This window comes from Pedobacter sp., assembly GCF_039594775.1.
In the GTDB taxonomy this organism is placed as follows: Bacteria; Bacteroidota; Bacteroidia; order Sphingobacteriales; family Sphingobacteriaceae; genus Pedobacter.
This window is the reverse complement of record NZ_JBCNMT010000007.1, coordinates 57672-239125: the sequence shown is the minus strand read 5'-3', so window position 1 is coordinate 239125 and position 181454 is coordinate 57672. Positions and strand designations below refer to the sequence as shown.

The 181454-nt window shown below is 39.2% G+C and carries 154 protein-coding genes, 1 tRNA gene and 2 riboswitches (1 of these 157 only partly in view); of the genes, 48 read left to right on the top strand and 107 right to left on the bottom strand.

Annotation, left to right across the window (positions count from 1 at the left end):
• The 5 genes from ABDV71_RS16610 to ABDV71_RS16590 form a co-directional block, all read left to right on the top strand.
• Positions 1–2045 (top strand): ComEC/Rec2 family competence protein (locus ABDV71_RS16610; RefSeq protein WP_343534529.1); only part of this gene is annotated, 2045 nt, incomplete at its 5' end.
• 5 nt (positions 2046–2050) lie between these two features.
• Positions 2051–2830, top strand: a complete 780-nt coding sequence (locus ABDV71_RS16605; protein WP_343534527.1) for an enoyl-CoA hydratase-related protein — start codon at positions 2051–2053, stop codon at positions 2828–2830.
• 18 nt (positions 2831–2848) lie between these two features.
• Positions 2849–3502, top strand: coding sequence for a DUF4412 domain-containing protein (locus ABDV71_RS16600; RefSeq protein WP_343534525.1), 654 nt, complete (start codon positions 2849–2851; stop codon positions 3500–3502).
• Between the two features lie 231 nt (positions 3503–3733).
• Positions 3734–5434, top strand: a complete 1701-nt coding sequence (locus ABDV71_RS16595; RefSeq protein ID WP_343534523.1) for an LTA synthase family protein — start codon at positions 3734–3736, stop codon at positions 5432–5434.
• 6 nt (positions 5435–5440) lie between these two features.
• Positions 5441–7603, top strand: a complete 2163-nt coding sequence (locus ABDV71_RS16590) for a DPP IV N-terminal domain-containing protein (RefSeq protein WP_343534521.1) — start codon at positions 5441–5443, stop codon at positions 7601–7603.
• Positions 7604–7978: 375 nt separating this feature from the next.
• Here ABDV71_RS16590 and hemF read toward each other — a convergent pair whose 3' ends face one another.
• From hemF to ABDV71_RS16570, 4 genes are all read right to left on the bottom strand, one after another.
• Positions 7979–8884, bottom strand: a complete 906-nt coding sequence (hemF, locus tag ABDV71_RS16585) for an oxygen-dependent coproporphyrinogen oxidase (protein ID WP_343534519.1) — start codon at positions 8882–8884, stop codon at positions 7979–7981.
• A gap of 265 nt (positions 8885–9149) precedes the next feature.
• A complete protein-coding gene (locus ABDV71_RS16580; protein ID WP_343534517.1) occupies positions 9150–10376 on the bottom strand; it encodes an MFS transporter in 1227 nt (408 codons plus the stop codon).
• Between the two features lie 373 nt (positions 10377–10749).
• Entirely contained in the window at positions 10750–11868 is a 1119-nt protein-coding gene (gene corA / locus ABDV71_RS16575) for a magnesium/cobalt transporter CorA (RefSeq protein WP_343534515.1), read from the bottom strand.
• 10 nt (positions 11869–11878) lie between these two features.
• On the bottom strand, positions 11879–12481 hold the full coding sequence (locus ABDV71_RS16570; protein ID WP_343534513.1) for a WbqC family protein: 603 nt from the start codon (positions 12479–12481) through the stop codon (positions 11879–11881).
• 37 nt (positions 12482–12518) lie between these two features.
• On the opposite strand from ABDV71_RS16570, the gene ABDV71_RS16565 reads away from it, so the two are divergent.
• Positions 12519–13388 (top strand): lysophospholipid acyltransferase family protein, encoded by an 870-nt coding sequence (locus tag ABDV71_RS16565; RefSeq protein WP_343534511.1) that lies wholly within the window; start codon positions 12519–12521, stop codon positions 13386–13388.
• A gap of 35 nt (positions 13389–13423) precedes the next feature.
• Positions 13424–14440 (top strand): glycosyltransferase family 2 protein, encoded by a 1017-nt coding sequence (locus ABDV71_RS16560; protein WP_343534509.1) that lies wholly within the window; start codon positions 13424–13426, stop codon positions 14438–14440.
• A 560-nt stretch (positions 14441–15000) separates the two neighbouring features.
• Here ABDV71_RS16560 and aroQ read toward each other — a convergent pair.
• The gene (gene aroQ / locus ABDV71_RS16555; RefSeq protein WP_343534507.1) at positions 15001–15417 is read right to left on the bottom strand and encodes a type II 3-dehydroquinate dehydratase; all 417 of its coding nucleotides are present in this window, start codon (positions 15415–15417) and stop codon (positions 15001–15003) included.
• A 92-nt stretch (positions 15418–15509) separates the two neighbouring features.
• Here aroQ and xerD point away from each other — a divergent pair, with 92 nt between their 5' ends.
• Positions 15510–16409 carry a site-specific tyrosine recombinase XerD gene (gene xerD / locus ABDV71_RS16550; RefSeq protein ID WP_343534505.1) on the top strand — a complete coding sequence of 300 codons (900 nt, stop codon included), beginning with the start codon at positions 15510–15512 and terminating at the stop codon, positions 16407–16409.
• Positions 16410–16474: 65 nt separating this feature from the next.
• On the opposite strand, the gene ABDV71_RS16545 is transcribed toward xerD, so the two are convergent.
• On the bottom strand, positions 16475–17338 hold the full coding sequence (locus ABDV71_RS16545; protein ID WP_343534503.1) for an OmpA family protein: 864 nt from the start codon (positions 17336–17338) through the stop codon (positions 16475–16477).
• 112 nt (positions 17339–17450) lie between these two features.
• Positions 17451–18302: a peptide chain release factor N(5)-glutamine methyltransferase gene (gene prmC, locus ABDV71_RS16540; protein ID WP_343534501.1), complete on the bottom strand. Its 852-nt coding sequence runs from the start codon at positions 18300–18302 to the stop codon at positions 17451–17453.
• Between the two features lie 60 nt (positions 18303–18362).
• On the opposite strand from prmC, the gene ribD reads away from it, so the two are divergent.
• The 4 genes from ribD to ABDV71_RS16520 all read left to right on the top strand — a co-directional run bounded on the left by ribD (position 18363) and on the right by ABDV71_RS16520 (position 21841).
• Complete coding sequence (gene ribD, locus ABDV71_RS16535; protein WP_343534500.1) at positions 18363–19415, top strand: bifunctional diaminohydroxyphosphoribosylaminopyrimidine deaminase/5-amino-6-(5-phosphoribosylamino)uracil reductase RibD; 1053 nt, start codon at positions 18363–18365, stop codon at positions 19413–19415.
• The gene (locus tag ABDV71_RS16530) at positions 19412–20278 is read left to right on the top strand and encodes an EamA/RhaT family transporter (protein WP_343534499.1); all 867 of its coding nucleotides are present in this window, start codon (positions 19412–19414) and stop codon (positions 20276–20278) included. Before ribD ends, ABDV71_RS16530 begins: the two co-directional genes overlap by 4 nt.
• Positions 20268–20882 (top strand): YigZ family protein, encoded by a 615-nt coding sequence (locus ABDV71_RS16525; protein ID WP_343534498.1) that lies wholly within the window; start codon positions 20268–20270, stop codon positions 20880–20882. Before ABDV71_RS16530 ends, ABDV71_RS16525 begins: the two co-directional genes overlap by 11 nt.
• A 95-nt stretch (positions 20883–20977) precedes the next feature.
• The gene (locus ABDV71_RS16520) at positions 20978–21841 is read left to right on the top strand and encodes a nucleoside phosphorylase (RefSeq protein WP_343534497.1); all 864 of its coding nucleotides are present in this window, start codon (positions 20978–20980) and stop codon (positions 21839–21841) included.
• Between the two features lie 12 nt (positions 21842–21853).
• Here the strand turns inward: ABDV71_RS16520 and ABDV71_RS16515 are convergent, their stop codons facing one another.
• Complete coding sequence (locus ABDV71_RS16515; RefSeq protein WP_343534495.1) at positions 21854–22903, bottom strand: aldose epimerase family protein; 1050 nt, start codon at positions 22901–22903, stop codon at positions 21854–21856.
• 207 nt (positions 22904–23110) lie between these two features.
• Here ABDV71_RS16515 and ABDV71_RS16510 point away from each other — a divergent pair, with 207 nt between their 5' ends.
• From ABDV71_RS16510 to ABDV71_RS16500, 3 genes are read left to right on the top strand one after another with little or no spacing between them, the layout of a single operon-like run.
• Entirely contained in the window at positions 23111–23641 is a 531-nt protein-coding gene (locus ABDV71_RS16510; RefSeq protein ID WP_343534493.1) for an RNA methyltransferase, read from the top strand.
• A 1-nt stretch (position 23642) separates the two neighbouring features.
• Positions 23643–24305 carry a YdeI/OmpD-associated family protein gene (locus tag ABDV71_RS16505; protein WP_343534491.1) on the top strand — a complete coding sequence of 221 codons (663 nt, stop codon included), beginning with the start codon at positions 23643–23645 and terminating at the stop codon, positions 24303–24305.
• Between the two features lie 37 nt (positions 24306–24342).
• Positions 24343–24966 (top strand): hypothetical protein, encoded by a 624-nt coding sequence (locus tag ABDV71_RS16500; RefSeq protein ID WP_343534489.1) that lies wholly within the window; start codon positions 24343–24345, stop codon positions 24964–24966.
• Positions 24967–25205: 239 nt separating this feature from the next.
• On the opposite strand, the gene ABDV71_RS16495 is transcribed toward ABDV71_RS16500, so the two are convergent.
• From ABDV71_RS16495 to ABDV71_RS16455, 9 genes are all read right to left on the bottom strand, one after another.
• Positions 25206–25901, bottom strand: coding sequence for an NAD-dependent deacylase (locus tag ABDV71_RS16495; RefSeq protein ID WP_343534487.1), 696 nt, complete (start codon positions 25899–25901; stop codon positions 25206–25208).
• A 523-nt stretch (positions 25902–26424) separates the two neighbouring features.
• Positions 26425–27003, bottom strand: coding sequence for a DUF6580 family putative transport protein (locus ABDV71_RS16490; protein ID WP_343534485.1), 579 nt, complete (start codon positions 27001–27003; stop codon positions 26425–26427).
• A gap of 35 nt (positions 27004–27038) precedes the next feature.
• Complete coding sequence (locus tag ABDV71_RS16485; RefSeq protein ID WP_343534483.1) at positions 27039–28355, bottom strand: DUF5074 domain-containing protein; 1317 nt, start codon at positions 28353–28355, stop codon at positions 27039–27041.
• A gap of 5 nt (positions 28356–28360) precedes the next feature.
• Positions 28361–29491, bottom strand: coding sequence for a PKD domain-containing protein (locus ABDV71_RS16480; RefSeq protein ID WP_343534481.1), 1131 nt, complete (start codon positions 29489–29491; stop codon positions 28361–28363).
• 119 nt (positions 29492–29610) lie between these two features.
• Complete coding sequence (locus tag ABDV71_RS16475; protein WP_343534479.1) at positions 29611–30738, bottom strand: DUF5074 domain-containing protein; 1128 nt, start codon at positions 30736–30738, stop codon at positions 29611–29613.
• Between the two features lie 28 nt (positions 30739–30766).
• Complete coding sequence (locus tag ABDV71_RS16470; protein ID WP_343534477.1) at positions 30767–31888, bottom strand: DUF5074 domain-containing protein; 1122 nt, start codon at positions 31886–31888, stop codon at positions 30767–30769.
• Positions 31885–33918, bottom strand: coding sequence for a TonB-dependent receptor (locus ABDV71_RS16465; RefSeq protein WP_343534475.1), 2034 nt, complete (start codon positions 33916–33918; stop codon positions 31885–31887). Before ABDV71_RS16465 ends, ABDV71_RS16470 begins: the two co-directional genes overlap by 4 nt.
• 91 nt (positions 33919–34009) lie before the next feature.
• A riboswitch (cobalamin riboswitch) is annotated at positions 34010–34205 on the bottom strand.
• A gap of 662 nt (positions 34206–34867) precedes the next feature.
• Positions 34868–35755, bottom strand: a complete 888-nt coding sequence (locus ABDV71_RS16460; RefSeq protein ID WP_343534473.1) for a PorP/SprF family type IX secretion system membrane protein — start codon at positions 35753–35755, stop codon at positions 34868–34870.
• Between the two features lie 129 nt (positions 35756–35884).
• Entirely contained in the window at positions 35885–40648 is a 4764-nt protein-coding gene (locus ABDV71_RS16455) for a YDG domain-containing protein (protein WP_343534471.1), read from the bottom strand.
• A gap of 240 nt (positions 40649–40888) precedes the next feature.
• Between ABDV71_RS16455 and ABDV71_RS16450 the strand changes: the two genes are divergently transcribed.
• The 3 genes from ABDV71_RS16450 to ABDV71_RS16440 all read left to right on the top strand — a co-directional run bounded on the left by ABDV71_RS16450 (position 40889) and on the right by ABDV71_RS16440 (position 44375).
• Positions 40889–42136, top strand: coding sequence for a serine hydrolase (locus tag ABDV71_RS16450; RefSeq protein ID WP_343534469.1), 1248 nt, complete (start codon positions 40889–40891; stop codon positions 42134–42136).
• Between the two features lie 260 nt (positions 42137–42396).
• Positions 42397–43569, top strand: coding sequence for an exosporium glycoprotein BclB-related protein (locus ABDV71_RS16445; RefSeq protein WP_343534467.1), 1173 nt, complete (start codon positions 42397–42399; stop codon positions 43567–43569).
• A gap of 26 nt (positions 43570–43595) precedes the next feature.
• On the top strand, positions 43596–44375 hold the full coding sequence (locus ABDV71_RS16440; RefSeq protein ID WP_343534465.1) for a T9SS type A sorting domain-containing protein: 780 nt from the start codon (positions 43596–43598) through the stop codon (positions 44373–44375).
• Between the two features lie 127 nt (positions 44376–44502).
• On the opposite strand, the gene ABDV71_RS16435 is transcribed toward ABDV71_RS16440, so the two are convergent.
• Positions 44503–45420: a lysophospholipid acyltransferase family protein gene (locus ABDV71_RS16435; RefSeq protein ID WP_343534463.1), complete on the bottom strand. Its 918-nt coding sequence runs from the start codon at positions 45418–45420 to the stop codon at positions 44503–44505.
• 142 nt (positions 45421–45562) lie between these two features.
• On the opposite strand from ABDV71_RS16435, the gene ABDV71_RS16430 reads away from it, so the two are divergent.
• Both ABDV71_RS16430 and ABDV71_RS16425 read left to right on the top strand, forming a co-directional pair.
• Positions 45563–46891, top strand: a complete 1329-nt coding sequence (locus ABDV71_RS16430) for a paraquat-inducible protein A (protein ID WP_343534460.1) — start codon at positions 45563–45565, stop codon at positions 46889–46891.
• Positions 46892–46946: 55 nt separating this feature from the next.
• Positions 46947–48278: a paraquat-inducible protein A gene (locus tag ABDV71_RS16425; RefSeq protein WP_343534458.1), complete on the top strand. Its 1332-nt coding sequence runs from the start codon at positions 46947–46949 to the stop codon at positions 48276–48278.
• Positions 48279–48587: 309 nt separating this feature from the next.
• Here the strand turns inward: ABDV71_RS16425 and ABDV71_RS16420 are convergent, their stop codons facing one another.
• A complete protein-coding gene (locus tag ABDV71_RS16420) occupies positions 48588–50240 on the bottom strand; it encodes an alpha/beta fold hydrolase (protein WP_343534456.1) in 1653 nt (550 codons plus the stop codon).
• 220 nt (positions 50241–50460) lie between these two features.
• On the opposite strand from ABDV71_RS16420, the gene dcm reads away from it, so the two are divergent.
• The gene (gene dcm / locus ABDV71_RS16415; protein ID WP_343534454.1) at positions 50461–51765 is read left to right on the top strand and encodes a DNA (cytosine-5-)-methyltransferase; all 1305 of its coding nucleotides are present in this window, start codon (positions 50461–50463) and stop codon (positions 51763–51765) included.
• Here the strand turns inward: dcm and ABDV71_RS16410 are convergent.
• The gene (locus ABDV71_RS16410) at positions 51762–52376 is read right to left on the bottom strand and encodes a hypothetical protein (protein ID WP_343534452.1); all 615 of its coding nucleotides are present in this window, start codon (positions 52374–52376) and stop codon (positions 51762–51764) included. The two genes, dcm and ABDV71_RS16410, sit on opposite strands and share 4 nt — an antisense overlap.
• A gap of 68 nt (positions 52377–52444) precedes the next feature.
• Between ABDV71_RS16410 and ABDV71_RS16405 the strand changes: the two genes are divergently transcribed.
• Entirely contained in the window at positions 52445–53173 is a 729-nt protein-coding gene (locus ABDV71_RS16405) for a BglII/BstYI family type II restriction endonuclease (protein WP_343534450.1), read from the top strand.
• 138 nt (positions 53174–53311) lie between these two features.
• Here ABDV71_RS16405 and ABDV71_RS16400 read toward each other — a convergent pair whose 3' ends face one another.
• The 22 genes from ABDV71_RS16400 to ABDV71_RS16295 form a co-directional block, all read right to left on the bottom strand.
• The gene (locus ABDV71_RS16400; RefSeq protein WP_343534448.1) at positions 53312–54460 is read right to left on the bottom strand and encodes an alpha-hydroxy acid oxidase; all 1149 of its coding nucleotides are present in this window, start codon (positions 54458–54460) and stop codon (positions 53312–53314) included.
• A 13-nt stretch (positions 54461–54473) separates the two neighbouring features.
• Positions 54474–55262, bottom strand: a complete 789-nt coding sequence (locus tag ABDV71_RS16395) for an SDR family oxidoreductase (RefSeq protein ID WP_343534447.1) — start codon at positions 55260–55262, stop codon at positions 54474–54476.
• Positions 55263–55272: 10 nt separating this feature from the next.
• Positions 55273–56097 (bottom strand): amidohydrolase family protein, encoded by an 825-nt coding sequence (locus tag ABDV71_RS16390; protein ID WP_343534445.1) that lies wholly within the window; start codon positions 56095–56097, stop codon positions 55273–55275.
• A gap of 2 nt (positions 56098–56099) precedes the next feature.
• On the bottom strand, positions 56100–56429 hold the full coding sequence (locus tag ABDV71_RS16385) for an L-rhamnose mutarotase (protein WP_343534443.1): 330 nt from the start codon (positions 56427–56429) through the stop codon (positions 56100–56102).
• A 1-nt stretch (position 56430) separates the two neighbouring features.
• Complete coding sequence (locus ABDV71_RS16380; RefSeq protein ID WP_343534441.1) at positions 56431–57282, bottom strand: fumarylacetoacetate hydrolase family protein; 852 nt, start codon at positions 57280–57282, stop codon at positions 56431–56433.
• A gap of 1 nt (position 57283) precedes the next feature.
• Complete coding sequence (locus ABDV71_RS16375) at positions 57284–58615, bottom strand: alpha-L-fucosidase (RefSeq protein ID WP_343534439.1); 1332 nt, start codon at positions 58613–58615, stop codon at positions 57284–57286.
• A 9-nt stretch (positions 58616–58624) separates the two neighbouring features.
• Positions 58625–59389 (bottom strand): SDR family oxidoreductase, encoded by a 765-nt coding sequence (locus ABDV71_RS16370; protein WP_343534438.1) that lies wholly within the window; start codon positions 59387–59389, stop codon positions 58625–58627.
• A gap of 63 nt (positions 59390–59452) precedes the next feature.
• A complete protein-coding gene (locus ABDV71_RS16365) occupies positions 59453–61087 on the bottom strand; it encodes an altronate dehydratase family protein (protein ID WP_343534437.1) in 1635 nt (544 codons plus the stop codon).
• Positions 61088–62383, bottom strand: a complete 1296-nt coding sequence (gene fucP / locus ABDV71_RS16360) for an L-fucose:H+ symporter permease (RefSeq protein WP_343534435.1) — start codon at positions 62381–62383, stop codon at positions 61088–61090.
• Between the two features lie 243 nt (positions 62384–62626).
• Positions 62627–63697, bottom strand: coding sequence for a heparin lyase I family protein (locus tag ABDV71_RS16355; RefSeq protein WP_343534433.1), 1071 nt, complete (start codon positions 63695–63697; stop codon positions 62627–62629).
• 486 nt (positions 63698–64183) lie between these two features.
• Positions 64184–65314 (bottom strand): glycoside hydrolase family 88 protein, encoded by a 1131-nt coding sequence (locus ABDV71_RS16350; protein ID WP_343534431.1) that lies wholly within the window; start codon positions 65312–65314, stop codon positions 64184–64186.
• 5 nt (positions 65315–65319) lie between these two features.
• Complete coding sequence (locus ABDV71_RS16345) at positions 65320–65670, bottom strand: cupin domain-containing protein (protein WP_343534429.1); 351 nt, start codon at positions 65668–65670, stop codon at positions 65320–65322.
• A 32-nt stretch (positions 65671–65702) separates the two neighbouring features.
• Positions 65703–66548, bottom strand: a complete 846-nt coding sequence (locus ABDV71_RS16340; RefSeq protein WP_343534427.1) for a prolyl oligopeptidase family serine peptidase — start codon at positions 66546–66548, stop codon at positions 65703–65705.
• Positions 66549–66555: 7 nt separating this feature from the next.
• Complete coding sequence (locus ABDV71_RS16335) at positions 66556–68085, bottom strand: DUF4955 domain-containing protein (protein ID WP_343534425.1); 1530 nt, start codon at positions 68083–68085, stop codon at positions 66556–66558.
• A 27-nt stretch (positions 68086–68112) separates the two neighbouring features.
• Positions 68113–69546 (bottom strand): alpha-L-fucosidase, encoded by a 1434-nt coding sequence (locus ABDV71_RS16330; protein WP_343534423.1) that lies wholly within the window; start codon positions 69544–69546, stop codon positions 68113–68115.
• Positions 69547–69571: 25 nt separating this feature from the next.
• Complete coding sequence (locus ABDV71_RS16325) at positions 69572–71065, bottom strand: polysaccharide lyase 6 family protein (RefSeq protein ID WP_343534421.1); 1494 nt, start codon at positions 71063–71065, stop codon at positions 69572–69574.
• A gap of 9 nt (positions 71066–71074) precedes the next feature.
• Positions 71075–72469 (bottom strand): polysaccharide lyase 6 family protein, encoded by a 1395-nt coding sequence (locus ABDV71_RS16320; RefSeq protein WP_343534419.1) that lies wholly within the window; start codon positions 72467–72469, stop codon positions 71075–71077.
• 28 nt (positions 72470–72497) lie between these two features.
• Positions 72498–73682 carry a glycoside hydrolase family 88 protein gene (locus tag ABDV71_RS16315; RefSeq protein WP_343534416.1) on the bottom strand — a complete coding sequence of 395 codons (1185 nt, stop codon included), beginning with the start codon at positions 73680–73682 and terminating at the stop codon, positions 72498–72500.
• Positions 73683–73697: 15 nt separating this feature from the next.
• Positions 73698–75569 (bottom strand): alpha-L-fucosidase, encoded by a 1872-nt coding sequence (locus ABDV71_RS16310; RefSeq protein WP_343534415.1) that lies wholly within the window; start codon positions 75567–75569, stop codon positions 73698–73700.
• Between the two features lie 17 nt (positions 75570–75586).
• The gene (locus ABDV71_RS16305; RefSeq protein WP_343534531.1) at positions 75587–76747 is read right to left on the bottom strand and encodes an alginate lyase family protein; all 1161 of its coding nucleotides are present in this window, start codon (positions 76745–76747) and stop codon (positions 75587–75589) included.
• 2 nt (positions 76748–76749) lie between these two features.
• Entirely contained in the window at positions 76750–78894 is a 2145-nt protein-coding gene (locus tag ABDV71_RS16300) for a TIM-barrel domain-containing protein (RefSeq protein WP_343534414.1), read from the bottom strand.
• 170 nt (positions 78895–79064) lie between these two features.
• Positions 79065–81620 (bottom strand): glycoside hydrolase family 95 protein, encoded by a 2556-nt coding sequence (locus ABDV71_RS16295; protein ID WP_343534413.1) that lies wholly within the window; start codon positions 81618–81620, stop codon positions 79065–79067.
• 230 nt (positions 81621–81850) lie between these two features.
• Between ABDV71_RS16295 and ABDV71_RS16290 the strand changes: the two genes are divergently transcribed.
• A complete protein-coding gene (locus ABDV71_RS16290) occupies positions 81851–82729 on the top strand; it encodes a helix-turn-helix transcriptional regulator (protein WP_343534412.1) in 879 nt (292 codons plus the stop codon).
• A gap of 89 nt (positions 82730–82818) precedes the next feature.
• On the opposite strand, the gene ABDV71_RS16285 is transcribed toward ABDV71_RS16290, so the two are convergent.
• From ABDV71_RS16285 to ABDV71_RS16165, 25 genes are all read right to left on the bottom strand, one after another.
• Positions 82819–83607: a hypothetical protein gene (locus tag ABDV71_RS16285; protein ID WP_343534411.1), complete on the bottom strand. Its 789-nt coding sequence runs from the start codon at positions 83605–83607 to the stop codon at positions 82819–82821.
• Between the two features lie 46 nt (positions 83608–83653).
• A complete protein-coding gene (locus ABDV71_RS16280) occupies positions 83654–85219 on the bottom strand; it encodes a RagB/SusD family nutrient uptake outer membrane protein (RefSeq protein WP_343534410.1) in 1566 nt (521 codons plus the stop codon).
• 9 nt (positions 85220–85228) lie between these two features.
• The gene (locus ABDV71_RS16275) at positions 85229–88357 is read right to left on the bottom strand and encodes a TonB-dependent receptor (protein WP_343534409.1); all 3129 of its coding nucleotides are present in this window, start codon (positions 88355–88357) and stop codon (positions 85229–85231) included.
• A 931-nt stretch (positions 88358–89288) separates the two neighbouring features.
• On the bottom strand, positions 89289–90032 hold the full coding sequence (locus ABDV71_RS16270; protein ID WP_343534408.1) for a hypothetical protein: 744 nt from the start codon (positions 90030–90032) through the stop codon (positions 89289–89291).
• A gap of 12 nt (positions 90033–90044) precedes the next feature.
• On the bottom strand, positions 90045–90437 hold the full coding sequence (locus tag ABDV71_RS16265; protein WP_343534407.1) for an MmpS family transport accessory protein: 393 nt from the start codon (positions 90435–90437) through the stop codon (positions 90045–90047).
• A 126-nt stretch (positions 90438–90563) separates the two neighbouring features.
• Entirely contained in the window at positions 90564–91190 is a 627-nt protein-coding gene (locus ABDV71_RS16260) for a hypothetical protein (RefSeq protein WP_343534406.1), read from the bottom strand.
• Between the two features lie 127 nt (positions 91191–91317).
• Positions 91318–91956, bottom strand: a complete 639-nt coding sequence (locus ABDV71_RS16255; protein WP_343534405.1) for a hypothetical protein — start codon at positions 91954–91956, stop codon at positions 91318–91320.
• Positions 91957–92035: 79 nt separating this feature from the next.
• Positions 92036–92629, bottom strand: a complete 594-nt coding sequence (locus ABDV71_RS16250; protein ID WP_343534403.1) for a Crp/Fnr family transcriptional regulator — start codon at positions 92627–92629, stop codon at positions 92036–92038.
• Between the two features lie 129 nt (positions 92630–92758).
• Positions 92759–92838: transfer RNA gene (locus tag ABDV71_RS16245), tRNA-Leu, on the bottom strand.
• 96 nt (positions 92839–92934) lie between these two features.
• Complete coding sequence (locus tag ABDV71_RS16240; protein WP_343534401.1) at positions 92935–94107, bottom strand: aminotransferase class V-fold PLP-dependent enzyme; 1173 nt, start codon at positions 94105–94107, stop codon at positions 92935–92937.
• A 47-nt stretch (positions 94108–94154) separates the two neighbouring features.
• On the bottom strand, positions 94155–94448 hold the full coding sequence (locus ABDV71_RS16235; protein WP_343534399.1) for a DUF3817 domain-containing protein: 294 nt from the start codon (positions 94446–94448) through the stop codon (positions 94155–94157).
• Between the two features lie 536 nt (positions 94449–94984).
• Positions 94985–96184 carry a threonine synthase gene (locus ABDV71_RS16230; RefSeq protein WP_343534398.1) on the bottom strand — a complete coding sequence of 400 codons (1200 nt, stop codon included), beginning with the start codon at positions 96182–96184 and terminating at the stop codon, positions 94985–94987.
• 59 nt (positions 96185–96243) lie between these two features.
• On the bottom strand, positions 96244–97146 hold the full coding sequence (locus ABDV71_RS16225; RefSeq protein WP_343534397.1) for a LysR family transcriptional regulator: 903 nt from the start codon (positions 97144–97146) through the stop codon (positions 96244–96246).
• Positions 97147–97344: 198 nt separating this feature from the next.
• Positions 97345–97872, bottom strand: coding sequence for a Fe-S protein assembly co-chaperone HscB (hscB, locus tag ABDV71_RS16220; RefSeq protein WP_343534395.1), 528 nt, complete (start codon positions 97870–97872; stop codon positions 97345–97347).
• 72 nt (positions 97873–97944) lie between these two features.
• On the bottom strand, positions 97945–99345 hold the full coding sequence (gene rseP / locus ABDV71_RS16215) for an RIP metalloprotease RseP (protein ID WP_343534393.1): 1401 nt from the start codon (positions 99343–99345) through the stop codon (positions 97945–97947).
• 19 nt (positions 99346–99364) lie between these two features.
• Positions 99365–100537, bottom strand: coding sequence for a 1-deoxy-D-xylulose-5-phosphate reductoisomerase (locus tag ABDV71_RS16210; protein WP_343534391.1), 1173 nt, complete (start codon positions 100535–100537; stop codon positions 99365–99367).
• A 511-nt stretch (positions 100538–101048) separates the two neighbouring features.
• On the bottom strand, positions 101049–101501 hold the full coding sequence (gene tnpA / locus ABDV71_RS16205) for an IS200/IS605 family transposase (RefSeq protein WP_343534389.1): 453 nt from the start codon (positions 101499–101501) through the stop codon (positions 101049–101051).
• A gap of 21 nt (positions 101502–101522) precedes the next feature.
• Positions 101523–103022 carry a GH3 auxin-responsive promoter family protein gene (locus ABDV71_RS16200; RefSeq protein WP_343534387.1) on the bottom strand — a complete coding sequence of 500 codons (1500 nt, stop codon included), beginning with the start codon at positions 103020–103022 and terminating at the stop codon, positions 101523–101525.
• Positions 103023–103104: 82 nt separating this feature from the next.
• Positions 103105–103980, bottom strand: a complete 876-nt coding sequence (locus ABDV71_RS16195) for a hypothetical protein (RefSeq protein WP_343534386.1) — start codon at positions 103978–103980, stop codon at positions 103105–103107.
• Positions 103981–104051: 71 nt separating this feature from the next.
• Positions 104052–105017, bottom strand: a complete 966-nt coding sequence (locus ABDV71_RS16190; RefSeq protein WP_343534385.1) for a glycosyltransferase — start codon at positions 105015–105017, stop codon at positions 104052–104054.
• A gap of 34 nt (positions 105018–105051) precedes the next feature.
• Positions 105052–106002, bottom strand: a complete 951-nt coding sequence (locus tag ABDV71_RS16185; protein WP_343534383.1) for a glycosyltransferase family 2 protein — start codon at positions 106000–106002, stop codon at positions 105052–105054.
• A gap of 131 nt (positions 106003–106133) precedes the next feature.
• A complete protein-coding gene (locus ABDV71_RS16180) occupies positions 106134–106712 on the bottom strand; it encodes a DUF4199 domain-containing protein (protein WP_343534381.1) in 579 nt (192 codons plus the stop codon).
• Between the two features lie 11 nt (positions 106713–106723).
• A complete protein-coding gene (locus ABDV71_RS16175) occupies positions 106724–107398 on the bottom strand; it encodes a hypothetical protein (RefSeq protein WP_343534379.1) in 675 nt (224 codons plus the stop codon).
• Between the two features lie 102 nt (positions 107399–107500).
• The gene (locus tag ABDV71_RS16170) at positions 107501–108760 is read right to left on the bottom strand and encodes a dihydroorotase (protein ID WP_343534377.1); all 1260 of its coding nucleotides are present in this window, start codon (positions 108758–108760) and stop codon (positions 107501–107503) included.
• Positions 108744–110804 carry a BatA domain-containing protein gene (locus ABDV71_RS16165; protein ID WP_343534376.1) on the bottom strand — a complete coding sequence of 687 codons (2061 nt, stop codon included), beginning with the start codon at positions 110802–110804 and terminating at the stop codon, positions 108744–108746. Before ABDV71_RS16165 ends, ABDV71_RS16170 begins: the two co-directional genes overlap by 17 nt.
• A gap of 138 nt (positions 110805–110942) precedes the next feature.
• Here ABDV71_RS16165 and ABDV71_RS16160 point away from each other — a divergent pair, with 138 nt between their 5' ends.
• Positions 110943–111071, top strand: coding sequence for a hypothetical protein (locus ABDV71_RS16160; RefSeq protein WP_343534374.1), 129 nt, complete (start codon positions 110943–110945; stop codon positions 111069–111071).
• A gap of 109 nt (positions 111072–111180) precedes the next feature.
• On the opposite strand, the gene ABDV71_RS16155 is transcribed toward ABDV71_RS16160, so the two are convergent.
• From ABDV71_RS16155 to ABDV71_RS16140, 4 genes are all read right to left on the bottom strand, one after another.
• On the bottom strand, positions 111181–112224 hold the full coding sequence (locus tag ABDV71_RS16155; RefSeq protein WP_343534372.1) for a glycoside hydrolase family 130 protein: 1044 nt from the start codon (positions 112222–112224) through the stop codon (positions 111181–111183).
• Between the two features lie 29 nt (positions 112225–112253).
• Positions 112254–114707, bottom strand: a complete 2454-nt coding sequence (ligD, locus tag ABDV71_RS16150; RefSeq protein WP_343534370.1) for a DNA ligase D — start codon at positions 114705–114707, stop codon at positions 112254–112256.
• 1 nt (position 114708) lies between these two features.
• Positions 114709–115473, bottom strand: coding sequence for a Ku protein (locus ABDV71_RS16145; RefSeq protein ID WP_343534368.1), 765 nt, complete (start codon positions 115471–115473; stop codon positions 114709–114711).
• Positions 115474–115654: 181 nt separating this feature from the next.
• On the bottom strand, positions 115655–116302 hold the full coding sequence (locus ABDV71_RS16140; RefSeq protein WP_343534366.1) for a response regulator transcription factor: 648 nt from the start codon (positions 116300–116302) through the stop codon (positions 115655–115657).
• A gap of 497 nt (positions 116303–116799) precedes the next feature.
• On the opposite strand from ABDV71_RS16140, the gene ABDV71_RS16135 reads away from it, so the two are divergent.
• Positions 116800–120309: a PAS domain S-box protein gene (locus ABDV71_RS16135; RefSeq protein WP_343534364.1), complete on the top strand. Its 3510-nt coding sequence runs from the start codon at positions 116800–116802 to the stop codon at positions 120307–120309.
• Positions 120310–120328: 19 nt separating this feature from the next.
• Here the strand turns inward: ABDV71_RS16135 and ABDV71_RS16130 are convergent, their stop codons facing one another.
• The 5 genes from ABDV71_RS16130 to ABDV71_RS16110 form a co-directional block, all read right to left on the bottom strand.
• A complete protein-coding gene (locus tag ABDV71_RS16130; RefSeq protein WP_343534362.1) occupies positions 120329–120628 on the bottom strand; it encodes a hypothetical protein in 300 nt (99 codons plus the stop codon).
• 20 nt (positions 120629–120648) lie between these two features.
• Entirely contained in the window at positions 120649–121095 is a 447-nt protein-coding gene (locus tag ABDV71_RS16125; RefSeq protein WP_343534360.1) for a PA2169 family four-helix-bundle protein, read from the bottom strand.
• Entirely contained in the window at positions 121092–121457 is a 366-nt protein-coding gene (locus tag ABDV71_RS16120) for a hypothetical protein (protein ID WP_343534357.1), read from the bottom strand. The genes ABDV71_RS16125 and ABDV71_RS16120 overlap by 4 nt, the downstream gene beginning before the upstream one ends.
• Before the next feature lie 31 nt (positions 121458–121488).
• Positions 121489–121689, bottom strand: a complete 201-nt coding sequence (locus ABDV71_RS16115; RefSeq protein WP_343534355.1) for a hypothetical protein — start codon at positions 121687–121689, stop codon at positions 121489–121491.
• A gap of 105 nt (positions 121690–121794) precedes the next feature.
• Positions 121795–121998 (bottom strand): KTSC domain-containing protein, encoded by a 204-nt coding sequence (locus ABDV71_RS16110; RefSeq protein WP_343534353.1) that lies wholly within the window; start codon positions 121996–121998, stop codon positions 121795–121797.
• Positions 121999–122131: 133 nt separating this feature from the next.
• Here ABDV71_RS16110 and ABDV71_RS16105 point away from each other — a divergent pair, with 133 nt between their 5' ends.
• Entirely contained in the window at positions 122132–122329 is a 198-nt protein-coding gene (locus tag ABDV71_RS16105) for a hypothetical protein (RefSeq protein ID WP_343534351.1), read from the top strand.
• A gap of 35 nt (positions 122330–122364) precedes the next feature.
• On the opposite strand, the gene ABDV71_RS16100 is transcribed toward ABDV71_RS16105, so the two are convergent.
• Entirely contained in the window at positions 122365–122541 is a 177-nt protein-coding gene (locus ABDV71_RS16100) for a DUF6496 domain-containing protein (RefSeq protein ID WP_343534349.1), read from the bottom strand.
• 216 nt (positions 122542–122757) lie between these two features.
• On the opposite strand from ABDV71_RS16100, the gene ABDV71_RS16095 reads away from it, so the two are divergent.
• The 3 genes from ABDV71_RS16095 (at position 122758) to ABDV71_RS16085 (ending at position 126274) form a co-directional block, all read left to right on the top strand.
• Positions 122758–123270, top strand: a complete 513-nt coding sequence (locus ABDV71_RS16095) for a ferritin-like domain-containing protein (RefSeq protein ID WP_343534347.1) — start codon at positions 122758–122760, stop codon at positions 123268–123270.
• Positions 123271–123348: 78 nt separating this feature from the next.
• Positions 123349–123927, top strand: coding sequence for a DUF4142 domain-containing protein (locus ABDV71_RS16090; RefSeq protein WP_343534345.1), 579 nt, complete (start codon positions 123349–123351; stop codon positions 123925–123927).
• 73 nt (positions 123928–124000) lie between these two features.
• Entirely contained in the window at positions 124001–126274 is a 2274-nt protein-coding gene (locus ABDV71_RS16085; protein WP_343534343.1) for a glycosyltransferase family 4 protein, read from the top strand.
• A 172-nt stretch (positions 126275–126446) separates the two neighbouring features.
• On the opposite strand, the gene ABDV71_RS16080 is transcribed toward ABDV71_RS16085, so the two are convergent.
• Positions 126447–127925, bottom strand: a complete 1479-nt coding sequence (locus ABDV71_RS16080; protein ID WP_343534341.1) for a glycoside hydrolase family 130 protein — start codon at positions 127923–127925, stop codon at positions 126447–126449.
• 118 nt (positions 127926–128043) lie between these two features.
• Between ABDV71_RS16080 and ABDV71_RS16075 the strand changes: the two genes are divergently transcribed.
• Positions 128044–128289, top strand: coding sequence for a hypothetical protein (locus tag ABDV71_RS16075; protein ID WP_343534339.1), 246 nt, complete (start codon positions 128044–128046; stop codon positions 128287–128289).
• Here the strand turns inward: ABDV71_RS16075 and ABDV71_RS16070 are convergent.
• The 4 genes from ABDV71_RS16070 to ABDV71_RS16055 all read right to left on the bottom strand — a co-directional run bounded on the left by ABDV71_RS16070 (position 128286) and on the right by ABDV71_RS16055 (position 131067).
• On the bottom strand, positions 128286–128975 hold the full coding sequence (locus ABDV71_RS16070) for a response regulator transcription factor (RefSeq protein WP_343534337.1): 690 nt from the start codon (positions 128973–128975) through the stop codon (positions 128286–128288). The genes ABDV71_RS16075 and ABDV71_RS16070 overlap by 4 nt on opposite strands.
• Positions 128965–130083, bottom strand: a complete 1119-nt coding sequence (locus ABDV71_RS16065) for a PAS domain-containing protein (protein ID WP_343534335.1) — start codon at positions 130081–130083, stop codon at positions 128965–128967. The genes ABDV71_RS16070 and ABDV71_RS16065 overlap by 11 nt, the downstream gene beginning before the upstream one ends.
• Positions 130084–130144: 61 nt before the next feature.
• Positions 130145–130528 carry a hypothetical protein gene (locus tag ABDV71_RS16060; protein ID WP_343534333.1) on the bottom strand — a complete coding sequence of 128 codons (384 nt, stop codon included), beginning with the start codon at positions 130526–130528 and terminating at the stop codon, positions 130145–130147.
• Between the two features lie 2 nt (positions 130529–130530).
• The gene (locus tag ABDV71_RS16055) at positions 130531–131067 is read right to left on the bottom strand and encodes a DUF892 family protein (protein WP_343534331.1); all 537 of its coding nucleotides are present in this window, start codon (positions 131065–131067) and stop codon (positions 130531–130533) included.
• A gap of 192 nt (positions 131068–131259) precedes the next feature.
• On the opposite strand from ABDV71_RS16055, the gene ABDV71_RS16050 reads away from it, so the two are divergent.
• On the top strand, positions 131260–131751 hold the full coding sequence (locus ABDV71_RS16050) for a nicotinamide-nucleotide amidohydrolase family protein (RefSeq protein WP_343534329.1): 492 nt from the start codon (positions 131260–131262) through the stop codon (positions 131749–131751).
• A 6-nt stretch (positions 131752–131757) separates the two neighbouring features.
• Here the strand turns inward: ABDV71_RS16050 and ABDV71_RS16045 are convergent, their stop codons facing one another.
• The gene (locus ABDV71_RS16045; protein WP_343534327.1) at positions 131758–132651 is read right to left on the bottom strand and encodes an SDR family oxidoreductase; all 894 of its coding nucleotides are present in this window, start codon (positions 132649–132651) and stop codon (positions 131758–131760) included.
• A gap of 167 nt (positions 132652–132818) precedes the next feature.
• Complete coding sequence (locus ABDV71_RS16040) at positions 132819–133310, bottom strand: hypothetical protein (RefSeq protein WP_343534325.1); 492 nt, start codon at positions 133308–133310, stop codon at positions 132819–132821.
• Positions 133311–133477: 167 nt separating this feature from the next.
• Here ABDV71_RS16040 and ABDV71_RS16035 point away from each other — a divergent pair, with 167 nt between their 5' ends.
• Positions 133478–134593 (top strand): aminotransferase class I/II-fold pyridoxal phosphate-dependent enzyme, encoded by a 1116-nt coding sequence (locus tag ABDV71_RS16035; RefSeq protein WP_343534323.1) that lies wholly within the window; start codon positions 133478–133480, stop codon positions 134591–134593.
• 240 nt (positions 134594–134833) lie between these two features.
• The gene (locus tag ABDV71_RS16030) at positions 134834–135661 is read left to right on the top strand and encodes a hypothetical protein (RefSeq protein ID WP_343534321.1); all 828 of its coding nucleotides are present in this window, start codon (positions 134834–134836) and stop codon (positions 135659–135661) included.
• 108 nt (positions 135662–135769) lie between these two features.
• Here the strand turns inward: ABDV71_RS16030 and cysM are convergent, their stop codons facing one another.
• Together cysM and ABDV71_RS16020 are read right to left on the bottom strand one after the other, a co-directional pair.
• Positions 135770–136642: a cysteine synthase CysM gene (cysM, locus tag ABDV71_RS16025; RefSeq protein WP_343534319.1), complete on the bottom strand. Its 873-nt coding sequence runs from the start codon at positions 136640–136642 to the stop codon at positions 135770–135772.
• Between the two features lie 111 nt (positions 136643–136753).
• A complete protein-coding gene (locus ABDV71_RS16020; protein ID WP_343534318.1) occupies positions 136754–137563 on the bottom strand; it encodes a serine acetyltransferase in 810 nt (269 codons plus the stop codon).
• A 227-nt stretch (positions 137564–137790) separates the two neighbouring features.
• Positions 137791–137901: riboswitch (SAM riboswitch) on the top strand.
• Positions 137902–138183: 282 nt separating this feature from the next.
• Here ABDV71_RS16020 and ABDV71_RS16015 point away from each other — a divergent pair.
• The 3 genes from ABDV71_RS16015 to ABDV71_RS16005 all read left to right on the top strand — a co-directional run bounded on the left by ABDV71_RS16015 (position 138184) and on the right by ABDV71_RS16005 (position 141926).
• The gene (locus tag ABDV71_RS16015) at positions 138184–139482 is read left to right on the top strand and encodes an O-acetylhomoserine aminocarboxypropyltransferase/cysteine synthase (protein ID WP_343534317.1); all 1299 of its coding nucleotides are present in this window, start codon (positions 138184–138186) and stop codon (positions 139480–139482) included.
• Positions 139483–139512: 30 nt separating this feature from the next.
• A complete protein-coding gene (gene metX / locus ABDV71_RS16010; RefSeq protein ID WP_343534316.1) occupies positions 139513–140571 on the top strand; it encodes a homoserine O-acetyltransferase in 1059 nt (352 codons plus the stop codon).
• Between the two features lie 113 nt (positions 140572–140684).
• Positions 140685–141926 carry a homoserine dehydrogenase gene (locus ABDV71_RS16005; RefSeq protein ID WP_343534315.1) on the top strand — a complete coding sequence of 414 codons (1242 nt, stop codon included), beginning with the start codon at positions 140685–140687 and terminating at the stop codon, positions 141924–141926.
• Between the two features lie 452 nt (positions 141927–142378).
• Here the strand turns inward: ABDV71_RS16005 and ABDV71_RS16000 are convergent, their stop codons facing one another.
• Genes ABDV71_RS16000 through ABDV71_RS15990 form a run of 3 tightly spaced genes read right to left on the bottom strand, consistent with a single transcriptional unit; the run spans position 142379 to position 147600 of the window.
• The gene (locus ABDV71_RS16000) at positions 142379–143713 is read right to left on the bottom strand and encodes a dihydrolipoamide acetyltransferase family protein (RefSeq protein WP_343534314.1); all 1335 of its coding nucleotides are present in this window, start codon (positions 143711–143713) and stop codon (positions 142379–142381) included.
• Between the two features lie 46 nt (positions 143714–143759).
• Positions 143760–145016, bottom strand: coding sequence for a competence/damage-inducible protein A (locus tag ABDV71_RS15995; RefSeq protein ID WP_343534313.1), 1257 nt, complete (start codon positions 145014–145016; stop codon positions 143760–143762).
• Between the two features lie 31 nt (positions 145017–145047).
• Entirely contained in the window at positions 145048–147600 is a 2553-nt protein-coding gene (locus tag ABDV71_RS15990; RefSeq protein ID WP_343534312.1) for a putative LPS assembly protein LptD, read from the bottom strand.
• Positions 147601–147809: 209 nt separating this feature from the next.
• On the opposite strand from ABDV71_RS15990, the gene ABDV71_RS15985 reads away from it, so the two are divergent.
• The 3 genes from ABDV71_RS15985 (at position 147810) to ABDV71_RS15975 (ending at position 150524) form a co-directional block, all read left to right on the top strand.
• Positions 147810–148685, top strand: a complete 876-nt coding sequence (locus ABDV71_RS15985; RefSeq protein ID WP_343534311.1) for an N-acetylmuramoyl-L-alanine amidase — start codon at positions 147810–147812, stop codon at positions 148683–148685.
• 31 nt (positions 148686–148716) lie between these two features.
• Positions 148717–149493: an N-acetylmuramoyl-L-alanine amidase gene (locus tag ABDV71_RS15980; RefSeq protein ID WP_343534310.1), complete on the top strand. Its 777-nt coding sequence runs from the start codon at positions 148717–148719 to the stop codon at positions 149491–149493.
• Positions 149494–149570: 77 nt separating this feature from the next.
• Positions 149571–150524, top strand: coding sequence for an MlaD family protein (locus ABDV71_RS15975; RefSeq protein WP_343534309.1), 954 nt, complete (start codon positions 149571–149573; stop codon positions 150522–150524).
• A 469-nt stretch (positions 150525–150993) separates the two neighbouring features.
• On the opposite strand, the gene ABDV71_RS15970 is transcribed toward ABDV71_RS15975, so the two are convergent.
• The 4 genes from ABDV71_RS15970 to ABDV71_RS15955 all read right to left on the bottom strand — a co-directional run bounded on the left by ABDV71_RS15970 (position 150994) and on the right by ABDV71_RS15955 (position 154462).
• A complete protein-coding gene (locus ABDV71_RS15970; RefSeq protein ID WP_343534308.1) occupies positions 150994–151905 on the bottom strand; it encodes a ribonuclease Z in 912 nt (303 codons plus the stop codon).
• A gap of 9 nt (positions 151906–151914) precedes the next feature.
• The gene (locus ABDV71_RS15965) at positions 151915–152301 is read right to left on the bottom strand and encodes an STAS domain-containing protein (RefSeq protein WP_343534306.1); all 387 of its coding nucleotides are present in this window, start codon (positions 152299–152301) and stop codon (positions 151915–151917) included.
• Positions 152302–152391: 90 nt separating this feature from the next.
• Positions 152392–153345, bottom strand: coding sequence for a phosphoribosylaminoimidazolesuccinocarboxamide synthase (locus ABDV71_RS15960; protein WP_343534304.1), 954 nt, complete (start codon positions 153343–153345; stop codon positions 152392–152394).
• 154 nt (positions 153346–153499) lie between these two features.
• Positions 153500–154462, bottom strand: a complete 963-nt coding sequence (locus tag ABDV71_RS15955) for a PhoH family protein (RefSeq protein WP_343534302.1) — start codon at positions 154460–154462, stop codon at positions 153500–153502.
• Positions 154463–154565: 103 nt separating this feature from the next.
• On the opposite strand from ABDV71_RS15955, the gene ABDV71_RS15950 reads away from it, so the two are divergent.
• The 4 genes from ABDV71_RS15950 to ABDV71_RS15935 are packed head-to-tail and all read left to right on the top strand — an operon-like array spanning position 154566 to position 156349.
• Positions 154566–155345 (top strand): SAM-dependent chlorinase/fluorinase, encoded by a 780-nt coding sequence (locus ABDV71_RS15950; RefSeq protein ID WP_343534300.1) that lies wholly within the window; start codon positions 154566–154568, stop codon positions 155343–155345.
• A 12-nt stretch (positions 155346–155357) separates the two neighbouring features.
• A complete protein-coding gene (locus tag ABDV71_RS15945; protein ID WP_343534298.1) occupies positions 155358–155645 on the top strand; it encodes an antibiotic biosynthesis monooxygenase in 288 nt (95 codons plus the stop codon).
• A 10-nt stretch (positions 155646–155655) separates the two neighbouring features.
• A complete protein-coding gene (locus tag ABDV71_RS15940; RefSeq protein ID WP_343534297.1) occupies positions 155656–156201 on the top strand; it encodes a hypothetical protein in 546 nt (181 codons plus the stop codon).
• A 1-nt stretch (position 156202) separates the two neighbouring features.
• On the top strand, positions 156203–156349 hold the full coding sequence (locus tag ABDV71_RS15935) for a hypothetical protein (protein WP_343534296.1): 147 nt from the start codon (positions 156203–156205) through the stop codon (positions 156347–156349).
• A gap of 234 nt (positions 156350–156583) precedes the next feature.
• Here ABDV71_RS15935 and ABDV71_RS15930 read toward each other — a convergent pair whose 3' ends face one another.
• The 7 genes from ABDV71_RS15930 to ABDV71_RS15900 all read right to left on the bottom strand — a co-directional run bounded on the left by ABDV71_RS15930 (position 156584) and on the right by ABDV71_RS15900 (position 165304).
• Positions 156584–157534, bottom strand: coding sequence for a D-2-hydroxyacid dehydrogenase (locus ABDV71_RS15930; RefSeq protein ID WP_343534295.1), 951 nt, complete (start codon positions 157532–157534; stop codon positions 156584–156586).
• Positions 157535–157537: 3 nt separating this feature from the next.
• Entirely contained in the window at positions 157538–158605 is a 1068-nt protein-coding gene (serC, locus tag ABDV71_RS15925; RefSeq protein ID WP_343534294.1) for a 3-phosphoserine/phosphohydroxythreonine transaminase, read from the bottom strand.
• A 151-nt stretch (positions 158606–158756) separates the two neighbouring features.
• Positions 158757–161192, bottom strand: a complete 2436-nt coding sequence (locus ABDV71_RS15920) for a TonB-dependent receptor (protein WP_343534288.1) — start codon at positions 161190–161192, stop codon at positions 158757–158759.
• A 3-nt stretch (positions 161193–161195) separates the two neighbouring features.
• Positions 161196–161867, bottom strand: coding sequence for a ribulose-phosphate 3-epimerase (gene rpe / locus ABDV71_RS15915; protein ID WP_343534286.1), 672 nt, complete (start codon positions 161865–161867; stop codon positions 161196–161198).
• A gap of 293 nt (positions 161868–162160) precedes the next feature.
• Positions 162161–164308, bottom strand: a complete 2148-nt coding sequence (pnp, locus tag ABDV71_RS15910; protein WP_343534284.1) for a polyribonucleotide nucleotidyltransferase — start codon at positions 164306–164308, stop codon at positions 162161–162163.
• A gap of 117 nt (positions 164309–164425) precedes the next feature.
• Positions 164426–164704 carry a 30S ribosomal protein S15 gene (gene rpsO, locus ABDV71_RS15905; RefSeq protein ID WP_343534283.1) on the bottom strand — a complete coding sequence of 93 codons (279 nt, stop codon included), beginning with the start codon at positions 164702–164704 and terminating at the stop codon, positions 164426–164428.
• Positions 164705–165037: 333 nt separating this feature from the next.
• Positions 165038–165304: a hypothetical protein gene (locus ABDV71_RS15900; protein ID WP_343534281.1), complete on the bottom strand. Its 267-nt coding sequence runs from the start codon at positions 165302–165304 to the stop codon at positions 165038–165040.
• Between the two features lie 9 nt (positions 165305–165313).
• Here ABDV71_RS15900 and ABDV71_RS15895 point away from each other — a divergent pair, with 9 nt between their 5' ends.
• The 5 genes from ABDV71_RS15895 to ABDV71_RS15875 all read left to right on the top strand — a co-directional run bounded on the left by ABDV71_RS15895 (position 165314) and on the right by ABDV71_RS15875 (position 172587).
• Positions 165314–165460 carry a hypothetical protein gene (locus ABDV71_RS15895; RefSeq protein ID WP_343534279.1) on the top strand — a complete coding sequence of 49 codons (147 nt, stop codon included), beginning with the start codon at positions 165314–165316 and terminating at the stop codon, positions 165458–165460.
• 150 nt (positions 165461–165610) lie between these two features.
• A complete protein-coding gene (locus tag ABDV71_RS15890; protein WP_343534277.1) occupies positions 165611–167008 on the top strand; it encodes a sigma-54 dependent transcriptional regulator in 1398 nt (465 codons plus the stop codon).
• 189 nt (positions 167009–167197) lie between these two features.
• Positions 167198–167932, top strand: coding sequence for an Error-prone repair protein ImuA (locus ABDV71_RS15885; protein ID WP_343534275.1), 735 nt, complete (start codon positions 167198–167200; stop codon positions 167930–167932).
• Positions 167929–169428: a DNA polymerase Y family protein gene (locus tag ABDV71_RS15880; protein ID WP_343534273.1), complete on the top strand. Its 1500-nt coding sequence runs from the start codon at positions 167929–167931 to the stop codon at positions 169426–169428. Before ABDV71_RS15885 ends, ABDV71_RS15880 begins: the two co-directional genes overlap by 4 nt.
• A 3-nt stretch (positions 169429–169431) precedes the next feature.
• On the top strand, positions 169432–172587 hold the full coding sequence (locus ABDV71_RS15875) for an error-prone DNA polymerase (protein ID WP_343534271.1): 3156 nt from the start codon (positions 169432–169434) through the stop codon (positions 172585–172587).
• A gap of 255 nt (positions 172588–172842) precedes the next feature.
• On the opposite strand, the gene ABDV71_RS15870 is transcribed toward ABDV71_RS15875, so the two are convergent.
• From ABDV71_RS15870 to ABDV71_RS15840, 7 genes are all read right to left on the bottom strand, one after another.
• Positions 172843–174144 carry a DUF3748 domain-containing protein gene (locus ABDV71_RS15870; protein WP_343534269.1) on the bottom strand — a complete coding sequence of 434 codons (1302 nt, stop codon included), beginning with the start codon at positions 174142–174144 and terminating at the stop codon, positions 172843–172845.
• A gap of 5 nt (positions 174145–174149) precedes the next feature.
• Positions 174150–176153 carry a VCBS repeat-containing protein gene (locus tag ABDV71_RS15865; RefSeq protein WP_343534267.1) on the bottom strand — a complete coding sequence of 668 codons (2004 nt, stop codon included), beginning with the start codon at positions 176151–176153 and terminating at the stop codon, positions 174150–174152.
• Between the two features lie 218 nt (positions 176154–176371).
• Positions 176372–177814 carry a sialate O-acetylesterase gene (locus tag ABDV71_RS15860; protein ID WP_343534265.1) on the bottom strand — a complete coding sequence of 481 codons (1443 nt, stop codon included), beginning with the start codon at positions 177812–177814 and terminating at the stop codon, positions 176372–176374.
• Positions 177815–178058: 244 nt separating this feature from the next.
• Positions 178059–178415 (bottom strand): hypothetical protein, encoded by a 357-nt coding sequence (locus ABDV71_RS15855; protein WP_343534263.1) that lies wholly within the window; start codon positions 178413–178415, stop codon positions 178059–178061.
• Between the two features lie 76 nt (positions 178416–178491).
• Positions 178492–179937 (bottom strand): sialate O-acetylesterase, encoded by a 1446-nt coding sequence (locus ABDV71_RS15850; RefSeq protein WP_343534261.1) that lies wholly within the window; start codon positions 179935–179937, stop codon positions 178492–178494.
• A gap of 55 nt (positions 179938–179992) precedes the next feature.
• Positions 179993–181414, bottom strand: a complete 1422-nt coding sequence (locus ABDV71_RS15845; RefSeq protein WP_343534259.1) for a sialate O-acetylesterase — start codon at positions 181412–181414, stop codon at positions 179993–179995.
• A 1-nt stretch (position 181415) separates the two neighbouring features.
• Positions 181416–181454, bottom strand: partial view of a hypothetical protein gene (locus ABDV71_RS15840; RefSeq protein ID WP_343534257.1) — the end only. The gene runs 315 nt beyond the window's last position; only the last 39 of its 354 coding nucleotides appear in the window; its start codon lies off the right edge, out of view — the gene reads right to left on this strand; its stop codon occupies positions 181416–181418.

Here is a 181454-nt window from a genome sequence, read left to right as displayed (position 1 = left end):
CTTTCGGCTTGGGAATAATACTAGGTTACCATTTCCAAGAGCAACAACTATTTAGAATACTCCTTTATATTCTAGTTGCGTTAACTGTCCTCGCCGCACTCGTCCATACTTATTATCGAAAATTTAAGGGCTGGAATTTCAAAAAAACCATAGCTATTCTTTACTATTTACTGTTTTTCGGCTTAGGTTTTTACCTCACCTTAGCTCGTACTGATTTCTTGAAATCAGATTATTTCGGACACAACAAGTATTCCCACTTAAAAGGCTGGATCTGCAGCGAACCCCAAGAAAGCAATCAAATTTTAAGGTTTGAACTATCAGTTAGCGAAGGCTATTTAAACAAAAAGGCTGAGGATATTACTGGAAGATTACTTGTTGCTTTGAAATTGGATAGTTTGAAACCTATTCCACTTGGTTATGGCAATGAACTGATCATCACTGCAAACTACCTACCTGTTGAACCTCCTTACAACCCAGCCGAATTTGATTTTAAACGGTGGTTAGCAGCAAAAAATATTTACCATCAAAGCTTTATCAGGCAGGAACAACTTGTAAAAACCGGCCAAAACCAAGGAAACAGTTTGGTGAAATATGCTTTATCTCTAAGGCAAAATCTTGTTAACGTTTACCGAAAGTTGATTCATAATGATGAAGCTTTTGCCGTAGCTTCTACTTTAATATTAGGTTATCGTGCCGATTTAGGCAAGGAAACTCTCGCAGCTTATAGTAAAACCGGCACTATACATGCTCTTTCTGTTTCAGGAATGCATGTAGGCATCATTTATATTATGCTGAATTGGTGCTTGTCTTTTTTAAATAGGAAAAAATCAGGTCAAATCTTAAAAACTTTCATCATATGCAGCCTGATTTGGTATTACGCACTACTCACAGGATTTTCTCCTTCCGTGCTTCGTTCTGCTATTATGATTACTGTTTTCATATTTTCCAAACAGCTTAACAGAGGAAATAACAGCTACAATGTTTTGGCTTTTACAGCTTTCATCCTTTTGGCATTCAATCCATTTTTCATTTGGGATGTAGGTTTCCAATTGTCTTTTCTAGCCGTTTTTGGGTTAGTTTACTTTCAACCTAAGATTTATAAATGGCTTTACTTCAAGCCTAAGTGGGCTGATAGGCTATGGTCTACTATCGCCATGAGTTTAGCTGCTCAATTAGCGACACTGCCCTTGAGTGTTTATTATTTCCATCAATTCCCCATTTACTTTATCATGAGTAACTTATTCATCCTAATCCCCATTACATTATTGATGTACAGCGGCATTGCCATACTTACATTACGGATATATTTTGCGGCGCCAGCTTTTGAATGGCTAATCAATTTTACCAATAGTGGTTTAAAGTGGATTGCCAATTTACCCTATGCCGGTATTACCGAAATCTGGCTCAATCAATGGCAATTACTATTGCTTTTCTTATTGATTGCGACCTTAAGCTTAGGTTTTTCCAATTATAAAAAAAACTATCTATTTGTTGGCTTTTCAATTTGGCTAGTCCTCCAAAGCTCATTGAGCTTTCAGAAAATTGCCGCTGCAAAACAATCCGTAACCATTTTTTTTAGCCTTAGGAAAAACTACGCGGCAGCATTTATTAAAGGCAATAGCTGTGTATTAATTACCGACCTGACTAAAGAAAATCGGAATTTTGAATTCTTTGTTAAACCTGCATTAGAACAAAAACACATCAATTCTATAAAGTTTGTAAAGTGGGAAGATAATTTTAAAGCATCAAAATTCATTAAACAGGGTAATCAAATCATCAATGAAGGAAAACGTTTTTTATTATTGGACGAATCTTTTGATAAACAAAAAATAAGTAATAAACCAAGTTTCGATTTTATTTGGCTACACCATAGTCCAAAGCAAAAAATTCAACTATTAAAAGAGGAAATTAACTTTAAAGGACTTATTATTGACGCCAGTAATAAAGATTATATGATTTCAGAATTTGAGCATCAAGCTAATCTGTTAAATTTGCCAGCACATGTGCTTAAAAAACACGCTGCAATAATGCTGGACCAAAAATAAATCTTATGGAAAATTCATTGGTTTTATATCAAGTAAACAATCGAGTGGCCGAAATCACTCTTAATCGTCCTGAAAAAAGAAATGCTTTAAACCCGGCATTAGTCGAAGCTTTAAAAAGTGCCTTTAAAAAAGCTAAAGAAGACGAAAATGCCAAAATAGTGGTGCTTAAAGCAAATGGCGAAGTATTTAGCGCCGGTGCCGATCTAGCCTATATGCAGCAGCTCCAAGGCTTCTCGTACGAGGAGAACATAAAAGATTCTAACGCCCTTAAAGAACTTTTTGAAACCATTAGAACCCTGCCCAAAGTGGTGATTGCCCAGGTGGAAGGCCATGCCATTGCCGGCGGTTGCGGACTGGCTACCATTTGCGACATTATTTTTACCGTTCCCGAAGCCAAATTTGGCTATACCGAAGTAAAACTGGGCTTTGTACCCGCCATTGTAAGTTGCTATTTGATGCAAAAGGTGGGCGAAACCCTTACTAAGAAACTGTTGCTCAGTGGCGAACTATTTACTGCCCAAGAAGCGTTGCATTATAATTTGATCACCTATGTAACAAAAGCAACAGAAATGCCTCTAATGGTAAACAATTTTGCCCTAAATTTGTGCAACAGTGCATCGGGCAATTCGTTGGCGCTAACAAAGCAGCTCATTAACAACACCAGCAATACTTGGCTCGATAGTTGTTTGACTGAGGCGGTAAAAACGAATGCCAGAACCAGGGAAGGCGACGATTTCAAAAAGGGGATCGCAGCTTTTTTGGCGAAGGAAAAAATTAATTGGTAACTAAACTATAAAAATAATATGATGTTCAAATCAGTAAAAACGGGCCTTTTAGCGGCCGTGTTAGTGGCTTCTGCGGTTGTAGCTAATGCCCAAAAAAAACTCACCCAAGGCACTGCTACCTACACGGCAGAAACTCCTCAGGGCAGTATGGATCAAAAATTTAAATTTAATGGCAATATATTTAGGTTAGACATGGAACAAGGCCCTGCTACCATTGGCATACTACAAGATTATGTAGCCAAAACTGGCTTGATGCTGATTGACGTACCGGTGGCCCAAAAACAGTTTGCCGTTAAAATGAGTAAACAGGAAATTGAACAGGCCGAAGCTGCTTCTCCAAAATTGAGTGATTTTAAAGCGACTGGCGAGAAACAAAAAATTGGCAACTACAATGCCGAGAAATACACCTATAAGGATGACAAAGGTGAAACCTACGAGTTATGGGCTACTACTGAAGTAGAATTGCCAGCCGGCTTTTTTGGTTCACAATTTAAAGACATCAAAGGAACCTTAGTAAAGTACACCACTTTCCAAAACGGCATGAAAGTTAACCTTACCCTTAAAGGTGTAAGCGAAGACAAAGTAGGTCCTTTTTCGTTAGAGGTGCCTAGCGGTTACGAAGTGGTAACCATGCAACAGTTAATGTCGATGATGCAAGGCGGCGGACAATAGTCCGAAGTTTTCACGTTGATATAAATCAGACTTTTAATTATGGGTTTTTTAGTAATTTAGCTGCCCATGTTTAAAAGTCTGATTTTTTTTGCCAGATATTTTCTGTTCTGGTTGCTCTATTTCGCAATAGACAGGTTTATTTTTATGTTTATCTTCCATGTTAAATTAAGAAATATACCTTTTTCCGAAAAACTTGCCACTTACTACCACGCCTTAAGGCTAGATTTTTCCATGACAGCCTACATTGCTGTTGTCCCCCTATTGGTATATACATTCTGGTATTTTAGCAAGCGTAAAAAAGTCGGCTTTAATTGGGTTAGAATATACAATATTCTACTTATTGTCCTATTTAGCCTTATCTCGGTCATTAACTTTAACATTTACCGCGAATGGGGCAGCAAGATCAATTCGAGAGCTATTGAATTTGCCATTCGTACCCCTAACGAATCATTGGCCTCCAGTGCTTCCTCTCCTATGTTCCTAACGTTATCGGTGTTGCTTATTCTGTTGTGTGTAGGACTATATCTTAATTTCATCCTGATCAGAAGAGAAATCAATTTTGTAAAAACACCCATCTGGGCCAAGTTTATCATTGCCGTTTTAACCTTAGGTGTTAACTTTTTGTTCATCCGTGGAGGTACAGGAACGGCACCAAACTCTCAAAGCATGGCCTTTTTCTCCAATCATCAGATCCTGAACCACGCCTCTTTAAATACCGAATGGAACTTGATGTCGAGCATTTTGGCCAATAGCAAGGTAAAAAAGAACCCTTATATCTACGGCGACCAAAAGCAGGCAGCCTTGGAGGTCGATAACTTGTTTAAGGTAGCAAAGGACACCACCCTATCCATTTTAAAAACAGACCGTCCCAATGTGGTTATCTTTATTTTGGAAAGCTTTACGGCCGATTTAACCAAGTCATTGGGCAATGAGGACGGCATTACGCCAAATTTAGATTCGCTGGCCAAGAAAGGTGTTTTCTTTAGCCAGATCTATGCTACGGGCAACCGTACAGACAAGGGACTGATCGGCTCGCTCACAGGTTTTCCAACCCTGGGCGTGGGCAGTATTGTGAAATGGCCCGAAAAGATGCAGAAAATCCCTGCCATTAGCCAAAAGCTTTATCAGCAGGGCTACCAAACCTCGTTTTATTACGGTGGCGAATCGGAGTTCGACAATTACAAAGCTTTCATTTTGGGACATCAGTATAAAAGGCTGATTGATAAGAACAGCTTCGAGAAGAAGGACATGAATTCTAAATGGGGCGCTTACGACGGTTTGGTGTTTAACAAACAATTAAAAGATGCCAATACCACCAAACAGCCTTTCTTTTCTACCCTATTATCGTTAACCAACCACGAACCCTTTGAATTGCCTGTTAAATACAAATTTGGAAATACGGATAACATTCAAAAATTTAAAAGTACCGCATTTTATACCGACTCTTGCATTGGCAGTTACCTTAGCGAAGCCAAGAAGCAACCTTGGTATAAAAACACTCTTTTTGTTTTTGTGGCCGATCATGGACATCCGCTACCTAAAGCCAATCATGAAATTTATGAGCCCCAACGTTACCATATTCCGCTTATTTTTTACGGAGACGTAATCAAGGATGAGTTTAGGGGCAAAAACTTCGACAAAACAGGTAGTCAACAAGACCTTTCGGCAACCTTATTAGCCCAATTAAACATCAATACCAAGGAATTTAAATGGAGCAAAAACCTTTTAAACCCTTACCATAGAAACTTTGCCTATTTTAGTTGGGATAACGGCTTCGGTTTTATAGAAAATGGACATGCCGTAACCTTCGATAACGTGGGCAAAAGCGTGCTTTATAACAGCAAACCCGAAGATGCCCAGCAAACCAACAAACTATTGAACAGTGGTAAAGCCTACCTTCAAACGGTTTACCAACAATTTATAAACCTATAATCAAATATGAACACCAAAAAAGTAATTTGGGCAATAGCCATTGTGCTTGGTTTTACTACTACTGCAAATGCCCAAAATGTAAATTGGGCCAAAGATGGCAACAGCTATTACCAAAACGTTGGCGGAGAAATTGTAAGCATAACCCTACCTAAAAGCGAACGTAAGGTAATTATTGGTAGCGACCTGCTTGCCCAAACCAATGGCAAGCCAGCCATTAGGATCAGAAGTTTTCAATTAAGTAACGATGGTACCAAGGCCCTGATCTATACCAATAGCAAAAAGGTTTGGCGCTATGACACACGTGGCGATTATTGGGTGGCAGACATGACCAAAAATAAGCTTACCCAAATTGGCAAGGATAAACCTGCATCGTCGCTAATGTTTGCCAAGTTTTCGCCTGATGGCAGCAAAGTGGCTTATGTAAGCGGACACAATATTTATGTGGAAGACCTAGCTACAGGTACCAATAAGGCTTTAACTACCGATGGAACGACCAGATTAATCAACGGTACTTTCGATTGGGCCTACGAAGAGGAGTTTGACTGTAGAGATGGTTTCCGTTGGAGCCCTGATGGAAAATCTATCGCCTACTGGCAAATAGACGCCCGAAAAATCCGTAATTTCTTAATGATCAACAACACAGATTCTATCTATTCTTATAATGTTCCGGTAGAATATCCTAAGGTTGGACAAGATCCATCAGCCTGCAAAGTGGGTATTGTTGACATTTCTACGGCGCAAACCAAATGGCTAGCCGTTCCAGGTAGCGAAATACAGAACTATATTCCTCGAATGGATTGGGTACCTAACTCGAACAACATCATTTTGCAACAGCTTAATCGCGAGCAGAATATAAGCACCATTTATTTGGCAAATGCGGCTACGCAAAAGCTAACTGAAGTGTACAAAGAAGCTGACAAGGCTTGGATTGACGCGGTTGACAGTTTTGATTGGATCAACAGCAACAAAGAGTTTATATTAAAAACAGAAAAAGATGGTTGGGCGCACTTATACCGCATTAACATTGAGAACAAGAAAGCAACATTGATCACCAATGGCAACTACGATGTAATGGCGGTAAATTTAATTGACGAAGCTAACGGACTGGTATATTTCAGTGCTTCGCCAAACAATGCCACCCAAAAGTACCTTTACAAAACTAAGTTAGATGGCAAAGGAAAATTAGAAATGGTTACGCCTTCAGTTTTACCTGGTACGCACAACTATACCATTTCTCCGACCGGTGCTTTTGCTCTACACAGCTACCAAAGCTCAACGGTAAGGCCTGTAAGCGAGTGGATGAACTTTAAAACCAACAACCCGTTGACCATGCAGGGCAGCATTACCAGCCAAATGGGCAACCAATCGGCCGCAAAAAACAAAGTAGAGTTCTTTAAAATCACTACCGAAGATGGCATAGAGCTTGATGGCTGGATGAAAAAACCGGATAACTTTGATAGAACCAAGAAATATCCAGTGGTATTTTATGTATATGGCGAACCTGCTTCGGCAACGGCCCTAGATGTTTACAGTGCAGGAAGCAACAGACTTTATGTAGGCGACATGGCTAAAGATGGTTACATCTACGTTTCCATGGACAACCGTGGTGCACCAGTGCCCAAGGGCAAAGCTTGGAGAAAAGCCATTTATAAAAACATTGGTCAAATTAACATCCGCGATCAAGCCATGGCGGCAAAAAAACTATTAGCAGCGAACGCATTTATGGATAAAGATAGGGTTGCTGTATGGGGATGGAGCGGTGGTGGTTCTTCTACCTTAAACTTGTTGTTCCAATACCCAGAGATTTACAAAACAGGTATTTCGATAGCGCCGGTAGCCAATCAACTTACCTATGATAATATTTACCAAGAAAGATACATGGGCACTCCTTTTCCAACTACCGATGCTTATGTTGCAGGTTCGCCGGTAACACATGCCAAAAATCTGAAAGGTAATTTGTTATTGATCCATGGTACTGGCGATGATAATGTGCACTACCAGAATGCGGAAATGTTGATCAACGAATTAGTAAAGTATCGTAAAAACTTCCAAATGATGAGCTATCCTAACCGTACCCATAGCATTAGCGAAGGCGAAGGTACTAGCGACCATTTGGCCTTAACTTTTACTAAATTCCTTAAAGAGAACTGTGCCCCAGGGGGGAAATAGTATATTTGAATAAAAATAAAGAAGCCTGAGAGTTAATCTCGGGCTTCTTTATTTTTCGGATTTTATTACACTTCGTCATTTCGACCAAAGGGAGAAATCTAGCTCAATGTAAATTGTTAACTGTCGAAACCCTCATTAATGGCTGATGACAACACCAAGTAAAGATTACTTAATTCAAAGATTTCTCGGCTACGTTTCTCTTCGCTCGAAATGACGGTAGTGATTGGCTAATGCAAATCAGCCATAGCCTTCATCTCAAAAAGAGAAATAAACCGTCATTTCGACGAGGAACGAGGAGAACCGAAGCTCTACGAAGTAAAATCTAACAACAAGTTAACCTCTTGCTAGAGATTCCTCCCTTTGGTCGAAATTACGTTAAACCCAATTAATCCCCTTCTTCAAGAGGTTAATGGTATTTTCCTCTTCTGTATTAGGCAACGGCTGTGCATTATACTTCCACTTTGCAGTGGGTGGCAAGCTCATCAAAATACTTTCGATACGACCATTAGTTTCTAAGCCAAACTTGGTGCCCGAGTCGTAAACTAAATTAAATTCGGCATACCTACTGCGACGCAAATACTGCCATTCCTTATTAAATTCATCGTACTCCTTATCCTTGTTTCGCTCTACCAACTCACTATAAACTGGAACAAAGGCATTACCCACTGCCAATGAAAAATCAAGCAATTGGTCATAGCTTAGTTCTGTGTTTTCAGGCTTTAATCTGTCGTAAAAAATACCACCTACGCCACGGGTTTCATCGCGATGCTTGATAAAGAAATAATCATCTGCCAGTTTTTTAAAACGCGGGTAAAAATCGGCCTTAAACTGGTCGCATACCTGTTTTAAATGATAATGAAAAAACCTTACATCTGTAGGGATGACATAGTGCGGAGTTAGGTCAATACCGCCACCAAACCAACGGGTTTGCTCATCCATTTCAAAATAACGGATGTTCATATGGATAATGGGGACAAACGGGTTTTCTGGATGGATAACGATAGAAACTCCCGTTGCGAAAAATTCATCGTTCTCTACCTTAAAAGATTTCTGCACAACTTCGGGCAATTTACCATATACGGCAGAAAAATTAACGCCTCCCTTTTCAATTACCTTACCATGCTGCATCACTCTAGTGCGGCCACCGCCGCCACCTTCACGTTGCCATAACTCTTCTTCAAATTGCGCCTCACCATCTGCAATCTCTAAACCCTTACAAATACTATCCTGTATCTGCTTATAAGCTTCCGCCACCTTATCCTTAAACATAACGATCTCCATTGTATACTCAAATTTAGGCTTATTGTAACGCTATCTGAAACCAAATGTGATATAGTACATTAGATTGACATTTTTAATTGCAGGTTGTGGGTCATAGCCCATTTCCTTGTCATTTCGACGCTAGGAGAAATCTCCTTCGACACATCGCCATAAAGATCCTTCGCTACCGATAAATCGGTACAAGTTACGCTCTGGATGACAAAACAGCGGGCAATACAAAATCAGCCCATCATCGAATCATCACATTAACCCACCATCAACTTAACTAATGCTCTACATAATCCAGATCCTTACTGAAAGTTTCTTTTAGCTGGCTTAGGGCAATCATTGAAATGATAATACAAATGGCTCCTACTACCATTGCTCCCTGCAAAATGCCCAACTTATCTTTAAAAAACTGAAAACCTGTTGTAATTGCAATCAACGAACCCCTGATAAAGTTAGGTACCGTGGTCGTTACCGTAGCTCTTAAGTTAGTACCAAACTGCTCGGCAGCAATGGTTACAAAGGTTGCCCAGTAGCCCGAAGCAAAACCAAGCAGAAGGCTCAACAGGATAAATCGCTCTGGTGTTATTCCGAAAGAATAAAGATATACAGCGACGGCTATGGCCGTTAAAACCAAAAAGATAAACATAACCTGTTTTCGCGATTTAAGCACTTGGGACAGGAAGCCCGCTACCACATCGCCAACAGATATGCCGATATAACAATACATGATGCCCTTGCCTGCATTTAAAACGCCCGTGGCGTTCAATGCTTTACCAAACTCGGGAGAAAACGTAACCAGTACCCCCACCACATACCATAGCGGTAAGCCTATTAAAATACAGCATAAATATTTCTTAAACCTGGCCCAATCGTTAAAAAGCATGAAAAAATTCCCTCGCTGTACCTCGCCCCGCTCGGTAGTTTCCTTAAACATTCCCGATTCGACCAAACCAATGCGAAGTGTGAGCAACAATAGGCCCATACCACCGCCAATAAAATAACTGGTTTGCCAAGTATAATGGTCGCTAATCAAAGCGGCCATCACTGCCCCCATTAAGCCTACACAAGCCACAATCATAGTTCCATAGCCCCTATTTTTCTTGCTCATGGTTTCGGCCACTAAGGTAATTCCCGCTCCCAATTCTCCAGCTAGGCCAACACCTGCAATAAAACGAACAATAGTATAGGCACTTACGGTAGTCACAAAACCGTTGGCAATATTGGCTAGTGAATAAGTAATGATAGAACCAAAAAGCACGCTCAAACGACCTCGTTTATCGCCAAGAACGCCCCAAATAATACCGCCAACCAACATCCCGAACATTTGACTATTGATAATGGTAGCGCCCACACTCAACATATCGCCATCGGCAACGCCTAAATCTTTTAAACTTTTAACACGTACTACCGAGAATAAAATTAAATCGTAGATATCTACAAAGTAGCCCAGAGAGGCCACTAGGATAATTAAAGCAACGTTCTTGCTTTTATTTGCTTGGTTCATTGATCAGTTTAGTTTGATAAAGTGAAACTACAGCATTGACAGGAAAAAAACAAGGAAGAGATCGTCAATGATTAATGTTCAATAAAAGAATAACCAATAAACAATATTCAATGAGCAATGACCAATCTCCGGAAAAATCAAGGTTATCAGCGGGAGATGATTAATGAATCAATGCCTATAAATACTCCGCCATCATATCGAACACAGCGCAGCAGGGAGACATCTAACTCCTTACTTATAATCTCCCAAATAACTCTTAGATTTCTCCTCGTGAAAAATTCGTTCGAAATGACGCTATAGGAACGGGATGCCTAAATCACTATTGAACCAGTGAACAACTAACCACCAACCCCTAACCACTAGCAACTAATCACTATTTAAACCAGCCCTTACGCCAAAAGAAGATAATTTGAACTACGGCAATGAGTCCCATCACCAACATTGTATATTTATAGCCATTCTCCTCATAAAGTTCTGGCATGTTACCTGGCATAATTTTTCCCGTAACGGGATCTTGTTTGGCAAAGTTCATTCCGTAAATACCAGCAATAAAGGTTAAGGGAATAAAAACCGACGAAATGATGGTAAGCACTTTCATGATCTCATTCATTCTATTGCTGATGATGGAAAGATACATGTCGATATTGGTAGAAGCTATTTCCTTCATGCTTTCCAGCATATCCATCAACTGTACACAATGATCATATGCATCCTTAATGAACATTTTAGTTTGGTCACTGATCAGTTCGCTCTCCGTACGTAAAATATCATTCATTTTATCACGTTCAGGCCAGATTACACGTCTTAAAGATATAAGGTTACGCTTCACCAATTGTGTTTCATACATCACTGAGCGATCCGGACGGTCTAGCAATTTGTCCTCTATGGTCTCCATATCCTCGTTCCATTTGCTCAAAATAGAAAAGTACGAGTCCACAATCATATCCATGAGTGCGTACATCAAATAACCTGTACCACTAATGCGTATGTTACCTTTACCGTCTTTTAAGCGCTTTCTAACGGCATCCAAGCAGTCTTCGTAATTCTCCTGAAAAGTATACAGTACGTTTTTCGTTTGAATAAAAGAAACCTGTTCATTTTCCAAACCTCCCTCCGGAGAGATTGCCAACATCCTACTGATTGCAAAATTGTACCCTTCGTACTCCTCAAATTTGGGACGATGATAGGTACGGGTAATGTCCTCCAAAACCAGTTTATGGATTTTCAGCTCATCGCTAAAAACATTAAACAGCTCTGCCGAATTAAGGCCTCTAATGTCTACCCAATAAAAAGTACCCTTATTGGAAGTTTTTTCTGAAATGTTTTTGAGATTGGCAAGTTCAACCACATCAAAATCATCAGCATTGAAACTATAGAGATTGATCTTTGGCTTTAAAGAATTAGCGTCGATGTATATAAAACCTGGCGTTGTACCCGGTTCAGGCAGTGCATAATGCTTTTTTTTCTGCTTAAAACGTATCGGTTTTGCCATGAGGTTTCAATTAAAAATAGTTTTTGGCTTGCGGGCCTTGGTTAAATAGCAAATCAACAATGCTCAAGTTAGGAATAAACTCATTCCTGTCGCTAAACACCTGAAAATACGGCTTTGTTTGTATTTTCGGCACTTCTTTTTTGCCCATAGTACTGCGGTAGTCTGTTGGCACCTCGAGCTCATAACTTTCTGTAAAGTTTAAATCAGCAGGCATTTTGAGCTGTTTAAGCAGCCAAGAAAAGAGTGCTATGTTATAATCTAAAAGAAAATTGTATTTCTTCTCATAAAAAGGAGCCAAACCATCTTCGTAAAACTCAAAATAGGCCGAACTCCTATAGCAGTTTTGAAGGCTCAGCCAATGCAAGCGTTGCCATCTGGTTTCATCACTAATTTTAACATCTTTATAAACGGTACGAACCTTAGACCCTTTCATTACCGGTATAGCCAAATCCAACATCCCATTTGGTGAGGCAATGGAAGCTCTGTTTCTGTAAGTCTGTTTTGGAAAATGTTCAAATTTTTCTAAAACAAATGCTAAATTATTTTCTTTTAAAAGTGAGAAATAACTAACTGGTGGGAGATAAAATACTGGAAATATAGCTAGATTTTGCATTTGATACTTTAAGTTTGCAATTCAAGTGGCCAAATTAATGATTAAAAAAGGTTTTTTGCGCATAGGGATATTTTTTTTGCACCTCTTTTCGTTTCTACCGCTATGGTTCTTATTTGGCATATCCAGCATTTTATACTATTTCATTTACTACCTTTTAAGATATCGCAGGGAAGTGGTCCGTAAAAACCTCACCAACTCCTTCCCCGAAAAAGAACTTCCAGAAATTATCGCCATAGAAAAACGTTTTTATCGGTACCTCACCGATTTGATGGTAGAAATCGTTAAAATAAGTTCCATCAGCAAAGCTGAAGTTTTAAAACGTGTAAAAATGAGGAACTTTGAACAGGTAGAAGCTTATTTCCAAAAAGGGGAAAGTGCACTGGCCTGTTCTGGACACTATGGTAATTGGGAACTTGCAATGCTTGCCGCAGGATTAAAGTTCACAGCTACACCACATGTAATTTACAAACCCATTAACAATAAAGTTTTCGAAGTATGGTTCAATGCCTTAAGGACCAAATTCGGCAATGTTTTCATCCCGATGAAACAAACTCTGAGGGAAGTAGTAGCCACTAAGCATAAAACTACCCTATTTTGTTTTGCTAGCGACCAAAGTCCGATGGTGATTGACGTTCAGCATATCATTCATTTTATGCACCAGCCTACAGCAGTACTTTTAGGACTGGAAAAAATTGCTAAGCAAACTAATCGACCTGTTTTTTATTTCGACATTAGAAGAGTAAAAAGAGGATATTACGAAATTGAATGTGTACCACTCTGCTTAAATCCGAAGGCAACTGAAAATAACGAGATTACGGAACTGTTTTTCAAAAACCTAACCGAATCGATTCAAAAAGCACCTGAATACTGGTTATGGAGCCATAATCGATGGAAAAGTAATGGCTAAACAAATTTGATACTTAAAACACAAAATACTCATAAATGGAACCTAGCGTAGCTGTTGTTATATTAAACTGGAATGGAAAATCTTTTTTAGAAAGATTTTTACCAAGCGTTACCCAAAGCAGCTACAATAATTTGCAAATCATAGTGGCCGACAATGCTTCGACCGATGATTCTATTTCTTTTCTAGCCTCCAACTATCCTAACGTTAAGGTAATTGTTAACGATGAAAACTACGGCTTTGCCGAAGGTTACAACAGAGCGCTTACTAAAGTCAATGCCGACTATTTTGTACTACTCAATTCGGATGTAGAAGTGCCTGAAAATTGGATTAAGCCCGTCATTGATTTGATGCAAAGCGATGAAAAAATAGCTGCTGCGCAACCTAAGATCAAATGGCAACAACATAAACAGTCGTTTGAGTATGCCGGGGCGGCTGGTGGTTTTATGGACAGTTATGGCTTTACTTTTTGCCGTGGCCGTATTTTCGACCGCCTAGAAGAAGATCATGGTCAGTATGACAGCAATTTACCTATATTTTGGGCTTCTGGAGCGGCATTTTTCATTAAAAGTAAAGCATGGAAAGAAGTAGGCGGTTTAGATGGCGACCTGTTTGCCCATATGGAAGAAATTGATTTGTGCTGGCGTTTAAAAAACAAAGGCTACGAAGTGGTTTGCTGTACTGCAACAGAGGTTTACCATGTTGGTGGGGGCACCTTAAATGCTAGTAGTCCTTTCAAAAACTATCTCAATTTTAGAAACAACCTGATCATCATGCAAAAAAACCTTCCCTTTGGAGAGGCTATGTACAAAATTTTTGTTCGCTTGTGGTTAGATTTAGCAGCTTGGTTCCAGTTTGCTTTAAAGGGACAGTTCGCTTTTGCGTTTTCCATCAATAAAGCACATTTTCAGTTCTTCAGACAATTTTTCAGGACTGCAGAAAAACGAGGTAAACAACAAATTTCATTGCACCAACATCAAGGTGTATTAAAAGGAAGCATTGTTTGGAGATACTTTGTGAAGAAAATCGGGAAGTTTAGCGATATTTCGTTTTAGTTTTTCAACCACCCCCTAGATGGTTCTTTTATTCTTTTCACCACCTTAGACATTTAAGAACATTTTAGTTTTGGAATATACTTAGATGAACTAAGGTGTCTTAAATGGTTCTTTTATTTTTTTAACCACCCTAGACATTTAAGAGCATTTTAGTTTTGGAATATACTTAGATGAACTAAGGCATCTTAGATGGTTCTTTTATTCTTTTCACCACCTTAGACATTTAAGAACATTTTAGTTTTGGAATATACTTAGATGAACCAAGGTGTCTTAAATGGTTCTTTTATTTTTTTAACCACCCTAGACATTTAAGAACATTTTAGTTTTGGAATATACTTGGATGAACTAAGGTATCTCAGATGGTTTATTTTTACTTTTTTTAACCACCTTAGACATCTAAGAACATTTTAGATTTTGGACATGCGCTTAGATGAACTAAGGTATATTAGATGGTTCTTTTATTCTTTTTACCACCTTAGACATTTAAGAGCATTTTAGTTTTGGAATACGCTTAGATGAACTAAGGTGTCTTAGGTGTTTATTTTTTCACCCTTAAACGTCTATTTTAAAAAACTTTCCAAAGCCAAACGATAACCATTCAAACCAAAGCCTGTAAGCACCCCCTTGCAGTTCTTTCCAGTCAACGACACGTGCCTATACTCCTCTCTAGCGTAAATATTGGACACATGCACTTCAACCACTGGCGTTTTGATGGCAGCAATAGCATCGGCAATAGCAACTGAAGTATGAGTGTAACCACCAGCATTCAAAATAATACCGTCATAATTAAAGCCTACTTCGTGTAGCTTGTTGATCAGCTCTCCTTCTACGTTGCTTTGATAATAATCTATCTCAATAATGCTATATTGCGTTTTAAGCTGCTCAATAAAGCTATCTATACTTTCTGAACCGTAAATACTAGGTTCGCGTAAGCCAAGTAAGTTCAAGTTTGGGCCGTTAATGATCTGTATCTTCATCTATTGGTATTTTAAAGTATCGGTATATGAAAAAGCAAATGTATTTTTGCCTTGTATTTGCCTTACGCAATGTTATAAAAAAGTTTCAAATAATGAATGTCCAATCTTATTTAAAAGGATTTTCCGCTTACTTAAAGTTAGAGCGTTCGTTATCTGAAAACTCTATCAATGCCTACCTTAATGATGTCACTAAGCTTTTCCAATATCTAGAACAAGCTAAACCAGAAGCAGTGCTTAAAACTATTTCCCTTAAAGATCTGCGTGACTTTACCATTTGGCTAAATGAACTTGGTGCACAAGCCAGCACCCAAGCCAGGGTAATTTCTGGCATCAAGTCGTTCTTTATGTATCTGATGGAAGAAGCACTGATTGAAAACGATCCTTCCGCTTTACTGGAAACACCAAAGATATCCAGAAAGCTTCCCGATACGTTGAACATACATGAAATTGATCAATTAATTGCTGCCATCGACGCCTCAAAACCTGAAGGCATGAGAAATAAAGCAATTATAGAAGTATTATATAGTTGTGGATTGAGGGTTAGTGAGTTAACAGAATTAAAAATCTCTAACATATTTGAAGAGACCGAGTTTATCAAAGTTGTGGGAAAGGGAAATAAAGAGCGCATTGTACCAATAGGTGCTAACGCATTAAAGTTCATCAACATATACCTGAACGAGGTTAGAGTTCACCAAAGCATTAAAAAAGGAAATGAGGATTATATTTTTCTGAACAGATTTGGCGCTAAACTTTCACGCATCTCCATCTTCAATCTCATTAAATCGTTAGCGGTACTTGCTGGCATTCACAAAAATATAAGCCCTCACACTTTAAGGCATTCATTTGCTACCCATTTAATTGAGGGTGGTGCCGATTTGAGAGCCATTCAGGAAATGTTAGGCCATGCCAGCATTACCACTACCGAAATCTACACCCATTTGGATAGAGACTACCTGAAAACGGTAATTACCGAATTTCACCCCAGGGCATAATAAAACCCCATAAATATATCGGCTACTGCTTTATACCTATGGGGTTTAAATCTTAGCTAATCAACCTAGTTACCTGGCTTCTCGGCTGTCTTATCAATCAAGTCCATAAACTGATCTAACTTAGGCGTAATAATGATTTGTGTACGTCTGTTTCTAGCTTTACCAGATACAGTGTCATTTCCAGCAATTGGGTTGTACTCGCCCCTACCACCAGCAGTTAAACGCTTAGGATCAACACCATAATTGTTCTGCAAGCTTTGCACCACCGACGAAGCTCTCAAGGCACTTAAGTCCCAGTTGTTTCTAATATTGACCATTTTAATTGGCACATTATCGGTATTACCTTCTACCAATACTTCATAATCCTTAAAGTCGGTAATAATTTTAGCAATCTTGCCTAAGGTAGCGCCTGCTTTGTCAGAAATTTCGTAGCTGCCAGATTTGTATAGCATATTATCCGATAAAGAAATATACACCACTCCCTTTAGCACCTGCACATCTACATCGCCCATTTCTTCTCTGCTCAACGAACGGGTCAGCTTATTGGTAAGGGCCATGTTAAGCGAATCGCTTTTGTTTTTGGCTGCAATAAGTTCTTTAATGTATTTATTTGAACTGTTGATCTCGTCAACCAACTTAGAGATATTAACACTACCCTGATTACTAGCACTCAAACATTTGTTAAGTGCTTCCTGTAGCTCTTTCGCATTAGCCCGTTCACGTGCGATAGCCTCATCTAAGCTCGATATCCTTGTTTTGGCATTGGAAAGCTCCGATTCAGTACCCACCAGTTTCTTATTAAGATCATTGTACTGTTGTTGCACCTGATTAAAATTGCCCTGTAGCTCAGCATATTTCTTTTTGCTTACACCACAAGCCGAAAGTAATGCAACACCTATGATCAATGATGTTGTTTTGAACGTGTTCATAGTATTTAGTTTAAATGAATAATAAACATAAACACCAACAATAGTTGAGCCAAAAAAGTTTTAACACGGATATAAAGCGAGAGAACTTTCTGAAAAAAAAGCCTCTACAAGATTACAAAATGGCTTTTATCATCCTATCCTTGCCCTGCATGTCTTTTCGTAACACAATATCCATAAAGCCTTTAGCCATCAACATTTCAACTGTTTGCTTACCTAAATATTCGTTGATTTCGAAGAACAAGATACCATGTTCGTTTAAATGTCGTTTCGCAAAATCAGCGATGGCCTCATAAAAAACCAAAGGCCTTTCATTGCTTACAAAAAGGGCAGTGTGAGGCTCATGGGCAAGCACATTTTGGTGCATTTCCCGCTTTTCATTTTCAGTGATATATGGAGGGTTGCTCACAATTACATCATACTTCAAATAATCTTCTTGTAATGGCCCTAGAATATCGTCGTGGATAAATCCCACCTCTACCTCGTTCAATAAAGCATTACCCTTAGCGGTTGCCAAGGCTTCTCTTGAAATATCTATGGCATACACGTCGGCATGCAGAAGATTCTTTTTTAAAGAAATGGCAATACATCCACTTCCCGTACCAATATCAATTACCTTTACAGGTTTCTTGTCTATCTCATCATCATTCAGGATCCAATCAACCAACTCTTCGGTTTCTGGCCGAGGGATAAGTACCGCTGGATTTACTTTAAACGGAAGCCCGTAAAACGCTGTTTTACCAATCACATATTGCACTGGTTTTCCATCATTTAACAATAACAATATCTCTTCAAACTTCAAGTAAACATCTTCCTCAAGTGGCGTCTGTTTTTCTGTAATATACCTACCTTTACTATATCCCAATAAGTGATTGACCACTAAAAGAAATAGTGAATGAATCTCTTCTTTGTCGTACAGATTTTTTAGTTCTTTTTGAAAGGTTCCAGAAAGCTCAGCTAGGTTCATGCTGCAAAAGTAGTTTTATTTCGAACAGGTCTATTGCAAAATAAGTTTATTTTTGTTGCGATGAATCATGAATTTTATATGCAGCGATGCCTAGAGTTGGCCGTAATGGGAATGGGCAATGTAAGTCCAAATCCGATGGTAGGTTGCGTAATTGTTCATGAAGACAAGATTATTGGCGAAGGCTACCATCAAAAGCTAGGTGAAGCCCACGCAGAAGTAAATGCCATCCATGATGTATTTGCCAAGCATGGTGATGATGCCCCAAATCTTTTAAAACAGGCTACGGCCTACGTTACCTTAGAACCTTGTTCGCATTTTGGAAAAACCCCACCCTGTGCTGATTTACTGATCAGACATCAATTAAAAAAAGTGGTGGTAGGCAATACAGACCCCTTTGCAAGTGTCAACGGAAGAGGCATTGCCAAATTGAGGGATGCAGGTATAGAAGTGATTACGGACGTGCTCAAAGCGCAATGCGAGTTCATCAATAGACGTTTCTTTACCCGTATCAAAGCACAACGGCCTTATTTCATCCTTAAATGGGCGCAAACGGGCGATGGTTACTTTGCACCGGAAAATGCCTCACAACAATGGATTTCGGGTCCAGAAGCTAAAATACTAAGCCACTTATGGCGTAGCCAAGAAGATGCTATTTTAGTAGGCAAAAACACGGTACTGGCCGATAATCCGCAACTGAACACCAGAGAAGTGAAAGGCAGAAATCCTATCCGTATTGTGATAGATAAGAACTTAGACATCCCGAACGATTTCCATATTTTTAATGATGCCGCCAAAACCATCATCTTTAACGAGATTAAAACAGAGGTAATCAATAATATCCATTTTGTGCAAATGGAGGATATGCACTTTTATTTACCCCAGAAAATTGCCTATCAGCTATATTTAATGGACATCCAATCTGTTATTATCGAAGGTGGTGCCAATATATTGCAGCAATTTATCGTTTCCAATTTATGGGACGAAGCTCGTATATTTACCAGTAAAGCTACATGGGACAAAGGCATAAAAGCACCAAAGCTTAACGGTACAGTGATTGAACAAACGACCATTGGCAACGACGAACTAAAAATATATAAACCAAATAAAGCATGACCTACCTATTCCTAAGTATCCTTTGTAGCGTAACCGTTGGCGTCTTATTCAAACTAGCTAGACGTTATCAGATCAACCTTACACAGGCCATTACTTGGAACTATTTTTTTGCCATCCTTTTAAGCTTGATTTGCTTTAAGCCAGACTTTAACCAAATTGACCTAAACAGCTTTCCCAAAGCATATTGGGCATTAGGTTTCTTATTGCCCTGTATTTTCGTTTTTCTAGGTTTATCCGTACGCAATGCGGGCTTGGCCAGAACAGATATTGCCCAACGTTTATCGCTATTCATCTCTTTAAGTGCGGCTTACTATCTTTTCAATGAGCATTTTGACCGTTACAAGGAAGTTGGGGTCGTATTTGGCTTTGCCGCCATTATATTTACCATGTACCGCAAAAGCGATAGGATTTCGTCCAAAAAGAGTTGGCTTTACCTGTTACTGGTATTCCTAGGTTTTGGAGTGGTCGATGTACTTTTCAAAATGGTCAGTCAAAATACGGCAGTTCCGTACACCACTTCCCTATTTATCATCTATTGCATTGCCTTTCTGATTTCCCTGATCTACTTAATTTATTTGGTAATCAGCAAAAAAACAAAACTGCAATTGGTCAACTTCTTTTGTGGCTGCATCTTGGGTATTTTCAATTTTGGCAATATCCTATTTTACCTGAATGCGCACCGAGAAATGTCAGAAAACCCATCTACGGTATTTGCGGCCATGAATATGGGTGTAATTATTGCCGGCAGTTTAATTGGCATTTTTGTTTTTAGGGAAAGGCTAAGCAAATGGAACTATATTGGTCTATTGCTAGCGCTTGTTTCTATCATATTAATCACATTATCAAAAGTATATGCTGTTTAACGATACCTATCAAACCATTGCCCATGCCAGTGAAGGTATTTTTAGGGATAAAGGCAGCAAATTTATCGCTTACGCCTACCCCATTAAATTAGAAACAGAAGTGAAAGAGCTCGTGGCCAAATTAAGGACGGAGCACCCAAAGGCAAGGCATTTTTGCTGGGCCTTAAGGCTTAGTCCCGACAGGAATATTTTTAAACTGAACGACGATGGAGAGCCCTCGGGTACGGCTGGGCGTCCTATTCTAAACTCCTTACTTTCTGCCGATGTAACTAATATTTTAGTGGTTGTGGTACGGTATTTTGGCGGTACGTTATTGGGCGTTCCTGGGTTGATTAACGCTTACAAAAGCGCCACGGTAGAAGCCTTGAATGCGGCCGAAATCATCACCAAAACTGTAAATGATGTTTACGAGCTTGAGTTTGACTATTTAATGATGAACGATATCATGCGTACCATGAAGGAGGAACAATTGAACATCATTAAACAAAATTTCGACACTTACTGTTCTTTAACCTTTGAAGTTAGAAAAGCGAACCTAAATATGGTTATAAAAAAGCTAGATAAGATAGAAGGACTAAAAATTACTTATCTTGGAACTATTTAGTTGTTTAGCTTTTTAGTTGTTTCGATTGAAAAACTAACTAACCACTAGTTCCTAACTACTAGCTCCTAAACACTAATTCCTAACTACTAAATAATATGGAAAAGTTATCAAAAGCCGATTTAATTATCAATCCTGATGGAAGTATTTACCATTTGAACCTATTGCCAGAAGACATTGCCGATACCGTGATTACTGTTGGTGACCCTGATCGTGTTGGCGAAGTAAGCAAGCATTTTGATAGCATCGAACTTAAAAAAGGTAAGCGGGAATTTATTACCCATACTGGATGGATTGGCAAAAACAGGGTAACCGTTATTTCTACCGGTATTGGCACCGATAATATTGATATTGTTTTCAATGAGCTTGATGCCCTGGTTAATATCGATTTTAATAACCGTACCATCAACCAGCAGCTTAAATCTTTAAACATCATCAGAATTGGTACTTCTGGTGCTATACAGGCCGATATTCCTATGGGAACCATCCTCGCCTCTTCTTACGGTCTAGGTTTTGATGCGCTGATGCATTACTACGAACAGCAATCTTCTGCCAGCGAACAAGCCTTACTGAACCAGATCAACCAACATTTTAGCCAGCTCCAAGGAATCAAACCTTACCTTACCCAAGCTAGTGAAAGTTTACTGAAACAGTTTGCTCACGACCTTCCAACGGGCATTACCGCCACTGCTCCTGGCTTTTATGCTCCGCAGGGCCGGCAGGTAAGGGCTAAAAATACCGTGAACAACTTTATTGGACAGCTTAACAGTTTTACAAGTGAAAACCAGCGCATTACCAACCTCGAAATGGAGACCGCAGGTATTTATGCACTGGCAAAAACCTTAGGACACCAAGCGCTGTCCATCAATGCCATTTTAGCCAGTCGCGTAAATTTTGAGTTTAGCAGCAATCCAAACGCCATTGTAGAAAAAGCCATCAAAATGGTATTGGAAAGGATTTAAACACCGTTCGGGTTATTTCTTTACTTCCACTTTGTAAATAGTGGTCTGTTGGTATAGTTCCTCCGGTTGCAATACCGTTGTTGGAAACGAAGGAATATTGATAGAATTGGGAGCATGCTGTGTTTCCACACAAAAAGCATCAAAACTTTGGTAATGCTTACCGCCTTTTCCGTGCTTCACATCCAGATATTTAGCGGTATAAAAATGCGCTACAGGCTCCGTAGTGTATACAGAAAGAATCAAACCGCTGTCTTCGGCCTGTGTTCTACTTGCCAAGGTTAAATCGCCATAGGTTTTATCCAACAAATAAGTCTGATCATAACCATTTTCAGCATCCCAACCCTCGGCAATAAGCTTGCCTTTTCTGAAATCGTGCATAGACCCCTCTACAGGTAGCAGTTCACCCGTCACCACATAGTTATCATCCTGTGCCAACCATTGCGAGGCGTTCATTTGGTGATGATGCGATTGAATGCCTTCCAAGTTTCTCGATAAATTAAAATAGCTATGGTGGGTTAAATTAACAGGCGTAGCTTCATCTGTATCTGCCTGGTAAGCTAAAATCAGTTCGTCGTTCTCTGTTAAGGTAAATTTAAGCTGTATGGCCAGATCACCCGGGAAGCCCTCTTCCCCATCCAAACTAAAATACTGGAAAGTAACCGATGGATTTATACCATTGTTAAGCTCTATAATATCCCAAACTTTTTTGTCTAAGCCCTCCTTTCCACCGTGTAAGCAATCAGGCCCGGCATTTTGCGCTAACTGGTAGCTTATTCCATCAACAGTGAACTCACCGTTTTTGATCCTATTAGCATAACGACCAATAACGCTACCGAAATATGGGTAATTAGCAAGATAATCTTCGCTCAAATAGCCCTTAATGTCGTCAAAGCCCAAAACAATATCCTGCAACTCGCCCTGCGCATTCTTAACTATAAATTGATTAATGATTGTTCCGTAGTTGAACAGTTTAACTAAAGTACCTTTGGTATTGGTCAGCTCTACGGCAATAACCTCTTTTTCGTTTATAAATGTGCCGGTATGTATTTGGTTTGCTTTCATTATTCTTATCTTAGACGCTCTTTTTAAGCATGCAATAATAACTAAATATCCACACTTCCGTTGATATGAAAGACCATTATTTTAATAAAAGTGGTCAGAAATCAGAAGCCAGTGGTGAGTTCTAATGGCATATATTACGATGAAAAAGAAACCTTTAAACCGTAAACTATCCATGAAAGGACATTTGCAGATTTGAATAATATACAGATGAAAAAATTAAAATTAGACGAGCTGAACAGGGTTGACGTAGAAGAGTTTAAAGCACAGGAAAAGCTTCCAGTGGTAATCATGCTCGATAATGTGCGCAGTATGCATAATGTGGGTTCGGTATTTAGAACGGCTGATGGTTTTGCCGTAGAAAAAGTAGTGCTTTGTGGCATTACGGCCCAACCTCCTCATCGTGAAATAGAAAAAACAGCTTTAGGCGCCACGCGATCGGTAGATTGGGAACATATAGATGATACCTCAGCAGCTATCGATAAATATCGTCAATTAGGATATCAGATCATTGCCATTGAACAAGCGCAAAATAGTGTGATGTTACATACCAATAAGCTTACATTGGACGAGAAATATGTGCTTATTTTTGGTAACGAAGTAAATGGTGTAAGCGATGAAGCGATGCAACAAATAGACAAGTGTATAGAAATACCTCAATTTGGCACTAAGCATTCCTTTAACATCGTGATTTCGGCTGGTATTGTATTATGGGACTTCTTTGCTAAAATGAAATTATAACATGGAAAACCAATTTCTCAAGAAACTACAGATCAAGCCTGGCTTTAAGGTAAGCGTAGTAAACGCTCCCGAAAATGCGACCGCTATTTTTGGGGATATCCCTTCTGAAATTGCCTTTAGCTACGACACCAAACCACAACAGGAAGCTTATTTGATATTTGCCATTACCAAGTCAGATATGTTTACAGCCCTAAAGGCGATAGCAAAATCTATTGGAGACAAAACTATCGTTTGGATCTTTTATCCTAAAGCCAAAACTCCTTTAGCCGCCGATCTAAACCTTATGCAATCATGGGATGATTTAGTGAAGTTTAATTTAGCTCCATGTGGTTCGGCTGCTGTTAATGAGATATGGACTGGCCTCAGAATAAAAACGGCCGCTAGCCAAAAAAAATCGGGTGTAGGCAATGCCGAAATTGCCAATAACGAATATGGCCAGTACATTGACGTGGCTAATAAAATTGTTACGCTTCCTGAAGATCTAAAAGCGGAACTGACAAAACAACCCGATGCGGTAGCTTACTATGAAACTTTAGCCTATTCACATAGAAAAGAATACGTACTCTGGGTAATTACGGCCAAGCAGGAAAAGACCAGAACAGACCGTATCCAAAAGATGATAGATAAATTATTGGGCAAAAAGAAAAACCCAACGGAAAAGTAAGGAACAAACAAAAGCTGATAGCTGCTGTTAGTCTTACATGAACAAGCCTCTTTCTCTATTTCTAATTAGCTCTGCGATAGTACTATGGGGTTTCCCCTCTTGGGCCCAGAACCGTACAGATAAACTGTTTACCGTAAGTGGCATAGGTACTTCTATGCCAGTTGGCTCGACCTCAGATATTTTTGGCCCTAAAATTTCAACCACCCTTGGTTTAAATATCGGTATCGGAAAAGGCGGACTATTTCTTTACCCCAAACTAAGTTTGCACGCACTTTCCTATAGGGGCAAAATAGCAGAACCTGGTTTTACCTATAAAGCGCAAACCGGCAGAGCCACTACCTATCTGCTAAATATTGGCTTAGGTTACCGTAAAATGGTCGGGAAGTTTGCTTTTTATGGTTTTGCTGGAGGCGGGGGTGGTTATATCCTCACACCAATGGTAAGGGTAAACGATGCCGCACAACAAGTAAAGATCAGCAATAAAAATCATTTTATGCCCATGTTGGAGGGCGGTGCTGGCACAGAATATAGTTTAGGTGGATTATCCATATTTACGGAAGTAGGCTTTATGAATGGTTTTAAAAAGATACAGAACCGGAATTTCACCACCATGCCGCTTACCTTTGGGATTAAACCTAATTTAAGTAGGTTGTTTAAATAGATATCCTACATGAATATTTATTGCATTTAACTAGGCATTTTCATTTGTTTCTATTTAAGGTTCCGTCGCTTCGCGGACAAACTTTTTTCCTATAGATGAAAAAAGTATGCAAAAAAATCCACGGCTGCGCCCTGTTCTATTAAAGTCAGCAACAAGGCTTATTAATGCTAACCGAACAGGCCAAGGCCGATTTTAGTGAATGTAGAGATATTGCTGGGGCCAAGCTAAGCTCCCGAGGTTTAAAGCAAATCCCTCTCTAAAAGCGACTTTAGCTCTTCTACGCCTTCGGTAGCGTTTTTGGTAATCGTAATCACATGATGTAGACCAGATACTGGTGGTATTTTAGGGTCAATAATATATTTTGGGGCCTCTCGTGGCACATAATCGATTAGCCCTGCGGCGGGATAAACCGCTAAAGAGGTTCCAATTAGCACAAAAATATCTGCCTGCGCACATAACTTTGCTGCCCTTTCAATCATAGGTACAGCTTCTCCGAACCAAACCACATGTGGTCTTAATTGCGAACCTAGTTCACATAGCTCTCCCATCTTGATTTCATCTGTTTGGAGCGGGTAAATCAAATTGGCTCTTTTTGAGGACTGGGCATAGGTAATTACACCATGCAAGTGGGTTACTTGTGTTGAACCTCCTCGCTCATGTAAATCATCTATGTTTTGGGTAATGACTTCTATATCAAAATGCTCCTCCAATTCGGCTAAAGCCTTGTGGGCTGAATTGGGTTGGGCTGCATTTACCTGCTTTCTACGTTCATTATAAAACCGCTGTACCAATTCAGGATTACGCTCCCAAGCTTCGGGCGTAGCTACCTCCATTACATTGTAGCCTTCCCATAAACCATCGGCATCCCTGAAAGTCTTTAAACCACTTTCGGCACTAATGCCCGCTCCTGTTAAAACAACCAACTTCCTTTTCATTAAGGGTAAAGCTAGTAAAAAGGAATAAAGGAACCAGTACAGCCTTACGAAGTTTTAAAAAATTCGTAAGGCTTATGATATCGCATATACTTATATACTGCTCTCTCCCTTTGAGGGAAAGAAACCACATAGTGGAGAGAGGGGTAATTCAGAAAACCTTTCTCTAACTCTCTCCTTGAAAAGGAGAGAGAATTGGGCAGTGCATATATTGTCTCATCGTAATACTTTCAAACCTCACCTAACTTCCCCTAGCACTCCTCTCTCCCTCCAAGGGAGAGAAACCGCATAGCGGAGAGAGGGTCTGCTTCCTTGCCGTCACACCCAACTTGACTGGGTATCTGCCTTAGTAGGTTTAATTAAATTTATACTCCTTTCATACGCTTTATGATTATCTGCGATGAGTACTTCGTGGTTCCCGCCTAGGTGGGAAAAACGTACAGAGGAATGTAAATACTGCTCTAAGTTAAGCCACAAAAAAAGCCCTCTTGCAATACAAAAGGGCTTTCAATAGGTTTAATATAACTTAGGCGATAGCCGAATGTTGTTTCAAAGAAGGGAATTTTGCTTTTAAAACTTCAAATCCCATGAACATAATGGCCGAGTAAACTAATGTGCCATAAAGGAATTTCAGCTCGAAAGGAATGGCAGCAACTAAACACTCCCAAAAACCTGCTAAGGTTTTAGGATAGGTATCGAATCCTAGCCACATACCAAAATCCGAAACAATCCAATGGATCAGTACACCTACCAAAGTGGCTAAAAATACATTTGTAACGTTTACTTTCTTTACTATTAATTGTGCGGTCAATACCATTAGGGCAAAAGCAATATAGGTATAGTACCAACCTGGATAAAAAGCATAGCTTTCGCCCATCATTAAAGCCAAGCCCAAATCACTAAGCAACAATACCAACATAGGTAAAACATAGCTCGAAAACTTGTTTTTAAAGTAACTACCACTAAAAATGGCTACAGCACCCAAACCAGAGAAATTGGCAAACAGCTTAAAGTCTGGCGAGAGCGGGGCCAACATTCTTAGTCCAATAACGACTGCGATAAACAACAATAATACAAGGACTCTGGTATTTGATTTTCTTTCCATTTATCTAATGATTTAAAGCAAAGGTAATAAAAATACTATTTTGGGAAAATAACATCCTTTACTTGATAACCTACATTGGCTATTTTCTTCCTTAGCTTCTTATCTACACCATATATAAAAAGGTCGCTAGGCAAATTATCAATACCAAAAGTTCCTTTTAAATCTGTAATGTACAGCTCGCCACTATGCGGATTTACTTTCCATGCGAGAGCAAAACCTGCACCGTCCTTTGCCGGCTCAACGAAAAGTTCTGTCTTTTTGGTAGTAGTATTAAACCTATAAAACAAACCGTAAGCGGTTTCCTGCCAATAGATGAACTCGCTGTTTTCTGAGGCGGTTAGTTCTCCATTTTGTGGTAAAAGCAAATCACTAGGTAAATCGATGGTTTCTTGTACTTCCAAGTTCTCATTCAACCTTACCATTTTGGCATTGGCACTATTGCCCTTAGAAATCCCCATCCAAATTTGCTTATTAGACGTTTTGGCTATACCAGCCACATTTTCAGGATAAGTAAATAATGTGCTCAGCGTCGCGTTCTCTATCTTGACCAAATTCTTTAGCACAGGTGTAATATAGGCTCCCTTGTGTATCATCAATGGCAACAAAGCTGCTGAAGTAGTTCCAGTTAATAAAGTGCCCGAAATGGTTTTTGCATTTAAATCTACCGCAAATAGCCCTCTCCTAGAACCTGATCCCCCAACTACATAGCCCGTTTTGCCGTCTGCAGTAGCAAAATAGCTAATACTTCTTACACTACTGTTAGCTATACTGATGTTCGATAACTTTAGGGTTTCGTCATCAATCACTTGAATATTGGGAGTGTTAGATGAAGTTACATACAACTGATTGCCATAACGAAAAGCACTCATCGTATTTAATGAAAGTTTGGATCCATTGTTTTCTAACGAAAACACATTGGATTTTAGATTTTCCTTTTCATCTAAAAAAGAAATGTTTGCACCATCATTAGCTTCATTGGAATTGCTTACTAGCAAAACCCCATCAGCATATTTTCCTACTACCTTAATTTTATAGGTTAAACTCGTTGTTCCTGCTTTATTGGTCGCTTTAAAAGTCAGCTCGTAATCGCCTTTATTTTCTTTGCTAAAGATATAACTACTTTCAGTACCTACTACTTTGCCTTCTTCCACCCATTCATACGAAGTCGCTGTACCTGCCATTGCTGGCTTTAACGTTAAAGACTCTTGCGCTTTAATCTTTACGGAGGTTTTAACATCATCTGTAAAGGAAACGACCTTGATTTTTTCTTTCTTACAGCTAAACATTGCTGTTAGTAAAAGCACCAGCAGCAAGAAACGGCTGGCGCTTATTTTCATTGTGTGTAGTTTCATTAATGTTATTTCAAGGCTTTAATGTGTAGGTCTACTGCGCCTTTAATGTCTGTAGAGATTTCTCCCAAAATACCTGCATTGATATTCTGTGCTGTGTACACTTTCACAAAGTCGATGGTTTTCAAGTCAACTTTATTTCCGTTTTTATCTACTGCCCAAGAGATATCAAAGCTGTTGTAGCCTTTATTTTGATAATCATCTCCTACCGAGTAACTATCTGTATAGCCCCAGTCAAATGGTTTATTAATGATCAAACCTGTAGTACTTAAGCTGGTAGAGGGTAATAAAGTCCCTTTAAAAGTGATTTGATTTTGGTTAGCGGCAAATAAGGGATAGTGGTTTTTATTTTTTGATAAATTTTTCACCACACCTGTATTTCCCTGATTGTCTTTCCATTCCACATCGGCAAAAGCTTTGGGATTGGTATAAGTAATCTCGTAATTTTTGATGGTTGTAGCTTTGGCATACTCACTGCCAGCCAATTCATACCATTCATCATCAGGTAATCCGTTACCATTTTTATCTTGGCTTACCATAACAATGCCGTGCTCTGCCGAAGCATTGCTTGGCCCTGTTGGGTTACCATAAATGCCTAGGTCATAACCTTCGTTATTTTTTACCGAATGGTCGAAACCAAAAATGACATAGCCACCAAAACCACCTAATGAAAGTAAGTTGTCAGTACTCCCAATTAGTTTTTGCGCCTGCTCCAATGAGCCCAAACTAGCGATATTAATATGCTGTCCCGGCGCTGGTAAGTATTCAAATACTTTGCTGATGTACATGCTGCTGTTGGCTCCTGGATCCACTACGGGTACAGGCACGTTAATTTGGTAGGTAAAAGTATAGCTACCTTGTGCATTGCTGCCTGTATAGGTTAACGTATAATCGCCTGCCGAGGTTGGTTTAAACACATAGCTAACTTCATTGCCCACTACGGTATTATTGAGCTTCCATTCGCTGGTCACCGTTTTACCACTAGGGACAACTACTGAAAAGCTTTTTGGGGTATTTACTTGTACGGTTAAAGTCTTTTCTGTAACCCCCATACTTAATTCAGGGAAAGTTTCTTTATCTTTTTTACAAGAGAAGAACAGGGTTACGGCTAATAAGGAAAGTAAAAATATTCGTTTCATTTAAGGTTTAATTTTGTTAAAAAGCAAGATGTAATGATGTTGTCCTAGGTGATTTTAGTATTTTATTTATTTCCTCCCCCTGCCCCCTCAAAGAGGGGGATAAAAGAGGAGAAAATAATTTATAGTGATTTGTAAACGTATTTGTAGGTATAAGCAAAGGCAGCATTTTTTGGAAATGAATTTGTTTCAAACTCATATAGCTTCTTACCTTCTTTGCTATACACAGCAGATTTACTCACATCACTTTTAGCTACCACTACACTATTATCAAATGGATTAATGGTTAAACCATAAGGACTGTCAACAGTTGTTCCATCAGTAATTAAATCTGCTCCTAACTTACCAGTGGTAAGATTTAATGATTTGATACTTGGTGTGCCATAAATGTCTTTTGCTGCCCAAGCTTGGTCTTTTTGAATAGCAATGGTTTGCAAATTATAATCTTCAGTTTGCGTAACCGCATCGGTGGTACTACTAATTCTTTGCATTGCCGGATTAATATTGACATAGTTTCCAAAAGAAATCACATATAAATCTCCTTTTTCTGTAGCTACTATCTTAGCTGGATTATAATTAACAGTAATTTGCTTTACTGTAGCGAAGGTATTAAGGTCAACTACTATTACCTTGTCATTTAGAGATTTCGGATAGTTGTAACCAGCTGAACCCGCCACATACAATTTACCGTTAGCAACGGCTACACCTTCCAATGCCTCCGCATTATCGGCACCATTTTTCAACTGCAATTCTGCATCTATATTTAAACTTGCGGTATCAATACGGCTAATTTTACCATCATATCTGCTTACGTAGGCTTTGTTTTTATAAAAAGTAATGTAACGAGGATAATATCCAGCGGCAGTACCATTAAAAGCAATACGTTTGATCGTTTTACCCGTATTAACGTCCATCACATCTACAAATGACTCAGCTTTATCGTTTGGACCTGTAACTACGCAATACATTTTACTGCCATACTGTTGTAAATCGTTAGCATTTTTACCTAAAGCTTTGCCATTTACCTGATTATAGAAATCTTTCACAACGGATTTCTTAGCAATGTCATAATAACTAATAGAACTATTGGCGCCAGCTGCATTATAAGCTCCTTCGTTAAGAATATATATTCCTTTAGTTCCCGTAACTTCCTGTGTAAGCAAAATTTCACGTTCGTTGTTCTTTTTACAGCCTGAAAACAAAATGGCTAGTGCCGAAATGCCAAAGGCTGTTCTTTTTAGGTAATTCATAGTGTTCATATTTTTATCTTTCATTTTCTTATTTAACAAAAACCATATGGGCCGGTATGTCACCTGTAGTGACCGACCATTTTAATTTGCCATCAGGCGTATAGCAATGCAACTTGCCAGGGGTAACGTAGTCTTTGGCATCGGTAAGGTAAACTTCTTTGGTGTAAGGGTTCACGTTGATGCCATAAGGCAGTAAAATATTATTTTGTGTACCATCGCTTACAAAAGGCCTGCTCAAAAGCAATTCGTTCTTTACATCAATAATGTTATAGCTAATGGTATTCTTTTGTTGAGCTTGGTTCCATTCGGTAGCAATTACATAAGCTACATCATCATCAATAGCTAGGTTGCTGGCAGCAAGGTCAAAAGTTCTTTTCACCTTTTCGGTTTGGGTGTCTACCACCAAAAGTTTAGAGGGAATGTTATAGTAATCGCCCCTTGAGGTTACGTATAGATCGCCATATTTATCGGCCTTTAAACGATGTAGGTTGATGGCCACCTCAATGCGTTTTACTTCTGTAAAGGTGCTGAGGTTTACCACCGAAACGGTACGTTCGTAATTATTAGGGCTGTACCCTCCCGAATTGGCCACATACAGCTTATTGTTCACTACTGCCAACTCTTCTGGCTGTCTGCCCACTGTTACCGTACGGGTAATGCTGAGTGCTGTAGTATCAATTTCGGCCACTACGCCATTTGGAGAATTAGGATCATACACTTTTCCCACGTAGGCACTTACGTAGGCTTTTCCGTTGGCGAAAGTAATATACCTGCCATTGATCAGATCAACCTGTCCCAAGCGTTTGCCCGTTTTCACGTCCAATATCTCTACTTTGTTAGATAGGTTGACTACTACATAAAGCTTGTTGCCATAAATTCCAATATCGTTGGCCACATCGCCCAAACCTTTGGTAATTTGTGGGTTCACCTGACTGTAAAAATTGCGGGTATAAAGACCGTTGCGCAAATCAAGGTAATCTAGCGATGCTTTGTTCATGCTCATATTGCCTTCGTTTACCAAATACATGCCTTTCAATACTGAACCAGGATCGGCTTCTACCCTGCTGATTTCGGCTGGCAGCGGAGCGGGGTCTTTTCTACAGCTGGTTAGTCCCACGATTAACAAAAACAAAAATCCTAATCGTTTCATAAGCGGTACTGAAGGGTTAAACGATAATTACGGCCTGGCATTGGGAAATTGGGCACTACGTCATAATACTGGTTAAGCAAGTTATTCACTTCGCCTGTAATTTCAAATTGCTGCTTTGCTATGGCAAAGGTATAACCTAAAGCAGTATCGTGGGTGTACCAAGGTTGCATATAGTTATAAACCAAGTTAGCCCTTTGGTTATAGCGGGATCCAGTATAAATAAAGCTATAGTTCAGTTTCCATTGCTTATAATCTAACCTTCCCAAAAAGGAACCGCTATGTTTAGGGATATAAGGAATTTGGTTGCGATAGCTTTCATCGCTCTTATCGGTTACATCAATGGCTTGCTGGTAGGTATAATTAAAGCCTAATCCCAAATGCAGACTTTTAGCTAAATCCACACCTGTCTTAACATTAGCCTCTAAGCCTTTCACTTCTACCCTGCTTACGTTGTACATGATCCACCTGAACAGGTTGGCACCGGGTTGCGCAATGATCTTGTCTTTTACCGTATTGTAGTAGGCATCTGCCTGAAACTCGAGGTACTTGAACCGACTTTGGTCGAAAACCGTGGCGTAGGTAATCCCAATATCGTATTGTTTGGTGTACTCTGGTCTTAATAGGGTATTTCCGCTAAAGGTGTAATATAAATCGTTAAAGGTAGGCATGCGGAAAATATTCTTATAAAAACCCCTGATCCTGAATGACTGGTCTTCAAACACTTTCCACGAAAACATCAAGGTTGGACTAAATACTTGTTTGTCACCTCCTGCTTCAAAGGCCTTTACTTCTTCCCTAATGGTAGTGCTTAACAGGTTTCCCTGCAGAGTTAGCCTGTTGGTGGTATATGCGGCACTAATGGCATTTAAAAAGCTATGTCGTGTGGGGTAGGCAAAGCGATAAAGGTTGGCGTCTAAATCCTGCAGTTGGTAGTCGCTGGCCAACCCCAGTTGCCATTGGTCGGTAAGGGTATATTTGAGTGCCGCAGACAGATAGGCTTCCTTTTCATAAAACCTGTTATCCAGGTAACCGTCAATACGGATATACTCTGGGTCTATATAACGGGTATGGTCGTAAGCTAGTTTGGCGTTTAGGAGCAATTCAAATTTATTCAATTTCTTTTGGTAATTGCCTTGTAGAAAGAAGTTTTTGTCCCAAATGCGTTGCTGGTAATCGAATTTGTTGGAAATGATGGCTCCCGGCAATCCACGTTCAGAGAGAAAAGAATAGGCTTGCACATTCCAAGTGGCGCTATCCTTGGTTTTACCAAACAAACCTGCCTGTAATCTAAAACGTTCTACATCGCCATTGCTTCTAACGGCAGTGGTATCAAAAACACCATTGGTTATCCTGAACTTGTATCGGCCATTGGCCCGTATGTACGAAGTGCTTACGCTGCTCCAAAGGTTTTGATTAATGCGCTGTTGGTAACTGATGTTTGGGTTAACAAGACCGAAATCTCCTATTTTCAGCTCGGTATTTAAGGCGTAGTGCTTTTCGGAACTGAAATTGGGTGTTTTGGTTTTAAGGAAAATGGCACTTGCCGAAGCTACGGATTTTGCTGGCTGTAGCAGGTTGGGGTTTTGTCCGCTCAACACGGATATTTCTTCGATGTTGTCTAGGGCGTACTTACCCAAATCAACCTGACCATTTTGGGCGCTGCTTAAAGCTACACCATCCAAAAAAACACCGGTATGGCTGCTGCCCATGCTGCGGATGTTCACCGTTTTAAATCCACCTATGCCGCCGTAGTCTTTCAATTGAACGCCAGAAAAGAATCTTACGGCATCGGCTACGGATAAACTGTTGAGCCTTTTCAGCTCTTGCGCGGTCATGATTTGTTGCGGTACTGGCGAAAGGTGCTGCCTGCTTAGGCGATAGCGCAAAATGTGCACTTCCTTTAGCTGGTTTGCCTTGGCTACGCTGTCGGTATTTTGGGCAAGGGCTTCCAACGGTCCTATATTTAATAGGCCTAAGGTTAGCAAGCAATGAAATAAGCTTAGCTTGGCTAAGGCTTTTCTTTTTACCATTTTTGATGTGAGCTATTCCCCACAGCAAACAGAAATTAAGGAGCTAGTAAATTACTGGCACATCACTCCTAGCTTCAATCCCCGAAAGCTATGAATTTATCGTGCTAAAGGCAGGTCTTCTGACTTACTCCCTGTTTGCTGCCTTCCCATGTTATATGTTTAACATAGTGGCTGTAGAATAGCAAACAGTTAAAGAGCTTACAGCTGCGGGACAGTTACGGATTTACACCGTATTCCCTTTTAATCCCTAGGCGTTACCCAAGGGAACCAAAAGCGATGCAAATGTAATGGATTTGGTGCTGAGTTGCAAATGTGGTTGGTTTATTGGTTTTTTGGGTGGTTAGTTGTTTGGTTTTGACCATCTCTGTCCTTCAGACACCTCTCCCTTTTAGGGAGAGAAAAGCACTTGGGAAAGTTCGTGGATACCTAAAGTTCATATCGCATAATCAACTGTAGCTTTTTGGCTCCCTCTCCTTTTAACGGAGCACCTGTTCCGATATTTCGGAAGGGTTAGGGAGAGGTTATATGGCCCCCTGCCCCCTCCAAAGGGGGATATAGGCAGTAGCAATCTCTCCCTTTGGAGAGAAATTAAGAGGAGGTATTATCATATTTACCTATTCACCATATCGTCATGTCCAACCCGATTGGGCATCGTAGTGCAAAAACAGGCTTTAAGGTTTATCTATATAGCGCTTTAGGGTTCCCGCCTGCGCGGGAAGGACGTAGTATGAACGGTACAGCTAAAAAACAAAAAAACCTCACGCCTTTTTTAGAGAGAACGGGCGGAGGTTTTATTGATTAAGATGGCGGGTTTTATTTTTTATTCGGACTTCTCTGTCCTTCAGACATCTATTGATAGCTATTTATTGCATTTTGGCATCAATAAGCTCGCTACAAGAGAAGTGCTTGAAAAAGTTCGTGGATACTTAAAATCCATATAGGATATTTATTATTTCCCTAAACGCAGGCCCAAACCTAGTTCGAAGCTTCCATTGGTATAATTGCCCAGTGCCGACGTTTGGGTGGTATAGGTGGCCAGCACACGGTATCTTTTCTTTAAATCCATACCCAGGCCAAAAGTGGCGCTCTTGCTGCTATGATATAACCCGCTCAACATGAGCTGTCCGTTCTCAAACCATAGGGCAGCGCCTGCATCCACCACACTATCAAAACCTTTAACACCCATATAGGCTACTTTGGGCTCTAGTTCCCAGCTTTGGTCAGTGGTAAGGCCGAACCTATACCCTGCCGCAGCATAAAAGGTAGCAATGTCTACCATGCCATTCTCTCTATCGGACCTGAGCAATCTATCGAGGTTGGGCAACGCTGCCTCTACCCTTAAGCCATTGTAGGTATAGGCAATACCAAAATCACCATCCAAATAGGCCTCACGGTCATTATAGCGCTGCGCCGAAAGGTCATCTGGACGCCCTTGAATGTCTTCGAGTGACAGGCGTTGCTGCGAAACTCCTACAGATAGGCCGAAATGTAACGACTGCTCCGATGAAATAGGCAAATGATAGGCATAACTGGCCAACGCTCTTAACTGGCGCTGCAACCCTGCCCTGTCCAAATAAAGGTTAACACCCCAGCCCGTACGGTTTTTGCCGTAACCAAGGGTTAGTGCCTGTTGTTCGGGTGCGCCGGGCATCTTGCTCCATTGGGTCCGATAGCCCACGGATACTTCGACCCCCTGGTTAATGCCCGCCATGGCCGGATTGGCCAGATATGGGTTTTGGAAATATTGTGCGGATAAAGGGCCCAATTGGGCTTTAGTCTGTACCGTTCCAAATATGATTACTATACTTAATGTGCTGATATATATTAATTTCTTCATTGTTTTTAGTGGTTAATTAGGGTTAGGGATTAGGGGCTAGTAACTAGGGGTTAGTCATGTTTGTTTATGGCAAACTGCCACTTTTAACTTTCAACTCTTAACTTTCTACTTTAAACTTTCCAGCTTCCCCTATCTGTCCCTCACCAGTGTAATATACCCTCTCAATACTTTCCCTGCCTCTAAGTCTATGATATAGTAGTAGGTATTTTCGGCCAATTGCTGTCCATTATAGGTACCGTCCCAACTGTTGTCATATCCCTTTCTGGTGTATACTATTCTTCCCGCTTTATCAAAAATGCGCACCATTGCCTGCGGGTACATGTCGATGTTATCTACCTTCCATACATCGTTCACACCATCGCCGTTAGGGCTTAGCAAATTGGTAGCCTTTACAATAGAAAGGTCATCAACGATGGCTACTGCATAGCTTGCGGTACTGCTACAGCCATTATTGTTCGTCACCGTTACCGTGTAGGTGGTATTTACCGTTGGCCTAATGGTAAGCGTGGCACTGTTATGTCCGGATATAATGCCCTGCGCATTGGCCCAGCTATAGCTGCTGCCACCGCTGGCAGTTAATTGCAATGTCAATCCCTTGCCAATAGTTCCCTCCCTGCTTGGTACGATGGTGATGTTGGGCAGGGCATCTACCCTCAAAGTACCGTTTGCATATATCAGCGTATAGTTGGAGGTGCTTCCGCCCGATACGGTAATGGCATAATTGCCCGCGGCACTGGAAGCATTGGCTGTGGTAGTGGCCTGTGGCTTGGTTATGAGGCTATTTTCATTGTCGTTAAACTTGAAACCGCTGTAGTTGAGCGCAAAGCTTGGATTGGCCTGTCCAAAGCACCTTGCGGCATTGGCGGCCGTTACCGTTAGATTAGCCTTATTAATAACCAAATTGTTTCCGGTAAAGGAAACCACATAATTTGTTCCTGCGGATAGCGTTCCCTGCGTAATAGGATAAGTGTTTACGTTTTCGCCACTGTTTCTGTTCAGGTTACCGCCAATGACATCTGCTCCTATCAGCCCTGTTGAGGTATAGGTTAAGGCAGGGTCGGCATCGCCATAGGTTTTGTTTTTGGCCTGTGCCACAATGTTAAGGCTAGCCGGTGTAATGGCTGCAATTGTAGAAGCTGTTGTGCTAAAGGTATAATTGCCTGCATCTGTTCCAGAAAGGCTAATGCCCGAAATGGAAACAGGTTTGCTATTGCCCACATTCTTATTGTCGAAACTTGCGGCAGTATAATTTAAGGTAAGTACATCGCCCGCAAAACCATTGTGAGAAAGGGTTGCTGTGGCGTCTGTATTGCCATTATAGGTTCTGTTATTGGCACTGGCCGAAATGGTCAAAGCAAAAGGCGTAACATTGGCTGTGGTACTGACCATGGTATTAAAGGTGTAGTTGCCCGCATCTGTTCCCGACAGGCTGATGCCCGAAACGGAAACAGCTTTGCCATTGGCCACCGTCTTGTCGTTAAAGGTTGCCGAGGTATAGGCTAGTGCCAGGTTGTCTCCTGCGAAGGCATTGCTGGTAAGGGTTACCGTAGCATTGTTGTTGGCATTGTATACCCTATTGTTTCCAGTGGCCGAAACCGTTAGCGCAAAAGGCGTAATGTTGGCTGTGGCAGTAGCTATTGTATTAAAGGTATAGTTAGCGGCATCGGTTCCCGATAGGCTGATGCCCGAAACGGAAACAGCTTTGCCATTGGCTACGGTCTTATTATTAAAGGTCGCGGAAACATAGCTGAGCGTCAGGTTGTCTCCTGCAAAGGCGTTATGAGACAGGGCTACCGTAGCGTTGTTGGTCGCATCGTATATTTTATTGTTTCCAATGGCCGAAACAGTTAGTGCAAAAGGCGTAACATTGGCCGTGGTACTAGCTATGGTATTAAAGGTATAATTAGCGGCATCGGTTCCCGATAGGCTGATGCCCGAAACAGAAACAGCTTTGCCATTGGCTACGGTCTTATTATTAAAGGTCGCGGAAACATAGCTGAGCGTCAGGTTGTCGCCCGCAAAGGCGTTGGAGCTGAGGTTCACCGTAGCGTTGTTGGTCGCATCGTATATTTTATTGTTTCCAGTAGCCGAAACGGTCAGCGCAAATGACGTAACATTGGCCGTGGTACTAGCTATGGTATTAAAGGTATAATTAGCGGCATCGGTTCCAGATAGGTTGATGCCCGAAACAGAAACGGCTTTGCCATTGGCCACTGTTTTGTTGTTGAACGTTGCTGAGGTATAGGCTAGTGCCAGGTTGTCTCCTACGAAGGCATTGCTGGTAAGGGTTACCGTAGCATTGTTGTTGGCATTGTATACCCTATTGTTTCCAGTGGCCGAAACCGTTAGCGCAAATGGCGTAATGTTGGCCGTGGCAGTAGCTGTTGTATTAAAGGTATAGTTAGCAGCATCGGTTCCAGATAGGCTGATGCCATTAACCGTAATGGCTTTATTAATGCCAACATTCTTGTCGCTAAAAGTAGCTGAGGCATAAGTTAACGTCACCACATCGCCAGCCAGTACATTGGAACTAAGGTTCACTGTAGCGGTAGTAGTTGCATCATAAATCTTATTATTTCCCGTGGCGGTAACCGTTAAGGCTTTGGGTTGTATGGTCAATACAAAAATCTTATCGGGAGCTGCAGAATAACCATTACCACCTGCCTGACTAGCAGTAATATTTACCGTACCTGCTTTTTTGATCTTCAGTTTCCATTTGTTCCCATCGTTCACATCCTTATAGGCTTCGGCAATGCTGTTATCGGCAGAGGCATAGCTTACCGTTAAGCCAGAGCTTGCGGTTGCCCCCGGTTCAAAATCGGCATCGCCATAGGTTTTGGTTAGGTTGCCTGCCGTAATGGTCTGCGATTGGATGGTTGCTTCGTAGGCCCCCAAATCAATATTGCTACCTATCAAACGTGGATTTCCCGCAAGGTCTTTATCAGTATTAATATTACCTGTATATAAGCTATTATCGCCTGCGCCAATTGCCGGGCTATTAGTTAAAGTCAAATTATCATCTGCGGTACCTAATACATTATCAACACCATTTGCATCAACAAATGAAGGATTTAGGTTTAACAAACTTAAAGAATTACCCTGTAGCAAAACGTTGGCCGATAGTACGCCGCTTTGTTTAAGCATGGTGTTTTTAAGATAGGCTTTTACCTGTCCGCCGGCACCTATCGCGTTTTCTCCATCATTCACAATCGAATTAACAAATTCCATCAGTTGTTGTGTAAAGCTGCTATTCCATGCTACCGTTGCACCCGCCTGTACGGCAGTATTGCCCAAAAATGTACAGTTAATAAAACTATTGGTACGCGCAGCAAAAATATCCTGTATATATAGCGCACCTCCCTTATCACCAGATTGGTTGGCTACAAAAACGGTATTGATATAATTATTGCCTATACCTGTCATTTCATAAATGGCACCGCCATTACCTGTACTAGAATTGCCTGCAAAGAAACAACGGTCTACAAAGAACAATGCTCCTGCCAATTTACCTACCGCTCCAGCTATATCATCTGATTTATTTCCAGTAAAAACAACCTTAACTAGCCTAGTTTTAACAGCACTATATAATGCGCCTGCCGATTGCGTGGCATAGTTTTGAGTAAAAACAACATCTTCGATGTTATGGACATCATTGGACCCGGATATGGCCAATCCTCCTCCGGTATCTGCTTTGTTTCCTATAAACTGAATATTATTAATGGTTAATGTGGAACTATTATATACATATAAACCTGCTCCCCAATTGCCAACCAAAAACGATTGCGTATTAATTGGCGGTAGGGTACTTCCATCGGCATTCCCCCCTCTTATAGTGAAACCATCAAGTACCGCAGTACCCATGTCACCTACTGATATCACTACCTGACGGGCATTCTCACTATTATTGGTAATATTTAATGTACTTCCATAACCCGTTAGTGCATCGTTATTATTATAATCACCACTTAGCGTGGTTTTATTGGCAGCAATACTTAGATTTCTTTGAGACAAGGTTGTTTCTGTTCCCGCAAAACCTCCATAAACCTTTACGTCTTTAACCAGTAAAAAAGCATTATTTCTTCCATCGGCATTACCGAAATTATTATCAGCTGGACTATACATGGGTTTATAATTTCCGCCAGCTACCCATATGGATTTAATGGCGGTGTTGGTTTTGGCCGCCTTAAGAGCATCTGCCAGTTCACCTACTGCACTACCCCAACTACTACCACTACCTGTGCTTCCCTTTTTTACATACAACACTCCATTAACATCAGGCATAATAGGAATAGGGCCTGTATATTTTGACCAAGTAAGGGCATCAAGGCACATATAAACATAACCTCCGGTAGATTGTAGTTGAATTTCATCAATAAGCGTGTTACTGTAGTTTTGGCTGTTAAGGTTTGCCAAATCAATCAAGGTAAACCCATTATTAACCCCGGTTGTTCCTGTTGTTGCATTAAAAGTGGTATTAAAGCCTGATGTTTTTGTAGTTGTAAATTGGGTAAGCCCTCCTAATTTCCCGGTAATGACCAAAGTCCCTGATGAAGTAGATTGATTTAAGGCAGTATTGCTTAAAAACACCCAAAACTTCGATACGGTGAATCCAGAATTGCTCTTCACACTGAAGGAAGGAGCATTGATATTGGTTGTTCCTGTATTGTCTATATAAACATTATCATTAGCTGTTCCGTTCCAGCCTGTATTGGGATAGTTTGCCTGAACCCTAAAGGTCCCGGCCTGTGAAACAATGTTAAAGGTATAACCGTTATCAGTAAAGGATGTACTGCCACTAGAAAAACCTTCAAAGGTAATTGTGCTAGTCTGCGCACTAACAATTGTAATATTGCCTAAAAGAATAAGGATAACAAACAGTAGAAGTTTCTTCATATTTTAAAGTTTAACATTATGATTTGGGGAATCAATCGATGAACTAAATTATGGAGAAACCAGTGTTTTAACGAACATTAGAGCGGACAAAAAGCGGACAAAACGTTAATTTATTGGTTTATTGGTTCATTAGTTCATTGGTTCACTTGTTTATTTGTGAAGCTCCAACTAACCCCTAGCTACTAATCCCTAGCAACTAATCCCCTAAAAACTCCTATCTTTAGCTATCAACTAAACCACATGTATAAATCCATTCTTTCTCTATTTTTATTGATCAGCGCAAATGCCATGGCACAACAAACCGATACTGTTTTTTTAAAGCAATTGCTAGAAAGTAAACCTGAGCTGTTTTCGGGGGTACTTAACCACCCCAATAAAAATGAAGTGCAGATAATGTACACCCAGGTTAACCGCGACAAAAACAATAAGCCCAGCTTTAAAACCTTTAGCTACCGGATTAACCCCACACATTACTTTTATCCAGCCAGTACCGTAAAGCTTGCGGCAGTCATTTTTGCCCTAGAGAAAATCAATGAGCTTAAGGTTAAGGGATTGGATGCAAACAGTACCATGATTACTGATACAGCGTTTACAGGTCAAACTCCGGTAACCGAAGACAAAACTGCCGCCAATGGTAAACCCAGCATTGCCCATTATATTAAAAAGGTATTACTTACCAGCGATAATGATGCCTACAACCGCTTGTTTGAGTTTGTTGGCAGGGCCGAAATGAATGCCAAGCTAAAAAAATATGGCATGACAGAAAGCCGAATCCTGAACCGATTGGCCATAGGCGATGGTGGCGAAAGGGAGAAAAATACCAATCCTATCCGTTTTTATAATGGTGATGTGCTTGTTTACAGTCAGCCAGCACAATATGACCCTAAAAATTATCCGCTCGAATTGACCAACCTTATTGTAGGTGTGGGTTATATGGACAGCAAGGAGCAGTTGGTAAACAAGCCTTACAGTTTTGAGAACAAAAATGTGTTCACCATCAAAGACCAGCAATCGTTAATGAGGCGATTAATGGCTCCCGAAGCTTTTGCTGCCAAAGATAGGTTTAACCTCTCTCCTGCCGATTACCAGTTGATTTATACTTATATGAGCAAATTGCCTACAGAGAGCGATTATCCTAAGTATGATGCCAAGGAGTTTTGGCCTACCTACGCCAAGATGCTGTATTATGGCAGGGACAAAAACGCAATGATTGAACCTAACATCCGTATTTTTGATAAGTATGGGGATAGCTACGGCTTTATTATTGACAATGCCTATATCGTTGATTTCAAGAATGGTGTAGAGTTTTTCCTGACGGCAGTAGTACAAAGTAATGAAGACGGTATTTATAATGATGGCAAGTATGAATACGAAACGGTTTGCTATCCCTTTATGAAAAACCTTGGCCGCAGTATTTATGAATATGAACTGCAACGTAAAAAAACAAACCAACCTAATTTGAGTAAATACGTCATGGATTATAAGTAGTTGGTTGGTTGGTTGTTTAGGTGTTTGGTTTTTTGGTTTTTTGGTTTTTTGGTTGGCTAACCGCTAACTGGCAACAGATAACTGGTAATGACCAATTTATACCCTACCCCAAGCAAGCGTAACATTCTTAGTACAAAGAAAACTAGTTAAGAAATTTTTAGCCACCTTCGTAAAAGGTTAAGGCATTATATTGTTTATACAAACAGGATAATATTCGAAATCATTCTTGTCTCTCAATTACTAAATTTTAACGCAAAATCATGAAAAAACTTTTACTATTCTTTGTGGTGTTATTCACCGCTGTATCGGCATTCGCCCAATTTCCTCAAAAAATCAACTATCAAGCTGTAGTTAGAAACAATGCCGGCGACCCTCTTCCCAGCCAAAGTGTTTCTTTGAGGTTAAGTATTTTAAATGGACCTGCAGGGCCTGCACTTTACACCGAAACACACAGTAGAACCACCAATGGCTTTGGTTTGGTAAACCTACAAATTGGCACTGGTACTGTGGTAACGGGTACATTTAGCGGTATTGACTGGAGTGCCGGCAATCGGTTTCTAAAAATTGATGCCGATATTACCGGTGGTTCTAGCTACACCACGATTTCTACTACCGAACTGGTGAGCGTACCCTACTCCTTAAGTGCGCAACGCAGTCTTGACAACCAGTGGACCATTACCGGAACGGACATTAAAAACAGTAACACCGGAAGCATAGGAATTGGAACAGATCCTAATGCAAGTGCAAAATTAGATATATCAGCCACCAATAAGGGTATTCTTATTCCAAGGGTAACTATGGCTAACAGACCTGCATCGCCAGTTGATGGACTTTTGATTTACCAAACAGATAATACTCCTGGCTTTTACTATTACAAAGGTTCTGCTTGGGAACGCATGGCCGACAACTCTGCTATTACCAGCTCGGGTACTATTATTCCTTATGCTTCAGGTCCAACACCAATTGTAATGACCACTATTGCTGGTGGGCTTAGTGGAACCGTGTCGGTACTAGGTTTTGGCAACTCGGCTATAGGAATATCGCTTGCTGCTGCAAATATTAATGCTACCAGTATCGCAAATTTTGCTTTTGTAGCACCTAAAAATGGTACTATCACTTCTATTTCGGGCATGTTCAGTACTACTGTAGCCCTGTCAGTACTTGGCACCACAATTACCGTTACTGGTCAACTTTATTCGGCTCCTGCTAACTCCAATGATTTTAGCCCAGTTGCCGGGGCAACAGTAACCTTAGCGCCAGGATTAACAGGTATAGCATCCATAGGAACTACCATGTCTGGATCTACTACTGGTTTAAGTATCCCTGTAACCATTGGCACTCGTTATTTAATGGTATATAGGGCTACTGCGACGGGAATTACACTAATTAATACCGTTACAGGTTATGCCAGTGCAGGGGTAAACATCAATTAATCATGTGGTCACTAAAAATTAAGCTCATGAAAATTAGATCAAAGCTAGTGGCTGTATTAACCATGTGTGCCATAGGGTTAAGTGCCACCGCCCAAAACACTGCCAACCAGACCTTAGCAAGCGCTGGAGGTTCGGGACAGTTCAGCAATGGAGACTACCTTTTTTTTACCGTTGGCGAGCCCGTTATTGCTACAGCAAGTACTGGCAATGTACAACTTACCCAAGGTTTCCATCAAAAATATTCCCTAGCTCCATTACCGGTAGCCTTTACATCTATTAGTGTAACGGCTCAAGGAAGTCATCACTTACTGAAATGGACCACTTCCATGGAGCTAAACAATGATTATTTTTTGGTAGAAAGAAGTGTAGACAATAATGACTTTGTAGCACTTAAAAATGTATATACCAAAGCGGTAAACGGCAACAGCAATACCCCGCTAAATTATAGCTACGCTAACTACGATATTAAAAATGGCATCAACTATTATCGTTTAAAGCAGTTTGACCGTAACGGCGCTTCTAAATACTCAGACATTGTAGAAATAAAAAGCAATGGTATGGCAAGTGAAACAGATATTAGCCTTTATCCCAATCCCGTAAGCCGCGAAACGGTTCTTAGCGTACCTGGCAATATTGGTAAAGACGCCAAAGCACAAATTGTAAATATAAATGGACAAAGGGTGAAAGAAATAAAAGTGAGCGAAGCTTCTACACCTTTACAATTACAAACCCTAAATACGGGCACCTACTTTCTTCAATATGAGGATAACGGTATCAAAAAGGTAATCAAGTTCGTCAAACTTTAGACCTACTGCAATCAACAAGGCCAGTATCTTTTAAAGGATACTGGCCTTGTCATTTATGGTCTGGCACCAACATCCCCCTCCTTCCCAGGGAGTGGTTAATTTCGAAAGCTAGGTCTAATTTCAGGTGCTAAGCTGGAAGCACTTCTTGTGAAGGGGCTGTTTGGATTTGCTCCGCAGGTGGTTTGTGTTTCCAACGACGATGGCTCCAAAGCCAATAAGCAGGTTCTTCTTTAATGAAGTCTTCCAAAAACCTGGTATGAGCTTCTGTGATCTCAAACTCGGCAGTTTCTTTTGGTGATAAACAGATTGGCACACAATCTACCTCATAATAACCACGCTTTACATAACTAGTTTTTAAGTAAAAGACTGGTCTATTGGTTTTCATGGCTATCTTTTCAACGCCCATTTGTATCGCCGCTGGTTGATTTAAAAGCATGGTCCAGTATTTGGTATCATCTTTTGATGGCGATTGATCGCTACCAAAGGTAAACATGGTCGGACGATCTTTGGTTGACTGAATAGTCCTAATAGTTTGTCGCATAGACACCATATCGTTGCCATATCTACTTCTCATTTTTATAAACCATTCGTCGAAAAACACATTGCTCAATGGTTTGTAAATAGGATAATGTTCACCAGAAAAAGCCATGCCAATGCCCATACACACCCATTCGTAATTGCCATAGTGCGACGAACAGAACAGTACGCTTTCATTGTTTTTCAGATAAGCTTCTACCAAGTCGGTGTTTTTAAACCGTACACGCTTTTGTAATTCCTTTGTAGAAATACTATTCATTTTCACTACTTCTACGATTAAACAGGTTAAATACCTGAAAAATTTCTTCTCAATGGCTACAATTTCCCTAAGATCTTTCTCTGGAAATGAGTTCAGCAAGTTTTCCCGAACTACTTTTTTACGGTAGCCAAAAATATGATATACCAATACGTAAAAAAAATCGGCCAAAAGATATAAAAAGCCCAAAGGCATTCGTGATAATATTCTTAAACTAAAAACTCCGAAGCGGGAGAGCGCATTTTGCATCATCAAGATTGAATTTTCTGGCGAAGATAAAAGAATATCATCAATTTATCTTTATTAGATTATTGTCTTTTAAACAAATAACTTCTATCTACAAACAATCTGCCCATTTCTAGCGTTATAAGCCAGACCATTAACCTTATACGCCTTGGCTACCCATACATCAACCAACACCCACAGTAAATCAAACCTACCTAAAATCTTATTGGTTTTGGTGCTTTCAGCCGTGCTTATTGCCCAAGCTTATTCAGGCTACCAGCTACATCAGCTTTCGCAACAGCAACAAGTACTTAAACGGGATTACGCCGAGATGAATAATATTTCTCTAGGACTATTTTCTATTTCGCAATGGCAGGACAAAATCCAAAGTATTATTGTACGGCAGACCAGAAATTTGGAGCTTACCGCAAAACAGAAAAAAGCATTACAAAAAGAAATAGAAGGTGTGATTATTGCCTTGATCGATAAGGCGGAAAACTTGGTGACCAAGCCAAAGAAAAAATCGCTTCGAGGTAAAATTGCAAAGTTTGCCGTGAAAAACTTCATAGATGTAGATACGTTGAAGAAGAAAGTACCTGGCATTGCACATACTATTATGGACAAGATAGATAACCCCAAAGCTAAACGACAACTTGGTGCCATGGCCTTAGAAAAGTTAGACCAGCTTGATGAAATTGAATCTATTGATAGCACCCTAAAGGTTAATGCAAAAAAGGTACAAAAAACCTACCAACAGTATGGTGTTACCGATTTTACTGCTTTTAACAGTAAGGTTAAAGGCGAACTTAAGTACATCAATCGTGCGACTTATGGTTATTGTACGGCTATGCTTATTGGCATTGTACTATTTTTGGTTGCTTGGGGTATTTTCAGTAAGCAAAAGGCCTTGCATGCTACGCTTTTCATTCTCTCATTGGTGATGGCCTTTATTTTATTGGCTGTTGGTTTAACAGCTTCGATGATAGAGGTTGATGCCCGTATTGGTGCTATTGATTTTACTTTATTGGGTCAGGATATTACTTTCCGAGACCAAGTGTTGTTTTTTCAATCGAAGAGCATTTTAGATGTGGTCATGATCTTGATCAGTGGCACAGCAATAGATTCTATCCTAGTAGGTATATTGATCCTTATTTTCAGCATCCTATTTCCGGTAATGAAACTAAGCTCAACCGGCATCCATTTACTGGGCCGAAAAAAGCTGGCCGAAAACAAGTTCATCAAGTACTTTGCCTTCCAGTCGGGAAAATGGAGCATGGCCGATGTGATCGTGATTGCTATTTTAATGGCCTACATTGGACTAAATGGTTTGTTGGAGGCGCAACTTGCCCGTTTAAACATACCGGTACAATCGCTTACGGTTATTTCTACCCATAACACAGCCTTACAGCCCGGCTACTTGATTTTTATCGCTTTTGTACTTTTTGGCCTTATACTTTCTACTATCCTAAAATCAATAAGTCCGCATAATTGCGATTAGGGAGAATACATTTAAAGACCTGAACATTAATCGTTAACTAAATCATCCGAAAGCCTTGAAAACCTCAGCTCATCCAACAAAAGCTAATAAATCCTTACTTAGCCAAATTCTGCTGATTTTGGTGATGGCCATATTGCTATCTGCAGAAAGCTACTTTGGCTACCAATTATATACACTTTCGGCACAGCAGGAACGCCTTAAGGAAGATTATTCTACCGCCAACAATATTACTTTTGGAGTATTCTCATTGGACTTGTGGCGCGACAAGTTGGCCAATATTGTTAACCACAAGATCAAAAGTTTTAAGGTTAGCCGTGAGCAAAAGCAAGAATTGCGTGAAGAGATAGAGAAACAATTACATGGGATGATCAACGAGGTAGTACAACAATTTGAGAAGCCACAAAAGAGTTTAGGCGATAAGCTCAAGAAATTTGCCTTTAAACAGTTGGTGGAACCAAAGGAACTGCATGCCCAAGTACCTTCGTTTGCCAACACTATTGTTAACCGAATTAATGCTCCTAGGGCTATAAAAAAACTAAAAGGCATTGCCACTACAGAATTTAACGAGTTGGCCGAACAAATTTACGACAGCACTGCCACGGCCCACAGTAAAATGACACATCATTTATTTCAAAAATATAAGGTCAATAGCATTGCAAATTTTAATGCTCATTTAGAAAAACGATTGGCGAGCATTAGAGGCGTAGCCTATAATTATGCTTATGCCATGCTTGGCTGTATAGTTGCTGCGCTATGCCTCTGGCTGCCTCTACGTAAACGGTTGCATTTGCACACACCTCTTTTTGTAATGTCGCTGCTGCTTGCACTGGTATTGCTCATAGTGGGCTGCACAGTTTCTATCATTGAGGTTGATGCCCGGTTAAGCCACCTCGAATTGCATCTTTTGGGCGAAAAACTGGCATTTAGTAATCAGGTTCTGTTTTTCCAATCCAAAAGTATTTTGGGTACAGCACAGGTGTTAATTCAACAGCCAAAACCTGATTCGATTACGGTTGGCATCCTCATTATCCTATTTGTTATTATTTTACCTATTTTAAGGATGACGGCCAGAGGTATCCATCTGCTTTGTTACCCACCCATTTCCGAAAACAAAGTAACCAAATACCTGGCTTTTGATGCTGCAAAATGGGATATGGCCGATGTAATGGTAGTGGGTATTTTAATGACCTATATTGGCTTAAATGGTATCTTGCAAAGTCAATTGTCTGACCTGAATATGAAAACCGAAACCTTGGTGACCAATACCATTAACCATACTTCGCTGCAACCTGGCTATATTATTTTTGTGGGCTATGTGGCCTGTACGATCATACTTTCCTATCTCATGAAGAATGTAGCCTGTCCGACAGCAAAGGACACTCCATAAGTTTTTTACTTTACCATGGCGAATCAATAAAATATAGTGGCTACATTTGTACCCGAGAGCGTTAATTTAGATGGCGGGGATGTTCGAAAGGACATCTTCGCTTTTTTATTTTTACCAAAGCGTTTCTTTACTTTTCTTTACTCAAACATTTTTTCATTTAAGCGCTTTCCTTGCAGGCATTTCTGCCCAAGTGGCAACCTATTGATATCTACTAGTGCATTATAATACCGAAATAAATTAGGGATGATGAACAATAGATCTGGGTACAGGGACCAACCGAGCGAGATATGGCTACTAGGTTGCGGTTATCTACTCCTTTAGAAAATTAAGCATGATTTTATTAAGTTGATCTGGTTGCTCAAAAGGAACATAATGTGTTGCATTAGGGATAATTTGCAGCTGAGATTTTTTGATTTTATCTGCTATCAGTTGTGTATGCTCAGGCTTGATCACATCATCGCTCCCGGCAATAACAAGCACAGGGTTATCGATACTTTGTAGTTGCTGTGACGTAATGTGTGGGTATTCCAACATCAAACGGATCAGGCGATGGTTTCTTGGAAGGCTATCAGCAGAAAGCTGTTTTTTAAAAGTGTTGATTAAACTGTCTTTAACACCAGCGGGTTCTAGGTTTGCCCCTATGGCTATAATTTTGTTCACGGCTTCTGGATGTGCCAAGTTAAATGTGAGTGCGGTATTTCCACCGTCGCTCCAACCTATAATATTCACTTTTTGAAGTGCCAATGAATTGATGATCTTGTAAAGGTCTGATGAAAAACCATCATAACTATAGGCACCTGATGAAAGGTCGGTACTTCTGCCCTGCCCACGCGTATCAATAGCGATTACCCTAAAATGTTTGGCGAAAAACGGGATCTGACGATAGAAATCTTCTATACTTCCGTTATTGCCATGTAGCATTAACAAAGGCTCTCCTTCACCATATTCTTCGGTATAGATTTTTGCATCGCCCAAATCAATGTATTTCCCCTTCTTGTTTTTGCCATAGCCACTTTTTTTCGCAGCTTCTTTATTACGGTAATAATTGGCAAGCATTTTTACTTCGGGGCTTTCTTCTATAGCCGAAGGAGCAGGGGAATTGGTTTTTTGACGGTCGTTATTATACTTCAAATCGAGATTGGCAATAAAGGTTCCGGCATTGCTTTCCCAATTTCCCTGACTTTGGTAACGGAACAGCAGGTCTTTTGAAAGTGTTTTCTTTGCCGAAACACCAAATACAAACGCATTGTTGCTATCTGGCGTGTGATTTACCAGTTGTAGGGTAACCGCAATTTTAGCCAAACCATCAAAATTAAGATTGTATGGTGCAAGGTCGATATGTTGCCATCCGGTAGTGGTGGCTTTATAGGTAATGTTCTGACGGAGCACGCTACTATCTGGCAGATTATTTTTTACGGTGTAAATGTTAAGCTTTAAGGTAATTGAAGAGAACTTTGAACTTGGTATGATGTAGAAGTTATAACCTTTAAGGATTGTTCGCTCATAGATCTCGTAGATATTCCCTTGTTCAATACTAGGGATATTTTGGTCGAACATTTTGGAAAAGGTAATCATCGGCCTTGATTGTTGTCCAACCGTTTTTTCTTTCAATTTGGTGCCTTTAATCACTACTTCGTTAATAGAAAAAACTTTTTCTTTAAGTTCTACCACAGCTCCCGCTTTCATTTCCTTCTGTGGAATTTGTCTGTCGAAAAAACCAATGGCACTAAAGATGATGTTGCTGGAAGCCAAACTGTCGGGAACCATCAGTTTAAAGGTTCCATTTTCATTTGCTACTGTGGCTACCTTGCTGTTCTTAATTCCAATGGAACAGTATGGAATAGGGTTTTGTTGGGAATCTTTAACTGTACCTTCAAAGGTACGCTGAGCTTTGGCACTAAACAGGAATACTAAAAAGGTGACTGTTAAAAATAGTCGAGCGCTGAGGTTATTTTTTTTCATATATCAGCGAGACGAAGCTATTTTCAAAAGGGTTGCACGGGTAGTGAAATAAATAGATTTATTCCAATTATACCTTAAAAAGCAATATACCTTCGTAGTTTAAAGAGAAATAAACAAATGCAGACGTTGTGGAAAATATCCTTCAATAAAATCTACTGCAAAGCTTGATCCTCCCAAATCTCTTTGCTATTTTAGCAGAATCAATTAGCATTGTCCAAACATGGGAAAAGAGATCAGAGTGGCAGAATTATTTGCGGGTGTAGGTGGTTTTCGTTTAGGTTTAGAAGGCTGGAAGGGCAAATCTGCCCTGAGCGGCTATCAGCAAAAACTAAAAAGCAATTACAAAGTGGTATGGAGCAACCAATGGGAACCTTCTACCAAAAGCCAAGATGCCTCTATGGTTTATGAAGCCCGTTTTGGTAGCGAAGGACATTCCAACAACGATATTGCGCTTGTACCTGCCGATGAGATCCCTGACCACGACCTATTGGTTGGTGGTTTCCCTTGTCAGGATTATTCTGTAGCCAGAACGCTAAGCCAATCGGGAGGTTTGCAGGGCAAAAAAGGGGTACTTTGGTGGGAAATATACCGTATTCTAAAAGCAAAGGCCGAAAATGGTAATTCAGTTGGTTATGTCTTTCTTGAAAATGTGGACCGATTACTTAAATCTCCCGTTAAACAGCGTGGACGTGATTTCGCCATCATCCTAGCTTCTTTGGCCGATTTGGGCTATGCGGTAGAATGGCGTGTGATCAACGCTGCAGAGTATGGACTGCCACAACGTCGTAGAAGAACCTTTATCCTTGCCTATCATAACACCACCCCTCTGTTTTCTGAAATTAGCTTGCAGCCTGATAAAGCGAAGCTATTGACTGATGGTGGGCTTTTTGCCGATACTTTCCCCGTTTCTGCGGATACCACAAAAACAAATACCTTTCATATCCAGGGTGACTTAGCTGATATTTCGGAAGACTTTAGTGCCCAATTAGGTACAAACAGCCCTTTTGAAAATGCAGGTATCATGATTGACAGAAATGTGTTTACAACCAAAGTTACTCCTGACTACACAGGCAAGCATATGACTTTAGGCAGCATTTTACAAGATGATGGCGATGTTCCTCCGGCCTTTGTAATTGACACCAATTCATGGGAAAAATGGCAATATCTTAAAGGGCCTAAAAAAGAAGAAAGAACCAACAAGGCTTCTGGCTTTACTTACAATTACAGTGAGGGCGGCATGATTTTCCCTGATCCTTTGGACCAGCCTTCGCGTACCATTATTACTGGTGAGGGAGGCAGTGCGCCATCACGTTTTAAACATGTGATTTCCCGCAACGGTATTACCAGAAGATTGACCCCTATAGAGCTTGAGCGGTTAAACATGTTTCCGGATGATCACACCAAAGGTGCCAGTGACGTTAAAAGAGCTTTTTTTATGGGCAATGCTTTAGTGGTAGGTATCATTGAGATGATAGGCAAAACCTTAATGGAACGAGTTGACAAACACGAAAGTATTACAATTTAGAACGGCAGCTTCAACTCTGCCCCTACTTTCTTCAAGTTTTCTCTGCTAATAATCAGGTTAAATGGTGCTTCAGCCTTTTGAGTAGACAGGTAAAAGTATAAACCTTCTTTATTGATATCAATACTGCCATGCAAGTCTTTTTTCCTAGCTTTTTGTTCTTCTTTTTGGCAATAGGCAAAATTCAATCCTTCATTGGTTAGAAACTCCAGTAGTTTACCCCTATTGAGCCAAAGCAATTTTACGGAAGCAATGTCGCTAGGCTTTGTAAATTGCCCAGCTTGTTTTAACATAATATCGGTAACCAACATGTAATGTGTGGTTTCCTTATGTTCGTCAAAAAGCCAGCCTTTTCTATGCTCGGTTCCTACAAATGCTCCTATTTCAAAGGCAAAGGTTGGTATTGATTTCCCTAGATAGTCTAATTGTGCCTTTTCATCCACCAGGAACTGCTTTTCATTTTTAGTGACTACCAGATCTATCCCATTCCTTTGCAATTCTATATTGAGCACCCTATCAAACTTCATTCCCAGCTTGGTATAAAGCTCATCAAGGAAAACACCTAAAAGCTGTTCTTTCTTAATATCGTTAGAAAAATGGGAGGATAATGACATATTTAATATTGCTTCACTTAAAAGTATGTAATCTTTTTCATATCATTAACACCTCAAAACATACTGATATGAAATTCCTAACCTATTCCTTTCGACATGCTGAAGTTATTCTACGCGAACCACAGTTTGCCACCGAATATCAAGAACTTTTGGACACGATTACGAACATCAGCGATGCGGACATTATAGCGAAACACGAAAGTTATGATACCACACTTGGGATGCGTAGGCCAAAAAGCATTTCGGTAGCCATTAACCAGTTGATTGACGAGCGTCTTAGGTCTTTACATTGGAATGGACAATCGCCCATTTTTCAGGAAGCCGGGTATGTTGGAGAAACATGGCTCCTTGATTTCGCCAAAGGTTTAATTTCTATGGAAGTGGCTTTTAACCATAGTACCGTTATTGCATGGAACTTGATTAAGCCTTTGCTGGCCAGCGAGCTTAACCACGTTAAAAAGAACATCCAAACAGAGGTTGGTGTGATTGTATGCGCTACCAATGCCATGCGTGAAGCGGGAGGCTTTGATGGTGCCATTGGTACTTATGAAAAATTCCTGACCTACCTTGCTCCTTTGCGAGATCTGCTTTCGGTTCCTATTCTTATTATTGGATTGGAACCTCCTTTGAGCTTTCGCATCCAACATGTTAGTGCTAGTGGCAGCAGAAAAGGTTATATCAATATGTTAGGCGGAGCTGTTTCGGCTGTGCCCATTGCTACCCCTCCGGCTGCTGCAATAACCATTCCTGTGGAACCATTACTTAACGAGCCCGATGTGCCTGGCTTAGAGGAATAAATAGGAATTTACAATACGGAAAAACCATAACTTGATTACTTTTTGTATCGTATCAAGCTTTTATAGATGCCATAAATTCCCGCTTTCTTTTTCTTACAGAAAGAGAAAGCCTTAACTGTAATCGCTAAGGCTCTTCTATTATTTATTAATTAAATATCGTTGGAAATGCGCTATATCTGGACAGCAAACCTGTTCCATTACCTGTAATAACTGACGTTTCAAGATAGCCATGGCATGCTGCCCGCCCTCGTTACCCAAGGCAGCCGTGCTATACATGAACGTACGGCCTAAGAAAGTAAAATCAGCACCTACGGCTAGTGCCCTGGCAATATCTGCTCCCGATCTAATTCCACTGTCCATCATTACCGTGAGCTTTTCTTTAAATGCCAATAAATCCGAAAGAGATTTTACGGCCGATTCTCCGGCATCCAATTGTCTACCACCATGGTTGGAAACGATGATTCCATCCAAACCTAGGTCTACGGCCAATTGAGCGTCTTCGGCACTGGCTACTCCTTTAATGACCAATTTACCTTTCCATTGATCTCTTATTGCTGCCACTCTTTCTTTATTTAATCTGCCAGAGAATGTTTTGTCCATAAAAGCACCAAGCTGTTTCATATCCAATCCTTTTGGCAAATAAGGCTTTAACGTTGCAAAACTTGGAACGCCATGAGCCAAAGTTTGCATTGCCCAGTTGGGCCTGCCCATAATTTGAAGAATATTTTTAACGGTCATCCGTGGTGGCATAGCCAAACCGTTACGAATATCGCGTGGTCTAAAGCCAAACGTAGGTACATCGGCCAAAATCACCAGCACCTCACAATCTACTTGTTTCAATCTTCTGATGATATCGTCACGCAATGCTTCTTCTGCTGGATGATATAACTGATACCAGAAATCTCCTTCTGTAATTTTAGCAATCTCCTCTATCCCACTGGTGGTAACTGTACTTAAAATAAACGGAACGTTATGTTCCTTGGCCGCCTTAGCCAAAATATTAGGGGAATTTGGCCAAATTAATCCCTGCAAGCCTACTGGTGCAACACCAAAGGGTGCCGAATAGGTTTTGCCGAACAAAGTGGCACTCATGTCTGTACCTTTATAATCGTTCAGGTAAAGTGGTTTTAGCTGTACCTCTCTTAGCTCGGCGGTATTACGATGCAGATTTACATCTTCATTACAGCCACCATCTAAATATTCGAATGCAAAACGAGGTATTCTGCTTTTAGCTTTGTGGCGCAGATCGTCGATACCCGGATAGGCTTGATTATATTTTAAGTTCATGTTTAGGTTTAATTTATTGACGCAACAAAGCTCTATCTAGGTGAACATATCCCCCATCTACAAAAAGCAGTTGGCCTGTGGTATGGCTAGATTTTTCTGATAGTAAAAAAACTACAGTGGATGCTATTTCGCTAGCTTTTGTCATGCGGTTTTCCAAAGGAACCCTCGAATTGATGTCGGCCAGTGTTTCTTCGGCATTAGGCAAGGTTTGTATCCAACGTTCATATTGTGGGGTCCAACATTCGGCCACCACCACTGCATTTACCCTAATTTGATATTTTAGCAGTTCTACCGCCCATTCTCTGGTAAGGGCATTGCGGCCTCCGTTGGATGCGGCATACCCCGAAGTTTCTCCTTGGCCAGTGATGCCCGTTTTTGAGCTGATGTTTACAATACTTCCTTTAGTTTTTTTAAGATATGGAAGGGCGTAATGGGCCAACAAATAATAATGTACCAAGTTATTATGGATGGATTGCATAAAGCTTTCGTAGTTTCCACTCTCCAAGCCCACGCCATCATTTAGTCCTGCATTGTTGACCAAACCATCTATTTTCCCATATATATTTACAGCTTCCGAAACCACCTTTTCGCATTCGGCAGGGTTTGAAAGTTCGGCAATAATACTGCTACATCTTCCTCCGGCCTGTATAATTTCGTTTTCAAGCTTGTAGTTATCGATTGGATTACGACCTATAATTACAGGAATTGCTCCTTCTGAGGCTAATGATCTTACTATTGCTTCGCCAATTCCCTTGGCGCCACCACTCACTAAAACTACCTTATCCTTTAATTGTAAATCCATTTTTTTTAAATTATAATTGATAGCATTCTTTAACATTTAGTTCAAAGACCGCTTTTCGCTGTAAGTCTGTTAATTGATTAACATATTGCGCTACAATTTGCTTTGTTTCTGTATAAGTTGCCGCTAACTTGCATACTGGCCAATCTGAGCCAAACATTATCCTATCGGTCGAAAAATGTTCAAACACTACATCCAGATAATATTTCAGGTCATCATATTTCCAATTGGTCCAATTAGCTTCGGTAACCATCCCCGAGATTTTACAGTACACATTTTGATGCGTAGCTAATGTTTCAATACCTCTTTGCCACTCTATTCTACCGCTGTTCCCTTTAATATCGGGCTTTGCCATATGATCTAATACAAATCGTTGTTCGGGAAATTTCTCCACCAAGGAAATGGCTTCCTCCAACTGGCTTCTATGTATCAAGATATCGTAGGTATGGTTGAATTGGCTTAATTGGGCTATTCCTCGCAAAAATGAAGCAGCGCTTAAAAATCCCTGCGGTTCGGCTTGCGCAATATGTCGCCAGCCTTTTATTTTTTTATTAGCAGAGAATACCTCCAACCTTTCTGGTAAATGTTCGCTTTGTAGGTCAATCCAGCCCACTATCCCTTTAATAAAGTTATACTTTTGGGCCAGTGCTAACAGAAATTCGGTTTCTTGTTCGCTTTGATCGGCCTGCACGGCAACACAACCAGCTATATCATTTTTAAGCAGTTCTATTTCGAGTTCATCTGGTGTAAAATCGGCCTGAAGTATTTTCATATCATCAGTGATCCAAGCATCTTTCACGGGATGATAGTTCCAGAAATGAACGTGACTGTCAATCATTTTTACAGGGCAAAGATTTTATCCATCAACAACCATTTTTCGCCAGGCTTAGCCATTGGCAGCGCTTGTTGGTATTTCCACATCAGCTCTTCCCATTCCATCACTTTGGGATTGGCCAAATCGGCCTTAGCTTTTGCTTCAAAGGAAAAAGTATCATGCACTTCCATGACCATAAACAAACGGTTGGCAATTCTGTAAATCTCCATATTTAAGATACCTGCAGCTGTTATGCTCTCCGAAATTTCTGGCCATATGGCCTGATGATAGGCTTCATATTCAGCTATTAGCTTTTCATCATCCTTTAAATCCAATGCCAACGCGTACCGTTTCATGCTATAATGAATAAGATTTTACTTCTTGTCTGCTACTTCCTAATCCGTCGATACCCAATTCTACCACATCTCCTGGTTTTAGGTACCAAGGCTCTGGCTTTTGGCCCAAGCCCACCCCTGCTGGTGTGCCTGTAGTAATTACATCACCAGGTAAAAGGGTCATAAATTGACTGATATAGCTTACTACAAAAGGGATATTAAAGATCAGGTTTGATGTATTTCCATCTTGCAGCAGCTTTCCGTTTACTTTTAACCAAAGGCGAAGATTGTGTACGTCTGCAATTTCATCTTTTGTGGCAATAAATGGTCCTATAGGTGCAAAAGTATCACAGCTTTTGCCTTTTACCCATTGCCCGTTGCGCTCCAACTGAAACGCTCTTTCGCTATAATCGTTATGCAACACATAACCGGCCACATGGTTTAAGGCGTCTTTCTCGTCTACATAGCTGGCTTTTTTCCCAATCACGATGGCTAATTCTACTTCCCAATCTGTTTTTGTACTGTTTTTAGGGATGATTAAATCATCATTAGGTCCAACAATAGCTGTGGTAGATTTGAAAAACAAGATAGGCTCGGTTGGTATTGGGGCATTTGTTTCGGCAGCGTGGTCTTTATAATTAAGTCCCACACAAATAATTTTAGATGGACGTGCCAATGGGGCACCCAACCTTACTGGTCTTTCCACCTTCTCCAGCCATCCGCCTTCTACTTTCTTTTTTAGCTCCTCAATGGCATTGGCACCAAAAAAATCTTCGTTATAGTCATTTACATGGGGAGACACATCAAAAATGTCTTCTCCAATCATAACACCTGGCTTTTCTTTTCCTATTTCGCCGTATCTAACTAATTTCATTTTATTTAAGTTGTATTTTTATAATCTTATCTGCTTGACTTTTATCTTTTGTAGTATGCAAGATTAATTTAGCGTTTTTGTTATCCAAAGTGTACTTTACATTCACATTATCATCAAAACCAGTAATTGATTTTACTTTAAAATTGAAGTTTGGCAGTTCTACCATATCACTTTTGGGATTTTCTAGCAAGTGTACATAAGCTACCTTGTCCTTAAAGGTAACTACACCCCAATCTTGTGGCTTAATGATATTGCCTTTGGTATCGTAAATTGTTTCTCCATATTTAGCCAACCATTTTCCAACTGCGCCTAGCGTATCTACGAATTGCTGTTGAATTTGACCATTTGGCATTGGCCCGATATTTAATAGCAAATTAGCATTTCGTCCGGCAGCACCTACCAACAATTTGATAATTTTTGCATCCGATTTGAATTTATTGTCTGTAATGTTATAGCCCCAAGAGCCATTGATAGTTTCGCAGGTTTCTAATGGCAAATGCTCAGAAGCTGCTTGGAAACTATATCCCGCTTTGTTTTCTCCTGGTAAATCACGTTCAAACATCTGAAAATCCTCACCATTAATTGGATCAATGTGGTGGTTATTACCAACTAAGCACCAAGGCTGTAATTTATGGATAAGACTATAGATTTCATCATACTTCCAATCTATCCTAGATGGTGTATAGGCTTCACCTTCTTTATTAGTCTGATCCCAATGTCCATCGAACCAAATACCGCTAATCTTGCCATAATTGGTTAATAGTTCTGTTAATTGGTTTTTCATGAACTGTAGATAACTGTTGTAATCAGATTTTGCAGTACGACCAGTTTTTTTTCCCGTTCTACCAGTTTCGTAAGGATAATCGTTTCTAGACCAATCTAACAATGAGTAGTAAAGAAATAACTTTATTCCCTGTTTATTGCATTCATCTGCCAACATCTTTAATACATCTTTTTTGTAAGGCGTATTCATGATGTTAAAATCAGATTGTTTTGTATCCCATAAACTAAAACTATCGTGATGGCGAGTGATAAAAGTGATGTATTTCATTCCTGCATTTTTTGCTAAGGCTACGTATTGCTTTGCATCAAAAGCTGTTGGATTAAAAAAATTCATCAAGTTTCGATAATCATTTACTTGTATGTTACGGTTGTTCATTACCCATTCTCCACTACCCAACAAACTAGAAGGTCCCCAATGGATAAACATGCCAAAACGCATTTGCTCGAACATTTTACGAGCTTCTAAATTTTCTGGCGAAGGTTTATACTGCGCTTTAGCTAAGTGCACAAAACCGATTAATGTTAAAACAAGTAACAACTTTTTTCTCATGCAGAGATTTTAATTATTTAAAGTGGTAAAACCGCCATCTATCGGGTAATCACAGCCAGTAATAAATGCGGCTTCGTTACTACATAGATACAATGCTAATGTAGCAACTTCCTCGGGTAAACCCATACGGCCTATCGGTTGTGTTTTCGATAATTTATCGAACATTTCGTCAATTTGTTCAGGATAGTTTTTCTGCAAAAAGCCATCTACAAAAGGCGTATGTACGCGTGCAGGTGAAATGGAGTTACACCTGATATGGTCTGCCAGATAATCTTTTGCAATGCTCATGGTCATTGCTTTTACCGCACCTTTGGCCGTGCTGTAGGCAAACCTATCGGGAATACCCACCAAAGCTGCAATGGATGCCATGTTTAAAATTGCCCCACCGCCTGCAGCCTTCATTTTAGGGATTGCCGCAAATAAGCAATTATAAACTCCTTTTACATTGACGTTAATGACCCTGTCAAAATCTTCCTCGGAAGTGGTATCGGCTTTACCCACATGGGCAATTCCGGCATTATTTACCAGTATATGAAGGTTTCCAATTTTATCGAACACTTTTTGCACCTGCGCATGATCGGCCACGTTACAGGCATGTACCTCAACACTACCACCAAGCGCTTTAATTTCATTTGCTGCTTCTTGTGCTACTTCAGTGGTCAGTTCAATAATATGAACTTCTGCACCCTGCTTAGCAAACAACTGTGCTATTGCTTTTCCAATGCCACTACCGCCACCTGTAATTACGGCTTTTTTATTTTTTAAGGATAACATTTCTTTATTAATTTCTTGGTTGTTTAGTTGTTTGGTTATTGGGCATTGGTTATTGACTATTTTTTAAAGACTAACTCCTCTTTTCCAAGGGATAAAATCATCTTGGTTTAATTGTACCGCTTTTGGAATTTCCTTACCGCTGGCTACGGCTATACAATATTCCAAAATATCTTCGCCCATTTCGGCGATGGTTTTACGACCTTCGATCACAGCTCCGGTATCTATGTCAATGATATCGGCCATTCTGGTTGCCAAACTGGTATTGGTAGCTACTTTTATGGTAGGACAAACTGGATTTCCGGTTGGTGTTCCCAGGCCGGTGGTGAATAATATTAAGGTAGCACCCGCAGCTGCCTTACCTGTGGTAGCCTCCACATCGTTGCCAGGGGTACATACCAAACTAAGCCCTGCTTTGGTGGCGGGTTCAGTGTAATCAAGCACATCGACAATCGGCGAAGTACCCGCTTTTTTGGCGGCGCCCGCAGATTTTATAGCATCGGTAATTAATCCATCTGCTATATTTCCCGGTGAAGGGTTCATGTAAAAACCAGACCCAACTTTATGCGCCAAATCATCGTATTCGGTCATTAACCTGATAAATTTTCTTGCGGTGTCTTCATCCGGCATTCTGTCTATCAGCTCCTGCTCTACTCCACACAGTTCAGGGAACTCGGCAGCCAATACTTTTGCTCCCAAGGCCACCAGTAGATCAGCGCAATGCCCTACCGCTGGGTTGGCTGAAATACCGCTAAAGCCATCGCTACCACCACACTTCACCCCTACACACAATTTGCTCAAAGGTGCTGGTTTTCTTTCAATTTGATTGATTTCTATTAAACCTTTAAAAGTTTCCCTGATGGTTGTTTTTAAAAGTTCCTCTTCGTTCATCAACTGTTGTTGGCCTAAAAATATCAAAGGCTTCTTAAAGTTGGGGTTTAAGGCCAATAAATCTGTTTTAAGCTGGGTTGCTCTTAAGTGCTCGCAGCCTAAACTAAGTACCGTAACACCCGCTACGTTAGGATGGTTGGCATAGGACGCCAGCAATTTACTCAAAGTATTGGCATCTTGACGGGTGCCTCCACAGCCTCCTGTATGGTTTAGGAACTTAATCCCATCTACATTTTTAAAGGGCCTTTCTAATTTTGATGTGGGCTGCAGGTCTATTCCATGCAAATCGCCACCATTTTGATAGGCCTGTAGCAATGCATGGGTATAATTTTTATATTTATCGTCTACCGCATAGCCCAGCTCCTTATAAAGCGTTTCTTTAATGATATCAAGATTACGGTTTTCGCAAAAGACCGTGGGGATGAACAGCCAATAATTGGCTGTCCCCACAGTTCCATCTTCTCGATGGTAACCCAAAAAACTAATGTTTTTATATTTACTTACATCTGGTGCTTCCCATTTGTAATCTGATTTTCTGTAATGATATGGATCTGCTGCATGTTTGGTGTTTTCTACCGTCATTCGGATACCAGCCCTTAGCTCGTGCTGTACCTTACCTACCAGCACACCGTACATAAACACTTCTTCGCCCTCATACATATCATTGATAAAGAATTTATGTTTGGCAGGAATATCCTCGAGTAGCGTATAATGCATTCCTTGATAGTTCAATTCTGTGCCTTGTGCTAAATCGACCAATGCAACGAGCACATTGTCCTTATCATCAATTTTTAAAACCTTAGTACTCATCTATTTATTAAATGATGGCTTATAGCCTTTATATGCAAAATACAATACCACTAGCAAGCAAACTAAGGGTACTGAATAACCGTATTGGATGTTATGTGTAATGTCGGCAATGTAGCCTAGCCCCAAAGGGATAACGGCACCACCTACAATTGACATGATAATTAAACTTGATGCTGTTTTGGTGTCCTCACCCAGATCTTTAATCCCAAGGGCAAAAATGGTAGGAAACATAATGGAAATAAAGAAGCCAATACCTAACAAACAATAGATGGTATACAAGCCACTACCAAAAATGGCAACTATGGTAAGCGTCATCGCTAACAAGGCATATATAGCTAGTAACTTCGGTGCTTCAATAAATCTCATAAAAATGGTCCCTACAATACGTCCGATCATAAACAGCGCACCATAAACCACAAGATAATCGCTGGAGGAATGGTGATCTAAACCTGCTGCTTTTTCGGCATATACCAAGAAGAAACTACTGAAACAAATTTGCGCACCTACGTAAAAAAACTGCGCAACAATTGCCCAACGGGTATGCTTGATCTTAAAAATCTCTAAAATGGACTTTTCTTTTACTGATGAGCTTTGCTCCTTGATTTCGGGCAGTTTAAGAAAGATAAATATCACAGCAACTGCTAAAATAATAAGCCCTAATACCATGAAAGGTGCTTTCACGCTGTTCGATGCTTCTTCAATAAACTTTGCCTTGGTTGCTACATCCATTTGCTGGATGCTTTCCTTAGTTACTTCGGTGTTGGTTAAAATCGTGTATTTGCCAATGATTGGGGCTATTGCTGCTGCTATGCCATTGAATGATTGCGCTAAATTTAATCTGAATGAAGAGGTTTGCGGTGGCCCCAAAACCGTAACATAGGGATTGGCGGCAGTTTCTAAAAAGGCCAAACCACTTGCCACGATAAATAAAGCTCCCAAAAAATAAAAATACTGATGGGTATTGGCTGCAGGGATAAACAAAAAGGCACCGCATGCAAATAAAAGTAGGCCAAATACTATTCCTGCTTTGTAACCCCATTTTTTCATCATCATACCAGCGGGTATGGCCATTAAAAAGTAAGCGATAAATACGGAAAAGTCGACCAGTGAAGACTCTAAGTTATTGAGGGTAAATGTTTTTTTTAAATGAGCGATTAAAGTGGGATCGATGTTATGTACCAAACCCCAAAAAAAGAAAAGACTGGTAATGAGTATGAGCGGGAAAAGGTATTGCTTTCGGGAAATTGCGGTCGTGGAAATTTCTTGTTCCATAGGAGCATGGTCACTTAGGTTCATGTAAAGTTTTAAATTTGGTTCAAAGCAAATTAACTACAAAAAAACTGTTAAAAGACATCTCCGATTGTCAATTTATTAAGCTATTTTGGCTATTATTCACAACTATTTTGGCTAAAACAGCCAAAACGGTTAATTTTTCATATCTATCTGTGATTGAAATAAGTAGGTTAATTAAGAACTCATTTAGATGGCTGGCGCAAAAAATAGCCAGCTTCAAAAATGAGCTGGCTATGGTTAAAATGCTTAATTAACGGCAACTACAACTGATGACACGCTATCGTTGAAACTGATATCAGTCAAACAATCTTCGTCAGCGGTAAGCGTTACTGATGCACCTCCAAAACTATCGTTTTTATATAAGGTAATTTTTAATCCAGCAGGCACTTTTACAGCGGAAGCATCGTCATTGATAAAGCCTAAAGCTTCAAGTTGAGATTTTGTGTAGGAACCAACAGCAAGGGAAGCACTCCAACCACCATAGTTGCAATTCTGATAAAGGGTAACTGCCGATGGAGCCGGAGCACCTGAAGGAGCAGCCTCTGCATATGTGGTCGCAATTCTGATACGTTTAACAAAGTGAGTAGCTTGCGATTCGTCGCCACCATATACCCCCCATTTAGGATCGCAATAGTCGCTATCCAAAGTTCTGCAATAATAACGCTGGCTTCCATTGCTCAATGTTTGCTTAACGCCGTTATACCATAGTTCAACATAACCTGTTGAAGCACTATACGAAGCATTGATACGCATGGTAAAATCTAACCAAGTGCTTGTAGTTAGCGGCGTAGACCACAATACAAAAGCGGTATGGGCTGCATCAAAATACTGTAATTCTATGTTTCCATCTTTGGTTCTGAGCATTAAAGGGTGATTGGCCAATGCGCCTGCTGTTGGATAGGCTTTCCATTGCCAAATGGCATCAGTTTTAAGGGTAGTTGGCATATATATCTTGCTTTTCCAACCTACATAAAATGATGTTCCTTCGGGAGCACTAAAACCTACAGATCCATGTCCTTCGGCACGATGGCTACCGGCTGGCTTAAGGAATTTCCACACTGGTGTTCCTGTTTCATCGTTTACTACGGTAACTGTACCACTTTGCTCTACATTAATGTCTTTCCATACTGCCGCGCTACCTAGAGAGGCATCTCCATTATGTAAAACGGACTGAATGGTTGTACCATTAGAAGTGTTTTTTGAGAAAGGCGCATTTTTCTCTTCTGGGGCATCGCTTTGCGTTTCACCGTTTTTTTTACAGCCACTTTGAAGCATAGCAAGGGCTACAACAATTGCAAGAATGTTGATTTTTTTCATGATTACTGGTTTTAAGTATTTGGTTATTTAATTAATTGAATAGATTAATTGCTTTTCAACAGACTTACGGTTCTATCGGCATTACAAAAAGGTTATTCTATTTCCAACAATCTGTTATGAAAAGTAAGGGAGGCGGCTATATTCGGTAGGAAAGTACATGGGGTTTGTACATCACCCCAGAGTATTTAGTATTTAACGTGAGTTAGGGTTAAGAAAAGATTTTACACGCATCATCATCAATATTTTATGTCAAAAAAAAATTCTACTACTATTTATTTTTCTGTCGCTTCGCGGACAAACTTTTTTCCTATAGATGAAAAAAGTATGCAAAAAAATCCACGGCTGCGCCCTGTTCTATTTAAGTAATAAGTAAGGCCAATTTGTGCATCCCGAACAGGCCAAGGCCGATTTTAGTAGAACGAAGAGGCTTTGCTAAGGCTGGAGATAATGAAATTAAAAAACTCTATCCCCAACTCACGTTATTTATTATTGCAAAAATGCGGCGGCAGTCCACAATACAGGTGCCTGTCCATGCATATCGCCAGTTATGCGTTTGCGGTCGAGATAATATTGTAAATCATTTTTCTTATTGGTGCCCTCGCATACATCACTTATCTCGGCGTTGGCATCAATTTTTGATACCAAGGCCAGCCAAGCTTTACGCGCAGCGGGCGCATATGTTTTTTGGGGAAGCCAACCATTTTTTACCCCAGTTACCATGGCGTAGGCAAACATGCCCGTACCTGAGCTTTCTTCCCAAGAAGCTGGCACGTCTACTAACTGGCGCCACATGCCCGACTCCGTCTGATATTTAAGCAAGGAAGCCATCATGGTTTGGTAGCCCTTCATAATTCGAGCTCGCTCTGGGTGATTTTTGGGAAGGGAGGTTAATATTTCTGTCATCCCTGCGGCCATCCATCCGTTTCCTCGTCCCCAAAAGAAAGGCACATCTGGTGCGTGATAAAACAAGCCGTTTGTTTTTTGTAACGAATCGAGGTATACCACCATTTCTTTGGCTGCTCGATCAAGGTATTTTTTCTCTCCTGTAGCTCGATAGGCCTGTGTTTGCAAAGCGTTGATCATAAACATATCATCAATCCACATTCGAGTTTGCCAGGTAAGCCCCTTGCTATAAAACACATGAGATTCGGGCACTACCCGTTTGCCTTCTGGTGGTCCCCATTGTTTGTCAGCTATGCTTTGGCCCATTTCTAGATACCTCTTTTCCTTGGTCTGCTTATAAAGCTCTAATGGTACGGCCCCAAATACGCAATAGTCTACGTGATCTGGTACAGGTATCATCGATGCCTTTTCCCCAAAAAATGGTTCAAAACGTTTGGCCAGTTGCAATAGCAGTTCTTTATTATTGCTTTCTTTAGCAAACTTTAATGCGCCATACCATGCACAGGTTTCGGCATAGGTAATTACCTTAGGTGGTGTTGGCCTTCCAAAATTTGTATGTGGCGTTACTACAAAACGATCGGCTACTCGTTTACCTATCTCGGCTGGTGAGGTACCTTTTGGCCAGCTTTCAAATTCTTTTATGGCTTTCTGTGCCTGTGCGGATACGCTTGTTCCTATTAACAGCAGCATCCATAAACCAATATTTTTCTTCATATTTTTTAAATACTTGATGTTGGTAAAAAATCTTCTCTATAAGGACTAAAAACGTCGATTAGCATTCCTGGTTCCAAACAAACACAACCATGCATTTCATGAGGAGGCACATAATAACCATCACCTTTTTTTATGACTTTTTTCTCATTGCCAATGGTCATTTCGAAAATGCCGCTTTCTACATAGGTAACCTGGGTATGGTAATGCTCATGCAGTTGTCCAACGGCACCAGCTTCAAATTTTACCTTTACCAGCATTACGTTTTCGCCATAGCCGTAGCATTGTCTTTTGATGCCGTTTCCTAAATCTTCCCAGGGTATTTCGGCATCGATCTGAAATAAATCTCCTTGTAGCATATTGTTGATTTTGATTAAATTGTTAAAGGTTTCTATTGTTTAGTATTGACGGGTTTGAGCGCTGAAACACTATTTTCATAAATGAAATCAGCAATTTTAGCCGGCTGTTCTATTGGAAAATGGTGACCTTCTAAAGTTTGCTTGCCCAATGTCATTGGGATAATGGTTGCCGGGCCTCCTTTTAAAATATAATTTTGCACGAGCAGGAGTGTATTTTCGGCAATAGGCACAATGCCATCATTTAAACCAATGACATGCAGTATGGGCACTTTGAATGAAGCGAGACGATCCAAATTATCTTTGGGCTGGTCATGGTATTGAAGTGCCTGTTCTTCTGTAAAACCATATACCTCGAGTAATTTCTTCCAATCTGCTGCTGACCCTTTACTGGTTCCCTTACCTCCCGGCCAGCTTTTAAAATCGCAAACAGGGGCTTCGGCATAAATACAACTCACTTTATCAGGATGTCGCTTTGCCCAACCATACACGTATAATCCACCGCGACTGATTCCTTCCAATGCTACCTTCGGTGCAAATCCTTTCTTTGAGATGAGGTATTGATAAAACTCGTCCCATATGTTTAAGGCTTTGGTATGGCCATAAAGATCATTGGTATTGATATAGGCTACATGGAAACCTCTTTCCAGCAAGATGCTATCAGGCTGCACATGCCAATCGGGAAAATAAGCTTTCCAAACCCATGGCTTACCAGGCAAAGGCCTTTTAGGAGAGATGATCCATGCGCTATAACCGTTGAACTTAAATTCACTTTTTTGGAAATGGCGCCACTTGCTTTCTTTTTCTTCGGTTAATTGATGTTGGGCCATCACCGGAAAAACAAAACAGCCATAAAGCAGGAGGAGATAAAAGCGTTTCATAAATAAGTTATTTAGCCGTATTTTTTCCTGTTAAGCGTAAAGTGAGCTGTGCCTCGAATAATGATTTTGGCAATACTTGTTTACCTTGATCTTGATTGATTCCAACATTTTCGAAGCTTACCTTATGATCCGACTGAAAACCTACCAAGATAGGTTGTGCAATGGTGTAGTTTCGTCGCTTATTAAGATCCCAAAAGTTATAGTGCTGATCTTTTGCTGATTGATGCTGAAAATTCCATAGTACCAAATGCTTGCCATGGTGCGGGTGACCAGGCTCTGGGCCGCCCAGATTATAAAAAACACCGCCCTTAATGTCATCGTACAAAGTGGCAAATGGTTGACCGGAATGTATATCGATGTTTTGATCGCTACCTAAAGTACATTGCGTAATTACCGTACCTACTGCGCTATAACCTGTTCCAGCACCGTGATGCTGTGCATTGTTGAAATTGCAGTTTTTAATCAATACCCCATACCCGGTACGGGCATGAACTGAGGCATGACCTTTTTTCCCCTTAAAGTTTACGTTGAGTACGCTTACCTGATAACCTGAACGGATATAAAGCCCTTCGTTCCAATCGCGAAATTCGCAGTTTCTTACCCAACTGTTTTTTACGTACTCCATTCCCACTGCTTCCCAGGCATAATCATGGATGGCATTTTTATGGTGTACAAAATCCTCACCATAGGTTTTCCAGTTGCTGGTAAATAAAATATCTTCTACGCCGCATTCTTCAATGTAGTTATAGGCTGCCAATTCAAACGCTGCGCTTTTTACAATCCTTAAATCAAAGTGCAAAGGGTTTTTAAATTTCACCCTATTTCCTTCTATCTTTTCGATGGTATGAATTTCGTTGATGAGCATTCCGCCTTTATCGCCAAATAATCTCGACCACTCTGGTTTTAACTGTAGCGGTGCAAAATAGATTTTGGTAAATTCTTCACTTTTATGACGTATCACCACGTCCTGCCCCACTTTTAGAGCCGAAACATCTGCCACTTCTACCCAAAAGCTTTCTCTATCGGCATCTTTGGTAATGGTGGTTAGCTTTTTTGCGCTTAAATCAGTTGGTTTAAACTGAATTTGGCGACCATTGATGCGCATTTTGTCTTGATAAATCTCTGTTCCTCCTGAGCCGCTACCACTGCCTTTTAAAATGATATTACTTTTAGAAATGCGTATGTATTTGGTACTGTCTGTATCGGCAGCAATTAAAAATTTCCCCGATGGAAAAAATACCACTCCCCCTTCTTTGCTTTTTTCTGCCGCATTAATGGCTCGTTGGATGGCTTCATCATCGTATTCAGCATCATTAGGCTTTGCGCCATAATCAACTACGTTAAATACCTTTTTGCCCGAAACCTCTGGAATTGGCTTTTCGGAGAAATGATAGCCTGCAAAAGAAAAATCTGGAAGTATTGGCGTCTTTCCCGCTTGCTTGGCTTCTACAAAATCAGTCCACAATGGCGAAACTTTTTGGGCAAATGTGGTACTGCACAATGCCAATATTGACATGGTTAAAAACAATTTTTTCATAAAATCTTTAATGGCTTCTAAGCTGTTTTAATCTATCGCTCCTGTTTTCATTTTGCTGGTAGGTTTTAAGGAATTCCCCTTTATTTCGCCTTTTACTTCTAATTTAATGACGGTAGCAATGGGATCTATTGCTTGCGCCGGAACGGCTATCGTTACCACATCGCCTTGGGCTTGAGTTTTTAATTTTGTTCCATTACTTAGCAATGTGGCGGCAATTACCGGATGTGAGAATTGAGGGATGGTCAGTTTTCCATCTTTTGGCCAATCAAATACAGAAAGATATAGGTTGGTTTTACCATTTTCGGCCTTTTTTGTGATACGGCCCCATGATACCGCCGGTAATGGGTTTGCGGTAGTGGCATAAATTGCTTCATGGTTAACTTTCATCCAGCTTCCGATTTCCTTTAAACGGTCTATACTTTCTTGCGGGAAAGAACCATCAGGTTTTGGCCCCACATTAAGCAGGTAATTTCCTCCTTTCGAAGCGATGTCGATAAGGTTACGGATCAATGTTGAGGCTGGTTTCCATTTGTGGTCAGATACACGATAGCCCCAAGTACCGTTCATGGTCATACAGGTTTCCCAATATTGTCCATCCAATTCGCTCTGGTCTGGTATTTTCTGCTCGGGAGTTTTGGTATCTCCTGGAAAATTTGGTCGCTTCAACCTATCATTGGTAATAATTGCAGGTTGTTTCTTAAGTACTTCTTGAAGCTTTAATGCCGCTTCATCGGTCATATTGGTTGGCGTATCCCACCAAAGCACTGCGATATCACCATAATTGGTCATCAATTCTTTTAGTTGTGGTACGGCTACATCATCAATATATTGATCAAATGTTTTTGTTTCCTGCACAGGATCCCATTTGCCTTTATGTGCCGCAGTATAGTTATCAATATTGGTACTATCTGGATTAGGCCAGCCTTCCCGCATTAATTTACGAGCTACCGAACCTCCCGCATTGCCCCAGTCTTGTGCTTGCGAATAGTAAAATCCTAATTTTATACCATACTTTTTACATGCTTCGGCCAAAGGCTTTAACAAATCTTTTCCATAGGGCGTGGCATCGGTAATGTCCCATTTGCTGGCTTTTGAATTAAACAGGGCAAAACCATCATGGTGCTTGGCAGTAATTACCAGATATTTCATGCCTGCATCTTTGGCCATTTTCACCCATGCATCGGCATCATATTTAACAGGGTTAAACTGCTTGGCGATTTCTTTATATTCGGCTACCGGAACTTTCATCCTATTCATGATCCATTCGGCACCTCCCCTCGCTTGCTCATGGCCTTTATACTGTCCGGCCATTTGCGCATATACTCCGAAGTGGATAAACATGCCAAAACGCGCTTCGGTCCACCATTTCATTCTTTCTTCTTTGCTAAGGGCTTGTTGCGCTTTGGCTAAAGGGCTAAGGAGCATTAATACCAATAATAATTTGCTTACTTTTTTTAACATGATGGTTGATCTGATAGTGAAATGATTAGTTTTTAATGATTATTGCGGCACCAAGCGCCATACGTGAAGGACCAATGTCAGTGGCTTTCAATAAAGACCGATGAAGTTCATCCAAGGCATTAGCACCTACATTATTAGATTGAAAAAAACTGTATGTTCCCTTAAAACCGCCAAAAGCTGGGCTGCCCGTGGCCGGGGAATAGGTATTTAGTTCTCCCAAATTAAGCTTTGGGTCGGTTAAAGTTATTCCAGTTGGGAGTGCTAAGGTTTGTCCGCTTCCCATACCGTAGGCTAAATTTCCTTCGTAGAAAAAATTCTGTGGTGGGTCCGTGTAAGCGATAGCAATGCCACCTTTTGACTGGATCAAGTTATTGGCAATGGTACAATCGGCCGGGGGAACAGTACGACCATTGCCGCCTTTGCCAGCACCTATGTCAAAGGCTTGGGCGCAGTTCACTATAGTATTTCCCACAATTTTTGCATTTTTCACCTGAAAATAGCCGCTTGGTTCTGAGTTGGGTACGCCATCTAAAACCGAAATGGCACAGGTTTGGCCTGTAGTAGCAACGCCTTGCAGATAATTGTTATAAACCAAATGGCTTTCGCCGATAATACGTATGCCACCTGCATCTTTCATATCGTTCCCGATGAAATAATTGCCATAAATTTCGCTTCCGTTACCATGGCGAAGTGATAAGGTACCACGGCTTTCAAAAAATAGATTATTGCGAATGGTGTTTTTGCTCATTTTATTAGAGACAATCTCTGTTTCGCCACTGCAATGCTCAAATATGTTTTGCTCGATGATTACCATTGCTTCGCTGAGGTAATAATCTGAAGTGCCCACCCGGATAGTTTCACCTCCATTGTTTCCCAAATCGGCTCGAGGGCCAAAATAATTATGATCTATGCGATGGCTAATGGCCGTTGTTGAACCCCATAGCACTACGGTTGGCCCTTGATGGGCCTTTCCTTTAAGGTAGCAATGATCCATTCTGTTATTTTTACCATTCATGGATACCCATCTGTAATCGATGGTTGGATCGGTTGGGCTATAGTCGATAATGGTGGTATTGGTCAAGCGGCAGTTTCTGGATGCCGAAGTAAAATCAACGACGTTGAGCTTGGAAACTCCTAAATCTCCATTGCTAAAACTAAGTCCATCCACCACAAGCCATTGACCATCGATAGCAATTGAAGAAGCACCTTTAAGTTTAACATCACCTGCCTTTTCTGCAATTAACACAATGGGTTGTTGAGCTGTACCAGTACCTTTAAAGATTAGCCGTTGATTATTCCAATCGCCCGATTTCATCATCACTGTATCGCCAGCATTTAACGTCAGTGCAGTAAGTTCTGTCGCTGATGAAATGATTTTGCAAGATTTACATAAGGGTTTAACCGTTATAGGCGGTACAATAGGTGTGGGCTCTTCGGGTGAGCTTGCTGTTTTTTTGCAACCAGCAAATAAAAAGCCCAATGCCAATAGCAATATCCCTAAATTTTGTTTTGTCTTCATTGCTAAAATCTATTTGCTGGATAGGACGATTTTGTGGGCCATCCATTTTGGGCCAATATCTTGATGTTTCAAAATCGACAATTGGGACTCATTCAACTTTACGCCTACATCCTTTTGGTTGATGAAAGAAAAAGTACCCTTAAATGCGCCTTTTACCGGGCTCGAGGCTTCTGGTTGCCAAATCAGCTTATTCTTTTTAAGCTTGGCATCAATCACTTTAAAACCTTTTGGAAGTGCAATATCTGTTGTTTTATCAACGTTGACTAAATTCCCGTCGAAAGTTACTTCTGAGGCCGGATCTACCATCGTTACTGTATTAGCTGAATTGCTTACCAAGTTGTTCGCTATGACTACTCTTTGTGGTGGTAAAATACGTTCGGCATTTTTTCCGGCTCCAAGTGAAAAGGCTTCTTTACAATCCACAATGGTATTGGCTACCACCGTAGCATCCTTAACCTGCCAATGACTTACCAGTTGAGGGTTTGGCAAACCATCCATCACCGAAATTGCTGCCCTTAAGCCTGTGCCTGTTAGGCCTTGCAAATAGTTGTTGTACACCTGATGGTGCTCGCCAATAATTCTGATCCCACCTGTGTTTTTAATGTTGTTACCGATAAAGATATTTCCGAAAACCTGATTATAATTTCCATGGCGTAAGGTCAAGGTGCCTACGCTTTCGTAAAAAAGGTTATTGGAAATGGTATTGCGACAAGACTTCACCGAAACAATCTCGGTTTCGCCATTGCATTGGGCAAAAATGTTCGATTCTACTTTGGTAAACGAATCGTACATTGACCAAGTGCTGGTTCCTATACGAATGGTTTCACCTCCATTGCCATCAATATCTGGTCGTGGTCCAAAATAATTATGATCTATTTGATGATGATTAGGCTTGTCCGAAAGCCATACTACTAACGTAGGCCCAAGATTGGTCTTCCCTTCAAAATAACAATGGTCTACCCTATTACGGCTACCGTAAAGCGAAACATAGGTATATTCTTTGGCCTTTTCGCTAGGGTTAAAGTTTACCACCGCGGAGTTGGTTAAACGACAATCAGACGATTTTTCAGTAAAAAGGATAACATCTTCGCCATTGGTTGCACCATTTGTAAAGTTCAAACCCTCCACCACTAACCAAGTGCCGTCTATCTGAATGGATGATTTGCCTATCAAATTTACCAGCAAAGCATTTTCAGCGCTTAATACGATAGGATTTTTACTCGTACCATTCCCCTTAAAGATCAGTTGTTGGTCCTGCCAGTTACCATTTTTCAGCATCACCTTGTCGCCTGGTTTTAGCATTAACTTGGCAAGCTCGGCAGCCGAACCAATGGAATAATTTTTGGCAAAGCCTTGAAATGCCAAGAAAATTAAACAGCAAGTTGAAAAAAGGTTAAATCTCATATTCGGTTAGTGGTTAGTTATTTATGGTTTATTTCAGGTTTTTCTTTCTTAACAATGCCTCTAGGTAATAATAATCGGCATAGTTTAAAGGGGCATCTACTTCAAAATTGCCAGGTTTAGAACCCGTACTATGCAATAAAATAAAGCCAAAAGAAGAGCCTGCTGGTGCTGTATATTTTGTAGACAACGATTCAAGAATTTGATCCGCTTTTTTACGATAGTCTTTTCTGGCTTTGCTATAAGTATTTAACTCATATAAAGCGGATGAAATTAACGCTGCAGCAGAGGCATCTCTCGGCTCATTAGGAATTCCCAGTGCATCAAAATCATAATATGGCACTAGATCTTTAGGCATATTGGGGTGATTTAAGATAAATTTTGCCACATTTTCTGCTTGTGCCAAGTAACGCGGATTTTTGGTATAGCGGTAACACATGGTGTAACCATATAGAGCCCAAGCTTGTCCTCGTGACCATGCCGATTCGTGACTGTAGCCTTGGTGTGTGTTCTTTTTAAGCACCGCTCCTGTTTGTGGATCATAATCAATCACATGATAAGAGCTATAATCGGCACGGAAATGGTTTTTCATGGTGGTGTTGGCATGGCTCACCGCAATTTTGTAAAACGATGAATCGCCGGTAAGCTTAGTGGCTTCGAACAAAAGTTCCAGGTTCATCATATTGTCGATGATCACTGGGTTTACCCATTTATCGCGACTATGATCCCATGACAGGATGACGCCGGTTTTAGGATTAAAGCGTGTAGACAATGTTTTTGCAGCAGTAACTAATACGTCACGATAATGAGGATCATGGGTTAAACGGTAACCATTTCCTACACTACAATAAACCTTAAAGCCCATATCGTGCGTTGTTCCATTGTTTTTTTCCTGCTCCACATCAGCCGTGAACTTTTTCGCAGCGGCTTTCCAGTGCTCAGTCCCGTAAAATTCATCTAAATACCATAAAACCCCTGGAAAAAATCCGCTTGTCCAATCTCTGGACGCTACCAGCTTGAGGTGTCCATCTTCAATGGTTCGTGGCGAAAAGAGTTGAGGTTTTTTAGGGTCTTTTGCCTTTTCTACCTCTTTTAAAAGGAGGTCTGTTTGGGTTGCTGCATGCTGGAATGCCTTTTTAACATCTACTTTCTGTGCAAAAGAAGGTATCTGCAATCCTAATAAAACAACGGTTACGGCTAGGTGTCTAATCTTCATCTGTAAATTTTATGATTAATTTATGGGAATCAACTGAACCTCTAAGAGCTTCATCAATTCACTTTTTAAAATGGTATTGGGGTTAATTTCTATTCGGTGCAAACCTTTTGCTAATGGTATTTCGCCGATCACTTGTGTCACTACCTTCGTATCGCCAATCAGTACTTCCTGCTTAAAATCCTGTTGGTCAATTTTAAAATGATAGCTGCCCCCGCTTTCTTTACCTGCTAGGTACTTTATCTCAATTTTAAACTTTTGTGCTGAGCTTGTTCTGAAGACCCAGTTTACCGATTGTTCCTTTTTCTCCCATCCTTCTACATAAAAACGGTCTGTTTTCCCATCTCCAAATTTAAACCCTTTGCTTAAGTTGGCATCAAAAGCCAACAAGCGAGTTAAAGGTATATTAGTTGCTACATAAGGTACATGATCCGTTCTAACGGGTTCGTATAACAGCAATGTAATGACGGTGTTGGCTGTATCTGGAGCTTGTTTTGGTACGTGGATATAGAAATCGCCATCCCCAATGTTCTGAATGAGCAGGTTTGATTTTTTAGGGTCCGCAAGTAGGTAAGCCTTATTAATTTTCGACTTTATACCTCCAACATATAATTTTCCATCTTTAGGCCAATTAAAAACATGCAAGTACACTTTATTAGCATTTTGGGTAGTTACCCCCCAATTTTGTAAAGGCAGTGGCGTTTTATTTGTTTTGTAAATGCTTTCTGCATTTTTAGCAATCCATTTTTCTATGCCAGCTAATATTTGCAGATCCTTGGTATCAAAAGCACCATCTCCTTTTGGCCCAATATTCATCAACAAGTTTCCGTTTCTAGAAGCCGCTTTAGCCAAAAGCTGAATAAAAAAACCTGGCGATTTATGTGAATGATCATACTTGCTGTAACCATATGATTCATTAGTGGTTGGAATAGCTTCCCAATCACCATCTACCGGATAAAATTCAGCAGGCCTATCTGCTGTATTCTTATAGTCACCGAAATTGGCATTGGCACTTCTTACCAATCTTCCATTCACCACCACATTAGGGTCTGTTTCTCTGATGGCTTTCAAAATTCGAATGTTTTCTGAAAGCGGTAGCTTTTGTGGGGTATCAAACCATAAGATATCTGGATGGTATTTTGTAAGCAGTTCCTTAATTTGCGGAATAGCTTTTTCATCCACATATTTAACTGCTTTGGGCAGCAATTCTGGATGTTCGACATACCAGTTTACGCCGCCATATAAGCCCAAATCACCACCCGGATTTTTGTACTCCCAGTCATTCCCCGGTGCATCCGGATGCTCCCAATCAAAGGCATGGGAATAGTAAAAACCAAACTTCATTCCATGTTTTTTAGCCGCTGCAGCTAACTCGGCTATGGGATCTCTTTTAAATGGTGTTTGCTTGCTGATATCGAAATTACCCACATTTGATGGGTACATGGCAAAACCGTCGTGGTGCTTTGCTGTAATGATAAAATAGTTCATTCCTGCTTTTTGAGCATCTACGATCCATTGATCAGCATTAAAAAGTACAGGATTAAATTGGTGGGCAATATCTAAATAATCTTTTCTGGCAATTTTTTCCTTGCGCATCAAATGCTCCGCATAGCCTCCTACTTTTTTGCCTTTCCATTCACCTGCTGGTAAAGAATAAATACCCCAATGGATAAACATTCCGAATTTGGCATCTCTCCACCATTGAATGCGCTGTTCATGTGTTTTCATGGAAGCGGTCCACCAACTATTAACCGCTTGGTCAATGGCTTTTTGATCACGCTCTTTTGATTGGTTGAACATTTCCTTATCCTCGTCGCCCGCTACCTGACCAAAGGCCAAGCTGCTAACCGACAAGCATAATAAACAGGTAAGTATTTTTTTGAATTTCATTGCTTATTGTCAGTTAACTATAGCCAAATTAATGGGTTACGAATAGGTAGATTTCTAATCACTTCTTCAACCTTTGGTTCATGCTCCAATGTTTTCCAAGTGTTTAACCAGTTGTTATTTTGATAGGCATTGGCACCCATTAGCAAAAAAGGTTGTGCTACTGGCCAATTTTCCCAATACATTACATCTTTTGGGTAAGGCCATTTAGCTTTATCGGCCACAAAAGGATAAAGAAATGCAATGCCCTTCTTGATCGATTTTCCGTCAGCGGTTTCGTAATTCCATAAATTATCGTCCTTTACCGATAAAATTTGACAAATCATGCTCATGGCATCGAGGTTAAAGATGGAGTACCCATAAGGCTTGGTACGAGCCAGTTCTAAAGGGAAGCTCCCATCAACCGCCATTTGATTAGGGAGTAATACATTTTTATAACGATCGCGACAAAAGTCAAGTAGCTTTTTGTTCGCCGTTAATTTGGCAAAGGAAGCTACCTGCATTACCCAACAGGTACCGTGATTATTTTTTGCATTCAATTCGTCTTTACCATATTGATGGGTAGTTAACCAGTTCAAATAATCGGCAAACCATTGCTTTAAATCTTTAAGTGTAGAAGCCTGGATAGCTGACTGCATAACTAAAATGCCCTGAGCTACTTCCATTAAATGGATCGTATCGATAATTCCGATACCGCGTCCCGTAAATCTACCCTGTATGGCTTGGGCGTATAACAAATTGGGATTCATAAGGGTTGCAGTATCGCAAAACCAAGCTTTTAAATGTACCAACGCTCCTTCTACATATTTTTTCTCGCCCGTTAGTTTATAGGCTGATGCCAATGCGCCCACAATACGACTGAACCTGATCATGGCCAATCGGTGAGCAACAAAAATTTCGGGATTGGTAAGACCATCTTTTTGAATATATGGGCCTGATGGATTTTGGGGATCTGGCCACCAATAATCGCCTTCGGAAAAAAAATCGTGCTTACCGCCTGCACTTCTGGGCGAACTTTGTGCGGTTACCGTAACGGGCTGTTGTTTCAATGCCCAAGCGGCCTCTTTTAGAATCTGCTTTCGCAATACTTTAGCGGCTTCGTTGTTATACGATTGTGCCAAAGCAGTGGTTGAAATACCCAATATAAAAAGGAATAAACTATATCTAAGCCAACGTCGCATCATTATTTAGTCATTAAGGTCCAAGTAATTTTTCCTAAGGTATTAGGTTTATTTTTTTCGGGAGCCGAAATGGTTCCTTTTATTCCATTAGCAGTGCGTTGCACATTGATTTGTCGCCAACTGTATTGGCCTTTCTCATAATTGAAAGTTTCACCATCATCATCATACAAAAGATATTGACCAGGTTTTTCTCCATAATAACGAATTTCAAGGTCAATTTTCTCACCCGATTTTGGTGCATGGAGCATGGCTGGCATCATCGGAATAATTCCGCCATCTTTTACATAAACAGGAATTTTGTCTAAACCTGGAGTAACGGTAATTACCGTGCCTTCTCCAGCAAATTCGCCCGTATAAAAGTCGTACCATTTACCTTTTGGCAACACTACTTTTCGGGTAACCTGCCCGGCAAACATTGGCGCTACCAAAAGATATTCGCCCGCCATATATTGGTCTTTAATTTCCTTGGAAACGGCTTCGGCATAAGGATTCTCTTCAAGGTTTAAATTGGTTTTTTCTTTTTTAACCTCCTGATTAAATCCGTCTTCCAAGTTCATTGCCCTAAATGGCGGTGTGCCTTCAAAATGATATTTTGCAAACTCGGTATACCAATAAGGCATCATTTGCATACGCAGCAGTGCGAACGATTTCACCTGTTTTTCTACTTCAGGATAGCTCCATGGTTTAGTCCCGCTAGACCAGGCATTGATCATGGCCATGGGCGAAAATACATTTGATTGAAATCTTCTTAACCATTCTTCGCCCGTTTTTGAGGCACGTACTTCGGGCGTCCACAGCACCCCAGCAAAACCACTATTAATTAATGCGGTGATAAAATCTTCGTGATTGTAATAGTCGTTATAAAGCACGTATGGAAACGAGGTCCCTCCTCCATTAGAAGCTCTTACCAAACCAAATGTCCGTTGATTACGTTTTTTAAAAATCTCCGCAGTGTACCGCTGCATTAACAATCCATAGGTTTGTCGCATTTGCTCGGCACTTAAACCCGATGGGAAAGTAGCTACATCCGGCCACAAGTAGTGGTCGTAACCATCAACTTCATCTATTTTATAGCCACTTACGCCTATTTCTATCTGATTTTGCTGCAATTGCGAGAAAAACAGTTCTCTTGCTTTTGGTAGGGTTAAATCTGGAACCACACCCAACCATACCGTGTGTGAGCTTGTCAAAGGCAAAATCTCTTTGTAAAACGGTGCGTCTGGAGATACATAAGGATTGATCCATAAATTAAATCTAATGCCTTTACTCCGCATATCCGTCACGAATTTTTGAGGGTCTGGAAAGCGGCCCATATCCCAAGTAAATGTTCCTGGATAGGCTTTGCTTTGCCAACCAGGTTCTAAGCCTACAAAATCAAGTGGATAACCTTTTTCGTTAAAGGTGTCTATTTCTTTCTCTACCTCGGCAGCGGTAAACCTGGTCATTACCCTTTGGGTAAAACCTAGACCCCATTTTGGAGGGAGGTAACCACCACCATTAAAAAGGTTGTATCTTTTAATGGCATCGAGAGGTTTTGGCCCGGCAAATACATAAATTTCTACGCCACCAGCTGGTACCTGAAATTCTACGGCATCGGAATACGGCCTCGAAGCCCATGTTTTATCTGTATTTCTATCTTTTGGTGTAGGAAAATTCTCGCTGTCTTTTCTAACGCCAGTTCCCGCCCATACTTTAAGGTATCTTGCCGTATTGATAAACACACCATAGCCATTTGACGAGATATAAAAAGGTGTTGGCGCATGGGTACGTCCATTATCTTTGCCTCCGTAATGGTCTACATGCAACTCAAGGATTTTACCTCTTTGATGTACCGTTTGAAAATTAAGTCCGAAACCATAAAGCTGTTCATTTTTTTCGAGCGGAAAGCGCAATTGGGTTTTCCCATCACGTAAAGAAGCTACAATATTTTGTTGAACAAAGGGGAAATTAGCTTTCCCAAGCTTGCTTAAGGCTTCTATATTGGGCGAAGTTCCCGCTGCCTTTAAAAGATCATAAGCTTCGGGAGTACCTACTACACCTTTCCATACACCGGGCATTACTTCAGACCAGCTAATATTTTGCGAGTTGGCCTTAAAAAAAAGCGACAATAACAGTGCAATACCTAGTAGTATTCGAGCAGCTTTCATGGTTTAAATATTCGGTTAAAATTTGAGGGTTTGTTTCTCCCTTATTGCAAATAAGTAATAAATAATGAGGTTTTATTCTGTCTATTTACCTCATTATTCAGCAATTTTGCCATTGGGCTGGGCAGTTTAATCTAATGTTTGTTTATTCAATTGATTTTTAAACCAACACCTTACTGTACAGGCACTATGGTATAACTTTTACCCTTCTCCGTTTTAAAACTAATGGTGTAACCATTGTCAGCTTTGATAGGTTGAAGTTTTGCAGTTACGTTTTTTTGGTAAGGTGGTTTTTCTAAATTCTGCATTAAGGGATTTATGGCGACAGTATTGTTTCTGTCCCCTGCGGCTTCTAACACTCGTACTTGAATGGGTGTTCTTAAACGACAGTTGCCGCCTATTAACGATTTGATTTTAGCTTGGGTAAGCTTTCCTTTTTCCCAATTGATTGCCACTTCGAAATTCCCCCTAGCTTTGATGCCTTTAATGGAGCCAGTAGACCAAGCATCTGGTAAAGCAGGCAAAAGGCTGATTTCACCTTCATGGCTTTGCAACAACATTTCTGTCATGCCCGCTGTACCTCCAAAATTACCATCAATCTGAAACGGTGGATGGGCATCAAAAAGGTTGGGATAAGTACCACCACCACTCATTTGCCCGCGACCTTTTGTAGGGTCGATATAGTTGAAAGCAGTATTTAGGATATTATAAGCATGGTTTCCATCTTTCATCCTGGCCCACCAATTTATTTTCCATGCCATAGACCAACCTGTGCTAATATCGCCTCGATGAATAAGCGTTTGCTCTGCAGCAGCGGCCAATTCAGGGGTTTGCTGTACCGATATCTGGTTCCCAGGAAATAGACCAAACAGATGCGAAATATGACGATGCGTATCTTTTGGATCATCCCAATCGCCATACCATTCCTGCAATTGCCCGTACTGGCCAATATGATAGGGATATAATTTATTTTTAGCAGCTTCGAGTTTAGCACTAAAAGCGGCATCGGTATTTAATATTTTGGAGGCTTTAATGCATGCGGTAAACAGTTCACGGATAATCGCCATATCCATAGTACTTGCCAAGCTCAACTGATATTCTTTACCTTTTATTTTTATGGTATTTTCTGGTGAAGTTGATGGATTGGTTACCAAATAACCCGTTTTTGGATCGGTAATGAGCCAGTTCAATAGAAACTGCGCTGCACCTTTCATTAATGGATAAGCTTCTTTTGATAGAAAGTTTTTATCTCCCGTAAATTGATAATGTTCCCATAAATGCGTGCTGAACCAACCACCTGCCATTGGCCATGCCGACCACCTTGGCGCACCTTTAGGGTCCCAATCATTTCCACCAGGAGGCGATGTTTTGGCCCAAAGGTCTGAGTTGTGATGAGCTGTCCATCCTTCATTAATATTGTAGTTTACCTTAGCAGTTTTTGCACCATTAACGGCCAACTCTTTCATAAAATCGAACAAAGGTTGGTGACATTCGGAAAGATTGGTGTTTTCTGCCAACCAATAGTTCATTTCGGTATTGATGTTGGTCGTATAATTACTGCCCCAAGGCGGAATCACTTTATCATTCCAAATGCCCTGCAAATTGGTAGGTCTAGAACCTGGACGTGAGCTGGCAATCATCAGATAGCGACCAAACTGATAATATAATACCTGCAATTGGTGGTCGCCTCCATTTTCCTTGAATTTTAAAAGGCGCTCATTGGTTGGTTTTGTCGAAAAATCATTTTTGCTGCTCAATTGAAAAGAAACCCGGTTAAATAAGCTTTGATAATCGCTGATATGGGTATTTTTAATTTGTTCGAACGATTTTGCAAATGCTAATTGCATTTTGGCTTTGGCTTCAATGGCTGGGTCCTTGCCCTCAAAACCTGGAGACTTATCAAAACCGTTGAAACTAGTAGCTTCCGACAGATAAAGCGTCACCGCATTGGCGTCTTTAATGGTCAATTGCTCGCCATTTGCCTTCACACTGCCTCCATCAAGCTTAACTTTTACGTGTATTTCAAAGTTCATTCCCTCTCCATTCTCATTGTCATCATATGCCACCTGAAAGGGTTCATAATCTCTATTTGCCACATGTTTAGGTGCTTTGCCCTTTAACAGGAGATAGTCATTGGCTACAGTAGTAGTTTTATAACGCAACAAGCTCGATAGGCCAACCGAAAAATTAAGCGCTCCTTTTTGGTCGGCGGTTAAATGTACAACCATGATCTTATCGGGATAGCTTACCAAAGTTGTTCTGGTATAGTTTACATCCCCTACTTTATAACGTACCGAAGCTACTCCGTTGTTAAGATTTAGATCGCGATAATAGGTACTTGCTATCGTGTCTCTCATCTCGTAGGTAATGGCTAAATCGCCTAATGGTAAATACCTAGCCGAATAAGGCCCTTGCATTTTGCGCCAAAGCGTAGTAGCCTTGGTATAATCGCCTTCAAATATCGCTTTGCGTACTTGTGGAAGTATGGTTGGTCCATCGGGATTATTGCCTGAAGCTGGATAGCCCGACCAAAGCGTATTATCGTTAAGCTGATACCGCTCCTTTTTGATTCCGCCAAATACCATGGCCCCAGTTTTACCATTGCCCAAGGGCAGCGCTTCTTCCCAAGCTTTGGCTGGTTGGTTATACCATAGTTTTAAAGATGGATTCTCTTGTGCATTGCTTGCAAAGGAGCAATAAAATAGAGCTAAAAGTAGTAGGCGTTTCATCAATAAGGTTTAAAAAATTATAGCAATCAAGAAACTGTTCATTTGGTTATCAATCAGGGAAATTATTGGATGTTGGCAGATTTATATCCGTTTACCCTAATACAAAGAAAGGAATAATCTTTTCTGGATAGTATTTAAGATTACCGAAATATTCAACAAAATTGGCATTATAACGCAACTATATATTATTTTACAGTATATTTATTTGACCAAATATAATTACTAACCAGATGAAACCGCAACTATTAAAAGTCTCGACGGGACCCGCCCAATCCTTTAGTGTGAGGAGAGATGTTGTACCTTACATGAACAACAAATGGCATTATCATCCTGAAATAGAACTGATCCATCTCAAGAAGGGTGTAGGCACTCAATTTATTGGTGACAGTATCAAAAGTTTCAAGTCTGGCGATGTGATTTTAGTAGGTGCGCACCTTGCCCACTACTGGAGGTTTGACGACATTTATTTCAGTGAACAATCAAAAACCACTGCAGATGTGAGAGTAGCGCATTTTAGCGAGAATTTTTGGGGCGACCAATTCCTGAACTTGCCAGAAAACAAAGCTATTAAAACCTTGCTTGAAAACAGTAAAAGAGGTTTGCAGATCAATGGAAAGGTTAAAATACAGGTTTCGGAGTTATTAGAGCAAATGCTCGTTGCCGAAGGCACCCAACGAATTCTATTATTGCTAGAGGCCCTTACCTTAATTGCCAACTGCAACCAAACTGTAAAATTGTCGTCCATAGGGTTTAAGCAAGACTACGACGAAACTGAGAATAATAGAATAAATGCTATTTACGATTATACCCTTGAGAATTTTAGGAGAAAGATACATTTGGAAGAAATTTCCAATGTGGCGGTAATCAGCCCTAATTCTTTTTGCAGGTATTTTAAATCTAAGACGAAAAAAACCTATTCCCGATTTGTTACTGAAATTAGGGTTGGGCATGCCTGCAAGTTGTTAATGGAAAACAAGCTCAATATGAAACAGCTATGCTACGAAAGTGGATTCAACAACCTTGCTAGTTTTCACAAATATTTTAAGGTAACCACGGGAAAAAGTCCAATGAACTATCAGAAGGAATTTATTTCAGGGGCTAACCAATAATATGCCTCGCTAACGCGATATCATTTAATAAAAAAAAGCGGTGATCTTCAATTGAAGATCACCGCTTTTTTTATCTCTCCTAGCGGTAATTACAAAGAAGAAGGCAGAGAAGGTGCCACAGATGCTCCAAAAACGTGTACAATACCATTTGTTGCAATATATCCTGCGCTTCTAGCATTGGTTCTATTATTGTGTACAATAGGTGCCAAATCACTATTATTCAATATCCTTAAATAGAAATTACCATTCTCATCAAAGCCTTTACCGGCATTTGCGTAGCCCAACATTGTTGAGGTTGACAAAGTTGCACCTGCGGGTAAAATTGATTTAATGGTTTTATTATTTGGGCCCAAGTTATCGAAATTATGTCTCCCCTGTCCAATCAGATATAAGAAATAGTTTTTTACATCTTGTTTAGGATAATCGCTCCATTTGGTTGCAGGTCTCGTGATAGGCTGTCCAGTTGTAGGGTTAATGCCCGTAACAATTGGAAAATCGAACCATAAGCCGGCAGTTGGAATATTACTGGTTGTGGTCACTACTCCTGCCGTTGTTTTGGTTGGCAACACCCTCACTCCGTCATTATGTAAGAAAAGAAATGTACGATCTGCTTTTTCATATTCTGCCAAATCAATTTCTGCATACTCAAGGCCCTGTTTCATATACTTAAAAACAGTATCATCCGGCAAGCCTGTTGGCTTGCTCCTATTTTCCAGAAATTCTCGTGCAGAAATACCAATATGCGGATCAAGCGTTTTCTTTACATAATCATAATCTGTTTGGCGGTCCAACCCAAATAACTTTTTACAGCCACTTTGAGTAAAAGCTACTAGCAGAAGTACAATTGCCGGCAGCAGGCTATTTTTTAAAGTTTTCATATCAATTTTATATTATATCAAGTTTGATCATTAAAAATTACATCTATTACTCGCCGTAACCTGGATTTTGCACCAACTTTTTATTAGAGTTCATTACCGCCCTACTTATTGGCCACAGAGAACGTCTTACATCTGCAAATCCAATTAAATCGGCACTTCCATTTCTTGTTTGACGATCAATAAGTACGGGATCCATCACTTCTTTAACTTTATTGGTTCTTACCAAATCGAACCAACGCTTACCTTCTCCAATGAGTTCATACTGGCGTTCCTCAAGAATTGCGTTTTCCATAGCGGCTTGCGTGCTCACTTTAGGATCCGTTGCCAAATATTCTGGTATGGTAGCTCTTTTTCTAATATAGTTTAAATATTTAAGTGCATTTGGCAAATCACCGCTACCATTCAGAGCTTCCGCATAAAGCAAGTACATATCTGATAATCTGTACATCACAAGGTATACTGGAGCTTGTTGATTGTAAAACTGGTTAAGTGCTGTTGTAGAGGTTGCCGCCGTTGGATTGACAGGACTTGCATAATATTTCACGAAACGATCTCTGTTGTTATTGGCCGGATTAGCTACGGTATATAAATCCAAGGTTTGCTTTGGTCTAATATCCGTATTAGGGCGAACGGTTTGGGCATGCGGCAAGAAATACCTGTTGTACAGTAATGGATCAACCTGAAAAGTTTTGTTATTCTGTGTAAAAGATGTAACGTTACAAGCACATCCGTTAGCTACAAAATCCCAGTGGATCGACCAAATGGTTTCTGTGCTTGTAGCAGGTGCAGTAAATATACTTTTCCAAGTAGCGGTAGGCTCCAAATTTACTTCAGATACGCCAGCATAGGCAACACCTTTTGTAGACCTGGCTTTGAAAAGATTTTTAATCCAAATGATAGCGTTAGGATAATCTTTTTTCCACATGTAAACATCAGCCAATGCCGCACATACCGCACCCTCATTAAGGGTGTACACCGTAGGCGTTTGGTTCTTCACCATCAGGTCATATGCGGTTATTAGGTCTTTGATAACTACTTCATCTAAAATTTTAGCTGCCGATTCGCGGGGGCGCTGTGCATCTACTTGCACATCTTCATAAGGTTCTAGCCAAATAGGTGCATTGCCCCAAACCCTTACTATGTAAAAATAACAAATGGCACGCATGGCATAAGATTGTGCCAAATTTGCGTTTACAACGGCCTGAGTTACGTTTTGATCTAGCGCCATTACCCCCGGAATATATTTGATATTGCTATTTGCTCTTGCAATAACGGTATAAAGCCTAGACCAATCCGTATAAATATTATCAGGAGTAATTGCATTCATTGCAACTTCCGTAACATGGGTGGTTGTATAGTTCAGGAATCTATCGAAATTATCAGATCTAAATTCTCCCCAATAGTGATAGCGATCTAAGTACTGGCCCTCACCCACCATGGTTTGTTGAAAGGATGAATACATACCGGCGGTCGCCGCATCTATATCCACCTTAGATTTATAGAAATCAGTGATTTTAACTTCTGATACAGGTTTTTCATCAAGGAATTTTTTACAGCTGCTTATGGTTACACATAGTGTAATGATGCAAGTATATTTTAATAATTTTATCATAGCTCAATTTTATAAACTAACATTTAAACCCAAACCTAATTCTCTTCTTCTCGGATACTTACCTGTATCATCTCCCGGGGTAAGCGGGTTCTTGGTACTGAACTCGGGATCGTAGCCTCTATAGTTTGTCCAGGTTAACACATTGGTACCATAAACAAATGCACTTACTCTCCTTAAACCTAATCTTTTAGCCATTTTATCATCTAAATTATAGGCAAGTCTCATGCTGGCAAGCCTTATAAAAGTAGCATCTTCTAAATAGGCACTATTACCATGTTGTTTTAGATTTCCGCGACTTGCACGGTTAGGATAATAAGGATATTTAGCAATATCACCTGGTTTTTGCCACGAGTTATACAAAACGTCTGGATTACCTGGGCCGGTTGCTGATGGATTATTGGCATTGTATAACAAGGTGTTATAAACTTGTCCACCTACAGATGCGTTAAATAAAATATTGAAGGTAAACTGCTTGTAGGTAAAATTGTTTCCAAAACCTAAGTTATATTTAGGCTGTGCATTGCCAATCACGTGGCGATCACCATCATCAATTAAACTATCACGTTGTATGTTTGCCCACTCTGTATCGCCACCTACCAGTTTACCTCCCGGATCATACATGTTATGTACTGTACCAGTATAAGGCTTCCCATTAAAAGTATATTGTGCTTTTCCGTTCACATATAATGGTTTATTATCAGGGCCTAAAACAACTGTCAATTTTTCCCAGTTGTCGTTATAAGCATTTGATTCGTTCCATTGATAAACACCTAAATTCTTCCATCCATAAAAATCACCAATTTTTCCACCCTCTTGTACATACCATTTGTTACCGGCAACAAACGAACCTGCACCTGCTAGATCTTTAATGGTACCTCTCTCGAAATAGATATTTGCATCGACACTCCATTGGAAGTTCTTTTTAGAAATTGGGCTTCCTGAAACCGATAGTTCAAGTCCCTTGCTTGCAATGGTTCCTACGTTCACAATTACCGTGGAGAAACCTGTTTCTTTTACCAATTGACGGGGATATAATAAATCTTTTGACCTTTTTTCATATACCTCTCCCGTAAATGATAATCTTCCTTTGAAGAAAGAGAGGTCTAATCCTAAGTTGGTTTGAATTCCAGTTTCCCATCTGATCAAACTGTTACCAAGAGTGGTGCTATAAGTAGCTCCAGGAACACCGTTGTAGCTCGCATCAAAAACAATTTTATTGATAAAGCCATAGTCTTCAATCTGATCGTTACCTACACGTCCATAACTTGCACGAAGTTTTGCATCATCCAAAAACTTGCCAGACCATCCCATAAATTTCTCAGCAGAAAAACGCCAAGCCAAAGAGCCTGAATAGAAAGACCCTCTTTTATTTTCGGGACTAAACCTAGAAGAGCCATCATTACGATACACGGCATTTGCAATGTATTTACCTTTATAACTATAATTTACCCTTGCAAAAACGGCCTGATTGGTATTTGCCGTGCCATTAGTATAGGTGTTAATGGCCGTTAAGAAAGCAGGGAGAGCTACATAAATTTCCTCACTCACCGAGTTTAAGTACTCTAAATGGAAGGTATTTTGTGTCCTGCGAATAGCATTTGCACCTAAGGTCGCACTAACATTATGATCCTTAAAACTTTGGTTATAGTTAAAATAAGTTTGAGCTTCGTATCTAAAGCTATTTTTCATCTCATTGATACCGTTGTTGGTATTTTTATTAGCACTTACATAACGTGGAGAAAAGAAGGTACTTTGCGGATTCTCATAGGCTAAATTAAAAAGCGTAGTCCACTTGATATGCTTGGTCAAATCAAAATCTACTTGGTTATTAACTTGAGCCGAATAGGTTTCTGTTTTATTGATTTCGTACAAAGCATTAGCCAAAGGGTTTCTTTTAGAAGCAATATAGCTCGTTAAAGTTCCATCGGGATAGTAAATTAAGGAATAAGCTGGCCTATCAAAAATAACGTTAACTGTTCTGGCAACAGGAATTTCGTTTTTCATTTGATAATACAACGAAAGATTGGCCGTGTATTTCAATTTAGGCATTGCCTGATAAGAAATGTTCAATCTCGACTGCAATGATTGGGCAGAACTATTGACTACGATAGATTTATCGTCGATATAGTTGACGCTTGCGTAGAAATTAAATGATTTGGAAGCACCCGATAAACTAGTATTCACCTGTTGCCTGTGTCCGGTATTGCCTAACAATATGTCCTGTAAATCATTATCGGCGTTCAAAGCAATATTGAGTGAATCTGCGTTGCTTCCTGCAGTCGGATTTGTTGGAGCTTGTAACCTACGGAAAGCCCTCACTTCCGCTGAATTACTTTGCGGCAATTTATGAGCAAGCTTGCCAAAAAGGTGCGTATATTGTACATCAAACTTTGCCTTACCGTCTGCGCCTTTTTTGGTGGTAATTAAAATAACGCCATTTGCCGCTTGAGCACCATAAATAGAGGCTGATGCAGCATCTTTTAAAATCTCGACACTTGCAATATCTAAAGGGTTAATATTTCTACCATTATCGGTAATTACCCCATCAACAACATAAAGTGGTCCTGCACCACCATTTAGTGTAGTTACACCTCTAATTTGAATAGTACCTTCTGCTCCAGGGGCACCATCGGTAGTTACCAATACCCCTGAAGCCTTGCCTTGTAAGGCAGTTAATAAATCAATCGGCTGCCTTTGCTCAATATCTTTTGAAGAAACGGATGATACTGCGGAAGTAAGGTCACTCTTTTTTACCTTTCCTCCAAAACCAGTACTGATCACTACTTCATTAAGTTCACTAGCAGCTTCCTGCAACACCACATTTAATACCCCATTGCTTACCGGCTTTTCAATTGGGGTGTAGCCAATTAAGCTGAAGACTAAAGTAGCATCTTTAGCTACCGTAATGCTGTACTTTCCGTCGCCGTCGCTCATTACGCCTCCAGCTGAGTTTTTAATTTTGATACTTACACCTGGCAAACCTGCGCCAGCTGCATCCTTCACCGTTCCACTAACCTTAATTTGGTTCTGGCCTTGAGCTACTGCGTTAAAACTAAGCAATACACATGATATAATCATGATTGCGCATTTTACCGAAATAGCCCACAAAGAGAAATTTTGGGTAAATTTTCTTTTCATATATGGATTAATTAAATTAATAAGTTAAACTTTGACTGGTGTGCTGATGACTATAATGGCTTGCAATCAATATTGGACAAGTAGAGCGCCAATGGCCAGGAGGCCATGAGTTGGTCAGTAGTTTCATATCTTTTTAAGTTTAAATTTGGTTATTGCAAGTAAATGATAAAGCTCTGATTAATGACTATTTTTATTGGCGAATTATTCAACAATTTTGGCATCCTCTTTTTTAAAGCCAAACGGTCAATTATTCTTCAACCTTTGCGCTATGGCAAATACAGTCTTCAAAAAAAACAACTAATCTTGCTATAAGCTGTTAAAAACACCATTTTAACTCACCTCTTTATCATTAACCTATATCATCCAGTAGATTTCAGATGGTCGATGGATTTGCCAAAATTGTTGACTAGATAGAAAATTGAGATGATAGCGAATGTTTAGCGTCGGCAGTCTACTTAGTCGATAAAAGAGTACTCAACGTAGTTGTTAACCGGGTTATTTACAAAAAGGTAGTATGACGTTTTTTGGACGTTGACTAATTTTTAAACAGTAGTCTTCTATCTAGAATGTAAATCAGCATTACTAATATTACGCAATGGTATTAAAACGAAAAAAGCCTCAACTATTGACTAGTTAAGGCTTTAGTGCTCCTGGACGTACTAAGATAGAATCAGTTCATAAAAAATCTGGTAAAAATCGCCCTTATACCAATAGAAATGCAGAAATATAACATCGGAATTGATAAGATGATTATGAAAAAAGCTTAGGTATCTAAACGATTAAATTAAGGTAAAAGATTCTGAGTCTTCTACTTTGATCGTACTATAATGGACAAAAATCTTCAAAATTTTGATCCGTAACTTATTTGTAACGGTTTTTATAGAAGTGCTTTTAGGGAGCTACTTTTTTTAGTAAGAGAACAAAACAGTTTTTATAGCTTATTATTATCTTTCTTTTTTTTCATATCGGGCATAACATACTGAATCGTTACACTACCAACTTTACTTAGATAACCAAGTGGAGCATCATTTGGATTGTATCCTATTTGGTTAGTATCAATACTTAAAAAAGTAACTACCAATTTTGGAAAGAGCCATTTTGCTTCATAATAATCTTTCCTTTCACCCATTGGCGTTGTAATGCTATAGTTGTTCTTTGCTGAAACATTTCCATACTTTTTTATCAAAGTTTGATAGACAGATTCTGCATTATAAAAATTAAAATAAAATCGAATTCCTGTCAATTTATGGTCTTGTATGCCGATCCATATGTCCTCTGCATCTGCAATGCCTGGTCTTTTATCTTCACTATAGATCAGTTTGACCTTTTCGTTATTTGGGGGTAAAATAGGCGGTAATTTTTCCGCTTCGGAAGTTCCTGGAATTGGTGCTTGTGTATAATACAATCCGACACGCTGGAAACACTTGTCATTTTTTGGAATGCTTTCGGTATAAGAATACATTTTTAAAATGTCTGGTTTTTTACCAGCCAAGCCTCTCCCCTTATTTCGATTTACTGCTATTCCGTTTTTGTATGCGCTTTCTACAATTTGGCAACTGCACTCCCTGATATTAAAAGTATCGCCCAATATTATATCAAAAACCTTCAAATCCTGAGCGAAAGCAACGTCACTGAAAAAGAGAATAGGGATTATTAAAAAAAAACGACCTTTCATAATGTGTGGGTTTTAGAATCCGTAGGCAATTGTTGGTATTAATATTTCTCCTGCCGAACCTGCTGTTGCAGTACTTGTTTTTACCGCTGCTCCGTTTGAGTATATTTTAAGTACAGCAGTTTGCCCCTGATTACCCATTACCGAAGCTTGGGCTCCTACGCCAATAGCAAGAACATTGCTGTTATACTCAATTTCTTTTGACCAAGGTAGGCCTACGTTTGATACGGTTGTGTTGCCACTAACATTATCATTGTAAACTATAGTTAGCTTACCAGTAAAGGTTCCCGTTATTTCATATTTTACTTTTCGACTGTTACTTACATCCTTAGTTTCGGATTTTTTACTACATGCCGATAATAGAATTATAATAAATAAAGCTATTACCATTTGAAGTTTTAATTTCATGTTTTGTTTATTTAAGCGAGATAATTGACATCAAAAATATTTTGAATGTTGTTTGCTGTACAATGCAGAAAAATCATTACTGGACGCAGGTGTAAAAGTTTGTTTTTCTGGGCTATTGATGAATTACTAAAAATTAAAGCCAAAATGAAATCCCGGTTCTCCAAAAACAAATTTCGACCATTTATCGTCTAACTGCTTAAATCCATCGGGCATTTTTGTATGATAAGCTCGGTGAGTAATTGCAATGGATGGTTGAATAAAAAATCTATCGTTAAGCAGTTTGATGTGGTAACCAATACGGTAAGTGTTGAAAATTTGAAAACCGTTATCAATTTTTTTGCCATTATCATTTACAAAATATTGCAGTGAAGGCATTACATTAAGTTCGGCATATAAACCTTTCCAAAAAAATCGTTGGTAAGCTACTGATAAGCCATACTCACGAATATATCCCGGAAATTTTTCTTCTTGCTTTCCGTATGACTTGTTAAAAAGCGGATTAATACCATTAGGCCATGCATATTTCCAGGTTTTGGCTTCCAATGTAACTACGTCTTTTCCTGTAATACGATAGCCCAAATTGAGCTGAAAGAAGTTGGGCGGATTTGTGGAGGCTAAATTACCCAACAAAAACAGCGTACTGCCAATAAACCTCCGCTTGTAGGTACTGTCTTGTTTGGTGTATTGGGCATTCGCCTGCAAATTACCTGTCAATACAAAGGCAAGCGCCATCCATAAAATATTCTTTTGCATATCTAATTAGTGTTAAACGATATGGCAAAATTAGATTGAAGACTTGGCAGCACACGTTCACTTAAGTTAAGAAACGACGGCTTGCTTAAAAAATATTGGCCGTAAATTACGAGTATTATCAGGGCCTTCATTTTTTCTTTTTGAAATTAAAATTATATCCAAAATCAAATCCAGGCTGAATAAAGTAGTTAGGCCATTTGCGTTCTACTGCTTTAAACGACTCTGGAACATTACTTCTTACAGGCCAATAAGATATTCCAATAGCTGGTTCAAAAAAGAACCGGTTTTTAAAAAACTTGAATTGGTAACCAGCATAAAAGTCCAGGTATAATGTGTAGCCATTTCCAATTTTTTTATTCTGCTCATCCATATATTTTTCAAAAGCATTTAATGCTTGAACAGATGTATAAATTCCTTTCCACCAAAAGCGCTGGTATCCTAATGTAGGTGCAAGTATGCGTGCACGTCCGGGGTAGTTTTCTCCTTTTGCATCAAATGATGGTGACCCAAAAGGAATACCTAGTGGCCAAGCGTAAATAGACCTCTTAAATCTAAGGGAAACAACATCTTTAGGCGTTATCCTGTATCCAACATTTAATTGTATATACTCAGGGTTATTTACATTATCAAAATTACCCAATAAATATAGCGTGCTACCAACAAACCACCGTTTATAGGTGCTGTCTTGTTTGGTGTATTGGGCATTCGCCTGAAAATTGCTTGTCAATACAAAGGCAAACACAATGCATAAAATATTCTTTTGCATATCTTTTTTTAGTGTTAAATGATATACAAAAGTAGATTAGCTCGTTCCTAAACCTCGTTCACTTAAGTGAAGAAATGAATTACTGTTTGCTTTTTTCCAAAATTCTGGCTCTTAGTCTACTCAATGATTGGGGTTTTATACCTAAATAGCTTGCTAACTGGTGCTGTGGAACACGCTGAATAAGGTCTGGTCTTTTTTGCAGCAGGTTCAGGTATCTTTGTTCAGGTGAAGAGGTCTTAAACTCATCAAAGTCTATTCGTTGTTTTGCTAACAATTCTTCCGCCAACATTTTGCACATTAAGTCGAACTTTGGAAACTTACTGTTCATTTCTGCTTCCATATCAGAATTGGAAATTAGAATTATACTGTCTTCTATACAATTTAAATAATATTCAGATGGGGTTTTGCTGATAACGCAAGGTGGGGTCAAAGCTTCCATTTCTGTGTAGAACGCAGTGGTTTTTTCTTCTCCATCTAAAACATAATAGGCCCTAATGCAGCCTTTTAAAACAAAGTAACTATTTTTTGATTTTTGCCCTTCTTTAAGTAAAACTACCCCTTTCTTAAACGAATGAAATATATCCAAAGAAACAATTGCGTTCTTCTCATCTGCTGTGAGAGAAACGTATTTTGCGATAAAGTCAAATAGTACCTCTTGCATTGCCTTGTTCAAAATATTTTTGGTTAAGGTAGGTACTATAAGTTACACTACCAACGCGTTCAAATAGTCGAGCCTTAATTCATTGACTAATATATATTGGCATAAAAAAAGGAAACAACCTGTTAGAGTTGTTTCCTTAAGTACCCAGGGCCGGGATCGAACCGGCACGGTTTCCCACTGGTGTTTGAGACCAGCGCGTCTACCAATTCCGCCACCTGGGCATTTCCTCGTAAGCGGGAGTGCAAATGTATGTATTAAGATTTAATTCGCAAATTTTATTTCTTCTTTTTTTGAGCTTTTTCAAGCGCTTAAACCCCTTAAGGATTTGGCAAAATCGCTAACAATAATTGGTTCAATTGTTTAGCTTTATTTTCGCCCATGGCAATATCCATAGGCAAGTAAATTAAATTTTCGAGCATCAGCTCATTTTCCATTCCAAAGCTTGGATTTTCGTCCTTAACCTTTACCAAACTAGATGCTTTTGAAGTCGCGTCAAAGCCCTCTCCTCTTAATTTGTCGACCAATGAAACTGGATCGGGCACATCAATAGGCAATACCCAATACGTGTGTTGTGCATTAGCAGCTCCGATCAAATAACGTTCATTTAAACCTTGTAGCAATTGAGCAGCCAACGCCATTCTCTGCTGAATTTGTCGACTAATATCTTGGGAGTATTTATGATGCAACATCAACAGATTAGCAGCACATGGCTGATGTCTGATTTTTCTCATCAATGCTGCGCCAGGAAAGCCGCGGGTGAAGCCTGACAGCAAGGCATCAAAATCTTTATTTGAGCGCTTACAAAGTGTATAAGCCAATTGGAGAGGCAATCTTTTAACAAACAGTTTAATTAGCGTCGCATTTAAAATCTTTTTGAAATAGATTTTAGCAGGTTGTACAGGTAATTGACTATTCAAGGACGATACTTCTGCAAAGAGCGTTTCGTGGTTAAAATGCAAAACAGCACCGGTGAGTGCAGTATTGGTTTTAATCAGCCCGAAACTAAACATCACCACATCCGACCGTGTATTGCCTTGATAAACCCCATTATAAGCTTGTGCACAGTCTTCAACTACAAAAAGTCCATGAGCTTTTGCCTCCTTTAGCAAGGCGTCTGTGGACATTATCGCCCCAAACAAATGGGTAATGAGCAGCAGCTTGGTGTTAGGTGTGATGGCATCCTTCAATTGGTCGGCAGATATTCCCAAGGTATCTTTATCCACCGCTAAAGGAATTACTTTCAACCCATGTTCGTCCATGATGGCAAACATATCGGGGATATTAATGTTGGTCACTAATATTTCACTACCTGGTTGCAGTTTCAGGGCGCTTAAAAGCAAGTCAAAACCAGTACGTACAGACAAACAGGGCAAAGACTGCTCTCGAAAACGGGATTGCCTTTTGCTTAAGCCAACAGCATTCTTCCCTATAGCACCAGCAGCTTTAAGAAGTTCGGAAAAACGGATATTTAATCTGCCTCTGGCAATCATATTAACGTTTGAGAATAAACGCTAAGGTAGTGATTTGTCAAGGAGCATTAAGCAGCTGTGTCTTCTGCTTTTAGTTTATGTTCTAACCAAAAAGGCACAAACGGCAACAAAGAAGCGATGAACAGCAAAACTACCTTACCAAATCCCCATTTTTTCTCTTGCCAAGCCATTACTAAACAGGCAATATAAGCCACAAATAATAAGCCGTGCGCCCACCCCACATATTTTACAGCCAATGGCATGTTGGCCCAGTATTTAAGCGGCATGGCAATAAACAACAATACAATGTAGGAAATTCCTTCTGCTAAAGCTACTTTTCTAAAAAGGTGTAATGAAGACATCTGATTTTGAGGTTTTCCCCAAAAATAACCCGATAATTTTAGTAGACCTACCTAATTTATCTTTTTGACATTATATCTACTTAGAAAATTCATTTTATGGATTGCTGTTAAAGTTTATCATCTTTTTACTACCATTTAGGGTTCTTTTATCAAATAGCTTTTGTTGTTTGATTCACCTTAATTCGATTACTAAATTTGTCAAAACAGCTCGTAAAGCCGATGCTGACCTGTAGCGAAGCGGAAAGCTACGTAGTAAAATAAATTAAGCATGCCGAACCGCCTATCTAACATCACCCTGAATTGATTATCCCTTTAAAATCATCGAAGCAATAAAAATTCACGGCTACACATTTTGTTAATACCATTGAGTTACTATGTGTCTATGTGGTTCATTTAGGAAACTTTTGCATTTTTGATGAAAAATACCACCACCTAGGCACATAAGAGTGCATGCTAAATGGGTTCCTATTTAGTAGAACGAAAAAAGGTTTGTTTAGGCCTAAGAAAGCGCTTATCTGAACTCGTATTGATTTGGTCTAAAAGTTAAAATTATCCAAATACTTATAGGCAGAACCAGTGTTGAGCAATAGCACTTTGTGGTGTCTCTCTATCTTGTTTAATTTGATCAGGCGTTTTAATCCTGCCAATAGTGCCGCACCTTCAGGCGCCACGAGCAGGCCTTCTACCCTAGCCATTTCTTTAAGGTTTTCGGTAATTTCGGCTTCGCTAATTCCTAAAACATCGCCATCTGACTGTGCCAATACGTCTAACATCATACGCTCTGCAAAAGGTCGTGGTACTGCCAAACCGTTGGCCACCGTAGCTGTCCCCTCGTAGTTAGCGGCATTTTCTTGCCAACCGTTTACCGTAGCCACTAAAGGCTGACAGTTTTCGGCTTGTATGGCAATCATTTTAGTAGGGATATGTTTAATCCAGCCCATTTGTTTCATCTCATGGAAGGCCTTCCAAATGCCTATCAAACCCGTTCCTCCTCCTGCTGGATATAAAATCACATCTGGGAGCTCCCAATTGAGCTGTTCGGCAATTTCGTAACCCAAGGTCTTCTTCCCTTCTAAGCGATAGGGCTCCTTCATGGTAGAGATATCAAAACAATTGATTTCCTGCTTAATGGCCGCTACTTTTTTGGCACAATCATGAATTAATCCATCCACCAAAATCAGTGCTGCTCCAAAAGCCAAACATTCCTTTTGAAAAGCCAATGGCGTATGACTAGGCATGACTACAATAGCCTGCATTTGGGCCTTAGCGCAATAGGCACTCAAAGCGCCACCTGCATTCCCAGCGGTGGGCACGATACAAGTTTCTACCCCCAATTCCTTCGCTTTGGAAACGGCCATGCTCAAACCTCTTGCTTTAAACGAACCTGTAGGGTTAAAGGATTCATCTTTCAACATTAAATTTTCCAAGGATAATCGTTTGCCTAAATTAGATAAGGGCAAGATTGGCGTCCATCCTTCCCCTAAACTTATCCTATTTTGATGATGGCTTAATGGAAGCATTTTAGCGTAACGCCACATCGACCTTTCTGTTTGATCAATCACTTGTTCAGGCGAGGTTTCTTCCAAAATATATTGAAGGATGATTGGTGACGCCCCACATTGCGTGCAAAAGGTTTGAAGTTGATCTTTACGGTATAATTGTTGGCAGTTGCTGCACATCAATTCATAATCATTAGTTATAGAAGATTTAGGTTCGGCAAAGATTATTTTTTCCATAGCACTAAATTAGTGCAATAGCAGACCTGGTGTATATCGCAAATAGCGATAGGTTATAACTAAATATTATAGTACTCTTTTGCGAATTTGATAAAGGCCTTGTTGACGCCTAAATTCTCGTCGCCCAGCCTTTGAATAAAGTAGAAATGTCGTTGTATGTTCAATTGATCAATGTTCAATTTGATCAAATCACCTCGTTCCAATGCCTTTTGTACCGCCGTAAAAGGCAGAAAGGCCATACAATCATCGGCCATTACAAAATTTTTGAGCACCTCTGTACCTCCCAAGCGGATACAGATATTAAGGTCGCTGATTTTTAAATGATGCTGTTGAAGTGCTTGTGCCACCACTGCCAAAGTGCCCGATCCTCTTTCTCGAATGGCTAGAGGCAGAGTTTTAAGTTCTTCAATGCTGTAATTTAATTGCTTTGACAAATAGCTATCTGGTGCACAAACGGCAACCACTTCTTCGGTCAGGAAAAACTGACTATTAATGCCATCCATTTTATTTTTCCCTTCTACAATGGCCAAGTCAATTTCGTGATTTAACAATGCCGTGGTCACGTTTTCAGAGTTTCTGTTCACCATACTGATGCTGATTCCCTCATTGCGTTTCCTAAAAGCCGACAATATGGATGGAATGATATACAGCGCTACGGTAGTGCTAGCACCCAATTTAAGGTCACCACGCAAACTATCAAACTGGCGAAAGCCTCCTACATCAAACACAATTTGACTTGCTAGAGTACTGGCGTTTTGTAAGTGTTTTTGCAAAATTAAACCTGCAGGAGTGAGTTTCACCAAACCTTTGTTCCGATCAAAAAGCGAAACCCCATATTGTTGCTCGAGTTTTTGGATGTGTTTGCTGATAGCAGGTTGGCTAATAAACAGTACTTCACTGGCTTTGGTAAAGCTCAAATGTCTAGCAACTTCTATAAAAACCAAATGATTAAAAGAAAGCATATCAATTCATTGCTTAGCAATAAGCGTACAATATAAATAATTAACGTCAGTTCGTCATAAGAAAATATCTCTTGGCATTACAATTAGATTTTCACATTCAAAATATCCATTGTCATGCTATTGGCCGATTTTAGTAGAACGAAGAGAGCTTGCTAGGGCTTGGAGATAATGAGACATCGCAAAACGCATTTTCCGAACTTAATTATCTAATTTAGTTAGGCTTTGTTTTAGGCGATGAAGATATTTGCTTCTGTAAAAGATATCCTTGATTTTGGCCAACTGTGCAGTTTGTTGCTCGGCATCCAATGTTTCAAAACCTTGAGTGCACTGGGCCAGCTCCTCATCTAGATTTCTTGTAATATCAATGATCTGTTTCTTGATCTGCTCAGTCTTATCTGCATCTGGATCAAATTGCAAATCCATAATGGCTTCATTAACATCCATCATTTCCATCAAAAAAGACTGTGGCAGGGTATAATTTTCTCCTTCAGTGATTACTTCTTTTAATGTAAGTACATATTGCAATACTTTTTGGGGATCTTTTAATACTTGAAAGGCTTTATTGTTAAGGGTAGAAAGTTCCAAAACCTCTTCCTGCTTCTCTGCACTTTCGTTAATGTAAAAATCTGGATGGTACTTTTTACTCAGTGCATAAAATTGCTGTTTCACCACATTTTGATCGGGATGAAAGCTCACTGGCAAATCGTAAAGTTCGAAATAAGTCATTTTATAGGTACTAGGGACTAGGAGTTAGGGGTTAATTTCAAGTACTGCCCCCTAGCTCCCAACACCTTAATTTTATTTCCCAAAAATCTTTAAAATATCGTTTCCAAAGGCAAATACCATCAAGCCCAATAGGATCACAAAGCCCACTACTTGTGCTTTCTCCATAAACTTATCGCTTAACGGTTTACCTTTAATCATCTCAATGATCAAGAATACTACGTGACCACCATCTAATGCGGGAATTGGCAATAAATTCATAAATGCCAAAGCCATCGAAATCAACCCCGTTAAACGCCAGAATTTCTCCCACTCAAATTCACTGCCATATACCTTGGCAATACCAATCGGACTGCTGATGTTACGAGCACTTACTTTACCTGTAATCATCTTCCAAATGCCCTTTGCATTATCGCTGAATGTGGTCCATCCTTTATCAATACCAATAGAGAAAGATTCTAAAAAGCCGTAGTTAATGGTTTTTAAAGGCAAATCAAAACGGCCAAAAATCAATCCAACAGTACCTTCCGCAGACACTTTAGGGTTTAGCACTATTTCCTGTCCTGCCCTGACTACTTTTACACTGATGGTTTTACCCGCGTTTTTTTCAACTTCCGAAGTAAAATCGTCCAAGAAACGTACCGTCTTACCATTAATAGCTAATACACTATCTCCTTTTTTAAGACCTGCTTGGTAAGCTGGGGCTACTGCCTTTACGGTATCTGGTTTAACGAAAACGGCTTTTATTTTACCAAACAAACCAACTTTCGGTTGTAAATCTTCCGGTGTTACTACTGAATCAATCTTTTTAGCAACAAATCGAGGGCTAACAAATTCTTTGATACCATGTTTACTGATATCATCCAATACTGATTCTGGCACCTTAAGGTCTATGGCTTTACCTTCTCTTGAAATGGTGAGCTTGGTATTGCCCAATAATACTTTGGAACTCAATAGCTCATCAAAATAAATCAATTTTTGACCATTAACAGCCAATATTTTATCTCCAGTTTTTAGTCCAATTTCCTTACCGATAATCCCTGGGCTTACACCATTCGCCAATTTATCATTAGGAATAAAGGTTTCTCCATATTTAAAGGTAATGATCCAAAAAATCAAAATACCCACGATGATGTTTACAATGATACCGCCTAGCATCACAATTAAACGCTGCCAAGCTGGTTTTGAACGAAATTCCCAAGGTTGTGCTGGTGCGGCCATTTGTTCGGTATCCATAGACTCGTCTATCATTCCCGAAATTTTTACGTAGCCACCCAACGGTAGCCAGCCTACACCATATTCTGTATCGCCTACTTTGAAGCTGAATAGTTTAAATCCCCAAGCGTCAAAGAAGAGGTAAAATTTTTCTACTTTAATTCCAAAAGCTCTTGCTGCTAAAAAATGTCCTAACTCGTGTAAAATTACTAGTATCGATAAACCCAGCAAAAGCTGGCCCGCCATAATCAATCCGTCCATATTTTATTGTCGTGTGTTTCTATTTTAGATGTGTTACTATTTGTTTTGTTACCAATTGATCCGCAAATATACGGGTAAGCTGGTCGGTTTCTAAATAATGGTTCAATGTTGGCTGCGCCAGAAAAGCTATTTCGTTCATACACTGCTCAATCACTTCACTCATTTCCAAAAAACCTATTTTATCTTTTAAAAATGCGTCTACTACTACTTCATTGGCTGCATTTAAGATGCAAGGCATGTTTCCTCCTTTTTGCATAGCCATGTAAGCCAGCTCAAGGTTACGAAAACTTTTTGTATCTGCCTCGGAAAATGTCAATTCTGGATATTTTAAAAAGCTAAAACGCTCGAAATCTGTTTTTAGCCTATTTGGATAGGCCAATGCGTAATGAATAGGTAGTTTCATATCTGGAACGCCCATTTGCGCTTTAATGGAGCCATCTGTAAACTGTACCATCGAATGGATGATAGATTGCGGATGTACTACTACCTCGACTTGCTCTGGTTGCAAATTAAACAACCATTTGGCTTCTATGGCCTCCAAGCCTTTGTTCATTAAGGAAGCTGAATCGATGGTGATTTTAGCGCCCATTACCCAATTAGGATGTTTTAGGGCCTGGTTTTTAGTTACCGTAGCTAGAAAGTTTCTATCCTTCCCCCTAAATGGCCCACCAGAAGCGGTAAGTAAGATTTTTTCAATAGCGTTTTGCTCCTCGCCTACCAAACATTGGAAGATAGCTGAATGCTCCGAGTCCACTGGAATGATGTTTACGCCGTGTTGTTTGGCCAAGTTCATCACCAATTCACCGGCTACTACTAAAGTCTCTTTGTTGGCCAAGCCAATATCTTTTTTGGCTTCAATGGCTGCAATAGTAGGTTTTAAACCTACCGAACCCATCACAGCTGTAAGTACTAAATTGGTTTGTGGCAATTGGACCGCCGCTATTAATGCTTCTTCACCTGCCATTACTTTGGTGTTAGGCAAAGCTTCTTTCACCTGTTGATATAGGCTTTCATCGCCAATCACCACCAGTTCTGGTTTAAATTCTAAGGCTTGTGCAATCAGCAAACTGGCGTTTTGTTGCGCAGTTAGGGCATCAACTTTGTATAAGCTAGGGTTTGCCCGCACTACTTCCAGTGCTTGTGTTCCAATGGAACCTGTAGAGCCTAGTATAGATATGTGTTTATATTGCAAAATGTCTGATTGTTGTTTTATAAATATTTGACCTTTTCAAGGTCCGTTATTCGTCTATTTTCTATTCACCGCCTATTTTTTCCATCCCGAAGGGATGATATACCTATAGACTTTATGCCGTTGTATATGCGACCCCTACAGGGTCGTATCCCCCTCAATGGTTTTATCTATAAACATTTTGACCTTTTCAAGGTCCGTTATTTGTCTATTTTCTATTCACCGCATATTTTTTCCATCCCGAAGGGATAATATACCTATAGACTTTATGCCGTTGTATATGCGCCCCCTACAGGGTCGTATCCCCTTCAATGGTTTTAATCTATAAACATTTGACCTTTTCAAGGTCCGTTATTCGTCTATTTTCAACTCACCGCCTTATTTTTCCATCCCGAAGGGATGATATACCTATAGACTTTATGCCGTTGTATATGCGACCCCTACAGGGTCGTATCCCCTTCAATGGTTTTATCTATAAACATTTGACCTTTTCAAGGTCTTGTAATTAATTCATCTATTCAAACAAATATTCTTCTTTATATTCGATATTAAATTTATCCAGAAGCTGTTTATATTCTTCTTTAAATGTCTTCTTTCGATGATGTTCCTTTTGGCAATTAATATAGTTTATTACATCATTTAAAGAAGAATGACTATAAGAAAATGCTCCATACCCTTCTTGCCATTGAAATTTGAATTTCGAATATTTCTTTTCATTCACAAACTCATTCGATGACTTTTTTACCTCTCTAACCAAGTCTGACAAACAACAAGATGGCTTCATTCCTATTAAGAAGTGAATGTGATCAGGCATTCCATTAATCGCCAACATCTTTTGCTCTTTGTTTTTAACAATTCCCGAAATGTACTTATACAATTCCTCTTCCCAACTAGCATGTATTAAGTTATCTCTACCTTTTACGGCAAATACAACCTGAATGTATATTTGAGAGAAAGTGCCAGCCATAACAATTTATCAATACAACAATCAAACAATATATTCCTTCAACCCCTCCGCTATTTTCCTATCATTGCTTAACCTAGGCACTTTGTTTTGTCCGCCAAGTTTCCCCTCTGCTTTCATATAGTTTACAAAAGCGTCCTTACCTAGTGTTCGTATTTTCAAAGGCTGTAGAATATTTCCTTCAATGAGGTCAAAATAGTAAATGTTTTTTTGTTGTAGGGCTTTATCCACTTTTAAACTGAACGCATTTAAATCCTGCGGTGCTTTTGAAAACTCTACAAACCACTCGTGATAAGGCAATTCGCCTTCCGCTGGATTTACTTGTGGTGCTACCGTAAATTCTGTAATCTCCACTCCTTCTTGGTTAGCCACTGAAAGTAAAGCATGCTCCACCTCTTCTCCAATCACGTGTTCGCCAAAGGCCGAAATAAAATGCTTAATTCTTCCAGTCACCACTATTTTATAAGGATTAAGAGAGATGAATTTCACGGTGTCGCCTATGCTGTAGCCCCAAAGTCCTGCATTGGTATTTAAGATCAAAGCATAGTTTTTATCGATTTCTACTTCCGCTAAACTTAAACGAGTGGGTTTGTCATTATAATACTCATCCGCTGGAACAAACTCATAGAACATTCCTGCGTCGGCCAATAACAACAAGCCTTTTTCGGTTTGACTGTCCTGATAGGCGATAAAACCCTCAGAAGCTGGATAGGTTTCAATCGACGCTATTTTTTTGCCGATGCTAGCTTCGATTTTTGCACGATAAGGTTCAAAATTTACTCCACCATACACAAACAACTGAAAATTCTTGAAAATATCTTTTATGGCCTTACCTCCTGATTTTTCCGATAGTTTATCGAAATACATTTGTACCCAAGGCGGAATTCCTGAGATTAGCCTCATGTCTTCATGAATGGTTTCACCTACGATCGCCTCCACCTTTTGCTCCCAATCTTCAATGCAATTGGTTTCGTAGCTTGGCATCCTGTTTTTTTGCAAATAAGCTGGCACCAAATGCGCCACTATCCCTGAAAGTCGGCCTATTTTAATACCATGTTTTTCGGTCAATACTGGACTTCCCTGTAAAAAGATCATCTTGCCGTCAACAAATTTGGCGTTACCTGTTTCGTGGATATAGGTTAACAATGCATTTCTCGCGGCCTTCACATGCTCCGGCATGGATTCCTTTGAAATAGGAATATATTTAACACCAGAAGTGGTCCCCGAGGTTTTAGCAAAATACTGTGGTTTGTTTTTCCATAGAATATCAGGTTCACCCGCTACTACCCTCTCGATATACGGCCGCAAATCTTCATAATCCCTAATGGGAACACGTTCTTTAAAATCTTGATAGTTTTTGATGTCATGGAAATGATGGTCGACCCCAAAAACGGTATGCTTGGCATCAGCAATTAATTTTTGCAGAGTACGCTCTTGGGCGTTTACCGCATTAGATTTCCAAGCCTCAATATTTTTAACCACAAAAGATGCAAATACCTTGCTTAGTGACGATTTGATTCCCATAATACCTCCCAAAGCCTACAGGCTCTCTTTCTTTCTATCTTTAAACCTAAACATAATTAAAGCGTATTTAAGCTAATCGTACCTAAACAATATTGTGGATAATGTCTGGATGCTCATCCCCTTTATATTCGCTCATGATTTTACGGTAAGCTACGGCAAAAAATGCAGTAGAAAATGGCACAATCACAAATGAACTGAAAACAACTACAATCAATGAACTATATTGGCTAATATCGTAATCCAAGAAAAGATTCACTAACCTAAAGCCCATTAATATCACAATATAAAAAAAGCCAAAAACAATAGCCTGTACTACGACCAAACCTAACAAAATCATTAACAGTTTAATGAAATTGCCTTTCGTAGTAGCTAAACTCAACTTAATGGATTCAAAAGGTGAACTATGTTTGTCGATAATAAAAAATGGGAAAAAGATGATCCTAACAAAAGTGAAGAAGATACTCAGGATGGCAATGCCCACGGCTACATTTACAATAATGGCTCCCGTTTGCGAATAACCATCTATGATTCCTTGACTTACCATAAATTTAAGCACCATATCAAGCAAATAGAGTACGGGCATTAATAATACGCCTACAAAGAAAATACTAAGGCCAAAATACACCGTAGCAATTAAAAACTTTATGATCTCGGCTCTGGTAGGCAAGGTTTCCACAATTTGTATATCCGCATTTTCGGTATCCAATAGTTTGAAAATATATTTGATCAAACATAACTCTACCACACAATAGCTCATCATGAAAATAAGGAGCATCAACAGTTTAATACCAATATTTACTTCTTCCATAAAGAATGCCATAAAGGTTGAAGTAGAAGCTGTCAAAAAAATTAGAAAGCATAAGGTAGCGATAGAAAGATAGTTTTCTTTGGTCACCTTCCATGCCTGCATGATGACATCCTTTACGGCAAAAGTACTTTCTTTTAAATAATTAATCATTTTGCTATTTTTTATCGTCTGGCGATAAGTGTTTTGCGTTAACCTAATCTTCAAACGCTTATCGCTCTACTTTAATTTCTAAATATCACTCTCTTCACAAAATCCTGTATAAAACCTAAACCGTAGGCCGTTAGCTGGATAAACGATGCAATGACACTCAAAAATGCAATTTTTATTGATTTGTTGAGCTGCCAAGCGTGAAAAAATATCAACAGGAAATATAATAGGACCAAGAAATTGCAGACATAGGCTAAAGGCCTGTAAAAGAAGTTGCAAAGGATTACAAACCCTAGCCCAAGCGTAAAAACAGCAGGAAAAAAATGTACCAGCTTTAGCTCCGAAGGAAAATGTTTGTAGATATTGATACGTGCCCTACCAAAAAAATGTAGCTGTTTGTAAAATTGTTTAAAACTGGTGCGTCGTTTATGGTAAACTTTAGCGGCCGGAATAAGACCTATTTTAAAGCCGTTCTCGTGGATACGGATGCTATATTCAATGTCTTCTCCCAAGCGGGTCAGAATAAAACCACCTACTTTTTCGTAAACCTCTCTGGAAATGCCCATGTTAAAGCTACGTGGGTGAAACTGGCCAATATGCTTTTTATTTCCTCTAATTCCGCCAGTGGTAAAAGGTGAGGTCATGGCATAGCTGATGGCTTTTTGTACAGGTGTGAAGCTTTCATGTGCGGCATCAGGTCCTCCAAAAGCATCTAACTGATGTTCATAAAGGTAATCCTTTACAATCTCCAAATAATCAGAAGGTACTAGAATGTCCGAATCAAAAATGATAAAATAATCGCCTTTGGCACGTTCAAAGCCAAAATTTCGAGAAAAGCCCTGCCCTGAATTTTCCTTGAAGAAATATTTTACATCAAGCTTGTTTTCAAAGGAAGCTACAATATCTTTAGCACCATTTACGGAACCGTCCTCTATCACCAGTACTTCAAACTGCATATAGGTTTGCTTGCACAAGGTAGATAGCAGTTCCTTAATTTCCTGCGGTCTATTGTATAATGGGATGATGATTGAAAAGAACATTTAACAATTAGCTATTTTCTAATTAGCTAATCTGCTAATTAATTTCTTTTTCTATTAAATACTGATTTCTTTCTGGGGCATTACGGCCTACCAGCTCGGCTACAAAACCGGCCAAAAACATTTGCGAACCTACTATAATGGCTACCAATGCCAAATAAAACAGAGGTTGATCTGTGGAATTACGGTAGGGCAAATTATTCCAAATCAGAACTTGTTTTTCTATCATGATGTACAGCGCCATAATGATACCGATAAAGAAACTCAGTACCCCTAACGATCCAAAAAAGTGCATGGGTCTTTTGCCGAACTTACCTACAAAGAAAATGGACATCAAATCCAAAAATCCATTGATAAAACGGCTTAATCCAAACTTGGTTACGCCATATTTACGGGCACGGTGTTCTACCACCTGCTCTCCTATTTTGGCAAAACCGGCCCATTTAGCCAGCACCGGAATATAACGGTGCATTTCGCCATACACTTCAATGGTTTTCACCACATCATGACGATAGGCTTTTAAACCACAGTTAAAGTCGTTCAACTGAATACCGCTCATTTTACGAGTAGCGGCGTTAAACAGCTTAGTGGGAATAGTTTTGGTAATAGGATCATAGCGTTTCTTTTTCCAGCCCGAAATCACATCATAGCTTTCTTCCTTTATTCTACGGTAAAGTTCCGGAATTTCGTCTGGGCTATCCTGCAAGTCAGCATCCATGGTGATCACTACGTCACCTTGTGCCGCTGCGAAACCTACGTTTAAAGCCGCAGATTTACCATAGTTGCGTCTGAATTTAACAGCTTTGATACTTGCAAATTTCTGCTTTAACTCGGTAATCACCTGCCAAGAGCGGTCGGTACTTCCATCGTCCACAAAAACGGCCTCGTAAGAAAACTGGTGCTTTTGCATCACCTCATCTATCCAAGCAATCAATTCTGGCAACGATTCTTCTTCGTTATATAAAGGTACTACTACTGATATGTCCATTTTTTAGTATTGAGTATTAGCATCACATATTAAGATGCTAAATTGAAAGCAAATGCTTACAAAAAACAACGTGCAAATTTCATCAAATAAATTGAGAAAAATGCACGTTTGAATAATATTTCAAATAGCTCCTAATTGCCCTCTGGATTGGCTTCTGTTGGGATACCAAACGGATTTGGATTATCTTTTTTTATAATCGCCGCAGTGATTAAGCTAATTATGAGACCTGTAAATGTAAAAGTTACCGCAACGCTAAACATCATCATGAAGACCATGTACTTACTCATCATTTCAATGCCTTTGATTTGGTTTTCATCACCTTTAGCGTTCGATATTGCAAATTCTATCACTTGATCCATTGCAGCTGGATTTAGCACTTTATAATATATGAATGTGAGAATCGCAATAAATAATCCTGCATAGGCCGAAACTTTAAAACCTGTAGAAAAGGCCCTACCAAAGGTGATGTAGCCACCTAATTCCTTTTTGTGTTTAGTTTGGACATACATAATTGCCCCTATAAAAGGAATATAGGTTAAAAGAGTAGTTAAAATTTTTAAGCCTATAGAAATATTTTTAACATTAGCCGTTCCTAAGCCCATTAATTCTGAAGCGTAAGTTAATGCTATGCTGTAAAAAGAAAATAACAAAGCGACTTGAAAAGCCAATACGTTTGGCTTTTTCTGTTCTTGTAACAATTGTTGTTCCATATACGAATAATTTATCTAGTTTGATTAAAGTTAGCAATTAAGCAATAAACAGACGCATCAAAAGCTTTATTGTTACTATATTTCTCTAAATCTTTATAAACTTGTTCGTTTGGGTTTGGATGTAGGAAGAAAGACATAAATGGCACGAAAAGTTCCTTCATTTCATCTACCAAGTTTAAAATCTTGGCATTTTCACAAATTTCCTGTACACTGCTTTCGGCCAATTGCTGATTGCTGATCAGGTCTTCGTAGATATGATACTCGTCCTGAAATTCATCTTCATCAACCAATAGGAACTCTTTTAGAAAATCTTCCAAGTCTGGTTTAATCTGTTCATCATGGCACTCATTAATGTACAATAACAAATTCAACAGTTCAGTTCCTCTATCAATGGTTTCCTCTTCAATAGCTTCCCATTCCTTTGATTCCAGGTAATCTTCTTCCAATTTGGCTACATCGCTGGTAAAGAAGTTGATCATCAACAAATCGAAATACACTTCTCTGAGCTCCTCAAATTTGGGATACTCATCAAAAACCGCATCAAACTTCTCGACCTTGTCCATAAAATTGGCATCTGTTTCAAATACCTCTACCAATTGATGGCTTAGTTCTACGCTAGGAGCTTTTTGCAATTCAGCAAATTTCGCCAACGATGCTGTTAAAGTCTTTTTTACGATATTGTTCATGGTGTTTTCCTTTATTTGTATGTCATTTGGACGTTTACTTGTCATTCAGAGCGAAGCAAAGAATCTTGAGATTCCTCCTTTCGTCGGAATGACAAAAAACGGTTAAAAAGCTTTGTATTGTTTGTTATTGTAAACCAAAGTTACTTTTCCTTTTAAAGTGGTATTGAATAACGGAGAATTAGCAGATTTTGATTGATTGGTTTCGCTATCAAAACGCCATTCTTGTGTTGGATTAAATACCGTAAAATTGGCTACCTGTCCAACTACAATCTGCGGAACATCTAATTTAAGCAAATTACGAGGTGCAATGGCCAGTTTCTCGACAATTAAATCGGTATCTAAACCAGCTTGCAGTAGCAATGGCAATACGGTCTGCAGGGTAATGATGCCATAATGGGCAATCTCGAACTCTACATTTTTAAATTCTATTTCATGTGGTCTGTGCTGTGAAGAAATGGCGTCAATGGTTCCATCTTTTAAACCTGCAATTAATGCCTTATTATCGGCTTTGCTACGCAGCGGAGGTTTTACTTTGTAATTACTATCAAAATCATTCAACAATTCCTCGGTAAAAACCAATTGATGAGCTGCTACGTCGCAAGTCACCTTTACACCATCCTTTTTGGCCTTTTTGATCAATGCCACAGATCCAGCAGTAGAAATATTGCTGATATGAATTGGGGCATTGTGATATTGCGCCAGGAAAATGTCTCTAGATACCTGTAGCTCTTCGGCTAAGGCTGGAGCACCTTTCATCCCCAACAAAATCGTTGTTTTACTCTCGTTTACCTGCGCTTTGCCAACTAATGCTTTATTTTCAGGATGGCTAAACAACAAACCATCAAATCCCAAGGCATATTGTAACGCTCTGCTCATAAAACCATCATCGGCAATGGCTCTGCCCGCTTCTGCAAAAGCCACAGCGCCTGCCTGTTTCATATCGAACATTTCGGCAAGCTCCTTACCTTCTAGGTTTTGACTAATGGCACCAATAGGTTTCACGTCTACCAAGTTACCTTTTGCCTTGTTAAGGATATACGCTACCTCGCCTTTGCTCTGCACTACTGGTTTGGTATTTGGCATCATAGCAATGCCTGTAAAACCTCCAGCCGCCGCAGCTGCTGTTCCAGTGCTAATATCCTCTTTGGTTTCTAATCCGGGGTCGCCAAAAACACAGTTCAAATCAAAAAAACCCGGAGACAAAATTGCCCCTTTGCCATTATAGATTTCTGCCGATTCCAAGTTTTCCAACTTACTGGCTATAGCGGTGATAATTCCTTTTTCAACACTTACATCGCAAGTTTTTCCATTAAACTTACTGTTAGGATCAGCTATGGTAATTCCCTTAATTAAGAGGTTCATGAGTTTTTGTATTTTTATTTTGGGTATGATAAAATCTGACCAATAATATTTCCGTTGCGATGAAAACCAAGCTTAAAATTAGGCAAAGTTTCCATAATTCGGTTCCATTATTTTCTTCAGCGATGGCCGAGGAAACATTCTCCTTCTGAGCATCAATAAAGTGTATTTTTTGAGCACCAAATCTTTCTTCCAATTCTGCTTGGCTATCATACTTCATATCTGACTCAGTCCTATTGTCGTTATAAGCCACAACAGCCAAGATGGCATCTCCATTTTTAACGCTATAGAAACCAGCTTTTTGTATTTGATCGGCAACATAAAGTAAGGTTTTACCATTTTGATGGTTTACATCCGGTATCACCTCAAATCCGTCTCCAATTAATTTCAGCGATTGATTTGCACCAAGTTTCACAGCTGGCAGCTCTATCACGTTATCCTTAGCAATGGTATAAAATAGAGGTTGATCTTTAGCGCTTTCGAAAGCAATTTTATACATCAACGGTACAAAAAGTGGATGTTTTGCTAAATTCCCATCTTGTTCGTCTAAGCCCGTAGCAGCCAAAAATACCTGCCCAGAATTGACGGGATAACGAGCCAAGTAAAGTTTACCTGCGGGAAATTGTAATAGATTTTCCTTACTAATAGTATTATTTTCGGCATAGGTAAAATACCTATTGGCCAACGGCAGATCCATGTTTTTAGGCAGCACTTCAAATACATCTTTAAACAAAGGATGTTTTAGCTCTATTTGGGCAACTTTACCGGGTTCGGTCACTAAATTTTCGACCGCTGGAAGTTTAAGTGCGGTTAAGAAGGAAGAATATGTGGTCTTATCAGTTTCTGTAGATGGGAAAATAACTACCGAACCACCATTGTTCAGATAATTTCTAAGCTCTTGGGCCAATCCGCTAGAGGGTTGGCTGATGCCATTAAGCACAATGAGGCTATAACTTGCAAAACTGGCATAGTTGATATTATTTTCGGAAACCGAACTCAATTTAAAATAACTATCGGCATTGAACAATGCCTCAACATATTTACCTGTTTTATCACCATTAATGCTTAATATTTGTTGGTTTGCATTAACGTTAAAACTGAAATTAAGTTGGTCGTCAAAAGTAAGTGGAAAATCTTTAATGCTTAATATTCCACGTTGCCATCCCAAACCTAAACCGCTGTAAGAAAGCGTATCAATAGCTGTTTCACCGGCTTTAACGTTAATACTGCCTACCGCCTTTTGCTGGTTGTTGATGCTCAATTTCAAAGGTACGTTCTGAGCGTCTTCGCTACCAAAGTTCTTTAAGCGAACAATGATTTTTTCAGAAGTGTTGGCCTGATGTACCGGTGAGAGAAACCAAACACTGTCTACCGAAATGTTAGGCAGTTCGTTACCGCTCAATTTTACCAATGCCAATTGTGTTTGTTTCTCTTTTTTTACGGGCTCCTTGCCTACAAAGTTCTGCTGAAAATCAGAAATCACATAAGCAAACCTGTTACTTCCACCAGTAAAAATACCTTGTTGCCTATTGATCACTTGTTGTAGTTTTTTGTTGGCAGCAGATATTTTCACTTCGTCAACGGCCTGCAGAAATTCTTCGGCATTTAACAAACGTTGATGCTGTCCTTCAAAATCATTGGTCAATATTTGGAAACGGTCGTTTATTTGGTAACTTTTTACAATCTCCTTCGCCCTGCGTTTGGCTTCATCGAGCAAGCTCCCTTCTTTATTCACGGCATCCATGCTATAAGAATTATCCAAATAGATGCTCACAATGTTTCCATTTGCCTTATTAGCGGCAGTATTTGAACTTAAGAAAGGGCGTGAAAAAGCCAAAACCAAAAACATAATGGCCAAAATACGAGCGGCCAAAATCAATAGGTTCTTTAACTTTTCTTTGGAAGAATTTTGCTCCTGCACTTCCTTAAGGAAGGCTACATTACTAAAGTAAACTTTCTTGAATTTACGGAAATTGAATAAATGAATAAGGACCGGGATAAGTACCGCCAAAAGTGCAAAAAGAAAGCCCGGATAGAGGAAATTCATTAAAAACCAAAGGTACAAAATTTATAAGATAAAATAAAGCGTACTTACCTCGTGGTATTTATACCTGATGTTAAAAAACACTTGCTAAACTTCAACAAAAACAAAGCTAGACTGTTATGTCTTTAAAATTCAAAAGCAATGAAAACTCCAATCAAGAACAAAAAGGAATCTTTCCAAAAAACCGAAAATCCTAAATTAAAAACAGAAAAACCTTTAGCTGAAAAAGACGAGGTTAAACAGGCAGAGGCTAAACAAAGGAAGAAGTAATCAAACGAAATAACTTAGTTTATATTCACTGATTTAACTGCTGATTTGAATATATAATCTGAGGGAGAAAAGAAAGCACGGGATATTCCAGTAAAAAAGAAACAATCCATCAGCCCCACTTCAACTGCTCCATGATCTCAGTAATGGAAAATTTGGCTCCGCAAATAAATTCATCGGCGGCACCATAATAAATAGTCAATTCATCGCCGTTAACCAAATGACCATTGGTAAATACTACTGAACCGAAAAAGCCACTTATTTCATAGTTCTCCAATGGTTCCATTATGGGTTCTTCGGTACGAGCCAGCACCTGGGCCGGATTTTTGAGGTCAAGTAACACTGCGCCCAAGCAATAGCGATGCTGATGATTAGCACCGTGATAGACAGCGAACCAGCCTTGGGAAGTTTTAATAGGAGCTGCTCCTGCACCCACTCGTGCACTGTCCCAATAATGTGGCCTGCTTTTTAAAACACATTGATGGTTGCCCCAATGGCTACCGTTTAAAGATTCGGCTAGCCAAATATAATTACCGCCAATTTCTTTACTGGTTGGTCGATGGAGAGCGTAAAATTTTCCATTTATCTTTTCTTCAAATATGGCTACATCTTTATTATGCGGCGGAAATATCACGCCCAAATGTTCAAATTGCTGCCAATTTTTGGTAGTACGTAGGCTTACGGCTACGCCATTTTCTGAAACGGCGGTATAAGTAAGATAATAAGTGTCGTCTATTTTACTTACCCTACAATCTTCAATGCCATATCTTTCCAATGCGCCCATGCCGTGCAATTGCAAGGTTTCTGGTCTAAAGCTAACGCCGTCCTCGCTACTGAACAACCTGAGGTACGAAATGGTCGTTAAATAATCCAATCCCTTGTAATTAATAATACGGGCATCGGTATTGATCAAGTCAGGGTCGTCCAATTTAAGTTCCATGACCTCTAAAAGATCATTTGCCATACGCACCGGGATAAACAATTTTCCTGCTTGCGGGGCCACGCTTTCGGCCACTCTTACCAATAAATATGTTTTGCTTTGATAGGTAAAAGCAGCGGGATTAAGCAAACAGATGACTTGTAGTTTTACAGTGCTAGCGGCTAAACTTTGCGGTTTTAGCAAGGGATTTTCCGGAAATCTTTTGGCTATATCCATCTAGAAATAGGTGAGTTAATGAAATGAGATCATTGGCGGTTATTGATTTTCAGCAGTTTTTTTATCTTGTTTCTCACCTGATAAATATCTGCCCACAAATCTCCCACGTCCTTAATTCTATCCGGAATATTAAAGATGCTGAAATCACTTATTTTCAAATGTTCATTTACCTCATCCCAGTGTAAGGGGGTAGATACTGTGGCACCAGGCTTAGGTCTTAGCGAATAAGGTGCTACAATGGTTTGTCCCTTTCTATTTTGTAGATAATCGAGGTAGATTTTGTTTTTTCGCTTACTCGGGCTGCGTTCCAAACTAGTAATATCGGGATGTTGCTCATAAATTAATCCAGCCAAATAATGGATAAAATTTTTAGAAACCTCATAATCATATGCCGCCAGTGGTATCACAATATGAATTCCTTTTGAGCCCGATGTTTTTACAAAAGAAATTACTTCCATCTCGTCCAATATCTCCTTAGCAGTGAGTGCCACTTTTACCGTTTGCTTAAAATTGATACCATGAGGATCTAAATCCAATACAGCAAACAAAGGCACATCTGGTTTGCGATAGGTACTCATCCACGGATTAATTTCAATACATCCCAAGTTTGCCATCCATAACAAGCTCGCCTCATCATTACATACTAAATAATCTATCTCTTTATGAAGGTGTTCCGACTTTAAAGAGGCATATTTAATCCAATGTGGAATTTGATCAGTATTTAAATCCTTTTGAAAAAATCCAGCTTTGCTGATTCCATTCGGATGCCGATTCAATGATAATGGTCGATCTTTAAGGTGTGGTAAAATATAAGGGGCCATTTTTTGATAATAGGACAACATTTGCCCTTTGGTAATTTTCTCGCTAGGCCAATAAATTTTGTGCTGATTGGTTAGTTTAACTGTTTTTCTACCAAATTTCAAGGTGATTTCATCTTCCTGCATTACGTTGTTGGTTTGATTAACAATTGCAATTTCTTGTTCTATTTCATCTGGCTTTTTATCTTCCCTAATACCCTTAAATACGGGATGACGTAAATGGTGATTATCAGTCCATTCAGAAAAAACAACTTCACAAACCACCTCTGGCCTTACCCATGTGATATTTCTAGGCAAAGGCACTTGATCTGGAAAAGGCTTTTCCTCTGCTTTTAGAGGTTCTAAAAGCTGAAAGATTTCTTTTAGCGATTGCTCTGTAAACCCAGTGCCACAATTTCCTATATAACTCAGTTTATTATGATGGTTTTTGATACTCAAGACCAAGGCCCCAAAATAATTTCTACTGCCAGTAGGTTTGGTATAGCCTGCTATAATAGCTTCCTGTGATTGCTGTATTTTTATCTTTTGCCAATGGCTACTTCGGGTACCGCTTAGATAAGAACTTTCCGCATTTTTTGCCATAATGCCCTCCCAACCACGTTTTCTTGCTTCCTCTAAAAATTCATTTCCGCGGGTTTGGGTCGCCTTCACTATTTCTATATCTTTTTGGTTGTTGTTATCCAGCAACATCCCCAAAAGTTTTTTACGCTGGTGCAATGGCATAGATCTTACATCTGAACCGTTGATTTCCAGTACATCAAAAACAGCGTAGTGCAAATTGATTTTTTTCTGAGAAGGTTCATAGTTCTGCAAAGCCTGAAAACTGGTCCTATCCTTTTCCCTAACTACTATTTCTCCATCCAAAACCGCATCAATATTTAAATTTTCTAAAGCTTTAACAAGGGTTGGATAATTGTCTCCCAAATTTTTACCGCTCCTAGAGATCAACGAAACTTTGCCTTTTTTCACCTTAGCAATTCCTCGGTAACCATCCAACTTTTCCTCAAAAATCCAATCTTCTTCCTGGGTTACGTATTTAACCAATTTAGCCAGCATTGGCTGATGATCTTCCTTTTTTAACTTCGGTTTTGCTTTGGGAATCTCAGGAACTTCGTTTTTAAAGTCCTTTCCCATTTTCTTTACCTTTTCGGGAATTTCATCTTCGGCATTATACTTTTTGCTTACCGCATATTTGTCCTTATGTTTGATTAATAACCAAGCATTGTGCTCACTGTCCTTCATCCGCACTAGTGCAAACTCACCTTTTAGCTTTTTGCCGTGCAGCACAAATTTTAAATTGCCACTATGCAAGCCTTTGTTTAAGCTAGTTTTATCATCAATAGGCTCATATGTACCCTCATCAAAAATATTCACCACTCCTGCTCCATAATTACCTTTAGGAATAGTGCCTTCAAAAGATTTATAGTCGTAAGGATGGTCTTCCACCATCATCGCCAAGCGCTTATCATTGGGGTTTAGTGATGGTCCTTTGGGAACTGCCCAGCTTTTAAGCACACCATTCAGCTCTAATCTAAAATCGTAATGCAAATGCGAAGCATGATGGCGTTGTACCACAAAGGAAAGTTTCTTGCCTGTCGATTTTCCTCCGGTTGGCTCAGCGGTTTGTTTAAAATCACGTTTCTGACTATATTTCGTTAAAGACATTTTAAGCTCCTTTCTTGCTTAAACTTTGCATCAATTGTTCGTACAAATCATCACTCACCGTTTTTTCTGGACGTATTTTTTTAACCACTGTTTTCTTGCCTTTGGCTTTGGCCTTAATAATTTTCAGCAGTTCTTTAGAATATTCGTCCTTAAACGCCGAAATATCAAAATCGGCACTATACTGCTTAATTAATGCCATGCCCACTTCCAGTTCCTTTGGTTTTACGGTAACCGCCTCCATTTCTAAGTCTTTGGTTGACTTAATTTCTTCCTCAAAACGGATACGGGTAATCACAATCATATTGTTTAGTGGATGGATGACACACAAATGCTCATTACTACGCAATACAAAACGGGCCACCCCCGCTTTCTTTGTTTTCTGCAATGCTTTTAAAAGTAATGCATATGCTTTCTTGCCCTGTGGCTCAGGTTGCGTATAATAAGAAGTTTCGTAGTAGATAGGGTTAATTTGCGCAATGTCAACAAAGCTTTCCAGTTCTATCAGCTTGTTTTTTTCGGGCATGGCACTTTCAAAATCCTCATCTTCCAGTAAAATGTAATTTTCATTGAGCAAATAGCCTTTTACAATACGCTCAAAGGGCACTTCCTTGCCGCTTCTTTCGCTAATACGCTGGTACTTGATTCGAGACATATCCTTACTATCCAACATGTCCAAATCAAGATTACTATTTTGTACTGCCGAATACAACTTTACTGGAATGTTAACCAAACCAAATCCAATTGCGCCTTTCCAAATCGATTTCATCCGTTTTAAGATTTATATAGTGATGGAGAGCAATTTCAAGCTGATGGTAAGCCTTAATGCTAAATAAACATTAGTAAAAGGAAATGGTTTTTTACAATTAGTTTTGCCGCATATACACAGATTTCTTTCCAAATATCTTCATTAAGCGAGGTGATGATTTGTGTATTTGTATCTAATTAGTTTATTGTATTAACCCATGTAGCACTCCGTAACGAATCAATGCAGCGGAATTTTTAGATCCTGTCTTGTCCAAAAGACTTTGCCGATGTCCCTCAATGGTCCTTTTGCTGAGGAACAATTTCTCAGACATTTCCAGATTAGTAAGGCCTTCGGCAATGAGCTGTAATATTTCCAATTCCCTTAGTGAGAAATCAATTTCGTTATCTGGCATGGTAATCAGATACTGTTTACTTTGCAATAGGCTATCCATCATTGACATCGTAAGCTCAGCACACAAATATTTCCGTCCCTGTTGGACAAATTTTACCGCAAAAATAAGTTCGTCGGCCCCAATATTTTTAAGTAAATACCCATCACTTCCGTGCTTAAATGCCTCAATCACATACTTTTCATTATCATGCATGGAAAGCATTACTACCTTTATTTGTGGGTATTTCAACTTTACTTCCCTAAGCAGTTCCATACCGTCCATTTCTGGCATATTAATATCTACTAAAATAATATCCAGCTTATTATCAGCCATCTGTTCAAGCACTTCGAAACCATTTACAGCTTCACCTACTACTTGTATTTCCTTATCGGATTCGAGCAACATTTTGATGCCATTTCTAACAATATTATGGTCTTCTGCCAGTAAAATATTAATCATGATCTACTTGGATAACTTTGTTCAAAAAAATAGTAATAGTTTAATCATATCTAAACAAATGAGCTTACATTCTGCTTTTTGATTTAAAAAATCAAGTATTATTTAGGTTCAGGCGAAGCAAAATACCTATCTAAAAGTGCAAATACTCGGTTCGTATAAAAATCATCTTATCTTATAATTGAAAGTGTTCCATTTTGTTTTAAAATAATTTGGATAAAATACTCTGCTTGATCATTACTAAAGAAATTCTCATGCATCATTGCAACAACAAATTATATCTACTGCTAAAACCCACCACGGAGTACATATGCCAATTATAGAGCTTTATTCCCTGCTATTCAAACAGAGGCAAGACCGCATAATGCAACCACGAAGTAAATCTCCAGGCATCACAATAGTTTCGCGTTATCGCAGGGATTAAAAAAGCGTATCTAAATGATAGAAACAAAGAACCAAATGCACAGATTTCTGTTATAAAGAAGCTAAACTATTTTAACATGTCTAAATCTTCGGACGTTGCGAACATACTCAATGCAATTCCACTAGCTTGCTATATGCTAGACCACAATGCCAATTTCATTTATATCAATGAAAAAGCTGAGCAATTCTTTAAAAAAGACAAAAATGAAATGCTTGGAAAAAACGTCTGGACCTTATTCCCCGAATCGAAAAAGAGCAATTATTTCAAAGAAGTTAACGAAGCTATTGTAAACAAAAAGCAAAGTACTTTCGAATACATTTCTGTTTATACCCAAAGCTGGATCAAATTAAACGTGAACCCTATTGCTGAAGGAGTGGTGATTAGTTTCAGCTGTATAGAACAGGATAAACGCAATGAAAATCTTTACAGAACATTGTTAGCAAACATACCCGATATTGTCACCAAATGGGACAATAAGCTTCATCTTATTTATGCCAATGCCGCTTTAACTCAAAAAACAGGAATTTTATTGGAAGATGCATTAGAAAAATCGCATCACGAAATTTGGCCTCATGCCGACATATCTACCCTTATTGAAAAAACAAAACAGGTGCTTAAAGACGGTAATAAACAAACACTAAATATTTTCTTTAGAACGCCAAAAGGCACCGTTTTTTACGATATTAAACTAGTACCAGAATTTACCGTAAATGGCAAAGTAAAAAACGTAATCGCTATAGGAAGAGATATTACCGATTTTACCAGAAACCAAGAAAATTTCAATGCACAACTTCGCCATAAATACACGTCGTTATTCAACTCCATTAATCAAGGCTTTTGCATTATTGAGATGATATGGGACGCATACGGGAATGCCATTGATTATCGTTTTATTGAAGCAAATCCGGCTTTTCAAGGACAAACAGGCATCCATAACTACGATGGAAAAACCATGAGGGAAATATGGCCAAATCATGAAAGTCATTGGTTTAAAATATATGGCGATATTGCCAAAACACAAACTTCGGCACATTTTGAATTACCCGCAACACTGATTAATGGTTGGTACGAAGTGGAGGCTTTTCCGATTAGAGAGCTGGGAGAAGACATTGTAGGTATATTATTTAATGATATTAGCGAAAGAAAAAAAGCCGAAGAGATACTCAAAAAAAACCAAGAAAGACAGGCTTATCTACTTAAGTTAATGGAAGCTGTCCGTTTTTTATCTGAACCACTTGAAATTCAACAAGCAGCCATAGAAATTATTGGGCAACACCTTAATGCTGAATATGCTTTTTATGGCCGCGTGGTTTACATTAGCAACATCGCTCATTTACAGATAGACAGACTGTACCAAAAAAATGAACGCTCAGCATTTAAGCCAAGTTTATATTCTCTTGCCGATTTGGGTATACAATTAGATGAAATGAAATCTGGGAAAACTTGTATTATTTTCAATAATCAACGTCAGAAAAACAAGGCTATCAAGGATGCTTCTTTACACCAAATTTTAGGCAATTATGTTTGGACTGCTGTTCCGTTGATCAAAAACGAAGACTTAGTGGCTATTTTAATGGTACACCAGGCGCAACCACATCAATGGTCTGAGGATGAAGTCTATTTGATTGAAGAAACTGCAGAAAGGACCTGGGCTTTTATTGAACAAAGTAAAATAGTAGATGCGCTTAACCATTCGGAGGAGCAACTTAATGTGGCTTTAACAGCTTCAAATATGAGTACCTTCCACTGGCTGTCTAAAAATGGCGATATAGTCGTTTCTCCGCTTTCGTCGGCGGTATTTGGGCTTGAAAAAAATAGTTTGTCTTACAGTGAAAGTGAAGGTTTTGCAACGCTACTACATCCCGAAGATAGGGACACGCACCTCCAGGTACTGCAAAATGCAAGTAGGGAGCAAAAAGAATTTCACCATACCTACCGTATCATTAGGCCTATTGATGGAAAAATTGCGTGGATCGAAGAACGTGGCAAGGGCATTTATCATTCCACTAGTGGCATATCAGAAATAAGAGGCATTCATTGGGATATCACAGCGCAAAAAAAGCAAGAGGAGATCATTAAACAATCGGAAGAAAAATATCTGATTAAACTGGAGGAAGATGTTTACCAGAGAACTAAAGAGCTAAAAGAAAGCAGAGACGAATTATCGGCCATTTACAACAATACCCTGATGGCCATGTCGGTTTTAAGTGCTGTAAGAGATAAACATAATCAAATTATAGATTTTACAATTACGCTAACCAATAAAGCACTGGAAATAGAAACAGGACGAATTGATCTGATCGGTAAACGATATTTAAAGGAATATCCCGGAATAAAAAAAGTTGGACTATTTGATATGATGGTGAAAGTAATGGAAACGGGCACTCCGATCAGCACCGAATATTTCTACCCTTATGAGGATTTTAATAAATGGTATTCTTGTATGTTCGTTAAAATGGGCGACAGTTTATTGGCTACCAATTTAGATATTAGCGAACGTAAAATTGCGGAACAGCTTTTCAATCAAAACTCAGCAATGATACAAGGCATTGCAAATTCTGCCCCAGATATGCTATATGCCATCAATCTCGATAGCATGCAACAATTTTATTCTAATTATCGCATTGAACAATTGGTGGAAAAAACACACAGCGAAATTAAAAAGATGGGAGCTGATTTCTTCGAGAAATTTATCCACCCCGAAGATAAAGCTAATTTTTATACCAGTTTAAATGAGCTGAGAGGTAAAAACTATAAAGAGGTCAAATCAATTACCTATCGCTTAGTAGATTCTAAAGGAAAAATCCACTGGATCAATTCTAAAAGTACTGTATACATGAGAGATGACCAGGGCATTTCAACCCATATTGTAGGCGTTTCACAAGATATTACTCAGCAAAAAGCTTTAGAAGAAAAAAACCGACAATTAACCAACGAACGTCGCGAGCTAGAAAAGAAACAACAAAAGGAGATTTTGAAAGCAACACTCAATGCGCAAGAAGAGGAAAGAAAGCGAATTGCAGAAAGCCTACATAATGGTTTAGGACAAGTACTTTATGGTGTAAAAGCGACACTTGAACGCATGAATTTAAATGAAGGCGATGCTTTGGAAAATGCTCGTGTACTTCACAAATCAAAAGAGCTATTAGGTATGTGTATTCAAGAAAGCCGACGCATATCACACGAACTGATGCCTTCTATTTTAGAGGACTTTGGGCTGAAAGCAGCTGTTAGAGATATTTGTGCACAGTTAAAGGGAGAAACACACTTTAACTGTACTTTTTCAGGAACAGAAGTTCCTCTTGACAAATATATTCAGTTAGCCATCTATAGAATTGCACAGGAGCTGGCGCAAAACATCGTTAAACATGCTTCGGCGAAATTAGCACATCTTGATGTTTCAATCAGCGATGGACAGGTGCATATTTTGGCAAAAGATAATGGCAAGGGGTTTGAGAGCCCAGAGAAGAAGGCCAAAGGGATTGGGCTGAAAACTATTGAAGCAAAAGTAAAACTGCTCAACGGTACGATAGAAATTAACTCCGTTCCTCAGCAAACGGTTATCCATATTCAATTTCCTATCTAAACCCAACCTAAGCTACAGTTTAAATCGGCATCCAACCTCCAAGGTTATCAGCCTCAAAATCCACTGAATTCCAATAGCTACGTTTGGTTTTTATTCCAGGAATAATTTTCTCGTCGTCAATTTCTTTCAGGTCAGGCTGGCCTTTACCAGATTTCTTCTGATAAGGTTTTTTAATTGGTAAGGCAGGAATGATACCAAACTCTGCGTCACTATTCTGTCCTTCATTGTTGCCTACAATATCTTTATAGCTTTCATTCTTCTGAGTTTGACGCTGCACCGAGCCTTGCTCTTTTTGCAGGTTATTTCTTTTCTCTTTCATCGTTGCTCTCTAAATTTTCTTTATCTCTCTAATCTCATGTGGTAAGTTTCCACTTCCTTAAGTGCTTCCAAAATCCCAGTGCGCTGTTTCTGCAGTAAACTTAAATGATCTGCATGTGTAGGTTCATCTTCCAATACCTCATCATATTTTTCAAGAGCTGCTTTCTCTCCTGTTTCCACGGCTTCCAAAATAGCCTCGTCCTCTCTACTACTAAAAGCTTGTTTAACATCAATCCAAGTTCGGTGCAAAATCCCCAAAATACCTCCACCTTCATTTTCGCTATCGCCACCATGCAAAGCAATATGGCTTTTAAGTTCATTGGCATAACCAATACGTTGAGAGGCCATACGTAAAAATAGTTCCTTTAGCTCCAGGCTATTCACTACCTCGCTAGCAGAGAGATACCCTTCCTTTCCATCGTTAAGAATATTCACTAAACTTTTTAAGTCTCCTATCATCTTGCTCATCTTCCGTCTCCTTTTTCCAATTCATCGTTCTCTTCTTTATTTTCTCTTTCTGCATTTACATTAGGGTCTTCGCCCAAAGGCTTGCCGGAGTTACGGGTGGTATTTTGAGAATCGCTTTGTATTCCCGGTATTGCCGATGAAGTACGATCTTTCTCAGGATTAAAATTTTCATCTTCTACATCAGCAGGTCTACGATCCAGCTTCTTTTCTTCGGTATTGAGTTCTTCCCTATTTACCAATCGCTGGTTGGGGTCACCTTCCCTACCTTGTGGTTGTTTACTATTTTTATCATTCGTGTCTGTCACTGAGCTTTCTCTATGAGATTGATTAAAATCTCTGTTCTGTTCAAATTGGATTTCCATTGCTATATATGTTTAAAGGTATATGGTATAGTTATTTACCTGATTTGGCTGGACTGTTACGATACATGGTGTCTACCCCTGCAGTGTCTGCCACCCCAGTGGTATCTATGGAATCATTCATGGAGGTATCTATTATTGACGTGTCATCCATTGCATTGTCTCTCTTTTCAGAGCTACAGCTAATTGCTCCAGCACACAGTATTATTGCGAATATGATTGTTATTGATTTCATTTTTAACTCCTTTAGTTCTATTAACCTAATCGTAAATACAGCTAAAAAGTTCAAATTATCTCAAAATCAAGTATTTTAATTGATATATAAAGGTATTTAACGCAACTAATCCACTGATATTTTTTTGCCCTGAAACAACTTTTTTAGTTTACGATTAAGGTAATTGCCCTTAGAAATAGCGGCCTTAAATTCTTTATAGATTTTTTCGGGCACAGCTTGATACACGTAAACATCACCCGAGTTGAAAACTACGGTTAAAGCTTTTTTTGAGGCTTCATAGCTGATATGGGCAATTACTGAAGACGGCATACATTTAAACATGTAAAAACGCATAGGTGTTTATACTCTGTACAAATGCGTAACTAACTTTACAACTACCCGTTTTGATAATAAAAAGGATAAAGGTTTGTTGTTTAGTTATATTTGAGTAAACACAATTAGCATGAGTAATAAAACGGATAAGAATAAAGAAGAGACGCAAAGCTTGTTGGAAAAATCAAGGGCCTTACGCGAAAAATCAAAAGCTACCGAAACAAAGCTCAATGAGTTAAAAGCTCAGGTTGATGAGTTTATCCATACCGAAAAATTAACCGATGAACAAAAAATACTCGAGTCACCTCCATCATCAAATGATAATTAATATCACAACGCTCTCGCTCTCCATCTCTTTATTATCTATGATTTTTTCTTAGGCACCTTAGCTCCAGCCTCCCTTGCTTCCGATAATCCAATAGCTACTGCCTGTTTTTTAGAAGTCACCTTTTTACCTGTTCCGGTTTTCAACTCACCTTCTTTCATTTCGTGCATGGCTTTTTCTACTTTTTCGCCAGCTTTTTTTGAATATTTTGCCATTTTAATACATTTTAATTAACAATACAATAAGCAATATCAGATGATTTTGTTTTTGGACTCTGCAAAACGAGTATTTGTACCTAAAAAACATAAACAAAATACCTCATTACGGAAATTGAATACCTGTTTATTTAAAACCACAAACAAAACAGCTCTCCTCGCGCTTTAATCAGTATTCAATTCATAAATATCCAATAAACATAAATTACCAAGACGATGAAAAGTGAAAGAAATGAAAATGCTATGCCCAACGCTCATTTACACGACCTCTTTGTTGATGAACTAAGGGACATTCTAGGAGCAGAAAAGCAGTTGTTAAAAGGATTAAAGCAGATGGCATCCAAAGCAAACAATACAAATTTGAAAGATGCTTTTATGACACATCATGCCGAAACTGAAGAACAAATTGAAAGACTTAAGCAAGTGTTCTCTAGCATTAATCTTAGTCCAAGAGCCAAAAAATGTAAAGCAATGGAAGGTCTTCTTAACGAAGCTGAAGAAATTATGGATGAATTTGAGGATAATGATGCCTTAGACGCAGCTTTAATTGCCGCTGCACAAAAGGTAGAACATTATGAAATTGCCAGTTACGGTTGCTTGGTAACCTATGCTACTTTAATGGAGCATGAGGAAGCACGAGAGTTGTTGGCCACCACCTTAAATCAAGAAAAAGAAACGGATAGCAAGCTTACTGACATTGCAATGTCGGAAGCAAACGTAATGGCATAAGTTTTCTGTTTGTGTTGGCGCTAGCTTAAGGCTAACGCCGACTTTTTCAAACCAGCTTAGTTAACTAAAACTTAAACAATGAAAAACCTATTTTTTTTGATCTATAGCATAGCTTTTACAGTAATGATTGCCTGTAATTCGCAACCCAAGGATGCCAAGGAAACAGCAGATAGTATTAACAGAACTAAAGATACCTCAACTGTAGTAGCAGATATGATCACCGTACGTGATGACGAAGCAGAATTTGCCACCAATGCCGCTGACGCGGGTTTAGCAGAAATTAACTTTGCCAATTTGGCTATTAGCAAAACTGCAAATGAACAGATCAAGGCTTATGCCAACATGATGCTAAAAGAACATGGAGCAACTAATGATGAACTGATTGCCTTGGCCAAAAGCAAAAATATTACCCTGCCTAATACCATGAGCGACGAGCACCAAAAACGCTGGGATGAACTCAATGAAAAAACTGGCGCCAGCTTCGATAAAAAATATGCCAGCCTAATGGAAGAAGACCATGTGAAGACTCTCGCTTTTATGGAACATGAAGCCCGAAAAGGTACAGATCCTGATTTGAAAGCCTTCGCTAATAAAATGGTTCCAACAATTAATGTACATCTAAATGCTATTAGAAAAATTAAGGATAGCCTAAAATAGCACCAAAACCTTTTACGCAATTGGTTGTTGCTTACATAGAAAATGCAGTACCTCTCTTACAAATTAAATGACGATGAAAATAGCCTATATCAGCACCTCATTGCCCATGGAATGTGGCATCGCTACCTTTAACGCTAACTTGGCACTAGCTATTAACCAACATGACACCATTTCTAAAGATAGCTTTGTGATTGCCTTAAGTGATGCCGAAGACTTGAAGAGCTATCAATATCCTAGTGATGTAAAATACATTATCAGACAAAATAACCAAAAGGATTACTTAAGGGCTGCCAATTATATTAACACCAGTCAAGTTGATGCCTGCGTTATTGAGCATGAGTTTGGGATTTATGGAGGCGAAAGTGGCCTGTATTTGCTTACCTTGATGGCAAGAATCAATAAACCAATTATTACTATTCTGCATACTGTACTGAAACAGCCCAATTATGTTCAGCAAACCATCATCCAGCAAATAGCCAAGCGCTCTGCCAATATTGTGGTGATGAGCCAAAAGGCCATAGGTTTTTTAACGAGCATTTATCACGTTCCCAAAGAAAAAATTAAGTATATAGAGCACGGTGTACCAGATTTAGAACCTGCCGCCAACAATCCGGTAAAGGCATCCTATCCATTTAAAGACAATAAGGTTTTGTTAACTTTTGGTCTCATTAGCCGAGGAAAAGGCTTAGAAACAGTGGTAGAAGCCCTTCCGAAAATTGCACAAAATCATCCCAATGTGATGTATGTAGTTTTAGGAAATACGCATCCTGGCGTGGTAAAAAGTGCAGGTGAAGAATATCGTGACAGCTTAAAACGTTTGGCCAAAAAGCTAAACGTCGAAAAACATTTGGTATTCGTCAATAAGTTTGTCGACGAAAATGAACTGCACCACTACCTATCTGCGGCCGACGTTTACATTACCCCCTACTTAAATGAGGCCCAAATTACCAGCGGCACACTTTCTTATGCAGTAGGTGCCGGTGCTGCTGTAATATCCACCCCGTATTGGCATGCTCAAGAACTATTGGCCCAAAAACGAGGACTATTGTTCGATTTTAAGAATAGTCAGCAGTTATCTATAATGGTAAATGAACTATTAGAACAGCCCGAAAAACTAAATGAACTAAAATACAATGCTTATCAATATGGACTTTCGTTACGGTGGCCCAAGATTGGTAAAAAGTACATCAAAGTACTTCAAAGTGCTATAGTGGATAGGGAAAAATCTGATTTAGAAAGCAAAAGCATCATCGACGTAGACAGCATTCCTACTTTTAACCTAAGCCATGTTCGTCGTCTAACAGATGATACGGGTATTGTACAACACGCTAAATATGGCATTCCCAATCTAAAGGAAGGTTATTGCCTGGATGACAATTCAAGGGCTTTAATTATGGCTTTGATGGCTTTCGAACAATATAAAAGTAAAGAAGCTTTGGATTTACTTCCCATTTATCTTAGTTATATCCAATACATGCAAAAGGAAGATGGCAATTTCCGCAACTTCCTAAGCTTCAACCGAAATTATTTAGACGAGGTTGGATCCGAAGATTCCTTTGGCAGAACCATTTGGTCATTAGGTTATTTGATCAATTATGCACCAAACAATTCCTATAAAGAGTTTGCAGATGAGCTTTTCCTAAAATCAGTTCCACACTTCGGCAAACTTCAGCATTTAAGGGGCGTTGCCAATACCATGATTGGGGTGCACCATTATTTAAAGGTAAATCCTCATGATGGGCATATCTTAAATGAATTTAGTTCTTTAGCAGTTCCTTTAATTGATGCTTATTTAGACAATAAGTCGGGTGATTGGCATTGGTTTGAACAAAAGCTTACTTACGACAATGCCATTTTACCTTTAGCGTTACTCTGCCATTATGAAATTACCCAAAACACACAATCATTAAACATTGCCTTAGAGGCACTGAATTTCCTTACGGATAAAACACTTAGCTTTGGATTTTTAAATCCTGTAGGTAATGATGGATGGCTGGAAAAAAATAGTTCTATGGCTCTTTATGATCAGCAAGCCATAGAAACCATGGCCATGGTTTTGGTTTATTTCAAAGCTTATAAAATTACTAAAGAAGTAAAGTATATGCGTCATCTTTACCAAAGCTATTTATGGTTTTTGGGTGAAAACAGCTTGAATTTGCCGCTTTATGACCATGAAACTAAAGGTTGTGCTGATGGGCTACAACCTCATGGCGTTAATAGAAACCAGGGAGCAGAAAGCACCTTAGCCTATTTGATTTCACATTTGGTAGTATTTAAAGCACTGGAAATTGAGTATCGTTATTTGGCGGACAACAATAAGCTTCAGGCAGATATTTTAGAGAATTAAACCGCACTATAATGCTACAGTTAAACCTCATAGATTTAAAAACCTACGAGGTTTGTTAATTGGAGATTCCTCGTCGTTACACTTCCCTCGGAATAGCAGCAATTATTTACGCTATTGCAAGTAACGCCAACTTTGATAATTATAACTTACGCGTAATATATGATTGTCAAACTTAAACTGCCGTTCCGTTATTATGTTCCAAAATGCGTTCCAACAAACGCTCTAAATTCACTGTTGCAAAAGAGGAACAGTAATCAGATAAACCATAAGGAATGATTAATTCATCGTTATGGATAATGGAACCACAAGAATATAAAACGTTAGGCACATAACCTTCACGTTCATCTGGATTAGGCACCAATAATGGCTCATGCAAACGTCCAATTTCAATGGAAGGGTCATTTAAATCCAGCAAACTTGCCCCCAAACAATACCTGCGCATTGGCCCCACGCCATGGGTAATAATTAACCACCCCGCCTCAGTTTCTATTGGTGATCCGCAATTGCCTATTTGTATAAATTCCCAAGGATACAACGGAGCCTGTAACTTAATTGGCTGATCCCAAACCGTAATCCGATCAGAGTACATTAAATAATTGTTCCAACCATCTATTCTAGACATCATCGCATATTTTCCATTGATTTTCTTCGGGAACAAGGCCAGATTTTTATTTTGCGCCCCTTTTCCGTGTAATGGACTTACCTTAAAATCATAAAAATCGGTAGTCTGCATCAACTTTGGAATAATAAAAGACCCATCAAATGCCGTATAGGTACCATAATAAATCACGCTTCCATCATCTTTTGTAAAACGTACAAAGCGTGCATCTTCAATGCCTTTACGTTCAAATTCTGAGATGGGAAAAATTACACGGTCAGAAATATCGGTATCTTTAGAAAAGCAAATTTCATGATAGGTATCCGACAACCATAAAATACGATCATACTCCAATTTATCCGCATCGTTCTTTTGTTGTTCTTTGGCTTCCAATACTAGTTTACGAAGTTGAGGATAATCAAATTTTTCACCTAAATGCGCATTCACGTCGGTAATCACATTCATCGAAATACTGGCGTCGGCAGCTTTCTTTAGGAAAAGGCGCTTATTATAAATAGCATTCTTAACCACTTCGGCCTCGTCTATATAACTGCCTGCGGGCATTACATGGATGTTATTATGGCTATCAATAAGCGCCCTTCTAAATACTACCGACGAAATATGTCCTTCACCTACTGCCCTGAAGCTAATAATAACCCGCTTTTCGCCTTCCACCAAATTGGTTTGGTCTGGATCTTCTACAATAGAAGGATTAAAGAATGCGGCCGACTCAATAGAATACTCGTGGGTAAAGTAAGAACCGATAAGGTATTTGGTAAACTCGTCCATGTTTTTATAGTCGATACCCATTTCCTCAATTAGCCATTGTATTTTTTTACAATGCTTTAAAAACACTTTAGTGATATTTCTATGGCGTTTCGAAAATTCTTGCAATAACGGTGATACAATGTCAAAAATCTGTTTCTCGCTAAGACTGATTACCTTTGCCACCACTTCTCTGGCTCTTTCGTCACCATTATAGAAAAATCTAGCAATTACTCTTTTGGGATCTGGATAAACCTTTACTGGTTTTCTACTGACTGTTATCCTCATTGTGGAATTTGTTTTAAAATGAATAACAATTTTTTTGAGTTAGGGTTTGATAAAAACCGAATAGCATTGCCTAAAACCAAAAGAGCACACGAGTTGTTATCAATAAAAGAACCTCGCTATGAATTCACCACATGTAGATTTTTATATTATAGCCAATATTGATGGCGAAGAAAAGCACATCAAAGTGATAGAACTGGAAACTACAGATGGTGTACCTTATTATTCCTGCTATATTGGCGAAACAGAAATCACTCAACTTAGAAATGAAATTTATGGAAAGTGGGAGCAGCTTTGGGGCAACCTTCCTAACGAAACCATCAGTCTTATCGGCGAGAAAATCCTGGAGAAAGTTAGCCCTCCCTAATCTGACAGGTTTGATTTTAGGATGCCGTGAATCAAGCAATATTTAATCAAGGAAGCAGTGTTACGCACGCCCGTTTTGCTGATCATTTGCAACCGATGTCCTTCCACGGTACGTTTACTGGTAAACAGCTTTTCGGCAATTTCCAAATTGGTATAACCATCCGCAATAAGCTCCAAAATTTCAACTTCTCTATTCGAAAAATCAATTTTGACCTGATGATTTGGTTTAGTACCAATTCGCACCCCCATTAAACTTTTACTCAATAGCTGGTAGGCAAGTTCAGAACAAATATAAAACGAGTTGGACATCACCTGCTTGATTGAAAATATCAATTCCTCTTCGTTAACACTTTTCAATAAATATCCCTTAGCACCCACCTGCAAAGCTTGAGAAACATATTTTTCGTGGTCCAGCATCGACAACATGATTACCCTAGTTTTAGGATAAAGGTCGCTGATCTGTTTACATAGATCCAAGCCATTCATTTCGGGCATATTAATATCAGCCAATACTAAATCTATAGGCTCTTCCGAGTCCCTGATAATTTCCATGGCTTCAGCACCGTTACCGCTCTCTCCCACCACATTAAAATCGCTATATTTTAAAAGCAGCGACTTAATTCCATCCCTTACCAAATGATGGTCGTCAGCTAAAAGAATATTTATTTTTCTGATGTTATTTTGCACTATTTAAAGGAATATTCATTAACACTTTTGTTCCGCTTTCGGGGCTGGAGAAAACTTCAAAGACACCATTGAGGATATGTAGTCTATTGATGATACTTTTGATCCCGAAACCTTTTTTTGAATCGTTCAATATACTTTTATCGAGCCCCGTTCCATTATCTGTTTGACTGATATATAGCTCATCTCCTTTTTGAAGCACAAGCACATTCACATGATTAGCTGTAGCATGTTTCACCGTATTGTTTATTAATTCTTGTAAAATACGATAAATGATCACCTCAATATTGTTATTGATGCGTGGCGCTTTTACATTAAAGCTAAAATTGAAGGAAATCTGATGCGCGTCGAGCTTTTTTTCCAGCATATCTTTCAATGCTACTTCTAGCCCCATATCATTGAGCAGCACAGGAGTGAGTTCAAAAGAAATTTCTCTTACTTTTTTAATAGCAGCATTTAGCAAAGTCCTACTTTCTGTTTCTGATGAGCTCAGCTTTAGTTGCGCTGCAAATAACAGTTGCCCTATCTCGTTATGCAGGTTTTCGGCAATGTTTCTACGCTCGTCCTCCTGAGCATTAATAATGGCCTCGAACAACTGCTGCTGCTGTAAAACCTTCAATTTCGCCTGTTCGTCAATTAACCTTTGGCGCTCTTCGGTAAGTTCGATCTGTTGGGTAATATCTTGCGAAATGCCTATGATTTGTAATGGCAATCCATGTTCATCACGCTTTAGCACCTTTCTTTTAGTGGCCAACCACCTTATCCGTCCCTCATGATCAATAATTCGATATTTAAATTCACTGATATGTTCGTTCTTAACTGCTCTTAAATTATCAATTTCTTTAAAATAATTATACTGATCGGCAGGATGTATTGTTTTTTCAAAAAAACGAAGCCCCATATCATTGATTTCTTGCTTACTCATCTTAAACAAATGATGGACATGGGCATTAGAGTAAATTTTACGCATCTGCTGAATATCAGTTACACATAACATATCTGGAATTGCATCTGCTATTTTAGAAAATAATACAGAATCTACTTCAAAATCATCGATAAGGATTTGGTCCAATTCCCCATCTGCGAATTCTAAACCTTTGCTTTTCTCCATAAACCACCTGTTGGAATAGTATTAAAACTAATATAGGATAAAAATATGTTCTTACATGCTGTTAATCGATAACAAAACAACTTTCAACACCGTCAAGAAAATAGCTAAGATCAAAAGGTTTAGCTATAAACAAATCGATGTATTGTTGGCAATTGCCGAATTTATGTAAAGGATATGCGGAGATTACAATGAGAGGTACAGATGGATAAAGTAACTTAATTTTTTGACATAAGCTTTCATGTTCCGGCATAGGTGCCAATACATGGTCTAGCAATACCAAATCTGGATTTGAAAATTGTGGAGTGTCCAGTGTTTCGGTAGAAACAAAAGTAACTTGATATTTCTCGGGTAAAAGTGCAGCAGACAGAATAGTTTGCATGCTGTCCTCATCTTCAAAAATTAGAAGTTTGCGTTTTTCTGCAACTGAGGTAGATAGGTAGGTCATATTTAGATAATTTCATCGAGCATCGTACCAGTGTCGGCCATGGCAAGCTGCTCTTCTTCTTGTTTTTTGTGATGGATAATAATTTTCAATAGGTTGATTACTTTTGGTTCATCTATTTCCAAGGCTTGCGCCAATAGCGAAGTATAAGCAGTAACTTGATATTGCTGTGCTTGCTGCATTCCCACAATTAGTCCTGCATCGCGTATAAAGCTCAATCGTGGTGTAACATCAATAATATCATAGCATTCTTCAATCAATACTTCCATATCCTTGTTCTCGGCAGATAAAACATCTACTCCCAAAGTTTCAAAACAGCTTTCCAACCTATGGAGATGCTCTTTTCCATCTTTTTGAAATTTGCCCAGCAACTCCAATAAGTCTTCATTACCTACAGCCAACTGTAAAATAGGTAACACAGTTAACCACTGTGTTTCTGCACCATACACCAATTGGATACTTTCTATCAAAGATTTACGCCTCAAATCCTCCTTGTTGAGCGTTTCTTCTTTTGAAGTATTAGATTGAATTACATTAATCATAACTAACTAATTAAAAATCAAAGAATAACCACTTCATAAAATAATGATTTGCAAGTTCTAATATCCGATAACATATTTATCTACCCAAGGCAATTTATACTTAAAAACACCGTATAAATACCCGTTTTAAAACCTCAAAATATTCGTGGCAAATTCATAAACAATTTTATGATAGCTAGTGTTTTAGCAATCATGAATATTACTCAATTAACCTTACAAGAACTTAGCAACCATTGTACTAGCAATCAGCTATCTTTGGGTGTAGCCGAAAGTGTTACTTCTGGATATTTGCAATTTGTGTTGAGCCAAATGCCCGATGCTATGCATATTTTCAATGGGGGAATTACAACCTACAATATTGGTCAAAAAGTAAAACATTTAGGGATTGATTATATGCTGGGTATGCAATGTAACTGCGTTTCTAGGGCTATCGCTGAAACCATGGCCATTAATGCTTGCAAATTACTGAACAGCAAAATTGGCATTGCCATTACAGGTTATGCCAGCCCAGTTCCAGAAAAAGATATTTCAGAACTACACGCTTATATGGCTATTGCCGTTGATGGTATAATTTCACATACCCACAAATTACACAGCAAAGAAACTTTGGCAACCGAAGCGCAAAAAGATTACGTGCAACAGGTTATTACCGAATTACTTTTACATTTTCAGAGGCTTTACTAAGTAAGGTTAAATGGTTATTCTTCCACCGGTTACAGGCAGTACGGCTCCCGAGATAAAACTTGCGTCGGCAGAAGCTAAAAAAAGAAAAGCTGGCGCTATTTCAACAGGCTGTCCCGGGCGTTCCATGGCCGTATTTTGGCCGAAAGTTTTCACATTAAACTTAGTTGCTGGAATTAAAGGCGTCCAAACTGGACCTGGAGCCACGGCATTTACCCTAATTCCCTTCCCTTGTTTTAATAAAATCTGACTTAAATTGGAAGTAAAGTTAATAATGGCACTTTTGGTAGCCGAGTAGGGTAGCAAATCTTCCGAGGGCTCAAAAGCAGTCACCGAAGTAGTATTAATAATGCTACTGCCTTTGGGCATATGCGGGATGGCAGCTTTGCATAGATAAAAAATAGCCTTTACATTGGTATCGAAGGTAAAACTCCATTCTTCATCAGATATATCCTCAATCTGTTTTCTGCTGATATGGAACGCAGCATTATTAATAAGCACGTCTATATGTCCAAATTCTTTCACGGCTCGGGCTACAATAGCTTGGCATTGTTTCTCTTTGGTAATATCACCTTTCATTAAAATAGCTTTTCTGCCTGCTTGCTTTACATATTGTGCAGTGGTCTCGGCATCTTTATCTTCTACATCTGCCAAATAACTGATCAGCACATCTGCTCCCTCCCTGGCAAAAGCAATGGCTACGGCCCTACCAATTCCAGAATCACCACCAGTAATAATTACTTTTTTGTCTTTAAAACGTCCATAACCAGTATAACTGTCCTCGCCATGATCCGCTTTGGGTTTCATTTGATCTTCTGTTCCTGGATGCTCCTGTTTAGGTGTATTAAATGGGGGGTTAGGGAACAGTGTTTTAGGGTCTTTGTTTTCATTCTTCTTGCTCATCTTATGCTTTCATTAATCATATAAGTTGAACGATTAAACTCAAGAAATGTTCATAGGTTTTTCTTTTCAGGAAGAAATACTTTTAGGAATACACGTATTTATACTACAATAAAAAAAGCTGCAAATGTTTCAAATTTGCAGCTTTCTATACTTGTTTTAGCTTTTATCTATTTTGTGGCTTTTACAAAGTTCATTACCACATAGGCAGTTTTACCGCTATATTCAATTGGCGATTTGATGGTCATTGTGTTATCATCAGCGCTGGTTAAAACTAAACGATAGCCTTCAGTAACATTCTTAGCCTTTTCTCCTTCATATAGTTTCTTGAATTGGAAAGTTTCATCAGCTGTACTTACCGACCAGAAGATATTTTGCGTTTTGGCACCACAGCTGGCACTAGTTGGCAAACTGTAACTTCCGTTACCACTATTGGTTAATCTCCATGAACTACCTACAAAACACTTGTAAGAAGTTTCTCCCAAAAATGACCTTACCGCCACATCAGGAATACCTTCGAAGGTAATGTTATTTAACATCCAGTTACCTGTTACATTGCCCCTACGTACCGCAGTAGTACCTGTAGTAGTTTTTGGAGAGCAGCTTTCTAACACCACCAACGATGTTAAGCACAAAGCGATAGCTAAAATTAATTTTTTCATCTGTTTATTTTTTATTTTCCATTTTAACAGAGCGATGGCTGGTTTTTTACCCCCGTCTTCCTCTATGTATAATTTTCGTGAAGCATTAAACATAAATCCTGCCAAAAATAAACTATCTAAAACATTTCAGCTACATTTGTTTAATAACTTATAAACCTTCCATTTTTATGAAAGCCGAAACCACTGCTATACACGCATCTGACCTTGTAAAATCAAATACTGGCGATGTAACCACTCCTATCCATCTTTCAACAACCTTTTATAGAGGTGAAGATGGTGGCTATCCTGGTGGTCATATGTATAGTAGAGTGAGCAATCCAAATCGGTCTGCATTGGAAAAGGTGATCAGCGAACTGGAAGGTGGTGCAGATACTTGTGCTTTTTCTTCGGGAAATACCGCAGGGATGGCTGTTTTTCAAGCCTTGAAGCCAGGCAGCCATATTATTGCTCCCGATGATATGTACTGGGGTTTTAAAAAACAATTGCTCACCATTTTTGCAGATACTTTAAGTTTCGACTTTATTGACTTAACAGCAATAGCCAAAGTAGAAAGCCATGTGAAATCTAATACGGTTTTGATATGGGCAGAAACACCTTCCAATCCTTTACTGAAAATATCGGATATTGAAGCACTGAGCAAAATTGCTAAACAGCATGAGTTAATTTTTGTAGTGGACAGCACTTTTGCCTCTCCTATCTTGCAAAATCCCATTGCTTTAGGGGCAGATATCGTGATGCACTCGACCACTAAATATATTGGCGGACATAGTGATGTTTTAGGTGGTTCGCTTACGTTTGCTGCCAAAAATGAATTTTGGCAGAAAGTTAAAAACATACAGGAAACTGGTGGTGCCGTGCCTTCACCTTTTGATTGTTTTTTATTGCTAAGAAGTATCAAAACCTTGGCTTATCGTATCAAAGGGCACTGTGAGAATGCAGAAAAACTGGCAGAATATCTAAATCAGCACCCAAAAGTTGAAGCTGTTTTTTATCCAGGCTTACCTTCACACCCTCAGCACGAAATTGTGAAAAAGCAGATGCGAGGCTTTGGCGGTATGCTTTCTATTTTAACCAAGGGTGATGCAGAAAATGCCCGAAAAGTAGTGAATAGCGTGAAGATTTTTACTCAAGCCACTAGCTTAGGTGGTGTAGAAAGCTTAATCGAACACCGTGCCTCTGTAGAAGGTCCTACCACTAAAACGCCACAGAATTTAATCCGTATTTCTGTCGGCCTAGAACATATTGATGATTTAATTGCCGATTTGGAACAAGCACTGGGTTAGGAAAGTCCAAAGTAAAGAGTTGAAAGTGAAAAGTTGTAGAAACTTCCTTTGTACCGTCATTTCGACGAGGAATGAGGAGAAATCTAACTATATGTGTTAAATTATTTGCTAGATTTCTCCCTACGGTCGAAATGACGAAACGCTTTTTACCAGACTTACGAAGTTTTAGAAACTTCGTAAGTCTCAAGAGCCCCAATATTCGTCATGGCGAGAAATACCAAATAAACTAATTTTTCAACGATGAAAAACGCTCTTATCTCCATATCTATATTGTTATTTTTAGGCTGCAGTCAGCCTAAAAAACAAGCTGAGGAATTAAAAGACACCAGCAATACCCAATCTTCTGAAAAAACCGAAAAACCGCTACTTTTAAAACACGCCAACCAAGACGACAATTATACAGAAAAAGCAAATTCGAAAAAAAACCAATTATCTAAGCATTACATCCAAACTGATTCCTTAATCATCCATACTGAAATTGGAGAAACAGCTCGATTTTCAAAAAAAGAGATTAATGAGATTATAAACAACCACCCCGAGTTTTTTGATGAGTTTATACGTAATCCCGACTTGACTTATCATAAATACGTTAATGGCTTAGATTTTGCCAGCGAAGTTGGACAAGATGGCTATTACCTACTCTACGCTTATTTTTTGAAGCAAAAAAACGGCACTAAAAAGTATGCACCACAACGAATGAGGCTGATCAATATCTATTCCAACATCAACGCTTTATTTCAAAAACTTCAACATGGTGGCACTTATTTCGGCCATCAACATATGCGAATATTAGGATATGCAGAATATGCCGTTTACACCATGCCCAAAGAAGGTGAATTAATCAATAAAAAGTATAATATCAATCAGCAAAAACTGCTTTACATCAAATCACTTAGGCAATTAATTGAGGATGAGAATGCTGCTGATTTTGATACACCTGCAACAGAAAAACCTCAGAGACTTAAGGAACTTCATCAAATAGTAGATAAATTAGATCAACTGATTATCAATTTATTTTATCTGAGAAGAGCACAGGAGTTCCAATATTCTAACTATGAGTATTATTGATGTAATCTTTACCATTTGAAAACCAACAAGTTAAATCTAACTATATGCCCTAAATAATTGCTAGATTTCTCTCTACGTTCGAAATGACGGAAGTATCATCGTCAACCATTACCCAAACAAATCACTGCTCAAATACCTATCTCCTCTATCGCAAGTAATAAAAACGATGAGCCCACTTTCTAATTCCCCTGCTAACCGCAAGGCACAATGTAAGGCTCCACCACTACTCATGCCAGCAAATATTCCTTCTTTACGGGCCAAAGCTCTTGCCGCAAGGGTAGCATCGTGCTGCGAAACATCCATAATTCTATCCACGCGTTCAGGCTCGTAGATTTTTGGCAAATACTCAATGGGCCAACGGCGAATACCAGGGATAGATGATTCCTCTGTAGGCTGACAACCTACAATTTGAATATCAGAATTCTTTTCTTTCAAATATCTCGAGTTACCCATAATACTGCCAGTAGTTCCCATACTGCTTACAAAATGAGTGATTTTTCCTTCGGTATCATTCCAAATTTCGGGGCCCGTAGTTTTATAATGCGCCAAATAATTATCTGGATTAGCAAACTGATTCAATAAAAAATAGCCAGCTTGGGTACCTTTCTCCTCCGCATAATCTCTACAAACTTCTATCGATTCTAACAAGGTTACTTTTGCTCCAAATGCTTCCATCGTTAAGGTGCGTTCTCTGGTAGAACTAGCTGGCATCACCAATTCAATATCGATACCATAAATAGAAGCAATCATGGCCAAGGCAATACCTGTGTTACCGCTTGTAGCTTCTATTAGTTTGGTATTTTTATCCACTTCACCTCTTTCCATGGCACTGCGGATCATATTTAGCGCAGCCCTATCTTTCACACTCCCTCCAGGATTATTTCCTTCTAGCTTCGCATAAATTTTAACATTTGGATTGGTATTCAAATACCTGATTTCTGCCAAGGGCGTATTTCCAATGCAATCTATAATGGTTTTCATATTTATATTTAAAATCCGTCATGCTGACCACGAAGTAGCTGCGAAGCAAATTTATTTCAGCATCAGCTAAACAGCCCCTGAAACGAGTTCAGAGTGACGGTGAGTAAGTGATTATTCTTTTTTACTTTCCTTAATTTTAATCTCCGCCTGATGATACACCGTTGAACCTTCGGGCACACTTCTCGTTAACCAAACATTACCACCAATAATACTATGGTCGCCAATGATAGTTTCGCCACCCAAAATAGTTGCTCCCGAATAGATAATCACATGGTTTCCAATGGTCGGATGCCTTTTAGAATTAGCCTTTGCTTTATCTACACTTAATGCTCCCAGAGTTACGCCCTGATATAATTTAACGTGATTTCCGATAACAGTGGTTTCACCAATCACTAAGCCTGTACCATGGTCAATGTACAAATACTCACCAATTTGCGCTGCTGGATGAATATCAATTCCAGTAACCGTATGTGCATACTCCGTAATGATGCGTGGAATGTGTGGCACGTCCAACAGATGTAATTCATGCGCAAAGCGATACATGGCAATGGCAAAAAAACCAGGATAACACCTAATGATTTCAAACTCGCTTTTAGCCGCTGGGTCGCCCTCCACAATGGAAATCAAATCAGTATTCAGCTTACGATATACTTCTGGCAGCACATCAAAAAAAGCATCTGATATTTCCTTATATTGGTTTTTGTTGCAGGCCTTTGTCGATTTTAAAATCAACTGAAGCTCTTCCTTTAATTCAAAGAAAACACCCTTTAATACCTCTTGGTTATAATTAGTAGACGCTCCCCTTTCAGGAAAAATCAAATTCAACAATGATTGTGCCCAGTTGGCAATCATCTGATTAGAAGGTACTACCTGTTGTTGATTTTGGCGTTGTATAATGCTATTTAGAAATTCAGTATTCAAAATTCAGAAATATATAGTAAGTCCACAAAGTTACTATACTTTATATCACATTCAAGTTTTCTACTGTCAAACAACTGCTAAAATAAAAAATAACCACAAATAATATACTGAAAATCAAAACAATAAATATTTTTCAAAATTTTATTTTGCATAAAAAGAAAAAACACGTTACATTTGAAACATTATTTGGAGCACCAAGTAAAAGTCAATCACCTGTTTAGGTTATTGATTTATAAAGAAGTGGCGAGAGACTGGCTCAATGACCCACTGGCAACCCTCAAAAAGAGAAGGTGCCAATTCCTGACCAAAATGCATGGTGCATTTTGGAGATATAAATTAATAAGATGAAACTAATTAATTCTATCCCAGCAAGTAACTTAGTATCCGAGCAGGTCGGCAAAAACATCATTTGTAATACGATTATTGGCAATTATTGCAATATGCCATCGATTTGTATGTGCTATGGCATGTGCTAAATCATAAAATCTTCCATTTTGTAATTCTCTAACAATTCGGAAGGCCCTAAGAAATTAGGGTACGCAACATCACTATATGCAGCAAGGCCAAACGGGCGTCCACTGCGAAAAAGCGTTATTCATCATTCAAAATCGTAAAACAACATGTCACAACATAAATTCGAAACACTACAAATCCACGCAGGACAAGAAATAGACCCAGCAACTGGCTCAAGAGCAGTACCTTTATACCAAACCACTTCTTATGGTTTTAAAAACTCGGAACATGGTGCTAATCTTTTTGCCTTAAAAGAATTCGGGAACATCTACACCCGTATCATGAACCCTACTACCGACGTTTTTGAAAAACGCATTGCCGCATTGGAAGGTGGTGTAGCGGCACTTGCTGTAGCATCTGGACAAGCGGCACAGTTTATCGCCCTAAACAACATTTTACAAGCTGGCGATAACTTTATTTCATCCAATCACTTATACGGCGGCTCATATAACCAATTCAAAGTAGCTTTTAAACGTTTAGGCATCACCGTAAAATTTGCCGATGCAGATAATATATCAGATTTTGAAGCTAAAATTGATGAAAACACCAAAGCCATTTATGTAGAAACTATTGGCAACCCTTCATTCAGCATCATTGATTTTGACCAGATTGCGGCCATTGCAAAAAAACACGACCTACCTTTAATTGTAGATAACACTTTTGGTGCAGCTGGCTACTTGTTCAAACCTTTGGAACACGGCGCTAACGTGGTGGTTGAATCGGCAACTAAGTGGATCGGCGGACATGGCACCAGTATTGGCGGTGTAATTGTTGACGGTGGTAACTACAACTGGGGCAATGGCAAGTTCACTCAATTTACCGAACCTTCTGAAGGCTATCATGGCCTAGTTTTCAATGACGTTTTTGGACAAAACGGTCCATTTGGTAATATTCAATTTATCATTAGAGCTCGCGTAGAAGGACTAAGAGATTTTGGTCCATCGCAATCACCTTTCAACTCGTTCTTGTTATTGCAAGGTTTAGAAACCCTATCATTAAGGGTTCAACGCCACGTAGAAAATGCACTGGCATTAGCAAAATGGTTAGAGAGCCATCCAGCAGTTACCAAGGTAAATTATCCTGGTTTAGAAAGCAGCCCTTATCATGCTAACGCGAAAAAATATTTATCTAATGGCTTCGGAGCGGTACTAAGCTTTGAAGTAAAAGGCGTGAAAGAGAATGCAACCAAAGTAGTAGACAGTCTGAAATTAGTAAGCCATTTGGCCAATGTTGGAGATGCAAAAACGCTGATTATCCAGCCTTCTGCAACCACCCACCAACAATTAAGTGATGCTGAGCAATTAGCCGCTGGAGTTACACCAAACCTATTAAGAGTTTCGGTAGGAATTGAGCACATCGACGACATTAAAGCTGACTTCGAAAACGCTCTCGCTTCCTTGAACTAACAACCACAACACAACCACAACAACCCAACAATGAGTAATTCGTTAACCTATAAATACCCAAAGATATTCAAGCTCGAAAGCGGGAAAAAGCTTCGTAATTTGGAGATTGCCTACCAAACCTACGGTACGCTAAACGCCAATAAAGACAATGTGATTTGGGCGTGCCATGCTTTAACCGCTAATGCCGATGTATTAGATTGGTGGAAAGGTCTGTTTGGCACCAAAAATCTATTTAATCCAGAAGAACACTTTATCATCTGTGCAAATATTTTGGGTTCACATTATGGTACGACCAACCCATTAAGCATTAACCCAACAACGGGCCAACCTTATTATTTGGCTTTCCCAGAATTTTCTATCAGAGATTTGGCAGCCATCCATCAATTGCTGGCCGACCATTTGGGAATCAAACAAGTGAAAACTTTAATTGGTGGTTCATTAGGTGGTCAACAAGCTTTGGAATGGTCTATTTTAGGAAAAACCGAAATTGAAAATCTGATTTTGGTGGCTACCAATGCCGCACATTCTCCATGGGGAATTGCCTTTAACGAAAGTCAGCGTTTGGCCATTGCTACCGACAGAACATTTTTTGCCAATCAGCCTAATGGTGGTTTAAAAGGTTTAAAGACGGCCAGAAGCATTGCCTTATTGTCTTACAGAACTTACGAGGCGTACAACGAAACTCAATTAGAAAGTGTGAATGATAAAGTGACTGATTTTAGAGCTTCCTCTTATCAAAACTATCAGGGAGAGAAACTTTGCAAGCGCTTTAATGCCTACAGCTACTGGTATTTGAGCAAAGCGATGGATAGCCACAATGTGGGGCGTGGAAGAAAAAGTATTGTAGATGCCCTTAAGTTGGTAAAAGCAAATACTTTGGTGGTAGGTATCGAAAACGACATCCTCTTTCCTATTACCGAACAACAGTTTTTGGCTCAACACATTTCTGATGCACAGTTCAGCAGCATCAAATGCGCTTACGGCCACGACGGCTTTTTAATAGAAACAGATAAGTTGACCAACATTATTGGACACTTTTTAAAAGAGAGTAAAAACAAAAAAATAATTAAGCTACAACACATCGCCTAAAGAGTTAAAAGTCTAAAGTGAAAAAGTTGAAAGTGAAAAACGACTAGACATCATTAAAAACAAGTAAAATAAAATTGGTGAAATCCTTTCATCATTTTAATCATCAATAAAACATGAGCAAGAAACTTAAAATAGGATTATTTGGATTTGGTGTGGTTGGACAAGGTCTACATGACATCATCAAGTCCCAAAATCTAAACTTGGAAATCGTAAAAATAGCCATCAAAAACCCTGAAAAGAAAAGAACTTTAGATGCGCATTTGTTTACCACTTCGCACGATGAAATACTGGACAATCCAGAAATCAATACCATTGTAGAACTGATTGACGACGCTGATGCGGCTTATCAAATCACCAAAAAAGCACTTAGCAATGGGAAACACGTGGTATCTGCCAATAAAAAAATGATTGCCAATCACTTAGAAGAATTAGTATATCTACAAGAAGAGCACGGCACTTCATTACTTTACGAAGGTGCGGTATGCGGTAGTATTCCAATCATCAGAAACTTGGAAGAGTATTACGACAATGAGTTGTTGCATGGCATTAGCGGTATCTTCAACGGCTCGTCAAACTACATTCTTTCTAAAATATTTAACGAAGGAGCAAGCTATGATTCTGCTTTGAAAGAAGCACAGGATTTAGGTTTTGCAGAAACTAATCCAATTTTAGACGTGGGCGGCTACGACCCTAAGTTTAAGTTGACCATTGCTACCGCACACGCTTACGGGCTTTTCATCAATCCTGATAAGATATTGAATATCGGTATTCAAAACCTCGCAGATGCTGATATCCAATATGCAAAAGAGAAGAACTATAAGATTAAGTTAGTTCCCACCACCAGAAAAATCAGCACTAAACAGGTGATCACTTTCGTATTGCCAAAATTTGTAAAAAGTGACGATTTTCTTTACAACGTAGAGAATGAATACAATGGCGTTACCGTACAAGCGGCATTTGCCGACAAACAGTTCTTCTTTGGTAAAGGTGCTGGAGGCCACCCTACGGGTGCAGCCGTACTTTCAGATATTGCCGCTTTGCGTTACGACTATCGCTATGAGTACAAAAAATATCACCAAAAAAATGGATTGATTCATACCGACCGAGTAAGCTTAGAGGTTTACTTACGCTACCAACATGAGTACACCGTAGAAAAACTTCAGATCGAAAATATTTCTGAACGTTTTTCTCGCCACGATTACAAATATGTGATTGGCAACGTAACCCTGAAGAGCCTTTTAGAAAACAAAGACCTACTCTTGAATAAGGATGTTTTTATCGCCCAAACTGGAAGAATTATCTACACTGAACAGGACATAAAAGCAATTGCCGAAGAAGAAATACTTGTTAATTAAATTTTTATATTGTTTTGTTTTGATGGTAAAACGCCCAGATGGATGTCTGGGCTTTTACTTTTTAGGACATTTTGTTTTTTCCCTTAGTTTGAAACTTTAATATCTTTTTTGAAGAGCAGGAACATTGCTACTATCTTCCGAAAGTCTGGCTGTCCGTTACAACTCCTCGCCTACGTTACACTTGGCTGTGGGGTTTTCACTTCCATCCAGTCTATCTAAGTTGTTGCGGTGCAAAAAAAATATATCCTCCGTAAACACAATAATCGGTCGTCATTTCGACCGTAGCGAAGCGAGCGGAGAAATCTTTAGACAACTCACTAAATACAGTCCAAAGATTTCTCCACTACTTTCGAAATGACGCATACGATAACTGTAACTACTAAAGATGCAAAAAACAAAAAGCTCCGCAAGATTAAACTTGCGGAGCTTTTTATATATTGTTCAATATCAATTTAAGACACTTCTCTATTGATATCCCAATTCTCTAAATAATCGGCCACACGACGAACAAATGAACCTCCCAAGGCACCATCTACCACTCTGTGGTCATAAGACAGTGACAAGAACATCATGTGTCTTATCGCAATCACATCACCGTGTTCCGTTTCCAAAACAGCAGGTTTCTTTTTAATGGCACCTACCGCTAAAATAGCAACCTGTGGCTGGTTAATAATTGGTGTACCCATCACATTACCAAACGAACCAACATTGGTTAGGGTAAAAGTACCGTTTTGTGTTTCATCCGGTTTTAGTTTCGAAGCACGAGCCCTATTTGCTAAATCATTTACAGCCTTAGTTAAACCTACCAAGTTCAATTGATCTGCATTTTTAATTACCGGAACAATTAAATTACCTGATGGCAAAGCTGCAGCCATACCGATATTTATGTCTTTCTTCTTGATAATTTGCGTACCGTTTACCGATACGTTAATCATTGGAAAATCTTTAATCGCTCTTGCTACCGCTTCTACAAAAATGGGTGTGAAAGTAATTTTTTCATTTTCGCGTTGTTCGAAAATCTTTTTCACTTTGTTGCGCCATAATACCAAATTGGTCACATCAGCTTCAACAAATGAAGTCACGTGTGGAGATGTGTGCTTGCTCATGACCATGTGGTCAGCAATCAACTTACGCATCCTATCCATTTCAATAATTTCATCGCCACCACTTACACTAGCAGCTACAGGAGCAGGTTTTGCTACTTTTTCTTCTTGAACTGGTGCTTTTACAGGAGCAGCAGTTTCAACTGTTGTAGCACCACCTTTTTTAGCTTTAATATAGTTGAGAAGATCTTCTTTAGTCAATCGTCCATCGGCGCCGGAACCTTTAATGGTATCTAATTCTTCTAAAGAAACCCCTTCTTCTTTTGCAATGTTCTTCACCAAAGGCGAATAAAACCTATCAGAAGCTTTAAAATCAATATTGGCAGCTACTGAGGCACTTTCTGCTGGTAATTGGCTAATGCCAGGAATTGCAGTTTCGACGGCTACTTTTTGTTCTGGTTCAGACAGTACCGTCTCCACTTTTTCTGCTACCTCATTAGCTCCTTCTATTTCTATGATTGCGATTACAGCACCAACTTGCACCACATCATCTACTTTAAAAAAGTGCTCTACCAGTTTTCCTTCCACGGGAGAGGGCACTTCAGAGTCAACCTTATCTGTAGCAATTTCCAGAATGGTATCATCTAAGTTGATATGGTCGCCAGGTTGCTTAGTCCATTTAATAATGGTTGCTTCGGCAACGCTCTCACCCATTTTCGGTAATAACAATTCGTATCGGGCCATATTTTTATAAGTTTATGTAATTTGGTTTGCGCCAAAAATACGTTTTTTAATGCTTTACATTCAAATCTTGTTTCAACTGCAAAAACAGCAACATTAGGGCTGCCATTGCCGAACGTTCAATATTCTGAAAACGTTGGCTGGCGAATTTAAACATTTTAGCTTTCACTTCTGTTTTACTCGCCACTGCAATCCACACCGTTCCTACTGGTTTTTCTGGCGTTCCACCATCTGGTCCAGCTATCCCAGTAATGGATATGGCATAATCAGTTTTAAAATTGCTAATGGCTCCCTGTGCCATTTCTTTAGCCGTTTGTTCACTTACTGCTCCAAAGGAAGCTAAAGTAGCTGCACTTACCCCCAATACCAATTGCTTTAAATTATTTGAATAAGTTACTGCTCCCCCTTGAAACACCGAAGACGAACCCGGATGTTGCGTGAACAAATGGGAAACATAGCCCCCTGTACAACTCTCCGCAAGCGAAAGTGTCAAGTGATATTTATCCATCAAATTAAGGATAGCCTTTTCAAAAGGTAAATCTTCGGTGAGTACCACGTACTTCTCAACCCTTTCAACAATTTGTTTGGTATAATGGGCAATATCTGCAAGAATTTGAGCTTCATTGGTACCTGAAGCACTTAACCTTAATCTTACCTGCCCAAGTTTTGGCAAATAAGCCAACTTGATGTAGGATGGTAAAGCATCTTCAATATCGGCAATTTGCTCCGCCAAAAAAGATTCGCCTAAACCAGCCGTTAAAATATTCTGATGAAAAATAAAAGGCATTTTAAATCTCTCCCTAATCCTTGGAATGATTTCTTCCTCCATCAAATATTTCATTTCAAAAGGCACTCCGGGCATCGAAACGATTATTTTTCCTTGATGCTCAAACCACATGCAGGGTGCTGTACCGTTTTTGTTTTTAATTACAGTACAACCATCGGGTACTTCAGCTTGTTTAATGTTGGCCTCAATCATTGGCCTATTTAGCTTTACAAAGAAATCCTTTACATGCGCTAAAGTATCTTCATCAAGCCTCAAAGGCATATTGAAATATTTAGCTAGGGTTAGTTTGGTGACATCGTCCTTAGTAGGGCCTAAACCGCCAGTAATTAAAATAATATCGGCACGACTTTGGGCTTCGTCTAGAGCCTGTACAATATGCTGCGCTTCATCTGAAATAGAAGTGATTTGTTTTACTCTCACCCCAATTTTATTCAGCTCCGCTGCCATCCAGGCAGAATTCGTATCTACAATTTGGCCGATAAGGATTTCATCGCCTATGGTTATAATTTCTGCTAACACCTTTTTTATTTTTAGGTTTACGAGGTTGCCCCTAATATCTTGTCCAGAATCCTTTACGCTTGCTTAGTTTCAAATCTTGCAATACAGAAGCTCGCACTCTAATGTCTATTGAATAACTTTGGTATGCTCCAAAAGGAATCCAGCTTGCACTCATATCCCAGCAATGCAAATCTCTATAAATAGAAAATGAGGTTTGGGATAAATTCTTAGCCTTAAAGTCGTAGCCCGAAGTGTACTGGATTTTCCACTTTGGCGTAAGGTTAAAGTCGCCACTAAAATTTAGCGTATTGGTAATACTTCTGGTTTCTGGCCTACCTAATGGATTATTGTAATTGAAACTATAAGCAAAAGAAAAGTTCCAAGGAATATTAAAATCAACAAAAGCATTTGGATCTCTGCTCACTGCATTCAATGCCTCTATCTGTTCTTGAGTTCTATTTACTGTCGGATTTTGATTGTTAAGCTTATCCAAATTTTCATTACGTTTTTTAAACGCCTCAGGATTTAAGCTATAGTCGAAAGAAAAGGTAAAAGTGGTTAACCTAGGGAGCTTACCATCCTTCCATACGTATCTATCAATTTCCTGATAAGAGTAGGTGGTAGTAGCGCTGCTTCCAGTCCCAGACGTATAAGGTACTAAATCTACCAAATATGGACTAAATGCACCACTAAAGTTAATTCCTAATTTTTCGGTAAACTGTGAACGACCACTAAAACCGATATTGGACATTTTTTTATTTTGTCTAAAAAGATCGTAGCTAGTGTTGAATGACAAACCTTGCAGAACAGCCAATTTACGCTCTCCCGTCCCGGTAGTATCTTTACGGTTTCTTACTTTTAACTCTACGTTGTTGTCCATGGAAAAATTAACACTACCACTTCTAAATTGTGGCGGACCTCCACCCATAAAAACTGAATATAAAAGTGGTTTCCCGTATTGATCTTTTACAATTTCGCCCGTTGGCTTACTCATCCCAGGCCTGATATCATCAGAATAAAATTCTGCTGTTTTGTAATATCCAAATTTTTCGGCTGCAAAACCAGGAGCATAACTAAAACCAATACTAGGGGTCATTACGTGGCGCATGGCCCTAATACTACCATTACCCCTAAATTGCTTGATTCCATAAATTTTGGTCGACATGGAAGTACTTAAACTATATTGTGCGCCCCTTTTGAAACCATTTACCGTATCCGAACGCACTTCATAACCTGTAGCAGTACGGATATATCTATTTTCCAAAGTTTTGAAATCCCATTTTTCATTATAATTCATACTGGATGAAAAGTTCAAATACTTAAACAAGGTAAAGGGTAAGGAAATGGGAACATTATGGGAAACACTATTTGTGAAACTATTCAATCCGCTTTTTGAAAATAGAACATCTTCCGTAGTGCTAACCCTATTGTAAGCAGTCATACTATAACCAACAGTTAGTTTTTGATACCATTTAGCTTCTCCAACCCTTTTTTTAGAATCGAAAGGGCTAATGGTAGTCATATTTAAACTAACGTCTGGCAAAGTTAAACTAATACTTCTATTTTGTGTTTGTTGGCTATGTGTTAAAGCTGAAGTAAAGTTGAATAAGCCATCGCCAAAAACTCTTCCATAAGCAATACTGGAGCTCATGGTATTTTGTAAAAATCTATTGGGATCATAACTACCGTTACCCGCCGTTACTGCGTTATGCCTGCTGGAACCTGCATTTACCGAGGCACTAAATGTAGTACCTGGCCTCGCATTTGCCGATTGGCTATGCGTCCAACCCAACATAATTGTTTTTATGGGCGCATATTCAGGTGTTCCCTCTAAACCATTACGGGTACTTGAATAGGTTAAATTGATATTTCCGTTATACTTATAACGTTTCGTATAGTTTGATACTAGATTAAGGTCATAAGAACCATTGGTGTATATATTGGTCACCAAACGAGCATCCATATAATCATTAAAGGCCATATAATAACCACCTCCCAATAACGAAAATCCTTTGGTTGCATCTTCTCCAGGGGTAGGTAAAATAAAACCAGATGCTTTTTTATTTGGTTTTGGGAAGAAAGCAAAAGGTAAGCCCAACGGCATGGGGATATCTTCAAACTTCATATAAACCGGCCCAGTAATGATATGTTTTTCTGTAGCAATACCTTTAGTGATAAAGATACCAAAGTGTGGATGTGGCAAGTTACAGGTACTATAGGTAGTACCATGAACGTGAAATTCATTATCAGGCTGCATCTTTGTTTTTCCTCCAGAGAAAAAACCTCCCTCCTGCTCGGTAAAAACACCATGCACTACCCCATTTTTGGCATTGAGATTATAGGTCAATGAATCGGCCATTGACGACCCCTGTCCTTCGGTTTTGAAAATCGGACGGCCGTAATACTTCCCTTTATCATTGGTACTTCCTCTGGCAAAAACAATCTTGCTTTTATTATCAAAACGGATAAAATCTGCATCCAATTCTAGTCCCTCGTACTTAACACGAGCCCCGCCATATAGGTATTGAACTTCATTTTTTTTATCTACCACCGCCGAGTCTTTTGCGTAGTATTCCAGCTTGGAATCAAGGCTACTTTTTTTCATCACCTTTCGGGTAGTATCCCTTTTAGGAGTATCTAACTGTTGGGGTTTGGTCTGAAAAAACGAGACAGAAGTTGATGCAAAAACTTTAGTATCAGCCGCTATGGCCAACAACACTAAAAAAAATGAAAAAATGAGTGTCTGTAAAAGTTTCAAATTTGTGCTTGAATGTTTATTTTGCAATAATCTTTACCACAAAACGTTCAAAATTAATGAAAAATATACCATTGAACAGAGCAAAAGAAATATTGATCTTATTAATTTCCATTTTATCATTATTAAATATTGATAATCAACTATTTGCGCAACAATATAAAATTAAAACAATTGTATTAGATGCTGGTCATGGCGGAAAAGATGGGATGACCAGAGGGAGCTATTCTACAGAAAAAGATGTAGCCTTGAAAACAGCTTTGCGCTTAGGAAAACTGATTGAAGAAAACATGAAGGATGTAAAGGTTGTTTATACACGTACCGAAGATGTCTTCATTCCTCTTTATGAGAGAATTGGGTTGGCCAATAATGAAAAGGCAGATCTGTTCATATCTATTCATTGTAATGACATGCCCGTGTATCCCCAAAGATACATTAGTGGATATACACGTAAAAAAGGCAAGAAGGTTCCCATTTATAAAACCAAATATGTAAAAAGTACGTCTACAAGAGGTACAGAGACATTCGTATCAGGTAGCGGACGGATAGACGAACAGGACGAAGCCATTAAGAGGGAAAATGCTGCTATATTCTTAGAAGAAAACTATAAGGAAAATTACGAGGGCTTTGATACTAGCGATCCAGAAAGCGCCATTATCTTATCGTTAATGAAAAACACTTTTAGGACACAAAGCCTAAAGTTTGCGAAGTATATTCAAGATCAATATGTAGCTGTTGGAAGAATCAATAGAGGTGTTCAAGAAAAAAGTTTGGCGGTTTTAGCAAGAGCGGGCATGCCAGCCGTACTTACTGAAATTGGATTTATATCCAACCCTAATGAGGAAGATTATATGAACTCTGAAGCTGGCCAAGCAGAAATAGCCAATTGCCTATTAAAAGCTATTCAAGCTTATAAAGCAAGCGTAGAAATTTAATATTTTGTATTTTTGCAGAAAACACAACTAAATGCGACCAAGAAACCTATTTTTATCCCTCACTTTTTTACTTTTCGCTTTCTCATTTTTAAATGCAAATGCTCAAGGATATAAAATAAAGACCATTGTAATAGACGCAGGTCACGGAGGAGTAAAACCAGGAGCTAAGGGCTCTTTTTCTTGGGAAAAAGATGTAGCCTTAAAAGTTGCACTGAAATTGGGGCTTAAACTTCAAGAAGAATTACCACATATTAAGGTAATACAAACTCGGAAAACAGACGTAGATGTTGATTGGTATCGCAGAGCCGAAATTGCTAATGATGCCAAAGCCGACCTATTTATATCTATCCACTGTAATTCTATGCCGAAAGGAAACAATTATACCAAAGGCACAGAAACTTTTGTGGGAGCTTACAGGCGTATCAATGAAATGGATGCAGGCTTAAAAGAAAATGAGGAGATCATTAAAGATAAAAACTTTAAGAAACATGGCACCTACGACCCTACTGACCCTGAAGAGATCATCTTATTATCACTTTATAAATCACTTTACCGTTCAAAAAGCTTAGCTTTGGCTAGTTATATCCAAAAAAATTATACCGAAGTAAACAAAAGAGTGAACAGAGGTGTTAAAGAGCAAGGATTACTGATATTACAAAGGGCGGCAATGCCATCGGTACTAACCGAGATAGGCTTTATCTCCAATCCTGAAGAAGAGAAATACATCAACTCTGAGGAAGGACAAGAAGAAATTGTAACGGCTATTGTAAATGCAATTAAGCAATACAAAAAAGAAGTAGAAAATTAACAAACCAAGCGAGCCTGCGAGCTCATTGATATGACTAAACTACATAGAAAACCATCAATAAAATCGCTACAACATCAATGAAAATAAAGAACGAAACCAAAGTAGGCATTTTAGCGGCATTTGCTATTGCCCTGCTTATTATAGGCTACAACTTTTTAAAAGGAAATAGCATATTTTCTAACGAGACAATCCTTTACGCCAAATATACCCATGTAGATGGATTAACAGTATCTAAGCCTGTATTGATCAATGGCTATCAAATTGGTAGAGTGGCAGCGTTGGAGCTACAACCAGATGCTACTATTCAAGCTACTTTAAAGATTAACGGAAAATATGAAATTCCTAAAAACACTATCGCTCGTTTAGAAGGCACCGACCTTTTAGGTAGTAAAGCCATTATATTGACACTGGGTAACGATAAAAATTTCGCTCAAGATGGTGATTACCTACAAACTAATGTGGAAAAAGGTTTGATGGAAACTTTTCAACCAGTGCAAAAGAAAGCGGAATTGATCATCACCAAAATGGATTCCATTCTTTCAAGCATCAATACTATTTTAAATCCTAATCTTCAGAAAAATATCGACCGTAGCTTTACCAGTATTGCAGGTACTTTAACTTCATTAGAGTCTACTTCAAAAAAAGTTGATGCTTTGGTTGGTTCTGAAAGTTCTAAGCTTTCGGCAATTTTATCAAATGTTGAAGCGATTACCGCAAACTTTAAAAACAATGGTGCCAGAATTGATGCTGTAATGAAGAACCTGAATACCATGACAGATAAGGTTGCAGCAGTAAATTTTGAAGAAACCGTAAAAAATGCCAATAAGGCAATGGCCGATTTGCAGGGGATGATTAATGATCTTAAAAATGGAAAAGGCACTTTGGGTGCTTTGTTAAATGATAGACAGATGTACGATAACCTTACTAATGCTTCTAAAAACTTAGATGCTTTAATGATTGACTTAAAAGCCAATCCTAAACGTTACGTTCATTTCTCGGTATTTGGTGGCGGAAATAAGAAAGATAAATAACAGACAGAACCTCAATATGACAAGCGAAGAATTTTCAATAGTTCTTCGCTTTTTTTATGGGCTATATCGTCATTTCGAGCGGAGAGCAATGAGTCGAGAAATCTAGCGATATGTGTTATGACACGAGAAGCAAAACTCACATGAAGTTTAACTTTAATTGTCCACTCCATTGTTTTCAAGCCTAAAATGAAGGCTTGCACCCTTCAAAACTTAATAAGTCGACAAAATCTGTACTTCAAATCAATTTTTACTTAACTAATTTTAAGCATAAATGATTATTTATAAACTATTATAAGCTCTCAAATAATTTCATCACCAGAAAGATGCTGAAATAAATTCAGCATGACGTTACGCTAAGATGGCGTATTTAAGCAATTTTATAGACTTTAAAATTTTAAGTCTCATATAAATACATCTATTAGATTTCTCCACAAGGTCGAAATGACGAGTGGTAGGCACGAGAAACAACCTATATTTCGAAAGTCTTACCTTCTATCGCCAAAACTGTATTTTCAAAACCGGCTTGGGCTTCCTCTAATAATCCTTCAAGTGTTTTATATCTGGATGAAAAATGGCCAATCAGTAATTTCCTAGCACCTACCTTATTTGCGATTTCAGCTGCTTGTTGTGCGGTAGTGTGGTGTGTTTCCAAGGCACGTTCCAACATGTCGTGCATAAAGGTAGCTTCGTGATAAAGCGTATCAGCACCTCTAATTTGTTCAAAATAACGCTCATCATACATTGTATCTGAGCAGTAGCAATATACTTTTGGTGTCGCAGAGTCAATAGTGTAATCCAGATAATTGATTTTCCTTCCGTCTGGTAAATCAATATTCACACTACGTTTTAACATCGTATAGTATTCTACCGGAATGGCATCTTGCTCCAACTTCTCTACAATCAACTTCCTTAAACGCTTTTTCTCTGTAAACTTAAAGCCTGTACATGGAATTCGGTGGTTCAATATAATTGTTTCAACCACAACATCATTATTCTTGAATATCACTTCTGGTTTAGAAGGATCTATTGGATAAAAGTTTATTGGATACCGTAAATGCGTATCGGAATGAAGAAACTGCAATTCCAGTATTTCTTTAAGCGCAGGGGGAGCAAATAAATGCAGTGGTTTTGAACGTCCGTTAAGATGTAAACTAGACAATAGCCCTACCAAACCAAAAAAATGATCACCGTGCAAATGGCTGATGAAAATAAAATCGATTTTTGAAGCCTTAAAACCATAGCGTATCAATTGCTGTTGAGTACCCTCTCCACAGTCAATCAAATAAAAGCGTTCATTACAATTTAATAATTGCGCTGTTGGATTTCGGTTATAAATTGGCGTTGCCGAACTACTTCCTAAGATCGTTACTTCAAATTTCATTCAATAATTTTACCCTTTGTCTACTCCACCGCGAAGTTCTTTCTCAATCTCTTCCATGAAGATGAGATCCGTTGCTTCGTCTAGCTTATTAACAAACGTAACAGACTGATGAAGGTTTGACATTTGGATAATTTGTGCAATACTTTTATTCACACCGCATACAATAAAAACGCCATCGGCAGCTTTACAAAGTCTATCACCAGCCAATAAAGAGCTTAAATCTTGCGCATCGTTACATTCTTTAACGGCCGATAAGTCTAATACAATATTGCGATAGCCTTCTGTATTTAAAAGAACAAATTCCGATTTTAAAGCTGGGGCGTTATCATTAGTGAATTTAGGCTCCTCTAATTTCAACACTACATATTTCTCGTGCTTATCTACACTAAATTTCATATTTTTTGGTTTTTGGTTGTTTGGTTTTTCAGTTGGTTAATTGTTTAGAAACCAAGCTTAAAACTTACAACGTAATACTTATTACCTAATCTATAGGTTCAATAATTTCTCAACTGCTACTTTAGTATTTGCTTCTATCCTATCCAGAATATTCTCAGAAGGATTTTTCACAAATTTCTCTCCGGTAATCTGCTCATAAAGCTCAATATAGCGTTCTGAAATGGATTCTACAATTTCTTCGGTCATTACAGGAACTACTTGTCCATCTTTACCTTGAAAACCATTCTCTATTAACCATTTACGAACAAACTCTTTGGAAAGCTGCTTTTGAGGTTCATTATTTGCTTGTCTTTCTGCATAACCTTCAGCATAAAAGTATCGAGAAGAGTCTGGAGTGTGAATTTCATCAATTAAATAGATATCATCTCCAACTTTGCCAAATTCATATTTGGTATCCACTAAAATCAGTCCTCTTTCGGCAGCCATTTCTACACCTCTTTGGTATAAGGCACGAGTGTATTTCTCTAGCTTTTCATAATCTGCTAATGAAACAATGCCTTTTGCCAAAATATCTTCTCTTGAGATATCTTCATCATGCCCTACAGCAGCTTTAGTAGTTGGTGTAATGATAGGTTCAGGAAGCTTGTCGTTTTCTTTTAAACCATCTGGTAAAGCAACACCACAAACCTGACGTTTTCCCAACGCATATTCGCGTGCGGCATGGCCAGCCAGATATCCTCTGATCACCATTTCAACCTTAAATGGTTCGCAAATACGGCCAATGGTCACCATTTCATCTGGGGTAGCCAATACCCAATTAGGCACAATATCTTTGGTTGCCGACAAAAATTTAGCAGCAATTTGGTTCAACACTTGACCTTTATAAGGAATGGCTTCTGGTAATACCACATCAAATGCTGAAATTCTATCGGTTACTACCATTGCCATCAACTGGTTATCAATAGTGTACACATCACGTACTTTTCCTTTATAAAAACTACTTTGTTTTGGGAAGGTAAATTGGGTTTCTTTTACTGCTTTCATGAGGGCATAAAAATAGTAAAAAAGTCGGGAAAGTCCGAAAGTTGAGCAGCCAACTTAGGTTAATAAAAAAGTCCGAAGAGAGAATCATAAAATTTCATCTTCGGACCTATTTTTAAACCATATGCCATCACTAGTCACTAACAACTAGCCACTATTACTGAATATCTCCGTAAGCTTTTAGGATTTGCTTCACCAATTTATGGCGCACCACGTCTTCACCGCTTAAATAAATAATATCAATTCCTTTAATATCACCCAAAATACGAAGGGCATTGTGTAAGCCAGATTGTGCTTTTTTGGGCAAGTCGATTTGGGTAACGTCGCCTGTAACAATAAACTTGGCAGTTGGTCCCATACGGGTAAGGAACATCTTCAACTGCAAATCGGTAGAGTTCTGCGCCTCATCCAAAATCACAAAACAGTTGTCCAATGTACGACCTCGCATAAAGGCCAACGGCGCTACTTCGATGGTCCTGTTCTCCAAATAGATCTTTAGCTTTTCCGCAGGAATCATATCATCAAGTGCATCATATAACGGACGCAAATACGGATCCACTTTCTCTTTCAGATCACCAGGTAAAAACCCTAAACTCTCCCCTGCTTCTACCGCAGGTCTGGTTAAAATAATTCGTTTAATTTCTTTGTTTTTCAAAGCCCTTACTGCCAGGGCAACCGCTGTGTAGGTTTTACCGGTACCTGCAGGCCCAATAGCAAACAGCACATCATTTTTATTAATGCTATCTACCATTTTGCGTTGGTTGGCCGTACGGGCTTTTACCATTAAGCCATGGTTTCCATAAACAATTACTTCACCACTACTCACAGGAGTGCCAGTAGCTGCTTCTGCGGTATTCTCAATATTTTTTTTAGAACCCAATATGCCATCCACATCGTTGTTGGTCAACGTACCAAATTTATCTAAATGAGCAACCAAAGCATTAATTTTTTGCTCAAACAATTTAAGCTCAGCCTCATCACCTAAAGCCTTCACTTCATTGCCTCTAGCCACAATTTTCAGCTTTGGAAAAGCAGCTTTTATTTGCTCGTAATGTTCATTATTCGCCCCCCAGAATTGTATCTGATCGGTAGTTTCCAGTATCAATTTTATTTCGCTCAAAATATTGTTTTTTTAGTTACGCCCTGTGTAATTCGATTTAAAAATTGAATATTTGTAGGCAATTTGCCTATACGCAAGAATAAGCATAAATATTTAATTTTTAATGGCTATAATCACATTAACGACAGATTTGGGTTCGAAGGATTTTTATCAGGCTGCGCTTAAAGGCAGTATCCTGAATATCCTACCAAGCGTTAATGTTATAGACATCACGCACGAAGTACCTGCTTTCAACATTTCGTATGCTGCTTTTGTTCTTAAAAATGCCTATATCTATTTTCCAAAAAATACGGTACATCTAATTGGTATCGATTCGGTATTTAACGAGAATACCAAATATATTGCCCTGCGTTACAAAGACCATTATTTTGTAGGTGCAGACAATGGCATTTTTTCGTTGCTTTTTGAGGATAAGCCAGATGAACTGGTGGAACTTAACATTATGCAGGATCTGAAATTCTTGCACTTTCCATTGGTTGACATTTTGGTAAAAGCTGCTGTGCATTTGGCTAAGGGTGGTAAGCTAAAAGAAATTGGCCTTCCTGCTGACGACATTGAACAAAGAATGTTATTGCATCCCGTGATTGAGCGAGATATCATCAGAGGAAGTGTAATTTTTATCGATAGGTTCAGCAATGTAATCACTAACATTACCAAAGATTTATTTACCAAAGTACAGCGTAATAGAGACTTTACCCTTTATTTTAGAAAAAGTGAAACCATTACCCAGCTGAGCTGGCATTACAACGAAGTTCCTGAAGGTGAGAAACTCTGCCTATTTGGCATTAGTAATCATTTGGAAATTGCAATTAACAAAGGTAAAGCTAGCGGTTTATTAGGTTTACATCTTAATGATATAGTAAGAGTAGAATTCCATCCATAAACCATCTTTTTTATGATGACCAGACTTGTTAAATTGGAGTTTTCTGAAGCATTCGTAGAAGACTTCAAACAGTTATTTACACAGGTTAACATTCAAATTGCAAGTTTTGAAGGATGTATGGGTGTTGATTTGCTACAACACGAAACGTACAAGAACGTATTTTTCACCATCAGCAAATGGAAAAATGCGGATGCCCTAGAAAACTATCGGCAATCTGATTTGTTCAAACGTACATGGGCACAAGTAAAACCTCATTTTGTAAAGAAAGCTGAGGCATGGAGTTTGTTGGATACTATTTAAAGTTTTAACGATGATTAGAAAAGCCATTCTTTTTACGCTCTTATTGGAAAGTTTGATGAGCGTAACTTTTGCGCAAGATAGTTCTGCTTATGAACTGCAAAGAAATAAAATTAATGCCATGTTAGCTGAACGAAGCGCTCGCTTTGGCCAATATGATGAAAGTCTTAATGCTCGTACAGGTATTTTTGGTTTCCAAACGAAAAGGGATATCAAAAACTCCAATGAGATTTTGAGACAGATTACTCTCAATGACAACAACATCTTCACTGAATTGAAGGTATTGCTAGATTACAAAGACTTGCAATTTCAACAGGTAAAATCAAATGTCGATAACAGTCAGTTGCGCATTGACAGTTATAAAAAAACCATTAGGGATTTACAGGTAAAGAATGATGAATTGTTAGAATACAACCAAAAAATAAGTAAAAACATCAATTACCTACAACTTTTGCTAGTTCTTTTTGTTGTGATGTCAGCAGTGTTGTTTTTTATTATCTACAGAAAGAACAAACTGATGAAGGCAAAAGAGCCTCAAAGCGGCATCAAAGTTTTATGATATGAAGAGAGCGTTTTTTAAGGCATTGGTGAAGTTAAATAAACTGGTGCTACCATCTTATTATCAAAAAGATCCAATGAGATTAAGTACCTTTCAAAAGGCAGTGCTAGGTTTTAGGTATTGGGCACTTACTAATTCGATGAAGTAAGTCATTTCGATCTTATGGAGACCCGCGAAGCGCTACGAAGTAAATCTTTCGATTGACAATGGCATATTCAAAGATTTCTCCACTCGCTACGCTACGGTCGAAATGACGGGTTATGGATGCAACTATGAACTTAACCCACACCGACGCATTATCAACGGCAATGACAGTCCGTATAAAAGTAAAAAAGCCCGAGATTAAAATCTCGGGCTTTCTATATGATAAGTTTATCGGAAATTAACCTTTAAAATGATCGATGATCAAATTAGCCAACTCCGTACCGATACGTTCTTGCGCTTCGTTAGTTGAAGCACCAATGTGAGGAGTCAACGAGATTTTAGGGTGTGACAAAATCTCTGCAGATGGTGTAGGCTCGTTATCAAAAACATCTAAACCTGCAAAAGAAACCTTACCTGAATTTAAAGCTTCAATTAAAGCTGCTTCGTCGATAGTTCCACCACGTGAACAGTTCACTACACCTACCCCATTTTTCATGGCTGCAAATTCAGCTGCACCTAAAATTGGCTTATCAGCAAATGGAGTATGTAAAGAGATAAAATCACTATTGGCAATTACTTCTTCCAAACTGACGGTTGTTACTGGGATTTCAACTTTAATCCCTAAAGTTAGATTCAAAGTAATGTTACCACTAAAAGGGAATAAATCATAAGCCAACACATTCATGCCTAAGCCTAAAGCCACCGCTGCAGTTTCTCTTCCAATTCTACCAAAACCAATAATACCAATGGTTTTACCTCTCAATTCAACACCTTTAGCATAAGCTTTTTTCAAATCGTTGAATTTGGTATTTCCCTCTACAGGCATTTTACGGTTAGCATCTTGCAAGAAGCGCACACCAGTAAATAAGTGGGAGAACACCAACTCCGCTACAGATAACGATGAAGCAGCAGGTGTGTTCACTACCGTAATTCCTTTTGATCTTGCATATTCTACGTCGATATTATCCATACCAACACCACCTCTACCTATTAATTTAAGGTTAGGGCAAGCATCAATCAGTTCTTTTCTAACTTTAGTAGCGCTTCTAACGGTTAAGCCATCATAATTTTGTAACGCTGCTACTAATTGGTCTTGAGGCACTGTTTGTGTATCTACAGTAAACCCAGCATCTTCTAATAATTTCTTTCCTATTGGATCTATGCCATCATTGGCAAGTATTCTAGCCATTTCTTATTTTTTGTGTTTTTCTTCGAAACTTTGCATTAAATCGATTAGCGCATGTACGCTGGTAATTGGAAGGGCATTGTACATAGATGCTCTGAAACCACCTACACTCCTGTGTCCTTTTAAGCCTTCGAAACCATTTTCATCAGCATATTTGGCAAAAGGCTTTTCTAACTCAGGATCTTCCATTACAAAACAAATGTTCATGCGTGAACGGTCTTCTACAGCACAAGTCCCTTTAAATAAAGGATTCCTATCAATTTCTGTATATAAAGCTTTCGCCTTTGCAATATTTTCTTTCTCAATTTCTGCAATACCACCTTTTGATTTCAACCAACGTAGGTTTAACATCGCGGTGTAGATAGAAAATACAGGAGGTGTGTTGTACATTGAACCGCCATCAATATGAGATTTATAATCTAACATAGAAGGAATAGCTCTATCTGTTTTTCCTAAAATCTCGTCTTTTACAATTACTACGGTTAAACCGGCAGGGCCGATATTTTTTTGCGCTCCAGCATAAATCAGGTCATATTTAGAAACATCAATTACACGACTCATAATATCCGACGACATGTCGCAAACTACAGGCACTTTAGTTGCAGGTAAATCAAACAGTTCAGTACCATAAATAGTGTTGTTAGAAGTATAGTGGAAATAAGCACTATCTGCTGGAATTTCGAAGTCTTTAGGAATAGAGGTATAATTGGAGTCTTTTGAGGATGCTACAACATTAGCCTTACCGAAATATTTAACTTCCTTGATTGCTTTACTTGCCCAAACACCCGAATCTAGATAGGCGGCGCTTTTGCCCTCAGGCAATAAGTTCATGGGCACCATTGAAAATTGTAGGCTTGCTCCTCCTTGCAACAACAGTACGGAATATCCGGAAGGAACATTTAAAAGCTCCTTCACCAATCTTACTGTCTCCTCAACCACTGCCTCAAATTCAGGTGAGCGATGGGAGATTTCTAGAATTGATAAACCGTCTTTAAAATCAAGTACTGCGCTAGAAGCTTGCTTAAAAACTTCCTGCGGTAAAATACAAGGACCAGCTCCAAAATTATGTCTCATTTTTTCTGTTTTTTATTGCTCGTAAAATTAACATTTTGACACTAATTATTTAGGTTTTTTATCAACCAAATAATCAACATGACAAACGTTTGAGAAAAAGACAAAAATACTACTCGTATATTAACCTAAAGTAATAGCATATTAACCTCAGTTAGCTACCTTTTATCTTAAAGATGAGCTTAAAGTTTAATTGTCTGCCCGTTAAATAATTAGGAATGGCGTAATTGACATTATTCACATCTTTTAGCCAGAGATAAGACACTGTATTATTGATATTCAGCAAGTTGAAAACCTCTACATAGGCAATTACTGAATTAAAATATTTGCTTAAAAATTGAGGCTTTCTTTTTGAACCGGCATCCAAAAAATCATTAGAAAAACCAATATCTACCCTGCGATATGCTGGAATACTGAAATCATCAGTATAAGTTTTAATTTGAGGGGCTCCAATAGGCAATCTGGAACCATATAGCAAATTAAGGTGCACTTTGTAGGTAGGACTTTTGAATAATCTGTCTTGAAAAAACATCGAGAAATTTACTTTTTGGTCTGTTGGTCTTTTCAAATAACCAGGGTAAATGGTTTGGTTTTTCCCATTAGCATCCTTAGTTACATAACTGTCGTTAATCACATCTTGGTTAGCGCCTAAGATTGAAACCCTAAAAAACGACATCAAATCCTTTACCAGCTCACCACCTAATGAAAAATCTGCTCCATAAGTATGACCTTTGGCAGTGCTTGTTGCCAAATATTTGATCCTTACGTTATCAATGGTATAAGGAATCATCCTATCTGCATACTTGTAATAAATCTCCGAAGTAAACTTCAAACGTGTACCCAATCCATTAAAGGCGAAATCGTAACCTGCCGATACATTATAGGAACGTTGAGCTTTTTGGTCGAGATTTAGCGAACCATCCAAGTCTCTAATACTTCTATAACTTGGTGCCTGACGGTAAATACCTGCTGTAAATCGCCAAAGTTTTTGCTCATCTAGACGATACAACATCAACAATCGAGGACTCAACAATAATTCGCTACTTAAATCATTGTAACTCGCTCTCAAACCAAACTGTATATCCGTTTTCGAAGAAATGGCATAATTGTCTTGCAAATAACCAGAAATGGTATTGATTTTTAAATGGTTGTTGCTAAAAATAGCATCCTCAAAAGTAAACGAATTGGTATTGGCTGGCAAAATATATCCTGCCGAATCAAGATAACTGTATTCGTTAATTCTATCTACATATTTCGATTGTTCAAATCGTGCGCCATAGGTAAAATCGTGCTTACCTACGCGTTGCTCTACCTTAAGTTCAGTACTTGTTGTACTTGAATTTAACGTGTTTCGGGCATAGCTGTATTGATTACCTAAGCCTCTATTTTTACGGATTGGCCCAAAATCACCACCTGCATAGTCATTATCCACTTCTTCAAAAACATAGTTACCATCGATATCAAAACGCTCTCTTTCCTTAATTTCGAAATAACTGTTAATCCACTTGATAGATACATCTTTATTAGGATTGAACAAAGCCGTTACTGCGCCTCCATAAGTGTAATAATCGTCAATTTCCTGCCCTTCATAATCTACCTTTAAGCGCATGGGCGTGGTAATGGTACCAAACTGCGTTTCCCTACTTTGCGGAACGAGCTTAAAACTTCCAGAATTAAAATTTAGCAGGGTATTAATGCTAAACTTTTGGCTAAAATTATATTGGTAAAGGGCTTGAAAATCATTAAAATTAGGACGATAGTTACCTTTTTGATCTTGCGTTCCCAATACATTCCGATTATCCTTTCTCCTGAAACCAAATAGCAAATGACTGTTTTTTAAATTGGCTTTAGCCGTGGCCGAAAAACCCATTAAACCAGCCGTCAATATATACTCATTGCTGTCTGGCTTGTCGTATCTTACATCCAGCACCGATGAAAGTTTGTCGTTATATCTGGCATTAAAGCCACCTGCCGAAAAGCGTGCCCTACTTACGAAATCAGGGTTGATAAAACTCAAGCCTTCCTGTTGTCCATTTCTAATTAAAATAGGTCTGTTAATTTCAATGTCGTTAACGTAAATCAGGTTTTCGTCGAAGTTACCACCGCGTACGCTGTATTGTGAGCTTAATTCATTGTTGGTAGAAACCCCTGGCAAAGTTTTCAAAATAGCTTCAAAATTCATAGAAACTGTAGGCAAGCTTGCCAAATCAGTAACATTGATACTTTGCGCATTATTGAGCTGGTTTTGCTTCCCCGTAATTTTCACCCCTTTAAGCTCTTTCACATCAGGTTTCAGGAAAATATCTTTTTTAACGTCCGCACCTTTTTGCTCACTAAACTTAATGGTTTCTGTTTGATAACCTATCAGCTTAAATCGCAAACTGAAATTAGACAAACGTGATTGGATAGTGTATTTTCCTTGTTCATCACTTACGGTACTTCCAGATAAGCCTACCAAGGTAATGCTTACTTTAGGCAGAGGCTGATTTTTCTCATCATAAATGACACCGCTTACCTTAATTAAGGATTGTGCGCTGGCATATAGCGATAAAATGACCAAACATAAAAGGAAAAGCGCTCTCTTGGCCATTAATTAGATGTGCTGAATAGAAGTTTCTACATTTTTTAGGTCTGCAATCATCTGTGTAGGACTTGGCGCCGCAAAAACAGCATTACCAGCTACAAAAACATTAGCTCCCGCTTCAATTAACGAAGCAATATTTTGAATACCTACTCCCCCATCAACTTCTATATACAAATTAGGATTGGTTTGTTGAGCCATTTGCCTCAACTCCCTAAGCTTTTTTAAAGTTTGAGGAATAAAAGCTTGTCCACCGAAACCAGGATTTACCGACATGACCAAAGCCAAATCAATATCCTGCAAAATATCTTTCAAAAGACTAACTGGCGTATGCGGGTTTAAAGCAACTCCCGCTTTGCAACCTACCGATTTAATGAGCTGAATAGTACGATGTAAATGAGTACAGGCTTCATAATGCACTGTAATTAAATCAGCGCCAGCTTTTGCAAAGTCGGCAATGTACTTATCTGGTTCTACAATCATCAAATGTACATCGAAAGGTTTTTTAGCATGCTTTTTTGCTGCTGTAATGACTGGAAAACCAAATGAAATATTAGGCACAAAAACACCATCCATTACATCCACATGGATCCAGTCTGCCTCACTTTGGTTAAGCATCTCTATGTCACGTTGCAGGTTGGCAAAATCAGCCGATAAAATCGAAGGGGCAATCAGGTGTTTCATTTAGTTTATCATTATTGCGAGGTACGAAGCATTTTTTTGTAAAAGTTATCGCTTTAAGATTGCTTCGTCGTACCTCCTCGCAATGACGATTTTCAATGTCATTACAAGTGTGAAACAATCAAATGCAAGTTACAAATTCTTTTATAATCCCACTTATCCTAAACAAAAAACCCTTCCAGTAAAACTGAAAGGGTTTCTATTCATTTTTGTCATGCTGAGTTTTGCGAAGAATCTGTTAAATCAGTGCTAAACACTTTGAGATTTTTCACTGTCGTTCAAAATGACAGTTGTTTTTATCCTTGTGGAGCAGCAGGTGCCGACTCAGGCTTTGGTGGGCGAGGCAATAAAACCTTACGAGAAAGTTTCATTTTACCTTGTTTGTCAATATCCAACAATTTCACCTCAATAATATCGCCTTCTTTAAGCACGCCATCCATGGTTTCCAAACGTTTCCAATCAATTTCAGAAATGTGCAACAAACCATCTTTACCCGGCATAATTTCTACGAATGCACCAAATGGCATAATTGATTTTACTTTACCAGTGTAAACTTCACCAATTTCTGGTTTAGCAGCAATGGCACGGATACGACCAACAGCAGCATCAATAGCGGCTTTATTGTCAGCAAAGACCTCTACAATACCTTTACCATCCACTTCTTCGATAGAGATAGAAGCACCAGTTTCACGTTGCATTTCTTGGATAATTTTACCACCTGGGCCAATTACCGCACCAATAAATTCTTTATCGATAGTTAATGAAACGATACGTGGAGCATGTGGCTTCATATCTGCTGCCGGCTCGCTGATTGTCTTATCCATTTCACCTAAAATGTGTAAACGACCATCTTTAGCCTGCAATAACGCTTTGGTTAAAACTTCGTAAGAAAGACCATTGATTTTCAAGTCCATTTGACAAGCTACGATACCATTTTTAGTACCCGTAACTTTAAAGTCCATATCACCCAAGTGATCCTCATCACCTAAAATATCTGATAAAATAGCGTATTTGCCGGTTTTCTCGTCGGTAATTAATCCCATAGCGATACCAGATACTGGCGCTTTGATTTTAATACCAGCATCCATTAATGCTAAAGTACCTGCACAAACCGTTGCCATTGAAGAAGAACCATTAGATTCTAAAATATCAGAAACGATACGGATAGTGTAAGGGTTATCAGCACCTGTAGGCAATACTTTCTTCAAAGAACGCATCGCTAAGTTACCGTGACCAACCTCTCTACGACCAACACCTCTATTTGGTCTTACTTCACCAGTTGAGAAACCAGGGAAGTTATAGTGCAATAAGAACTTGTTATAACCATTGATGAAAGCACCATCAATCATTTGCTCATCATCTTTGCTACCTAAAGTAACCGAAGTTAATGATTGCGTTTCACCACGAGTAAATACCGATGAACCGTGAGCTGCAGGCAAGTAGCCTACTTCACTCCAAATTGGACGAATTTGCGTAGTGGTACGACCATCTAAACGGATACCTTCATCTAACAATAAGTTACGTACGGCATCATACTGTACATCATGGAAATAATGTTTAGCCCATGCTTTCGTTAAATCCTCTGTATCTTCAGGGAAAGCATCTAAAATTTCGTTAATGATAGCCGTAAAGCCTTCAGAACGCTCATCTTTACCTAAACCAGATTTAGCAATAGCATAAACTCTGTCGTAAGTCTCCGCGTAGATTCTTTCTTTTAAAGCTTCATCATGATCTTCGTGGTTATATTCACGTTTTACTGTTTTACCAGTAGCTTCCGTCAATTCTACTTGAACAGCACACTGAACTTTAATGGCATCGTGGGCAAATTTCAACGCCTCAACCATTTCGTCTTCTTGAATTTCATCAGCCTCACCTTCTACCATCACAATATCGTTAGCAGAACCAGCAACCACAAATTCCAAAGTAGCTCTTTCTAAGTCGCTTAAGTAAGGGTTAATCACCAACTTACCATCAATTTTCGCTACACGAACTTCTGAAATTGGTCCGTTGAAAGGAATATCCGAAACAGAAAGCGCTGCCGAAGCTGCCAAACCAGCTAAGCAGTCGGGCATGATATTTTTATCTGCTGAAATCAAGCTGATCATTACTTGTGTATCAGCATGGTAATCTTCTGGGAATAACGGGCGTAAAGCTCTATCTACCAAACGAGAAATCAATACCTCATAATCAGATAATTTAGCCTCACGACGTAAGAAACCACCTGGGATACGACCCGTAGCAGCATATTTTTCTTGGTAATCTACCGATAATGGCAAGAAATCAGTACCAGGTTTAGCACCTACGGTTGATACTACCGTTGCCAACAACATGGTATCGCCCATTTTCACTACTACCGAACCATCAGCTTGTTTAGCCAATTTACCAGTTTCAATTTCAACAATTCTTCCATCGCCCAAGTCGAACGATTTTTTTATTACATTCATCTAAAAAAAATTATGGTGTGTTTCCTCTTTTTGCACACCTGAGTTTATATATACGTATTTTGTTTGCAAAGCAAAAAAGCCATCCTTCTTTTGGATGGCTTTTATTGATAAAAGCTCTTATTTGATGATATCCCTTAGCTCTAAAGCTTTGATGATAGCACGGTAGCGCTCAATATCTTTTTTGTAAAGATAAGCTAAAATACCACGACGTTTACCTACTAATTTTTGTAGTGCTAATTGAGTAGAGAAATCTTTACGATTTTTTTTCAAATGCTCTGTTAAGTGGGCAATACGGTAAGTGAACAATGCTACTTGACCTTCTGCAGAACCAGTGTTGGTTGCTACTTCGCCGTGTTTTGCGAAAATTTCCGCTTTCTTTTCTGAACTTAAATACATTACCTGAATAATATTAAAGTGTTTTTAAATTAATTAATTGCGTGCAAAGATAAGGTATTTTTCTGATTAGAGAAATTGTTGAATTGATTAATTGTCAAATTGTTCATTTAATATATTTATTTGAAAATCAAGGTTATTCGTCCTTAGCAGGTATAGCCCTGCTATTCGTTGCTCCAGATAAAAAATCGGGATACACTCCTATCAGGTTTAGAAAACAAAAGACATTGCACAAACTTTGTCAATCTTACCAGCGTGATGCAAAGGAAGATTGACAAAGCTAACCCCAACTATGCACAAACCTCACAGGTTTTAAAAACCTGCGAGGTTTCAACATTATACTCTTCTGTCTTTCTCTGGCCCACCATGATAAGGAAGCTTATCGCTTATGAACTTTTTTAAATCAATATAATTCTTCATGGAAAACTCTGATATGACAATCCTGTGCTCATCATTAAAAACAATTAACTCTTCAAAATTCCCCAATCTCATAGATTGAACTCTAGTCTCGTAACCATTCAAGGCAGTAAAATCAATTTTCTTATTAAGGAAAAATAAATTCTTAACCACAATAGCGTTTTCGTCCATTTCAACAAAAATCATATTTTTATTATGAATAAACTGCTTATAAACCTCAGGTTTTCTTTCATTACCGCTGCACTTGTCATGCTGTTAACCAGAGCGCTACCTGCCGGTAGCGAAGAGCCTTATACATCTAGAGATTCCTCCTATCGTCGGAATGACAAAAAACTCGAATAACGTTTTTTTTAACGAAGACTTATGAAGTTTTAAAAACTTCGTAAGTCTAAAAATGTTAGAAATTAGCGAGGTTTTTTCTTCAAATTGTACAAAAAACTATACATTTCATAAAAAATAATATATTCGCACTAGAAACACCCAGATACAGATATGGCAAAACTGCTCATAATTGATGATGAAAGAGCGATAAGGAGTACCCTTCGCGAGATATTAGAATACGAAAACTACGAGGTCGACGATATAGATAACGGCATTGATGGCTTGGAGATGATCAAAAAGAACGATTACAACCTCGTTCTTTGCGACATCAAGATGAATAAAATGGATGGTATGGAAGTGCTGGAAACAGCCCTTGGTATTAAACCTGACCTCCCATTCATCATGATTTCTGGCCATGGCACGGTGGAAACCGCCGTAGAAGCCAGTAAAAAAGGCGCCTTTGACTTTATCTCCAAACCACCTGATTTAAATCGCCTGCTTATCACAGTACGCAATGGTTTAGACCGTGGTTCTTTGGTTACCGAAACAAAGGTCCTTAAAAGAAAAGTAAGTAAAACCCGTGATATCTTAGGAAACTCGGACACCATTGGAAAAATAAAGGAAACGATTGAACGTGTAGCTCCTACCGAAGCCAGAGTATTGATCACTGGAGCAAATGGTAGTGGTAAAGAGTTGGTTGCACGTTGGTTGCACGAAAAATCAAACCGTTCTGAAGGACAACTAATAGAGGTAAACTGTGCCGCTATTCCTTCCGAGCTAATTGAAAGTGAACTTTTTGGACACGAAAAAGGATCCTTTACTTCCGCAGTAAAACAACGCATTGGAAAATTTGAGCTAGCTAATGGTGGTACTTTGTTCTTAGATGAAATTGGCGACATGAGCATGTCGGCACAAGCAAAAGTACTCCGTGCCCTGCAGGAACATAAAATCACTCGTGTAGGTGGCGAAAAAGAAATTGATGTGAACGTGAGGATTGTAGCCGCAACCAATAAAGACCTTCTAAAAGAAATTGAGGAAGGTAATTTCAGAATGGACTTGTACCACCGCCTAAACGTGATCAACATCCACGTACCTCACCTTACCGAGCGTACCGACGATATTCCTGTGATAGCCCAAAGCTTTTTGGAAGAGATTTGTGGCGAATATGGTATGCCAGCTAAGAAAATTACCGATGGTGCCATGGATGCCCTGAAAAGATTGCCATGGACAGGTAACGTACGTGAGCTGCGTAATATGATTGAGCGCTTGATTATTTTGAGCGATAAAACTATTACCGAACAGGATGTAGTGGCCTTTGCCAATCCTAGCGGAGGTACTAATGTTGGCGCTAGTCAACCGAGCGGCAGCAGTGGCAGCCAAGGTGGTAGCTTTAACTACGATAGCTTTAGCAACTTCCAAGAATACAAGGATTTTGCGGAAAAAGAATTCATCAAATTCAAATTGGAAAAAAACAATTGGAACGTTTCCAAAACGGCCGACGACATTGATATCCAACGAAGCCATCTTTATAGTAAAATAGAAAAATTTGGACTGAAGAGAGCCGAATAAACATAAACCAAGCGGGGCCTACAAGCCCCGCTTTTATTTTGAAGCAATTATTTCCTTTAAGTCTCCTCTGAGTTTTAGCAGGGAACCTACCCTATCCACTATAGCACTTTTTTGATTAAAATTAAAGCGTCTCAAAACTTGTTTTACTAATTTTTTTATTATTTTTGCTAAATATTTTAGTAAATAAAAATGCAAAGTCCCTTTCATCAAACGGTTATTGAGCGCCTCCAGCGACAAATTCTCGATTTAGAGGGCTACAAGGCAAAGCCTAGAGAGCAACAAAAAAAACTTGGTTTTGCCTATATCGAAAAGCATTTCCCCAATCAGGTTTTCCCCATGGGAACTATCCATGAGTTCATTAGTACTCAACCAGAATATACAGCCAGTACCAGCGCATTCATTATGGGGTTATTGGCCAAACTCAACACGCATCAAGGCATTTATGTATGGATTGGCAAACAGCGACAGTTATTTCCTCCTGGACTAAGTTACTTTGGCATTCCAGCCCATCAAATCATTTTCATCAATCTAACAAAACCCAAAGACATTCTTTGGGCTACTGAAGAAGCACTCAAATGTAAAAGCCTTAGCGGGGTCATTAGCGAATTAGAGACCATTACCTTTGCCCAATCACAACGTTTACAGCTTACTGTAGAAAAAAGCAAAGTCACGGGCTTTATTCTACGTACCCAAACGGGAACCATCCATGCAACTGCCTGTGCTGCTAGATGGCAAATTAGCCCCATAGCAAGCTTCAGCTTAAATCAATTGCCTGGTGTTGGTTTTGCCAATTGGCAGATAGATTTGCTCAAAGTACGCAATGGCAGCACTGCAAGCTTCAATATCTCATGGCATAACGGGCAATTCCAAGCTACAGAAAACACTATACCTCAGCTTTTTACCCATCATGCTATTGGCTCATGAACAAACGTTACGTTTCCATATGGTTTCCGCATTTGGTAACCGATCAAATGGCTATTCGGCAAAAGGAACTGGATGGGCAAGCTTATGTCCTAGTGGCGTACGAACACAATAAACAAATCATCGTAGGTGTTAGTCATGAAGCTAAAAAACTCGGACTAAAGCCTAACATGCCTTTAGCTGATGCCAGAATTATTATGCCTTCATTACAAGCTTTTAAGCACCAACCGTTACGCCAACAAAAACTATTAAAAATGCTAGCCGAATGGTTCATTCGTTATAGCCCGTACATAGCCCTAGCTTCACCTGATGGATTATTCCTTGAAGTCTCTGGCTGCACCCACCTATGGAAAGGCGAAGTTCCTTACCTACAAGAAATCAGTAGCAGATTAAAAAATGCAGGCTACCATTTTAAAATAGGCATGGCCGATACTTTAGGTACCGCTTGGGCTATTACCCATCATGGAAGAAACCAAATCATCAAAAGCGGTGAGCAACTACAAGCTTTACTGCCTTTGCCTGCAAAAGCTTTACGTTTAGCAGATGATACCTTGCAACGCCTGGCAAAGTTGGGCTTTCATCAAATTGAAAGCTTTATCCATATTGCTCCTTCTACCCTTCGCAGACGTTTTGGGGAAGAAATCAATTTGCGTATCGGACAAGCTATAGGGCACCAGCCCGAAGCATTTGAAACTATTTCAGAACCTCATCCCTACCAAGAAAGATTATATTGCCTAGAACCTATACAAACGGCAAAAGGCATTGAAATAGCCATTGAAAATTTATTGGAAAATCTATGTAGGATTTTACATAAAGACGATGTAGGATTTAGAAATGCTACCTTAAAATGCTATCGCCTTGATGGTAAACTACAACAGATCAGTATTGGCACTAACCAAGCTTCTATCCATATTAAACACCTTTTCAAACTGTTCGAGCTTAAAATCAAACAGATTGAACCTGATTTGGGCATCGAGCTATTCATTATGGAAGCCACTAAAGTGGAAAAATTGCCCAAACAGCAAGAAGCCTTATGGCAAATTCAGGCACAGCACAATTTGTCTGAAATCTCGGAACTTTTGGACCGCATCAGCATCAAAGCTGGAAAAAATGCCATCAGAAGATACCTACCACAGGAACATCATTGGCCAGAACATAGCATAACTGCCATCAATGACTTGCAACAGCAACCGGAAACCGAATGGCCAAACCATAAACTTAGACCTACAGTATTGCTCAACCAACCAGAACCCATACAGGTGAGCGCCCCTATTCCCGATTACCCGCCCATGAACTTTACCTACAAAGGTCAATTGCATCGCGTAATCAAAGCCGATGGGCCCGAAAGAATTGAACGTGAATGGTGGCTAAACGAAGGAAAGCATCGCGACTATTATTATGTAGAAGATGAAAAAGGACAACGTTATTGGATATTCAGGCTGGGTCACTATCATAGTGAAATGGCAGCCCAATGGTTCATCCATGGATTTTTTGCTTAGCCTATGCAATATGTAGAATTACAGACCACCAGCAATTTCAGCTTTTTACGTGGCGCCTCGCATCCCGAAGAACTGGTAGCCCAAGCGGCCCAATTGGGCTATCACAAAATAGCCATTACCGACAGAAATAGTTTAGCGGGCATTGTACGTGCGCATATTGTCACCAGAAAACACCCTATTAAACTCATTCCAGCTTGCAGGATAGATTTATTGGACGGTCCTTCATTATTAGCCTACCCTATTAATAAAAATGGTTATAGCCAATTATCAAGCCTACTGAGCTTGGGCAACAGCCGTGCAGAAAAAGGACAATGCCACTTGTACCAAGCTGATGTCTGGCAGCACCAAGCAGATATGCTTTTCATTGTCGTCGCTCCCATTTCGCTCAATCAAAACTTCGATTTTCAAGATGACTTCAAGGCAGATCTACAGCAATATCAAAAGATTTTGGGCAGCAAACTTTATTTATCTATTAATCGAACTTATACTGGATCAGATCAAAAAAGGATGTTTCGTTTGGCACAATTAAGCCAGAAATTCAATATCCCTTTGGCCGCTACCAATGATGTGCATTACCACGAACCCCAACGCCGACAGCTACAGGATATTCTTACTTGTGCAAGAGAAAAATGTACCATCTACACCGCAGGTTACCTGTTGCACGAGAACGCCGAACGCTACCTTAAACCAGTAGAAGAAATGCACCGTTTATTTAGGCCATATCCACAAGCGATTAGCAATGCATTATATATTGCCGAGCAATGCCAGTTTTCATTAGATGAACTAAAATATGTTTACCCCGAAGAATTAACCAGCGAAGGCAGGACTCCACAAGAAGAATTAGCGTATTTGACATGGAAAGGCGCAGCAGAAAAGTTCTCCGATGGGATACCTGAAAAGGTTTCAAAAACCATCAATTATGAATTAGACTTTATAGCCCGAAAAAACTATGCTTCTTATTTTTTAACGGTGTATGATTTTGTTCGCTTTGCCCGCAGCCGTGATATCCTTTGCCAAGGCAGAGGCTCGGCCGCTAATTCGGTGATTTGTTTTTGCTTGGGAATCACCTCTGTTAATCCTACTGAAATCAATCTGCTTTTTGCCCGTTTCATGTCTGATGCCCGTAATGAACCACCTGATATAGATGTAGATTTTGAACACGAACGTCGCGAAGAAGTGATGCAATACATTTATGAAAAATATGGAAGAGAACGTGCTGCCATTGTAGCCACGGTTACTCAATTACATAGTAAAGGTGCAGTTAGAGATGTGGGCAAAGCGATGGGACTTTCTGTAGACACGCTCAATATTCTTTCGGCTACGGTAAGCAGTCATTACGATGAAGGATTTGACCGTGAACGTTTAGTAGCCCATGGACTTGATCCCGATGAACCTTTATTAAAAAAAACACTGGAGCTTACGGCGCAAATGGTCGGTTTTCCACGTCAATTGGGTCAACATACTGGAGGTTTCATCATTACACAGGGCAAATTGACCGACTTATGCCCTACACTTAATGCTCGTATGGAAAACCGTACCTGCATTGAATGGAACAAAGACGATATTGAGGCTTTGGGGTTTTTAAAGGTAGATGTGCTGGCACTGGGTATGTTGACCTGCATTCGTAAGGCTTTCTCTTTGACTAAAAAACACTATCGCAGAGATTACAACTTACATAATATCCCTCCTGAAGACCCCAAGGTTTATGAAATGATTAGCAGAGCCGATACCCTAGGTGTATTTCAAATTGAAAGTAGAGCGCAAATGTCGATGCTACCAAGGTTGAAACCTAAAGAGTTTTATGATTTGGTGATTGAAGTGGCCATTGTACGCCCAGGCCCAATACAAGGTGACATGGTGCATCCTTATCTACGAAGAAGAAATGGCGAAGAGACTGTTAGCTATCCAAAGAAAGAACTTGAACAAATACTAGGAAAAACAAAAGGTGTCCCACTTTTTCAAGAACAAGCCATGGAAGTTGCTATTGTTGCCGCAGGTTTCAAACCAGAAGAAGCAGATGAATTGCGACGGAGCATGGCTACTTTTAAAGCCGTAGGAAAGGTAACCGATTTCAAGAAAAAACTGATTAATGGGATGATTGGAAGAGGATATGAACCAGATTTTGCAGAACGCCTTTTTAAACAAATTGAAGGTTTTGGAGGCTATGGTTTTCCTGAAAGCCATGCCGCAAGTTTTGCCCTGTTGGTCTATATTTCCAGCTACCTCAAATGTATTTATCCCGATGTATTCGCTACTGCCCTGCTCAACAGTATGCCCATGGGCTTTTACCAACCTGCCCAAATTGTTATAGATGCGGAAAATCATGGTGTAACGGTTTTACCTATAGATGTAAACCACTCAGAATGGGATAATATTTTAGAGGATAAAATTGGTGATTTTTATGCCATTAGGCTAGGTTTTAGACAAGCTAAAGGATTATCCGAAGAAGAAATGAATTTCTTGGTCGCACAACGTCAATCGGGTTATAACAGTTTAGCTCGCCTACGAGATATTGGGATTACCCAAAGCACCTTAGAAAAACTAGCTGATGTTGATGCTTTTAGGTCGATGGGCATGGACCGTAGAACGGCACTTTGGCAAATCAGCGCATTACATGATAGACCCATCGCTCTATTTGAAGGCAAAGCCGACAACAGTCGACATGAAGCTCAAATTTCCTTGCCACTTATGCCAACTTCGGAACATGTAATACATGATTATGCTCATGTAGGTTTATCTTTGAAAGCGCACCCTGTTAGCTTTATACGAAAAGAACTGGAAGCCCTCCATGTGTTAAGCACCAAAACTGCTAACGAAGCTAAAGATGGAGAGAAAATCAAAGTAGCCGGGCTGATATTGGTTCGTCAACGACCTGGAACTGCTAGCGGCATTTGCTTTATTACCATTGAAGATGAAACAGGCATTGTCAATTTAGTGGTCTATCAAAAACTTTTCAATCAATTCCGTAAAGAAATATTAGGGGCTAAGCTGCTCATGATTGAAGGAAAAGTGCAGCGTGAAGGGCAGGTGGTACATATTGTAGTGCAACGTTGCCATAATTATAATGGCCTATTACAGCAACTACACGGTAGCAAAACTCGAAATATTCCCCCAACTATGGGCGAAAAGGTTTTCCATGATGGTAGAAATTTCAAGTAGTTGGTGGTTCAGTAAACCTACAGGTTTTGAAAATGACATGAACCTCCCCCTGCCCCCTCCAAGAGGGGGATATGTACACGGCCTAATGGAATCAAAGACTTACGAAGTCTAACTTTAATATATCTAAAGACTTCGTAAGTCTAATTTCCGAGTGGTTTTTAAAAAAACAATAAACAGACCTCCCCCTGCCCCCTCGTAGAGGGGGATATGGATGATGCCTAATGAACAAGTGAGCTAATGAACTAATGAACTAAACTATTTATGCAATAAAAACACTTGAAGAAAGATTCCTTTATCTGATTTTACATAGCGGTTAAAAGCCAACTTATTGCCATCGTTTGACCATACCACAGCACCATTTAGCTGTTCTGGCGCTTGATATTTTTGCGTTAAACGTTGTGCGTTTCCTGTTGAAATTTCAGTAATGAATACACTTTGGTCGGCAATATAGGAAAGATATAAACCATCTGGACTGATGTTAATTGGGCTAGCAATCGAAAAGGGGTTCTTCGTAATCTGTTTAACATCTCCTCCATTTGGCGATACAGAGAAAGCCTGGACAATACCTTTTTCATCTTCCGACAAGAAAAAAATCTGGTTGCCATCTGCACTGCTACGCAGCCAATGCCTTGGTCCCTTCACTCCTTTTTGGCTAAAGGTAATGCGACGTTGGCTAATCTCCTTTGGCACAGCAGGTCTTGTATTTTCAGTACCCGCTATCTCTTGACCAAGTGCTGTAACACTTAAATCATGAGGAATATCGGCTACAAAAATCTCAGTAATGGTATTGCCCTTTTCATCTCTTACATTTCCTTGATAGGCAATCGCTTTATGCTGGCGAACTCCATCTGCTTTAACATAGCCGTCCTTCCCAATCCAACATTCATCAAAGGCTTTGTCTATTTCATTACTTCCTAGTTTTGGATTTTCGGTAACCACTGCAGCTAATACCGAGAACATTTCACCATCATTGTTTTCTACATCGGCAGTATTAGCAACCTGCACTTTTTTGGGAAACATGAGGCCTATGGTACGCAAATCCTTCACCTGCGAATCAGTTTTTGCCAGCTGTTCCATCACATAATCATTGTAGGTATAACTGATCATGCTGCCATCAGCGCTCCATGAATGGGCATGTGTCCCACCTCGTAAAGCTCCTGCTGCAAACGGTTTCTCAATGTTTCTGGCATCCATAAAAATAGGCTGCTCAGGGTTTACTAAATCAATAGCCACTCCAGTCCTACGTGTAAAATCGTAAGGTTTCTTTGCATCCGCATTGCGAATACCGTGTATGAAAATGACTTTGTTCTCTTTTGGAGAAAAACTAGCTGCACCTACTCCTGGTCCGTATTGCGTTTGATTTGGAACAGTATAAATTGTCTTTTCTTCACTTGTATTGACGTTAACAACGCCTATACTTCCTGTAATTTTAATATCTCCATCATTGTTCCTGTGATCAAAAACAATCCATTCGTTATTGCTTGAAAATACTTGGCCGGTGTTTAATGTATGTCCGAATTCGCCATGGGTGATTTGAACTTCTTTTTTATCGAACATACGAGCTACTTTTTTTTACTTCTAGGGTTTAACATGTAATAAAAATGACCATCTTCGGCGCCTATCAACAGATCAGGGATACCATCTTTGTTCCAATCTACCGTGGTTGGACTGGTATCATGACCAGCGAGGGCCAGTTCATCTAAATATCCTTCATCTTTAATCAGCACTTTGCCATTTTTCGTTCCTGTATTTTTAAGGAAACTGGCATTTTTGCTGTTGGCTAAAATATCTAATTTGCCATCACCATCCCAGTCCACAATGGTAAATTTACGACGGCCACTTTGGCCAAAATCAAGATTATTTAAACGTAAAGTACCAGGCAAACTATCTTTAATAGTATGTTTTTGGTCGTAACCCGAATAATTCATCCCTTCAAAAATACGTTTTCCTGGCTTTAGCCATAATTCGTTGCCTTGTTTAAAGCGTTCAAAAAAGGTTAAATAGCCACCTGTATCCAGCATCACAATATCATTTAATTTATCCTTATTCCAATCTACCACAAAAGGGGTTGTGCGCCATTGGGTTACTAAAGTTTGAGGTTTTGGATCCCACCAGTTCCAATGAGGTTTGTGAAATTTAGCATTTGTTTCCCATTTTACCTTTACGTTTTGTGCCTTGCCCAATTTAGGTGCTTTAGCGGTACCGATATTTTTATACCACATTACTTCGCCAAAAATGGAATTAAGCACAATATCTTTTAGACCATCGCCGTCCCAATCGGCTACAGAAATAGTGGTATAACCCCACTTAGCTTCTGCAGGTCCTTGGATAGAGCCATTGTCGCCCGCTTGTATGCGGATAATTTTTCCTTCGCTTTCCAACAATTTAGGAGCTGCCCATTTTGGAGTTTGGCCATTCATCCCTAAGTTTTCAATGAATGCAACATAACCGGCCGAATTTCCTACAATGATATCATCATCACCATCGTTATCCCAATCAACCCCTACTGGTGTAGCTAAAGCGCCAAATTTTACGTTATCAGCTTTTTGCTTAAAATAAAATGGCGATTTGAATACTGGCATTCCATTTTTTACTTTACCCGTATTTTCAATTAGGGCTACGCGACCATCTTCGTCTCCTACAACCAAATCTACATCGCCGTCACCATCCCAATCTACTGCCGTAGGCAAAATCATTTCCAAATCCATTTTGATGATGCCCGTTTCATTGGCCAAGTATCTGCCTTTGGCATATTTAGGTTGGGCTTTAGTGCCGATGTTTTCGAAATAAGTCATCTTATCCAAAAACTCGCCACAGATAATATCCAAATCGCCATCACCATCAAAATCGGCAAAGTTTGGTGAGGGGGCACCGTAAACATCGATGTCTTTTCCTTCTGCTTTTAAACGGCCTTTATTTTCATATTTTCCATTCTTATTTTCAATCAGATAGAGAAATCCTCTTAATGGTCCATTGGTCCAAACACCTTGTTTGTTAAAAGCATTGTCCCAACCGTAATCGCCCCAATCGTCAATTCCTACAATAATATCATCATCGCCATCTGCATCATAATCCACAAACTTCCATTGGTTAAAACGGTTACGGCCTTTTAAGTCTTTCAAAATTGAATCGGCAGGGAATAACTTGTTTTTCTTTTTACCTAAATCGGCCTTAAAATTTGGTAATTCTACGCCAGGTATGGTATAACGCGGCTTTCCATTACTGTAAGAAATCTGAATATTTTTAACGGCTGGACCAAGTTTCACTGGTTTTTCGAACACTGGAATCTTGGCTCCTGATTTGTTTTCAAACAACCAAAGGCCATTAAATGGTTTATCTGGGCAAGAAACCAGCAAATCCATATCACCATCGCCATCCCAATCTACAGGTACGGGCCAAGCCCATAATCCTACACCTAAATCAACCACTAAATTTGGATTGTTGTATTTCAAAATCTGAAGTTTAGGTTCTTCCGCTATTTTTGTCTGTGAATCCTTTTTTAAGGTAAAAGCGAGTAAGCTGGCCGATGCCATTAGGGCAAAGCAGGCAATCCATTTTTGTTTCATGTAACTGGTGGTTAGTGGATAGGAACTAGTAGTTAGTGACCTAGAGTTTTGTTAGTTAGTTATTGGTTATTAGTAGCTAGGGGTTAGTAACTAGTGGTTAGTTATGGTTATTCTTTTCCTTCTTTTGCTTATTTATGATATAGCACATTCGGAGATTCTTCGCTTTGAATGACAAAACATGCTTCTAATGGCAATAGTGTGCTCTTAATGACAAAAAGCTACTTAGGAACTACCCAATTGTCTGTACGGAATGAAGAAGCTGGTAAACCGTGTTCGTTCACCAAATCGCCAAGTGCCCATGCTTTAAAGGCATAACGTACGGATACCGGCTCCGCTACTTCTGTCGAGCTTACTACAATGCCATTTTTGGTAATCACTGCTTTTGCTGGATAGAAAACTTGGTTTTTGCCTGCTATTTCAAAATTTGAGGATTCTTTAGCTCCGCCAATAAATTTCAATTGCTTTGCATGGTCAAATGTTAAAGTAACTTCTGTCCCTTTAATACTTTGACTTTTATACACCGGGCCTTGATAAGCTACATTTTTTAATCCGTAACTTTTATTGAGCGCAATAAAGGAAAGACGATCGCTTACAGTTTGTTTGTCTGGTGGATGGATGGTATTTTGAGCGCCCACATCCATGATTACAGCCATTCCACTATTAGGGATAATACTTTCGGCTTTCAATTGAGCTTCGCGAAGAAAGGGCACTTTAGGTTGTAATTCCTCTAAGGCTTTTGAAAGCTTTTCTGTTTTTGAAATATAAGGAGCTATTTGTACATAGTAAAAGGCAAAATTGCCAATACCCCAACGGCTTCTCCAATCTTTCACCATGTCTGGAAACATTTTCAGATAGTTTTCCGGCTCATGTCTGTTTTGTTCACCCTGATACCATATTACGCCCTTAATTCCATAACCAATAATAGGGCTGATCATTCCGTTAAACAGTCCTGTAGCTACATTCTTATCTGCCAAAGCAGCGTTGTTAGCTTCTGGAATTTTCACTTCCGGATAAGGGCTTAAGCTTTTTGCACTCATCCAAGCTTGCACCAACGTACCGCCCCAAGCAACTTGGATAATCCCTACGGGAACTTTTAGTTTCTCTTGCAATATTTTTGCGAAGCCATATCCAACGGCACTAAACTCGGTCACTACCGCAGGGGCAGCCGCTTGCCACCGCCCTTTCACATCATTCAATGGATTTGACCAAGTGACTTTTTCACCTAGGAACAATCTGATTTTATTGTTGGCAGCGTTTTTAATGATCTCTTCGGAATTGCTTATGGGCTGATCTTTAAAACCTCTTAAAGGCATTTCCATATTAGATTGACCTGAAGCTATCCATACTTCACCAATCAGGATATCTTGCAGTTTGGTTTCATCGCCATCAGTGATGGTAATGGTATATGGCCCACCCGCAGCGGGGGTAGCAATTTTTGTCCTCCATTGTCCTTCAGCAGCTTTTACTTTATAGGTTTTCCCATTCCAAGAGGTGTTAATCACAATCTCTTTTTGGGTATCAGAGCTGCCCCAAATGGATACATCAGCATTTCGCTGTAATACCATACCATTTGAAAACACCGAAGGTAATACCACCTTGGCCCAACTGGCTGTAGAAAGAAAAAATAAGGGAAGAGCGCCTAAAAAAAGCTTCAATTTCATATCAAAATATATTTGGCCATTTATACTATCCAGGCAAGTTATTAGAACTTATTCATATTTACCTTTTAGCATTTGGCTAATTTAGCAGTATCTCCTAAGATTAGTGTTACTTTTCTTTCCCAATTTTTATACTATCTTATCATGGTTTTTTTTGCAAAATAGTTTACGCAAGCGTTGAACATAAAAAAGGGACAGACAAAATTTAACATTTGGTCTATCCCTCTGGAAATCTAAATAAGATATTCTAATTTCCACCTGCCTTAGCTTCTTCTTTAAGCTTGGCATTAATTTCTTCTACTTTTTTCTTTTGTTCATCATTCAAAAAGGCCATCATGGCATCATTTCTTTCTTTCACTACCACTTTAATGGCCGCCTTTTTTGCTTTTTCGTCAAGGCTTGCATCCTCATCGATTTTTTGTCTCTTTGCCGTAGCTTCTTTTTTTACCGCAGCAATTTTTTTAATCGTTTCGGCATCACAACCAATTTCGGTCAACGAAGCCTTATCCCAACCAAAAGAGGTTTTCTTTTTAGGGGCATCCTGGGCGTTTGCAAATACTACGGTAAAACACGCAATAAATAGCGTAAACAATAACTTTTTCATTAATAATTTATATTTAATTGATTAAATATATTCAATAATTGAATACATCGCATTGGTTTTATTACTTTTTAACAAATTATTTTTTGCCGTATGATGGCGCAAACCAATCATCGGTTCTAAAGGAAGAAGCGGGCAAACCTTCCGTGTTATACAAATCGCCCATTACCCACATTTTGAAACCATAACGTGCGGCTATTGGCTTCTTTACCTGATCTGATTGTAGAATCACTGTATTCCCTTTAATCTGTGCTTTAGCTGGATGAAATACTTTATCTGTTCCAGCCAGTTCAAAATTCACACTAGGCGTAGTAAAAGCTTTCAATCCCTTTTCGGCATTATCAAAACTAAGGGTTAACTGATTACCTTTTACGGTAAAGCTTTTATAACTTGGACCTGCATAAGCGATTTCCTTAAAGCCATAGGTTTGATTAAGCGCAATGGCTGCTAAACGCTTGGCTACGGCAGGTTTATTGGCCGGATGGATTACTTTTTGCTCACCCGCATCTAAAGTAACTGACATAGCGGTATTAGGCACAGCAAATTGAGTATTATACTGCATTTCCCTAAACAAGGCCGAAAGTGAAATTTGCTCTCCATCTTTTACTGATTCGTTAGGTGCCAATTGCACATAATAAAATGGAAAATCTCCTATTCCCCAACGTGTGCGCCAATCTTTAATCATCACTGGAAATACCTTCGCATAGAAATCTGGCTCACGATGGTTATGTTCTCCCTGATACCACAATACGCCTCTTATTCCGTAGCCAACCAAAGGATTGATCATTCCATTGAACAAGGCCGTAGGCGCATTTCTATCTGTTTTGATTACCGAATCGGGATGCTTTAGCTTGTATCGATTTTCCTTTTCAAAATCTTTGAAGGTTTCTGCACTCATCCACGATGAAATATTTGTACCGCCCCAAGCAGATTGGATAATGCCTACAGGCACTTTTAATTTCTGCTGCAGTTCTACCGCGAAGAGATAACCCACAGCACTAAAAAGACGAATTGCCGCTGAATCGGCTACTTGCCAATTGCCACGCATATTATCTACAGCGATTCCTTTTGCCTCTTTAATGGTTCTAAACACATGAATGTTTTTGTTAGTGGCATTTTTAAAGATTTCCGAGGAGTTTAACACGGGCTGGTCTTTAAAACCTTGCACTGGCATTTCCATATTCGATTGTCCTGAAACTAACCAAACCTCCCCTATCCATATTTCCCTTAATTGGAAGTTATTGCCATCGTTAATGGTGATGGTGTATGGGCCGCCTGCTTTTGGAGTGGCTAATTTTGTTTTCCATTTGCCTTCGGCGTCGACGGTAACTTCGTATTTCTTTTTATCCCAAGAGGTGCTAATGCTCAATGTTTTTGAAGGATTACTGCTTTTGCCCCAAAAATTCACTTGAGATTGTTGCTGTAACACCATTCCATTGGCAAAGAAGCTAGGTAAGATAACTTTTGCACTGCTCCAACTGGTCATCAGCAGACATACCAAAACTGAGGTGATGATTTTCTTCATTTCTATTTTCTATTCATTTAATTCGATTACTTCAATCTTATGGCAAGTAGCTATACTACTTTGGTATTTCCCAGTTATCCGTTCTGAATGATGAAGCAGGAAAACCTTCTGTATTGTATAAATTACCAACTACCCAACCTTTAAAGGCATAGCGTACAGCTACAGGTTTACTTACTTCTGCGGCGCTAATTTCAATGGTATTCCCTTTGATTTTAACAGCCGAAGCGGGGTAGAACTTTTTATCGGCACCTGCAATTTCAAAATTGGCGTTATTCTCTTCACTAAACTTCAAACCTTTTTCGGCATGGTCAAAACTTAAAATGGCTGTGTTTCCTTGTACGTTTAATGCTTTATAGGCAGGGCCTTGATAAGCCAATTCCTTGAAACCATAATTTCTGTTGAGTACCATCGCCAGCATTCTATCTGCCAATTTTTCCTTATAAGGTGTGTGACTTACCTTTTCACTACCCAAATCTACATTGACTACCATACCAGCATTTGGAATTGAGGTTGAACTATTCAATTGTGCTTCACGTAAGAAAGGGCTGTAAGCTATCCAATTTTCTGGCTTAGGATAAGGTGCTATCTGCACAAAGTAAAAAGGGAACTCGCCATTATCCCATCGCTTGCGCCAATCGGCCACCATTACAGGAAAAAGCTTGGCATAAAGTGCAGGATAACGTCGGTTATGCTCTCCTTGATACCAAAGCATCCCCTTTACGGTAAAACCAATCATGGGACTGATCATGCCATTAAACAAACTGGTTGGTGTGCCTTTATTCTCGATGGCTTCGTTTTTCTCTTCGGGTATTTTCACCTCCGATGCGAAAGGCGCAAGGCTTTCCTTACTCATCCAAGCTTCAATAGGTGTACCTCCATAAGCTACCTGTACAATTCCAACGGGGATATTCAATTGTTTTTGGAGTTTAAGTGCAAAAAAGTAGCCTAATGCACTAAACAATGGCGAACTGGTAGGGCTGGCTTCTTGCCATCTACCTCTTAGGTTATCAGTGGGTATTCCCCAAACCTTGTGCTGGCTCCTAAAAAACCTGATTTGATTGTTGTTGGCATTGGCAATGGCTTCTGGTCCGCCATGAATAGGTTGTTCGGCACCCATCCCACGCAGGCCCATTTCCATATTGGATTGACCTGAAATGAACCAAACTTCTCCAATGAGAACGTCTTTGATGCTCACCAAATCACCATCGTTGATGTTAATCTGATACGGTCCTCCTGCTTTTGGGGTCTCTACCTTGATCTTCCAGGTGCTATCGGCATTGGCTTTTATCTTATACTCTTTTTTATTCCACGAAGTGACTACATTTACAGATGCTCCAGGTGTTGTTTTACCCCAAATGGCGGCATTGCTTTGCTGCTGCAAGACCATTCCGTTACTAAATACGTAAGGCAATATTACTTTTGCCTGTGCACTACCTAACCCCAATATGAATGATAGGGCTACTAATATCTTCTTCATTTTAACTTTCTGATTTCTCTTCTTTCACTTTCTTGTTAAA

What these genes read in the sequence shown, in the direction of transcription:
- ABDV71_RS16605 (WP_343534527.1), top strand. Translation starts at nt 2,051, where the DNA reads ATGGAAAATTCATTGGTTTTATATCAAGTAAACAATCGAGTGGCCGAA.
- ABDV71_RS16600 (WP_343534525.1), top strand. Translation starts at nt 2,849, where the DNA reads ATGATGTTCAAATCAGTAAAAACGGGCCTTTTAGCGGCCGTGTTAGTG.
- ABDV71_RS16595 (WP_343534523.1), top strand. Translation starts at nt 3,734, where the DNA reads ATGACAGCCTACATTGCTGTTGTCCCCCTATTGGTATATACATTCTGG.
- ABDV71_RS16590 (WP_343534521.1), top strand. Translation starts at nt 5,441, where the DNA reads ATGAACACCAAAAAAGTAATTTGGGCAATAGCCATTGTGCTTGGTTTT.
- hemF (WP_343534519.1), bottom strand. Translation starts at nt 8,884, where the DNA reads ATGGAGATCGTTATGTTTAAGGATAAGGTGGCGGAAGCTTATAAGCAG.
- ABDV71_RS16580 (WP_343534517.1), bottom strand. Translation starts at nt 10,376, where the DNA reads ATGAACCAAGCAAATAAAAGCAAGAACGTTGCTTTAATTATCCTAGTG.
- corA (WP_343534515.1), bottom strand. Translation starts at nt 11,868, where the DNA reads ATGGCAAAACCGATACGTTTTAAGCAGAAAAAAAAGCATTATGCACTG.
- ABDV71_RS16570 (WP_343534513.1), bottom strand. Translation starts at nt 12,481, where the DNA reads ATGCAAAATCTAGCTATATTTCCAGTATTTTATCTCCCACCAGTTAGT.
- ABDV71_RS16565 (WP_343534511.1), top strand. Translation starts at nt 12,519, where the DNA reads ATGATTAAAAAAGGTTTTTTGCGCATAGGGATATTTTTTTTGCACCTC.
- ABDV71_RS16560 (WP_343534509.1), top strand. Translation starts at nt 13,424, where the DNA reads ATGGAACCTAGCGTAGCTGTTGTTATATTAAACTGGAATGGAAAATCT.
- aroQ (WP_343534507.1), bottom strand. Translation starts at nt 15,417, where the DNA reads ATGAAGATACAGATCATTAACGGCCCAAACTTGAACTTACTTGGCTTA.
- xerD (WP_343534505.1), top strand. Translation starts at nt 15,510, where the DNA reads ATGAATGTCCAATCTTATTTAAAAGGATTTTCCGCTTACTTAAAGTTA.
- ABDV71_RS16545 (WP_343534503.1), bottom strand. Translation starts at nt 17,338, where the DNA reads ATGAACACGTTCAAAACAACATCATTGATCATAGGTGTTGCATTACTT.
- prmC (WP_343534501.1), bottom strand. Translation starts at nt 18,302, where the DNA reads ATGAACCTAGCTGAGCTTTCTGGAACCTTTCAAAAAGAACTAAAAAAT.
- ribD (WP_343534500.1), top strand. Translation starts at nt 18,363, where the DNA reads ATGAATCATGAATTTTATATGCAGCGATGCCTAGAGTTGGCCGTAATG.
- ABDV71_RS16530 (WP_343534499.1), top strand. Translation starts at nt 19,412, where the DNA reads ATGACCTACCTATTCCTAAGTATCCTTTGTAGCGTAACCGTTGGCGTC.
- ABDV71_RS16525 (WP_343534498.1), top strand. Translation starts at nt 20,268, where the DNA reads ATGCTGTTTAACGATACCTATCAAACCATTGCCCATGCCAGTGAAGGT.
- ABDV71_RS16520 (WP_343534497.1), top strand. Translation starts at nt 20,978, where the DNA reads ATGGAAAAGTTATCAAAAGCCGATTTAATTATCAATCCTGATGGAAGT.
- ABDV71_RS16515 (WP_343534495.1), bottom strand. Translation starts at nt 22,903, where the DNA reads ATGAAAGCAAACCAAATACATACCGGCACATTTATAAACGAAAAAGAG.
- ABDV71_RS16510 (WP_343534493.1), top strand. Translation starts at nt 23,111, where the DNA reads ATGAAAAAATTAAAATTAGACGAGCTGAACAGGGTTGACGTAGAAGAG.
- ABDV71_RS16505 (WP_343534491.1), top strand. Translation starts at nt 23,643, where the DNA reads ATGGAAAACCAATTTCTCAAGAAACTACAGATCAAGCCTGGCTTTAAG.
- ABDV71_RS16500 (WP_343534489.1), top strand. Translation starts at nt 24,343, where the DNA reads ATGAACAAGCCTCTTTCTCTATTTCTAATTAGCTCTGCGATAGTACTA.
- ABDV71_RS16495 (WP_343534487.1), bottom strand. Translation starts at nt 25,901, where the DNA reads ATGAAAAGGAAGTTGGTTGTTTTAACAGGAGCGGGCATTAGTGCCGAA.
- ABDV71_RS16490 (WP_343534485.1), bottom strand. Translation starts at nt 27,003, where the DNA reads ATGGAAAGAAAATCAAATACCAGAGTCCTTGTATTATTGTTGTTTATC.
- ABDV71_RS16485 (WP_343534483.1), bottom strand. Translation starts at nt 28,355, where the DNA reads ATGAAACTACACACAATGAAAATAAGCGCCAGCCGTTTCTTGCTGCTG.
- ABDV71_RS16480 (WP_343534481.1), bottom strand. Translation starts at nt 29,491, where the DNA reads ATGAAACGAATATTTTTACTTTCCTTATTAGCCGTAACCCTGTTCTTC.
- ABDV71_RS16475 (WP_343534479.1), bottom strand. Translation starts at nt 30,738, where the DNA reads ATGAATTACCTAAAAAGAACAGCCTTTGGCATTTCGGCACTAGCCATT.
- ABDV71_RS16470 (WP_343534477.1), bottom strand. Translation starts at nt 31,888, where the DNA reads ATGAAACGATTAGGATTTTTGTTTTTGTTAATCGTGGGACTAACCAGC.
- ABDV71_RS16465 (WP_343534475.1), bottom strand. Translation starts at nt 33,918, where the DNA reads ATGGTAAAAAGAAAAGCCTTAGCCAAGCTAAGCTTATTTCATTGCTTG.
- ABDV71_RS16460 (WP_343534473.1), bottom strand. Translation starts at nt 35,755, where the DNA reads ATGAAGAAATTAATATATATCAGCACATTAAGTATAGTAATCATATTT.
- ABDV71_RS16455 (WP_343534471.1), bottom strand. Translation starts at nt 40,648, where the DNA reads ATGAAGAAACTTCTACTGTTTGTTATCCTTATTCTTTTAGGCAATATT.
- ABDV71_RS16450 (WP_343534469.1), top strand. Translation starts at nt 40,889, where the DNA reads ATGTATAAATCCATTCTTTCTCTATTTTTATTGATCAGCGCAAATGCC.
- ABDV71_RS16445 (WP_343534467.1), top strand. Translation starts at nt 42,397, where the DNA reads ATGAAAAAACTTTTACTATTCTTTGTGGTGTTATTCACCGCTGTATCG.
- ABDV71_RS16440 (WP_343534465.1), top strand. Translation starts at nt 43,596, where the DNA reads ATGAAAATTAGATCAAAGCTAGTGGCTGTATTAACCATGTGTGCCATA.
- ABDV71_RS16435 (WP_343534463.1), bottom strand. Translation starts at nt 45,420, where the DNA reads ATGATGCAAAATGCGCTCTCCCGCTTCGGAGTTTTTAGTTTAAGAATA.
- ABDV71_RS16420 (WP_343534456.1), bottom strand. Translation starts at nt 50,240, where the DNA reads ATGAAAAAAAATAACCTCAGCGCTCGACTATTTTTAACAGTCACCTTT.
- dcm (WP_343534454.1), top strand. Translation starts at nt 50,461, where the DNA reads ATGGGAAAAGAGATCAGAGTGGCAGAATTATTTGCGGGTGTAGGTGGT.
- ABDV71_RS16410 (WP_343534452.1), bottom strand. Translation starts at nt 52,376, where the DNA reads ATGTCATTATCCTCCCATTTTTCTAACGATATTAAGAAAGAACAGCTT.
- ABDV71_RS16405 (WP_343534450.1), top strand. Translation starts at nt 52,445, where the DNA reads ATGAAATTCCTAACCTATTCCTTTCGACATGCTGAAGTTATTCTACGC.
- ABDV71_RS16400 (WP_343534448.1), bottom strand. Translation starts at nt 54,460, where the DNA reads ATGAACTTAAAATATAATCAAGCCTATCCGGGTATCGACGATCTGCGC.
- ABDV71_RS16395 (WP_343534447.1), bottom strand. Translation starts at nt 55,262, where the DNA reads ATGGATTTACAATTAAAGGATAAGGTAGTTTTAGTGAGTGGTGGCGCC.
- ABDV71_RS16390 (WP_343534445.1), bottom strand. Translation starts at nt 56,097, where the DNA reads ATGATTGACAGTCACGTTCATTTCTGGAACTATCATCCCGTGAAAGAT.
- ABDV71_RS16385 (WP_343534443.1), bottom strand. Translation starts at nt 56,429, where the DNA reads ATGAAACGGTACGCGTTGGCATTGGATTTAAAGGATGATGAAAAGCTA.
- ABDV71_RS16380 (WP_343534441.1), bottom strand. Translation starts at nt 57,282, where the DNA reads ATGAAATTAGTTAGATACGGCGAAATAGGAAAAGAAAAGCCAGGTGTT.
- ABDV71_RS16375 (WP_343534439.1), bottom strand. Translation starts at nt 58,615, where the DNA reads ATGAGAAAAAAGTTGTTACTTGTTTTAACATTAATCGGTTTTGTGCAC.
- ABDV71_RS16370 (WP_343534438.1), bottom strand. Translation starts at nt 59,389, where the DNA reads ATGTTATCCTTAAAAAATAAAAAAGCCGTAATTACAGGTGGCGGTAGT.
- ABDV71_RS16365 (WP_343534437.1), bottom strand. Translation starts at nt 61,087, where the DNA reads ATGAGTACTAAGGTTTTAAAAATTGATGATAAGGACAATGTGCTCGTT.
- fucP (WP_343534435.1), bottom strand. Translation starts at nt 62,383, where the DNA reads ATGAACCTAAGTGACCATGCTCCTATGGAACAAGAAATTTCCACGACC.
- ABDV71_RS16355 (WP_343534433.1), bottom strand. Translation starts at nt 63,697, where the DNA reads ATGAAAAAAATCAACATTCTTGCAATTGTTGTAGCCCTTGCTATGCTT.
- ABDV71_RS16350 (WP_343534431.1), bottom strand. Translation starts at nt 65,314, where the DNA reads ATGAAGAAAAATATTGGTTTATGGATGCTGCTGTTAATAGGAACAAGC.
- ABDV71_RS16345 (WP_343534429.1), bottom strand. Translation starts at nt 65,670, where the DNA reads ATGCTACAAGGAGATTTATTTCAGATCGATGCCGAAATACCCTGGGAA.
- ABDV71_RS16340 (WP_343534427.1), bottom strand. Translation starts at nt 66,548, where the DNA reads ATGAAACGCTTTTATCTCCTCCTGCTTTATGGCTGTTTTGTTTTTCCG.
- ABDV71_RS16335 (WP_343534425.1), bottom strand. Translation starts at nt 68,085, where the DNA reads ATGAAAAAATTGTTTTTAACCATGTCAATATTGGCATTGTGCAGTACC.
- ABDV71_RS16330 (WP_343534423.1), bottom strand. Translation starts at nt 69,546, where the DNA reads ATGTTAAAAAAAGTAAGCAAATTATTATTGGTATTAATGCTCCTTAGC.
- ABDV71_RS16325 (WP_343534421.1), bottom strand. Translation starts at nt 71,065, where the DNA reads ATGAAGACAAAACAAAATTTAGGGATATTGCTATTGGCATTGGGCTTT.
- ABDV71_RS16320 (WP_343534419.1), bottom strand. Translation starts at nt 72,469, where the DNA reads ATGAGATTTAACCTTTTTTCAACTTGCTGTTTAATTTTCTTGGCATTT.
- ABDV71_RS16315 (WP_343534416.1), bottom strand. Translation starts at nt 73,682, where the DNA reads ATGAAGATTAGACACCTAGCCGTAACCGTTGTTTTATTAGGATTGCAG.
- ABDV71_RS16310 (WP_343534415.1), bottom strand. Translation starts at nt 75,569, where the DNA reads ATGAAATTCAAAAAAATACTTACCTGTTTATTATGCTTGTCGGTTAGC.
- ABDV71_RS16305 (WP_343534531.1), bottom strand. Translation starts at nt 76,747, where the DNA reads ATGCGACGTTGGCTTAGATATAGTTTATTCCTTTTTATATTGGGTATT.
- ABDV71_RS16300 (WP_343534414.1), bottom strand. Translation starts at nt 78,894, where the DNA reads ATGAAAGCTGCTCGAATACTACTAGGTATTGCACTGTTATTGTCGCTT.
- ABDV71_RS16295 (WP_343534413.1), bottom strand. Translation starts at nt 81,620, where the DNA reads ATGAAACGCCTACTACTTTTAGCTCTATTTTATTGCTCCTTTGCAAGC.
- ABDV71_RS16290 (WP_343534412.1), top strand. Translation starts at nt 81,851, where the DNA reads ATGAAACCGCAACTATTAAAAGTCTCGACGGGACCCGCCCAATCCTTT.
- ABDV71_RS16285 (WP_343534411.1), bottom strand. Translation starts at nt 83,607, where the DNA reads ATGAAAACTTTAAAAAATAGCCTGCTGCCGGCAATTGTACTTCTGCTA.
- ABDV71_RS16280 (WP_343534410.1), bottom strand. Translation starts at nt 85,219, where the DNA reads ATGATAAAATTATTAAAATATACTTGCATCATTACACTATGTGTAACC.
- ABDV71_RS16275 (WP_343534409.1), bottom strand. Translation starts at nt 88,357, where the DNA reads ATGAAAAGAAAATTTACCCAAAATTTCTCTTTGTGGGCTATTTCGGTA.
- ABDV71_RS16270 (WP_343534408.1), bottom strand. Translation starts at nt 90,032, where the DNA reads ATGAAAGGTCGTTTTTTTTTAATAATCCCTATTCTCTTTTTCAGTGAC.
- ABDV71_RS16265 (WP_343534407.1), bottom strand. Translation starts at nt 90,437, where the DNA reads ATGAAATTAAAACTTCAAATGGTAATAGCTTTATTTATTATAATTCTA.
- ABDV71_RS16260 (WP_343534406.1), bottom strand. Translation starts at nt 91,190, where the DNA reads ATGCAAAAGAATATTTTATGGATGGCGCTTGCCTTTGTATTGACAGGT.
- ABDV71_RS16255 (WP_343534405.1), bottom strand. Translation starts at nt 91,956, where the DNA reads ATGCAAAAGAATATTTTATGCATTGTGTTTGCCTTTGTATTGACAAGC.
- ABDV71_RS16240 (WP_343534401.1), bottom strand. Translation starts at nt 94,107, where the DNA reads ATGATTGCCAGAGGCAGATTAAATATCCGTTTTTCCGAACTTCTTAAA.
- ABDV71_RS16235 (WP_343534399.1), bottom strand. Translation starts at nt 94,448, where the DNA reads ATGTCTTCATTACACCTTTTTAGAAAAGTAGCTTTAGCAGAAGGAATT.
- ABDV71_RS16230 (WP_343534398.1), bottom strand. Translation starts at nt 96,184, where the DNA reads ATGGAAAAAATAATCTTTGCCGAACCTAAATCTTCTATAACTAATGAT.
- ABDV71_RS16225 (WP_343534397.1), bottom strand. Translation starts at nt 97,146, where the DNA reads ATGCTTTCTTTTAATCATTTGGTTTTTATAGAAGTTGCTAGACATTTG.
- hscB (WP_343534395.1), bottom strand. Translation starts at nt 97,872, where the DNA reads ATGACTTATTTCGAACTTTACGATTTGCCAGTGAGCTTTCATCCCGAT.
- rseP (WP_343534393.1), bottom strand. Translation starts at nt 99,345, where the DNA reads ATGGACGGATTGATTATGGCGGGCCAGCTTTTGCTGGGTTTATCGATA.
- tnpA (WP_343534389.1), bottom strand. Translation starts at nt 101,501, where the DNA reads ATGGCTGGCACTTTCTCTCAAATATACATTCAGGTTGTATTTGCCGTA.
- ABDV71_RS16200 (WP_343534387.1), bottom strand. Translation starts at nt 103,022, where the DNA reads ATGGGAATCAAATCGTCACTAAGCAAGGTATTTGCATCTTTTGTGGTT.
- ABDV71_RS16195 (WP_343534386.1), bottom strand. Translation starts at nt 103,980, where the DNA reads ATGATTAATTATTTAAAAGAAAGTACTTTTGCCGTAAAGGATGTCATC.
- ABDV71_RS16190 (WP_343534385.1), bottom strand. Translation starts at nt 105,017, where the DNA reads ATGTTCTTTTCAATCATCATCCCATTATACAATAGACCGCAGGAAATT.
- ABDV71_RS16185 (WP_343534383.1), bottom strand. Translation starts at nt 106,002, where the DNA reads ATGGACATATCAGTAGTAGTACCTTTATATAACGAAGAAGAATCGTTG.
- ABDV71_RS16180 (WP_343534381.1), bottom strand. Translation starts at nt 106,712, where the DNA reads ATGGAACAACAATTGTTACAAGAACAGAAAAAGCCAAACGTATTGGCT.
- ABDV71_RS16175 (WP_343534379.1), bottom strand. Translation starts at nt 107,398, where the DNA reads ATGAACAATATCGTAAAAAAGACTTTAACAGCATCGTTGGCGAAATTT.
- ABDV71_RS16170 (WP_343534377.1), bottom strand. Translation starts at nt 108,760, where the DNA reads ATGAACCTCTTAATTAAGGGAATTACCATAGCTGATCCTAACAGTAAG.
- ABDV71_RS16165 (WP_343534376.1), bottom strand. Translation starts at nt 110,804, where the DNA reads ATGAATTTCCTCTATCCGGGCTTTCTTTTTGCACTTTTGGCGGTACTT.
- ABDV71_RS16160 (WP_343534374.1), top strand. Translation starts at nt 110,943, where the DNA reads ATGAAAACTCCAATCAAGAACAAAAAGGAATCTTTCCAAAAAACCGAA.
- ABDV71_RS16155 (WP_343534372.1), bottom strand. Translation starts at nt 112,224, where the DNA reads ATGGATATAGCCAAAAGATTTCCGGAAAATCCCTTGCTAAAACCGCAA.
- ligD (WP_343534370.1), bottom strand. Translation starts at nt 114,707, where the DNA reads ATGTCTTTAACGAAATATAGTCAGAAACGTGATTTTAAACAAACCGCT.
- ABDV71_RS16145 (WP_343534368.1), bottom strand. Translation starts at nt 115,473, where the DNA reads ATGAAATCGATTTGGAAAGGCGCAATTGGATTTGGTTTGGTTAACATT.
- ABDV71_RS16140 (WP_343534366.1), bottom strand. Translation starts at nt 116,302, where the DNA reads ATGATTAATATTTTACTGGCAGAAGACCATAATATTGTTAGAAATGGC.
- ABDV71_RS16135 (WP_343534364.1), top strand. Translation starts at nt 116,800, where the DNA reads ATGTCTAAATCTTCGGACGTTGCGAACATACTCAATGCAATTCCACTA.
- ABDV71_RS16130 (WP_343534362.1), bottom strand. Translation starts at nt 120,628, where the DNA reads ATGAAAGAGAAAAGAAATAACCTGCAAAAAGAGCAAGGCTCGGTGCAG.
- ABDV71_RS16125 (WP_343534360.1), bottom strand. Translation starts at nt 121,095, where the DNA reads ATGAGCAAGATGATAGGAGACTTAAAAAGTTTAGTGAATATTCTTAAC.
- ABDV71_RS16120 (WP_343534357.1), bottom strand. Translation starts at nt 121,457, where the DNA reads ATGGAAATCCAATTTGAACAGAACAGAGATTTTAATCAATCTCATAGA.
- ABDV71_RS16115 (WP_343534355.1), bottom strand. Translation starts at nt 121,689, where the DNA reads ATGAAATCAATAACAATCATATTCGCAATAATACTGTGTGCTGGAGCA.
- ABDV71_RS16110 (WP_343534353.1), bottom strand. Translation starts at nt 121,998, where the DNA reads ATGCCGTCTTCAGTAATTGCCCATATCAGCTATGAAGCCTCAAAAAAA.
- ABDV71_RS16105 (WP_343534351.1), top strand. Translation starts at nt 122,132, where the DNA reads ATGAGTAATAAAACGGATAAGAATAAAGAAGAGACGCAAAGCTTGTTG.
- ABDV71_RS16100 (WP_343534349.1), bottom strand. Translation starts at nt 122,541, where the DNA reads ATGGCAAAATATTCAAAAAAAGCTGGCGAAAAAGTAGAAAAAGCCATG.
- ABDV71_RS16095 (WP_343534347.1), top strand. Translation starts at nt 122,758, where the DNA reads ATGAAAAGTGAAAGAAATGAAAATGCTATGCCCAACGCTCATTTACAC.
- ABDV71_RS16090 (WP_343534345.1), top strand. Translation starts at nt 123,349, where the DNA reads ATGAAAAACCTATTTTTTTTGATCTATAGCATAGCTTTTACAGTAATG.
- ABDV71_RS16085 (WP_343534343.1), top strand. Translation starts at nt 124,001, where the DNA reads ATGAAAATAGCCTATATCAGCACCTCATTGCCCATGGAATGTGGCATC.
- ABDV71_RS16080 (WP_343534341.1), bottom strand. Translation starts at nt 127,925, where the DNA reads ATGAGGATAACAGTCAGTAGAAAACCAGTAAAGGTTTATCCAGATCCC.
- ABDV71_RS16075 (WP_343534339.1), top strand. Translation starts at nt 128,044, where the DNA reads ATGAATTCACCACATGTAGATTTTTATATTATAGCCAATATTGATGGC.
- ABDV71_RS16065 (WP_343534335.1), bottom strand. Translation starts at nt 130,083, where the DNA reads ATGGAGAAAAGCAAAGGTTTAGAATTCGCAGATGGGGAATTGGACCAA.
- ABDV71_RS16060 (WP_343534333.1), bottom strand. Translation starts at nt 130,528, where the DNA reads ATGACCTACCTATCTACCTCAGTTGCAGAAAAACGCAAACTTCTAATT.
- ABDV71_RS16055 (WP_343534331.1), bottom strand. Translation starts at nt 131,067, where the DNA reads ATGATTAATGTAATTCAATCTAATACTTCAAAAGAAGAAACGCTCAAC.
- ABDV71_RS16050 (WP_343534329.1), top strand. Translation starts at nt 131,260, where the DNA reads ATGAATATTACTCAATTAACCTTACAAGAACTTAGCAACCATTGTACT.
- ABDV71_RS16045 (WP_343534327.1), bottom strand. Translation starts at nt 132,651, where the DNA reads ATGAGCAAGAAGAATGAAAACAAAGACCCTAAAACACTGTTCCCTAAC.
- ABDV71_RS16040 (WP_343534325.1), bottom strand. Translation starts at nt 133,310, where the DNA reads ATGAAAAAATTAATTTTAGCTATCGCTTTGTGCTTAACATCGTTGGTG.
- ABDV71_RS16035 (WP_343534323.1), top strand. Translation starts at nt 133,478, where the DNA reads ATGAAAGCCGAAACCACTGCTATACACGCATCTGACCTTGTAAAATCA.
- ABDV71_RS16030 (WP_343534321.1), top strand. Translation starts at nt 134,834, where the DNA reads ATGAAAAACGCTCTTATCTCCATATCTATATTGTTATTTTTAGGCTGC.
- cysM (WP_343534319.1), bottom strand. Translation starts at nt 136,642, where the DNA reads ATGAAAACCATTATAGATTGCATTGGAAATACGCCCTTGGCAGAAATC.
- ABDV71_RS16015 (WP_343534317.1), top strand. Translation starts at nt 138,184, where the DNA reads ATGTCACAACATAAATTCGAAACACTACAAATCCACGCAGGACAAGAA.
- metX (WP_343534316.1), top strand. Translation starts at nt 139,513, where the DNA reads ATGAGTAATTCGTTAACCTATAAATACCCAAAGATATTCAAGCTCGAA.
- ABDV71_RS16005 (WP_343534315.1), top strand. Translation starts at nt 140,685, where the DNA reads ATGAGCAAGAAACTTAAAATAGGATTATTTGGATTTGGTGTGGTTGGA.
- ABDV71_RS16000 (WP_343534314.1), bottom strand. Translation starts at nt 143,713, where the DNA reads ATGGCCCGATACGAATTGTTATTACCGAAAATGGGTGAGAGCGTTGCC.
- ABDV71_RS15990 (WP_343534312.1), bottom strand. Translation starts at nt 147,600, where the DNA reads ATGAAAAAAAGTAGCCTTGATTCCAAGCTGGAATACTACGCAAAAGAC.
- ABDV71_RS15985 (WP_343534311.1), top strand. Translation starts at nt 147,810, where the DNA reads ATGAAAAATATACCATTGAACAGAGCAAAAGAAATATTGATCTTATTA.
- ABDV71_RS15980 (WP_343534310.1), top strand. Translation starts at nt 148,717, where the DNA reads ATGCGACCAAGAAACCTATTTTTATCCCTCACTTTTTTACTTTTCGCT.
- ABDV71_RS15975 (WP_343534309.1), top strand. Translation starts at nt 149,571, where the DNA reads ATGAAAATAAAGAACGAAACCAAAGTAGGCATTTTAGCGGCATTTGCT.
- ABDV71_RS15970 (WP_343534308.1), bottom strand. Translation starts at nt 151,905, where the DNA reads ATGAAATTTGAAGTAACGATCTTAGGAAGTAGTTCGGCAACGCCAATT.
- ABDV71_RS15965 (WP_343534306.1), bottom strand. Translation starts at nt 152,301, where the DNA reads ATGAAATTTAGTGTAGATAAGCACGAGAAATATGTAGTGTTGAAATTA.
- ABDV71_RS15960 (WP_343534304.1), bottom strand. Translation starts at nt 153,345, where the DNA reads ATGAAAGCAGTAAAAGAAACCCAATTTACCTTCCCAAAACAAAGTAGT.
- ABDV71_RS15950 (WP_343534300.1), top strand. Translation starts at nt 154,566, where the DNA reads ATGGCTATAATCACATTAACGACAGATTTGGGTTCGAAGGATTTTTAT.
- ABDV71_RS15945 (WP_343534298.1), top strand. Translation starts at nt 155,358, where the DNA reads ATGATGACCAGACTTGTTAAATTGGAGTTTTCTGAAGCATTCGTAGAA.
- ABDV71_RS15940 (WP_343534297.1), top strand. Translation starts at nt 155,656, where the DNA reads ATGATTAGAAAAGCCATTCTTTTTACGCTCTTATTGGAAAGTTTGATG.
- ABDV71_RS15935 (WP_343534296.1), top strand. Translation starts at nt 156,203, where the DNA reads ATGAAGAGAGCGTTTTTTAAGGCATTGGTGAAGTTAAATAAACTGGTG.
- ABDV71_RS15930 (WP_343534295.1), bottom strand. Translation starts at nt 157,534, where the DNA reads ATGGCTAGAATACTTGCCAATGATGGCATAGATCCAATAGGAAAGAAA.
- serC (WP_343534294.1), bottom strand. Translation starts at nt 158,605, where the DNA reads ATGAGACATAATTTTGGAGCTGGTCCTTGTATTTTACCGCAGGAAGTT.
- ABDV71_RS15920 (WP_343534288.1), bottom strand. Translation starts at nt 161,192, where the DNA reads ATGGCCAAGAGAGCGCTTTTCCTTTTATGTTTGGTCATTTTATCGCTA.
- rpe (WP_343534286.1), bottom strand. Translation starts at nt 161,867, where the DNA reads ATGAAACACCTGATTGCCCCTTCGATTTTATCGGCTGATTTTGCCAAC.
- pnp (WP_343534284.1), bottom strand. Translation starts at nt 164,308, where the DNA reads ATGAATGTAATAAAAAAATCGTTCGACTTGGGCGATGGAAGAATTGTT.
- rpsO (WP_343534283.1), bottom strand. Translation starts at nt 164,704, where the DNA reads ATGTATTTAAGTTCAGAAAAGAAAGCGGAAATTTTCGCAAAACACGGC.
- ABDV71_RS15900 (WP_343534281.1), bottom strand. Translation starts at nt 165,304, where the DNA reads ATGATTTTTGTTGAAATGGACGAAAACGCTATTGTGGTTAAGAATTTA.
- ABDV71_RS15895 (WP_343534279.1), top strand. Translation starts at nt 165,314, where the DNA reads ATGAATAAACTGCTTATAAACCTCAGGTTTTCTTTCATTACCGCTGCA.
- ABDV71_RS15890 (WP_343534277.1), top strand. Translation starts at nt 165,611, where the DNA reads ATGGCAAAACTGCTCATAATTGATGATGAAAGAGCGATAAGGAGTACC.
- ABDV71_RS15885 (WP_343534275.1), top strand. Translation starts at nt 167,198, where the DNA reads ATGCAAAGTCCCTTTCATCAAACGGTTATTGAGCGCCTCCAGCGACAA.
- ABDV71_RS15880 (WP_343534273.1), top strand. Translation starts at nt 167,929, where the DNA reads ATGAACAAACGTTACGTTTCCATATGGTTTCCGCATTTGGTAACCGAT.
- ABDV71_RS15875 (WP_343534271.1), top strand. Translation starts at nt 169,432, where the DNA reads ATGCAATATGTAGAATTACAGACCACCAGCAATTTCAGCTTTTTACGT.
- ABDV71_RS15870 (WP_343534269.1), bottom strand. Translation starts at nt 174,144, where the DNA reads ATGTTCGATAAAAAAGAAGTTCAAATCACCCATGGCGAATTCGGACAT.
- ABDV71_RS15865 (WP_343534267.1), bottom strand. Translation starts at nt 176,153, where the DNA reads ATGAAACAAAAATGGATTGCCTGCTTTGCCCTAATGGCATCGGCCAGC.
- ABDV71_RS15860 (WP_343534265.1), bottom strand. Translation starts at nt 177,814, where the DNA reads ATGAAATTGAAGCTTTTTTTAGGCGCTCTTCCCTTATTTTTTCTTTCT.
- ABDV71_RS15855 (WP_343534263.1), bottom strand. Translation starts at nt 178,415, where the DNA reads ATGAAAAAGTTATTGTTTACGCTATTTATTGCGTGTTTTACCGTAGTA.
- ABDV71_RS15850 (WP_343534261.1), bottom strand. Translation starts at nt 179,937, where the DNA reads ATGAAGAAAATCATCACCTCAGTTTTGGTATGTCTGCTGATGACCAGT.
- ABDV71_RS15845 (WP_343534259.1), bottom strand. Translation starts at nt 181,414, where the DNA reads ATGAAGAAGATATTAGTAGCCCTATCATTCATATTGGGGTTAGGTAGT.